We start from the raw sequence: 230,686 nt of genomic DNA, 5'->3' as shown, positions 1-230,686 counted from the left end.
AGAGCCAAATGTACGTGAGAAGATGTCAGTGTGCAAGCTTCACTTAGACAGACTCATTGATCTAAAAGGCGAGCATGTGGCTGTCAGAGAAATGAGAAAGCACGCAGCATGGTACTTAAAAGGTGTCCGAGGCAATGCGGACGTGAGAAATCAAATCAATCAAAGCGAAACGAGAGCGGAGCTTGTACAAGTTCTTGATGACTTTACGATCGAAGCCGAGGCAAAAGAGCTTCAAAGTATAAAAGTAGGATAAGACTATCTTTCTTTTTGTAGCTCACTGCTAGTGCATGTACTGGCAGTTTTTCTGCTTTTCTCTGCAAAATACATTATTGGAGTGATATAAATGAGTAATGAAGGGCTTAATAACGAAGAATTAAATGACCAATTCCAGGTCAGACGTGACAAAATGAATAAAATGAGAGAAGAGGGTATCGATCCATTCGGTGAACGATATGACCGTTCTCATCAAACTGCACAAATTATTGCAGAATACGATGAGTTTTCTAAAGAAGACTTAGAAGAAAAGTCTGCCCAAGTGACAATCGCTGGACGTATGATGACAAAGCGTGGAAAAGGGAAAGCTGGCTTTGCGCATATACAAGACTTAGAAGGACAAATTCAAATCTACGTTCGTAAAGATAGTGTAGGAGAAGAAGCTTACGAATTATTCAAAAGCTCAGACTTAGGTGATATTATCGGTGTAACAGGAGCGGTATTTAAAACGAATGTAGGAGAACTTTCTATTAAAGCGACTAGCTTTGAGGTTCTCACAAAAGCACTTCGCCCACTTCCTGATAAATATCATGGACTTAAAGATGTTGAACAACGTTATCGTCAGCGTTACCTTGACCTGATTGTAAATCCAGAGAGTAAGCAGACGTTCATCATGCGAAGCAAGATCATTCAATCTATGAGAAGATACTTAGATTCTAAAGGATACCTAGAAGTTGAAACACCAACTATGCACAGCATCCCTGGTGGTGCATCAGCACGTCCTTTCATTACTCATCATAATGCACTGGATATGCCGCTCTATATGCGTATTGCGATTGAATTGCACTTAAAACGCCTCATTGTCGGTGGCCTAGAGAAAGTATACGAGATTGGCCGTGTATTCCGTAACGAAGGTGTATCAACTCGTCATAACCCAGAATTCACTATGATCGAGCTGTACGAAGCTTACGCAGATTACAAAGACATCATGAACCTAACTGAAAACCTGATTGCTCATATTGCCGAAGAGGTACTAGGGACAACCACGATTCAATATGGAGAAGATGAAATTGATCTCAAGCCTGAATGGAAAAGACTCCATATGGTTGAAGCGGTCAAAGAAGCAACTGGTGTAGACTTCTGGCAGGAGATGTCTATAGAAGAAGCGAAACAGCATGCAGCTGATCACGGAATTGAAATTACGAAAAACATGACAGTAGGTCATATCATCAATGAGTTCTTCGAGCAAAAAGTTGAGGAAACATTGGTGCAGCCTACCTTTATTTACGGACACCCAGTGGAGATTTCTCCATTAGCTAAGAAAAATCCTGAAGATCCTCGCTTCACTGATCGCTTTGAGCTATTTATCGTACGCCGTGAACATGCTAATGCATTCACAGAGCTAAACGATCCAATCGATCAAAGAGAACGATTCGAAGCTCAATTAAAAGAACGTGAAGAAGGAAATGACGAAGCGCATCTAATGGATGACGATTTTGTTGAAGCATTAGAATATGGTATGCCTCCAACAGGCGGACTAGGAATCGGTATCGACCGGTTAATCATGCTATTAACAAATTCTCCATCAATCAGAGATGTACTGCTTTTCCCACAAATGAGAAACCGCTAATACATCAATTAAAGCGCCATTTTAACTATGGCGCTTTTTATTTTTCATAAAATGAAACTTTTTTTAAAAAAACTATTGCAAGGAAAGAATCAAGGTGGTATATTATTATTCGTTGCCGCAAAACAGCAACGAGGTTAAAAAAAGAAATTGAAAAAACTTCTTGACTTTAACCAATACGAAATGTTAAGATATTAAAGTCGCTTACGAGTGATAACGAAAATGATCTTTGAAAACTAAACAAGACAAAACGTACCTGTTAATTCGAGTTTTTATAAAAAAATCCTATGTTATATCATAGGTAGTCAGTCAAACGCTGACGAAAAACAAAACTTCGGTTTTGTACTTTTTCGGAGAGTTTGATCCTGGCTCAGGACGAACGCTGGCGGCGTGCCTAATACATGCAAGTCGAGCGGACAGAAGGGAGCTTGCTCCCGGATGTTAGCGGCGGACGGGTGAGTAACACGTGGGTAACCTGCCTGTAAGACTGGGATAACTCCGGGAAACCGGAGCTAATACCGGATAGTTCCTTGAACCGCATGGTTCAAGGATGAAAGACGGTTTCGGCTGTCACTTACAGATGGACCCGCGGCGCATTAGCTAGTTGGTGGGGTAATGGCTCACCAAGGCGACGATGCGTAGCCGACCTGAGAGGGTGATCGGCCACACTGGGACTGAGACACGGCCCAGACTCCTACGGGAGGCAGCAGTAGGGAATCTTCCGCAATGGACGAAAGTCTGACGGAGCAACGCCGCGTGAGTGATGAAGGTTTTCGGATCGTAAAGCTCTGTTGTTAGGGAAGAACAAGTGCGAGAGTAACTGCTCGCACCTTGACGGTACCTAACCAGAAAGCCACGGCTAACTACGTGCCAGCAGCCGCGGTAATACGTAGGTGGCAAGCGTTGTCCGGAATTATTGGGCGTAAAGGGCTCGCAGGCGGTTTCTTAAGTCTGATGTGAAAGCCCCCGGCTCAACCGGGGAGGGTCATTGGAAACTGGGAAACTTGAGTGCAGAAGAGGAGAGTGGAATTCCACGTGTAGCGGTGAAATGCGTAGAGATGTGGAGGAACACCAGTGGCGAAGGCGACTCTCTGGTCTGTAACTGACGCTGAGGAGCGAAAGCGTGGGGAGCGAACAGGATTAGATACCCTGGTAGTCCACGCCGTAAACGATGAGTGCTAAGTGTTAGGGGGTTTCCGCCCCTTAGTGCTGCAGCTAACGCATTAAGCACTCCGCCTGGGGAGTACGGTCGCAAGACTGAAACTCAAAGGAATTGACGGGGGCCCGCACAAGCGGTGGAGCATGTGGTTTAATTCGAAGCAACGCGAAGAACCTTACCAGGTCTTGACATCCTCTGACAACCCTAGAGATAGGGCTTTCCCTTCGGGGACAGAGTGACAGGTGGTGCATGGTTGTCGTCAGCTCGTGTCGTGAGATGTTGGGTTAAGTCCCGCAACGAGCGCAACCCTTGATCTTAGTTGCCAGCATTTAGTTGGGCACTCTAAGGTGACTGCCGGTGACAAACCGGAGGAAGGTGGGGATGACGTCAAATCATCATGCCCCTTATGACCTGGGCTACACACGTGCTACAATGGACAGAACAAAGGGCTGCGAGACCGCAAGGTTTAGCCAATCCCATAAATCTGTTCTCAGTTCGGATCGCAGTCTGCAACTCGACTGCGTGAAGCTGGAATCGCTAGTAATCGCGGATCAGCATGCCGCGGTGAATACGTTCCCGGGCCTTGTACACACCGCCCGTCACACCACGAGAGTTTGCAACACCCGAAGTCGGTGAGGTAACCTTTATGGAGCCAGCCGCCGAAGGTGGGGCAGATGATTGGGGTGAAGTCGTAACAAGGTAGCCGTATCGGAAGGTGCGGCTGGATCACCTCCTTTCTAAGGATATATGGAGCAGTGTGCGTTTTCGTCTTGTTTAGTTTTGAAGGATCATTCCTTCAAGACATGTCTCTAGCGAGACAGGATTGTTCTTTGAAAACTAGATAACAATAAGTAATACATTCACATTGAATGCAATGCAAAGTTCATCACACATAGTGATTCTTTCTAAAGTAAGAAATGGTTAAGTTAGAAAGGGCGCACGGTGGATGCCTTGGCACTAGGAGCCGATGAAGGACGGGACGAACACCGATATGCTTCGGGGAGCTGTAAGCAAGCTTTGATCCGGAGATTTCCGAATGGGGAAACCCACTGCTCGTAATGGAGTAGTATCCATACTTGAATACATAGAGTATGAGAAGGCATACCCGGGGAACTGAAACATCTAAGTACCCGGAGGAAGAGAAAGCAAATGCGATTCCCTGAGTAGCGGCGAGCGAAACGGGAACAGCCCAAACCAAGAGGCTTGCCTCTTGGGGTTGTAGGACACTCTATACGGAGTTACAAAGGAACGATATAAGCGAAGAGGTCTGGAAAGGCCCGCCAAAGAAGGTAACAGCCCTGTAACTGAAATGTTGTTCTCTCCAGAGTGGATCCTGAGTACGGCGGAACACGTGAAATTCCGTCGGAATCCGGGAGGACCATCTCCCAAGGCTAAATACTCCCTAGTGACCGATAGTGAACCAGTACCGTGAGGGAAAGGTGAAAAGCACCCCGGAAGGGGAGTGAAATAGATCCTGAAACCGTGTGCCTACAAGTAGTCAGAGCCCGTTAAAGGGTGATGGCGTGCCTTTTGTAGAATGAACCGGCGAGTTACGATCCCGTGCAAGGTTAAGCAGAAGATGCGGAGCCGCAGCGAAAGCGAGTCTGAATAGGGCGCATGAGTACGTGGTCGTAGACCCGAAACCAGGTGATCTACCCATGTCCAGGGTGAAGTTCAGGTAACACTGAATGGAGGCCCGAACCCACGCACGTTGAAAAGTGCGGGGATGAGGTGTGGGTAGGGGTGAAATGCCAATCGAACCTGGAGATAGCTGGTTCTCTCCGAAATAGCTTTAGGGCTAGCCTCAAGGTAAGAGTCTCGGAGGTAGAGCACTGATTGGACTAGGGGCCCCTACCGGGTTACCGAATTCAGTCAAACTCCGAATGCCGATGACTTATCCTTGGGAGTCAGACTGCGAGTGATAAGATCCGTAGTCGAAAGGGAAACAGCCCAGACCGCCAGCTAAGGTCCCAAAGTATACGTTAAGTGGAAAAGGATGTGGAGTTGCTTAGACAACCAGGATGTTGGCTTAGAAGCAGCCACCATTTAAAGAGTGCGTAATAGCTCACTGGTCGAGTGACTCTGCGCCGAAAATGTACCGGGGCTAAACGTATCACCGAAGCTGCGGACTGTTCTTACGAACAGTGGTAGGAGAGCGTTCTAAGTGCTGTGAAGTCAGACCGGAAGGACTGGTGGAGCGCTTAGAAGTGAGAATGCCGGTATGAGTAGCGAAAGACGGGTGAGAATCCCGTCCACCGAATGCCTAAGGTTTCCTGAGGAAGGCTCGTCCGCTCAGGGTTAGTCGGGACCTAAGCCGAGGCCGAAAGGCGTAGGCGATGGACAACAGGTTGATATTCCTGTACCACCTCCTCACCATTTGAGCAATGGGGGGACGCAGGAGGATAGGGTAAGCGCGGTATTGGATATCCGCGTCCAAGCAGTTAGGCTGGGAAATAGGCAAATCCGTTTCCCGTAAAGGCTGAGCTGTGATGGCGAGCGAAATTTAGTAGCGAAGTTCCTGATTCCACACTGCCAAGAAAAGCCTCTAGCGAGGTGAGAGGTGCCCGTACCGCAAACCGACACAGGTAGGCGAGGAGAGAATCCTAAGGTGATCGAGAGAACTCTCGTTAAGGAACTCGGCAAAATGACCCCGTAACTTCGGGAGAAGGGGTGCTTCTTAGGGTGTTAAAGCCCCGAGAAGCCGCAGTGAATAGGCCCAGGCGACTGTTTAGCAAAAACACAGGTCTCTGCGAAGCCGTAAGGCGAAGTATAGGGGCTGACGCCTGCCCGGTGCTGGAAGGTTAAGAGGAGCGCTTAGCGTAAGCGAAGGTGCGAATTGAAGCCCCAGTAAACGGCGGCCGTAACTATAACGGTCCTAAGGTAGCGAAATTCCTTGTCGGGTAAGTTCCGACCCGCACGAAAGGCGCAACGATCTGGGCACTGTCTCAACGAGAGACTCGGTGAAATTATAGTACCTGTGAAGATGCAGGTTACCCGCGACAGGACGGAAAGACCCCGTGGAGCTTTACTGCAGCCTGATATTGAATGTTGGTACAGCTTGTACAGGATAGGTAGGAGCCTTGGAAACCGGAGCGCTAGCTTCGGTGGAGGCATCGGTGGGATACTACCCTGGCTGTATTGACCTTCTAACCCGCTGCCCTTATCGGGCAGGGAGACAGTGTCAGGTGGGCAGTTTGACTGGGGCGGTCGCCTCCTAAAATGTAACGGAGGCGCCCAAAGGTTCCCTCAGAATGGTTGGAAATCATTCGCAGAGTGTAAAGGCACAAGGGAGCTTGACTGCGAGACCTACAAGTCGAGCAGGGACGAAAGTCGGGCTTAGTGATCCGGTGGTTCCGCATGGAAGGGCCATCGCTCAACGGATAAAAGCTACCCCGGGGATAACAGGCTTATCTCCCCCAAGAGTCCACATCGACGGGGAGGTTTGGCACCTCGATGTCGGCTCATCGCATCCTGGGGCTGTAGTCGGTCCCAAGGGTTGGGCTGTTCGCCCATTAAAGCGGTACGCGAGCTGGGTTCAGAACGTCGTGAGACAGTTCGGTCCCTATCCGTCGCGGGCGCAGGAAATTTGAGAGGAGCTGTCCTTAGTACGAGAGGACCGGGATGGACGCACCGCTGGTGTACCAGTTGTTCTGCCAAGGGCATCGCTGGGTAGCTATGTGCGGACGGGATAAGTGCTGAAAGCATCTAAGCATGAAGCCCCCCTCAAGATGAGATTTCCCATTCCGCAAGGAAGTAAGATCCCTGAAAGATGATCAGGTTGATAGGTCTGAGGTGGAAGCGTGGTGACACGTGGAGCTGACAGATACTAATAGATCGAGGACTTAACCTATATTCTAATGTGAAGCTTGAACATTGTTATCTAGTTTTGAGAGAACATTCTCTCCATCAGGTTTGGTGGCGATAGCGAAGAGGTCACACCCGTTCCCATACCGAACACGGAAGTTAAGCTCTTCAGCGCCGATGGTAGTTGGGGGTCTCCCCCTGTGAGAGTAGGACGCCGCCAAGCTTGTATAAGGATCAGTTCCATACGGAACTGGTCTTTTTTGTGTTTTTGAAAAAATTACTTCTATTAAATCACTTTGTAAAGTGAGAAGTGATGATGTAGTAAGCCTCATCGATCAATTAATTTTTCTGTTCGTCTCACGTTCATGTACTCTCATTGAACAACGTAGCTGTTGTGTGGATCGGTCGTTCAATTCGTTTAGAATGAAGATCAAAAGCATAGAAAGCAGCCAATAAGAATTTTCTTTGGCAGCCAGATACAGAGGGCTGTTTAGAGACACACTAGATAACTGAGTATTGCCAAAGAACATATAGCACCTTCAGTCAATTTTTTCGCCCGCTCTAAGTAAGAACAAGAAAGAATCAATAACTAACTTGTTAACCAAGTAACACTTTAATATTGAAGATGGTAAAGAACAGCATCATTCACGGATATTTTTGCACGAAAATGATTTCTCAGAAAAATAAAATAATAAAAGAATCCCTTCTCTAGATGATTTGTATGAGAAGATATATTGAAGAAAACAAGCATATAAAAAGCGTGAAAAGGGTCATTTCACACCAATAAAGCTTTATTAGAGCGCTTTTTAACAAAAAAACATAAAAAAATGAAAAAAAGACTTTTAAAATGATGAGACAAGTGGTAAACTTCTTTAGGTGCCTTAACGAAAAGATGAAAAAAACAACGTTAAAATAAATTCAAAAATTATTTTAAAAAAGTCTTTACAAACAATATCTTATCGTTATATAATACTACTTGTCGGATCGAGAGACATTCGAAATGACAACACAATATGGAGGATTAGCTCAGCTGGGAGAGCATCTGCCTTACAAGCAGAGGGTCGGCGGTTCGAGCCCGTCATCCTCCACCATATTTATTCTTACATAATGTTAGGATAGATAAAGCCGGTGTAGCTCAACTGGTAGAGCAACTGACTTGTAATCAGTAGGTTGGGGGTTCAAGTCCTCTTGCCGGCACCAGTTTCATATGGTAAGATAGACAAGTCGCTTTTAAAGCGAGCCATTAGCTCAGTTGGTAGAGCATCTGACTTTTAATCAGAGGGTCGAAGGTTCGAGTCCTTCATGGCTCACCATGTTTCATGCGGGTGTGGCGGAATTGGCAGACGCGCTAGACTTAGGATCTAGTGTCTTTATGACGTGGGGGTTCAAGTCCCTTCACCCGCATTGCCAAGTAAAATAAAGAAATCCTGTAATGCGGAAGTAGTTCAGTGGTAGAACACCACCTTGCCAAGGTGGGGGTCGCGGGTTCGAATCCCGTCTTCCGCTTATACCATCCACGCCGGGGTGGTGGAATTGGCAGACACACAGGACTTAAAATCCTGCGGTAGGTGACTACCGTGCCGGTTCAAGTCCGGCCCTCGGCATTATAAAATAAGCGCCCGTAGCTCAATTGGATAGAGCGTTTGACTACGGATCAAAAGGTTAGGGGTTCGACTCCTCTCGGGCGCGCCATTAAGATCGGGAAGTAGCTCAGCTTGGTAGAGCACTTGGTTTGGGACCAAGGGGTCGCAGGTTCGAATCCTGTCTTCCCGACCATCTTTTATGGGGCCTTAGCTCAGCTGGGAGAGCGCCTGCCTTGCACGCAGGAGGTCAGCGGTTCGATCCCGCTAGGCTCCACCAATATGATCTTTGAAAACTAAACAAGACAAAACGTACCTGTTAATTCGAGTTTTTATAAAAAAATCCTATGTTATATCATAGGTAGTCAGTCAAACGCTGACGAAAAACAAAACTTCGGTTTTGTACTTTTTCGGAGAGTTTGATCCTGGCTCAGGACGAACGCTGGCGGCGTGCCTAATACATGCAAGTCGAGCGGACAGAAGGGAGCTTGCTCCCGGATGTTAGCGGCGGACGGGTGAGTAACACGTGGGTAACCTGCCTGTAAGACTGGGATAACTCCGGGAAACCGGAGCTAATACCGGATAGTTCCTTGAACCGCATGGTTCAAGGATGAAAGACGGTTTCGGCTGTCACTTACAGATGGACCCGCGGCGCATTAGCTAGTTGGTGGGGTAATGGCTCACCAAGGCGACGATGCGTAGCCGACCTGAGAGGGTGATCGGCCACACTGGGACTGAGACACGGCCCAGACTCCTACGGGAGGCAGCAGTAGGGAATCTTCCGCAATGGACGAAAGTCTGACGGAGCAACGCCGCGTGAGTGATGAAGGTTTTCGGATCGTAAAGCTCTGTTGTTAGGGAAGAACAAGTGCGAGAGTAACTGCTCGCACCTTGACGGTACCTAACCAGAAAGCCACGGCTAACTACGTGCCAGCAGCCGCGGTAATACGTAGGTGGCAAGCGTTGTCCGGAATTATTGGGCGTAAAGGGCTCGCAGGCGGTTTCTTAAGTCTGATGTGAAAGCCCCCGGCTCAACCGGGGAGGGTCATTGGAAACTGGGAAACTTGAGTGCAGAAGAGGAGAGTGGAATTCCACGTGTAGCGGTGAAATGCGTAGAGATGTGGAGGAACACCAGTGGCGAAGGCGACTCTCTGGTCTGTAACTGACGCTGAGGAGCGAAAGCGTGGGGAGCGAACAGGATTAGATACCCTGGTAGTCCACGCCGTAAACGATGAGTGCTAAGTGTTAGGGGGTTTCCGCCCCTTAGTGCTGCAGCTAACGCATTAAGCACTCCGCCTGGGGAGTACGGTCGCAAGACTGAAACTCAAAGGAATTGACGGGGGCCCGCACAAGCGGTGGAGCATGTGGTTTAATTCGAAGCAACGCGAAGAACCTTACCAGGTCTTGACATCCTCTGACAACCCTAGAGATAGGGCTTTCCCTTCGGGGACAGAGTGACAGGTGGTGCATGGTTGTCGTCAGCTCGTGTCGTGAGATGTTGGGTTAAGTCCCGCAACGAGCGCAACCCTTGATCTTAGTTGCCAGCATTTAGTTGGGCACTCTAAGGTGACTGCCGGTGACAAACCGGAGGAAGGTGGGGATGACGTCAAATCATCATGCCCCTTATGACCTGGGCTACACACGTGCTACAATGGACAGAACAAAGGGCTGCGAGACCGCAAGGTTTAGCCAATCCCATAAATCTGTTCTCAGTTCGGATCGCAGTCTGCAACTCGACTGCGTGAAGCTGGAATCGCTAGTAATCGCGGATCAGCATGCCGCGGTGAATACGTTCCCGGGCCTTGTACACACCGCCCGTCACACCACGAGAGTTTGCAACACCCGAAGTCGGTGAGGTAACCTTTATGGAGCCAGCCGCCGAAGGTGGGGCAGATGATTGGGGTGAAGTCGTAACAAGGTAGCCGTATCGGAAGGTGCGGCTGGATCACCTCCTTTCTAAGGATATATGGAGCAGTGTGCGTTTTCGTCTTGTTTAGTTTTGAAGGATCATTCCTTCAAGACATGTCTCTAGCGAGACAGGATTGTTCTTTGAAAACTAGATAACAATAAGTAATACATTCACATTGAATGCAATGCAAAGTTCATCACACATAGTGATTCTTTCTAAAGTAAGAAATGGTTAAGTTAGAAAGGGCGCACGGTGGATGCCTTGGCACTAGGAGCCGATGAAGGACGGGACGAACACCGATATGCTTCGGGGAGCTGTAAGCAAGCTTTGATCCGGAGATTTCCGAATGGGGAAACCCACTGCTCGTAATGGAGTAGTATCCATACTTGAATACATAGAGTATGAGAAGGCATACCCGGGGAACTGAAACATCTAAGTACCCGGAGGAAGAGAAAGCAAATGCGATTCCCTGAGTAGCGGCGAGCGAAACGGGAACAGCCCAAACCAAGAGGCTTGCCTCTTGGGGTTGTAGGACACTCTATACGGAGTTACAAAGGAACGATATAAGCGAAGAGGTCTGGAAAGGCCCGCCAAAGAAGGTAACAGCCCTGTAACTGAAATGTTGTTCTCTCCAGAGTGGATCCTGAGTACGGCGGAACACGTGAAATTCCGTCGGAATCCGGGAGGACCATCTCCCAAGGCTAAATACTCCCTAGTGACCGATAGTGAACCAGTACCGTGAGGGAAAGGTGAAAAGCACCCCGGAAGGGGAGTGAAATAGATCCTGAAACCGTGTGCCTACAAGTAGTCAGAGCCCGTTAAAGGGTGATGGCGTGCCTTTTGTAGAATGAACCGGCGAGTTACGATCCCGTGCAAGGTTAAGCAGAAGATGCGGAGCCGCAGCGAAAGCGAGTCTGAATAGGGCGCATGAGTACGTGGTCGTAGACCCGAAACCAGGTGATCTACCCATGTCCAGGGTGAAGTTCAGGTAACACTGAATGGAGGCCCGAACCCACGCACGTTGAAAAGTGCGGGGATGAGGTGTGGGTAGGGGTGAAATGCCAATCGAACCTGGAGATAGCTGGTTCTCTCCGAAATAGCTTTAGGGCTAGCCTCAAGGTAAGAGTCTCGGAGGTAGAGCACTGATTGGACTAGGGGCCCCTACCGGGTTACCGAATTCAGTCAAACTCCGAATGCCGATGACTTATCCTTGGGAGTCAGACTGCGAGTGATAAGATCCGTAGTCGAAAGGGAAACAGCCCAGACCGCCAGCTAAGGTCCCAAAGTATACGTTAAGTGGAAAAGGATGTGGAGTTGCTTAGACAACCAGGATGTTGGCTTAGAAGCAGCCACCATTTAAAGAGTGCGTAATAGCTCACTGGTCGAGTGACTCTGCGCCGAAAATGTACCGGGGCTAAACGTATCACCGAAGCTGCGGACTGTTCTTACGAACAGTGGTAGGAGAGCGTTCTAAGTGCTGTGAAGTCAGACCGGAAGGACTGGTGGAGCGCTTAGAAGTGAGAATGCCGGTATGAGTAGCGAAAGACGGGTGAGAATCCCGTCCACCGAATGCCTAAGGTTTCCTGAGGAAGGCTCGTCCGCTCAGGGTTAGTCGGGACCTAAGCCGAGGCCGAAAGGCGTAGGCGATGGACAACAGGTTGATATTCCTGTACCACCTCCTCACCATTTGAGCAATGGGGGGACGCAGGAGGATAGGGTAAGCGCGGTATTGGATATCCGCGTCCAAGCAGTTAGGCTGGGAAATAGGCAAATCCGTTTCCCGTAAAGGCTGAGCTGTGATGGCGAGCGAAATTTAGTAGCGAAGTTCCTGATTCCACACTGCCAAGAAAAGCCTCTAGCGAGGTGAGAGGTGCCCGTACCGCAAACCGACACAGGTAGGCGAGGAGAGAATCCTAAGGTGATCGAGAGAACTCTCGTTAAGGAACTCGGCAAAATGACCCCGTAACTTCGGGAGAAGGGGTGCTTCTTAGGGTGTTAAAGCCCCGAGAAGCCGCAGTGAATAGGCCCAGGCGACTGTTTAGCAAAAACACAGGTCTCTGCGAAGCCGTAAGGCGAAGTATAGGGGCTGACGCCTGCCCGGTGCTGGAAGGTTAAGAGGAGCGCTTAGCGTAAGCGAAGGTGCGAATTGAAGCCCCAGTAAACGGCGGCCGTAACTATAACGGTCCTAAGGTAGCGAAATTCCTTGTCGGGTAAGTTCCGACCCGCACGAAAGGCGCAACGATCTGGGCACTGTCTCAACGAGAGACTCGGTGAAATTATAGTACCTGTGAAGATGCAGGTTACCCGCGACAGGACGGAAAGACCCCGTGGAGCTTTACTGCAGCCTGATATTGAATGTTGGTACAGCTTGTACAGGATAGGTAGGAGCCTTGGAAACCGGAGCGCTAGCTTCGGTGGAGGCATCGGTGGGATACTACCCTGGCTGTATTGACCTTCTAACCCGCTGCCCTTATCGGGCAGGGAGACAGTGTCAGGTGGGCAGTTTGACTGGGGCGGTCGCCTCCTAAAATGTAACGGAGGCGCCCAAAGGTTCCCTCAGAATGGTTGGAAATCATTCGCAGAGTGTAAAGGCACAAGGGAGCTTGACTGCGAGACCTACAAGTCGAGCAGGGACGAAAGTCGGGCTTAGTGATCCGGTGGTTCCGCATGGAAGGGCCATCGCTCAACGGATAAAAGCTACCCCGGGGATAACAGGCTTATCTCCCCCAAGAGTCCACATCGACGGGGAGGTTTGGCACCTCGATGTCGGCTCATCGCATCCTGGGGCTGTAGTCGGTCCCAAGGGTTGGGCTGTTCGCCCATTAAAGCGGTACGCGAGCTGGGTTCAGAACGTCGTGAGACAGTTCGGTCCCTATCCGTCGCGGGCGCAGGAAATTTGAGAGGAGCTGTCCTTAGTACGAGAGGACCGGGATGGACGCACCGCTGGTGTACCAGTTGTTCTGCCAAGGGCATCGCTGGGTAGCTATGTGCGGACGGGATAAGTGCTGAAAGCATCTAAGCATGAAGCCCCCCTCAAGATGAGATTTCCCATTCCGCAAGGAAGTAAGATCCCTGAAAGATGATCAGGTTGATAGGTCTGAGGTGGAAGCGTGGTGACACGTGGAGCTGACAGATACTAATAGATCGAGGACTTAACCTATATTCTAATGTGAAGCTTGAACATTGTTATCTAGTTTTGAGAGAACATTCTCTCCATCAGGTTTGGTGGCGATAGCGAAGAGGTCACACCCGTTCCCATACCGAACACGGAAGTTAAGCTCTTCAGCGCCGATGGTAGTTGGGGGTCTCCCCCTGTGAGAGTAGGACGCCGCCAAGCTTGTATAAGGATCAGTTCCATACGGAACTGGTCTTTTTTGTGTTTTTGAGAGGTTTGACACCATATAAATGTGGAAATAATATTCTTAGTTGAGCGATTATCTTGAAAAATCGACCGAAAAAATTTATAGTAAGATTAAAGTCAAATATAGTCAAAGTCAATGGAGGAGGAGGCGGAGTGGCACAAAATATTTCTGATATCATCGAGCAGTATTTGAAAGAAGTCTTGGATCAGAATGGTCGAGAAATATTAGAAATTAAGCGCAATGAAATTGCAGATAAGTTTCAATGCGTACCTTCACAAATTAACTATGTTATCAATACACGCTTTACGAGCGAGAGAGGCTATATCGTTGAAAGTAAGCGTGGCGGCGGTGGCTATATCCGCATCATTAAAGTCAAAATGAATGATGAAGTCGACTTATTGAACAATATTATTTCCCAAATATATCATCGTTTATCACAGGCTGCCTCTGATCATATCATCATGCGTCTTGTCGAAAATAACATTTTATCTGAAAGAGAAGCAAAGATGATGATCAGTGTCATGGACCGTTCTGTTTTGCACATTGATTTACCTGAACGGGATGAATTACGGGCTCGGATGATGAAAGCGATGTTAAATGCTTTGAAATTAAAGTAAAGCGGGTGAAAAGATTGATTTGTCAAGAATGCAATGAGAGACCAGCCACTTTTCACTTTACGAAAGTTATAAATGGAGAAAAACAGGAAATGCACATATGTGAACAATGTGCAAAAGAAAACAGTGATTCATATGCTATGAGTGGAAACCAAGGTTTCTCGATTCACAACCTATTATCAGGCTTACTGAATATTGATCCTAGCTTTACCACAAGTGCGAATAAGGGATCATCCATTTTTCAAGAAGCGAGAGAAGTGGATCAATGTCCTAAATGTGGCTTAACCTTTCAACAATTCAGAAAAACAGGCCGTTTTGGCTGTGCAGAATGCTATCGTTCATTTGATCAGTATCTAAACCCTGTTTTACGGAAAGTCCATAGTGGAAATACAGTCCATCATGGAAAAGTGCCTAAACGGATTGCCGGTAGTCTTCATGTGCGCCGGAAACTTGAGTTGATGCAGCAAGAGCTAAAGCAGTTAATTGAACAAGAAGAGTTTGAAAAAGCAGCGGAAGTTCGAGATCAAATTCGTGCATTAGAGCATGAGCAATCTCAGCAGAGGGAGGGAGATTAACAACATGTCGCTCCAGCATTTTATTCAAGACGCTTTAAGTCAATGGATGAAACAAAAAGGACCAGAAAGTGACATTGTTCTAAGCAGTCGAATCAGGCTAGCGCGCAATCTAGAGCATGTTCGTTTCCCAACTCAGTTTTCTCAGGAAGAGGCTGAAGCTGTTCTCCAGCAATTCGAGCAAAAGTTTGCTAGCCAGGAAGTGAAGGACATCGGAAACTTTGTTCTAATTCGAATGAATGAAACACAGCCTTTAGCAAAGAGGGTACTTGTTGAAAAGCATTTGATTAGCCCAAACTTAGCAGAATCAAGATTTGGCGGTTGTTTGCTTTCTGAAAATGAAGAAATCAGTGTGATGCTGAATGAAGAAGACCATATTCGGATCCAATGCTTATTCCCAGGATTCCAACTAGCCAATGCACTGAAAGCGGCTAACCAGATAGATGACTGGATTGAAGAGCAAGTGGATTATGCGTTTTCTGAAAAGCGAGGATACTTAACTAGCTGTCCAACCAATGTAGGTACAGGTATTAGGGCTTCGGTCATGATGCATTTACCAGCTTTAGCCCTCACAAGACAAATGAATCGGATTATTCCGGCGATTAATCAATTAGGTCTTGTAGTCAGAGGAATTTATGGTGAAGGCAGCGAAGCAATAGGGAACATCTTTCAAATTTCAAATCAAATGACACTTGGTCAATCAGAAGAAGACATTGTAGATGATTTAAATAGTGTGACCGCTCAGCTCATTGAACAAGAGCGATCTGCAAGAAAAGCGTTATATCAAACATCTAAAATTGAACTTGAGGACAGAGTGTACCGTTCGTTAGGGATTTTGTCCAATTGTCGTATGATTGAATCAAAGGAAACAGCAAAGTGTTTGTCAGATGTGCGCCTTGGAATTGATTTAGGTATCATTAAGGGGCTTTCAAGTAATATACTGAATGAACTCATGATTTTGACACAGCCTGGCTTTCTTCAACAATATTCAGGAGGAGCTCTGGAGCCAAATGAACGAGATATAAAACGAGCAGCGATTATTAGAGAAAGGCTGCGTTTAGAAATGCATAGGAATGGACAGGAGGATGAAACGATATGATGTTTGGAAGATTCACTGAAAGAGCTCAAAAGGTATTAGCACTTGCACAAGAAGAAGCCATTCGCCTAGGCCATAAGAACATTGGTACTGAACACATTTTACTTGGTCTAGTTCGTGAGGGTGAGGGCATCGCCGCAAAAGCGTTAGAAGCACTGGGCCTTGTTTCAGATAAAATCCAAAAAGAAGTCGAAAGCTTGATTGGAAGAGGGCAAGAGGTGTCTCAAGCTATTCCTCATTATACGCCTAGAGCGAAGAAGGTCACTGAGCTTTCAATGGATGAAGCAAGAAAGCTAGGTCATTCCTATGTAGGGACAGAACATATTCTATTAGGTCTTATTCGCGAGGGAGAGGGTGTAGCTGCCCGCGTGTTAAATAACCTCGGAGTGAGCTTAAATAAAGCACGTCAGCAAGTCCTGCAGCTGCTTGGCAGCAATGAAACAGGTGCATCTGCCGCTGGCTCTAACAGCAATGCAAATACACCAACATTAGATAGCTTGGCAAGAGATTTAACAGCGATTGCGAAAGAAGATAGCTTGGACCCTGTCATTGGACGAAGCAAAGAAATTCAGCGTGTCATCGAGGTTTTAAGCAGAAGAACAAAGAATAACCCTGTGCTGATTGGTGAGCCTGGTGTTGGTAAAACAGCCATTGCTGAAGGTCTGGCACAGCAAATTATTCATAATGAAGTGCCTGAAATCCTGCGCGATAAACGAGTGATGACGCTTGATATGGGAACTGTTGTAGCGGGAACGAAATATCGTGGTGAATTTGAGGATCGCTTGAAAAAAGTCATGGACGAAATTCGTCAGGCAGGAAATATCATTCTCTTCATTGATGAGCTTCATACATTGATTGGTGCTGGTGGAGCAGAGGGTGCGATTGACGCATCTAATATTCTCAAACCATCCTTAGCACGTGGAGAGCTTCAATGTATTGGCGCGACAACGTTAGATGAGTACCGTAAATATATTGAAAAGGATGCTGCGCTTGAACGACGTTTCCAGCCAATTCAAGTAGATCAGCCATCTGTTGATGAAAGTATTCAAATTTTAAGAGGACTTCGAGATCGTTATGAGGCACATCACCGTGTGTCCATTACAGATGAAGCGATTGAGGCGGCGGTGAAGTTATCTGACCGTTATATATCTGATCGTTTCCTTCCAGATAAGGCGATTGATTTAATTGATGAGGCAGGGTCGAAAGTCCGCTTACGTTCTTTCACAACACCGCCTAACCTAAAAGAACTAGAGCAAAAGCTAGATGAAGTACGCAAGGAAAAGGATGCGGCTGTTCAAAGTCAGGAATTTGAAAAAGCAGCTTCTCTTCGCGATACAGAGCAGCGTTTGCGTGAAAAAGTAGAAGTCACAAAGAAATCTTGGAAAGAAAAGCAAGGTCAGGAGAATTCAGAGGTATCAGTGGATGATATCGCAATGGTTGTCTCTAGCTGGACGGGAGTGCCTGTTTCAAAAATTGCCCAAACCGAAACAGATAAGCTTCTGAATATGGAACAATTACTCCATTCTCGTGTAATTGGGCAGGATGAAGCGGTTGTCGCTGTAGCAAAAGCTGTGAGACGTGCGCGTGCTGGCTTAAAAGATCCAAAACGTCCAATCGGCTCATTTATCTTCTTAGGCCCAACAGGAGTTGGTAAAACGGAGCTTGCAAGAGCACTCGCAGAGTCTATTTTCGGTGATGAAGAAGCGATGATTCGTATCGATATGTCTGAATACATGGAAAAACACTCTACATCTAGACTTGTTGGGTCACCTCCAGGCTATGTTGGCTATGAAGAAGGCGGACAACTGACTGAAAAAGTGAGAAGAAAACCTTATTCTGTTGTGCTTTTAGATGAGATTGAAAAGGCGCATCCAGATGTATTCAACATCTTACTGCAAGTGTTAGAGGATGGTCGTCTGACTGATTCTAAAGGGCGTACTGTTGACTTTAGAAACACGATTTTAATCATGACATCCAACGTTGGAGCTAGTGAACTGAAGCGAAATAAATATGTTGGCTTTAATGTGCAGGATGAAGGTCAAAATTACAAGGATATGAAAGGCAAAGTGATGGGCGAGTTGAAACGTGCATTTAGACCAGAATTCATCAACCGTATTGATGAAATCATTGTCTTCCATTCACTTGAAAAGAAACATCTAAAAGAGATCGTGTCTCTCATGTCAGATCAATTGACGAAACGATTAAAAGAACAAGACCTTTCAATCGAATTGACAGAAGCAGCAAAAGCGAAGATTGCCGACGAAGGTGTAGATCTTGAGTACGGTGCGCGTCCGTTAAGAAGAGCGATTCAAAAGCATGTGGAAGATCGACTTTCTGAGGAGCTTCTGAAGGGCAATATTGAAAAAGGTCAACAAATCGTATTAGATGTGGAAGATGGAGAAATTGTCGTAAAAACTACGGCTGCTACGAACTAATATAGTAAGAAAAAAGTGTGAGGCATACCAGTCAGGTGTATGCCTCCCTTTACTTATTTCTGACCAGTATAAGGAGTTGTATTCTTCAATCTATGGCTAAGACAAAATCAAAATTTATATGTCAATCGTGCGGTTATGAGTCAGCCAAATGGATGGGGAAATGTCCAGGCTGCGGCACGTGGAACAGTATGACAGAAGAGGTCGTTCGCAAAGAGCCGGCAAACCGTCGAAGTGCTTTTAATCATTCTGTTCAAACCATTCAAAAACCTTCACCTATATCTGCAATTGAAACATCTGATGAACCCCGAATCAAAACGAATTTAGAAGAATTTAACCGAGTATTAGGAAGTGGAATTGTCAAAGGCTCTCTTGTTCTCATTGGCGGAGATCCTGGGATTGGGAAGTCCACATTATTATTACAAGTATCAGCACAGCTCTCAGACAAAAATCAGAATGTATTATACATATCTGGTGAGGAGTCCATTAAACAAACGAAGCTAAGAGCGGACCGCCTTGGCATAAAAAGCACCTCTTTACATGTTTTGGCTGAAACCGATATGGAGTATATAACGTCTGCTATACAAGAGATGAAACCCGCTTTTGTCGTGGTGGATTCGATTCAAACCGTTTATCAAAGCGATATTACGTCAGCTCCTGGGTCTGTATCTCAAGTGAGAGAATGTACAGCACAGCTGATGAAAATTGCCAAGACAAATGGGATTCCAATATTTATCGTTGGTCACGTGACCAAAGAAGGCTCGATCGCAGGTCCACGCCTTTTAGAGCATATGGTGGACACGGTTCTTTATTTTGAAGGCGAGCGTCATCATACGTTTCGTATCTTGCGTGCGGTGAAAAATCGATTTGGTTCGACGAATGAACTAGGGATTTTTGAAATGAGAGAGGAAGGGCTCACGGAAGTATTAAACCCATCCGAAATTTTCTTAGAAGAACGTTCGGCAGGTGTATCTGGTTCGTGTGTTGTTGCCTCAATGGAAGGAACAAGACCTGTTCTTGTCGAGATACAAGCATTAATTTCACCGACAAGCTTCGGAAATCCGCGCAGAATGGCCACTGGTCTTGATCATAATCGAGTGTCACTGCTCATGGCGGTTTTAGAAAAACGTGTCGGACTGCTGCTGCAAAACCAGGATGCGTATTTAAAGGTCGCAGGCGGTGTGAAGCTTGACGAACCGGCGATTGACTTGGCCATTGCGGTCAGTATTGCATCAAGCTTTAAAGACGCAGCGCCGCATCAAGCGGATTGTTTTATAGGAGAGGTCGGTCTGACGGGAGAAGTCAGAAGAGTATCAAGAATTGAACAGCGTGTGCAGGAAGCTGCGAAACTTGGATTTAAGCGAATGTTTATTCCTCAGGCGAATATAGATGGATGGAAAAAGCCGAGAGGGATTGAGTTAGTCGGTGTAGAAAATGTAGCGGAGGCACTTCGAATTTCACTAGGGGGATCATAGAAATGGAAAAAGAGAAAAAAGGAGCGAAAGAACTCGATCTCTTAGATATCGTACAGTTTGTGGCACCAGGGACACCTCTTCGGGCTGGGATTGAAAATGTCCTGAGGGCAAATACTGGCGGGCTTATTGTTGTTGGTTATAACGACAAAGTAAAGAGTGTTGTAGATGGAGGGTTTCATATTAACTCTGCCTTCTCTCCAGCACATTTATATGAATTGGCTAAGATGGATGGGGCCATTATTTTAAGCGATTCTGGTCAAAAGATCTTGTATGCGAATACACAGCTCATGCCAGATGCAACGATCCATTCATCGGAAACAGGCATGAGGCACCGTACAGCTGAACGTGTAGCGAAGCAGACAGGCTGCTTAATCATTGCGATATCTGAACGGAGGAACGTCATTACCTTATACCAAGGGAATCGTCGTTATACGCTGAAAGATATTGGCTTTATTTTAACGAAGGCCAACCAAGCGATACAAACACTTGAGAAATATAAAACCATTTTAGATCACGCCATTTCTACGCTAAGTGCCCTAGAATTTGAAGAGCTTGTGACCTTTGGTGATGTATTATCCGTGCTCCATCGTTACGAGATGGTGCTCAGAATCAAAAATGAAATCAATATGTATATCAAAGAGCTCGGAACAGAAGGGCATTTGATCCGTCTGCAAGTCAATGAGTTGATTACAGATATGGAGCAGGAAGCGGCTTTATTTATTAAAGATTATGTGAAAGAAAAGATTAAAGATCCATATGTTCTGCTTAAGCAGCTCCAAGATATGTCGAGCTTTGAGCTTTTAGATGATTCCATTCTGTACAAGTTACTTGGCTATCCAGTTTCTACAAATATTGACGAATATGTGTACACAAGAGGTTACAGACTGCTTCACAAAATCCCTAGACTGCCTATGCCAATCGTCGAAAACGTGGTTGAAGCGTTCGGTGTGTTAGATCGAATTATGGAAGCGGATGTACAAGATTTGGATGAAGTAGAAGGAATTGGAGAAGTAAGAGCGAAAAAGATAAAAAAAGGATTAAAAAGGCTGCAAGAAAAACATTATATCGACCGACAGCTGTAAGAAGAGAAATTTTTCTTAAACACGGTTAAAAATGGATGAATATGGGTATATTAATGATGCTTTTGTTTTCTATTGATTATGATAGGAAACTTAAACATATATCAATGTCAGGTGAGGGTGGATTGACAGATGAAAAATAAAGGAGGTGAAGGTATGTTAAAAAGAATCGTTCAGGCGTTTTTTATCATTTTTGGTGCAGTTGTAGGGATTTTTATCATTCCAGAGTTATTTCTGCTGTTAAATGTAAAGGACATACCTTTCATAACAAATGCTTACTCTTCAGCACTAATAGGAGCCGCTGTGTTCTTTATCATCGGCAAATGGTGCACAGGCTATGTGGTTAATTGGGTGAAATGGATCGAGGATTCTCTATTAAAGGCGCCTCTTCCTGATCTTATTTCTGGAAGTTTCGGATTAGTATTTGGACTTATTCTAGCATATCTTATTGTAAACGTGATCCCGCTAAACAATATCCCATATCATATTTTTGGTACCATTATTCCGATTTTCCTGGCTTTCTTTTTAGGATACCTTGGATTTCAGGTAGGCTTTAAGAAGAAGGATGAAATGATGGGGCTGTTCTCCCGATCTGCAAAGGTCACCAAGAAAAAAGGAGCAGCCGATGATGAACCTGAAATAGAAGATAAAAAGCTGAAAATTTTAGACACAAGTGTTATCATTGATGGAAGAATCGCAGATATTTGTCAAACTGGATTCTTAGAAGGCGTCATGGTCATTCCTCAATTTGTGCTCGAGGAATTACAGCATATTGCAGACTCTTCTGATGTATTAAAGAGAAATAGAGGCCGAAGAGGTCTTGATATTTTAAATCGTATTCAAAAAGAATTAGATATCAAAGTTGAAATTTACGAAGGTGACTTTGAAGACATTCAAGAGGTTGATAGCAAGCTTGTGAAGCTCGCTAAATTAACTTCAGGTGTTGTTGTGACAAATGATTTTAATTTAAATAAAGTATGCGAACTTCAAAAAGTAGCAGTGTTAAACATCAATGATCTAGCCAATGCGGTGAAACCGGTTGTGCTGCCTGGGGAAGAAATGAAGGTACAGGTCATTAAAGATGGGAAAGAGCATAACCAAGGTGTTGCGTACTTAGATGACGGTACGATGATTGTGGTCGAAGAAGGACGCAATTACATTGGAAAAGACATCGATGTGCTCGTCACAAGTGTGCTGCAGACTGCTGCTGGAAGAATGATTTTTGCGAAGCCAAAACTTCTGGAGAAGGCGCTCTAAAGGGAGAACGAACATGTATTATGAAGTAGTTATTCCGGCTGCGGGGCAGGGGAAACGAATGAAGGCCGGCCGCAATAAGCTTTTTATTGAGCTGAAAAGAATGCCGGTTATTATTCATACACTAAAGGTGTTTGACGCTCATGCTCAATGCAAACGCATGATCCTAGCGATCAATGAAGAGGAGCGTCAAGACTTTGAAAGGCTACTCAAGGTACACGCTTTTCAAACGCCTGTTTCACTTGTCACTGGCGGCGAAGAACGTCAGCAAAGTGTATACGAAGGATTAAAGGCTGTGAAAGATGCGGACATCGTGCTTGTTCATGATGGGGCAAGGCCTTTTATTAAGCATACACAGATTGACTTGCTCGTTAAAGCAGCGATTGAAAAAGGCTCCGCAGTTGTAGCGGTACCAGTGAAAGACACAATCAAACGCGTTCAAGAAGGCAAAGTGGAACAAACCATTGAACGTCAGAGCTTGTGGGCAGTCCAGACCCCACAAGCTTTTCGTCATTCTATTTTAAAAGAGGCGCATGAATATGCAGAGCGGACCGGTTTCCTTGGAACAGACGACGCCAGTCTTGTGGAACAATTACATGGTGAAAACGTGTATATTGTCCAAGGAGATTACACCAATATTAAGCTGACGACACCGGATGATTTATTGGTTGCCAAGGCAATTATGGATGCGGAAAGAGGGTACTAGATCATGTTGAGAATAGGACAAGGCTTTGATGTACATCAATTAACAGAGGGAAGACCTTTGATTATTGGCGGGGTCACCATCCCTTATGAAAAGGGGCTGCTTGGGCATTCAGACGCTGATGTACTGCTTCACACAGTGGCAGATGCCTGCCTAGGTGCGATTGCTGAAGGAGATATCGGCAGACATTTCCCAGACACAGATCCTGAGTTTAAGGATGCGGATTCTTTTAAATTACTGCAACATGTGTGGGCACTAGTAAAGGAAAAAGGCTACACACTTGTGAATATTGATTGCACCATCATGGCGCAAAAGCCCAAAATGGCACCTTACATTCAACCGATGTGTGAGAAGATTGCAGAAGCGCTTGAGGCAGATGTCACACAGGTGAATGTGAAAGCAACAACGACAGAGAAACTCGGATTTACAGGAAGAGGCGAAGGAATTGCCTCTCAGGCAACTGTTCTTCTTCAGAAAAAGTAAAACTCATTTTGATGAGAATGGGATTTGATGATAAAATACGTTTATAAAAAATTGGTGTCAGACAACATGATGCAGATGAAAGGAAGTTAAACTCATGGGAAATGAAGTGCGTGTTCGTTATGCACCGAGTCCAACTGGTCATTTACATATTGGGAATGCTAGAACGGCTCTTTTCAACTATTTGTTCGCACGCAGTCAAGGCGGCAAATTTATTATTCGAATCGAAGATACGGATCAAAAGCGTAATGTAGAGGGCGGAGAAGAAAGCCAGCTTCGCCACCTGCAATGGCTCGGTATTGATTGGGATGAGAGCATTGATAAAGATGGCGGCTACGGCCCTTACAGACAATCAGAGCGTAATGATATTTATAAAAAGTATTATGATGAGCTGCTAGAGAAGGACTTGGCGTATAAGTGCTATTGTACGGCTGAAGAGCTAGAGGAAGAGCGTGAAGCACAAATCGCCCGCAGTGAAATGCCTCGATATTCTGGTAAATGCAGTCATTTATCAAAAGAAGAAGAGGACAAGCTGATTGCTGAAGGAAGAGAGCCAAGCATCCGCTTCCGAGTGCCAAAAGGAGAAATTATCAAATTTGACGACATGGTCAAAGGCGATATTTCATTTGAGACAGACGGCATCGGTGATTTTGTCATTGTGAAGAAAGATGGTACGCCAACTTATAACTTCGCTGTAGCAGTGGATGATTATTTGATGAAAATGACTCACATTCTCCGTGGAGAGGATCACATTTCGAATACGCCTAAACAAATCATGATCTTCAATGCATTCGGCTGGGATGTTCCGCTATTCGGACATATGACGCTGATTGTGAACGAGAACCGCAAGAAATTAAGCAAGCGTGATGAATCCATTATTCAATTCATCGAGCAATATAAAAACTTGGGCTATTTACCAGAAGCCCTATTCAACTTCATTGCACTACTTGGATGGTCTCCAGTGGGCGAAGAAGAACTGTTTACAAAAGAGCAATTCATCGACATTTTCGATGTAAACCGACTTTCTAAGTCACCAGCTCTATTCGATATGCATAAACTAAAATGGGTGAATAACCAATACGTGAAGGCACTTGATCTTGATCAGGTTGTTGCGTTAACGCTTCCGCATCTTCAAAAGGCAGGCAAGGTAAGCGAGCAGCTGTCAGACGAAGAAAACACGTGGGTACGCAAGCTGATTGCTCTGTATCACGAACAATTAAGCTATGGAGCAGAAATTGTTGAGTTAACAGAGTTGTTCTTTAAGGAGCAAATTGAGTATAATCAAGAGGCAAAGGAAGTTCTAGCAGAGGAGCAAGTACCAGAAGTCATGGCATCTTTTGCTGGTCAGCTTGAACGACTTGAATCTTTCACACCTGATGAAATCAAGGCTGCTATTAAAGCGGTACAAAAAGAAACAGGGCATAAAGGCAAGAAACTATTCATGCCAATTCGTGTGGCTGTCACAGGACAAACGCATGGCCCAGAACTTCCGCAAAGTATTGAACTACTAGGTAAAGAAACGGTATTAAACCGCATTAAACAAATATAAGGAAATCGTTGCGAGGGAGAAGTACAATGTTTTCGTCCATCACAGAAAGAGTCTTCACCGGCTGAAAGAGACTTATGGGCAGACGTTGGAAATGCACCCTCAAGACCCTTGAGGAACACGAGTACGTTAGTATGCAAGGGCGGTACCCTCCGTTATGGGATTAAGTTGAGAAGGCTGCGAAATGAGGGCTTTCTAAACAGAGTGGAACCGCGTTTTCAAAACGTCTCTGTCATATGGCAGAGGCGTTTTTTATTTGTCCAAAAAAGAGAGCAAGTCCGAAGAGAGATTGATGGGGAAGAACGGGGGGAGCATGTGTTTTTCAAAATGCTGAAAGAAGATATTGATACTGTGTTTGATCAAGATCCTGCTGCTAGAAGCTATATTGAAGTAGTGCTAACCTATTCAGGGCTTCATGCGATTTGGGCTCATCGTATCGCGCATGCATTTTATAAGCGGAAGCTGTACTTTCTTGCGCGGATCATTTCTCAGGTCAGCCGGTTTTTCACAGGGGTTGAAATTCACCCTGCGGCAACCATTGGCAGGCGCTTCTTCATTGACCACGGTATGGGAGTGGTGATTGGGGAAACATGTGAAATTGGAGACAACGTCACTGTTTTCCAAGGCGTGACATTAGGGGGAACAGGGAAAGAAAAGGGAAAGCGGCACCCGACCATTTTAGACGATGCGCTCATTGCGACAGGTGCAAAGGTGCTTGGTTCCATTACAGTCGGAAAAGGAGCCAAGATTGGAGCGGGGTCGGTCGTGTTAAAGGACGTACCCGACCATTCTACTGTTGTCGGTATACCTGGGCGAGTCGTCGTTCAAAATGGTAAGAAAATCAATCGTGATCTCAATCATCAAGATTTGCCAGATCCAATTTCTGATCGTTTCAAAGAATTGGAACGAGAAATGGAAAAGCTAAAAGGTGAGCTGGCTTCATTGAGCAGAAAGGAAGAACAATCATGACAATCAATATTTATAATACATTGACACGTAAGAAGGAAGAATTCGTCCCGCTTGAGCCAGGAAAGGTCAAGATGTATGTGTGCGGACCAACCGTTTATAACTACATTCATATCGGGAATGCAAGGCCTGCTATTGTTTATGACACTGTACGTAAGTATTTAGAATACAGCGGCTATGATGTGAACTTTGTCTCAAACTTTACAGATGTGGATGATAAACTCATCAAAGCAGCCAATGAACTCGGGGAAGATGTCCCGACGATTGCTGACCGCTTTATTCAAGCCTACTTTGAAGACGTCAGTGCACTAGGCTGCAAAAAAGCTGACCTTCACCCGCGAGTGACGGAAAATATGGATGATATCATTGCATTTATTGCGACATTGATTGAAAAGGGCTACGCCTATGAAGCGGATGGCGACGTGTATTACAGCACACGCTCATTTGAAGGCTACGGAAAGCTTTCTCACCAGTCGATTGATGAACTGAAGACAGGTGCCCGTATTCGTGTAGGTGAGAAGAAACGAGATGCGCTGGACTTTGCTTTATGGAAGGCTGCAAAGGATCAAGAAATCTCATGGGATAGCCCGTGGGGCGAAGGACGACCAGGCTGGCACATCGAATGCTCGGCCATGGTTAAAAAATATTTAGGTGATACGATCGACATTCATGCTGGCGGACAGGATTTAACCTTCCCTCACCATGAAAATGAAATCGCTCAATCTGAGGCTTTGACAGGGAAACCTTTTGCAAAGTATTGGATGCATAACGGATATATTAATATTGAGAACGAAAAAATGTCAAAATCACTAGGCAACTTTGTGCTTGTGCATGACATTGTGAAAGAACAAGATCCTGACGTGCTTCGCTTCTTTATGTTGTCGGTTCACTACCGTCATCCAATTAACTATTCAATGGATTTGCTAGAGAGTACAAAGAGTGCGTTTAACCGGCTCAAAACGTCGTATGCCAATTTACATCATCGCCTCGAGAGCAGCACGAATATCACAGAAGACAATGCTGAATGGCTGGCGAAGGTCGAAGAGCAGCGAGCGACATTTATTTCTGAAATGAATGATGACTTCAATACGGCAAATGCGATCTCTGTTTTATTCGAACTTGCAAAACAGGCGAATTATTATATGGAAAATGATCATACTTCGGAGGAAGTGATCAAGGCATTTATCGGCTTGTTCCAAGAAATCACGTCTGTTCTTGGCTTTTCATTAGAAGAAAAGCATACGCTCGATGAAGAAGTAGAAGCGTTAATTGAAAAACGCAATGAGGCTAGAAGAAATCGTGATTTTGCGCTATCTGATCAAATTCGTGACCAGTTAAAGAGCATGAATATTGTATTGGAGGACACTCCTCAAGGTACTCGCTGGAAAAGAGGAGAATAGGTCATGTTGAATTTTGAAAAGCTGAAAGACGGTAAACAGTTAAACGGACTTGCGCTTGCTTACATGGGTGATGCCATTTTTGAAGTCTATGTGAGGCATCACCTCCTCCAAACGGGGGCGACAAAACCAAATGAACTGCACAAACGAGCAAGCAAAATTGTTTCAGCTAAATCTCAGGCAGCCATTTTATTTACGCTACAGCAGCAAGGCTTTTTCACTGAAGCAGAAGAAGCGGTGCTGAAAAGAGGAAGAAATGCAAAATCAGGCACAGTGCCTAAAAACACAGACGTTCAAACGTATCGTTATAGTACGGCGTTTGAAGCGCTCATGGGTTATTTATTTATTGAAAAGCAGGACGAACGCTTAGAAGAGCTGATTAGTCAGGCGATTGAAATCGGAACGTCAGGGAGGAAGACAAATGAGTCAGCAACATGATTATGTGATTGGGAAAAATGCAGTGATTGAAACACTGAAGTCAGATCGGGAGTTATACAAGCTCTGGATGGCAGAAAACACTGTAAAAGGACAAGCCCAGCAGGTCATTGAACTCGCAAAAAAACAAAATATCACCATTCAGTATGTTCCGAGGAAAAAGCTTGATCAAATGGTAACAGGTCAGCACCAGGGAATCGTTGCACAAGTAGCAGCATATGAATATGCAGAATTGGACGATCTATATCAAATCGCTGAACAGCGGAATGAACAGCCATTTTTTCTTATCTTAGATGAAATTGAAGACCCGCATAATTTAGGTTCCATTATGCGTACAGCAGATGCTGTAGGTGCACACGGGATTGTGATTCCGAAAAGGAGAGCGGTCGGCTTAACGACAACCGTTGCCAAAGCATCCACTGGGGCAATTGAACATATTCCTGTTGCCAAAGTCACCAATCTTTCAAGAGCTCTTGATGAGATGAAAGAAAGAGGAATCTGGGTTGCGGGAACAGATGCGTCTGCCAAACAGGATTACAGACAATTTGATGGCACGATGCCGCTTGCTCTCGTGATTGGCAGTGAAGGAAAAGGGATTGGCCGATTGATCAAAGAAAAGTGTGATTTTCTGATTAAGCTGCCTATGGCCGGAAAGGTCACTTCGTTAAACGCGTCAGTTGCCGCTAGTCTATTGATGTATGAAGTGTATCGAAAACGTTATCCGTTAGGAGAATAGAGATGGACATCCTCTTAGTCGATGGATACAACATGATAGGTGCTTGGCCACGGCTGCAGCACTTAAAGGAAAACAGCTTTGAAGAAGCCAGAGACATACTGATTCAAAATTTAGCAGAATATCAAGCATACACAGGGTATCGAGTCATTGTCGTATTCGATGCCCATATGGTCAAAGGAATCGAAAAAAAGCGGATCAATCACCGAGTAGAGGTCATCTTTACGAGAGAGAATGAAACAGCTGATGAGCGGATTGAAAAGCTTGCCCAGGATTTGAATAATATTCGGACGCAGATTCATGTGGCGACCTCAGACTTTACAGAACAATGGGCAATCTTTGGACAAGGAGCTCTTCGAAAGTCGGCTCGAGAGCTTTTAAGAGAGATTGAAGTGATCGAACGAAAGATTGAAACGAGAGTCAAAAAGATTACTTCTGATAAACCAGCATCCAAGATTGAATTGTCAGAAGATGTATTGAAAACGTTTGAAAAATGGCGGCGTGGGAATCTAGAATAGCTTGACGATATTTCAACCATTAATGTATAATATTTCTATCTAGGTGCGGTCGGGGGGATCGAAGTGAATCTAAACAACAGCAAGGATAAATCCATCAGAGAGCAATTTTGCCAGTTGGAAGATGAACAAGTCATTGAAAGGGTTCATGTCGGAGATAGTGATGCGCTAGATTACTTAATAACGAAATACCGCAATTTTGTACGTGCAAAAGCAAGATCTTATTTCTTGATTGGAGCGGATCGAGAGGACATTGTTCAAGAGGGGATGATCGGACTTTATAAGTCTATCCGCGATTTCAGAGAGGACAAGCTTACTTCATTTAAGGCTTTTGCAGAATTATGTATTACCCGCCAAATTATCACCGCAATTAAAACAGCTACTCGCCAAAAACATATCCCGTTAAATTCCTATGTATCATTAGATAAGCCAATATATGATGAAGAATCAGACAGAACATTATTGGACGTCATTTCCGGTGCTAAAGCGCTTAACCCAGAAGATTTAATCATTAGCAAAGAAGAATTTGATGATATCGAAATGAAGATGGGTGAACTACTAAGCGAGCTGGAAAGAAAGGTTCTTGTGCTTTACCTTGATGGCAGATCCTATCAAGAGATTTCTGAAGATTTAAACCGTCATGTGAAATCAATTGATAACGCACTCCAAAGAGTAAAGAGAAAATTAGAGAAATATTTAGAGCTTCGCGAGATTAGTCTCTAATCAAACCTATATTGACAGCTTTTTCGACACTGTGATAAGGTACTAAGGAAATGATGTCGAGAAAATAGGTGTAAATATGAGGAAAAAGATTACTCTAGCCTGTAAAGACTGCGGAAGCCGCAATTATACGACAATGAAAAGTGATGCTTCAGCAGCTGAAAGATTAGAAGTTAAGAAATATTGCAAGACTTGTAATTCACATAAAACACATTTAGAAACGAAGTAAGATTTGCGTTCTTTAATCTGTGGAGGTCTTTTACAATGCGTATTATCAGTTTCTTAAAAAGTGTCGGGAAAGAAATGAAGAAGGTCAGCTGGCCAAAGAAAAACGAAATGATTCGTTACACAATCACTGTTATTTTAACAGTCGTATTCTTTGCAATCTTTTTCTCTTTTCTTGATATAGGAATCTCACAATTAATCGAATTAATTCATTAATACTTGAATAATGGTCTGCTGAACGTGCTATAATAGATCATAATATGACTTGCCAAAAAACCCGTTTTACGGGTTTTTTCAATTGCTTGAAAATATTTACCGGTACTCGAGATTCGTCAAATAGACATTACGAAATGTGGGGAGGGAAGGACTAAATAGTCCTGAACGAAATGGAAAAGAATTGGTATGTTGTGCATACGTACTCTGGCTATGAAAACAAAGTAAAAGCGAACTTGGAAAAGCGTGTTGAATCAATGGGCATGCAAGATAAGATCTTCCGCGTTGTTGTACCAGAAGAAGAAGAAACAGATATTAAAAATGGTAAGAAAAAAGTTGTCAAAAAGAAAGTATTCCCTGGCTATGTCCTAGTGGAAATCGTGATGACTGACGACTCTTGGTATGTTGTTCGTAATACACCAGGTGTCACAGGATTCGTTGGATCAGCTGGATCAGGCTCAAAGCCGACAGCGCTTTTGCCAGGCGAAGCTGAAACCATTCTGAAGAGAATGGGTCTTGAAGAACGCAAAACAGAAATCGACTTTGAATTGAAAGAAACGGTCAAGGTCATCGACGGACCATTTGCGAACTTCACAGGCTCTATCGAAGAGATTGATTATGATAAAAGCAAAGTCAAAGTATTCGTTAATATGTTTGGTAGAGAAACACCCGTGGAACTTGAGTTCACGCAGATCGATAAATTGTAATTCAAAAGAGCTTGAAATGAGTGTATAGAAGTGGTAATATAGCAAAGGTACGTCTTGAGTTCGCTCAAGATCGCTAGCTAGTTATTTCGTCATTCATATAAAGAATGAAGTTGTTGAGTGGGAGGGGGATTCCCCTATTACCACATCACGGACTTTAAGGAGGTGTGTCTCGTGGCTAAAAAAGTAGTTAAAGTTGTTAAATTGCAAATTCCTGCTGGAAAAGCTAACCCAGCTCCACCAGTTGGACCTGCACTAGGTCAAGCCGGTGTTAATATCATGGGATTCTGTAAGGAGTTTAATGCTCGTACAGCTGACCAAGCTGGTCTTATCATTCCTGTTGAAATTTCGGTTTTTGAAGACCGTTCATTTACATTTATTACTAAAACTCCACCTGCTGCAGTTTTACTTAAAAAAGCAGCTGGTATTGAGTCTGGTTCTGGTGAACCTAACCGTAATAAAGTGGCAACTGTTAAGCGTGATAAAGTACGCGAAATCGCGGAAACAAAAATGCCTGACTTAAACGCTGCTAGCGTTGAATCAGCTATGCGCATGGTTGAAGGTACTGCACGCAGTATGGGTATTGTCATCGAAGATTAATTTATTGTCTTGTTGGGTTGCGAGTTTGGTTTTGACAAGTTCGCAACCCTTATTCGTGGGAGGTTATTCCGCTAAAACCACATAAGGAGGATTTTTATAATGGCTAAAAAAGGTAAAAAGTATGTAGAAGCTGCTAAGCTAATCGAACGTACTAAAGCGTATGATGTAGCTGAAGCTGTTTCTCTTACAAAAAAAGCAAATACAGCGAAATTTGATGCGACTGTAGAAGTTGCTTTTCGTTTGGGCGTAGACCCTCGTAAAAACGACCAACAAATCCGCGGTGCAGTTGTACTTCCTAACGGAACTGGTAAAACTCAACGCGTTCTTGTGTTCGCTAAAGGCGAAAAAGCAAAAGAAGCAGAAGCTGCTGGAGCAGACTACGTTGGAGATTCTGATTACATCACTAAAATCCAACAAGGCTGGTTCGATTTCGATGTAATCGTTGCAACACCTGACATGATGGGTGAAGTTGGTAAGATCGGTCGTGTACTTGGACCAAAAGGTCTTATGCCAAACCCTAAAACAGGAACTGTTACATTCGAAGTAGAAAAAGCAATCAATGAAATCAAAGCTGGTAAAGTAGAATACCGCGTTGATAAAGCTGGTAACATCCACGCGCCAATCGGAAAGGTTTCTTTCGAGGACGAAAAGCTTGTTGAGAACTTTGCAACAATCTATGACACAATCCTTAAAGCAAAACCTGCAGCGGCTAAAGGTGTATACGTGAAAAACGTTTCTGTTACATCTACTATGGGCCCTGGTGTGAAAGTGGATCCATCTTCTTTCTCTGCAAAATAAATCTTGACTTATCACAATCATTTTGATAATATCAAAATGTTGTAAAATAGAATATGTCCATTTATACCGTAGACAGCAGGGGCCTTATGGCTTAATTAACCCGCCGAGGTGTATATGTCACAGTCTTACGTTAACGTATGCTTGTATATACAGCCTCCATGTCTTAATGGAGGCTTTTTATATGGAGAACCGTTCGTTAGGAACGTGATGGCCTGATCGGTATAAGTGTTACACAAACAATGTACAGGAGGTGTAACCATGAGCAATGCAATCGATACAAAAAAAGTTGTCGTTGATGAAATTACTTCTAAATTTAAAGATAGTATGTCTACTGTAATTGTAGATTACCGCGGTCTTTCAGTTTCTGAAGTGACTGAACTTCGTAAACAGCTTCGTGACGCTGGCGTAGAATTCAAAGTTTACAAAAACACTTTGACTCGCCGTGCAGTTGAACAAGTTGAACTAACAGGTTTAAACGATTTCTTAACAGGTCCAAACGCTATCGCATTCAGTAACGAAGATGTTATCGCACCTGCGAAAATCATCAACGAATTTGCGAAAAGCCACGAAGCTTTAGAAATCAAAGCTGGTGTCATCGAAGGAAACGTAGCGACTGTAGAAGAAGTGAAGGCTCTTGCGGAACTTCCGTCTCGCGAAGGCTTACTATCTATGTTGCTTAGCGTTCTTCAAGCTCCAGTTCGTAACCTTGCTCTTGCTACTAAAGCAGTTGCAGATCAAAAAGAAGAACAAGGCGCTTAATGCGTACTTAACGTAAAAAACTTAAAATGGAGGAATTACAAATGGCTTTAAATATCGAAGAAATCATTGCTTCAGTTAAAGAAGCAACTGTACTTGAGTTAAACGACTTAGTAAAAGCAATCGAAGAAGAATTTGGCGTAACTGCTGCTGCTCCTGTAGCTGTAGCTGCAGCTGGTGGTGCCGCTGCTGAAGAGAAAACTGATTTTGATCTAGTACTTGCTGGTGCTGGAGACCAAAAAATCAAAGTTATCAAAGTGGTTCGTGAAATCACTGGTCTTGGCTTGAAAGAAGCTAAAGAACTTGTTGACAACACTCCAAAACCACTTAAAGAAGGTATTGCTAAAGAAGAAGCTGAAGAACTTAAAGCTAAGCTTGAAGAAGTTGGCGCTTCTGTAGAAGTTAAGTAATCTTCGCCTAATCTTTTGGGAAAGCTCGCTTTTATTGGCGGGCTTTTTCTTTTCTATTCTCCTGAAACGATTGAATCCAGAGGAGGTCCATTCACCATGAGTGACCACTATTATACGGAAAAGCCATCAGTGAAAAGCAATAAACAGACATGGGACTTCACCTTGAGAAACCGTACCTTTACTTTTACAAGTGACAGTGGAGTGTTTTCTAAGAAAGAAGTCGACTTTGGTTCAAGGCTTTTAATTGAAGCTTTTGAAGAACCTGACGTGGATGGCGATGTCTTAGATGTCGGTTGCGGTTATGGACCGATTGGCTTATCGTTAGCAAACGAAATGACGAGCCGCACCATTCATATGATTGATGTGAACGAAAGAGCAGTCGAACTTTCAAAGGAAAACGCTAAACATAATCGCGTTGATAATGTCCGCATCTATCAAAGTGATTTGTTCTCGAATGTTCATTCATCAGCTGCTTTTGCCTCTATACTGACCAATCCCCCAATACGGGCAGGGAAGAAAGTTGTACATGCGATCTTTGAAAAAAGTGCTGATCATTTATTGCCGGAAGGTGAGTTGTGGGTGGTTATTCAGAAAAAGCAGGGCGGACCATCTGCGATTGAGAAATTAGAACAGCTCTTTGGAGAAGTCGAAGTTGTATTGAAAAAAAAGGGCTACTATATTATCAAAGCTAAAAAAGTTTGACGCAGTTTCCTAGCTGTGTTAACATTATAAAATGCCAATGTGTATATTTTGCTTAATAGGCTTAAAAAACAACTGTTTTGTATAAATTATGCATATTTGGGAAAACTAATAAAATCGGTATTTGTTTTTGGATGTGGTTTTCTTATTTTAGAAACCCTTTTTTCTTTTGTCTTGTAAAAGTATTTCTTTACTGACATTTGAAAGGCTGAAATACTTTTTACACATATAATACGCATGATTTGAGGGGTGAATCAGTTGACAGGTCAACTAGTTCAGTATGGACGACACCGCCAGCGCAGAAGCTACGCACGCATAAGCGAAGTGTTAGAATTACCAAATCTCATTGAAATTCAAACCTCTTCTTATCAGTGGTTTCTTGATGAGGGTCTTAGAGAGATGTTTCAAGATATATCCCCAATTGAGGATTTTACTGGTAACCTTTCTCTTGAATTCATTGATTACAGCCTAGGGGATCCTAAGTATCCTGTAGCAGAATCAAAAGAACGTGATGTAACTTACTCTGCTCCACTAAGAGTAAAAGTTCGTTTAATTAACAAAGAAACTGGAGAAGTAAAAGACCAAGATGTGTTCATGGGTGATTTCCCAATCATGACAGACACAGGTACTTTTATCATTAACGGTGCGGAACGTGTAATCGTTTCTCAGTTAGTACGTTCTCCAAGTGTATATTTCAGTGGTAAAGTAGACAAAAACGGTAAAAAAGGTTTTACTGCGACTGTCATTCCAAACCGTGGCGCATGGTTAGAATACGAAACTGATGCGAAGGATGTAGTCTATGTACGCATCGATCGCACACGTAAGTTGCCGGTTACGGTTCTTTTGCGTGCTCTCGGCTTCAGCTCTGATCAAGAGATTCTTGACCTCATTGGCGAGAATGAATACTTACGCAACACGCTGGAAAAAGACAATACAGAGAATGCGGATAAAGCACTTCTCGAAATCTACGAGCGCCTCCGTCCTGGAGAGCCGCCAACTGTTGAAAATGCGAAAAGCCTGCTAGACTCTCGCTTCTTCGATCCGAAGAGATATGACCTAGCAAATGTTGGACGCTACAAGATTAATAAAAAGCTTCATATTAAAAATAGACTGTTCAATCAAAAATTGGCTGAAACGTTAGTTGACCCTGAAACAGGTGAAATCCTAGCAGAAAAAGGTCAAATTTTAGACAGAAGAGTTCTTGATAAAGTTCTTCCATACTTAGAAAACGGCATCGGATTTAGAAAGCTTTATCCAAATGGTGGCGTAGTAGAAGATGAAGTAGAACTTCAATCTATTAAGATTTATGCACCGTCTGATCAAGAAGGCGAGCAAGTGATCAACGTGATCGGTAATGCATACGTAGAGGAAGCTGTGAAAAACATCACGCCTTCTGACATCATTGCATCGATCAGTTACTTCTTCAACCTTCTTCATGGTGTAGGTGACACAGATGATATCGATCACCTTGGTAACCGTCGCCTGCGTTCTGTAGGTGAGCTTCTGCAAAACCAATTCCGTATTGGTTTAAGCAGAATGGAGCGTGTTGTTCGTGAAAGAATGTCGATCCAAGACACAAACACGATCACACCTCAGCAACTGATCAACATCCGTCCTGTGATCGCTTCTATCAAAGAGTTCTTTGGTAGCTCTCAGCTTTCTCAGTTCATGGATCAAACAAACCCGCTTGCTGAATTGACGCACAAACGTCGTCTGTCAGCGCTTGGGCCTGGTGGTTTGACACGTGAGCGTGCAGGAATGGAAGTTCGTGACGTTCACTACTCTCACTATGGTCGTATGTGTCCGATTGAAACACCAGAGGGTCCAAACATTGGTTTGATCAACTCTCTATCTTCATTTGCAAAAGTGAATCGTTTCGGCTTTATTGAAACACCTTACCGCCGGGTTGATCCTGAAACAGGTAAAGTGACACCAAGAATCGATTACTTAACTGCGGATGAAGAGGATAACTACGTAGTAGCACAAGCGAACGCTATATTAGGTGAAGATGGTTCGTTTATCGATGATAATATCATTGCTCGTTTCAGAGGAGAAAACACCGTTGTTCCTCGAAACCGCGTTGACTACATGGACGTTTCGCCAAAGCAGGTTGTTTCTGCAGCGACAGCATGTATCCCATTCCTAGAAAACGATGACTCTAACCGTGCTCTAATGGGAGCAAACATGCAACGTCAGGCTGTGCCTTTGATGCAGCCGGAATCACCGATTGTTGGTACAGGTATGGAGTATGTATCAGGTAAAGACTCTGGTGCTGCTGTCATCTGCCGTTACCCAGGTGTTGTAGAACGTGTTGAAGCTAAAAATATTTGGGTTCGCCGCTATGAAGATGTCGACGGACAACAAGTCAAAGGAAACCTAGACAAATACAGCTTGCTGAAATTTGTCCGCTCTAACCAAGGGACTTGCTACAACCAGCGTCCAATCGTAAGTGTTGGAGATGAAGTCGTAAAAGGAGAAATCCTTGCAGACGGTCCTTCAATGGAAAAAGGTGAATTGGCTCTAGGACGTAACGTCATGGTCGGCTTCATGACTTGGGACGGTTATAACTACGAGGATGCGATCATCATGAGTGAGCGCCTTGTAAAAGATGACGTCTACACGTCTATCCATATTGAAGAATATGAATCAGAAGCTCGTGATACAAAGCTTGGACCGGAAGAAATCACTCGTGATATTCCAAACGTTGGGGAAGATGCTTTACGCAACCTTGACGAGCGTGGAATCATCCGTATCGGTGCAGAAGTAAAAGACGGAGACCTTCTTGTAGGGAAAGTAACGCCTAAAGGTGTAACAGAACTAACAGCTGAAGAACGTCTATTACATGCAATCTTCGGTGAAAAGGCTCGTGAAGTACGTGATACATCTCTACGTGTTCCACACGGCGGCGGCGGAATTATCCACGATGTCAAAGTCTTTAACCGTGAAGATGGAGATGAATTACCTCCAGGTGTTAACCAATTAGTCCGCGTATACATCGTTCAGAAGCGTAAAATTTCTGAAGGTGACAAAATGGCTGGACGACATGGTAACAAAGGGGTTATCTCTAAAATCCTTCCAGAAGAAGATATGCCGTATCTTCCAGATGGAACACCGATTGATATCATGTTAAACCCTCTAGGGGTACCATCTCGTATGAACATCGGTCAGGTACTTGAGCTTCATATGGGTATGGCTGCACGTTACCTTGGCATCCACATTGCGTCACCAGTATTTGATGGTGCGCGTGAGGAAGATGTTTGGGAAACGCTTGAAGAAGCAGGTATGTCCCGTGATGCGAAAACAGTCCTTTATGATGGTCGAACTGGTGAACCATTCGATAACCGTGTATCAGTCGGAATCATGTACATGATCAAACTGGCTCACATGGTTGACGACAAACTTCACGCTCGTTCAACTGGACCATACTCACTTGTTACGCAGCAGCCACTTGGCGGTAAAGCACAGTTTGGTGGTCAGCGTTTCGGAGAGATGGAAGTATGGGCACTTGAAGCTTACGGTGCAGCATACACACTTCAAGAGATCTTAACAGTTAAATCGGATGACGTTGTGGGTCGTGTGAAAACATACGAAGCCATCGTCAAAGGGGATAACGTCCCTGAACCAGGTGTCCCTGAATCATTCAAAGTGTTAATTAAAGAACTTCAAAGTTTAGGTATGGATGTCAAAATCCTATCTGGCGATGAAGAAGAGATAGAAATGAGAGATTTAGAAGACGATGAGGAAACGAAGAAAGCAGACGGATTAGCGTTATCTAATGACGAAGATGCTGCAGACCTCGCACCTGTCGATCTTGAACGTGACGCAGTCACAAAAGAATAGCAGAAACGATTAGAGCAAGTGACTAGGGTATAACCCGAAGATTAAAAGGGAGGTAGGCCCCTTGCTAGATGTGAACAATTTTGAGTATATGAACATCGGTCTCGCATCACCTGATAAAATCCGTTCTTGGTCTTTTGGTGAAGTGAAAAAGCCTGAAACGATTAACTATCGTACACTGAAACCTGAAAAAGATGGTCTCTTTTGTGAACGTATCTTCGGACCACAAAAAGACTGGGAATGTCATTGTGGAAAGTATAAACGCGTTCGTTATAAGGGTGTTGTATGTGACCGTTGTGGTGTAGAAGTAACACGGGCAAAAGTCCGTCGTGAGAGAATGGGGCATATCGAACTGGCTGCCCCAGTTTCCCACATTTGGTATTTCAAAGGTATCCCAAGCCGTATGGGTCTTGTTCTTGATATGTCACCACGTGCGTTAGAAGAAGTGATTTACTTCGCTTCATACGTCGTGACAGATCCTGGCAACACACCGCTTGAGAAGAAACAACTTCTTTCTGAGAAGGAATTCCGTGCTTATTTAGATAAATACGGTAATACATTCCAAGCAGCTATGGGTGCAGAAGCAATCAATAAACTTCTTCAAGATATCGATCTTGTAAAAGAAGTAGATGCACTGAAAGAAGAGCTGAAAACTGCTCAAGGACAGCGTCGTACTCGTGCGATTAAACGCCTTGAAGTGCTAGAAGCCTTCCGTAACTCAGGAAACAAACCATCATGGATGATTCTTGATGTACTTCCGGTTATTCCGCCAGAATTACGTCCAATGGTTCAGCTTGATGGTGGACGTTTTGCTACTTCTGACTTAAACGACCTTTATCGTCGTGTCATCAACCGTAATAATCGTCTGAAACGTTTATTAGATCTTGGCGCGCCAAGCATCATCGTTCAGAACGAGAAGCGTATGCTTCAAGAAGCTGTCGATGCCTTGATTGATAATGGACGTAGAGGCCGACCAGTAACAGGACCAGGAAACAGACCATTGAAATCTCTTTCTCATATGCTGAAAGGGAAACAAGGACGTTTCCGTCAAAACTTGCTTGGTAAACGTGTTGACTATTCTGGACGTTCCGTTATCGTCGTAGGACCACATTTGAAAATGTATCAGTGTGGACTTCCGAAAGAAATGGCTCTTGAATTATTCAAACCATTCGTGATGAAGGAGCTTGTTGAAAAAGGTTTAGCTCACAACATCAAGAGTGCGAAGCGTAAAATTGAGCGCGTGCAGCCGGAAGTATGGGATGTTTTAGAATCAGTGATTCGTGAGCATCCAGTCTTACTAAACCGTGCACCGACTCTTCACAGACTTGGTATTCAAGCGTTTGAACCTACACTTGTGGAAGGACGCGCAATTCGTCTGCATCCACTTGTATGTACAGCCTACAACGCTGACTTTGACGGTGACCAAATGGCGGTTCACGTACCATTATCTGCTGAGGCTCAAGCTGAAGCTCGTATCTTAATGCTTGCTGCTCAAAACATTTTGAACCCGAAAGATGGAAAACCTGTTGTTACGCCATCTCAGGATATGGTGCTTGGTAACTACTACCTTACACTTGAGCGTAAAGGTGCTATCGGAGAAGGTATGATCTTCAAAGATACGAACGAAGCCCTTCTAGCTTATCAAAATGGGTATGTGCATCTTCATACACGTGTAGCTGTTGCAGCTAACTCGTTGAAGAATGTGACATTCACTGATGAACAGCGTTCTAAATTGTTGATTACAACAGTTGGAAAACTAATCTTTAACGAAATCTTACCGGAATCATTCCCTTACATGAATGAGCCGACAAAGAGCAATATTGAAGAAAAAACGCCTGACCGCTTCTTCCTTGAAAAAGGTGAAGATGTCAAAGCTGCGATTGAGAAACAAGAAATCAATGCGCCGTTCAAAAAAGGTATTTTAGGTAAAATCATTGCGGAAATCTTTAAGAGATTCCATATCACTGAGACATCTAAAATGCTTGACCGCATGAAAAATCTTGGTTTCAAATACTCTACTAAAGCGGGTATTACGGTTGGGGTGTCTGATATCGTCGTATTAGATGATAAACAGAAGATCCTCGAAGAAGCGCAAGCAAAAGTAGATAACGTCATGAAGCAATTCAGACGTGGTTTGATTACTGAAGAAGAGCGTTACGAGAGAGTCATTTCGATCTGGAGTTCTTCTAAAGATGTCATCCAAGGTAAACTGATGAAGTCCCTTGATGAAGTCAACCCAATCTACATGATGAGTGACTCTGGGGCGCGTGGTAACGCATCTAACTTCACTCAGCTGGCTGGTATGCGTGGTCTGATGGCCAACCCGGCTGGACGTATCATTGAACTTCCGATCAAATCTAGTTTCCGTGAAGGTTTAACCGTATTGGAATACTTTATTTCCACTCACGGAGCGCGTAAAGGTCTTGCCGATACAGCCCTTAAAACAGCTGACTCAGGTTACCTCACGCGTCGTCTCGTCGACGTTGCACAGGATGTTATCATCCGTGAAACAGATTGCGGTACAGACCGTGGTATCTTGGCAAAGTCCATTAGAGAAGGAAATGAAATTATTGAGAAACTTGAAGAACGTCTAATTGGACGTTTTGCAAGAAAACCAATTGTTCATCCTGAAACGGGCGAAGTCATTGTTGGCGAAAACGAACTAATTGATGAAGATAAAGCACTTGAAGTAGTTGAAGCAGGAATTGAGGAAGTATGGATCCGTTCTGCATTTACATGTAACACGCCTCATGGTGTATGTAAACGATGCTACGGCCGTAACCTTGCAACTGGTACTGACGTTGAAGTCGGTGAAGCAGTTGGAATCATCGCTGCTCAATCAATCGGTGAGCCAGGAACACAGCTTACAATGCGTACGTTCCACACCGGTGGGGTAGCAGGAGACGATATCACACAAGGTTTACCTCGTATCCAAGAGCTATTTGAAGCGCGTAATCCGAAAGGGCAAGCGACGATTTCTGAAATTGATGGTGTCGTTGCTGAAATTAACGATGTTCGTGACAAGCAGCAGGAAATTGTGGTTCAAGGCGACGTTGAAACTCGCTCTTACACAGCTCCTTACAATGCACGTCTGAAAGTTGTTGAAGGTGACAAAGTTACTCGTGGTCAAGTACTGACAGAAGGTTCGATCGATCCGAAAGAACTTCTTAAAGTGACTGACATGACAGCTGTTCAAGAATATCTGCTTCATGAAGTACAAAAAGTATACCGTATGCAAGGGGTAGAAATCGGAGATAAGCACGTTGAGGTAATGGTTCGCCAAATGCTTCGTAAAGTGCGTGTCGCTGATGCAGGGGATACAGATGTATTACCAGGCACACTTCTTGATGTACATCAATTCACTGAAGCGAACAAAAAAGTACTATTCGAAGGCAAGCGCCCTGCAACAGGCCGCCCAGTTCTTCTTGGTATTACAAAAGCATCGCTTGAAACAGACTCATTCTTGTCTGCAGCATCCTTCCAAGAAACGACTCGTGTCCTAACAGATGCGGCGATCAAAGGAAAACGTGATGAACTGCTTGGCTTGAAAGAGAATGTTATCATCGGTAAACTTGTTCCAGCTGGAACAGGAATGCCAAACTACCGTAAAGTTAAGCCGGTTTCACAAGTGCAACCGTCTGACGATATGGTGCCTGTAGAGTAATCTTTCTCGTGAGATTCCTATAAAATCATCAAAAAATGGTGAAGGATGTCAAGATAATCTGTCATATGATATTGACATCCTTCTGCCATGATGATAATATAACCAAGGTGCTCAAAATAAAACCTGTTACTTTGGAGGATATTCGATGTCTTATGATAAAGTATCACAGGCTCAATCCATTATTATTGGTACGAAGCAAACAGTAAAAGCTCTGAAACGAGATTCAGTAAAGGAAATCGTCGTAGCGAAAGATGCTGATCCTGCTTTAACAGCTAGTGTAACAAAACTAGCGCAAGAGAAGGGTGTAGACATTTTAGTGGTAGATTCCATGAAAAAGCTCGGCAAAGCCTGCGGAATTGAAGTTGGGGCAGCAGCTGTTGCCATTATGTTATAGCGTACTTGTTTTGTTTTTGCATGTGTAAATGCAAAAGCATTGTTTTTTGCCTTTTAATGAACCACCTGGGTATGTGGGTTATAAAAAAAGCAACGAAGGGAGGAATAACAACATGCCTACAATTAATCAGCTAATACGCAAAGGACGCGTGAGTAAAGTTGAAAACTCAAAGTCTCCTGCACTTAACAAAGGATACAACAGTTTCAAAAAAGAGCACACTAACGTAACATCTCCACAGAAGCGCGGGGTTTGTACTCGTGTCGGCACAATGACACCGAAAAAACCAAACTCAGCACTACGTAAATATGCTCGTGTACGTTTGTCTAACCTGATTGAGGTAACAGCTTACATTCCTGGTATCGGACATAATCTACAAGAGCACAGTGTAGTACTTATCCGTGGCGGACGTGTAAAAGACTTACCGGGTGTACGTTACCACATCGTTCGTGGTGCGCTTGATACTGCCGGAGTTGACGGTCGTATGCAAGGACGTTCTAAATACGGAACAAAACGCCCTAAACAAAGTAAATAATACAAACAAACATAAGGGTTTTTAGAAGTTGATATCAGATCAGTGGAGTCAGGCAACTGACAATGATATTGAGATGAGAGACAGATAGAAATCCTTTTAAATGAGAAGGGAGGCTATCAGATGCCACGTAAAGGTCCTGTAGCAAAAAGAGACGTATTGCCAGATCCAATTTACAATTCTAAACTTGTATCTCGTTTGATCAACAAAATGATGATCGACGGTAAAAGAGGAAAGTCACAAACAATTCTCTACAAGTCATTTGATATCATCAAAGAACGTACTGGTAATGAAGCGATGGAGGTTTTCGAACAAGCCTTGAAAAACATCATGCCAGTTCTTGAAGTTAAAGCACGTCGTGTAGGTGGAGCTAACTACCAAGTTCCTGTAGAAGTTCGCCCAGACCGTCGTACTACTTTAGGTCTTCGCTGGTTAGTAAACTACGCTCGTCTTCGTGGAGAAAAAACGATGGAAGAGCGTCTTGCTAACGAAATCCTTGACGCAGCTAACAACACTGGTGCTGCTGTTAAGAAACGTGAAGATACACACAAAATGGCAGAAGCGAACAAAGCATTCGCTCACTACCGCTGGTAGGATTTATACCAAACTAAAAAAACTATTCCCTAATAAGGAAGGAGAAATTACCCAATGGCAAGAGAGTTCTCCTTAGACAAAACTCGTAATATTGGTATCATGGCTCACATCGATGCTGGTAAAACGACAACGACTGAGCGTATCTTATACTACACTGGTCGTATCCATAAAATTGGTGAAACTCACGAAGGAGCTTCCCAAATGGACTGGATGGAGCAGGAGCAAGAACGTGGTATTACAATCACTTCTGCTGCTACTACAGCACAATGGAAAGGTTACCGTGTAAACATCATCGATACACCAGGACACGTAGACTTCACTGTTGAAGTTGAACGTTCTTTACGTGTACTTGATGGTGCGGTAGCAGTTCTTGATGCACAATCAGGTGTAGAGCCACAAACTGAAACAGTTTGGCGCCAAGCAACAACTTACGGAGTACCTCGTATCGTATTCGTTAACAAAATGGATAAAACCGGTGCGGACTTCCTTTACTCTGTAGGCACATTAAGAGATCGTCTTCAAGCGAACGCTCATGCAATTCAATTGCCGATCGGCGCTGAAGATCAATTCGAAGGAATCATCGACCTTGTAGATAACGTAGCATACTTCTACGAAGATGACCTTGGAACTCGCTCTGATGCACAAGAAATCCCTGCTGAGTATAAAGACAAAGCTGAAGAGCTTCGCAACAGCCTTATTGAAGCTGTCGCTGAGCTTGATGAAGAGCTTATGGAAAAATACCTTGAGGGTGAAGAAATTACAATTCCTGAATTGAAAGCTGCAATCCGTAAAGGAACGTTGAATGTTGAATTCTACCCAGTTCTTGTTGGATCTGCTTTCAAAAACAAAGGTGTTCAGCTTGTACTTGATGCTGTGCTTGATTACCTTCCTGCACCAACTGATGTTGCTGCAATCAAAGGTATCCTGCCAGATTCAAATGAAGAGGTTGTTCGTGAGTCTACTGATGACGCACCATTCGCAGCTCTTGCATTTAAAGTTATGACTGACCCTTATGTTGGGAAACTTACTTTCTTCCGCGTATACTCTGGAACACTTGCTTCAGGTTCATACGTGAAGAACTCTTCTAAGAACAAGCGTGAGCGTGTTGGACGTATCCTTCAAATGCACGCAAACAGCCGTGAAGAAATCTCTACTGTATATGCAGGGGATATCGCAGCAGCTGTTGGTCTTAAAGATACATCTACTGGTGACACTCTTTGTGACGAGAAAGATACTGTTATCCTTGAGTCTATGGAATTCCCAGAGCCAGTTATCGATGTAGCAATCGAGCCTAAATCAAAAGCTGACCAAGATAAAATGGGTATCGCTTTAGCTAAACTAGCTGAAGAGGATCCAACATTCCGTACACAAACAAACCCTGAAACTGGTCAAACGATCATCTCTGGTATGGGTGAGCTTCACCTTGATATCATTGTTGACCGTATGAAGCGTGAGTTCAAGGTTGAAGCTAACGTAGGTGCTCCTCAAGTTGCGTACCGTGAAACATTCCGTTCTGGTGCAAAAGTTGAAGGTAAATTCGTACGTCAGTCTGGTGGACGTGGTCAGTTCGGACACGTTTGGATCGAATTCGAACCAAACGAAGAAGGCGCAGGCTTCGAATTCCAAAATGCAATCGTCGGTGGGGTTGTTCCTCGTGAATACATTCCAGCTATTCAAGCAGGTCTTGAAGATTCACTTGAAAATGGTGTATTAGCTGGATTCCCATTAATCGACATCAAAGCTAAATTATTTGATGGATCATACCACGATGTTGACTCGAACGAAATGGCGTTTAAAATTGCTGCATCTATGGCATTGAAAAATGCTGTCAGCAAATGTAACCCAGTTCTACTTGAGCCAATGATGAAAGTGGAAGTCGTTATCCCTGAAGAATACATGGGAGACATCATGGGTGATATCACATCTCGTCGTGGACGTGTAGAAGGTATGGAAGCTCGCGGTAACGCTCAAGTTGTTCGCGCAATGGTTCCACTTTCTGAAATGTTCGGATATGCAACTTCACTCCGTTCTAACACACAAGGACGCGGTACTTTCACTATGCACATGGATCACTACGAAGAAGTGCCTAAGAGCATCAGTGAAGAAATCATCAAAAAAAATAAAGGTGAATAATTGATTTTGCCTTTAAACTAAAGTATAACTACTATTGAAGATCAGAAAGTGAGAGGTAACTCTTCACTTTCTATCACTCTATACCAAATACAATGAACCTTTAAGGAGGATTTTTAGAATGGCTAAAGAAAAATTCGACCGTTCCAAATCGCATGCTAACATTGGTACAATTGGACACGTTGACCATGGTAAAACAACTCTAACTGCTGCTATCTCAACAGTTCTTCATAAGAAGTCTGGTAAAGGATCAGCTATGGGATATGACCAAATCGATGGTGCTCCAGAAGAGCGCGAGCGTGGAATCACAATCTCAACTTCACACGTCGAGTATGAAACAGACACTCGTCACTATGCACACGTAGACTGCCCAGGACACGCTGACTACGTTAAAAACATGATCACTGGTGCTGCTCAAATGGACGGCGCGATCTTAGTAGTATCTGCTGCTGATGGTCCAATGCCACAAACACGTGAGCACATCCTACTTTCTCGTAACGTAGGTGTACCATACATCGTAGTATTCCTTAACAAATGTGACATGGTTGACGATGAAGAGTTACTTGAACTTGTTGAAATGGAAGTTCGTGACCTTCTTTCTGACTATGACTTCCCTGGTGATGATGTTCCAGTTATCAAAGGTTCTGCTCTTAAAGCTCTTGAAGGAGATGCTGATTACGAAGCAAAAATCTTTGAACTTATGGATGCGGTTGATGAGTACATCCCAACTCCAGAACGTGACATTGAGAAGCCATTCATGATGCCAGTTGAGGATGTATTCTCAATCACTGGTCGTGGAACTGTTGCTACTGGTCGTGTTGAGCGTGGACAAGTTAAAGTCGGTGACGAAGTTGAAATCATCGGTCTTCAAGAAGACAATGGTAAAACAACTGTTACAGGTGTTGAAATGTTCCGTAAACTTCTTGACTATGCTGAAGCTGGTGACAACATCGGTGCACTACTTCGTGGTGTATCTCGTGAAGATATCCAACGTGGTCAAGTACTTGCTAAACCAGGTACAATCACTCCACATAGCCGTTTCAAAGCTGAAGTTTATGTACTTTCTAAAGAAGAGGGTGGACGTCATACTCCATTCTTCGCTAACTACCGTCCGCAGTTCTACTTCCGTACAACTGACGTAACTGGTATCGTACATCTTCCAGAAGGTACTGAAATGGTTATGCCTGGCGATAACACTGAGATGGAAGTTGAACTTATCTCTACTATCGCTATCGAAGAAGGAACTCGTTTCTCTATCCGTGAGGGTGGACGTACTGTAGGTTCTGGCGTCGTTTCAAATATCATTAAGTAATAAACATTTAAAAGAGACTCCTTGCAAAAGGGTCTCTTTTTTTGCTTTTCCAGATCAGAACGGCTACTATAAGCTATAGAATCTAAATGGAACCGAGAGGATCACTGGAATGGCGAAGACATATTTGAAGAAATGGTTAATCGGCGGGGTTGACCAATGGATTATGATCAAAGAAGATCACACAAGTGAAGCGAAGCCTGTTCTATTATTTTTACACGGTGGGCCCGGCTCCGCTCAAATCAGCTATATCGACTCATTTCATGAGGAACTTAATCAAGATTTTACAGTGGTTCATTGGGATCAGCGAGGTGCGGGACTTTCCTATCAAAAGAACCTCCCCAATACTTCCATGACCATTCAGCAATTTATTGAAGATACGATTGAACTGACAGAGAAAGTCCTTTCATATCTAGGTCAATCAAAATTGTACATCGCCGGATATTCATGGGGGTCATTAATCGCCATACAAGCAGTACATAAGCGCCCAGATCTATATCACGCTTATTATGGAATTAGTCAGGTAGTAGATGTAATAAAAGAAGATATTGTGTCATACAAGCTTCTTTTGGAGAAATGCGAACGAAATCGGTTGTTTACTTGGTGCCTGCGATTACTGACGCCTCCTCCGTGGAAACGAATATCAGCTCATGCTCTGTTCTCTCTATATAAAGAGCTCGGAAGCGTAGGTCTCACACATAGGTGGAAGCCGCTGATTCAAATGCTACGCGGATTTCTTTTTAGTAAGGAATATCAGCTCAAAGATAAGTGGAATTTCCTTAAAGGACAGAAGCTTAGTCAGGACATGCTATGGAATGAATTGATGAATGAGAGCATTGAATACCGAGTTTCTACTATATTAATACCTTGTTACTTTATCATTGGTGAATATGACATGATTACACCAGCTGCTGTATCAAAACCTTATGTTGAGCAATTAACAGCACCAGTCAAAGAATGGTTCACCTTTAAAGAATCTGCACATTCCCCGCATCTAGAAGAACCAGAAGAATTTATTCGTACCATAAAAAAGACGGCTGTACATCATCTTCAGGGAAAGCTTGATTTATAGGCTCAACCCCTGTATAATATGAAAAGTGTGCAAATCATAAATTTATCCGATTTATTATTGCAACACGCAGGCCAATTTGGTACAATAGTGCATGTTGGTCTTTGACTGCGATGAAGTGAGAGGTTGCTGACACACCCGGCCGCTTTGCCATGGCAAGGTGATCAGGTTTTTCTCACGGAGAACTGTCTAACGTAAGTAGGCGAAAAGGAGGGAAAATAATGGCAAAACAAAAAATTCGTATTCGTTTAAAAGCATATGATCATAGAATTCTTGATCAATCTGCTGAGAAGATTGTTGAAACGGCTAAGCGTTCTGGTGCTAGTGTATCTGGTCCAATTCCGCTTCCAACTGAAAAATCAGTTTACACAATCCTTCGTGCGGTGCATAAGTACAAAGATTCTCGTGAGCAATTTGAGATGCGTACTCACAAACGTCTAATCGACATCGTGAATCCAACTCCACAAACAGTTGATGCACTTATGCGTTTAGATTTACCATCTGGTGTAGATATCGAAATCAAACTTTAATTCAAATAGAAAACACATATTATAGGAGGTGTGACTAATGACCAAAGGAATCTTAGGTAGAAAAATTGGTATGACGCAAGTATTCGCAGAAAACGGTGATCTTATCCCTGTAACTGTTGTTGAGGCTGCTGCTAACGTTGTTCTTCAAAAGAAGACTGCTGACACGGATGGCTATGAAGCAATCCAAATCGGTTTTGACGACAAACGTGAAAAGCTTTCTAACAAACCAGAGAAGGGCCACGTTGCTAAAGCGGAAACTGCTCCTAAGCGCTTCGTAAAAGAATTACGCGGTGCGGAGTTAGATGCGTATGAAGTTGGTCAGGAAGTCAAAGTTGATATTTTCGCAAATGGAGATATCGTAGATGTAACAGGAACATCAAAAGGTAAAGGATTCCAAGGGGCTATCAAGCGCCACGGACAATCACGCGGACCAATGACTCACGGTTCACGTTACCACCGTCGTCCTGGTTCAATGGGACCTGTTGATCCAAACCGAGTATTCAAAGGTAAACTTCTTCCAGGTCGTATGGGCGGAGAGCAAATCACTGTCCAAAACCTTGAGATCGTTAAAGTTGATGCAGAACGCAATCTTCTATTGATCAAAGGAAATGTACCAGGAGCTAAAAAATCTCTAGTAACTGTAAAGAGTGCAGTTAAATCTAAATAACTCTCTTAGGAAAGGAGGAAACAAGTCATGCCAAAAGTAGCATTATTTAACCAAAACGGTTCTACTAACGGTGAAATCGAATTAAACGCTTCTGTGTTTGGAATCGAGCCAAACGAAAGCGTAGTATTCGATGCTATTCTTATGCAAAGAGCTTCCTTACGTCAAGGAACTCACAAAGTAAAAACTCGTTCTGAAGTACGTGGCGGAGGTCGTAAGCCTTGGAGACAGAAGGGTACTGGTCGTGCTCGTCAAGGTTCTATCCGTTCACCACAATGGCGCGGAGGCGGTATCGTATTCGGTCCAACACCACGCAGCTATTCTTATAAATTACCTAAAAAAGTTCGCCGCTTGGCTATCAAGTCAGTATTGTCTTCTAAAGTAATCGACAACAACATCATCGTTCTTGAAGATCTGACTCTTGATGCAGTGAAAACGAAAGAATTCGCAGGCATCCTTAAAGGATTATCTGTCGAGAAGAAAGCGTTGATCGTCACTGCGGATGCAAACGAAACAGTTGCTTTATCTGCTCGTAACATCCCTGGAGTAACAGTTGTTGAAGCTAACGGTATCAACGTTCTTGACGTTGTCAACCACGAGAAACTTCTGATCACTAAAGCAGCGGTTGAAAAAGTAGAGGAGGGACTTGCATAATGAAAGATCCTCGTGATGTTCTAAAGCGCCCTATCATTACTGAACGTTCTGCTGATCTAATGACAGAGAAGAAGTACACGTTCGAAGTTGATGTCAGAGCTAACAAAACAGAAGTGAAAGACGCTGTTGAAGAAATCTTTGGAGTGAAAGTTGAGAAAGTCAACGTTCAAAATTACAAAGGGAAATCTAAACGCGTTGGACGCTACACTGGTATGACTAGCCGTCGCAGAAAAGCGATCGTGAAATTAACAGCTGACAGCAAAGAAATCGAAATTTTTGAAGCGTAAATCTTAAAAAGAAGGAGGGAAATTCAAAATGGCGATTAAAAAGTATAAACCAACCAGTAATGGTCGTCGTGGCATGACTACTTCAGATTTTGCTGAAATCACGACTGACAAACCAGAAAAATCGTTGCTTGCGCCGCTTCACAGAAAAGGCGGACGTAACAACCAAGGTAGAATGACTGTTCGTCATCAAGGTGGCGGTCATAAACGTCAATACCGTATCATCGACTTTAAACGTGATAAAGACGGTATACCTGGACGCGTTGCTACAATCGAGTATGATCCAAACCGTTCAGCGAACATCGCTCTTGTAAACTATGCAGATGGTGAGAAACGTTACATTCTTGCTCCGAAAGGAATCCAAGTTGGTACTGAAGTTACTTCTGGACCAGAATCTGACATCAAACCAGGTAATGCTCTTCCACTTATCAACATCCCAGTTGGTACAGTTGTGCATAACATTGAATTAAAACCAGGTAAAGGTGGACAATTAGTTCGTTCTGCTGGTACTTCTGCTCAAGTTCTTGGTAAAGAAGGTAAATACGTTCTTGTACGTTTGAACTCAGGAGAAGTTCGTATGATTCTTTCTGCTTGCCGTGCGACTATCGGTCAAGTTGGAAACGAGCAACACGAATTAATTAACATCGGTAAAGCTGGACGTTCACGCTGGAAAGGCGTACGCCCAACAGTTCGTGGTTCTGTAATGAACCCTAACGATCACCCACACGGTGGTGGTGAAGGACGTGCTCCAATCGGACGTAAATCACCAATGTCTCCATGGGGCAAACCGACTCTTGGATTCAAGACTCGTAAGAAAACCAACAAGTCTGATAAATTCATTGTACGTCGTCGTAAAAACAAGTAACGGGGTTGTCTACGGTTCATTTAGGACCGTAGTTCAATCACGAAGGGAGGTTCCACAATGGCTCGCAGCTTAAAAAAAGGACCATTTGTTGATGATCATTTGATGGCTAAAGTCGAGAAATTGAATGAAACTGACAAAAAGCAAGTCGTAAAAACTTGGTCTCGTCGTTCTACAATTTTCCCACAATTCATCGGTCACACAATCGCTGTCTATGACGGACGCAAACATGTACCTGTTTTCATTTCTGAAGATATGGTAGGTCACAAATTGGGCGAATTCGCACCAAGCCGTACTTACAAAGGTCATGCTAGTGACGATAAAAAAACAAGACGCTAATGAGAGGAGGCTTTTAAATGCAAGCTAAAGCTGTCGCAAGAACAGTCCGTATTGCTCCTCGTAAAGCACGTCTAGTAATGGACCTGATCCGAGGTAAGCAAGTAGGAGAAGCAGTTTCTATCTTAAACCTTACACCTAAGGCTGCTTCACCAATTATTGAAAAAGTATTAAAATCTGCTATCGCAAACGCTGAGCACAACTACGAGTTGGACGCTAACAGCCTAGTGATTACTCAAGCATTCGTTGACGAAGGTCCAACACTTAAGAGATTCCGTCCACGTGCTATGGGTCGTGCGAGCGCAATTAACAAACGTACTAGCCACATTACAATCGTTGTATCAGAAAAGAAGGAGGGATAATCCGTGGGTCAAAAGGTAAATCCAGTAGGTCTTCGTATTGGCGTCATTCGTGATTGGGAATCTAAATGGTTCGCAGGAAAAGATTACGCTGACTTCTTACATGAAGACTTGAAAATCCGTGAATTCATCAGCAAGCGTTTGTCTGACGCGTCTGTTTCTAAAGTAGAAATCGAACGTGCTGCAAACCGCGTAAATATCACAATCCACACGGCTAAACCAGGTATGGTAATTGGTAAAGGCGGATCTGAAGTTGAAGCACTTCGTAAAGCTCTTAACAGCCTAACTGGCAAACGTGTACACATCAACATCCTTGAAATCAAAAGAGCAGATCTTGATGCTCAGCTAGTTGCTGAAAACATCGCTCGTCAACTTGAAAATCGTATTTCATTCCGTCGTGCACAAAAACAAACAATCCAACGCACAATGCGTGCTGGAGCACAAGGAATCAAAACAATGGTTTCTGGTCGTCTTGGCGGTGCAGATATTGCTCGTTCTGAATATTACAGTGAAGGTACTGTTCCGTTGCACACACTTCGTGCTGACATCGACTATGCTACTGCTGAAGCTGACACTACTTATGGTAAGCTTGGCGTAAAAGTATGGATCTATCGTGGAGAAGTCCTTCCAACTAAGAAGAATACTGCGGAAGGAGGAAAATAATATGTTATTGCCAAAACGCGTGAAGTATCGCAGAGAACATCGTGGAAAAATGCGTGGACGTGCAAAAGGTGGTACTGAAGTACATTTCGGTGAGTACGGTATCCAAGCTCAAGAAGCTTCTTGGATCACGAACCGTCAAATCGAAGCTGCTCGTATTGCTATGACTCGTTACATGAAACGTGGCGGTAAAGTTTGGATTAAAATTTTCCCTTCTAAGCCATACACAGCTAAACCTCTAGAGGTCCGCATGGGTTCCGGTAAAGGTGCTCCAGAAGGATGGGTGGCTGTAGTAAAACCAGGCAAAGTTTTATTTGAAATTTCTGGTGTGTCTGAAGAAGTTGCTCGTGAAGCTCTTCGTCTTGCATCTCACAAATTGCCAATTAAAACGAAGTTCGTAAAACGTGAAGAAATTGGTGGTGAATCAAATGAAAGCTAATGAAATTCGTGACCTTACCACTGCTGAAATTGAACAAAAAGTAAAGTCTCTTAAAGAAGAACTTTTCAATCTTCGTTTCCAATTAGCGACTGGGCAGCTTGAAAACACTGCTCGCATTCGTGAAGTGCGTAAATCAATCGCACGCATGAAAACTGTGATTCGTCAAAGAGAAATCGCTGCTAATAAATAATAATTAGAGGGGAGGCCCCGCAAACATGAGCGAACGTAACCAACGTAAAGTGTATCAAGGTCGTGTTGTTTCTGACAAAATGGATAAAACCATCACTGTTGTAGTTGAAACATACAAAAAGCATTCACTTTACGGCAAACGTGTAAGATACTCTAAAAAGTTCAAAGCACATGATGAAAACAACCAAGCAAAAATCGGAGACATCGTAAAGGTCATGGAAACTCGTCCTTTATCTGCGACTAAACGCTTTCGTCTAGTTGAAGTTGTCGAAGAAGCCGTTATTATCTAATAAAGTTCGGATTTCTTTTTCCGAAAGGAGGTAACATTAATGATTCAACAGGAGACTCGTTTAAAAGTAGCTGACAACTCTGGCGCACGCGAAGTACTAACGATTAAAGTTCTTGGTGGCTCTGGACGTAAGACGGCTAACATCGGTGATGTCATTGTTTGTACGGTTAAACAAGCAACACCAGGAGGCGTTGTCAAAAAAGGTGAAGTTGTGAAAGCAGTTATCGTTCGTACAAAGAGCGGAGCTCGCAGAAACGATGGATCTTACATCAGTTTCGATGAAAATGCATGTGTCATTATCCGTGACGACAAGAGCCCACGTGGAACTCGTATCTTCGGACCAGTAGCACGTGAACTTCGTGAAAACAACTATATGAAAATTGTTTCTCTAGCACCAGAAGTACTTTAATGAATACAATCCGCGACTCAAGGAGGTGCGATTAAATGCATGTTAAAAAGGGCGATAAAGTAGTGGTTATCTCTGGTAAAGATAAAGGTAAACAAGGAGTCATCCTTGCTGCTTTCCCTAAGAATGACCGTGTTTTAGTAGAAGGTATTAACCTTGTGAAAAAACACTCTAAACCAACCCAAGCTAACCCTCAGGGCGGAATTTCTGAACAAGAAGCGCCGATCCACGTATCAAACGTAATGCCGCTTGATCCTAAAACGGGTGAAGTGACACGTGTTGGGTATAAAGTTGAGGACGGAAAGAAAGTCCGTGTAGCGAAAAAATCTGGGCAAGTTCTAGATAAATAGTAAATAAGGAAGGGAGGTCTTTCTCATGAACCGCCTTAAAGAAAAGTATGTAAAAGAAATTACACCTGCATTAGTTTCTAAGTTTGAATACAAATCAGTAATGCAAGTGCCAAAAATCGAAAAAATCGTGATCAACATGGGTGTTGGTGACGCCGTTCAAAACGCTAAAGCAATCGATACTGCTGTTGAAGAATTAACGTTTATCGCTGGTCAAAAACCTGTCGTTACTCGTGCGAAGAAGTCTATTGCTGGATTCCGTCTACGTGAAGGAATGCCAATCGGTGCGAAAGTAACACTTCGCGGAGAGCGCATGTACGATTTCCTTGATAAACTTATTTCTGTATCTTTACCACGTGTACGTGACTTCCGCGGGATTTCTAAGAAATCTTTCGACGGTCGTGGAAACTACACGCTTGGTATTAAAGAACAGTTAATCTTCCCAGAAATTGATTACGATAAAGTAACAAAAGTCCGCGGTATGGATATCGTTATCGTTACGACTGCCAATACGGACGAAGAAGCACGTGAGTTATTAACTCAAGTAGGTATGCCGTTCCAGAAATAATCAATGAAAGGGAGGCGAAATCGTGGCTAAAAAGTCTATGATTGCGAAACAACAACGCAAACAAAAGTTTAAAGTTCAAGAGTATACGCGCTGCGAACGTTGTGGACGTCCACATTCAGTAATTCGCAAGTTTAAACTTTGCCGTATTTGTTTCCGCGAACTTGCATATAAAGGACAAATTCCTGGCGTTAAAAAAGCCAGCTGGTAATCCCCATAAATGGGAAGGAGGTTATTAAATAATGGTTATGACAGATCCGATTGCAGATTTGCTGACTCGTATTCGCAATGCGAACATGGTACGTCATGAGAAGCTAGAAGTACCGGCTTCAAAAATCAAAAGAGAAATTGCTGAAATCTTAAAGCGTGAAGGTTTTATCCGTGACGTTGAATATGTAGAAGACAGCAAACAAGGAATTATCCGTATGTTCCTTAAATATGGCCAAAACAACGAACGTGTTATCACTGGTCTTAAAAGAATCAGTAAACCTGGTTTACGTGTATATGCGAAATCAAATGAAGTACCACGTGTACTTAACGGACTTGGAATCGCAATTATTTCTACATCACAAGGTGTTTTATCGGACAAAGAAGCCCGTGCTAAACAAGCTGGTGGAGAAGTACTTGCTTACGTATGGTAAAAAAAGTTTAAGATGAATGGAGGTGCTTGGTATGTCTCGTATAGGTAAAAAACTAATCGAGATCCCTTCAGGAGTTACTGTGACAAACAACGATAACACAGTGACAGTAAAGGGACCAAAAGGTGAACTAACTCGTACATTTCACCCTGATATGGAAATTAAAATTGAGGACAGCGTCTTAACTGTAAGCCGTCCGTCTGATCATAAAGAACACCGTGCATTACATGGTACAACACGTAGCTTAATTGCAAACATGGTTGAAGGTGTATCTAAAGGTTTCGAAAGAGGTTTAGAACTTATCGGTGTCGGTTACCGTGCAGCTAAATCTGGAAACAAACTTGTTCTTAACGTTGGATACTCTCATCCAGTTGAAATCGTTCCTGAGGCTGGAGTTGAAGTCGAAGTTCCATCTCAAACGAAAGTAGTCATTAAAGGTATCGATAAAGAGCGTGTGGGAGCTCTAGCTTCTAACATCCGCGCTGTCCGTTCTCCAGAGCCTTACAAAGGTAAAGGAATTCGTTACGAAGGTGAATTCGTTCGCCGTAAAGAAGGAAAAACTGGTAAGTAAGATCGCTTAATGTGAAGAAAGGAGTGACTCGGATGATTACGAAAACTAGCAAAAACGCTACTCGTCTTAAAAGACACGCTCGTGTTCGTGCGAAACTTTCAGGTACTGCTGAAAGACCTCGCCTTAACGTTTTCCGTTCTAACAAGAACATCTACGCTCAAGTAATTGATGATGTTAACGGTGTAACACTTGTAAGTGCTTCTACTCTTGATAAAGAGTTAAAGATCGAGAATAGTTCTGACGCTGCAGCTGCTACTAAAGTTGGCGAACTTGTTGCAAAACGTGCTGTTGAAAAAGGAATCTCTAACGTGGTATTTGACCGCGGAGGATACTTATATCATGGACGTGTAAAAGCTCTAGCTGAAGCTGCTCGTGAGGCTGGACTTAAATTTTAATAAAAGAAGGAGGGACACATCCGAATGAGTCGTATTGACCAAAGCAAATTAGAGTTAGAAGAACGCTTAGTTACGGTTAACCGCGTAGCGAAAGTTGTTAAAGGTGGACGTCGTTTCCGTTTTGCAGCTTTAGTTGTTGTCGGTGACAAAAACGGTCATGTAGGTTTCGGTACTGGTAAAGCACAAGAAGTACCAGAAGCGATCCGCAAAGCTGTTGAAGATGCGAAAAAGAATTTAATTGAAGTACCAATGGTTGGAACTACAATTCCACATGAAATCATCGGTCGATTCGGTGCAGGAAACGTTCTATTGAAGCCTGCTTCAGAAGGTACAGGAGTTATCGCTGGAGGCCCAGTGCGTGCGGTTCTTGAGCTTGCTGGTCTAGCTGATATCCTTTCTAAATCTCTAGGTTCTAATACACCGATCAACATGATCCGCGCAACACTTCAGGGTTTAAGTGAACTTAAACGTGCTGAAGACGTTGCGAAGCTTCGTGGAAAATCTGTAGAAGACCTGTTAGGATAAGGAGGGAACATTAATGGCAAATAAATTAGAAATTACCCTCAAACGCAGTGTAATCGGTCGCCCAGAAGATCAGCGTGTCACTGTTCGTACTCTTGGTCTTAAGAAAACAAACCAAACAGTCGTACATGAAGACAATGCAGCGATCCGCGGCATGATTAACAAGGTGTCTCATTTAGTTTCTGTTAAAGAACAATAAAACATTTTTAATCGATAAGGAGGTGCCCAAATGAAACTTCATGAATTGAAGCCTTCAGAAGGTTCACGTAAAGTACGCAACCGTGTTGGTCGTGGTATTGGATCAGGTAACGGTAAAACTTCTGGTAAAGGTCATAAAGGTCAAAACGCTCGTTCTGGCGGCGGTGTACGCCCTGGTTTCGAAGGTGGTCAGATGCCTTTATTCCAACGTCTTCCAAAACGTGGTTTTACAAACATCAACCGTAAAGATTACGCGGTAATCAACTTAGACAGATTAAACAGTTTTGACGAAGGAACGGAAGTAACTCCTGAACTTCTTCTAGAGACTGGTGCAATAAGCAAGTTAAAAGCAGGAGTAAAAATTCTTGGCAACGGTAAATTAGAAAAAAAATTAACTGTAAAAGCCAATAAATTCTCTGCTTCTGCGAAAGAAGCTATTGAAGCTGCTGGCGGTACAGCCGAGGTGATCTAACTTGTTTAAGACAATCTCCAATTTTATGCGCGTGAAAGATATACGGAATAAGATTATATTCACTCTTTTAATGTTAATCGTCTTTCGTATAGGTGCTTTCATCCCTGTGCCTAATGTGAACGCCGAAGTTCTCCAGGCACAGGATCAAATGAGTGTTTTCGGGATCCTCAACACGTTTGGGGGCGGGGCACTTTTCCAATTCTCCATTCTTGCAATGGGGATTATGCCGTATATCACCGCTTCGATCATCATTCAGCTCTTGCAGATGGATGTTGTTCCGAAGTTCACTGAGTGGTCAAAGCAAGGAGAGGTTGGCCGCCGAAAATTAGCACAATTCACAAGGTATTTTACAATTGTTCTAGGTTTTATCCAGGCGTTAGGAATGTCATATGGATTCAACAATATGGCAGGAGGCATGCTGATTGAAAACCCAGGTGTTTCAACGTACCTCTTAATTGCGGTCGTACTCACTGCGGGAACAGCATTTTTAATGTGGCTGGGAGAGCAGATTACTGCTCACGGTGTTGGTAACGGTATTTCGATTATTATCTTTGCCGGGATCATCGCAGGTATCCCTCAAACATTAAAACAAGTGTACGCTCAGCAGTTTGTAGGTGGAGATGGACAGCTGTTCATGCAAATCCTGAAAATTGCCCTTATTGTCATTGCTATTCTTGTCATTGTTATTGGTGTTATTTACATTCAAATGGCAGTGAGAAAGATTGCGATTCAATATTCAAAAGGAACTGGCCGTGCACAAATGTCTGCTAGTCAAGCAACGCATCTTCCATTGAAAGTGAATCCAGCAGGGGTGATTCCAGTCATCTTTGCCGTTTCTTTCATTATTACTCCGCAGACGGTCGCATCGTTCTTCGGAACCAATAATGTGACAACTTGGATAACCAACAACTTTGACTATACTAAGCCAATCGGTATGACGATTTATGTAGCACTGATTGTTGCTTTCACATATTTTTATGCCTTTGTCCAAGTGAATCCTGAACAAATGGCTGAAAATCTGCAAAAGCAGGGTGGCTATATCCCGGGAGTTCGTCCAGGGAAAATGACTCAAGATAGAATTACGAGCATTTTGTACCGACTCACGTTTGTGGGCGCCATTTTCTTAGCCGTGATTTCAATACTTCCTATCTTTTTCATTCAATTCGCTGGATTACCTTCCGCTGCACAAATTGGCGGCACAAGTCTTCTCATTGTTGTAGGTGTTGCACTTGAAACAATGAAACAGCTTGAAAGCCAATTAGTGAAACGAAACTACCGTGGATTTATGAAATAAAACAGAGGGCTGGGCTCCTGCCCAACCTCTCTAAGTAAGGAAGGGGAAATCCGAAATGAACTTAGTCTTAATGGGGCTTCCGGGTGCTGGTAAAGGCACTCAGGCAGAACGAATTGTTGATGATTATGGGATCCCTCATATCTCAACAGGAGATATGTTCCGCGCTGCTATGAAAGAGGAGACACAACTTGGGCTCGAAGCAAAATCCTTTATCGATAAAGGAGAGCTTGTTCCTGATGAGGTCACAATCGGTATTGTTAGAGAAAGACTTGGCAAAAATGATTGTGAACAAGGTTTTCTTCTGGACGGATTTCCGCGAACAGTCGCTCAGGCTGAAGCTTTAGAAGACATTCTAAAGGACCTTGGCAGAACGATTGATTATGTCATTAATATTAAAGTCGATAAAGATGCATTGATGGAGCGTCTGACTGGCCGAAGAATTTGCAAAAATTGCGGAGCAACCTATCATTTAGTATTCAATCCACCTGCGAAAGAAAATGTTTGCGATAAGTGTGGAGGCGAGCTTTATCAACGTGCAGATGATAATGCAGAAACCGTTTCGACTAGACTTGAAGTAAACTTAAAGCAGACTGAACCTTTACTGAACTTCTATTCAGAAAAAGGATATCTTGCAAACATTGATGGTGCAAAACACATTAACGATGTATATGCAGATATCAAGGACCTGCTTGGGGGATTAAATAAATGATTATCTGTAAAACTCCTCGCGAGCTTGAGATTATGAGAGAAGCTGGACGCATTGTCGCACTGACTCATGAAGAGCTGAAGAAACACATAAAACCAGGTATTTCGACAAAAGAATTGGATCAAATTGCCGAACGTTTTATTACAAAGCAGGGTGCAATCCCATCTTTTAAAGGGTATAATGGTTTTCGCGGGAGCATTTGCGTTTCGGTGAATGAAGAACTCGTTCACGGTATTCCTGGTAAACGGGTTTTACGTGATGGTGACATCATTAGTATCGATATTGGCGCAAAGTTAAATGGCTATCATGGTGACTCTGCTTGGACTTATCCAGTTGGGGTAATCAGTGATGAAGACCGCAAACTACTGGAAGTCACAGAGGAATCTCTATATAAAGGCTTACAGGAAGCAAAGCCAGGCGAACGTCTGTCGAACATTTCCCATGCCATACAAACGTATGTAGAAAACGAGAATTTCTCAGTTGTTAGAGAATATGTTGGACATGGGGTCGGACAGGATCTTCATGAGGACCCTCAAATTCCTCATTATGGTCCGCCCAACAAAGGCCCGCGGCTAAAACCTGGAATGGTGTTGGCCATCGAACCGATGGTGAACGCAGGCAGCCGATATGTGAAAACATTGGCTGATAACTGGACGGTTGTAACGGTTGATGGGAAAAAGTGTGCTCACTTTGAGCATACGATTGCGATTACAGATACAGGTTTTGATATACTGACTAAGATTTAGGTCTTCACTGAAGCCTTTCAGGCCCAAATCGGGCAGGTTGTCTGTATAGTCCAAAGGAAAGAACAAGATCAGTATACAGGTGTCATCGGCATGTTCGGTGGCTGCCATGTACTAATCGCAGACGGAGAAAAGCGTAAATTTCATTCTCCTAAGAAAAAATATCAATCATATAACCTTTTATGGTTGCGTATCTCCGGAAGTTCAGAACAGTATATTCAAAACAGGTCGGGTGATAGATGGACAATTGAGATAAACTCATTTGGACATTTGTCAGAGAGCAAGTTACTGATTTGAAGAAGGGAGAACACTTGAATGGCGAAAGACGATGTAATTGAAGTGGAAGGTACTGTAGCAGAAACTTTGCCAAATGCAATGTTCAAAGTTGAACTAGAGAATGGTCATACAGTTTTGGCTCATGTATCAGGAAAAATCCGTATGCACTTCATTCGCATTTTACCTGGAGACAAAGTTACGGTAGAATTATCTCCATATGACTTAACTCGTGGTAGAATTACGTACCGTTACAAATAAAGCAACTCCGGAAGAAGGAGGTTGGAAACACATGAAAGTGAGACCATCTGTTAAACCTATCTGTGAAAAATGTAAAGTTATTCGCAGAAAAGGAAAAGTAATGGTGATCTGTGAAAACCCAAAACATAAACAAAAACAAGGCTAATAACAAGGAGGTGCCCAAATCATGGCTCGTATTGCTGGTGTAGATATTCCACGTGATAAACGTGTTGTCATTTCTTTAACATATGTTTTTGGAATTGGTCGTACGACTGCGCAACAAGTCCTTAAAGAAGCAGGTGTTTCTGAAGACACTCGCGTTCGCGATCTAACTGAAGACGAACTTGGTAAAATCCGTGATATCATTGACAAACTTAAAGTAGAAGGTGACCTTCGTCGTGAAGTTTCACTTAACATTAAGCGTCTAATTGAAATCGGAAGCTACCGCGGAATCCGTCATCGTAGAGGACTTCCTGTTCGTGGACAAAACACAAAAAACAACGCGCGTACTCGTAAAGGTCCGCGTCGTACTGTAGCTAACAAGAAAAAATAAGTAAAGGAGGTAGTTAAAGAATGGCTGCTGCTCGTAAACAAAATACGCGTAAACGTCGCGTGAAAAAGAATATTGAAGCTGGAATCGCTCATATTCGTTCCACTTTCAACAACACGATTGTAACGATTACTGATGTTCATGGAAACGCAATTTCTTGGTCAAGTGCTGGTGCATTAGGATTCAGAGGTTCTCGTAAATCTACTCCTTTCGCTGCACAAATGGCTGCTGAAACTGCTGCTAAAGGTTCTATCGAACATGGTCTTAAAACACTTGAAGTAACTGTTAAAGGTCCTGGTTCTGGTCGTGAAGCTGCAATTCGTGCACTTCAAGCTGCAGGTCTTGAAGTTACTGCAATCAGAGACGTAACTCCAGTTCCTCATAACGGATGCCGTCCACCAAAACGTCGCCGCGTGTAATTTGTTTGTATAGATTTTGTGTCCCTGTCAATAATGGGTTATGATACAGTTATTTATGAGACGAATACACGACTCGTTGCCTGAGCACATACGGGACTAAACAATGAGGAATTTCGGATGGAATCTCATATGATTCTATTCGAGGTTTCGACGTTTTGAAGGAGGGTTTTATTAGATGATCGAAATTGAAAAACCAAAAATCGAAACGGTTGAAATCAGCGACGATGCCAAGTATGGCAAGTTTGTCGTAGAGCCACTTGAGCGTGGATATGGTACCACTTTAGGGAACTCCCTTCGTCGTATCCTTTTATCCTCACTTCCTGGTGCAGCTGTAACATCGATCCAGATAGATGGTGTCTTACACGAATTCTCAACGATCGAAGGCGTGGTTGAAGATGTTACAACGATTATCTTAAACATTAAAAAGCTTGCACTCAAAATCTACTCTGAAGAAGAGAAGACGCTTGAAATTGATGTACAAGATGAAGGTACTGTAACAGCTGCTGATATTACACACGACAGCGATATTGAAATCTTAAATCCAGATCTCCACATCGCAACTCTTGGCAAGAATGCGAGCTTCCGTGTTCGCTTAACTGCACAAAGAGGTCGCGGGTATAATCCTGCTGATGCAAACAAAAGAGACGATCAGCCAATCGGTGTGATTCCGATCGACTCAATCTATACACCTGTCTCTCGTGTGACTTATCAAGTGGAGAACACCCGTGTTGGGCAAATTACAAACTATGATAAATTAACACTAGATGTATGGACTGATGGGAGCACAGGACCGAAAGAAGCGATCGCTCTAGGTTCTAAGATTTTAACTGAACACCTGAATATTTTCGTTGGGTTAACTGACGAAGCTCAGCATGCTGAAATTATGGTTGAGAAAGAAGAAGACCAAAAAGAAAAAGTGCTTGAAATGACAATTGAAGAGCTTGATCTTTCTGTTCGTTCTTACAACTGTTTGAAGCGTGCGGGTATTAACACTGTTCAAGAGCTTGCTAACAAGACAGAAGAGGATATGATGAAAGTTCGTAACCTTGGACGTAAATCTCTTGAAGAAGTGAAAGCGAAACTAGAAGAACTTGGACTGGGTCTTCGTAAAGACGATTGACTAGTTTCATTGTGAACTAGGATTTTCGTGTGTTTTTTATTCATACAGCATTCTCTAACTAAGGAGGGGACATCACATGGCATACAGAAAGCTAGGACGCACTAGTGCACAACGTAAAGCAATGCTTCGTGACCTAACGACTGATTTGATCATCAACGAACGCATCGAAACAACTGAAACACGTGCGAAAGAACTTCGCTCTGTAGTTGAAAAAATGATCACTCTTGGCAAACGCGGAGATCTTCATGCTCGCCGTCAAGCTGCAGCTTACATTCGTAATGAAGTAGCTAACGCTGAAACAAACCAAGATGCACTTCAAAAATTATTCGCTGACGTTGCAACTCGCTACGAAGATCGCCAAGGTGGATACACTCGTATCATGAAGCTTGGACCTCGTCGCGGCGATGGCGCACCAATGGCTGTCATTGAATTAGTTTAATCACATAGCGTGTATCTAAGAAAGGGCGGGACAGTTCATAACTGGATCTATGCCCTTTTTTAGATACTACGGCTTTTTAGCAAGAAGCAAAGAAGAGGTTGAGCTGAGAGGAGGTCCGGTAGAGATGGGGAAGACATTAATTGACGTAAAGGACATTGTATTTCGTTATCACAAGGATGCGGACAAGCCCGCTTTAGATCAAGTGTCATTGCATGTGAATCAAAATGAATGGCTCGCCATTGTTGGTCACAACGGTTCAGGTAAATCCACACTTGCCCGTGTACTGAATGGGCTCATTTTACCGGATGCTGGAACGGTCAAGGTTGGAGAGATTGAGCTGAAAGAAGAGAGTGTCTGGGATATTCGCAAAAAGGTCGGAATGGTCTTTCAAAACCCAGATAACCAATTCGTTGGCTCAACGGTTCGTGATGATGTGGCTTTTGGTTTAGAAAATAACGGGGTTGAGCGGGAATTGATGATAGAACGTGTAGATTGGGCTGTCAAACAGGTCAATATGCAGGAGTTTCTTGATCAAGAGCCGCACCATCTATCAGGCGGGCAAAAGCAGAGAGTCGCTATTGCAGGTGTACTTGCCGCAAGCCCTGACATCATGATCTTGGATGAAGCAACATCGATGCTTGATCCGATTGGCCGTGAAGAAGTGTTAGAGACTGTTAGACTATTGAAGGAACAAGGGACGGTCACTGTCATTTCCATTACACATGATTTAGACGAGGCCGCCAAGGCAGACCGGGTCATTGTCATGAATGGCGGGAAAAAATTTGCCGAGGGAACCCCAGAGGAAGTATTTGAACTAGACGAAGAGCTAGTTCAAATTGGACTTGATCTGCCATTCTCCTATCGGTTGAGCAAACAATTGAAGCAGCAAGGTGTACCGCTTGCAAATGCCCATTTGACACAAGAAGGATTGGTGAAAGAGCTATGGACATTACGATCAAAGAATTAGAGCATCGTTATCAAATGAAAACGCCGTTTGAGCGTCTCGCTTTGTATGATGTCAATGCTTCCATCCAAGAGGGCAGCTATGTCGCTGTCATTGGTCATACGGGCTCTGGCAAGTCCACGTTGCTGCAGCATTTAAATGGCTTGCTCAAACCAACGAAGGGGAGCATTGCGCTTGGGGATACCATCTTACAAGCCAATAAAAAGCAGAAAGATTTAAAGTCACTTCGGAAAAAAGTAGGCATCGTGTTTCAGTTTCCTGAGCATCAGCTCTTTGAAGAAACGATCCTTAAGGATATCTGCTTTGGTCCGATGAATTTCGGTGTTCCTCAGGAGAAGGCAGAAGCAAAGGCGAAGGAAATGCTGAAGCTAGTTGGTCTTCCTGAATCCTTATTATCTCGATCTCCCTTTGAACTAAGCGGCGGTCAAATGAGACGTGTGGCGATTGCAGGTGTTCTAGCGATGGAGCCAGAAGTGCTTGTGCTGGATGAGCCGACTGCAGGATTAGATCCACGCGGACGTAAGGAAATCATGGACATGTTCTATGAGCTTCATCAAAAGGCAAACCTCACCACGATTCTGGTTACACACAGTATGGAGGACGCCGCTCATTATGCGGATCAAATGATTGTGATGCATAAAGGAACGGTGAAGGCGACAGGTACGCCGAGAGAATTGTTTGCCAATCGTACAGACATGTCTTCGTTTGGTCTCGACCTCCCAGAAACGATTAAATTCCAGCAGACTGTAGAAGAAAAGCTGGGCATTACGTTTCCAAGGCCGCTTCTGACCATGGATGAAATGGCAGAAGCCTTAACAGCTCTTTATCAGGAGGACACGACATCATGATGGATAGTATGATTATCGGCAAATATGTGCCAGGTTCATCCTTTGTCCATCGTCTTGATCCAAGGACAAAGCTGTTATCAATTTTCTTTTTTGTCTTTATTGTCTTTTTTGCTAATAATTACATCACTTACGGGCTTTTAGGTGTCTTTACCCTCCTTGTGGTGATGGTTTCTCAGGTGCCGCTATACTTTATTCTCAAAGGAATGAAGCCGATCCTATGGATTGTCCTGTTTACCTTCATACTGCATATCTTCATGACAAAGGATGGCGCCTTGCTATTTCACTTTGGTTTTTTAAATATTTATGAAGAAGGTCTAAAGCAGGGGATTTTCATTTCTCTCCGTTTTGTCTATCTCATCATGATGACGACACTTCTGACGTTAACCACAACGCCTATAGAAGTGACAGACGGTATGGAAAAGCTGCTTCACCCATTCCGTAAAATCAAACTGCCCGTTCATGAGCTTGCTCTCATGATGTCCATCTCTCTTCGGTTCATTCCAACTTTACTAGAAGAGACAGACAAAATCATGAAGGCACAAATGGCAAGAGGTGTTGATTTTACAAGCGGACCTCTTAAAGATCGCATGAAAGCCATCGTTCCTTTACTTGTCCCGCTTTTCGTCAGTGCGTTTAAGCGTGCAGAGGAACTGGCGACCGCTATGGAAGCGAGAGGCTACCGCGGAGGAGAAGGGCGGACGAAATACCGTCAGCTTGTCTGGGGCATGAAAGACACGTTCACACTGCTCCTATTCATCCTGTTAACAGCACTCCTTGTGCTTCTGAGAAATTAGGTGATTCCTAGATGAAGGTCAAATGTACCGTATCCTACGATGGAACACATTTTAAAGGCTATCAGGTGCAGCCTGGGCAGCGAACTGTTCAGACGGAGATCGAGTCGGCTCTTGCAAGAATGCATAAACAGGATGAACTGATTCCGATTGTGGCTTCTGGCCGGACGGACAGTGGCGTCCATGCGAAGGGGCAGGTCATCCATTTCGACACGCCGCTCTCGATTCCGATGGAAAGATGGCCTTTTGCCCTCAACAGTCTCTTGCCGGATGACATCCGGGTTCTAAAGGCTGAGGAAGTGGATGAGTCGTTTCATGCACGTTTTAGTGTCGTTTCGAAGGAGTACCGTTATAAGGTCTCAACGGAAACGCACCAAAATGTGTTCACGAGACAGTATGCCTGCCACTTTCCTTACCGGCTGGATGCAGACAAAATGAGAGAAGCCGCTGGGCACCTCATTGGCACACACGATTTCACAAGCTTTTGTGCGGCCAATACAGAGGTTCAGGACAAGGTGAGGGAGATTTACACCCTTGAGTGGAAAAACGTCTCAGACGGGCTTGAAATGCGTGTGAGAGGAAATGGCTTTTTATACAACATGGTGCGAATTATCGCTGGAACGTTACTTGAAATCGGATCTGGTAAATTCCACCCTGATGAGATAAAAGCCATGCTTGCCGCCCGAAATCGCGAAGCGGCAGGCAAGACTGCGCCTAGTCACGGACTGTATTTATGGGAAGTTTTCTATGACAACTAAACCAGGTGTAACATGTTCTTGACACAGGAAGCAGAAAGTTATAAGATATCATATGGTATGTATTTCAACCCCACAAATAAGCCCCGGAAGACTTATCTTGTGTTTTGAAATAGAACGTAGCATTTGATTCAAGGAAAAATCATTGATTTATTTAGGAGGGAAACTCATGCGTACAACACCAATGGCGAACGCAAGCACAATTGAGCGCAAATGGCTAGTTGTTGATGCGGCAGGCAAGACTCTAGGTCGTCTTTCTACTGAAGTAGCATCACTTTTGCGCGGTAAGCACAAACCAACTTATACACCACACGTTGATACAGGTGATCACGTCATCATCATCAATGCTGAGAAAATCGAACTAACAGGTAAGAAATTGACGGACAAAATTTACTACCGTCACACAATGCACCCAGGTGGTTTGAAACAAAGAACTGCTCTTGAGATGCGTACAAACTACCCTGAAAAAATGTTGGAGCTTGCTATCAAAGGTATGCTTCCAAAGGGTCCATTAGGCCGTCAAATGTTCAAAAAATTAAATGTGTACCGTGGTTCTGAGCATCCACATCAAGCACAACAACCTGAAGTTTACGAACTTCGCGGTTAATTATAAGGGAGGTTAACAATTTGGCACAGGTTCAATATTACGGTACAGGTCGTCGTAAAAGTTCTGTAGCGCGCGTTCGCTTAGTTCCAGGTGAAGGCCGTATCGTCGTTAATAATCGTGAAATTACTGAATACATTCCATTCGCTGCTTTAATCGAAGACGTGAAACAGCCTTTGAACATCACAGAAACAGCTAACAGCTACGATGTTCTTGTAACTGTTCACGGTGGTGGATTCTCTGGTCAAGCTGGAGCAATTCGTCACGGTATCTCTCGTGCTCTTCTAGAAGTAGATCCTGAGTACCGTACATCACTTAAACGTGCTGGACTTCTTACTCGTGACCCTCGTATGAAAGAGCGTAAGAAATACGGTCTTAAAGGCGCACGTCGCGCACCTCAGTTCTCAAAACGTTAATCAATTTTATATTGTATGGACGTTTTACAAAGGTTTGTTACAAACAAACCTTATAAAAAAAGCATCAGCTTCGTGCTGGTGCTTTTTTTTGTGCTTTTTATGTGATAGATCATAACTGGTCTCTTCCTCTTGAATACGTATAAAATATGAGTATAGAAGTTTTTTGTTAAAAAAGATGGAGGTTGTCCTATGAATCTAACGACAGAAAGATGTCTCATTCGACCATTTACGGATGATGATTGGCAGGATGTCTATGCATATACATCTGATCCGGTAGTGATGAAGTATATTCCGGAAGATGTATTTTCTAAAGAAGATGCGAAGGAATTTGTCAAAAATAATCGTCATGAAGATGCTAAGTATGTCGCTGTCCTATTAAAAGAAGATCATACATGCATCGGGCATATCGCATTTCATCCTTACTTTGGTGATCACACGTATGAAATTGGCTGGGTCTTCAATCCTGTATATCAAAACAAAGGCTATGCATCTGAAGCAGCCTATGCTGTACTGCATCATGGCTTTCACACAATGAATTTACATCGGATCATTGCCACTTGTCAGCCTGAAAATGTGCCATCGTGGAGAGTGATGGAGAAAATGGGGATGAGAAGAGAAGGATATTTTAAAAAATGTATCCCACAAGGAAATGAGTGGTGGGATGAGTTTTACTATGCCATCTTAAGTGAGGAATGGAAAACTTGATAAGTTTTCATGATATGAAGTAATTCGTCATTCCAAATATCCCTTGGCTTTCGCTATTGATATAATCAGATCAAATAAGCAGAAGAGGGGCGCCAAGCATGAGGATCTTTGATGCACATTTTCATATCATTGATTTTGATTTTCCCATTCAAGAAAACCAAGGGTATACACCCCCTAGTTATGTGGTGAATGATTATAGGAGAGAGACGGCTGATCTAGGGATTTTAGGTGGAGCCATCGTCTCAGGGTCATTTCAAGGCTTTGATCAAGGCTATTTGTTGAAAGCGCTAGATGAACTGGGGCCAGATTTTTGCGGCGTGACTCAATTACCTTTTACGGCAACTGATGATGAGATTGTTCATTTGGATCAACATGGGGTGAAGGCTTTACGTTTTAATGTGAAGCGGGGCGGTTCGGAGGATATTTCGAAGCTCGATTATTTTGCGAGAAGGGTGTATGAGCTGGCGGGATGGCATAGTGAGCTCTACATAGACGCTAAGCATCTCTCTGCAATTTCATCTACGCTTGAACGGCTGCCGGCCGTTTCGATTGATCATTTAGGCTTATCAGAAGAAGGCTTGCCGCATTTGCTCAAGCTGGTTGATAAAGGAGTTCGGGTAAAAGCAACAGGTTTTGGACGTGTCGATTTAAACGTTGAACATGCGTTGACATCCATTTATCAAACGAATCCTGATGCACTGATGTTTGGTACAGACCTTCCATCCACAAGGGCGAAGCGTCCATTTGAATACGGTGATGTTGAGTTGATTCAACAGCTCTTTGATGAAAAAGCAGCTGATCACATCTTATATAAGAACGCGCATCAATGGTATTTTGGTCAATAAGTTCCACTTCAGTTCATAGGAGGTGTGTTCAATGGGGTTCAGTCAACTGACATTCAGAGAAGCCAAGCTGGATGATCTCGATAAAATCGTCTTCATGCTCGCGGATGATATGTTAGGTCAAAAAAGAGAGCGTTACACGCAACCATTGTTAGAAAGCTATATCGAAGTCTTTCATTCAATAGATGCTGATCCAAATATTGAACTCATTGTTGCGTGTGATCAGGAAGAAGCTGTCGGTGTTCTCCAATTAACCATGACGCCATTTCTTACACATCAAGGAGGATGGAGAGTATCAATAGAAGGAGTTCGTACGGCTTCTACTCATAGAGGAAAAGGAATTGGCACGATGTTGATAAAAAGGGCTATTCAACACGCAAGCGACCGCGGCTGTCATATGATTCAGCTAACAACAGACAAACAGAGACCAGATGCACGCCGTTTTTACGAAATGTTGGGCTTTGAAGCCACGCATGATGGGATGAAGCTGCAGCTGCCTCATGAATAAAATCATCAAGAAGCAGAGGGGGATTCACAACCCCCTTTTTTGTGTGTCTTTATTTCAAATATTTGTTATATTGAAGATGAGAATCTATAGTGGTTGGGAAAGGAGAAACATTTGAATAAAACAAAGGAAGATCTTTTGACATTTGTCACGAAAAACAAAAAGGACGTATCAGCGACAATTATTGAAAATGAAGATGTGGTATTAGATTGGAATGGTGATCAAAAAACACCACTTGCAAGTACGATGAAATTAATGGTTTTGTTTCATTTTGTTAAAACCGTCTCTGGCGGTGACATCAAGCTAGAAGAAAAAGTGGCATTGTCTGATATAGAGCGGTTTTATATTGATAGAACAGACGGTGGTGCTCATACATACTGGCTGGAGATCAACGATTTTTCTGAGCATGCAACTTTATTAGATGTTGCCAAAGGGATGATGCAAGTCAGTTCGAATGCTTGTACTGATTATTTGATTGACCGCCTCGGCTTAGATAAGATCAATGATCGAATGAAACAAGCGGACCTTACAGAACATGGTGAAGTCATGCCACTGACACCCAAGCTGTTGTGGCCAGCCTATATATCTGATCATGAGCGGGATGCATTCAAGCAAATGAGCGATGTAACTGATGGACAATACAAATCTCTGATGATTGAGATTTTTAATATCATGAAAAATGACCTAGAGCATAAAAAGGCGTTAGAAGAAAAATTGATGAAAAAAGACTTGTTAAGCTTGCGTATTCAATCATTACTGACGCAAAAAATGACAAGGTCTACAACTAATCAATATGCACATTTTATGAAACGTCTACAGGATGAGCTGTTAACAACAGAAGAAAAGCGTCTTTTTAGCCAAATTGTGCTGGGAGAAACATTCAAGGCGGAAACAGATCAATATCTTTGGTATAAAAGCGGAGCAACATTGTTTGTTTTCACAGCTGCTTTATATCGAAGAACAGATACATCCTCTATATCCATCTCTCTTTTTATCAATGATCCGAAAGCGAACAATTCTCACTGGATTGAGGAAGTATTCAATGAATTTATGCTTACTGCAGCAGTGGATCAAAACTTTAGACAACGTTTAATTAAGGCTTTTACTACATAATCATCAAAAAAACAGAGGGAGATACCCCTCTGTTTTTATTATTTCTTCATGGGAAACGTTTTGTATACATCTTGGCGTTTCTCTTTTGACTTCACAACTCCAACAACCAGTTCCTTCTGCCAAAGCGCTACATCGTCTTGGTACTCTTTAAATGAGTGAGGCAGCTTTTTTTCTAGCTCTTGCCTTTTAAACGTGACGGATTGTTTGTCGTTAGAGTTCATTTTGAGTGTCACTTGCTCAGCATTATCGATAAGAATAAAAAGTGCCAATGCGTTATATAAGTAGTTTTTTTCAATGGTATCCTTCTTGTCAAACCAAAATGTATCAAATTGTTCTTCTGTATCATTGGCATCTTCTTTCACGCCATATGTCACTTTTAGCTCTTTTTCATCTACGATTTCATACTCACGAATCACGTTACCTGGAAGATCTGATAAAATAGCGCCAATTGCTCCGTTGTCTCCAATATAAGAATTTTTTTGCTTAGAAAGCTGTTTTAATGATATGTCTTCTATTCCTTTTATGTCGCTCTTCTGCTCAGTTGCCTTACTGCTGCATCCAGATAAGACGACTGTTAATAGCAATAGGATATACATCCACTTCCTCATGAATTTTGCCCCTTTTTCATTCTTTCTATATATAAGTGTTTATTTTATCACAATTTTCCAACCCATTAGCTCATTGATTTCCATTTACTGAACTGCATGTTTTGTTCAAACCAACGAACAATACAAAGAAAAAAGGAGTTCAGTCCATGGCAGAGGTTCTTTCATTTTATCAATTGAAAACAAAACGAGATGTCACGCTTGAAAAGAAACTGTTGCGTACATTGTCTCTTCAACAGGTGACGGTCGCTTCCGAGAAATTCACGAAGAAGCTGTTCCCATTTGCAGATGATCCAGCTGGGATTATGAGTGATGGCTGCATCGATTTCGCCATTGAAGCTTTTTTAGCAGGTGGGAGATACGGTGAGTCGAGCAAATACGGTGAATCGTTCGATGATATAAAGAAGCGGTCAGTTCATGAAGAAGATGAGCTGGTTGAGGAGCTAGTAGGGTGTTTGCAATCGTGGGGAAATATGTTCCGAATGGAGCGGAAGATGTCGTGTCTGTATCCATTTGCGAAGGATTTTTTAAGCGTGTGGTGGCAGGAAGGCTTTCGAGAATCAGAAAAAAGGCATAAGCTTCGGCTGCATTAAGCATATTTCCAGTCCTTGTCCCATATCTATAAAATAATGGTGTATGGGAGGGACAGGGATGAAAAGAAAGCTGAAATGGACAGGGTTTTTAATCGGGTTTATTGTCCTCTTATTCTTATTCAGGTTTCAATTTCTAAATGATGATTCGTGGAAATCGTGGAACTTGCCTCTGAGCGGCAAGATCATCTATTTAGATCCGGGTCATGGCGGTCCAGATGGCGGGGCTGTAGGAGGAGAGCTGCTTGAAAAAGAGATTGCACTGGATGTATCCATGAAGATACGTGACTATTTGCAGGAGCAGGGAGCGCTTGTTCTCATGACCCGCGAGGATGATTCTGATTTATCATCAAAGAACACAAAGGGATATGCCCGGAAGAAAGCGGAAGATTTAAGAAACCGCGTAAAAGTCATCAATGAGTCTGAAGCGGATCTCTATTTAAGTATTCATTTAAATGCGATCCCATCGAACAAATGGAGCGGCGCGCAGACGTTTTTTTACGGAAAGTATGAAGAGAATGAAAAGGCAGCGAAGTTCATACAAGATGAATTACGCAATAATCTTGAAAACACAGATCGAAAGGCGAAGCGGATCAATGGCATTTATTTAATGCAAAATGTCACAAAGCCAGGAGCTCTTGTGGAGATTGGGTTTCTCTCCAATCCGAAAGAGGCCGGTCAGCTGGCAACACCTAAATATCAAGATCAAATAGCCGCCTCCATTTATAAAGGCATTTTAAGATATTTAACAGAGCAAAAAGAGCCGCCTGAATAAGGGGCTTTTTCCTTTTGAACGCAGGCAAACAGGACAAACATTGTAAGGATATGTATGATATACTTGGATTGTAAACGAATTCAATAAAGGGTGAGGTTCTGCTATGATCGGACAAGATGATGTGAGAAAACTAGTTGGGAAGATGGACGAACCTTTCCTTCATATACCGCTTGGTGAGCTGGATGCCATCAAGGAAATCAGCCTAAAGCCTGAAAAAGACCATGTGAGCTTAAAGGTGGCTATTGCCAAAACGGGTACTGCTGAGCAGATGAAGCTGCAGCAAGACATCGTACAAGCCTTGAAAGCAGAGGGTGCTAACACAGTAGGACTTCGTTTTGAAGAACTGCCTCAGGAAACACTTGAAAGGTTTATGCCTTCACAAGATGAGGAAGAAAACCTGCTCAATTCTAAAAATCCGCCTGAGTTCTTAGCGATAGCGAGCGGAAAGGGCGGCGTTGGGAAATCCACCGTGTCTGTTAACCTTGCTGTAGCGCTGGCTCGTCTAGGGAAAAAAGTCGGACTGATTGATGCAGATATTTATGGCTTTAGTGTACCGGATATGATGGGAATCACCGTCAGACCAACGGTTAAAGGGGAAAAAATTATTCCTGTGGAACGCTTTGGTGTCAAAGTGATTTCAATGGGCTTTTTTGTTGAAGAAAATGCACCGGTCATTTGGAGAGGACCGATGCTTGGTAAAATGCTAAATAACTTCTTCCACGAAGTCGAGTGGGGAGAATTAGATTACTTACTATTAGACCTTCCGCCTGGAACGGGAGATGTGGCGCTTGATATTCATACAATGCTTCCAAGCTGTAAAGAAATCATTGTCACAACACCGCATCCTACAGCTGCCTTCGTTGCTGCTAGAGCAGGCGCAATGGCACTGCAAACAGATCACGAAGTGCTAGGGGTCGTTGAGAATATGAGCTATTATGAAAGCAAAAAAACAGGTGAGAAAGAACATGTCTTTGGAAAAGGGGGCGGGGACAAGCTGGCAGAAGAACTGCGTGTATCGGTCCTTGGCCAAATTCCTTTAAGACAGCCTGATTGGAATGAAGAGGATTTTGCTCCATCCGTCTATGATGCGAGTCATCCGACAGGAGAAGTGTATCAACACATTGCGAATAAAGTCATTGAACAATTAGCAGTAAAAGCATAATGAAAGCCCGAGTGGATGTATGTCCACTCGGGTGATGTTTAACTGCCGCTTTCTTCGCTGCCTTTTGATCCGGAATCACTGCTTTCAGATGCTGCTTTTTTAAGCTCATCTTCGAATTTCTTCTTATAAAGAGGACTGCTTAATGTTTCCGTAATAACTTTTTCTAAATGCTTTCTGAACTCTTTGCTTTTCACCAGTTCACCGTATTTCTTTTCCATTTCAGGATCCTTGAGAATATCCATCATCAATTGCTGATAGTCAGGGTCCTTCATTAATTGTTTTAACATCTTTTCATGCTGTTGCTGCATGGATTTTGCGAAAGTCTCGGCAAATTTAGAATCCTCAAAGACCTTCTTCCAGAACTCTTTGCCTTTATCAGAAGTCAGTGTTTTCTCTATCGTTTTTTTCACAGTTTGTTCATCCATTACCAAAGCTTCATTCATTGCCTCGTCATTTAATAACTGTTGAATGGCCTTTTTACCGTCATCTGTCTTCAATATATCGACGACCATTTTCTTTGTTTCGTCATAGTCCATATTAGATGAGGATTGGGTTTTGGGAGCACAAGCTGTTAGAGATAAAAGGAGAAAACAGCTCATTATACGCAAGATGCCTTTTGACATACTGTGGCTCCTTTCGTTACATGTCTTACTTTTAATATGAATGTTTCACGTGAATTTATACATAACAAAAATAGGGGTTGGATCAATTCAATGAAAAGTCGGGATTTAGTTCGTTTTTTCTTCTCTGTGCTAGCTGTTGGAGCGGTCATTACAAGCGTGGTAGGCTTTGCGCTGGAGTGGGGGAAATATCAGAAGCTTTTTATATCATTTGAAATACTAGAAATCGTATCTGTGTTATTTTGGTTCATTGGTGTGGGGATGATTTTTAGTGTCATTAGTCAGATGGGGTTTGTTGTCTTTTTGACGGTGCACCGGTTTGCGCTAGAGATATTCCGGTCACATTCTTTATGGAATACCATTCAGCTGTTTCTGGTGATCTTTGTGCTGTTTGATTTAGCTTACTTGCGATTTTTGTTTTTCGGGGAGAATGAATCATTTCTTCCATACCTATGGCTGCCTGTCTTTATCGGTGTGTTCGCATTGATCGTGGCGTACTTTAAACAGCAGCAGTCCTCTAAGAAAACATTTGTTTCCGCAATGTTTCTCATGGTCGTCATCACGTCGCTAGAATGGTTCCCGGCGCTCAGAGTCAATGAAGAGGACTGGCTGTATTTAATGCTATTCCCGCTATTAGGCTGTAATGCGTTTCAGTTATTAGCTATGCCGCGGTTTTCAAAGGCAAAAGCTACTTAACTTCCGATGACCTTGTTTTGGTATTGGAGATCAGTTCGCCAACCGTCACATTCTTTAAATTCTTTTCTTTGATTTGTTTCAAAATAGCTGGTAAGGCTTGAGCGGTTTGGGTTGCTGAATCTGAGGCATGGAGGAGAACAATGTCTCCGCTTTTCATTCGATCATTTACATTCTGAACAATCTGATCGACGCCTGGATTCAGCCAATCCTGTGAATTGACGCTGTAATGGACAACGGTATAACCGTACTGTGTGGCAATTTTTAAAGCTTTTTCGTTAAATTGCCCAGTTGGCGGTCTTAATAGTTGAATGTCATCTAGTCCAAGCTTTTGAAATGAATTTTGTGCCCGGACAAGATCTTGCTTGATTTCACTATCTTCAAGCTGGCTATAATTTTTATAAGCATAGCCAAGGCTGCCGATTTGGTGACCGTCCTCTCTAATTTGTTTGACGATATCAGGATGACGCTCAGCCCAAGAAGCAGACAGAAAGAAAGTAGCGTTCTTTATATCGTACTCTCGAAGGACATTTAAAATAGGAACTGCCTTCTCATCTCCCCAGCCGATATTAAAAGTAAGGGAGACATGTTTTGAGGAAGTCTCGCCTTTATAAATGGCTCGGGGTCCGTGTTCTGTTTTAAATACCGACAGCGGCGGTGCCTTTTGTACATAAAAAAAGGTTGCAGCTGCAAGGGCTGCTACAAGAATAATGACAATTTGCTTCAGCCGTTTAATAGGCAACACATATAATCGACTCAATTCAAACACTCCTGCCTTGTCCGAGATTGTTACTTGATTGTATGCAGGACAAGGGTTTGAGATGCACGATAAAACTATTTCAAAAAAAGTTTTGAAAAGGCGTTGACCAATAGAAAGTTTTCGTGATATATTATTATTCGTCGCTGACACACAGTGACAAACACAAAACGCTTCGGGAAATAAACTTGAAAAAAGTTGTTGACATAAGATGAAGCGAAATGTTATATTATTAAAGCCGCTAAGAACGGCGAAGATGATCTTTGAAAACTAAACAAGACAAAACGTACCTGTTAATTCGAGTTTTTATAAAAAATCCTATGTTATATCATAGGTAGTCAGTCAAACGCTGACGAAAAACAAAACTTCGGTTTTGTACTTTTTCGGAGAGTTTGATCCTGGCTCAGGACGAACGCTGGCGGCGTGCCTAATACATGCAAGTCGAGCGGACAGAAGGGAGCTTGCTCCCGGATGTTAGCGGCGGACGGGTGAGTAACACGTGGGTAACCTGCCTGTAAGACTGGGATAACTCCGGGAAACCGGAGCTAATACCGGATAGTTCCTTGAACCGCATGGTTCAAGGATGAAAGACGGTTTCGGCTGTCACTTACAGATGGACCCGCGGCGCATTAGCTAGTTGGTGGGGTAATGGCTCACCAAGGCGACGATGCGTAGCCGACCTGAGAGGGTGATCGGCCACACTGGGACTGAGACACGGCCCAGACTCCTACGGGAGGCAGCAGTAGGGAATCTTCCGCAATGGACGAAAGTCTGACGGAGCAACGCCGCGTGAGTGATGAAGGTTTTCGGATCGTAAAGCTCTGTTGTTAGGGAAGAACAAGTGCGAGAGTAACTGCTCGCACCTTGACGGTACCTAACCAGAAAGCCACGGCTAACTACGTGCCAGCAGCCGCGGTAATACGTAGGTGGCAAGCGTTGTCCGGAATTATTGGGCGTAAAGGGCTCGCAGGCGGTTTCTTAAGTCTGATGTGAAAGCCCCCGGCTCAACCGGGGAGGGTCATTGGAAACTGGGAAACTTGAGTGCAGAAGAGGAGAGTGGAATTCCACGTGTAGCGGTGAAATGCGTAGAGATGTGGAGGAACACCAGTGGCGAAGGCGACTCTCTGGTCTGTAACTGACGCTGAGGAGCGAAAGCGTGGGGAGCGAACAGGATTAGATACCCTGGTAGTCCACGCCGTAAACGATGAGTGCTAAGTGTTAGGGGGTTTCCGCCCCTTAGTGCTGCAGCTAACGCATTAAGCACTCCGCCTGGGGAGTACGGTCGCAAGACTGAAACTCAAAGGAATTGACGGGGGCCCGCACAAGCGGTGGAGCATGTGGTTTAATTCGAAGCAACGCGAAGAACCTTACCAGGTCTTGACATCCTCTGACAACCCTAGAGATAGGGCTTTCCCTTCGGGGACAGAGTGACAGGTGGTGCATGGTTGTCGTCAGCTCGTGTCGTGAGATGTTGGGTTAAGTCCCGCAACGAGCGCAACCCTTGATCTTAGTTGCCAGCATTTAGTTGGGCACTCTAAGGTGACTGCCGGTGACAAACCGGAGGAAGGTGGGGATGACGTCAAATCATCATGCCCCTTATGACCTGGGCTACACACGTGCTACAATGGACAGAACAAAGGGCTGCGAGACCGCAAGGTTTAGCCAATCCCATAAATCTGTTCTCAGTTCGGATCGCAGTCTGCAACTCGACTGCGTGAAGCTGGAATCGCTAGTAATCGCGGATCAGCATGCCGCGGTGAATACGTTCCCGGGCCTTGTACACACCGCCCGTCACACCACGAGAGTTTGCAACACCCGAAGTCGGTGAGGTAACCTTTATGGAGCCAGCCGCCGAAGGTGGGGCAGATGATTGGGGTGAAGTCGTAACAAGGTAGCCGTATCGGAAGGTGCGGCTGGATCACCTCCTTTCTAAGGATATATGGAGCAGTGTGCGTTTTCGTCTTGTTTAGTTTTGAAGGATCATTCCTTCAAGACATGTCTCTAGCGAGACAGGATTGTTCTTTGAAAACTAGATAACAATAAGTAATACATTCACATTGAATGCAATGCAAAGTTCATCACACATAGTGATTCTTTCTAAAGTAAGAAATGGTTAAGTTAGAAAGGGCGCACGGTGGATGCCTTGGCACTAGGAGCCGATGAAGGACGGGACGAACACCGATATGCTTCGGGGAGCTGTAAGCAAGCTTTGATCCGGAGATTTCCGAATGGGGAAACCCACTGCTCGTAATGGAGTAGTATCCATACTTGAATACATAGAGTATGAGAAGGCATACCCGGGGAACTGAAACATCTAAGTACCCGGAGGAAGAGAAAGCAAATGCGATTCCCTGAGTAGCGGCGAGCGAAACGGGAACAGCCCAAACCAAGAGGCTTGCCTCTTGGGGTTGTAGGACACTCTATACGGAGTTACAAAGGAACGATATAAGCGAAGAGGTCTGGAAAGGCCCGCCAAAGAAGGTAACAGCCCTGTAACTGAAATGTTGTTCTCTCCAGAGTGGATCCTGAGTACGGCGGAACACGTGAAATTCCGTCGGAATCCGGGAGGACCATCTCCCAAGGCTAAATACTCCCTAGTGACCGATAGTGAACCAGTACCGTGAGGGAAAGGTGAAAAGCACCCCGGAAGGGGAGTGAAATAGATCCTGAAACCGTGTGCCTACAAGTAGTCAGAGCCCGTTAAAGGGTGATGGCGTGCCTTTTGTAGAATGAACCGGCGAGTTACGATCCCGTGCAAGGTTAAGCAGAAGATGCGGAGCCGCAGCGAAAGCGAGTCTGAATAGGGCGCATGAGTACGTGGTCGTAGACCCGAAACCAGGTGATCTACCCATGTCCAGGGTGAAGTTCAGGTAACACTGAATGGAGGCCCGAACCCACGCACGTTGAAAAGTGCGGGGATGAGGTGTGGGTAGGGGTGAAATGCCAATCGAACCTGGAGATAGCTGGTTCTCTCCGAAATAGCTTTAGGGCTAGCCTCAAGGTAAGAGTCTCGGAGGTAGAGCACTGATTGGACTAGGGGCCCCTACCGGGTTACCGAATTCAGTCAAACTCCGAATGCCGATGACTTATCCTTGGGAGTCAGACTGCGAGTGATAAGATCCGTAGTCGAAAGGGAAACAGCCCAGACCGCCAGCTAAGGTCCCAAAGTATACGTTAAGTGGAAAAGGATGTGGAGTTGCTTAGACAACCAGGATGTTGGCTTAGAAGCAGCCACCATTTAAAGAGTGCGTAATAGCTCACTGGTCGAGTGACTCTGCGCCGAAAATGTACCGGGGCTAAACGTATCACCGAAGCTGCGGACTGTTCTTACGAACAGTGGTAGGAGAGCGTTCTAAGTGCTGTGAAGTCAGACCGGAAGGACTGGTGGAGCGCTTAGAAGTGAGAATGCCGGTATGAGTAGCGAAAGACGGGTGAGAATCCCGTCCACCGAATGCCTAAGGTTTCCTGAGGAAGGCTCGTCCGCTCAGGGTTAGTCGGGACCTAAGCCGAGGCCGAAAGGCGTAGGCGATGGACAACAGGTTGATATTCCTGTACCACCTCCTCACCATTTGAGCAATGGGGGGACGCAGGAGGATAGGGTAAGCGCGGTATTGGATATCCGCGTCCAAGCAGTTAGGCTGGGAAATAGGCAAATCCGTTTCCCGTAAAGGCTGAGCTGTGATGGCGAGCGAAATTTAGTAGCGAAGTTCCTGATTCCACACTGCCAAGAAAAGCCTCTAGCGAGGTGAGAGGTGCCCGTACCGCAAACCGACACAGGTAGGCGAGGAGAGAATCCTAAGGTGATCGAGAGAACTCTCGTTAAGGAACTCGGCAAAATGACCCCGTAACTTCGGGAGAAGGGGTGCTTCTTAGGGTGTTAAAGCCCCGAGAAGCCGCAGTGAATAGGCCCAGGCGACTGTTTAGCAAAAACACAGGTCTCTGCGAAGCCGTAAGGCGAAGTATAGGGGCTGACGCCTGCCCGGTGCTGGAAGGTTAAGAGGAGCGCTTAGCGTAAGCGAAGGTGCGAATTGAAGCCCCAGTAAACGGCGGCCGTAACTATAACGGTCCTAAGGTAGCGAAATTCCTTGTCGGGTAAGTTCCGACCCGCACGAAAGGCGCAACGATCTGGGCACTGTCTCAACGAGAGACTCGGTGAAATTATAGTACCTGTGAAGATGCAGGTTACCCGCGACAGGACGGAAAGACCCCGTGGAGCTTTACTGCAGCCTGATATTGAATGTTGGTACAGCTTGTACAGGATAGGTAGGAGCCTTGGAAACCGGAGCGCTAGCTTCGGTGGAGGCATCGGTGGGATACTACCCTGGCTGTATTGACCTTCTAACCCGCTGCCCTTATCGGGCAGGGAGACAGTGTCAGGTGGGCAGTTTGACTGGGGCGGTCGCCTCCTAAAATGTAACGGAGGCGCCCAAAGGTTCCCTCAGAATGGTTGGAAATCATTCGCAGAGTGTAAAGGCACAAGGGAGCTTGACTGCGAGACCTACAAGTCGAGCAGGGACGAAAGTCGGGCTTAGTGATCCGGTGGTTCCGCATGGAAGGGCCATCGCTCAACGGATAAAAGCTACCCCGGGGATAACAGGCTTATCTCCCCCAAGAGTCCACATCGACGGGGAGGTTTGGCACCTCGATGTCGGCTCATCGCATCCTGGGGCTGTAGTCGGTCCCAAGGGTTGGGCTGTTCGCCCATTAAAGCGGTACGCGAGCTGGGTTCAGAACGTCGTGAGACAGTTCGGTCCCTATCCGTCGCGGGCGCAGGAAATTTGAGAGGAGCTGTCCTTAGTACGAGAGGACCGGGATGGACGCACCGCTGGTGTACCAGTTGTTCTGCCAAGGGCATCGCTGGGTAGCTATGTGCGGACGGGATAAGTGCTGAAAGCATCTAAGCATGAAGCCCCCCTCAAGATGAGATTTCCCATTCCGCAAGGAAGTAAGATCCCTGAAAGATGATCAGGTTGATAGGTCTGAGGTGGAAGCGTGGTGACACGTGGAGCTGACAGATACTAATAGATCGAGGACTTAACCTATATTCTAATGTGAAGTTTGAACATTGTTATCTAGTTTTGAGAGAACATTCTCTCCATCAGGTTTGGTGGCGATAGCGAAGAGGTCACACCCGTTCCCATACCGAACACGGAAGTTAAGCTCTTCAGCGCCGATGGTAGTTGGGGGTCTCCCCCTGTGAGAGTAGGACGCCGCCAAGCTTTTTGTTTATATCCTTCCAATGGAAGAAGTTACTTTATCATTCCGCAGTAGCTCAGTGGTAGAGCTATCGGCTGTTAACCGATCGGTCGTAGGTTCGAGTCCTACCTGCGGAGCCATGCTTCCATAGCTCAGTAGGTAGAGCACTTCCATGGTAAGGAAGAGGTCAGCGGTTCGAGCCCGCTTGGAAGCTTTCCTCTAAATGTTGATCTGACAAGGTTTCTCGATGATGAGAAGGCTTTTTTTTTATGTCCTTTTTTAATTGCTTGAGGACAAATTAGGGGCCAATTATCGAATTTGCAATAAGTTTGTTATAGCTTCCGCATGACCTAAACGCTGAGAGACAGATTTGATATTAAACCCAGGCATTTTGCCGATTTGATTTAATAGCATATTAGCATGAGTATGATGCATATCATGCAAATGAATTTTCTTATATTGTGCCTTTTTACGAATCGCTCCCACCATGTATTTAAATTTGAAAAGGTAGTTGAGAGAACGCACAATGCTAATTCGTCCAGCTGATGACAGAGCAAGGCATTTCATTGGCCAACGTTGTGCCACATAAGAGATGGAACGGATCGAAAACAAAAGCAGCTCTTCAAAAAGCATTGAAAAAATGAAAAAAGTAAAGCCCCTGACCATAGAGAATAGGGGCTTTTTTGATGTTTATTTTTCATCGTTTGAAAATCCGTGGAGCTGCAATTCTTTTGCTTTCGCAACTTTCATTGTTCTTCTTTTGAAGTGAATCCTTCTCTTAAAATCCTTTTTCTTTTCTCTGTTACTTTATCGAGTGATTCTAGGGTATACGAAAAAGTGTTGTTTCCACACGGTTTTACACTAATCATGTTTCTCCTCCTGTTTTCGTAATATATTATTTTCATTTTACTTAATATGCCATAAAACGCAGTTGGTTAAATTTTATCATCCTTATATGCTTGTTAAATGTGTCTAATTTGTGAAATTAATAATTTCCACAAACTAAAATATGTGGTAGGTCTGTCTATAGTAGGTAACACAATACTCATTGTTATGGTGAGCATCAATAGAAGGAGATTTCATGATTATTGCCATAACTGGTGTTACATATGGTAGTAAAGTTAGAGAGCCAAAAGGTGCTCTGCGTTACTACTATAAACATGCCTTAGAAATCGGAAATTCTAAGGAAGAGCTTCTCATCCAAATGGACTTAACAGATAAGCTCTCGAAAAAAATTACATGGAGGTAATAAGAAATGAGAATTAACCACAACATCGCAGCACTTAACACTTTAAACCGTTTATCTGCAAACAACGGTGCGAGCCAAAAGAACATGGAGAAGCTTTCTTCTGGTCTCAAAATCAACCGTGCAGGAGATGACGCAGCTGGTCTTGCAATCTCTGAGAAAATGCGTGGACAAATCCGCGGATTAGAAATGGCATCTAAAAACGCACAGGACGGTATCTCTCTTATCCAAACAGCTGAGGGTGCATTGACTGAAACTCACTCGATCCTTCAACGTGTACGTGAACTAGTGGTTCAAGCTGGAAACACTGGTACGCAGGATAAAGAGTCTGACCTTCAATCTATCCAAGATGAAATTGAAGCTTTACAAGAAGAAGTAGATGGTATCTCAAATCGTACAGAGTTTAACGGTAAAAAATTATTAGATGGTACGTTTAAAGGAACCTTAGGAACACCGGCAATTCCGGGAGATCCAGATGATCCAGATGATAACGGTACACCTGCAGTCCCAGCAAGTGGTAATGCTTTAGTGTTCCAAATCGGTGCTAACGCAACTCAACAAATTTCAGTTCATATTGATAAAATGAGTACAGATGCATTGGGAGTTAAAGATGCTAATGGGATTGTAGCGAATCAAGCTATTAAAGACATCGATGTAAGAAAGTTTGCTGATAATGCAGCAGATGCTACTGATGTTGGTTTTGATACTCAACTAAGTATTGTTGATGCAGCTATTAACCAAGTATCTGCTCAACGTGGAAAACTTGGTGCAGTACAAAACCGTCTAGAGCACACTATTAACAACTTGGGTGCATCTGCTGAAAACTTAACTGCTGCTGAGTCTCGTATTCGTGACGTTGACATGGCTAAAGAAATGAGTGAATTCACTAAGAACAACATTCTTTCTCAAGCTTCTCAAGCTATGCTTGCACAAGCGAATCAACAGCCACAAAACGTACTTCAATTATTACGTTAATAAACCAAAAGCCCCTTTATATAGGGGTTTTTTTGTTTGTCTTTATTCAATTCGATGTTTCATTTGATTGATCGTTCTAAAAGACGCTTCATCCAAGTGTTCATCAGGGAAAGATCTCCAGCGATAGAACGTGTAAAGGAAAAGTTTCAAGCAGCTGGCGTACAAGTAGACGTAGTTGGAATGGATATACAAAGTCGAAATCTTGTGAAACAGGTGAATGGTTCTTAATAAGTTCTTTCTGTTTGTTACAATAGAAAAGGTAAGAAAGTGAAGGATGGAGGTGGCCGGCATGCTTGTGCGTTTGAACCAAGTGCTCGGCCGGATGATGCCGCTTATTACGCCTATTAGTGTGTTATTCGGTGTTTTATTGGCGGCCTATTTAAAGGATTTTACGTTTTTGGTGCCATGGGTATTTGCTGTTATGACCTTTGCAGGGAGTTTGTCTTCTACTTTTTCGGCTTTAAAGCATACGGTAATGCACCCATTGCCTTTGATTTTATCGTTTATGATTTTGCATGTGCTGATGCCTCTTTATGCTTGGTCAGCGGGGCATTTGATATTTGCGGGCGATTCTATGACGATCACCGGTTTGACTCTTGCGATGGTGATTCCAACAGGTGTGTCTAGTTTAATATGGGCGGCGATGTATAAAGGGAATGTCGGGTTAACGCTATCTATCATTTTAATTGATACATTGCTTTCGCCATTGATTGTTCCAGTAAGCTTGTCACTTTTCGTCGGTACACAGGTCCATATGGACATGGTGGCGATCATGAAAGGGCTGTTCGGTATGGTGGTGCTACCCTCTATTTTAGGGATGCTCGTTCGTCAGTATGCAAAGCCATCGGTGACGAAAACAATGAGTCAGACCCTGGCTCCTTTTTCAAAATTAGGCTTGTTTGTTGTCGTATCGATTAACAGTTCTGTTGTCGCCCCATATTTGCGTGAACTGGATGCTGCATTTTTTAGCAAAGCAGCAACTGTCTTTTTCATTGCGATGAGTGGGTATGCTTTTGCGTGGTTGATTGGAAAGGTGATGAAATGTACTCAAGGGGAAATTGTGGCCATTGTGTATACAGGCGGCATGAGAAATATTAGTGCTGGGGCTGTGCTTGCTATTAGCTTTTTCCCGCCTGCTGTTGCTGTCCCTGTTGTGATTGGCATGCTGTTTCAGCAAGTACTTGCTGCCTTGTTTGGTTTTTTACTCAATCGATTTGAGCTGAAGGCACCTGCTGTGACTAAATCTTTATCATGAAAAGACCTCCATCCTATGAGATGGAGGTCTTTTTGCGAATTAATAGATGAGATATTTCTTCCGTTTCTTTTCGAACGATTTGAGGTCGTGATGATAACGCTTCATGAGGTGTTTGACAGAAGTACCTTGGTTGATTTCTTCTTTGATCCAATCATTCCCGATGAGTTTATCAAAGCTGCCTGTTTGAAGGAACTCAAAGTCTTTTGGATATAAATCATGTATGGCTTTAATGATGGATAACCCTGTTTTTACCGCTTCGAATGAAGAGCGGTCTGTGACGTATAGCTGCACACCGTGTGATAGCTTCCCTGCATGTTTAGAAAAAGTGGGGGTGAATGATACGGGTCTAAATTTCACACCCTTTAGTTTTAATTGATTTAGATGATCTGCTAGCTCATTGCTATTGATATACGGAGCGCCAATGAGCTCGAACGGTTTTGTTGTTCCTCTGCCTTCAGAGACATTTGTGCCTTCAATTAATCCTGTGGCGGGATATACAAAGGTACTATCCACTGTCGGCATGTTAGGTGAAGGAAGGACGAACGGTAGCTTCGTGTCATCAAACGTCATGGAACGCTTCCAATTTTTCATTTTGATGACTGTGACATCAGCATTGATATGAAACTCTTTGTTAAAGAATGTTGCTAGTTCACCAGTGGTCATCCCATGTCTTAATGGTATTGGATAGAGCCCTACAAATGAAGCGTGCTCAGGTTCTAATACAGGGCCTTCTACTTTTAGTCCGCCAATAGGGTTTGGACGGTCTAGGACAACAAAGGGAATGTTGTTTTCTTTAGCGGCCTCCATCGCATAGGCCATCGTGTAAATATAGGTGTAATAACGAGTGCCAACATCTTGGATATCAAACAGCAAGACATCTACATTTTTGAGCATGTCAGGCGTTGGTTTTCTTGTTTTTCCATAGAGGGAGTAAACAGGAAGACCTGTTTTTTCATCGGTATAGGATTCGACGCCTTCTCCTGCTTGTGCATCGCCGCGCACACCATGTTCAGGTCCATATAGAGCAGTAAGCTTAATATTTGGATGCTCAAATAGGAGATCGACACTGCTTTTCATATTTGCATCAATACCAGTTGGGTTCGTAATGAGGCCGACCCTTTTCCCTTTTAACCATGAAAGGTTGCCTGAGAGTAGTGTTTCAATCCCTGTTTTGACTGTTGCTTTTTTTCCTTTTGTATCTGTTCGTTCTTGGCTTGCGGGGGAGGCGGCGGTCAATGTGCTCATAATGAGAATGCTTGCGAGTATGAAGCTTGCTGTTTTTTTCAAGAGAATCCCTCCTATTTGATCTGTTTCCCTTTCAAGTTGAGTCCATAGCCGAATGGATATAGGGTTTGATTTTGATGAGTGACAGATGGGATATCTACAGGCAGTTTGCCTTTAGGTGATGCAGTGCCAAATATAACTTCTAACCCAGCAGGAATATTTGGCTGGTTGAATTGTCCGTTTGAGTAACCCTTAAAACCGTAAACAGCTATTAAGGCATCCGCCTCCTCAAAATTTGCAGCATCGTAAGGGTTTCTTAGGCTCATGATGACCATTTTTTTGTTTTGTGCTGCAGCTTCTTTCATGACAGCACGCGGGAAAGCAGTAGCCCATTTTTTCGGGTCCTGTACATTGTCATCAATCACACCATCATTCACAGCTGGATCATTTTGGACAACGTATGAGCCGGTAATCACATAGTCAGCATCTTGTATGAGTCTGGCTGTTTCTTTGTTGAAGGTCTTATCCGCAAAAGCATATGATTGGATACGTACAGGTTTGATCTTTTTTTGTTTGATCAGAGAGTCAATTGTGACAGACATGGCTTTTGTTTGATCTTCGTAAGGTGCCATGACCAAGATTTTATCATTCTTTTTAGGCTTGAAGGGTAGGGTCTTATCGTTGTTTTTAAGCAGGGTGATCCCTTCACGCGCCATTTTTTGTTCTGCTTTCCGGTGCGATTTTTTCCCAACGACTTGAGTGGCTTTTTTGATTTTTTTCTCAAGGGTGATAGGTTTTTTGGAAGAAATGATGCCTCGTTTGATCTTCAATTGAAGAATTTTTTCAACAGATTCGTTGATTTGAGACATCGGAATTTCTTTCTTTACAATTGCCTGTTTTACAGCATTGAACACATTCTCAAGGTTTTTCTCAGTTTTAAGAGAGGTGACTGGTGCTGGCATGAGGGCGATGTCGACGCCAGCCTTAATGGCCATCACTACGGCTTCTTCCTGTCCGAAGTTATCTGCAATCGCTTTCATATTTAGGGCGTCTGTTACGACAACACCTTGAAAGCCCATCTCTTCTTTTAATAAGTGTGTGATGACTTTTTTCGATAAGGTTGCTGGAACCATAATGTCCTCGCCATCTTTTTTGCTTTTATATGTTGTATCATCAATGGCGGGAAATTGAACATGAGCGGTCATGACCATATCCGCACCAGCGTTGATGGCTTGTTGAAATGGATAGAGTTCAACTTTTTTTAAACGATCTAGATCATGTTCTACGAGCGGCAAGCCGTAGTGACTATCGACGGCTGTATCACCATGTCCCGGGAAATGCTTGAGTGTCGAAATCGTCTTCTCCTTTTGAAGTCCCCTCATGGTTTGAAGGCCAAGCCTTGTGACAAGGGCAGGGTCAGAGCTAAAGGAACGGACACCAATGACGGGGTTGTTTGGGTTATTATTCACATCTAGCACAGGAGAGAAGTTTGTATTGATCCCTAGTGCGTTTAATTCCTTACCGATGATTTTCCCTGTGTCGTATGCATTTTTCGTGCTTCTAGAGGCACCAATCGACATATTTCCTGGGAAATGTGTTCCCTTTTGTAATCTTGTGACGATTCCACCTTCTTGATCAATTGAAATGAGTAATGGAATCTTTGGTGATGCTTTTTGAAATTCATGGGTGAGTTTGACGGTTTGTTTCGTATCAACGACATTCTCCGCAAATAAGATGACACCGCCTAGATGATATTTTTCTACAAGATGGGATACTTCTTTATTCATCTTTGTTAAGCCTGTAGGTGCGGATTCATCTTTTGTTTGCCAATTACGAAAGTCTGGCATAAGCATTTGACCTATCTTTTCATCCAAAGACATGTTTTGTACCATTTGTTTTGCGGTTGAAAGAGGGGCAGAGCTAACCTTTTCCGTTGGAATGGAAGAGGTTAGCAGAGCTAAAACCAAAGCAGCGGGGAAAAGTGCTTTTAACATCGAATTCCTCCTTTTACTTAAAAGATTCGTAGATTGCGGTCATGATGCTTCCATAAGTGCCAGTTGGGAAAAGGTCACCTTCAAATTGATTTGGGTTGGTTTCAGGTGAAACGACAGGCGAATGTTTCTTATTTGTCAGCAAGACGATACCTAGATTATGTTTTGGATCAATCAATGTCATCGTTCCGGTCCAGCCAGTATGTCCATAGGCTTCGTTACTTGCATATTTTCCAAACATCCATTCCATGTCAGTATGACCGTTTTTTCGCCAGCCTAGCCCGTATGTTGGGTTTGTATCAGAAGAGGCTGTAAAGAGATCGATAGAAGCTTGATCAAAGATGGTTGTTTTTCCATAACCTCCTTTGTTCAGCATGAGCTGGAGCAGCACGGCCATGTCTGATATGTTAGAGAAAAGTCCAGCATGACCAGAGATACCTGCCATTGAGTAGAATGCTTTTTCATCATGGACTTCGCCTAGCAGGGTGTATCTGCGAATGTTTTCAAAATCAATGACACCATCTCGCGAATTACCTAAACGTTCGGTTGCTGCAAAATGCTTCGGTTTAAATCCTTTTTGCAGTGGATTGAACATTGTGTGTTTGAGACCTAGCGGCCGATAGATTGTCGACTCTACATATTGATCAAGAGGCATGCCTGTTTTTTTCTCAATGATCATGCCTAACAGCATGTAATCAATGTCACTATAAATGTGCTGGGTGCCTGGTTTGTATTGCAGAGGCACCTTCGGCAGCCATTTCATCGTTGTCTTTCTATCTTGAGAGAAAAAGGTGCCGGCTGCTTCTTTGCTATAAAATAAAACACTGGAAGGGAGTCCGGCAGAATGGGTCAGAAGATCTTTTACACGGAGCTGATCTTTGCCGGTTACCTTTGCATCTGGTTCATCTTTAAAATCTGGCAGGATGGCTTGTATTTTTTCATTCACATTCAGTTTTTTCTCGTAGACAAGCTTTTGCAGGGCATAGTTGGTCGCATACATTTTGGTGTTGGATGCTAAGTCGAACAGAGTGTTCTTTTTCATTTTCTTATAGGATTTGAGTTCCGTTGTGCCTTCGTATTTTTGCCTGTAGCCATAGGCTTTTTGATGGACGATTTTTCCGTCTTTGATAATGATGAGTGCGGCTCCTGGAAACCCTGCTTTGATATCGTTTTGAATCATGTGATCAACCTTCCTAAGCTGCCTAGAAGAAAAACCAACTTGTTCCGGTCGTTTTGCCTTTTTTAAGACGGGATATTCTTCAGGTGCTGTTTTAGACAAAGACGATACAGGATGGGAGCTAGTTGCAAATGTTTGTGCTGGTAATCCAAGGAGCATGAGCAGACTTGTCATTAAGAGAAAGTATTTCTTCAAGAGTTAGACCTCCTATTGCTTATTTTTCCTCAAATTCAACAGCCATATCATCATGAAAACCAAATAAGTATGTGAAAATAAATCCAGCGACATATGCAATAAAGAGTCCGATTAAGTAAAGAAGCATTTGATGTGCGTGAACAATAAAGGTTAATGGGAGACCTGATACACCAATCGCCTTCGTTGCAATTTGGAAGTAGGCTTGAAATGCTCCGCCGATTCCAGCGCCAAGACAAGCGGTGAGAAATGGTCGTCCCAGCGGGAGTGTGACACCGAAAATGAGTGGTTCACCAATGCCAAGCATCCCTGAAGGAAGTCCACCTGCGATGGCCCTTTTGAGTTTTTTCTTTTTTGTCTTCATATAAATGGCGAATGCCGCACCTACCTGTCCTGCACCGCCCATAGCGAGAATCGGCAAAAGCGGGTCATCTCCTATGGAATTAATGAGTTCCATATGAATCGGTGTCAGTCCTTGGTGAAGTCCTGTTACAACAAGTGGAAGGAAGGTCGCACCAAGAATAAATCCAGCGAAGATTCCGCCCATATTTAATAGATAAGTTAATCCTGAGGTAATGGCATCAGATATAAATCCGCCGACTGGCATGAAGACAACGTACGTAAAAATGCCTGTAATGAGTAGTGTGATGGTTGGTGTGACGATGATATCAAGTGATTGCGGGACGAAGCGTCTGATTCTTGTTTCCACAAGCGCCATAAAGATGGCAGCTAGAAGAACACCGATGAGACCGCCTCTGCCTGGTAGAATATTTGTGCCAAATAGCATAATATCTGCGGAGGCTGGATTAATAATGAGGATACCAGCTAATGCGCCTAATGCAGGAGAGCCCCCAAACTCCTTTGCGGCATTTGTTCCGACTAATATACCGAGATATGCGAACAAGCCTGAACCAATAACGGTTAAAATGATCGCTGCTTGAGACTTTCCATCAAGCCAGCCCGCTTGCACGATTGCTTTTGTAATCCCTGTAATAAGACCTGATGCAACGAGTGCTGGAATGATAGGAATAAAAATGCTGGCAATTCGTCGTAAGAACAGCTTGAACGGTGTGCGGTTCTTTTGTGAAATGGCTTGCTTGTTTTTTTGTGCTTCGTTGTTTAAATCATAGGAGCCAGAGGCATTTAGCAGTTGTTCAAATGCACTTGATACTTGGTTGACAACACCAGTACCTAAGATAATTTGCAGCGTTTCTGCCTCGACGACTCCAATGACGCCATCGAGTTCTTTGATTGCATTGATCTGAACTTGTTCATTGTCAATCGGTGTAATTCGGAGACGCGTCATACAATGTGTATGGGAAGAAATGTTTTCAGAACCACCACAGAGAGAAAGAATGTCTTTCGCCAACTGCTGATATTTCGTTTGATGACTCATGTTGAATCCCCCTTTGTTTTTCGTTTCATGGAGCGGATGGCATGTCTTGTTTTATCAATATATTGCGCTGTCTCTTCATATTGACGGGAAGCTAAGCTGAGGAACAAGACATCAATTAAGTAGAGCTGTGCCATTCTAGAGGAAGTGGCTGCACTGCGAAAAGGTGCTTCATTGGAACCGGACGTCGATAGGTGAACGTCACATAAGGCAGAAACGCTTGTTTGACCTGGATGCGTCAAGGCAATGGTTTTGACTTGATTGTCTTTTGCGAGCTGAAGGGCTTGAATGATGTCTAACGTTTCTCCTGAAAAGGATATACCGAACACGATGTCATTCTTTCCTGCATTTGCGATAACCGTTGATGCGATGTGCATGTCAGTGAAGGCAGTCGCTGCATAATTGATTCTGAGAAATTTCTGCTGGGCATCCGCTGCGACGATGCCAGATGCACCGACGCCGATAAAATGGATTTGGTTTGCATGCAGCAGTAATTGAACAGCCTTTTCTAACGCATCTGCATTTAAAATAGAAGCAGTATCCTTAATCGATTGAATCGAGTTTCCTGCTGTTTTTTGAATAATGGACTGAATTGGTTCATCTTGTTCGATGTCACGGTAGCCTTGTTTATCGTTATGCATCAAGTCTCCAGCGATTCGCATTTTTAAATCGTGATAGCCATCTAGACCGAGAGATTTACAAAGGCGGATGACTGCAGAGCTGCTTGCACCGGCTGCCTGACTGATCTCATGTACTGTGCTTTTAATGACTTTGTCAGGATGGGCAAGGATATAGTCTGCAATGATTTTTTCAGATTGGGGGAGCTTTGCTTTCATTGTGTGTAGTAGGGTGAGTCCACCTGCTGACATGAGCTCTGCCTCCTTTAGGATTGATGGTGTGAGATGGCTTTGTCGATATGACCATTCGTTTTGTTGAGCAAATCCTTGGCTGTTTTCTTATCTGTGTTTGTTTGGAGCATGACGATGGCAGTTTTGACTTCTAAGTCTGCCGCTTCAAGCGTTTTCACGGCTTGTTCGTAGGGAGCGTTTGTCACATGTTGAATGATGGTGATGGCGCGTTCTTTTAATTTATGATTGCTGACTTTTACATCAACCATCAGGTTTTCATATACTTTTCCTTGTCTGATCATGACAGAGGTGGAAAGCATATTTAAAATCATTTTATGAGCGGATGCGGCTTTCATTCGTGTTGACCCGGTGATGGCTTCAGGTCCTACAATGACTTCAATGGCGCAGTCTGCCAGTTCGCTAATTTTTGCTTGTTCATTACAGCTGAGGGCTACTGTTTTTGCGCCGATGAATTTAGCGTAGTTTAAAGCGCCGATGATGTAGGGTGTCCTACCGCTGGCGGCGATACCGACGACTGTATCTTTTGATGTCAGGTGAATGTGTACTAAATCCTGTTTGCCGGCTTCTTCACTGTCTTCCACATCTTCGGCAGCATGTGAAAAAGCAGAGTCTCCGCCTGCCATGATGCCGACAATCACATCAGGTGAGACACTATAGGTAGGGGGACATTCGACAGCATCCATCACGCCTAGTCTGCCGCTTGTCCCGGCCCCTAAATAAACGAGTCTGCCCCCATTTGAGATGGATTCATAGGCGAAGTCACTTGCTGTTTTGATATGTGGTAGGACACGGTTGACTGCTTGAGCGACCTTCATATCTTCTTCATTAATCATTTGGAGCATTTCGAGTGGATCTGCTTGTGATATTCCCATTGTGTTAGGATTTCTTGATTCTGTTGTCAAAGAACGCAATTGAGATGGCTGCATGCGACATTCCTCCTTATTTCTTCATTTTCAGTATATTCAGTATGATATGAAATTTCAACATTATATTTAAATACTGAAATTATATTTCAGTGAAAAAGTGGTGCTAATCAAAGGTAAATAGTTAGAAAATAAAAAAAATAAAAATCCCCTTTACAAAAGGGGGACAACCTGTATATAATAACTTTTGTCAGCTTCACGGAAACAGTCAAACTTGACAAATTGGCCCGTTGGTCAAGCGGTTAAGACACCGCCCTTTCACGGCGGTAACACGGGTTCGAATCCCGTACGGGTCACCATTGATGTGGAGGATTAGCTCAGCTGGGAGAGCATCTGCCTTACAAGCAGAGGGTCGGCGGTTCGAGCCCGTCATCCTCCACCATATGCCGGTGTAGCTCAACTGGTAGAGCAACTGACTTGTAATCAGTAGGTTGGGGGTTCAAGTCCTCTTGCCGGCACTGTTTTTTCTTTATCAATTTCATATGTGGAGGGGTAGCGAAGTGGCTAAACGCGGCGGACTGTAAATCCGCTCCCTCCGGGTTCGGCGGTTCGAATCCGCCCCCCTCCACCATTCTTGGGCTATAGCCAAGCGGTAAGGCAACGGACTTTGACTCCGTCATGCGTTGGTTCGAATCCAGCTAGCCCAGTTAAGACACCTTTTTCAAAAAGGTGTCTTTTTTTATGTTGGCAGGCGGAATGTATAACTATTCAAAATATTGTTGAGTTGAGTCAGAAGGCACCGAGAAAGTAAAATATAAGCATGAACGGAAAGGGGATGTACATATGGGAGATCAAAAGAAGGTCACGCTTGTCGGGGTTCCGATGGATTTGGGTCAAATGAGAAGGGGCGTCGATATGGGACCAAGTGCGATTCGGTGTGCAGGCGTAAAAGAAAAATTGGAATCGCTTTCATTTGATGTGGAGGATCTCGGGGATATCCCGGTTGAACAAAGAGATGATGAAAAAGGTTTATATACAAGTGAAAAGCTAAAGAATTTAACGGAGAATGCTGGTGCGAATCAGCTGCTGGCTGAGAAGGTTGACAGTATTGTGCAATCAGGCTCATTCCCGCTCATTTTAGGCGGTGATCACAGCATTGCCATTGGCACACTTGCGGGGGTATCGAAGCACTATGAAAACTTAGGTGTCATTTGGTATGATGCACACGGTGATTTAAATACAGAGGAAACCTCTCCTTCTGGAAATATACATGGTATGCCGCTTGCAGTCAGTCTTGGCCTTGGCCATGCGGATTTAACGAATATTGGCGGCTATTCTCCAAAATTGAAGCCTGAGAATGTTGTTTTAATTGGTGCTCGATCCTTAGATGAAGGAGAGCGGGCGTTGATTAGAGATAAAGGCATTAAAGTGTATACGATGCATGAAATAGATCGTTTAGGGATGACAAGGGTGATGGAGGAAGCGATTGCATATTTAAAGGAAAGAACAGATGGTGTCCACCTGTCTCTTGATTTAGATGGATTAGATCCAGCCGAGTGTCCTGGTGTAGGAACTCCTGTGGCAGGCGGCATTAGCTACCGGGAGAGTCATCTTGCTATGGAGCTTTTAGAAGAAGCCGGTATTTTGACTTCAGCTGAATTTGTTGAGGTGAACCCGGTTTTGGATGAAAAAAATAAAACAGCCGAAGCAGCTGTTGCATTAATTGGATCGTTAATGGGCGAAAAGCTATTGTAGAGCGGGATTTGTTCCCGTTCTTTTTTATTTTCGGAAAATTTAAGGATATATTAAGGTTTTTACCAGTGGATATGCGTAACACGCTGTCAAAAATTTGTTACACTATTTTTTAGAGGAGAATGAAACCTTTTGGAAAGAGGTTCGTATACATAAAGACCGGTGAAGGCAGAGGTTGAATATACTATGGACACAATGATTAAAAAGAGAATTAAGCAAGTGAAAAAAGGCGACCAGAACGCATTTGCAGACATCGTAGACCTGTATAAAGACAAAATTTATCAGCTGTGCTACCGTATGCTTGGGAATGCACACGAAGCAGAGGATATTGCACAGGAGGCGTTTATTCGTGCCTATGTGAATATTGAAAGCTTTGATGTGAATCGTAAGTTTTCTACGTGGCTGTACCGCATTGCAACCAACCTGACCATCGATCGTATTCGCAAAAAAAAGCCGGATTATTATTTAGATGCAGAGGTGGCAGGAACAGAAGGATTGAATATGTATTCTCAAATTGCTGCTGATGGCATTTTGCCAGAGGAAGAGGTGGTGTCTCTTGAATTATCGAGTACCATTCAGCAAAAAATTCTAAGATTACCCGATAAATATCGTTCGGTCATCGTATTAAAGTATATTGATGAACTCTCGTTAAAAGAAATTAGTGAGATTCTAAATATACCTGTTGGTACGGTGAAAACGAGAATACACAGGGGTAGAGAGGCTCTCCGGAAACAGTTGAGAGACCTTTGAGTGAGGTGATTTTGATGAGCTGTCAGGAAAAAATCGTCCTGCTTATGCATCAGTATTTAGACGGGGACATTGAGCCCCAAGACGAAAAAGAATTAAAAAGCCATCTGCAATCGTGTGAGGAGTGCCGTACTCATTTTCAACAAATTGAGAAATCCATCGCGCTTGTGCAGAGTACATCTCATATAGAAGCACCGACTGATTTCACTGCAAAGGTGATGGCAGGTCTTCCAAAGGAAAAAAAGCGTGTGTCGGTTCAAAGATGGATCAAAGCTCATCCGCTGATGGTGGCCGCTGCCCTCTTTCTCATTTTGATGGGAGGCAGTCTGTTTACAAGCTGGAATACGGATCATAATTTCAGTGTGTCGAAGCAGCCGAATCTCGTCGTTGTAAATGATACAGTGACCGTACCTAAAGGGGAAACCGTAAAAGGTGATGTCACTGTCAAAAATGGCAAGTTGATTGTAGAAGGCAAGGTTGATGGAAATGTCACCGTCGTCAATGGGGAACAGCTGACTGCTTCTGCCGGACAAGTCACTGGTCAAATTAATGAAATTAATGAAGTGTTTGATTGGATTTGGTACAAAATGAAATCTACAGCACAAAATGTGATGCGGGTCATTGGACCAGAGGAGCAAAAGTAATTATACGGGTCGAGAGCAGTCTCTTTAGGAGCTGCTCTTTTTCTATATTATAGGTCAGAATGTATGCGAGCTAGCAGGCCAGCCATATATGGCAACTGTTTTCCTTGCTGAAACAAAATGTGATATAATAGCCACGCTATGTATTTACACATAGGCTCTTTTTTTATCAAAAATGCATCAAACGAAGAATAACTGAAAATTCTGGAGGACGAGGAAATGGCTTTAGGGGATATTCCTATTTTGCAGTACCTCGGTAATGCTGTTGATATTCTCGTTGTTTGGTATGTGATATATAAATTAATGATGGTCATCCGCGGAACAAAAGCGGTTCAGCTTTTAAAGGGAATTGTGGTCATTGTTCTCGTCAGGATGGGAAGTGCGTATCTCGGTCTTAACACACTTCAATGGCTGATGGATCAAGCGATTACGTGGGGATTCCTTGCGATCATTATTATTTTTCAGCCAGAGCTAAGGAGAGCGCTTGAGCAGCTTGGGCGCGGCCGTTTCTTCTCAAGAAGCGGGACACCTGTAGAGGAACAGCAGCAGAAAACGATCGAGGCAATTACAAAAGCAATTAACTATATGGCAAAACGCAGAATTGGCGCGCTGCTGACAATTGAGCGTGATACTGGGATGAATGATTACATAGAGACTGGAATTCCTTTGAATGCAAAGGTGAGTTCAGAGCTGCTCATTAATATTTTCATTCCAAATACACCGCTTCATGACGGTGCTGTCATTATGAAGCGTGATGAGATTGCAGCTGCGGCTTGTTATTTACCGCTGTCAGAAAGTCCTTTTATCTCTAAGGAACTAGGGACGCGTCACCGGGCGGCAGTCGGAATTAGCGAAGTGACAGACAGCTTGACCGTCATCGTTTCTGAGGAGACAGGCGGCATTTCTGTCGCGAGAAATGGTGATCTCCACCGAGAATTGACAGAAGAAGCGCTTGAAGAAATGCTGATTGCTGAATTTAGTAAGAACAGCAAAGATGCTTCCTCGACCAAATGGTATTGGAGGGGCAAGAAAAATGGATAAGATTTTGAATAATCGCTGGGCCGTAAAGCTTTTTGCATTGGTCTTCGCTTTATTGCTGTATGGTGCAGTCAATTCAGCGCAAGCGCCCACGCCGAAAAAAATCGGTGAATCCTTTTTCCCAACATCGACGACAGATGAAGCGACCTTAACCGATATTCCTGTTAAAGCGTATTATGATGACGAGAAGTACGTCGTCACTGGTGTGCCGCAAACAGTCAATGTGACGATTAAAGGGTCAACGAGTGCTGTGAAAACAGCAAGACAAACAAAGAACTTTGAAATATATGCAGATATGCAGAATTTATCCACAGGTACTCATAAAGTGGAGCTGAAGGCAAGAGATGTATCAAAGGGACTCACGCTATCGATCAACCCATCTGTGACGACGGTGACGATACAAGAAAAAACAACAGCAGAATTTCCTGTTGAAACCGAATTTTATAATCAAAATAAAATCAAAGACGGCTATTCACCTGAACAGCCTATTGTGAATCCGAAAAAAGTCACAGTCACAGGTTCAAAAGACGTGATCGACAAAATTTCTGTCATTAAAGCATTTGTGAACCTAGAGGATGTCGATCAGCAAATTGAAAAGGAAGCGAAGCTCACTGTGTATGATAGCAGTGGGAATGAGCTGCCAGTCGAATTGAGTCCGTCTGTTGTGAATATTACAGTTCCCATCTCAAGTCCAAGCAAAAAGGTTCCGTTTAAAATAGAGCGGACTGGCAGTTTGCCGGATGGGATCAGTATCTCAAGTATTGAGACAAGCCCGAGTGAGGTCACAGTGTACGGCTCTCAAAAAGTGCTGGATTCGCTTGATTTTATTGATGGCGTCAAGCTGGACCTAAGCAAGATCAAAGATGATACGGAGATTGATGCCGACATTCCCCTGCCAGATGGTGTGAAAAAGGTATCACCCGAAACGGTGAAGATCAAAGTGAAGGTTGCTACAGCTCAAGAAAAAAAGATCGATAATGTACCAATTTCTGTCGTAGGTCTGAGCAAGGATCTCACCTCTGATTTTGTGAGCCCATCTTCTGGACGGCTTACGTTAACAGCAAAGGGATCAAAGAGTGCGATTGATAAACTAAAGGCTTCAGATGTTGAAGCCTATATCAATGTCGGGGACTTGAACGAAGGAACACATGAGGTCACAATTCAAGTGAACGGTCCTCAAAATGTGACGTGGACATTATCGAGATCAAAGGTCAAAGTGAAATTGACTTCTACTGAGACAGAAGATCAGCCAGCGTCTACAAATGATCAGAAGAAGCCATCTTCTGATGACGATGATCAGGAAGAGAAGAGCAAAGAAGAATCCACGCAAGATAAAGCAAAGAAAGAATCAAGTCAAAGACAGCGGATCAAAGAAGATAAAAAAGAGGACGAAGCGGCCTCTTGAATGGTAAAAAAGGAGCGATTGAAACATGGGCAAGTACTTTGGAACTGATGGTGTAAGGGGTGTGGCGAATAGCGAATTAACGCCAGAGCTCGCATTTAAAATTGGGAGATTTGGCGGCTATGTGCTCACGAAGGATAAAGAACGTCCAAAGGTACTCGTTGGGCGAGACACACGTGTATCCGGTCATATGTTAGAAGGAGCGCTCGTTGCAGGCTTACTTTCAATTGGGGCTGAAGTAATGCGTCTGGGTGTGATCTCAACACCTGGAGTGTCTTATTTAACGAAAGCAATGGACGCAGAAGCGGGTGTCATGATCTCTGCTTCTCACAATCCAGTTCAAGATAACGGAATTAAATTCTTCGGCGGTGACGGCTTTAAGCTGTCTGATGAACAGGAGAATGAAATTGAGCAGCTGATGGATCAGCCGGTCGATCAATTGCCACGCCCAGTTGGAGCGGATCTTGGAACAGTAAATGACTACTTTGAAGGCGGTCAGAAATACTTGCAATTCTTGAAGCAGACAGCAGATGAGGATTTCACAGGTATTCACGTGGCGCTTGACTGTGCACACGGTGCAACCTCTTCTCTAGCGACACATTTATTTGCGGATTTAGATGCGGATGTGTCCACAATGGGAACATCACCAAACGGATTGAATATCAATGATGGTGTAGGCTCAACTCATCCAGAGGCGCTTTCTGCTTTTATGAAGGAGAAGGGTGCAGATATTGGTCTTGCGTTTGATGGTGACGGTGACCGTCTGATTGCTGTCGATGAAAAAGGTGATATTGTAGACGGCGATCAAATCATGTACATATGTGCACGTTATTTGAAGGGCGAAGGCCGATTAAAGGATGACACGGTCGTCTCTACGGTCATGAGTAACCTAGGTTTCTATAAAGCGCTCGAGAAACAAGGCATTAAGAGCATCCAAACCGCTGTTGGTGACCGCTATGTGGTTGAAGCGATGAAAAAGGATGGGTATAATGTCGGCGGTGAGCAATCAGGCCACTTGATTTTCCTTGATTACAATACGACAGGTGATGGCATGCTTTCTGCAATCATGCTTGTCAACACACTCAAAGCAACAGGAAAAGCATTGTCAGAGCTTGCGGCTGAAATGGAGAAATTCCCGCAGCTTCTAGTGAATGTGAAAGTGTCTGATAAATATAAAGTAGAAGAAAATGAAAAGGTAAAAGCAGTGATTCAAGAGGTTGAAAAAGAGATGAACGGTGACGGCCGTATTCTTGTTCGTCCATCTGGAACAGAGCCGCTTGTACGTGTCATGGCAGAGGCGAAAACAAAAGAGCTATGTGATGAATATGTGACTCGAATTACCGCTGTTGTGAAAGAGGAAATGGGTATTGAGTAATAGATATCAAAGCAAATCGCTAGTAGCGGTTTGCTTTTTTTCGAATAAACGTCATAAATGGATGGATTTGTACGAATCTTATACGCGAGGGCAATTAACTGTTGTCTTCATACATAGGAGAGCACATCAAAGGTAGAACGTGACAAGCCTCATCGCATATAGTGTATGGAGGTCTTACTTTCTTGAAAGGGATCACCCGCTAAATTGTGATTGACGGAGGTCAGACCTTATAGTACAATCATCCTTGTGTTACTGGATTTTTATTCTATCAGGAAAGGCAGGGTAGATGTTCAGAAACTCTCTTATAATTATAGCGCCCGAACTAAGCGATCGGACGAAAGATGCTTAGTTGACGAGGATGGAGGTTATCGAATTTTCGGCGGATGCCTCCCGGCTGATCAAAAAAGAGATCACAGCCGTAAGTGTTTCTTTAAAGCAAAGAGGTGACTCTTTGTACAAAGGGAATACACATGATCTCCCAAATTAAACATGTAGAGAGGGACGAAGAAATGTCCCTTCTATTGTAGTAGGCTTTCTTTGTCCCTTTCACATGATCGGGAGGAAGAATATTTATGTGTGGAATCGTAGGTTATATTGGTCAGAATGATGCGAAGGAAATCTTATTAAAAGGTTTAGAGAAGCTTGAGTACCGTGGGTATGACTCTGCAGGTATCGCTGTGGCAAACGAAGAAGGCGTGCATGTGTTCAAAGAAAAAGGACGTATCGCTGAGCTTCGTGAAGTTGTTGATGCAAACGTAGCATCTTCAGCTGGAATCGGACATACACGCTGGGCAACACACGGTGTACCAAGCCATCTAAATGCGCATCCGCATCAAAGTGCTTCTGGCCGTTTTACGCTTGTTCATAACGGTGTCATTGAGAACTATGTACAATTGACACGCGAATATTTACAAGACGTCACACTAAAAAGCGACACAGATACAGAGGTTGTTGTTCAAGTCATCGAACAATTTGTGAACAGAGGTCTTGATACAGAGGAAGCTTTCCGTCAAACGCTTCTTCAACTAAAAGGCTCTTACGCAATTGCTCTTTTCGATAACGAAAACAAAGAAACAATCTATGTGGCGAAAAACAAAAGCCCATTATTGGTTGGTTTCGGAGAAGATTTCAACGTTGTCGCTTCTGACGCAATGGCGATGCTTCAAGTAACAAACGAATATGCGGAATTAATGGATAAAGAAATGGTCATTGTCACAAAAGACGAGGTTATCATCAAAAACCTTGACGGTGATATCATGACACGTCCTTCTTATATCGCTGAGCTAGATGCAAGCGACATCGAGAAAGGCACATATCCTCACTACATGTTAAAAGAAACGGATGAGCAGCCGCTTGTCATGCGCAAAATCATCCAAGAATATCAAGACGAAAACGGCAAGCTGTCAGTCGCTGGCGATATCGCAAGCGCAGTAGCAGAAGCAGACCGCATTTACATCGTGGCTTGTGGAACGAGCTATCATGCAGGACTTGTTGGTAAACAATATATTGAAGACTGGGCAAAAGTACCTGTAGAAGTCCATGTAGCAAGTGAATTCTCTTACAACATGCCGCTTCTATCGAAAAAGCCGTTGTTCATCTTCCTTTCTCAATCTGGGGAGACTGCGGACAGCCGTGCTGTACTTGTTCAAGTCAAAGAGCTTGGTCATAAAGCATTAACGATCACAAACGTACCAGGATCTACGCTTTCTCGTGAAGCGGACTTCACATTGCTTCTTCATGCAGGACCAGAAATCGCAGTGGCTTCAACAAAAGCCTACACAGCACAAATCGCTGTACTTGCAATCCTTGCATCTGTTGCAGCTGAATTAAATGGTCAATCTCTTGACTTTGATCTTGTGAAAGAGCTTGGTATTGTAGCAAATGCAATGGAAGCCCTTGTGGATCAAAAGGATGAAATGGAACAAATCGCTCGTGATTTCTTCACAGTAACACGTAACGCATTCTTTATCGGAAGAGGACTTGACTACTATGTGTGCCTTGAAGGTTCACTGAAGCTAAAAGAGATCTCTTACATCCAAGCAGAAGGCTTTGCTGGTGGAGAACTCAAACACGGCACAATTGCTTTAATTGAAGAAGGTACGCCGGTCATTGCTCTTGCAACACAAGAGCACGTGAACCTTAGCATTCGCGGTAACGTCAAAGAAGTCGTTGCACGCGGAGCAAACCCATGTGTCATCTCACTAAAAGGCCTAGAAGACGAAGGCGACCGTTTCGTCCTTCCAGCTGTACACCCAGCACTTGCACCACTTGCATCTGTTGTCCCATTACAGCTGATCGCTTACTACGCAGCCCTTCACCGCGGGTGTGATGTGGATAAACCACGTAACCTTGCTAAGAGTGTGACGGTGGAGTAGGGATTAAATAAAATCGGATTTTTGATACCCCTTTAGATATAATTGTCTAAAGGGGTATTTTTGTGTCTAAAGAACTAATTAAAATGAAAGATAGATTCGATAAGATCGTACATCTTCAAGGGAGCGGAGTCATTATGAGTAAATATTTAAAAAAGGAAAAATGGGGAATTGCTTTTTTCTTCATCGTTTATATCGCATTGTTTATTAGCTCTTATTTGTTGATTGGTGGTCCTGCTACCGTCGAAGGACCGATTTGTGTATTTCTAGGATTCTGTTTCGTTCAATTTCATAAATATAGGTCTTTCAAAAAAGATGCGGGTAATAAAAAGGGAATAGGCATACTAAGAGAGCGGCACGTAGAGAAGGCAATACAGGTTGAATATTTAACAAAGAAAGAGAGAAAAACACATGAACAAACCTAAAATCTATACAATGAGCTTCGCAAAAGTCTATCCTCTCTATATCGCAAAGATGGAAAGAAAGGGAAAAACGAAGGCTGAAGTCGATACGATTATTTGTTGGTTAACAGGGTACAGTCCAGAAGAGTTACAGGAACAGTTGAACAAACAGATAGACGTTGAAACCTTTTTTTCTGAGGCTCCTGAGCTGCATCCTTCCCGCAGTTTAATCAAAGGGGTCATCTGTGGTGTTCGGGTGGAGGATATTGAGGAAGAAACCATGAAAAACATTCGTTATCTGGATAAGCTAATTGATGAATTAGCGAAAGGAAAGAAGATGGAAAAGATTTTGCGAGGTTCATCATAAACATCTATAACACGTAAGCCCAGTGAAGGTGCCTTCACTGGGCTTTTTTATATTTATAGACCATTCGACCAATAAAAATAAAATCCGTTTGAACGAATTCCCTCTTCATGTCGTCATAAGAAGTGATATCAAAACAAATTGGTGTTTGAAAAGGGAGTGGCGTGGATGGACATAAAGATGATTTTACCTCTCATTTTGCTGCAAGCGATTTTAATGGTGATTGGTTTGTTTGATTTGCTGAAAAGAGATCCATCGAGGATTAGGGGAGAAGTGAAGTGGGTTTGGGCTTTGGTGATTGTGTTTGTGGCGAGTGCTGGTCCTATTGCGTATTTCATTTTTGGTCGTAAACAATCTTAGTAGGAGGGATTCGCTTGAATATGTTGGAGTGTCACGGGCTGACGAAATCGTATGGACGGCATGAAGTGTTAAAAGATGTTTCGTTTTCTGTTGGGGAGGTTGGATGTGTTGGCTTTTTAGGAGCCAATGGAGCGGGGAAGACAACGACGATCCGGATTTTGACGGGGCTTGCTCGTCCTACGTCTGGCGTCGTGAAGGTGGCGGGTTTGGATGTGACAAAAGACATGGATGACATTAGTCATGTGATTGGCTATTGTCCGCAGCAGCCTGCATTTTATCAGGATATGACGGGGCAGGAGTGGATGCATTGGGTTGGCGGGTTATTTCAATTAGAGAAAAACATCATTCGTTCCAAAACAGAGGAACTGCTGAAGCTTTGCCGTGTGTATGAGGCGAAGGATCGTGCTATTGGCAGCTATAGCGGAGGGATGAAGCAAAGGCTCGCCATTGCACAAGCGCTCATCAACAGCCCGAAGGTTCTTATTCTAGATGAGCCTGTGTCTGCACTTGATCCAATGGGAAGGAAAGATGTCCTGACTTTGATTGAGCGTCTGAAACAAGAGATGCTGATCTTTATGTCGACCCATATTTTAGATGATATTGAACGTGTGGCGGATCATATTATCATGATCAACAGCGGCGAAATTGAGATGTCCTCTTCGATGAAACAGATCAAAGAAGACTATATTCAGCCAGTGATTGAATTTCAATTAGAACAACAGAATACGAAACTAGTGGCTTTGTTAAAAGAACGGGATTGGGTGGAGGAATGCATGGAGATAGGAAACGCTTATCAGGTGCGAGTCAAAGATCAGCAAACAGCATTGAAGGAGCTGCCGGGGCTCATCACTGAAACTGGCGGTGTTCTTCTCCAATATCGACTATCTAAGCTGACGCTTGAAGATATTTTCATGAAGGTTGTGACGGCATGATGATGTTGAAAAAGGAATTTAGGGAGTTATTCACTAGTTATAAAATCTTATTTGTACCGATCATTTTTACGATTTTAATGATTACACAGCCTATTACGCTCAAAATGCTGCCGGATCTTTTGTCGAAATCAGCGAATCTACCTGAAGGATCCACATTTTATATACCAGAGCCTAGCGCTGGTGAGGCTTTAGCCAGTGCATTGAGTAAATTTGATTCGCTTGGCGTTTTTATTCTCATTATGATCGTGATGGGGACGATTGCTGGAGAGCGTGCCTCTGGGGTGACGGCGATGATTATGGTGAAACCGATCAGTCGAATGAGTTATTATGTCTCAAAAATATGTGCCTATGCTTGTTTAACTTTGTTTAGTTTGGTAGTGGCAGTGCTTGCCTCCGTTTACTATGTGGACATCCAATTTGGGCATGTGGATTGGGTCAATGTGGTTAAAGGCACGCTTCTTTATTATCCAAACTTATTGCTGATTGTGGTATCGACCATTTGTGCTTCGGCATTCTTTACGCGTTCCGTCACAGCTGGCGGTGTATCGCTTTTGATCAACCTTATTTTATTTACCTTTCCTTCATTTTATGAGGAAACATTAGGGAGGTTTGCACCTAAAGGCGTAACAAGTGCGGCTGAGGAGATGATTCATAGAGGGAATTATTCGGATCAGGCGCTTACAAGCTTGCTAGGTGTATCGGTATTGATTGGTTTCTTTTTTCTCATCGGATGGTTTCTTTTTAGAAAACAAGAATTATAGCAGGCGGTTGCGATTGTTTCTTCAGGTTTACTATGAGCATAAAAATCTGAATACCGTTGAAAGTTTGATATGATGATAAAAATTGACTGTATTTTCAGAAAAGGGGTTTTTATCAATGAGAACATCACGTAATCCGGAGGCCATTCACCCGCCAGTTGCACCCTACACTCATCAAATAGAAACAACAGGACCACAGCGGTGGTTAACCCTATCAGGTCAAGTGGGGATGGAGGCTGATGGAACCATCCCAGAGAGTCCGTTGGAGCAGCTCGAATTTGCATTAGAAAATGTGAAACGAAACGTAGAAGCGGCAGACATGGCGGTAGAGGACATCACGAAACTAGTATTTTATCTCGTAGGAGAGTTCGATGCGGAGAGCAGAAAACGAATCATGGGGCAGTTTTTAGGTGATCATCTGCCTTGTATGACGATGATTTATGTGGTGGCATTGGCTTCACCTGATCTTAAGGTAGAGGTGGATGCTTGGGCGAGTCAGGAGATTTAATCGGTAAAAGATTGGGTGATTGATGCTCAATCTTTTTTGTTTTGTGAGATTTTAAGAAATTACCTCTATACCCTTATCTTGTTATTGTCTGTATGGTAATATCAGGGTAAATATTGAGTGGGTCTAATTACATTTACATGTCATCGTAAAAAACACCATTGATAAGCATACATCACTCTAATAGTAAGGGAGAGATTTGATGCCATTCATGGAGGTTCAGAATATAAGCAAACGATATAGCAATGGTGATGGGATAGAGGGTCTGTCATTTTCCATCGAAGCAGGTGAGGTTGTGGCGCTACTCGGGCCTAATGGTGCCGGGAAGACGACAACGATTCGGTGTTTAACGGGGCTATATAAACCAGATGGAGGGGAAATTCTCATTGAGGGTTTCCCGCCTGGTCATTCCCATGTCCAAAAACAAGTAGCTCTTATTCCTGATCAGCCGTATTTGTATCCAGACTTAACGGCTGCTGAACATGTTCAATTCCGTGCTCGAGGATATCATAAAGGCTTAAAACAGATCAAGGAAAAGGTATATGGAGCGTTGAAAGAAGTACATATGGAAAAAAAGATGAACGAACTGTGCGGAAGGCTGTCAAGAGGTCAAAAGCAGCGTGTCGTCTTAGCAGGGGCCATTGTTCAAGATGCCTCCCTTTTTATATTAGATGAACCGACTGTCGGGTTAGATATTCCATCAAAACAGTGGCTGTCGGATTGGCTGAGACAAAAAAGCAGTCAAGGTGGGTCGGTCTTTGTGTCGACTCATAGTCTGGAGTTCGTTCTCGATACGGCCAGTAGGGTGGTATTGATTCGAGACGGTGCCATCATGAAGAATATGGATGTTCCTCAATTAAAGGAAGAACAGAGTGAGTGGAGGGCAGAAGTCATTCAACTTCTGGGGGAGTGGTCAAGTGAATAACACACTCTCCCTTTTATGGATGAAATCTCAAAGGCGCTTGATCAGTAAAAATCAAGAAAAGAAAATGCCTTTTCTGATCTTACTTCTTTTCATTGCGGCAATTGGTTTTCAGCTAAGCGCAGTTTCAAGTATGGGTGATTGGAATGCGGTTGCAGCTGGGTGGATCATTGTCTGTTTGTTTGTTCTTTATACGGGGTTTGGCTTGTTTACAAATCGTCTGCCTAGTCAAATGAACGATATCATTTGGTTATATGGAAATGGCGCTTCTCTATGGACAGTTGTCATCAGTGTATGGTTATATCACATTTTTTGGCGAGGGGCTCTTCTTATTGTCTCTGCTGTGGCTGCGGATTTACTTCTGTTTTTTATGACGCAGCAGTACCCGTTTCTCCTTGGAAGATCACTCATTCTCACAGGGCTGTTATGTTTGGTTGAAACTTGGATGATTGCGATGTCTTGTGCTAGAACCATTCGAGTATACAAGCGTTTGCTCTTAATCAGTTTTTTATTGATGTTTTGCTGCTTTGCAGTGCTCGCTTTGAATCAGTTGATGATGAAACAGCCCTCATTAATGAACATTGCTGATTCTTTGATGTTTCAAGCTGGGCGTATGATCGAAGAGTTCTCCATTCTTTCTGTCTTCATTTTTATTGGAGTGATGTTTCTATCTTTCATGATGATGTACAAGGCTAGTCATCGTTTAGAAATGAAGGAGTCTTTAGTCAAGGAGGCAGTATTTTGGGAGGAATTTGAGGGGAAACATATTCAATCAAGTCCAATCGTTCAAAAAAAAGGCAAGACATGGTGGAGACTTCCGGCATTAACGGGCAGCTGGGCTTTTCTTTGGATTGAATTATTGCTGATTAAAAAGTATATGATTTTCCATGTACTATCTACTATGCTGTTAATTGGTACTTACTATGTTGTCTTTACTTATTTTTCAGATTGGTTGAATCTATTCTTGATCGTTATCACTGCATCCGTTCTTTTTAGTTTATATTATGCAGGGATTGTAAGACACGCACAAACAGGGGTGCTCTATCTTTTTCCTGGGGCTTTATATCAAAAAATCATTCTGTTAGAAGTGTTTCAAACCTTTTGGTTGTATGCGTTCTACTTGGTTTCTCTTTTATTGGCTGGTATTCAGGATGTATTGTATTGGACCTTATTTGGTGGAGGAGTTTATATATGGTTTTTGGCCATACGGCTCTTTGCCTTTATGCAGCCTCTGAGACGAGAAATGAGTTTTGCTTTGGCCGCCTATTATCGATCCTTGCTATTTGCGTCTGTGATCAGTGCGATGGTCATTATTAGTATTCATCTCATCACTGATGGCTTGTTGACTACAATTGTATCCCTAGCGGCTGGGGCTGGATTTTATGTGCTTTGTTATCGATACCGTGCGGTTCATTAAAAAGAGGAGTTGATTGTCAATGAAACCAGAAAATAAGCTGTCTCAATCAGTTCAACAATTGGCAAATACAAATGAAGTAACGATCGTTCAAGCAATAGGGGAATTGAGAAAGTTCGGAAAAGATGCAGTGCCAGTCCTTGTTGAGGCTTTAAAAGAAAAAGGATCTCTGCGGAACATTGCAGCAGCTGTACTTGGTGAATTTGGAGCAGATGCGGGAGAAGCAGCTGAGCCACTAGCGCAGCTATTAGAAAGTGAAGAAGAGGATACAAGAATGGCCGCTGCCATGTCACTCATGAGGATTGGACAGCCTAGCTTGCCATTCCTTCTGGCACTGGCTAAACGTTATGAGGGACCTACTTGTTTCTGGGCATCATGGTGTATCTCTTGGATTGATCCATCAAAAATTGAAAAAAACATGTACGAGTGCTTAAAACAAGAACAAGAAAATCCAACAGGCAGCGTCACTCCTTTTGCTGCAGAGGAAGCATTAGGGAAGATTATTGCTTTTCAGCTAAAGGAAAAGGGGGATGAATAGTGGAAACGCAAAAACTCAAAAACTCAATTGGCCCGAACACCTCCCTTGGATTTTTCCTTCAGATCAAAGGAGTTTATCTGAGGGACAGCAACTTCTATATTTTTGGTCAGTCAACTGTCCGCATTGTGAAGAATTAACCGACCACATTCTACATCGTGTAAATCAGTTGGGTATTCATTTAACCTGTGTCCATGTTCCATATACAGAAGATGAAAAGTCGGCAGATGTTGTTTCAGAATATGCAGAGGAAAAAAATATGACCGCTCCTATTGTGTTGGATCAGGATTATGAGATTGTTGCAAAGTATAAGATTCAAGGGTTACCTAGCTTTTGCCTTATAGATGAAGAGGGAAATTTAATAGATCGGAAAATGGGAGATAGCGGTTTGGAAAAAATATTGAAAAAGATAGAAAAACATTCAATTAGTTAGCAAGTATCAGGGAGGAGAGAGTGTTGTTTCAATCAAACAAAGAATTAAAAAGAAACGCCATTTTTTTCGCTGGGATTGGAGCGGTTTTGTTGGCTTTAATGATACTGAAATGGTTTTCGATTTCAGCAGACTGGGAACTGACGTTGATTTTTTGGGGATTGGGGATTTTGTTTTATTTGAAACGTGTGATGCGGAAAGAAGAAGGAAATCATCATTCATAATTTATTAGTAAGATACCTAGAATGTATATTCTAGGTTTTTTTATTAAATTTACCTTAAAACACATGTTTTTACATGGGTGTAGAGACCAATTTTTTAAAAGTGTGGTAGGATAAATATGCTTTTATATTTTCCGAAGGAGCTGTCGTGTTGAAGGGATCTAGGGTTGAGTTGATTGATAGTTTACGTGGTTTTAGTTTATTAGGTATTTTGATCGTGAATATGCTTAATTTTCAATATGATTATGATTTTGAGAAAATGTTTGATTCGAGCTTTTGGGGGCAGGAATTTGGCGTTTATGTAACGGAAATTTTGTTCCAGGGGTCGTTTTATCCGATTTTCTCCTTTTTGTTTGGGTATTCTTTTATCAAGCTGATTGAATCTACGAAAGCTAAGGGACTAAATACGAATGCCATTGTCGTCCGCCGTGGTTTTGGTCTGATTGTGCTTGGAATGCTGCATTACATCTTTATTTGGAATGGTGACATTCTTCTTTATTATGGAGCTTGTATGCTTTTCTTGATGATGTTTATGAGCAGCCGGATCAAAACAATGCTGATTTGGTCGGGTGTGTTAGGTGCATTGTCATTAGTCGTTTCGCCATACATGATGAAACTTGTTCATGGGACTGATGAATTATTAACCGATGTGTATGCGAAGGGTGATTATGCTGATATTTTGCTCAGCCGGATTACGGTTGAAGACGATATGATGATTGTGACCATTATTTTGGCGATCGTGAGCATTACGCTTATGCCGATACTAGGGTTTCTTTTCGGTACGATGACGGTGGGGCCGTTTGCATTGCTAGGTATGGTGATTGGTAAACGAGGACATCTCACGGAAGAAGATCGAGGGATGGCTTATCGCAAAGGCTGGGTCTGGGTCATTGTCGTCGGGCTTGCGCTAAAATGTGCGACGTTCATTGATACGCCTTGGAGTGAATTCGTTATGATTCTCGGTGGCTATGTACTGGCGATCGGGTATATTCAAGCTTTTATTGTTTTCTACTATTCGAAGGCAGCCGAAGGCCTCAAACGTTTGCTTGCAGGGATTGGTCGTTTGTCCCTATCAAATTATTTGGCGCAGTCGATCATTTGTACAACGATTTTCTATTCTTATGGACTTGGTCTATTTGGACAGATGGGGTCAATGTTTGGACTGCTGCTTGCTGTTGGACTGTACACAGCACAGCTGTTCATCAGCTATCTCTATTTGAAAAAATGGAGAAGAGGTCCTGTGGAGTGGCTTATGGGAAAATGGGTGTATTGGAAATAAATGCTTTATTAAAACGTGAACAGGTAAGGAGTTTACTATTGAGAATAGAGCACTTTAAGACTGTAATCTCCTATGACTCTTTTAGAAATCCTCAAAATTAATTTTTACTAATCATGAGTATTGGAAAAAATAAATATGTATAAATACTGGTTCCATCTTAATTGAATCTAAGAACTATTCCTACTAGGGTGATGATTGAATTTTATAATTTTCTCTGACACTTATACAGGTCACCGTTATATAACATTCATCCAGTATATTTTAAAGCGGATAGAAAATTTAAAAATCCCATTCAAACTTCTTTTTATTTTTGAGATAATGACATAAAGTTTACATATTTAGAATAAAAAGAGAGGTGGGTTACATGTCACAAATTAAAGCTAATCATGAAAAGGGGAGCTATAGATGGGTTATACTCATAATAGCTACCTTTTCACAAACGTGTGCAACATTTGTAAATTACGGAGTAGGTCCTTTAGCAACATTTTGTCAAGAAATATATAACTTATCACAATTTCAAACAGGTTTAATTGTATCAGCTGTAAATATTGGCCCTATATTTTCTATGCTAATATTCGGTAACATAATGGATAAATACGGTGAGCGGTGGGTTGTCGGAATAGGCTCAATCTTACTAGGACTTACCATGTTAATAACAATTCCTATTAATGAATATGTATACCTTTTGATTGTTCTTGCTTTTGTCGGGGTTTGGTATGGGACGGCTCAACCAGGGGGGAGCAGTGCAATCATCAATTGGTTCCCTAAAAACAAAAACAGAGGACTTGCAATGGGGATTCGTCAAACTGGAATACCACTTGGTGGTGCTTTAGCTTCAACATCCCTACCTTTTTTCTTTTATAATTATGGTTTATCTTCAGTTAAATTAACACAAGCTATTGTAGCAATTGCAGGTGGTATAATCTTTTCAATTTTCTACAAAGATCATGGAATGACTGCGCAAAGACAACAGAATGATCGTTTTTTTGAGAAAATTAATAAGATCAAAGCAAAATCGAGTCTTTATCCAGTATTTTTTATTGGAATGAGTATGATTTCTTTACAATTAATCATATTAGCTCACCTGATGAGTTATCTAAGCAATACCTTACATATATCATTAAGTATTTCTGGAACGTTGTTAAGTGTGGTTTTAATTGGTGGTGCAATTGGACGGATATTGTTAGCATGGATGAGTGACAATTTGTTTAATGGAGATAGAAGTAAGCCATTACAACTTACAATATTATTAACTGTCATTATTTTAATTGTTCTAGTCTACTTTTTGAATTATCTTCCACTATGGGGACTTTATATAATTTGTTTCATTTTAGGTTTTTTAGGAGTGGGATGGTACAGTTTATTTATTGTGCTAATATCTGAAAAAGCAGATAAAGAGTTTATTGGATTAACTGTAAGCTTTGGTTTAACTTTAAATCAAATTTTTATTGTGCTGGCACCCTCCCTATTTGGCTTATCAGTGGACTATTTTAATGGATATAAACTACCGTTCTTCCTATTAATATTGTTTATATCAATAGGGGGTATATGGCTTAACTTATCGGAAAGAAACAATAAATGTCAAACACAAAAAGAAACTGAAAACAACCTTTAAAATAGAAAAAAACGCCATAGAATGCTAATTTTCATTCTATGGCGTTTTCACACTCGTTAGTGATTTAAAGCAAGTTTAAAAACTCGATCTTTAACAGGTTCTAGAGTACGGTGATTCCATAAATCAGGTGCTATAAAAATCCGCTGCAACCACCGAATTGGGTTACCTGATTTATCCAAAGTAGGTTTGAAGGCATCTCTTGAATGAAATGTAAATCGATTATTAATATACACTAGACGACCTGGATTAACATCAATACCAAATGAAACTTTACGAATCGCATTTCTAAATTTCTCTAATGATGTAGCTGCTAAGTTATTAATAGGTGCTACCATATCTGGATAAAATGCAGCTGTAACCTCTGGTAAATCAATTGTTCCTTTTATAATTGGTGAAGGACTTGTCTCTTGTAATTCGACTGGCGTTGAAACTCTCCAGCGATACGGGACTTTAATTCGATAAAGAGGCTGATTTAATTGTTCAATATCTTGCTCGGACAAAAGTCTTAATGCTTCCCGTGCGTCAGACAAACGTGTAAGAGGCTTTTTTGGATCGTTATTTACACCTGTAAGAAGTAATCCAGATGGTGAAAAATTATTAGTTCCCATAAACTTTAATGCAGCATTTTCAATATGAAAATCCAACTCATACTCAGAACCAAGTCCTGTATATTCTTTTTTTGCTTTTAGGCTGGGTATTAAGTTATTAACAATATTTTGGCCTTCATGAAACATGGAATAAGGTTCTCCAATTAGTGATCCAATCGCGATTATGAGGTTTTCACTTATAAATCCTGACTTAGCCTCTAGGGGGATATCTTGAGAATCTGGTGTGAATCTAACTTCTTTATCTGTTGGAAGATTTTCGAAAATAATATATGGAGCTGGTTTCAATGAGGTTTTCTGTTGATTGAGAAATTTCACAATTTCTTTCGGAAGAGCTCGCATTGCTGCCATTCGAACTTCTGTTATGTAATCTGTATTTCCTGTTGGATCGTACTGAATCTGATTTAATTCGTTAAATAAAAAGTCTCGTTCCTCATCACTTAGAGTGAAGATAAATGATTTGTTAACAGCATTTTCTTTACTAATTACAGAAGAGTTCAAAATTACCAAGCACCTTTCCGTTATTTTGTATAAAGGGATTTATTTCTATAAATCCCAAATATATTTTATTCTAAATTATTGGTATTTTCAATGTTTATAGACAATTTCAGTGAAAAAATATAGAAATATTTATAGGAGAAGTTTTATTACGCATATCTTGATAGTTTAAAAGTAAACGCTAGTTAATAATTACCCTTTTATAGAAATTCCACAAAATGAAGTGCAATAGATTTATAAAGCGCTGAACATGATATGTGAGTAATCTCACTCCAATCGATTTACACCAGCCATGACAGTGAGTAAAAAATGACTATAAGGGTTTTTATTCGATAAATCGAGCGAGCTTTCTTTTCTTTAATGATTGCAATAAGTTTAAACAAGTCTTTGGAACTTAGACAAATGGTAGGTGTGTACAAGTTGATATTTCTTCATTAAACGCTGATGGAGACCCAACGTTATGATAAGAGGAGGAGTCACCATTTTTCAGTTTTCTAATGACTCCCCCCTTTTTTATATAAAATTACCTAATACAAACACCAGAGTTAATTTTTGTAATCGTAAGCGCTAAGGGGAGCAAGGCCAAATACAGAGCAACAAAAACCATAGACAGTGAAAAATTTAGAGACTAATTTTATAAAGTGATGCCAAGGTAAAACAAAGTTAAAAAAGAATAATTGTTCAGCGATAAGCCCTATTATCAACTCAAGATAAGTGGAGAATTCCACATTACTTATAACAATATGCTCTTTATTTACACTCATTGCTCGTCGAATGAATTCAAATGCAAAAGATAAAAGGACCGCATTGCTTAAGGGCTGTGCGGTTTTTTAATTGCATTCTATTTTAAAAAAATGAGGAGAACATTTTTAAAATGGTTGAATATTATTTCAGTGTGTATATAATGTATATATAGTGTATATACAATATTTTGTTCCAACTATCAGAAAAAAGAGGTTTTTATATGCAAATTACGATTTCAAACTACTCTAAGGAGCCCATCTATGAGCAAATTACGAATCAAATCAAATCGATGATTTTAACGAGTGAGCTGGCGGAAGGCGCGGCACTGCCGTCTATTCGAAAGCTGGCGAAGGATTTACAAATCAGCGTCATCACAACAAAGCGAGCATATGAAGAGTTAGAGAAGGCAGGATTTATTTATTCAATTGTAGGCAAGGGATCATTTGTTGCGGAACAAAACCTAGAAGTGATGAGAGAGAAAAAATTGAAGGTGATTGAGGAACAGCTTGGAGCGGTTGTCACAAACGGCAAGGAATTAGGCTTATCTTTTGATGAATTGCAGCAGTTATTAAAGTTCTTGTATGAGGAGTGAGACGAGTGGAGCATGTAATTGAATTTAAAGGAGTATCAAAACGATTCAAGGACTTTTCTGTGCAGAATCTTGATTTACAGGTCAAAAAGGGCTTTGTTACTGGGTTTATTGGAGAAAATGGAGCCGGTAAGTCGACGACGATTAAAATGATCATGAATTTATTAAAACCAGATTCGGGTGAGGTTAAAATTTTCGGATTGGATTATCGCGCCCACGAAAAAGAGATTAAGGAACGAATCGGCTTTGTTTACGATGCCAACGTTTTTTTCCCAGGATTGAATTTAAAAGACATCAAACGAATTGTGGCACCTGCCTATAAACGCTGGGATGACCAGCTTTTTTATCAATATATTGAACAGTTTGGTCTACCGCTGAATAAAGCGATCAAAACATTTTCAAAAGGGATGCAGATGAAGGCGTCACTTGCGATTGCGCTGTCGCATCATGCAGAGCTGATTATCATGGATGAACCAACTGCTGGGTTGGATCCGGTCTTTAGAAGAGAGCTGCTCGGCACGTTACAAGAATTGCTGATTGATGGAAATCGAACGATTTTTTTCTCGACGCATATGACGACTGATTTAGATCGCATCGCGGATTATATTGCGTTTATACAAAATGGAAGATTGGTCTTTCAACAGTCGATTCACGAGGTAGCGGAGAATTATGCGCTTGTGAAGGGGAGTCTGGATTTGTTGGATCGAGACACAGAAAAGGCGTTTATCCATATTCAGCGTACGGCAGCCGGATTTGAAGCATTAACAGATCGGATTGATGAGGTGAAACTTATTTTTGGGGATGCTGTTGTGATTGAACCGGCGTCGCTTGAGGATATCATGTTTTATTTGAAAGGCGGGGTTGCGCATGTTTCATTTAATTAAGCGTGATGTGATTTTGCAAAAGAAGCAGTTACTTATTTTTATTCCGTTTATCTTGTTTTTTATTTTCATGGATGTCCATCCAGTATTAACGTTTCTAGTCGCTAGTGTCTTCATTCCATTTAACACATATGCTTATGATGAAATGGCAGAAACGAATATTCTCTTAAATTCTTTGCCTTATACACGGAATGAAATTATTGCAGCCCGTTATCTTGGTGCCGTTTTTTATATGGTCATTGCGATCGGGCTGACGAGTGCTGCTTTCTTTAGTTTTGGGAAGCTGTTTTCGATAACGGATATTGCTCTTGGCAGCGGGTTGTTTTTATTGTTTGCGGCGTGTACGTTTCCATTATTTTATATCTTAAAGCCTGGTTATATCACAACGGTAGTGCTCATTGGCTTTATCCTATTATCTACTATGGGACCGCCTGTTTTTCTCTATTTAGCAGAGCAATTCAGTGGGATCACTGATTTTATCATGAATTTATCGATCCCGATTGTATATACGGGGTCAACTGTGCTGATTATGCTCATCTACTTGCTGTCTTGGGGGCTTTCTACTGCGATTTACCAGAGGAAAGTGTTTTAAATCAGATGATCACATCATTTATAGAGAATCATTCATTTTGAGGTAGGCCTTTCAAAATGGATGATTCTTTTTTTTGCATCCGGTGAAATTGACATACAGAAGAAAAGAGGTTATTGTTAATTAACATAATGTTAATTATTTTTAACATATTGTTAAATAAATCATCCTTTAAGAAAGGAATTTGAAATGGAAATTAAAAATAGAATTAAGGTATTACGGGCAGAAAGAGACTGGGCACAAAAGGATTTGGCAGAGAAGTTAGGTGTGACTCGTCAAACTGTGGCAGCGATTGAAAATGGTAAATATTCTTTGTCTTTAAAATTAGCCTTTCAAATTGCTAGGACATTTGAAGTTGATTTGTATGACGTATTTCAAGAGGTCGACAAGGAGGAACAACAATGATAACGACGATCATTCTTTATTCTTTGATTATCCTTTCTATTTTAAGCACAGTTTTTCAATTTAAGAAGAACCGTGAATATAAACATGATGAACGAGGACAATTTATTTTAGCGAAAGCAGGAAGTTTTTCTATTGTAGGTGTTGCTTTAGCATATATATTGATTGCTGTCATTCAATCTGCAGTCCATCAATTTTCATCTCCAACCGAATGGTTTTATATAGCCATTACATTTATGTATGTATCAAGTGTTTGCGCAAATACAATCGGTATCATCTATTGTGAAAGAAAATATTAATTTTCATGGACGAATGTAAGCTAGAGTTCTTCATCATGAAGGGAAGAGAAAACCAATGAAAAAAATATTGAGAATCATGCTGATCTCCATAGTCACCATTATCACGGTCGTGGTTGTTTTTCTAGCTACTGTTTATTTTGTAAACCTCATTAGTAATGAACGGGAGAAGGGGAAAATAGAAGCTTATGGGCAAAAGGTCTTGGTGGATGGGAAGCAAATGAATGTGCTCATTCAAGGCGATGGGAAAGAAACGATTGTACTTCTGCCAGGCTATGGAACTGCTTCGCCAGTGCTAGATTTTAAGCCGCTAGTAGATGAATTATCACCTTATTATAGAGTCGTAGTGATTGAACCATTTGGCTATGGTTTAAGTGACGATACAGATAAAGTACGGACAAGTCAAAACATTGTGGATGAGATTCATGAATGTTTGCAAAAGCTCCACATTAATAAATATACGTTGATGGGTCATTCGATCTCTGGCATTTATGGATTAGAATATGTGAATCAATATGAGAAAGAAGTCCAAGCTTTTGTTGGAATTGATAGTAGTTTTCCTAAGCAGGAGGATGCAGATGAATTGCCAGTCTCCAGCTTACAGCTGCTTCATCAATCCGGCTTTTACAGATTGATAGTGAAAATGAATCCAGATCAACTGGTGATGCCTAAAGTAGATGATCAAACGAAAGCTCAAATTAAAATGCTGACCTTCCGAAATTTCATGGATGAAAGCCAAGCTAGTGAGGCAGATAACTTTAGAAACAATTTTAAAAACGCTCAACGCCTACATTTTCCTAAAAAGCTCCCTGTAGTTTTCTATCTAGCAGATCAAACGGAGACAGAAACACCAAACTGGAAACCAATGCATGAAGAGCTATTGAAAAATGTAGATCACGGCAAAGTAGTTACTTTCAAAGGCGGCCATTATTTGCATCATACGAAATCAAAGGAAATTGCAGCTGATTTTAGAGAGTTTCTATCTAACAACGAGAGTCATCGTTAGTAATATACCATCCCGGCATCATCTAGTGACCCAAGTTAAAAAAAGAGACCGTGTGAGCGGTCTTTTTTTATATAAAGAACCTATATTGACAGTTTATCATGAAGTAGATTAAAATACATACCAACGGTCGGTATGTAAAAGGAGGCGTTTTATTTGGCCAGAAATAAATATCCAGAAAAGACAATCCAGCAAATTTTAGATGTGTCGACAAAGCTGTTTCAGGAAAAAGGATTCGAAAAGACGAGTTTGCAGGATATCATCCAAGAATTGAACATGTCTAAAGGGGCTATTTATCATCATTTCAAATCGAAGGAAGAAATATTACGTGCCGTGATGGAGAGGCAATTTCGTCATGCGACTGAGAAGCTTGAAGATCTGATTGAGCATACAGTGGCAGCGCATGCAAAAGAGAAGTTGCAGCGTATTTTAGAGCAGCTAGTGGCAGATCCAAAATCTCATTCGATTGATGGGATCTTGGTTGACCAGATCAAAAACCCGCAATTTGTGGTTGAAGGGATGAAGGCAGGAGTCAATCAGGATGCGCTTAAAATCAAACAGCTGATTCTTGAAGGAATTGATGATGGTTCGATGACAACTGCTTTTCCTGGTGAAGTGGCAGAAGTGTTTATGCTTCTCGTGAATATATGGCTGAACCCAACGTTATTTGCTCGTGATGAGCAGGAAACTAGTCAGCGTTTACTGTTTTTACAACAGATGATGAAAGGTCTCGGAGTGGATGTGGTGAGTGATCTATTTATTCAAAAGGTCACAGCGCATTATGCTGGGATTGGTGGATATGATCAGCCTGGAACCTAAATGGCCAGAAAAGAGTCAAAAGCAAAATTCATTTCATAGGAGGATCCCTTATGCTTCACTTCGTAAAACTTGAGCTAAGAAAAAGTCATATGAAACATTATATTCAAGCTAGTATGATTATCAGTATTGTACTGCTGGTGTTTATTTATTTTGTCGCGTTTGTTGCACAGGTTGAACAGGAAATGGGTTTTCAGCAATATCCGAATATCTATTTGTTGACGAGTATAGTATGGATGATCTTTTTTTCGATCGTCACAGCCATGATGTATTGTCGAGTAATAGTGACCGCATTGAAAGAACATGAATTTCATTCATTAAGTATGAAGTCATCCCTCCTTTCGAGAATGGTTTGGATGCTGTGCTTTTCTACAATTGTCATGCTGTGTAGTATCATTCCGTCATTTGTTGTGTTTAGTGTCACTGAAACATTCTTCCCTATTGTTCAAGATGCGCTGACAGCGGATGTGATGCTCACTGTGATCAAAACGTACCTAGTGTTTACTTGCTGTATCAATGGTATTGGCATGATTGCGATGAGAGTGGGGGTAATGAAAAGGTCTACTTTCATGACCATACTGACTGCGATTGTTCTATGTGCTGTTTTAGGAAACGTATTAATCGCTGTTTATGGAAATGATCAAATGAATGTCATTTTGTCAGGAGTCATGATGATAGCGGTCCTCATTGTGATCTTGGAGTTATGGGGCCGCATGACCCGGTTTCAAGCTAGATAAGCGAGTATACAAGGAGGGAGACATATGGAGCATACGATTCAAATTGAAGAATCGGTCGTAGAATTATCATTGGATTGGCTGCTCGGAGAGGTGTGTATTCAACACCATGATCATCCTTATCTCATCATTCGTCAAACGACCAATCAAGTGTTTCCAAAGCGTTATTTGATGCATCATCAGGTAAAAGATGGACGACTGTTCATTCAAGATAGACGAAAAAAAATACTCAGCTTTGGGCTTCAACTTTATAAAACTGATGTCGCTATTTTTCTCCCTAAACAACAATTACAGTCCATTTCCATTCGTTGTAAAGGAGCAAATCTTCAGGCAGAGAGATTGAAGGTGGAAAATGCCTCTTGTCATTTAACGTCTGGAAAAGCAATGCTATCAGGTGAAATCAAGCATCTCCATTTAGAGACAGTAGGTGGGCTTATTTCTAGTCGGCAACTGACCGCAAAAAGATTATTACTGCACGCCACATCGTCAAAAGTTGAGTTGTCGGGTGCCTTTTCTGACGTTGATCTGCATGTAACAGGTAGAAGGATGCAGATTCATTCTACAAACATGCTAAATTCACTTAAATCTACTTCAACTGGAGCAAATGTTAAAGTGACGATACCGGAAAATGATGGGTTTACTTGTTATGTAAAGAAAAGATCCGGCGCTTTCCGGAATGACTTTTCTTGTCATCGAGAGAAGGACAAAATGGTGCATAAAAACGGACTGCGATCCTTTGAGGTCGATATAAGAGGCGGTCAGTTTTTATTAAGTCATCAGCTTTGAAATGACTTTCATCCCTTGATTCAATATATCAATATAAAACAATTTGAGTATCTATTTATGTCGGAATATTTTGATAATAGTGTTTCTCTCAAAAAAACAATTGTTTTTTAAGGGTAGATTTATTATGATAATATACATCGAAAGATTGAAGTTTCTCAATCAGAATGAACATTCTGATTTTTATTTTTTATGTTGTTTGTTGATGAGGGGGAAGAAAAGTGGCTCAAAAGGAATTAAAGAGAGGGTTAAGTGCCCGCCATATTCAAATGATCGCACTTGGCGGCACGATTGGTGTTGGCTTATTTATGGGGTCAGCCAAGGCCATTCAATGGACAGGTCCATCGGTTCTTCTCGCGTACGCAGTATGTGGTATCTTTATCTTTTTTATTATGCGTGCGATGGGAGAAATGTTGTACGTTGAACCGAGTACAGGTTCATTTGCTACATTTGGTCATCAATATATTCATCCGCTTGCGGGGTATATGACAGCTTGGAGTAACTGGTTCCAGTGGGTCATTGTTGGGATGTCGGAAATTATTGCCGTAGGCGCTTATATGAAATATTGGTTTCCAGACCTTCCAGCGTGGATTCCAGGATTAATTGCGATGATTATTTTGGGAGCGGCTAATTTAATTTCGGTTAAATCGTTCGGTGAGTTCGAATTTTGGTTTGCAATGATCAAGATTGTGACGATTATTTTAATGATCATTGCAGGTCTAGGCATTATTTTCTTTGGATTTGGAAATGGCGGGACGCCTATTGGCTTGTCTAATCTGTGGGCGCACGGCGGGTTCTTTACAGGTGGATTTACCGGATTCTTGTTTGCGTTGTCGCTCGTCATTGCTGCCTATCAGGGTGTAGAGCTGATTGGGATTACAGCAGGTGAAGCACAAAATCCAGAAAAGACGCTGACCAATGCCATCAAAAGTATCATCTGGCGTATTTTGATTTTCTATATCGGTGCGATCTTTGTCATTGTGACAGTGTATCCTTGGGATCAGCTGAATACCCTTGGCAGTCCATTTGTGGCGACGTTTGCGAAAGTTGGGATTACAGCAGCCGCTGGTATTATTAACTTTGTCGTCATTACAGCAGCGATGTCCGGCTGTAATAGTGGGATTTTCAGTGCGGGACGTATGCTTTATACATTAGGTGTGAATGGGCAGGCGCCTGCTTTCTTCACCAAAATTTCGAAGAATGGTGTACCGTATTTTGGGACATTCGCTGTGCTGATTGGTCTAGCAGTAGGAGTTGTCCTCAATTATGTTGCGCCACCAAACATTTTCGTCTATGTGTATAGTGCGAGTGTACTTCCTGGTATGGTGCCATGGTTTGTGATTTTGATTAGTCATATCGGCTTTAGAAAGGCGAAGGGATCTGCGCTTGATCAGCATCCATTCAAAATGCCGCTAGCGCCGTTTTCTAATTATCTTACAATCGGTTTCTTACTAATGGTGCTTGTATTTATGCTCATTAATCAGGATACGCGTATTTCTCTGATTGTGGCAATTGGGTTCTTAATTGTAGTAGCGCTTAGCTTCTATGTTTTTGGGATCGGGAAACGGAAGCCGATCGAAACAGCTTCTTCTGATCAAACGGTAAAATAATCAAAGGCCTTGCGGGATGGACCGCAAGGCTTTTTTTGTTTAGAGTGAAACTTTTACACGGTTAAAGACATCTGGAAAGTTGGTGAAAAGACCGGTGACGCCGTATTGCAGTAAACGGGTCATGTCGGCTTCATTGTTGACCGTATATGGGTGGAGGAGGAGTCCGTGGCTTCTGACCTGTTGTACGTTTTCAAGTGTCAATGCTCTAAAATTCGGTCCGACACCCACTGCATAAGATTTGATGAAATCGAGCTGATCATCTGTGATGGACGTCATTTGTGTTCTGTCTAAAAGCTGTACTTTTGGAAGGCGTGGAGCTAATGTCTGTAGCTTTAGCAGGCTGTCTTGACTAAAGGATTGGATAATGACCTGCCCTTTTCTTGTGTGTTTCCCGAGGAGGTGATGTTTTTTTAGGGTCGCCAATAGCTTTTCTTCCATTTGCGGATAGATGTCTGGTTTTTTTGTTTCAATATAATAATTTTCTCGTTTGCCGAAATAGCGCAGCACTTCATCTAATGTGAGGACCCGCTGTCCGATATAGTTGGCATTTTGTCTGTCGGGATTGACTTCATTAAACCAAGTACCGGCATCAAGCTGTTTGATTTCGGCAAGTGTGAGGTCTTTGACCCAGCCTGTTCCGTTTGTGGTGCGGTCAACGGTTTCATCGTGCATGACGATGAGATGTCCATCCTTTGTCATTTGAAGGTCGAGTTCGAGGTAATCCGCATTCATCTTTGTGGCGAGTTTGTAAGAAGCCAGGGTATGCTCTGGTGCATACCCTGATGCTCCGCGATGTGCAACGGTTAGAATACGATCTGGAGATAAAAGATGTTCATGTGCCGATACGGTGGCCGGCACCCACGCAATAGACAGTAAAGCAAAAGAGAGCAACACGAAAGCAAGTAATCTACTTTTCTTCATATTTTATCCTCCTTTAACGGTAACTGTCTTCATCATAAGAAATAGATGTAAAGGGCATGTTGGGTGGATATGAATCTTTTATATGATTTTCATTAAGCTTGCTCTACGCGCTTCCCTGTATTCCATGTCATCGCTAGGAAGACAATCGCAAGCACACAAGAACCAACCAATAAAATGAAGCCTCCTGTCCAGTCGTAATGATCCACGACGACGCCCATCATCGCATTGGCGAAGGCAGAGCCGCCAATATAGCCGAAGAAGCCTGTGAGTCCAGCCGCAGTGCCAGCCGCTTTTTTCGGAGCGAGGTCAATGGCTTGAAGTCCAATGAGCATGACAGGTCCGTAAATTAAAAAGCCGATGCTGATGAGGGCGATGTTATCGACCATTGGATTGCCAGCAGGGTTTAACCAGTAAACAAGCACCGCAATTAACACCCCAGCCATAAAGAGGACGCCTGCTGGTGCACGGCGACTTCTAAAGAAGCGGTCACTGATCCAGCCGCACAATAATGTGCCAGGAATGCCTGCATATTCATAAAGAAAATATGACCAGCGCGAATGCTCTGGTGAAAAGCCCTTTGCTTCTGTTAAGTAGGTCGGCGCCCAGTCCACGACACCGTAACGGACGAAGTACACAAAGACGTTGGCAATGGCGATATACCAAAGGAATTTATTGTTGAGTACATACTTAAATAAAATCTCTTTCACTGTTAATTCTTTTTCTTGATCTTCATACTGCTGTGCCGGATAGTCATTGCGATATTCCTCAATTGGCGGAAGACCAGCGGATTGCGGGGTATCCCGGACGAGAAGAATGATCACGAAGGAGACGATAATAGCAATGATGGCAGGGAAGAAAAAGATACTTTTCCACGTCGCAAACAGCACGATCCCTAAGGTGATGAGCGGTGCAAGAATTCCCCCGCCAATATTGTGAGCGACGTTCCAAATGGACATTTTCGTTCCACGTTCACTAACCGAAAACCAATGCGCCATCGTCCGTCCGCATGGCGGCCATCCCATGCCCTGGAACCAGCCGTTTAAAAACATGAATAAGAACATGATCCATACACTTGACGTCACCCATGGAAATGAGACAAATAGGATATTGATAAGGGCTGATAGAAAGAGTCCGGTGGCTAAAAAGTATCTTGGGTTACAGCGGTCTGAGATCATCCCCATGATGAATTTACTAAAGCCATAGGCGATAGAGACAGCTGCGAGTACAAAGCCTAATTCACTTTTCGTGAACCCTTCTTCCTGTAGATAAGGAATAGCAAAAGCGAAATTTTTTCGTAGCAAATAGTAGCCCGCATACCCGATAAAGATGCCTAAAAAGACTTGCAGCCGCAGCCGCTTATACGTCTCATCTGTCTTGGCATCATCGAGCCTGTCGATATGCGGAGCGGGTTTAAACCATTTGAACATAAAGATCCTCCTCTTGTCGTTGTCCGATTGACTGAAGCAAAAGTACGAGATCAGCGTTTGATCTTGTACTTTTTAAGAGACAAAAGAATTGATAACGCTTTCTTTTGTACTCCCATCATATCGGATGGAAGAGACGTTTATGATGAGGCTTTTGTCATTATTTTGGAAAAATAGTTCATCAAGTAACGAAAAAAAATCCGCACAATGGCGGATTTTTCTTAGCTGTTACAGAGACACATTAATTTTCGCGGATTTCTTTAGTTTTTCAATTTCTTTTTGTACTTCTTTCTGCTTTTCTTGGGATTCTAGCTGTTTTTTAATTTGTGATTTAACCTCTTTGTACTCTGGTGCTTTTTGCTTTTGTTTTTTCATTTCATCCGCGTATTGATCATAGTACGCTTTGACATCCTTTTCAGAGACGGAGGCTGATTTGATTTCTTTGTCGACATACTGGCTGTATTTGATGCTGTCGGCAATGTCACTTTTCAGCTGATCCATTGTGAGTCCGCTTTTCTTAAGGGCTTCTTCAAATTGAGCGTTGTCTTTGAATTGTTTCTTTTCTTCTTTTAGCTGTTTATCTACCTGCTTGTCAGAGGCTTTGATGCCTTTCTTCTCAGCATCTTGCAGGATAAGCTCTTGACCTACGAGCGCATCAATGGTTTGTTTCTTAACTGCTTTTGCGCCTTCTTTAGATGTTGGGTCTTGCCCAGATTGCTGAAGCTGTCCTTGAATGGTTGATAGAGCGCTATTATATTCATTACCTGTGATTTTGTCTTGGTTGACGGTCGCAACGACCTTTTGATCATCAATTTTTTGTTCGTCTAATTTCTTTTGCATCTCTTCCATTTGCTTTTGCTGTTCTTTTTGGTCAGCCTGTGTTGTTTCCTTGCTTTTGGCTGAATCGTTTTGCTTATCTTGTTTGGCATCGTTTGACGAGCAGGCTGCAAGCCCAACAGATAACAAACATGCGATGAGTGTGTATGATACCTTTTTCATCATTTTCTCTCCCTTCGGTATGAGAACATCTAGTGCGCATTCTAACCGTTTTTTAGGAAAAATAAAACCGTACAGACAATTTGTTAGCGGATTGACATGTTTTTTATCTGTTTGTCCTCATTTTGTCTTCTCATAGTCATCTCATGACAAACTCAATCGTGGAATAATTGTTCCATCGCTTCGTCGATATTGGTGATTGGCTGGCGGCAGCTGTAGTTTTCACAAATATACACGGTGGTTTTGCCATCGATCGTTTTGTAATCTTTTGTAAAGGGCGCGAGTTTTGCTAATTCCTCCCCTGTTTCGGCAGTCAATATGATATCAAATGGCATGAAGCGTTTTTGAAGCGCCTGTAAAAGCTGTTCTTTTTGAGGGTCGCCGTTTTTCCCGAGAATGATGATTTCTCTTTTCGTTGCATATTGACCGAGGAGCCCTTGCAGAAATGCTGTGTGCCCGCTTGGATAGGAAGAGACATCGACATAAAAGGCTTTGAACATCTGCTCTAATGTGTCCAGCCAATCCTGACGTCCGGTCAGTCTGCTTAGCATGAGAAGCTGCTTGAGTGCGGTGCTGTTGCCAGAAGGCATGGCGCCGTCGTATACTTCTTTTTCTCGAACGATGAGCGCTTCTGCATCTGATCCTGAGAAGAAAAAGCCCCCTTTTTCCTTTTCCCAAAACAGCTCAAACATGTTCTCGGCAATGGCTGTCGCTTTTTCCAGCCATTCTAATTCAAAGGTCGCTTCGTATAAAGACATATACGCTTTTAGCATATGCGCATAATCCTCGATAAAGCCGAGATGCTTTACGTCTCCTTCTCTATAGCGGACCATGAGCCGCTCATGTTGGACGAGGTGTGTTTCTAGAAAAGACATCGCCTGTTTCGCCATACCGATCGCTTCCTCTGCACCAAATACCCTTCCTGCTTTGGCAAGCGCAGAGGCCATCAGTGCATTCCATGATGTGAGCACCTTGTCATCGACAAGCGGTGCAGGTCGCTGCTGTCTGACAGATTGTAAAATGTGCCGGGCTTCTTGCAGCTTAGACTGTAGCGTATGGTCATCAATCGAAAAAGAGGCTTTAATGTCATCAAAAGAGGTTGAAATGGTATGAGGGATGTTCGCCCCTTCAAAGTTCCCCTCTTCTGTGATGTGATAGACAGCGCAGAATAATGCGCCGAGATCCTCGCCTAAATGAGTCATGATCTCATCTTTTGACCAAACGTAATATTGTCCTTCTTTCCCCTCAGAATCTGCATCTATCGCTGAATAAAAGGAGCCGCCCGGATTCATCATATCTCGCTTGATAAAGTGGATCAGGCGGTGGACAAGCTTTTTATATTCAGGTTGTTGAGTGAGCTGATACGCTTCTGTGTAGGCTTCCATCAGCAAGGCGTTATCATACAGCATTTTTTCAAAATGAGGCACAAGCCATTTTTCGTCTGTTGAATAACGAGAAAAGCCTGAACCGACATGGTCGTATATACCGCCATTTGCCATTCCATCTAACGTTTTCGTGACTGCATATAGCGCATTCTCCTGCCCAGTCCATTCATAATAGTGCATCAAGAATGAAAGCATATGAGGTGCAGGAAATTTTGGCGCAGAGCCGAATCCGCCGTGCAGCGTATCAAAGCTACTCATGAGCTGATAATAGGCTTTGTGGATCGCCTCTTGAGTGAGCGTATTTTCCGTCTGCCCTGCTGCTTTGATCCGCAGATTATTTGTCGCCTTCTCTGCCAATGATTCGATATGATCGCGATCGTTATGGTACGCATCCAGCAATTGTGTCAGTGCCTCGATGAAGCCAGGACGCCCGTAAGTACTTCTCTTTGGAAAGTACGTCCCCGCATAAAAAGGCTTTTGATCAGGCGTGACAAACACGTTGAGCGGCCAGCCGCCTTGCCCCGTCATCATCTGACAAACAGACATATACATCGAGTCGATATCTGGACGCTCCTCACGATCGACTTTAATCGAAATGAAATGCTCATTTAAGATGTCAGCGACTTGTTGATCTTCGAAGCTTTCGTGTGCCATGACATGGCACCAGTGACAAGTTCCTTTGGTTATCCATACCCAATCGATACGAAAACAGGTTTGTTTTCAAGTTTCGCTTTTTTAAATGCTTCATCTGACCATGTGTACCAGTTGACTGGATTATATGCGTGTTGGAGTAGGTAGGGAGATTTTTCAGCGATTAATCGGTTGGGTATTTTTTTGTTTGGCATGGGATCACCTCCTGTATTCTTCATCAGAATTTCAAAGTCCTAAGTTAAATAATAACTCATAAATTACTTAACAATACAATATCGTCTTATTAAATGCTTTACATAGTTTGATTTTGCTGTTTATCACATTTAAAACGCATAGATGTAATAGGGACATTTAAAGCTTATTCTATAATCTTTATCGAAGTTTTCCAAAACTGAGCGTGTCATACACTTGCCAGATATTATAAAAGGCTTTTTATTTGGCAAGAATGTTTTTGATAACTTATTTAGGGTAATTTAATTTAAAAATTCAAAGATATTCATAATTAATGAAGGTGCAAATCTATATTGGAAAAGATATGAAGTGCTTTTGTTTACTGTGGCAAGTCCATATGCTAAGATGGAGGTAATTATAATGAAAATAAAGGGAGCGATTATAATGGAAAACATTGCTCTTCCAAAAGAAACTTTAACTTACTCTAAAATTAGATTAAATAAAAATATTTTAAACCAATCGAATGATGGAATTGTCCACAATGAGTTGACCAATTTATTTAATGAATTACAGGCGTTGATCAATTATACGGCAGGTTACTTAATTAAACAGTTGAATTCTAAACCTTCTAATAAAGATGATGAATATTTCAAAGGTTTATTTCACGAAGTTGATTCAACAAATAAAAAATTAAAGAAAAAAGGTGCAATTTTAAAAAATGAAATAATGGACTATATAAAGTATAACAATGTGGACATTCATTACCTAGATGATGTATTGAAGTATGAACAAAAGATCACAAAAAGATTTTTAAATAAAGAATTAAATTATAATCAATTAGAATTGATTTGTTCATATATAAGTGAGCTTTTGGCAAATTTAAAAATGAACTTAAAGATTAAAAAAGTTAATAATAAGCAAGAGAAAAGAACATTATTAACTCAAGGAGAAAAAAAGACATTCTCTATAAAAACTCCTTATGTACTAAACCAAAAATTATATAAAGAAAAAAAGCCTGCTTAGGAGAATTTGGAATGGATGAAACGAAGTACAATGACTTTATTAAAAAGATAAATCTTGAAAAAATAGAACTGAATTCACTTATGTGTAATAAAAATACTTCTTTTGATAGGTCCAGAGAATTAGATATAGCTTTAGAACATGATATTAAATCTATTCAAAAAGATGGGGTAGAGCTAAGAGTGCAAATTGGCTTTGAAGTAGTCGCAGGCGAAAGTGTAGGAAATGAGGAATCTATTGAAGATTTTCAAGATGAAAGTCTTCTTTTTAGGATAAATTTCACTCTTGATTTAATTTACGCTCTCAAAGTTGATGAAGAAATTGATTTCCTATTGGGATTGGACAAAGAAATTAAACATTTTGCTGATAACAATGTTCCTGTTAACGCTTGGCCTTATGCAAGAGAGATGATAAGCTCAACAACAACTAGAATGGGATTACCCCCGTTAGTAATTCCACCCTTTATAATAGGAAAGTTTTAGGTATTTTTTATGTCTCTTTCATTTTTGAAATATAAAAATATTAGTACAAATGAAGATATGGTTAGAGATATTCTTAAACTGGCTGATACGCATCCGGAAGTATTTGTTAATTTAACAAGCTTTTTGGCTAGATATAAAAAGAATAGGACAGTTTTTTCAGACATTGATGAAGTAATTGAATTAGAGTTTAATTCTCCAAAATATGGCCTTGATGATGAAAATAGAGTTAATTTAATTAAAACTATTAAAGATTTGTATGGAAATATTGAGAAGAAATTTAATAGGATAAGGTCTAAAATTCTCGAAGAATTTATCTATAATTTTGGCCCTGTTTCTACTTGTAATCCAATAATAATAAATCAACTTCACCGTTATATAGAGCCAACTATAATGGATGGAAAAGATATAGTAGGCATAACAAATAAAAAATGTGACTTGGTTTTTATTGATAAAAACCACACTTTTATTGAATTTGTTGAATGCAAAACTGATATCTGTAATGTTATTCCTAGAAATAGACCTTTTGATAAAGCGGGAAAAGCTCATCGAGATAAAGTTGAATATTTGGAAAATGCATATAACTATTTGAAGGATAATTATTGTGAGCCAAAAATTTATTTTGCCTGTTTTAATAGTGATTATGAAGATAGCCTAAACAATCTTCAACAGAATTGGGGCTATGAATATATGGATTTTGTGAATCCTAAAAAGTTATTAGAAAATAATTTTAGTTGATAATAAAATAATTTTGCTATGAGGCTACCTAAAATTAGGTGGCTTTTTATGTTGTGGCAAAATATTAGACTTCTTATTATGCCACCAGTGGCAAGTGGCATAGCCAATACTGACAAGCACGGGTTTATTTTCACGCTTGGCTTTGTCGAAGGCTTCTTGCCCCCACGGGTACCAGTGAACTGGGTTGTAAGCGTGTTGAAGGAGGTATGGTGATTTTTAAGTGATGAGTGTGTTGGGTGTTTGGTTGTTTGGCATGGGTCACCTTCTTTCATGTAATATTTTACTGTGTATTTTTCCTTTAGTGAGAATTCGTCTTTTTATAAAAAAAATCCTCTTAAAGTAGAAGAGGACAAAAGGGCGTATTTTTTTGATGGTAAATAGTATACGTTACTTGAAGTAATCAATTTCCACAATGAATTTTTCAACTGATATTCCATCGCTCCCAATCATATGGAGTTTAGGAGTTTTTAAATTTTTCTCACCATTATTTCCAAATGTAAAGGTGACTGTACCGCTTATATATTGATGAGGATTTATATCTTTAATTCTTTTCCCTGTTTTATTATTAATAAAATCTATTGTCTGGGTTTCTTCCTCTCCCCTCATCATTCTATAAAATTCAGGATGGAGGGGTAGTTTATCGTTTGTTTGATTTTTTAATGTAAATGGTATGCGGTATTCAGTTATTTTATTTCTCATTTCATCAATGGTATTAATTTTCTTAGCTTTTTTAAACGTATGACTTATTTTTAGAAATTCAAATGTTTCATTTGTCGTAAGGTTTTTTTCTGTTACTTTATATTTGGAGTATTCACTATTCACTTGTTGATAGCGGAACATGCTGATTAAGATAAAAATTATAGTCATTACTGAAATTACTATTACTTTTTTTCTCATTTTTCTTTATCCCTATCAACAATCGTTTCTTTTATAATTTCACCAGATTCAATATCATAAATCGTATCTGAAACCTTTTGAAGAGTTTCTTTATCATGGCTAGCGATCAAAATTGTTTTACCTTCATTTTTTAATGTTACGAGTAATTGATGTACTATTTCGACTGCTTTCTCATCTAAAGCATTAGTAGGTTCATCTAAAATGAGCAAATCCGGTTTTTCCATAATTGCTTGAGCTATTCCCAAACGTTGTTTCATTCCAAGAGAATACTTTTTAAACTTTCTTTTGTCATTTGGATCAAGCCCTACACGAGAAATGACAGCAGAAATTTCGTTATCGTTAATTTTATTCTGAATCATAGAGAGTAATTTTAGGTTAGCAAAACCAGTATATTCTGGGATAAAACCAGGATACTCTATTAATATTCCAACATTTTCGGGAAATGAGATGTCTCTGTGTAATTGTTTCCCACCTACAGTTACTTTTCCATCACTTGGTTTTACTAATCCGGATAATACACGAAACAACATTGTTTTTCCGGATCCATTAGGTCCACGAAAACCATAAATATTCCCCTTTTTTAATGATAAGTTAATATTCTTAAGGACGTGGTTTTTTTTAATAAATTTGTTTAATGCCTCAATTTTAATATATTCTTCTGACATGAGTTTCACCTCGATTAACATTCTTTTTCATGATCAATACCGTATTCATTTAAAAAATCTTGTTTGATAAAAATTTTATATGCAAGAAAAGTAAAAAGTAATCCAAAACCACTAAATAAATAAATCATTCTAGAAAATAAACCTGGTATAAGCCAAGATGTCATTTCTAATGACAGAGAGTCATTAATGAAAGAAAAACCAAAATAAATATTAAGCATTTTATCAAGAATGAAAGTAGATGAAATGATAATAAAGCTGTATATATAATTTTTACTTAACAAATAGCAAACCACAACAAATAATCCGATCAGATAGAATACCAATAAACTTGTAATCAGATATCTAATTAACATGATATTAGATGAAAAGTATTCATCTAAAGGTAGTTGATCGCCATATATTAAGTACGGAGCTCCTTTTGTAGACAGCCAAACGTTGTCCCACCTTCCTGACAGGAAGCCACCCAGAAGGAAACCACCGATTAGGTATATGAGAGTGAATATTAGACAGATCCAAAAGACACGTAATAATAACGATAAAAATACTTTTTCTCTTTTTTGATAACGAACAAAACGAGAAGAGTCAAAAAAAGGTACGATTCCAAATGAAAAAAACATTAGAAAAAGGGGTAATACGGGAAAAATAAATGTATAGGAAGAGAAAAATAAATTTAAAGATTGTGGTATTCCCATTATTCCATGTTGCGGTAAACTTTCTTTGACTAAATATAAAATACAGAGCAAATAACAAAAAAACCAAATGAATAATCGCACTTTATAACGGTATATGTCGAGTAAAACGATATGTAGTTCTTTAATGAATAACATTCTTTTTAACCCCTAGAATGTATAATGAAAAACTTAACATAAATCCGATAAACAAGTGTAAAACAAGACTTGCTAGACTCACACCATCTGTAGCCTGTTGTTGCAAGAAGCTTGTTGATATCATTTCCTGATGCCCTAGTGTTGAAAGTACCATGTTTATGACATATAAACTTGCAAAAGGTGTAATTAGAACAACAAATGATTTTTTAATAAACATTCCAAATCCCAAAGCTATACTTGCGAACATACCAGAGAAAATACCAATCAATATGACATATAAAAGCATATGAACAAAGGGATGTGTATAATATAGATCTGGTAAGAAAGTATTATCAGAGTCTAAAGGCATCTCATTGTTAATCGCTCTATCAGGTTTTATATTTGGAAGTCTCATGAAAGACAAATAAATATTTAATAATAGAGGAAAGACAGCTGTGAGCATACCTGCTAAAAAGTTTATAAGAAACAAACTAAAGAAATATTGTTTTTGTTTTCCTCTAATAATTAAAAAGCGAATAAAACCAGTTGATCGATCTCTTGAGTACAGATCTGAAAATGGAAGTGTTGCTAAAATTGGTAATAGGAACATGTAAAGTGCTGGATAATCTGATATTCCACCAATCCCCATCCATTTTGTATAAGGGGTAAAAGAAATTCCTCCAGTAAGTTCTAAATGCTCTTTGAGTGGCATTTCTTCTGTCCAAAAATATGCAATTGCTAGAATTGCACCTATGGCTAATGATATGTAAAAAGATGGGCGTTTTATTAATCGTAATATAAGCAAATAAAACATGTATCTCTCCATTTCGTTTATTTAAAAATAAATGTAGAAGCGACTCAGTTAATTCTGAGTCGCTGTGTCATATAGCTCTCTTTTGAATTTAAAGAGCCTAATAGAATCAAGGGCTGTTTCGATCGTAATCGGGACTCCATACGCCATTAGCATAACCAGCTGCATTCTTCTTAGCACCAATCGAAACAGGCGGATATCCTATTCCCAAGAATGTTTTTTCAACTGCCAAATTGTATAGGAGTTGTACTCCTTTATAATTTTTCTTAATTGTATAATAGTGGCCATCTGAAACATCTTTTCCTTTAGATCTGGCCCAGGCTACATAAGAAGTATTATTCTTTTCACTGTTCATATAATACCAGGATTTAGTAAATTTTGTTCTGGATGTTGTCTCATCATATGGATTTCCTTTTAGAAATCTAAAATTATAATTAGTATCTTTATAGTTGCCACTTGGTTCTCCTGCATAGACATGCACAATTCCTATAGTAGAAAAGGTTACTCCTAGAATTAAAGTTAGGGTAATGATTATTTTATTTTTCAACGGTCTTCTCCTCACTGTTTACTTACAACAAAATATTTATCTGCAACACCTATGCAATTATTATCTTTATTTAGCCAAATCATTCTTAATGCTATTTCTGCTTTCTGACCTTTGAATTTTGGTAGATTAATTAAAAAATCGTGATCAGCATCTGGGATATCATAAGATTGCTCCCATTGATGAATCGCTCCCCTATCATCTTTCAATTTTCCTAAGATTTTTGTTGGGGGAGGTTCTTTTTGACTGAAGGTCATCGCTAATTCATAATTTTTAGGAAGTGGTCCAACTTCGATGTCTTCTCTTTTGAAAACATTTTCAATTGCCACATCATTATTCTTAATCTCACCTTGATAATAATGCTTCTCTTTCAACTGTTCCCAAAATATAACTTTGAAAAGACTTTGCTTTTGTTCCGTATCAAAATAGAATATTTTAGGTTCATCCTTTGTACTATTATCCAAATCTTTTATACTTATAGAAGGATCTGGAGCTTTATCTTTTATGGTGTTATTGAAATTATTTGATTGACAAGCACTAATCAAAGATATCATTATTAAAATTAAAAAAAATGTAAATAACTTTTTCACTATTTTCCCCACTAAAACCATAATTTGTACCGGTACGTGAGAATTATACAATAAAATAAAGAAAAATACACCTTTTTTTGTATTTTTTTATTTAAAATGCTATGTTATGCTATGTTCTAGTTAGTTGATAAGAGAGGGCTTTTTTACATGATTGGTTTATTATTACTTTTTAAAAGAGATATGATTCTTGGGTTTCATAGAACTACAAAGACTTTTATCATTATATCTATTCTAGGGTTGTTTAATTTTCTATACTACCTTTATTTTCTGCATATTAGTTTAACTAAAAGTAATGTTGCGTTTTGGGATGTTATTGGTAAAACCTTTGCGGGTGTTCCCTTTGAACTTGTCGAACAACAAACAATTGAATTTCCTTTTGGATGGATTATATTTCAATTAAGTGGTGCAATATTGGTCAATACTTTTATAAAAGAAGATCTATTTGCCCATAGTGCCTTTATTAGAGTTAGAACAAAGTCAATATTTAAATTATGGGTAAGCAAACTATTATTTTGTTGTACTGCAATATTGATCTTTTACATATTAATATTGTCCTTAACCTGGTTTGTATGGAAGTTGAGTGGGGGTACAGTAAATAATTTGACAGATTACGGCGAAAGTATTTTAAGATATTCCTCTTTTCAATTCTCTTATAGTCAAATTATTGTTTATTCAATTCTCTTAAATATAGCTGGGACATTTCTTTTCACTTTTATCTTTGCTTTATTATCATTAATTTTTAAAACAATTTATAGTTTCATAGTTTGTATCTGTATTTTATTCCTTTCAATTTTCTCAGACAACCCACTGCTGCTTGGAAATGAATTTATGCTGATTAGGCACCCTATGTTTGGTTTATCTCCAGTTGTCTCTATTAGTATTACACTAATTATAGTACCTATTCTTTGTATTGTTCTTTCAGTAGTTGGAGGAATTTATCTAACTAAGTATGATTTAATAAGTGATACCGAAATGGAATGATATTTTATAACAATATATTATCCTGTAGACTTGAAATCTACATTTACCCGTTCTAAGGAGAGTTAAAGTACTTAAAAATGAGGAGCTACTGTGACATTTATATCAGTAGTTCTTCTTTTTTAATATCATCATGTTTGACTAAATACCTCTTAGGGTATACTATCTGTCATAGAAAGAATAGAAAGGAGTCCTTATTCATGGAGTATAATCAGCAGATGAAGAATCGTCTTCGCCGGATTGAAGGGCAGATTAAAGGGGTTCTTGCGATGATGGAGCAGGGCAAGGATTGCCGCGAGGTGGTCACGCAGCTGTCTGCATCACGTAATGCGATTGATCGGGCAATGGGTGTGATTGTGAGTACAAACCTTGAGCAATGTGTTCGTGAAAGTCTTGAACAAGGCAAGGATACGGAAGGTCTTGTGAAAGAGGCAGTTGAGCTATTGGTGAAAAGCCGGTAAGAAATTCCTCAGCCTTTGGAGGTTGACGGATTTTTTTACTTGATGTAATATACCCTTACCGGTATATGTATATATTTTTTATTTTTATATACCCCCATAGGTAATTATTGAAGGAGGAGCAGAATGGAAGAACAGAAAAAACGCACGACGATTGTGTTATTCAGTGGAGATTATGATAAAGCGATGGCAGCTTACATTATTGCCAATGGTGCAGCAGCTTATGATCATGAGGTGACCATTTTCCATACGTTTTGGGGACTGAATGCCTTGCGTAAGGATGAGATGGTACCGATGAAAAAAGGATTTTTAGAAAAAATGTTCGGCAAGATGATGCCGCGCGGGGCTGATCGCATGGGGATTTCCAAGATGAATTTTGCGGGAATGGGACCGAAAATGATTAAGCATGTGATCAAAAAGCACAATGCCATGACCTTGCCGCAGCTCATTGAGATGGCGAAGGAGCAGGATATTAACCTCGTGGCATGTACAATGACGATGGATCTTTTAGGATTACAGGAGAAAGAATTATTAGATGACATTCAATATGCTGGTGTAGCGGCATATTTAGCAGAGGCTGAAATTGGACGTGTGAATTTATTTATCTAGTGAGGTGAAGCAGGATGGTGCAGACGATTTTACTCATCATCGTAATTGGATTACTCGTGAGCCGCTTTCTGCCGGTTCGAGGTGTGAAGCAAATGGATGCAGCTCATATGAAAAAGAAGCTGAAAAGCAGAGGTCAACAGCTCATTGATGTGCGCTCTCCTAGTGAATTTCAAACAAATCATATCAAAGGCTTTCAAAACATTCCATTGCCTCATTTGAAGGATCGAGCTTCTCAGCTTGAGAAAAATGAAGAGGTTTATGTGATATGTCAAAGCGGGATGAGAAGTATGCAGGCGGCGAAAATATTGAAGAAGCAAGGATTTACTCAGATTACAAACATCAAGGGTGGCATGAATGCTTGGTATTAAATGCGCAACAAAATATACCCCCATCCCTATATGAAGGAGGACATGACATGCAGCAACCAACTGTCATTTTAGATGCAAAAGGACTGGCATGCCCGATGCCGATTGTGAAAACAAAAAAACAAATGAATGAGCTCTTACCAGGAGACGTACTTGAAGTGCAGGCTACCGATAAAGGGTCAGCAGCGGATCTAGCGGCATGGTCAAAAAGTGCCGGTCACGAATTTTTAGGGACAAAAGTAGAAGGTCAGGTGCTTCATCATTTGATTCGTAAGGGCGGAGAACAAGAGAAAGAAGGGAAGTCCATGATTTCGGAAATGTCTTTGGAGACTTTTCAACAGAAAGTAAAAGAAGATCCACCTTTGTTTATTTTAGATGTGCGAGAGCTGGATGAATACGAGGCGGGGCATATTCCAGGAGCTGTTCATATTCCTCTTGGTGAGGTTGAACAACGTGCGGAGGAATTGAGCCGGGAGACGGACATTTACCTGATCTGTCATTCAGGCAGAAGAAGTGAATTAGCTGCGCAAAAGTTAAAAGAACAAGGATTTCATCAATTGATGAATATCGTGCCAGGCATGAATAGCTGGACAGGAGCGATTGAAAAATAGGAGCTGAATGAAACATGACGGTAACAGCGATGAACGCAGAGCAGTTAACAAAAAAGATCGTGAGCAAGGAACCGCTCTTTTTGCTAGATGTGCGAAATCAAGCGGATGTTCAGGATTGGAAGATCGAAGGGGAAGCAATCGCTCATATGAATGTGCCTTATTTTGATCTCCTTGAAGGAGTAGAGGGCATTTTGCATGACATTCCTCATGATCGTGAAGTGTTGGTGGTTTGTGCCAAGGAAGGCTCCTCTATTATGATCGCGGAGATGCTGTCAGAGGCGGGCAGAACGGTCCATTATTTAGAAGGCGGTATGAAGGCGTGGAGTGAGCATCTAGAGCCAGTGAAGATCGGTGATTTAAGCGGCGGTGGAGAGCTGTATCAATTTGTGCGAATGGGCAAGGGATGTTTGTCTTATATGATCATGTCGAATGGAGAAGCCGCAATTGTAGATGCAGCTAGAATGACGGATGTCTATACCCGTTTTGCTAAAAAACATCATGTCTCTATAACCCAAGTGTTGGATACTCATCTTCATGCAGATCATATTTCTGGCGGGAAGAAACTGGCTGAACAGACTGGTGCTAGCTACTGGCTGCCGCCAAAAGATGCAGAAGAAGTGATCTTTGAGTATCACCGACTTGAAGAAGGGCAGCGCATAACGATTGGAGCGGCTACCATTGACATTCATCCCCTTTACTCACCGGGGCATACGATTGGGTCAACATCCTTTATCGTGGATCATCAATATCTTCTTTCAGGTGATATTTTGTTCGTTGATTCGATTGGAAGACCTGACCTCGCTGGAATGGCGGAGGACTGGGTAGGTGATTTGAGAGAAACACTTTATGACCGATATGGAGCACTTTCGAAAGAATTGATTGTGCTACCAGCGCATTTTATGATCATGGATGAAGTCAATGAAGACGGAAGCGTTTGGAAGGAGCTAGGCGTTCTATTTGAAGAAAATCATGGACTGAATATTGAAGATGATGACGTATTTAGACAAATGGTCACGAAGAATCTGCCTGCACAGCCAAACGCCTATCAAGACATTCGTCAAACCAATATGGGGAAGCTGAGTCCAGATGATGAAGCGCAGCGTGAAATGGAAATTGGTCCAAACCGTTGTGCGATTCGGTAATGTCCAATAAAATAAGAAGAGAGGAACAATCAAATGACATCAGATCAAATATTAGACGTCACAGGGCTTGCATGCCCAATGCCGATTATTCGGACGAAGAAAAAAATGAATGACTTGACGGAGGGTCAAGTGTTAGAAATACATGCAACAGATAAAGGGGCTAAAGCTGACTTAGCAGCATGGGCGAAGTCAAGCGGACATGAATTGATCACGCAGACGGAAGAAGGACATGTGCTGAAGTTCTGGGTGAGAAAAGGGTCCTAAAGGATGTAGGGGTATCTGCTGAAGATCCCCTTTTCCTTTTGCAAAAGGAGGAGACCAGCGTGGATTTTGCATTTTTGATTACACTTTTTATCATCGGATGTATTGGTTCCTTCTTATCAGGAATGGTGGGGATCGGGGGATCTGTGATCAACTATCCTATGCTGCTATATATCCCCCCACTGGTCGGTGTGATGGCACTATCGGCACACGAGGTATCAGGGATTGGCGCCATCCAAGTGCTTTTTTCGACGCTAGGTGGGGTATTGGCCTATCGTAAAAGCGGATTTTTACATCGGACTTTGATTTTATATATGGGGAGCAGTATATTGGCGGGCAGCTTATTAGGCAGTTATGTCTCTCACTTTATGCCAGAGAATGGGATGAATCTCGTCTATGGATTGCTTGCAATTGTGGCTGTGGTCCTCATGCTGATTCCAAAAAAGGGACAGCGTGCAGATGCAGAGGGAGAAGTCACTTTTCATAAAGGACTTGCGGCAGGTATAGCCTTTGTGATTGGCAGTGTTTCCGGGGTGCTAGGCGCGGGTGGAGCATTTATATTGGTACCGGTGATGCTGTCTATTTTAAAAATTCCTGTCCGGATGACGATTGCGTCTTCACTAGCGATTACGTTTCTATCTGCGATTGGCGCATCGACTGGAAAGATATTGACGGGTCAAGTCATGCTTCTTCCTGCGGTTGTGCTGATGCTGGCAAGTTTAATAGCCGCTCCGATTGGTGCTAAGATCGGTCAGAAAATCAATGCCGTCTACTTGCAATGGGCACTTGCTGTGATGATTACAGCGACAGCGGTCAAAATTTGGCTGGATTTATTATAAAGAAAGGACCAGCAAACGTGTTGGTCTTTTTTATTTGACGTCATCGTGCTCGATATATGTTTCAAGGGCTGGGTGATACTCTTTTTGATAATGAAGGTTGGGGCATGTTTTCACGACTTTGCCTTGCAGGGCATTGGACTTAGAGACTTCTAATGCTGTTTTACATTTAGGGCAGCGTTCGGCAAACAGTGAGGGCCAGCGCTTCATATATCACCACTCCAGTTAAAGTCTTGAAAACCGATTATATTAATATGAATTATAGGGGATCGTGCTGGTGAGGTCAATGGGTGTTTGGGTCTTTTTAACAAAAAAGAAGCACCGTGAAGGATGCTTCTCTTTCGTTTCTATTCTCAATAAGCTTTTGCCCAGAAAACCATATCAGATGCAGGCTTTCCGCAGCAGACACATGTATCAGAGACAGATTCCTGTTCAAATGGGATACAGCGTGAGGTCGCCCCTGTTCTTTCTTTAATGTCGTTCTCGCAGGCTTCGTCACCACACCACATGGCTTTAATCAATCGGTTTTCTTCTGAAAGAATGTGCTCAATGTCTTCGATGGTGTGAGCTCTTGATGTTTTTTCATGTAATCGTTCTTTCGCCTTTTCGTACATCGTCCGTTGAATATCTTCAAGCGTGGATGTGATGGTTTGTTCAAGTGCATCTAATGTGACAGCTTGCTTTTCACCAGTGTCTCGTCTTGCGAGCATCACCTGTCCTTTTTCGATGTCCTTTGGTCCCACTTCAACACGTAGAGGAATGCCCTGCATTTCACATTCGTTGAATTTCCAGCCTGGCTGTTTATCGCTTGCATCAATGTCAGCACGTGCGATGCGGGTGAGTCGATCTTTCAATTCGTAGGCATGATCGAGTACACCTTCTTTATGAGAGGCGATTGGCACGATCCGCACTTGGGTTGGTGCAATGTTTGGCGGAAGGACGAGTCCTCTGTCATCGCCGTGCACCATGATCATGGCACCGATGATTCTTGTGGTGAAGCCCCAAGAGGTTTGCTGGACATGCTCTAGCTTTCCTTCGCGGTTTAAGAATTCAATGCCAAATGCTTTGGCAAATCCGTTTCCGAAGAAGTGAGAAGTGGCCGTTTGCAGCGCTTTTCCATCATGCATCAGGCTTTCAACTGTATAGGTGAAGCGGGCACCAGCGAATTTTTCCTTCTCTGTTTTTCTCCCTTTAATGACAGGAATGGCAAGGAGCTCTTCGCAAAGAGAAGCGTAAATGTGAAGCATTCTTTCTGTCTCCTCAATCGCTTCTTGCTCAGTCTCATGACATGTGTGTCCTTCCTGCCATAAGAATTCAAGCGTTCTAAGAAATGGACGTGTGGTCTTTTCCCAGCGAACGACATTCGCCCATTGGTTATAAAGCTTCGGTAAATCACGGTAGGAATGAATGATATTTTTGTAATGCTCAGCGAACAGTACTTCAGAGGTTGGTCTGACGCAGAGCCTTTCCTGTAATTCGGATTCACCGCCATGTGTGACCCACGCCACTTCAGGAGCGAAGCCTTCGATATGGTCTTTTTCCTGCTGCAGCAGACTTTCTGGGATAAAGAGCGGCATATACACATTCTCATGCCCTGTTTCTTTGATTTGGCGGTCCAGTTCGTCCCGAATATTCTCCCAAATTTTAAAGCCGTATGGCTGAATGATCATACTGCCTCTGACGCTTGAATAATCGACGAGGCGTGCCTTTGTGACAACATCTGTATACCACTGGGCAAAATCGTCTTCCATGCTTGTGATTTTTTCAACAAATTGTTTCTTTGGCATTGCATATTCCTCCTTTTAAAATGCAAAAAAGCTGTGCTTTAAGTTAGGGACCATTCCTGGTGGTACCACCCTAATTTAAAGCACAGCTTTACACTCGATCATGATAACGGTATGAACCGCTGTATGAAACAGAACTAAATCGGCAGGTTCACTTGAAGATGTCAGTAGGAACTTCTCAGCACCGTTCCCTCTCTGTTAAAGGTCAATTCAAGCTACTATTCCAGATCTACGTTGATCAATGTTCGTTGATTTTTCATCAGTTTACCTGTAAATGCAGGAGAAAGCAAGTTGTACTGGGGTTTCTTTTCATGCTGTTCTGAGTGCTTTGTTTGATCGTGAATTTGCAGTCATTTCCTATTTTTATAGCTTGCCAGTTATGTAAGCATATGCTACTATATTTGAAGAAAAAAATAGACTTGTATAACCTCAATAATATGGTTTGAGGGTTTCTACCAGGATCCGATAAATCCTGATTACAAAAGCGTTCTTTCCTTTTTTGTAATCAGGGTTTTTTTGTTTGTCTTCACCCTGTATCAAAAGTGAAAGCGATGATATAGAGAAGGGATGTTAGACATGAACTGGAGAGTATATTTATTAGCCGTTTCTACTTTTGCGGTTGGATTAGTTGAGCTTGTGGTCGGGGGCATTTTGCCAAGCCTTGCAGAGGATTTGAATGTATCTCTTGCGACAGCTGGGCAGCTTATCACCGTATTTGCCATTGTGTATGCCATTTCAGCACCTGTGCTGCTGACTGCCACAGCTAAAATTGAACGAAAGCGTCTTTATTTAATCGCGTTATTGGTGTTTACAATAGGGAATGTATTCACATATTTTAGTTCGACCTTTGCTCTTGTCATGATCTCTAGGGTATTGATCGCAATGAGTACAGCGCTAGTGGTGGTGTTGTCATTGACGATCACTGCTAAGTTGGTGGAGCCAGCGCATCGTGCGAAGGCATTAGGTCTGATTTTTATTGGGATTAGTTCTTCACTTGTTCTCGGTGTACCGATCGGTATTTTTATTACAGAGAGCTTTGGCTGGAGAGTGATGTTTTTAGGAATCAGTATTTTATCAGCGATATCGATGGTGCTAATTTATTTCCTATTAGAGAAAATGCCTGTTGAAAAAGTGACACCTCTTAGAGAGCAAATTCGTGCTTTAGGGCATCCGAAAATTTTTAGTGCACACTTGATCAGTTTGTTTATGCTTGCAGGTCATTATATGCTTTATTCTTATTTCACTCCGTTTTTAATGGAAGTTCTGCATATGACCCCGTTCTGGATTAGTATTTGTTATTTGGTCTTCGGGCTTGCATCTATTGGCGGGAATGGGTTAGGCGGTTGGCTTAGTGACAAGCTGGGTTCAGGGAAAGCCATTTTGCTGGTGACAATTGCGTTTGCGGTTGTGTTGTTTATCATTCCTTATACAGCGGGTGTGTTTGTCCTCTTTATGATCATGGTTGTCCTATGGGGAGCTCTTAGCTGGGCATTAACGCCTGCCTTGCAGAGCTATTTGATTCAAACAGATCCTGTGACGTCTGATATTCAGCAAAGCTTAAATACATCGGCCTTGCAAATTGGTATCTCAATTGGATCAGCGGTTGGCGGTGTCCTATTTACGATGACCGGTTCATCTGTTGATCTGGCGAAGTTCGGTGCAGTGTTTGTACTGATTGCCTTTAGCTGTGCGGTGATTTCGTTGAAGAGACCACCACTTTATATGGATCGTCAGCATCGTGCTGAATAGCTGCCTAATGATAGGCAGCTTCAGCGTGTAGACAAACCCTCGCATTCGTTGTCAGTCCTGCGTGCTGGTGCTCACGAATGTCAAATTCGCTCCGCGCCAGTACTCGTCCTTCCTAGACTTCAAAGGTTTTCTATCACGCTGAAAAGAAGACAAAGGGCTAAAATAAAAATCATTTTAGCCCTTTGTCAACAATCTGTAGCTGCCTATGATAGGCAGCTTTTTTTTATGTTCTATTTTACTCTATTCAAAAACAACCATTTCTCCGATTGGTTGGAAGCCGGCACGTTGGTAAATATTTTTGCCGTCCGCCGATGCTTGTAACAGGACGCGCTTCTGTTTGTTGTCTGTCTGGGTCAGAAGGTAATGAAACATGTCACTGCCAAGTCCCTTTCCGCGGTGATCTGCCTTTGTGATGACATCATAAATACCGTAGCTATCGGTTGCTTCGAGTAATAAGCCTGTTGTGACCGGTTTGTGGTCTGCATATCCGACGAACATGCGAGCGCGTGATTGTATAGCTTCAAGCGAAAAACGCTGGAAATAGTCCTCTAAGGCGATAGCCTCCGGTGACTCTTTGAATAGCTCGATAAAGATATTTTTGTAATCAAGCAGTGTCTGGTCATCAAGTACTTCTTTGATTGTAAGTGGTGAAGATGTAGCTGGGTCAATGCCTTCTGTCTGTTCAAGCATCATGATGGTATTGCGTTCAACCTCTTCAAGCTGATATTCCTTTAGTAAATCAGTCCAATCAGGATGAAGCAAGCGGTGATCCACCCATGTGCTAAATAATAGTTTCTGTGACTGCAAGTATTCGATGGTTGCTTTCACTTTTTGCGGATCTTTAATTTGCGCTGATGTCGGTAATAGCAAATTGAATGTGTCTGTCGATATGTGAGTATTGGATAGTACGAAATCGTCCGTTGCGAGGAAGGTTCCGTCCACAGCTGAAGAAAACAGGTGGATCTTTTCTTCTAATTGGCGAATGGCGATGTGTTGTTCGGTTTTCATTAGCTCACCTTTTTCATCAAAAATTGGATGTCATCCCCTATGAATTATAGCAAATAAAAGAAAGAGGAGCTGTGACATCATAGATCATCTAGTAGAAAAGTACATATACCATTTTCAGGTCTGATGGCCTATTATTTTTATCACACTGACATTTCTTTTGACTCCTATCTTAATTATTAGTACCATTTTATTAACCAGTTAAGAGTGGAGGTTCAGATGGAGACTAAAGAGCAGATTGTATTAAAAGCGATTCAAGATCTGATTATTCATAGAGAAAAGAGAAGGAATGATCCAACAGATCCACTGATTACCACGACTGATACACTCAAGCAAGATTGGACACTCACACAGCTTCACATTTTATCGATGATTCAAGCCAATCCAAACGAATCAAATAATACATTTCTTTCTCAACAACTGAAACTATCAAAGCCCGCTATTACAAAGGCTGTGAAAAAACTAATTGATAAAGGCATGGTGGGCTATTGCCACCGGCAAGGGGATAAAAAATCTGTCTACTATTCATTGACAGAGAAAGGCACGCAATTGGCGGCACTGCATGATGAATTACATGAGAAAGCTGTCGCGTCCTACTTAGAATTTCTCCAGCAGTTTCATGAAGATGAATTACAAGTCATTGAGCGCTTTTTGAAGGCATGGAAAGAAAAAATATAGATTAAAAAAACCGAAACCATCGTAGAAAATGAGATGATTTCGGTTTTTTATATGGTAAAATTAACATATATTGACGTTATTCGTGATCATGTTAAAAGGGAGGGAGCTTCTTTGGGGAAAGAAATGATGGAAAATTTTAAAAAGTACGTATTCATCATGCCGTTCGTGGGATTGTTTGTCAGCTTGCTATTATTTGTTTATTTTTTTGGTATCACAGGAGTTGAAGGGTCGATTTGGGCTGCTGCTTTGTATTGTGCTCTGCCCTTTTTGGTGAACACGATATATTTTTTGCCATTATGTATTTATTTTAAAGTCAGCAAAAATAGTGAGGAACATTCATGATAGTGGTCAGCGCTTGTCTTGCTGGGTTGAAGGTCCGGTATAATGGTAGCCATCGATTAGATCAGCGAATCGAAGAGCTTGTGCAGGAAGGAAAGGCTGTGACAGTTTGTCCTGAACTGCTTGGCGGCTTTTCTACGCCAAGACCTCCGGCAGAAATCATTGGTGGAGATGGACATGATGTATTACGAGGGCAGGCTGCTGTTGTCGATGTTCATGGAACTGATGTCACAGAGATGTATGTAAAAGGTGCGAAAGCGACACTGGAACAGGTTCAGTCACTGAAAGCAACAGCGGTTGTGCTAAAAGAGTACAGTCCTTCTTGCGGGAGCCAGCTGATTTACTTGGGAGAGTTTAACGGCAAGACAAAAGCTGGAGATGGTGTGACGTCCGCCTTGCTAAAACAGCACGGGATTCAAGTGTTCTCTGAGGAGGATGATTGGACTTCGGTGTTTCAATAGGCGTGGCGTGATTAGAAGGAGGAGTTAGGTTGAAAAAGTGGATCATTGGTGTAGTTGTCGTTATTTTAATCGGAATGGGTATTTATTTTATGATCCATGCCAAAACATACTCTTTTGATGATGTGGTCTCGATTGATCGAAACAAAGTGACATCCATACAAATTGAGCATGATAATGAACGTGCTGTTTTGAAGAAAAAAGAAGACATTCAAAAGCTGTTGAAGGAACTTTCAGATGTGAAATTAAAGAAAATGAACGAAGCCAAAAAAGCTTCAAAAGAATCTTATTGGATCAGAGTGTACGAGAATGAACAGGAAACTTATGGTCTGACTTTTTATGACCAAAGCTTTTTAGAGACATATGATTTTTCTAAAAAGAAAGATCAAACAAGCGAATACCAAATCGTTGACGCCAATCAAGTCGATATAGGACAATATATCAAATAACACTAGCGAACATTCATGCATGATCAATCGAAAATTCGGGTATAGTGCTTGGTAAGCAAAAATGAAGCGGAGGTTTGTTTGATGAGTGGATTAACAGATACAGTCACATTAGCAAACGGAGTAAAAATGCCGAAGCTAGGCTTCGGTGTATGGCAAGTAAAAGATGGGGATGAGGCTGTAAATGCAGTCACAGACGCTCTTGAAGCGGGCTACCGCAGCATCGATACAGCAGCAGCCTATCAAAATGAAGAAGGGGTAGGCAAAGCCATTCAGCAATCAGGCATCTCTCGCGATGATCTGTTTATTACGACAAAGGTGTGGAATCGTGATCAAGGCTATGATTCAACACTTGAAGCCTTTGAAACAAGTATGAACAAGCTAGGGCTAGATGTATTAGACCTTTATTTAATTCATTGGCCAGTTGAAGGCAAATATAAAGAAACTTGGAAAGCACTAGAGAAGCTGTATAAGGATGGACGCGTTCGAGCCATCGGTGTGTGTAACTTCCATCAGCACCATCTAGATGATCTATTAGAAGAAGCAGAAGTTGTGCCAATGGTCAATCAAATCGAGCTGCATCCAAAGCTGACGCAGGAGCCTTTACGAGACTACTGCAAGGAGAAAAGGATTCATGTAGAAGCGTGGTCACCATTAGGCAGCGGGAAGCTGCTGAACCATCCTGTTCTTCAGGATATTGCGAAAAAACATGACAAATCCGTGGCTCAAGTCATTCTTCGCTGGGACTTGCAGCATGGCATTATCACCATTCCAAAATCTGTGACGAAGAGCCGAATCATCGAAAACACACAAGTCTTCGATTTCGAGCTGTCCGCACATGAGATGGGTGTCATCGATCAGCTTAATGAAGATGAGCGCACAGGTCCAGATCCAGATAACTTTGATTTTTAATCGAAAGAAAAGCACAGGTGGCATGCCTGTGCTTTTTATTGAACGATTTTACGAGGCTGATACGGTTTCAATGACTTGAATGGCGTCGACCATTTGCTCTTTGGAATAGTCTCCAATCAAGCAAAAAGTTTCATCTATACGTGCAGCATGGCTTGCCACTGTTTTTGCGGCTTCTTCTAGCTGAGCTGTGATGCCAAGCTCACGCATATTTCTAGGTAATCCGAGTGTTTCATAAAGCTCAAGTAATTCTTCTACTTCGCCCATTCGATTTTCTGCGGCAAGCTGAACAAGAATGCCGTATGCCACTTTTTGACCATGTAACATATGGTGCGTTTCCTCAATAAACGTCAATCCGTTATGGATGGCGTGGGCTCCTGCCATTCTTCCGTAGCGTCCTCCGTAGCCGCCGACCGTGCCAGCTAATGTAATAATGGTATCCGTTACATCTGCAAATGCTTGCGAAAGCTGACCCGTTTGCAAGCTGTGGACAGCTTCTTCGCTATGGGAAACAAGAATATCCCTCACGTATACCGCCTGTTTTAGTGCTGCATGCACCATGAGCGGCAAGGAATCCTTTGCATTTCGAATAATGGCTTCCGCTTCATACCATTTGGCCAGCGTATCTCCAATCCCACTTTGAAGGTAGGAAAGAGGAGAAGAGAGCAAAAATGTATGATCAATGAGCGTGAGGTAGCTGGACCGTTTATGGTAATCGACTCTCATGAAATTCCCCTTGTCATCATAAATGACGCTAAGCGGTGTAGATGCAGCACATGTCCCCGGGATGGTTGGAACCATGATCACTTCAATTTGAAGAGCCTCTGCTACTGACTTGGCGGTGTCTAAAATCGTGCCGCCTCCGATCCCAATCACCACATCTGCCCCGTGCAGTTCTTCTGCAATTCGGGTAATTGCATTGGGTGAACTGTATCCTTTGTGCTGGACAACAGGCCAATGAGACGGAAGCTTTGTGTACTGTGAAAAAGCATGAAATGAATCATATCCTGTCACGACAGCGGGCGACTGGAAGGATGGAGAAACAAGTGAAACGAGTTCATGATAAATGCCTTTTTGAGAAATAAATTGGTTTGGACCGCTTCTGACGATATCTTCTGGCTGTATCATTGCGTTCTGCTCCTTTGCAATATCATATTTGATAAATCATCTCATTTTACAGAAAGTTCTGTCAAATATGAGAAGAAAGACCCTTCCGTTTTATGGAATTGAGCCGCTGTCATTGCCTTTAGGTATGTATTTCCTGTATGATAAAGAACGGTATGTTTTGATTAAATTTAAGAGGTGTTTATATATATGGAAAAACAATATCGTGTCTTACTTTACTATCAATATGTCCCCATCGAGGACCCAGAGACGTTTACAGCAGAGCATCTAGCATTCTGTAAGGAGCTTGGTTTGTTAGGTCGTATCCTTATCTCAGCAGAAGGCATAAACGGAACTGTTTCTGGTACCATTGAGCAAACGGACAAGTACATGCAAGCATTAAAGGAAGATCCGCGCTTTGCGTTTATGCCGATCAAAATTGACGAAGCAGACGGTCATGCGTTTAAAAAAATGCACGTCCGCCATCGAAATGAACTAGTGAATCTGAGCCTTGAAGATGATGTGAACCCGCTAGAATTAACAGGTAAGCATCTTAGCCCGGTTGAATTTTACGAGCAAATGCAATCACCTGATACCGTTGTGATAGATGCACGTAATGATTACGAGTTTGATGTCGGCCACTTTAGAGGGGCAGTTCGTCCTGATATTGAGACATTCCGCGAATTACCGGAGTGGATTCGTGACAATAAAGAGATTCTTGAAGGGAAAAAAATCCTGACGTATTGCACAGGCGGCGTACGCTGTGAGAAATTCTCAGGCTGGTTAAAGCGTGAAGGCTTTGAAGATGTCTCTCAGCTTGACGGCGGAATAGTCACGTACGGAAAAGATCCAGAAGTTCAAGGGAAGCTTTGGGATGGTCAATGCTATGTGTTTGATACTCGTTTAACAGTGCCCGTAAATCAAACAGAGCATGTGGTTGTCGGAAAAGATTTCTTCACTGGTGAGCCTTGCGAGCGTTATGTGAACTGTGCAAATCCTGCATGTAACCGCAAAATGATTGCAACAGAAGAAAGCGAGCATAAATATATGCGCAGCTGCAGCCATGAATGTCGTACAAGTGAACGTAACCTTTATGTGAAACAGCACAACCTGTCTGAAGAAGAAGTGCAAGAAAGACTAGCTGTGATTGAACAAGAACAAGCGATCTCACAAGGATAGAGGGAACCCCCCTTTATCCTTTTTTTCTATTCATGATAGGGCTCAGAAGGAAGAGGGATTCATTTCCTCTTTCTTTTTTGTTTAGTTTTTTTCAAAATAAGGGTAAAGGTAGTTATTCAGTCTAATAGATTGAATCATTGAAAAAGCGCTTTCTTAAGAAATAAGCATGTTCGACTATTTCAGAAAATGGAGAATTGAGAGATAATAAAACAGGCGAAAAAATGAACAAGGGTAAAGATTCAGTTTAAGAAATATTTGTCAATTGAATGAAAAGTGAGCTGCAATGAAAGAAAGGTGCTTACTTAGGCACATGCTTTGTAATTTAATCGAAAGGTGTTATGAACATGAATCATTTACATCGTAGAATGGGAACTTTCGCTTTAATGATGGTAGGTCTTGGCTCAATCATTGGTTCAGGTTGGCTATTCGGTGCTTGGCGTGCCGCTCAAATTGCCGGCCCTGCTGCTATTTTATCCTGGTTGATTGGGATGGTCGTAATTTTATTTATCGCTTTGTCTTATAGTGAACTCGGATCGATGTTTCCAGAGGCAGGCGGGATGGTGAAATATACGCAATATTCACATGGCTCTTTTATCGGGTTTATTGCCGCTTGGGCAAACTGGATCGCCATTGTCTCCGTCATTCCGGTTGAGGCGGTGGCTTCTGTCCAGTATATGAGCTCATGGCCTTGGGAATGGGCAAAGTGGACAACCCATTTGGTCACAAAAGGGGTGTTGACGACAGAAGGGCTCATGGTCGCCAGTGTGCTTCTTGTGATTTACTTTCTGCTCAATTATTGGACCGTTGGGTTATTTTCAAAAGCGAATACATTCATTACCGTGTTTAAAATTGTCATTCCAGGATTAACAATTGGTGCGCTCTTATTCGTAGGTTTTCATAGTGAGAATTTTACTTCTGGAACAAGTATTGCTCCTAACGGCTGGGCGAGTGTGCTGACAGCTGTTGCGACATCAGGAATTGTGTTTGCCTTCAATGGCTTCCAAAGCCCGATTAATATGGCGGGTGAGGCGAAAAATCCAGGCAGATCCATTCCGATTGCTATTGTTGGATCTATTTTGATTGCGACTGTGATTTATGTGCTTTTACAAATCGCCTTTATCGGTGCTGTCGATCCGTCCATGATTGTGAATGGATGGGGTCATTTGAATTTTAATTCGCCATTTGCCGACCTTGCCATTGCGCTTGGGATTAACTGGCTGGTTCTGATTTTATATGCAGATGCGTTTGTATCACCTTCTGGTACAGGGATTACGTATACGGCGACGACATCCCGTATGATTTATGGAATGGAAAAAAACAAATACATGCCAAGTGTACTTGGTCGTCTGCACCCTATTTATGGCGTGCCTCGTCCAGCGATGTTTTTTAACTTAGCCGTATCGTTTATCTTTCTGTTTTTATTTAGAGGCTGGGGTGTACTTGCAGAAATCATATCTGTTGCGACACTTATTTCTTATCTGACAGGCCCAGTAACTGTCATGACACTGAGAAAGACAGGGACAGATTTATATCGTCCGCTGCGAATAAAAGGACTCAGCATCATTGCTCCTCTCGGCTTTGTCTTTGCGTCATTGACGCTGTATTGGGCGAGATGGCCGTTAACAGGTCAGGTGCTGTTCATTATTATAATCGGTCTTCCGATCTATTTTTACTATCAAGCAAAAGCGAAATGGAAAGGCTTCGGCCGCAACTTCAAGGCGGGTGCTTGGATGGTCGTGTACTTGCTTGTGATGATGACGATTTCCTGCCTGGGCAGTGACAAATTCGGCGGCTATAACGTCATTCATTATGGCTGGGATATGGCTCTTATTACAGTGGTTTCCTTGCTATTTTATATGTGGGCACTCAAAAGTGGATTTGAAACAGAATTTCTAGAGGATGCGAAAAAAATCAATGATGAGCTGCGTACTTCTTCGCAAGAAGCCGCATCATCCAAAGAATAAAGGAACGGCTGCCTGAATATTATGGGCAGCCGTTTTATTTTGATAAATGATGCATCACGTGCTGCCTCAGCCAAGTGGTGACACCGCGCAAAACGGCTGCTGTGACAAATGAGATGAGCACATACTTCCAAAGCAGATTCATACCTTGTCCACTAAGCAAAAACACGATTCCTAGAAAGACGAGTGTGAATAGAAGCACGAATAAAAATGATGCAGACCAGAAAAAAGCCTTCACTGAAGGTCACCTCCTTGGAGTATTGTATGCAGGCAATTGAAGGATCAGACCAGCTATGACGGGGTAGAATTATGGTGAAATCTATTGCAAAAGTCAGATAAAAACACCAAGTGATTTGACAGTTATGTTAAGATGAGAGCATATTTTGAGTGAAGATTGTGGTTCATAGACGGAGGTGTTTGGGGTTGCAGATACAAAAAGTTCTAAACAATAATGTCATTAGTGTGATAGATGAACAAGGAAAAGAAATCGTCGTCATGGGAAGAGGTATCGCCTTCCAGCGGCGGCCCGGGGATCCGGTAGACGAATCGTTAATCGATAAAGTTTTCCGCCTAGAGGATCATTCCGTTCATGAGCGAATGAAAATGCTGCTTCTGGAGGTTCCGTATGATGTGGTCAAGGTAACCGAAGAAATGATTCAATATGCACATACAAAGCTGAACCGAAGATTAAACGAAAGTCTGCATGTATCGCTCGCAGACCATATTCATTACGCCATCGAACGACTGAAGAAAAATCATCTCATTGAAAATTCGCTCATTTGGGAGATTAAACGCTTATACAAAGATGAATTTCTTGTGGCAAAGGACTGTCTTGAGATGATTAGAGAGCGTCTTCATATTGAACTGCCTGAGGATGAAGCAGGCTTTATTGCCATGCATATCATTAATGCAGAGCTCAATGAGGACATGAATACAACGGTCAATATTACAAAAGAAGTAAACGCTATCCTCACCATTGTGAAATATCATCTCAATATGGAATTTGATGAAGACTCACTCAACTTTTATCGTTTTCTCACACATTTACGCTTTTTCGTCCAGCGTCTGATAAACGAAACAATGCTTGTCAGCGAAGATCAGGATTTGTATCAGCTGATCAAGGTAAAATATCCGAAGGCATACGAATGTGCAAAGAAAATCGCAGAATACGTCTATCAAACCTATCACCGAGATCTCACATCAGAGGAGATGCTGTATCTATCCATTCATTTGAATCGATTGATCAAACGAGAAAAATAAAGGTAGTTTTCAAAAGAAAGCGTTGACATGAGAAAAGCTGAGTGGTACTATTTGCTCATAAACATAAAAGAATACGGTTTCACAATGATCGTCTTAGAGGATTGTGACTGTTCGGCAGGCAAAACCTAAACGTTCACTGAAAAAGCGCAATAGCAAGTTGCGACTATTTTTGGTGCCCGTTTAGGTTTTTATTTTGCCCAAAAACGTATTTTTTTGAAAAAAAGGGGGTTTTTGTATGAGTTATCGTCAATTAGCAGAAGACATTATCAAACACATTGGCACAGAGAAAAACGTTCATTCACTGGTCCATTGCGCTACAAGACTTCGCTTCACATTAAATGACCGATCAAAAGCAGACAAAGCAGCCATTGAAAAATTAAATGGCGTTGTGACCGTTATGGAAAGCGGCGGCCAATTTCAAGTAGTCATTGGAAATACTGTACCAGAGGTTTATCGAGAGATTGGGGAGTTTACAAATCTATTAGAGGATTCCACTTCTTCATCTGAAAAATCAGGTGGAGAGAGCACGAGCCTTTTCGGAAAATTTGTCGACATTGTCTCTGGTATTTTTACACCACTTCTCGGTGTCATGGCAGGTGCTGGTATTTTAAAAGGTCTATTAGGTATCTGTATCAATGCAAAATGGTTATCACCTGAAGATACGTCGTATCAAATTTTATTTGCTGCGTCGGACAGCTTGTTCTACTTCCTGCCATTACTGCTCGCATTCACTTCGGCGAGGAAGTTTAAAGCAAATCCATTTGTCGCTGTGACGATTGCTGGTGCACTCATTTACCCAACCATTCAAGAATTGTCAAAAGGCGGCGGAGATGTGACCTTCTTCGGTATTCCAGTCGTCTTAATGTCTTATACATCAACGGTTATTCCAATCATTTTGGCAGTGTTTGTCATGGGATATATCGAACGTTTCTTTAACAAAGTCATTCATGAAAGTGTCAAAAACTTTATTACTCCACTGATTTTACTTGTCACGGTTGTTCCGCTGACACTCATTGTATTCGGACCATTTGGTGTGTATGCAGGGAACGGCATTGCCGCTGTCTTGCTGAAAGTATTCTCCTTTAGTCCTACACTTGCAGGTGCTTTAATTGCGATGGCATGGCAGGTTCTTGTGATCTTCGGTATCCACTGGGGTCTAGTGCCAGTGATTTTAAATAATATTGCCGTCCACGGAAAAGATCATATCAAGCCGGCGACTGCGCCAGCTGTATTTTCACAAGCCGGTGCTTCCATCGGTGTTATGCTGAAAACAAAGAATAAAAAGCTGAAATCATTGGCTGGATCGACAGCGGTTTCTGCCGTGTTTGGGATCACAGAGCCAGCTGTATACGGGGTCACGCTTCGTTTGAAAAAACCATTTATTGCAGCCGTTATCTCTGCTGGAGTCGGCGGTGCGATCATTGGTTATTCACAAAGTATTGCGATTGCGTCAGGGCTTCCAAGTTTACTGACACTTCCGATTTTCTACGGACAAGGGTTTACAGGGTTCATCATCGGAATCTCGGTCTCATTTGTTCTATCCATCGTCTTGACTTATTTGATTGGATTTAAGGATCCAGTAGATGAAGATGAAACCCCAGCACCGGTTGCCGCACCAACAATGGAAAACGAACATGGGGTCAAAGCAGCTCATGTGAAAAGTCCTTTAAAGGGTGAGGTAATCAAGCTGGAGAAAGTACAGGATAAGGCATTCTCATCTGGTGCACTAGGAAAGGGCGCAGCCATCATTCCATCAGAAGGCAAGCTGTTTGCACCAGTATCAGGAGTCGTGACAACGGTGTTCCCAACAGGTCATGCGTACGGTCTTACTTCTGAAAGCGGAGCAGAAGTGCTCATTCACATTGGACTGGATACCGTACAATTAGGCGGTCAGCATTTTACCCCGAAGGTCGTACAGGGGCAAACCATCACTGAGGGCGAATTGCTTGCGGAGTTTGATATTGAAGCCATCCAAGCTTCCGGCCTGTCCGTCACAACACCAGTGATTATTACCAATTCAGGTGAGTTTAGCGATATCATAGAAACAGAAGAGAAACAAATCACACCAGGACAATCATTTTTACATCTCGTTTAATCAAGAGGAGGAAGAAACTATGAGATATTCAACACTAGCACCATTTCCAAAGGACTTTTTCTGGGGCGGATCTACATCCGCCTATCAAGTAGAAGGTGCGTGGAACGAGGATGGCAAAGGACCATCTGTCATTGATATGAGAGCAAGTTACCCTGAAGGAACAACAGATTTTAAAGTCGCAAGCGATCACTATCACCGCTATAAAGAGGATGTGAAGATGTTTGCAGAAATGGGTTTGAAGGCTTATCGTTTCTCTATTGCATGGACACGGATCATTCCAAATGGAGATGGGGAGATCAATCAAAAGGGGATTGAATTCTATCATTCTCTCATCGATGAATTGCGCCGCTATGATATTGAACCAATCGTGACGATGTATCATTTTGATCTGCCTCATGCACTTCAAGTAAAAGGCGGTTGGTCAAATCGTGCGACAGTAGATGCGTTTGAACGGTATGCAGAGGTTCTATTTCAGGAGTATGGCGAGAAGGTGAAATATTGGCTGACCATTAATGAACAAAACATGATGATCTTACATGGATCAGCGCTTGGTACACTTGATCCAAATTTAGAAAATCCGAAAAAAGAACTGTATCAGCAGAACCATCATATGCTCGTCGCTCAGGCGAAAGCCATGACGCTTTGTCATCAAATGTTGCCTGAAGCGAAAATTGGACCAGCGCCAAACATTGCGCTCATTTATCCGGCATCTCCAAAGCCTGAGGATGTGCTTGCTGCGGCGAATTACAATGCGATCCGCAACTGGCTGTATCTTGATATGGCAGTCTTCGGCCGTTATAACAACCTTGCTTGGGCGTACATGAAAGAAAAAGACATTCTTCCTGTGATTGAAGAGGGAGATATGGATATTTTGAAAAGTGCGAAGCCGGACTTCATTGCCTTTAACTACTACACATCTCAAACGGTTGAAGCGAGTAAAGGAGATGGCAAGGATGAATTTGCGCGCGGCGGAGACCAGCATTTGAAATCTGGTGAAGATGGCGTATACAAAGGCGGCAACAACCCGTTCCTAAGTAAAAATGCGTTTGGCTGGGAGATTGACCCTGTCGGCTTCCGATCAACGATGCGTGAGATTTACGACCGTTATCAGTTGCCTCTTATTATCACGGAAAACGGATTGGGTGCTTTCGACAAGTTAGAAGAAGATGGATCGATTCAAGATGATTATCGAATTGATTATTTAGAAAAACATATCGAACAAATCAAATGGGCGATCACAGACGGCGTCGAGGTCTTCGGATACTGCCCGTGGTCTGCAATCGATTTAATCAGCACACACCAAGGATGCTCCAAGCGCTACGGATTCATTTACGTGAATCGCGATGAATTTGACCTAAAAGACCTGAAGAGAATTCGTAAAAAGAGCTCTTACTGGTATGAAACATTAATTCAGCAAAATGGAGAGAAGATCGGGGAGTAACAAATAAAAAAGCCAATCACCTTATGCGGGTGGTTGGCTTTTTTTCGTTCACTCTATTGGCAAGATTATATTGTTCGAATTGTTTTAAAAAGATAGCCTGATTTTAACAGCCTAATAAACTACTTTCTTTTATAATCCAAAGAAATTTTGCTGTTTCGAATGCTACATCAGGTGGAAGGCCTGCCTGTATAAAAATTGCGCTACTTTGTAAAAACCTGATTTAGCTTTCTTTGCATATTTCTTGTCTATTACTTTCAATAAAGGGTTTTTCTAAATATGTGCCTGACTTGTGAAGAGCCTGAACAGCAAGTTTTTTTGCTATTGTAGTGACGATATTTTTAGTTTGGGCTTCTTTAGATTGTGGTGGGAATATCGTGCACCATTGTTTAGGAACATATCCATTTCGGCTTGTGTCATTTGTCTACCACAGAAATTTTCATTAAAACGAAGTTCTAAATAATAAAAAAATGATTGCGGACACCGCAACCAAAAAAGTAATGTTCTTAAATCTATCTTAAATACATTGATAGACTCATTTTGATTTGATAACCTTAATTTTGGAATTTAATACAAAAGGAGGAATATAAACAAAATGTTCAAAAAAACACTCTTAATCCTAATTACCCTAGCTCTTGTCATATCAATATGGTCTCCATTTTCATCAGAAGCATCAGCAAAAACACACTCTATCAATTCACAAGAATTAGAAGCGTTAGTAACACCAACAGTTCTACAAAATGAACAAACTACCAAAGAATTAGACGAACTTGAAATGAAAATGGGGGAATACATAGAAAACCTTCCATTTACAGAAAAAGAATTCGAAAACATGTCAGAGACAGAACAAAATAAAGTGATCGATCAATATTTCAACAATGAAGAATTTTTAGCTATAGAAAACCGAATGAAACAACTTGACTCCAAAAGTAATCAGAGTGAAATCACAACACAAGCACTACCAGTATTCTTCATACCTATCGCAATGACCGTAGGAAGAGTTGCTTTAATGGCTATCAGATCAAAAGGCGCAAGAACTGCACTTAAATATCTAAAAAATCGAATAAAAGGATTCGGTAAAAATTACAAAATTAAATGGGATGTAAGAAATGATAAAGGACAACTTAGAAGTTTAGTTGTCGTCCTACACAAAGGAAAGAAAAAAACAACAAGAGTATTTGCTGTAGACAATGGAAAAATCCCTTTAATACCAAAAACCTCAACTTGGTATTGGCATTTCCATGTAGCTCCAAAAGATAAAATACACCATGCTCTCAGAGCATCAGTACCAAAGAAATACAAAGCAAGTCCAGGAGAAACAATATTACACTAAAAAACCCCTAATTTTCAGGGTTTTTTTTCTCTTCAAGACTTGTAACTATATCAACTGGATGTATCAAGTTTTCATCATCATTATCCTCATCAATGTAAGGCATAATAAGTGAATCCAACTCTTCTTTATCATCAACTAAAGCAACGTAAGTTGTATAATCCTCTAAATCTGATGGAAACAATTCAGCTTGACCAACATTACTTTTCAATGCTTGGTCAATAGCACTCTTTAATTCTATTAAACCCTCACGATTACCAATAATATAAGAATCCATATGCCAACTTTTTTGAGCATATATATGACAAATCTTATCTCTATCTTTCATCATCTCATTACACCCTTCCTGAAAAATTTAATTGATTATGTGCCAACACGCCAACCAGCTATAACATCAAACGTCTCATTGGCTACTTTATCCTCATCTTCTTCAATCCTGATCAGATCTCCTTCCTAGGCATCAATACGCTATTTCCAAAACTGCCACCAACATTTTTTTGTCCTTCTTTTCCACCTGCTCAATTGCCGCAATTAATTTTTTAGTTTCTTGTTTCTCTTATGGCTTCTAATAGCTTTTTATCTCTTTTAATAAGACTGCTTTGTATGTATTCTTGCTGTTTTTTAACTTTCTGGAGGTTACAAATCACATCTTACTCTCTACTATCATTATACCCCGAATGTTATCTCATTTATAGACTGTTTTCTACCCAGATCAGGCCGTATACTGTTATACGCAAGTCAAAAACGATAAGGGGTGTGGCTGTATGAACGAGAAGCAACAAGTTTTAGACCCTGGTCCATTTTTTCATGGGACGAAAGCAGAATTGAAGATTGGAGATCTGCTTGAACCGCAGTACTTATCGAATTATCAGGATCAAAAATCAAATCATATCTATTTCACCGGAACATTAAACGCAGCCAAATGGGGTGCTGAGTTAGCAAGATCTGATGCGAAAGAGAGAATTTATGTTGTAGAACCGTTAGGCGAGTTTGAAAATGATCCGAATTTGACTGACAAAAAATTTCCGGGTAACCCAACACGTTCTTATCGGTCGAAATCCCCTTTGAAAATCGTCGCAGAATTAGGTTCATGGGAAAGACATTCCGATGAAGAAATCGATCATATGCTGAGCTCTTTAAAGAAATTAAGTGAAGAAGGGAAAAATGTCATATACGATTGATGATTCTCAATCACACGAAGGCCGCCTCATCAACAGCTGGGCGGCCTTTTGTTTGATCTTATTGAAACAACGCATTCATCAGCTCATCGAATGTTTTTGATTGATTCAGAGAGTGAATGCGGTTTGGATTATCCAGTAAATCAACGGCTTGTTCAAAGAATTGATTCATGCAGGCTGCGTCATCTTTATGAATGGCTAATAAAAAGACAAGTGATACTTGGTTTCCCTGCCAGTCAATCGGCTGTTTTAAGTGTGCGATGGCTACGCAGGATGTGCCTTCATTTGTGATGAGCGGGTGCGGCATGGCAATCCCTTTTCCAAGGTAGGTAGACGACATTTGCTCCCGCTCAAGCACCGAGGACCGAAAAGATGACGATACTAGCTGATACGTTTCTAAATGGCTGCATAGTGTGTCTAATACCTCGTCCTTACTGGATAGGTCAGCGTTCAATAAGGTTAATCGTTCTTGAAAAAACGCCATCAGTTCTTGCGAGGGAGTCCCATGTCCATTTAATAAATGAATGACCTCATTCACCCGCTGTACATCATGTTGTTCAAAAAAGGCGCTAACCTGTATCACTGGTTTTCCCTTTGATGCGAGCGGGACGGTTGTAATGATGACGTCACAGGGAAGGGTGGTGCTCATGAGATAATCCTGATAGGAATAAAGCTCGACGATGTCCAGTTCGTGCTGAAAGGCTGCCTTCAATTTAATTTCAAGCAGTCTTGCCGTCCCTAGTCCAGACCCGCACACGATAATGGCTTTCTTTTTTTGCGAGGTATCGAGCTGACTTCTTTCAAAAGAAGCAGCGATATGCAGGGCAACATATGCCGCCTCATCTTCATTTGGCGTCCGCACCAGCTGTAAGGCATTCAGTCCGCTGACAGCCAAATCAAACGGGTATGGATAGGACGTTTTGATTTCATGCAACAGCGGATTTTGTAAGGATACGCCATATTGGATTCGATTTAATAATGGTTTCATATGAAGCATCAAGTCTTGCTGCAGGATGTTGTCATCTGCAAAGTGGTGGCCGCTTGTTTTCTCAATGTGCTGTAGAAAGACCGCAACCGCCTGCTGAACTTCCACTGTCGTCTGATGCTGGGCGGCTTCTTTCCACGTTTGATTTGCCAATAGATGCATGACTAAGTAATCTGTTTCATCCTCTGATAAGGTGACATGAAAGGTGTCACTCACCTGCTGTATGATCTTTTGGGCAATTCTCATCAAGACGGGTGATCGTTGTGTACGAGTGGTACTGGCGGGTATCCGCTGGTTTTTTCGTGTCTGCTGAATCGCAATTGCTAAGTGAATGACTAAGTTTTTTAAGGCAATATCTTTAATGAGCAATGACTCTTGATGCAGGTTCGTCAGGACTATAGATCGAATGGTTTCAAGAGAAATATCGGGAAAATGGAGCTGCTCCCGCTCAGTGATATGAGAAAGTGCAGGCTCTTCTTCAAGGAGTAAGTCTGCATAGCATGTTCTTTTTTGCAATTCGTCTCCCTCAATTTTTAAGCCAAATCCAGGCTTTGACACAAGGGTCATACCGTAACGGGCTAACAGCTCTCGTCCTTTTTTCAAATCACTGCTGACCGTCATGCGGCTGATGAACAGTTCTTCAGCCAGCTGGTCAATTTTTAAGTAATCCTGTTGAAGCAATAGCTTCCTCATGATAAATCGTACACGCTCTTCTGGCATGACGGGGACGAGAGAGCGGGCAGGAAGCTTTTGTTGATGAAGCCAAAGCAGGAAGGCATCTTGGTCACTCGTTAATAGGGTGTATCCCTTTCCGCGGATCGTTTTAATCTTGGCTCCAGCTTCCTTTAATTGCTCATTTGCTTCTTTGATTAGATGACGGATGGAGCGGTCAGATAAGCGAAAAGAGGCAGTGAGCTCCTCCAGCTTCACGAACCCCTTCGTTTCAAATAGCCGCTGAATCAGCTGATAGGTTCGAGGATCTGCCGTCATCATCATTGCGCGGCTCCTTGCGCCTGTAAGGCATCAGTACCAAGAGCGAGGGCGCCCATTAAACCTGATAATCCATCAAAGGATGGCTTGGTGATAATTTCATTTAAAGGCTTTGGCAGTTGTAAATACCCATGAAGCCGCTTTTCTGTTTCATCAAGAATGAGCGGCAGCATAGCGGGCTGTTTCATCACACCTCCACCGAGAATGATGCGCTCTGGCGAAAGGGTGAGTAATAAATTGGCGGTCATCTGTCCGAGATAGTAGGCATGAAGTGACCAGGCAGGATGATCCTCTGGCAGTATTTGTGCCAGTGTATGATAGCGCCCTTCTATGGCAGGTCCTGATGCCAGTCCCTCTAAACAGTCATGGTGTATAGGGCAGCAGCCACCGTAGGAATCATGAGGGTGCCGCTGCACTGTGATATGACCCATTTCTGGATGCAGCAACCCGTGAATGAGGCGGTGTTCAATATAGGCACCGCCGCCTATTCCGGTTCCAACAGTGATATAGACCAAAGAAGCAGGCTTTTCTGCTTCAACCGAAAAGCGGGCTTCCCCGAGTGCTGCACAGTTCACGTCTGTATCAAGCTTCATAGGGAGTCCAAGGGCTTGTTTTAAAGTAGAAAGGAAAGGGAATTGGCGCCAGGCTGTTTTGGGTGTCTCTAAAATCGTCCCATAGCTTGGGCTTTGTTCTTTTACATCGACAGGCCCGAATGCCCCAATGCCAATGGCATCGACAGGATGCTTTGTAAAGTAATCGATTACTTGCCGGCATGTTTCATCTGGATTACCTGTTGCAAAGGAAGTCGTGTGTTCAATCGTTCCATCTGTTGTTCCGTAGCCGCAGACAAATTTTGTTCCGCCTGCTTCAATGCCTCCAATTCGCATGATCAATGCCCTCCATTAAAGAGGGGCGGAATCCAAATGGACCCCGCCCCTACATGTTCATTTTTTCTTTACAATGTAGGTTTGTACCTGACAAGGTGTGAGCGGTTCAATGTGTAATGATCCATGTTGTGCTTTGAGTATATGTCCTTCAGGTGTTTCGCCTAAATTCGCTGTTTCTCCGTGCTGTAGAGATGAACTATTGATTGAAGCGGCTGTTTGACGCGTTAAAAATGGATTGAAGAGACGGATGACAATGCCTGTTCCATGCTCTTCTTTTTTCAGAGCGCTTAGAATGACTCCGTCTGTCTCAATGTCAAGCAGGCTATAAGTAGATTGTAAGTCTTCTTTTTCATCTCGGAAAGAGAAAATTAAACGACCGTTTAAAAAGTCTGCCCGTTCGTAGCATTGAACTGGGGTTGTATACCGCTTGGCAAGCTGCGCTAAGTGTCCCTCGCTGACAGCATCCTTGCTATAGTGCATGCCAAATGAGAACGACAGTGCACCTTGTAGCTGAGCGTCAGGTGTCTCAACAATTTTTTCACCAGATGCGCGTCCTGGACGGTAAAGAAGATTTTCTTTCCCCATTTTTCCGAAACAGCGGAAAAGCGTATACGCAATCGTTGTGTAGCTTTCTCCTGTGATCTGGTATTCTCTCACGCAGTCCGTCAATAGAGCGACACCATATGCTTCATCACGAAGTGCAGTAAAGGATTGCATCGGTTCAATGGTGATCGGTTTTTCTTCCCAATGCTCATTGCTCCACCATTCAAGCTCTTGCGTGAGCTCTGTCGGGCGTTCGATGGTTCCAAACTGCTGATCGCTCAGTGATACCTTTGATGCGATGCCTGTATCAAAGAGGACACGCAGACGATGGTCTAACGCATGATTATCGACATCGACATGAAAACGGATGACAGGCTCATCTTTATTTAATGCTACCTTCGCTGTAATCGGGAGTGAAGTCGTGACTGATTGCTGAGAGCGTTCCTCTAAGTCATACGGGACAGTGAGGTGAAACTGGATGGTCAGCTCTTGTTGCAAGCAGCTTTTAGATACTGTGATGTCTGCTGAAGAAAGGTCCTTGGATGACACATACAGATCCTCACGCGGCGGTGAATAGTTGTAGGAATCCCCATCGTCTCCATTGTCTTCAAAGATCATTTGCTCAGAGAATGTCCGGCCAGTTTGTTTATCTGTGATCTCCAGCGATCCGTTGTCATTTGCCGCAATGCGGTAATACGTATTTTCAATCGCGTGTCCTTCTGTTTGTTCCCATGCAGATTCGCTTGATTCATCGAAAACCATGCTGACTTGTGTATAACCAACGGATGGTAAGCTGGTGGCTTCGATCAGTAAAACGGCTTTCCATACTTGTTTTGGCATGTACACATCTTTACTTGGGTTAAGAGAAATTTGCTGTGCCAGCACATAATCTGTGACATCAGTTTTGCTTTTTACTGTGTAGTGAAGCGTTTTTCCATTGGCATCTTTTAGTGTAAAAGGACGTTCTGTGATAAAGGTTTCAACTTCAATAACTTCAGAACGCTTTGAAGGCAGTGTATTAAATAAAGTAAACGTGATTTCTTGCTCTGTTTGCAGTCGAATGGCGATGAGGCGCATGTGTAAGTCCACAAGGTTCTCAGCAATTTCCTTTGCCTGCTTGTAGCGGAAGAAGACATCTTGATTCGTCGTATCACTATTACAGCCGCCAATGCTGTCATGCGCTGCATTTTCAAACATGAGGTACCATATATCACGAACCGTATCATGCGGATAGTCGTGTCCGAGTGAATAGCTAATCGTGAGGATAGGCTCCATCACATTGACGAGATAGTTTTCAATTTGATTGTTTAAGATTTTTAAATCAGCTCGTGTTGAAAAAATAGATTTGTGAATCCGCATATGCTTCGCATGAATGAGCTCTCCTTTTAAAGTTTCAAAAGACGTCCGCTCTTTTTTCACTGCTGCAATGTAATCTTCTAAACTGCTGATTTGATAGTGGTGCTCGTCCAGTTCATTGGCTTTTTCTAATAAGTCAGGCAGGTTTTTGCGGATCGGTGCCTGGTCAAAGCCATTTGGGAAATAGACATTCTTTGTGGTTGCCTTTGCTTGCAGCGCACCGATTTTTTCAGATAAAAAGGCTTGTAAGTCCTCATCTTTTTCGGGAATATTTCCACCGTAGTAGTAGCCAAATGGCAGGTTCACCGCAAAGACTTCACTGCCGTCAGCCCCTTGCCAATTGAATTCAGTGTGATTCGTCATATGGTCTGAAACGCCGCGCCAAAAAGCTGTATCCACAATGCCGAAGCCGCGGTAAATTTGAGGCATTTGTGCGGATTGACCAAAGGAATCAGGGACATAACCGACTTTCATCACATGACCGAACTGCTGACAGCGTTCAATTCCATATTGCAGGTTCCGTACAATGGATTCACCTGAAATGACGAGCTGGTCGGTTTGGGTATACCACGGGCCGATGATGAGACGTTTGGCTGTGACGAGCTTTTTGATTCGATTCTCATCCTCAGGGCACCATTTCAAGTAATCATCCAGTAAGGATGCTTGGGCATCGAGCATGAAGTAATGGAACCTTTCATCTGTTTCAAGAGTGTCTAAAATGTCCATTACGCTTTTCATTAAGTAGATACGGGAGCGGGAGGTGGTGAAATACCATTCCCGGTCCCAGTGAGTATGTGGAATCACATGTACATTAACAGTCATTGAGTAACGACACCTTTCTTTGTTCAAATTATCCTTCTAGTACAAGGTCAAAATCGTCTTCTTCTTTCTGCTTCTGATCATGTTCCGGCGTTTTTGGTTCTTTTTTCTCAGAGAAATTGACAAGCAGGTTGGCGCCAATACCGATGACGAGTGCGCCAGTGAGAGCTCCAATTAAATAAGCCCACCAGTTTCCGACTGAGAAGAAGCCGTATAGCCCGCCAATTGGCGGCATGATGTCATGGACACCTAATAATGCAGCAACCCCGCTACCAGCAGCACATGCGACAACATTGAGCGGAATCAATTTCAATGGATTGACGAGGGTAAAAGGAATCGCCCCTTCCGTAATACCGATAATGCCCATGACAAGGCCGCCACGTCCTGCTTCTCTAAAGGTTGGAGAGAAATTGCGTTTTCGAATCAATGTCGCAAGCCCGTATCCAAGCGGCGGAATGACAATCGCAATATTGACGAGAATGGCAGGGAGGTAGACGCCTGATAGGAAGAGCGCGTTACCTGCCATCCAAGCAGATTTATTCACTGGGCCGCCAAGGTCAAAGCCAATCATCGCACCTAGAATGAGAGCGAGTGCGAGTGTGCTTGTCCCGTCAGCGACCATGCCTTTGATCCATTCAATTAATGCTGTGTTCAAAGCACCTAATGGCCCGCCCAGCAGAACGGACATGAGAAGTCCAGTTAAGCCAACGGTAATGAGCGGTAAGATGAGCAGAGGAACAAGTCCGGCTGCGGAGCCTTTAATTTGAATTTTTCGTTTCACAAAAAGAGCGACATATCCTGCGAAGAAGCCTGCAATAACGGCACCGATAAATCCAGCATTCGTTGAGCTGGCAAGGGCACCACCGATGAAACCGGCCGAAAGCCCTGATTTATCCGCAATCGAATAGGCGATAAATCCAGCGAGCAGGACGTTCATTAAGCCAATCCCTGTCCAACCAACCTGCTCCATTAAATAGGCGCCGTGCAGTATGCCACCAGCATCCTTATAGGCGTTTAAATCTGAAACACCAAATCCTAATCCGACTAGTTTTGCTAAACCAACGATAAGGGAGGCACCGATGATTACAGGAAGAATATAAGAAATACCGGTCATGAGATGGCCTTCAATGACTTTTAATTTTGCTTTCATTTTGCTTTGCTCCTTTCTATATGGCATTGCTCACGTTTATTGAGATTCAGATTTTTTCTTTTCAACAAGTGCTACAGCTTTTGTGATGATTTGCTCGGCATTTTTTAAGGCGCGTCCGATCTCGACACGTACTGTGGGAATGCCTGAAAAACGTTCCGCATCGTTGATATGCTGATTGGAGGCAATGATACAAAGGTCTGCCTGTCTTGCTTCCTCTGGTGTAATGCCATTCACCTGTCCCATAATTCCTTGCTGCTCGATTTTGATCTCGTGACCGAGCTGTTTACCCGCATTCTCTAACGCCTTTGCTGCCATTGGTGTATGAGCTAACCCTGCTGGACATGAAGTGACACCGACAATTTTCATTGTGTAATCCCCTCTTTCAATTGTTGTTCAATGACTTCGTAATAATAGTCAGCGGTTTGACCTGGTTGTATCTTTTCGATGAAAGCCGGCTCCATGAGGCTTGTCGCAATCCCTGACAGTAATTTCAGGTGTGTGATATTTGCTTCTTCTAATGGAACGAGCAGTGTAAATAAATAGCTTGTGGGCAAATCGTCAAAGCTGCCCCATTCAATCGGTTGTTCTAATTCTAAAAAAAGAAGTGAAGCCGTTTGAACAGCGGAGCTTTTTGTATGAGGAATGGCGAAGCCTTGCTGAAGTCCTGTTGAGACTTCGTCTTCGCGAGTCAACAAATCTGATAATAACCCCGCCTGGTCGTTTGTAATCTGAAGGTCTTCAGCTTTCTCGGCAATGTATTGTAAAATCTCATTCTTTGATCGTCCGTCTACTTGTGTGAAAACATGATCTTTTTGGAACAAGCTGATCCCTTCTCTCTTGTTTGTTAAGCGCTTACAAGTTGATTGTAATGTACTTTTCGACATGGTTAAATAGCATCATTTTCCGTTTGAAATGGCAAAAAGTTTATGAAGCTATTCGTCTTGCTGTCTGTATATCTCAAATCCTAGCTTAAAACGAGTTTAATTATGTAAAAAACAGATTCTACTAAATGCATTTCTGTGATATTCTTCCAAGGTATTACAAAAGATAAGGGGGTCTTTTCATGTTCAAAAAGCAGGTCAAATCCTGTGTGATCGTACTCATGGCCATCATTCTCTGTATGGCGGCATTACCTGGATACGAGGCAGCAGCTGCCAGTAAAGGAACAAATGTCAATGAAGCCATTGGGTTAAAAAATGGTGAAGTCATCTCAGGGACATTACAGAATGAAATGGAAGAGTCATGGTACCAAATCACGCCATCAGCACAAGAGGTGGCAAAACATACACATATGAAAATTTCTGTGAAAAGTAAACAAGTATTATCCGTATCGGTCTATCCAAGTAAAGACAGAGCGATGAAGGATGACACTTATTCGAGATATCGTGTGGACACTGCAAGTGGAGAGACAGAGATCGACTTCCCTCATGCATGGTCAGGTCCTTACTTTGTCAAAGTGCTCTATTTAGGGTCGGAGGAAGACAGCCGTGATGAGGAAGAGGATGCGGCTTATACAATCGGGTATAAAGGAGCTAACCTTCCGCCCTCTGAACCCGTTTTCCCTGAAGACGATGAGCCTGGTATCATTATTATTGAGAAAAAGTACGGGCGAGAAATTCTCCAATCGATTCGTACAATCGAAGATAAACGTTTTAATGAAACACCAAATGGTCAGAAGCTGAGCCGTGTGCTCCAAAAAACAAAGCCATTTCTCAAATCGAAACTCATCAAACAAAAAAATGAGCAGCAAAAGGTATACAATCATCTGCTGACATTAAAGTCACTGCTAAATGACGTAGAGAAAAATGGTGCATTTAGTGGTCATATCGTAACAGAAAAAGAACAACAGGCGATCAGGTCCCTTTTTGATATGCTCAAAGAAGCAAGTCCGGCTTATTTAAAAAAGGAATTAGAAGCCGTCAGTCAAAAAATTGGCATCAATCAGCTTGAAGGAAAATCAGTTGGTTATGTATTAGAGAAACAAAAGCTTGTAAAAGAAGAGAAGGTTAAAACGAATAAGATCATTTTTAAATTAAAGGATGGCCAAACACTTCAATCTGCGAAAAAGAAGATGAAAAGCTATGGCATCCAAGAAAACCGTGTGACATCACAGTCAGTCAGTCCTTTATTTAAAGGAATGTATGTCTATGATGTGCCAGCAGGGCAAGAATCAGCTGGAAAGACTTTAAAAGCAGGCAAAGCTGTCATCAAAAGCACGGCAAGAAAGCTGTCCAGCATGCCGAATGTTGAATTTGCGGAGCCTGTTCAAACCTATCGCGCGCTAAGCAGCGACGCGCAGTATGGTTATCAGTGGCCGCTGAAAAACAGTGCGCAAAACAGCGGGAAAAAAGGCGCTGACGTCAAATTTGAACAAATGAATACACTGATTGGCACAAGCAAAATGAAGCAAACATTAATTGCTGTTGTGGATACAGGTGTAGACAGCCGTTTGACTGATTTAAGCGGGACTGTTCGTACAGACTTAGGTGCGAATCTCATTGGACGAAACAAAGATGCGATTGATGATAATGGACACGGTACGCATGTGGCAGGCATCATTGCCGCAAAATCCGATAATCATTACTCAATGGCAGGCCTTAACCAACATACGGGCATCATTCCAGTGAAGGTACTGGATGCCTATGGCTTTGGCGATACAGAGCATATTGCACTTGGAATTAAGCATGCAGTAGATAAAGGCGCAAAGGTCATCAACATGAGCCTTGGCGGCTACTACAGCCGGGTAATTGAATATGCAATGAACTACGCGGCTCAAAGAAATGTACTAGTGGTTGTGGCGAGTGGAAATGATGGCGTTCCAGAAATGGGCTATCCTGCGACATCAAAATACGCAATGGCCATTGGCGCAAGCAACCGTATGGATATTGCCGCTGAATTCTCAAGCTTTGGTAAAGGACTGAGCATGTCTGCACCAGGGTCTGATATTCCAAGCTTAATGCCAGATGGGAATGTCTCATACCTGAGCGGGACATCAATGGCGACACCATATGTGGCCGCGGCAGCAGGATTACTTCTTTCTAAAAATCCAACCTTGAAGCCGAATCAAGTAAGGAATATCTTGCAAAGCACAGCCGATAACATCTCCTTTACTTCTGTTGATGGAACAGATGACGTTTTCTATGATGAAAACGATGAGCCAATTGTCGATCCGAAAATTCCAGGGATCGATTGGATGACAGGACATGGCAGACTGAATGCATTTGCTGCTTTAAGTGCTGTCGAACTGAACGCATCTGTGAGCAAAGTGGAGGATCAGCATCAAAAGGTGACAGGTAAAGCAAAGGCTGGCGCTGCTATTTCTGTGTATAGAGGCAAAACACTGCTTGGAAAAGGCACAGCAGGCAAAAATGGAACCTTTAGCGTGAAGATCAAGCATCAGAACAAAAACAAAGTCCTTCACATTAAGATTTCAAAAGGAAAGGCCGCTACAACGCTCAAAACAGTCGTCAAAAAAGGCAAAGCACCAGCTAAGCCGAAAGTGGGCAAAGTAACGGTTAAAAGTAAAACGGTCAAAGGGACTGCGGGTGCAGGATTGACCATTAAAGTGAAAAATAAATCAAAGAAAGTCATCAAAACGGTAAAAACAAATAAAAAGGGCGCATTTACTGCCCAAATAAAACCGCAAAAAGCCAAAACAGTCTTGTATGTGACCGCTTCTGATGTGAGAAAAAGAGAAAGCAAAGCGGTGAAAGTTGTTGTTGTGAAAAAGTAAGAGGAGAGCTTCCCTTTCTAAAAAAGGGAAGTTTTTTTGCTTGTTACTGGAAAAATACCAATTAATGTCGATAGTAAAATAGCAGGAAAAAAAGGAGGATTTATCGATGAAAAAAATCATGTTTGCTTTCTTTCTATCATTGCTTCTCGTATTCCCAACCTTTGCAAATGCAGAGGAAACAGGGGCAGTACCAGCTTCCGTTCAAGTAACAAGTGTCACCGCAGCCGATAGTGGATTAGTGAATTACGGCTATGGCAGTAAATATCGCGTGGGTTCTTATTATCCAGCTATGTTTAAAGGAACACTAAAAGATACAAGTGGAAATCTCATGCCTAATCAGCCGATTCAGCTTTATTTTGAAGCAGCAATTAAATCATATGCTCAAACAGCGACAGGCACAACAGACGTAAATGGACAATTTTCACTGACGTTTCAAGTTCCTGCAGGTGCAGGCTACCAAACATACAATAATGCAGGCTGGTCTACACATTACTACGATATCGTTCCAGTGACGTTCACTTCAAACGACATCAAGCTATCTTCAAATGTCACAAGTGTGTACCATTTGGCATATACATCCCGTTACTAATCTGCTGGAAGAAGCGACTTGGCGAAAGCCTTGTCGTTTTTTTTCATAGAAAAAAGGATGTCTTCATGTGACATCCTTTTCTTTTTGTTAGCAAACCTGCTGGGCGGCAACCGAAAGAGTCGATAAACAAACACTCATGAGCCGTGACTCCCAGATTCGATCGAGCGTTTACCTTTTAATTCTGAGCTTTGATGGATAAGAACTTTTACACTTGAACGTTGATCCTTGAACGTTCAGCTTTGAGCTTTTATCAAGGATCATCCAGAGATGATCAGATGAGGAGGGAATGACCTTTCCCTCGGAGGTGTTTAGTTCTATCGATTTTCGGCTCACTAACAAAATTGATTAATCGATCTGTATTTTCGTTAGTGTATTGCTTTCTGACAAGGAAAAATCAACTTCCATTTGAAAATCCTCAATCTCGGTCGAAAGCTTTTCAATCTTCACTCGAAGACGAAGCGGATCGATGATCGTCGCCTCGTTTTCAGCGAGGAACGACTTGACGATCTCTTGGTTGGCAGCCGCTTGTGTTTTTCCGTCTTTTCCAAACAAGGTTTCTAAATGCTGGTCGAGCCTCTTCTTCACATCTTCATTGGTTTGTTCTGCTTTGTCTACTAGCTCTGTGTACACCTTTTTCAATTTCCGTAAATAACGAATATCGTATTCTATCGACGTCTTCCGTTCAATCGCTTCTGCCACCGTCATGCTGACACCCGCAACATCAATCGTTGTCGTCGCATTCGACACAACGATGGCTGATTTGATGGCATTCCGGCGCTTGATTAATGCTTGAATCGATTGGTCATCAGCCTTCGCCTTCTTTTCGATGTCTTCTTGATGTTGAAATCCGTGTTGTATATGTTTCCCGATCATCAATCCACCAAGTACGGCTTCATCAACGGTTCGGTTGATTCTCTTATCTAACATTTTCAGTTCACTTAATGCTCTTGTAATGGTCATTTCCATATTAGTGACAACTCCCTTGATTCATCCTGAAAATCATAGATTCCTATCATATACCAAAGTGTGCTTCTTTTACTAGCGATATCCTTTTTTGTCAAATTGTTTTTGATAGAAAAAAACCTGGCGTTATACACCAGGTTCTTCACGTTTTTTCTGAATCCAAGCTGTCACATAATAGGCAGCATAGCAGAGCGCGATGAAAGGAATGCCGCAGATAAGGGCAATCCGCTGATTTGGATCAAAGGCAATGCCAATCACAGAGGCAAGACACAGGAAGAAGGCAGCAATCGGAACCACTGGATAGAGCGGGGTTCGAAAGGAAAGATCATGGAGCTGTCCGCCTTCCTGTAAAAAACGTTTCCGAAACATAAATTGTGAGGCAGCAATCCCCATCCACACGATCACAACGGCCAGTCCAGAGATCGAAACAAGGACAAGGTATACCGTTTCTGGTGCGATGACACTTGAGAACAAAGAAAGAATCCCACCGATCATACTTAAAATCAGTGCGTTCAAAGGAATTCCTTTAGATGTCAGCTTCGCCAGTTTCTTAGGCAGTGTCCGTTCCTCAGAAAGTGACCAGAGCATACGGGATGACGCGTATAGTCCAGAGTTTGCGGCAGATAAGATCGCTGTCAAAATGACAAAATTCATGAAATCTGCGGCATATGGAATCCCGATGCGATCAAACACCACAACAAATGGACTTTTGATCACCCCAGCTTCTTCCACTGGGATCAAGCCAGCTAAGACCACGATCGTTCCAACGAAAAACAAGACAAGACGCAGTACGGTTGTGCGAATCGCTCTTGGAATGGTCTCATCAGGATTGACGCTTTCACCCGCAGCAATCCCAATTAACTCCGTACCTGAAAAAGCGAAATTGACGGCAAGCATCGTCATTAAAATCGGTAAAAAGCCGTTTGGGAAAAGACCGCCTTCCCCGGTGAAGTTAGAAAGGAACGGAGCGGCCTCACCGCCTTTTAACGGAATCAAGCCAAACATCGCAGCTCCGCCAAGAATAATAAAGAGAATAATAGCCATTACTTTAATGCTGGAAAACCAAAACTCTGATTCTGCAAAAAATTTAACTGTAAAAGCATTGAGTAGAAAGATGAGAAGAGCAAAGACACCGCTCCACATCCAAACCGATGTGTCCGGGAACCAGCGCTGCATTAAAAGCCCTGCCGCTGTAAATTCTGATCCGAGCGCGACTGTCCATGTCAGCCAGTAGAGCCAAGCGACTGTATAGCCTGTGCCGGGTCCAATATATTTTGTTGCATACGTATGAAAGGCCCCTGTAACCGGCATTGCCACAGACAGCTCGCCTAAACAGAGCATCACGAGGTACACAATTAATGCCCCGACAAGATAGGCAAGGATCGTTCCCGCGGGTCCTGCTTGATTGATGGTATACCCAGAGCTTAAAAAGAGCCCTGTTCCAATGACGCCGCCTAGAGAAAGCATGAACAGGTGGCGGCTCGTCATTTTTCGTTGATATTGTTGTGACTGATCTTTTGCTTGTTCCATGTCTTCCCGCCCTTTTGCTTAGAAGTATGTGTGATGATTCATGATGCTATGCTGTGGTAAGTTTTAAGATGTCCGTGATATCTTCTGGGGTTGTCCTGCAGCAGCCGCCGATAATATGCGCGCCGTCTTGATACCATTGATGCGCACATTCACCAAATGTATGCTGAGGCGTATCTCCGCTCCATACCTTTTCTTCAGGATCATATAATTCCCCTGAGTTTGGATACACGACAATCGGCTTGCTCGTCCCCTTTTTCATCTCTTGAATGAGAGACGAGATAAATTGCGGCGGCGTACAGTTTACACCCACAGCAGCGATCTGTTCATAAGGTTCCAGTGCTTGTACACATTCTCTGAGCAAATCTCCTTCACTAATATGAAGGTCGTCCTTCGCGCTGAATGTAATCCAAGCAGATACATCACTGAATTCATCTTGCAGCAGCTTTGCAATGGCCGTTGCTTCAATGAGACAAGGGATCGTTTCACACGCAAGAATATCTGCACCAGCTTCTACTAATGCCTGAATCCTTGGTCTATGAAAATCAATGAGTGTCTGCTCTGTGAGTCCGTAATTTCCTTTATATTCTGAACCATCAGATAAATAAGCGCCGAATGGCCCCACAGATCCTGCGACAAATGGTTTTGTCCGCCCTTTACGACGCGCTTCATCCTGCCAAAAAAGATCGCGTGCCTCTTTTGCTAAAGTGACAGATCGTTTCATTAGTTCAATGGCTTCTTCTTTTGAATAGCCTTTTTCAGCGAAGCCATCAATCGTTGTTTGGTAGCTCGCTGTTGTGGCACAGTCAGCTCCGGCTTGGAAGTAATCCAAGTGTACTTGCTGAATCAATTCTGGCTGTTCAATCAGTATTTTGGCTGACCATAAACTGTCGTTTAAATTGCAGCCCTTTCGTTCAAGCTCTGTTGCAAGTGCACCGTCTAAAATTAAAGGTGCGTGAGCCTGTAAACGGCTTTGAATAGGATTCATCGAATTGAACACCCTCCTTTTTAGTCGGAAATGATGGATATGATATGAGGCAGTAGTTTAAATGACTAAAGTGTTTTTGTCAAGGAGAGGAAAAAGCATGTGACCGCGGAAAAACCCTGAAAACATGCGGGTTTCCATGCATAAACATGCAGTCAAAATAATAGAAAACCAAGTCATTGACAGCCTCTAAAAAGAGATATATATTATGGAAAGGTTCATTTCAGAAAGCTTCGTCAAAAGGCGCTGTCTTTTGATTTTTTTTGTTCAACGACTGTCTTCTTTCGTGCAGAAAGAGGGTTTTTTATATGCTTAAAAAAGGAGGAAAGAAGAAATTGAAAAAATGTGTAAAAGATATCGCAATGATTCTAATTGGTTCTTTTTTATTTGCCGCCGCAGTGAACATGTTTGTCATTCCGCTTGAATTTGGTGAAGGCGGTGTAACGGGGCTGTCCATCATTTTCTATTATTTGTTTGAAATTGCACCATGGCTGACGAACCTAGTGTTTAATGCCATTCTGCTGCTTGTGGGGTATAAATATTTGGACAAGAAGACGACGATTTATACTGTGGTTGCCGTCGCAAGTAACTCCCTATTTTTACACTTGACCACAACATGGGTCGTGAATGTTCACGAATTGATCATTGGGGCCATTTTCGCAGGAATCATTATAGGAATTGGGATTGGTCTTGTGCTAAGAGCAGGCGGTACAACGGCGGGTTCTGCCATACTCGGAAGAATTGCCAACAAGTATTTAGACTGGAACGTGAGCTATGCCATCTTGTTCTTTGATCTGATCGTCGTATTTGCTTCCTACTTTATTATTGGTGCGGAAAAATTAATGTTCACGATTGTGATGCTGTACGTGGCGACAAAGGTGATGGACTTCGTGATAGAAGGGCTTAACACGAAAAAGGCAGTGACGATCATTTCTTCATGCAAAGATGATATTGCCGAAGAAATCAATCACACCTTGGATCGAGGCGTGACGATTTTAAACGGACGCGGTCATTATTCAAAGGAATCGAAGGAAATTCTCTATGCAGTCATTCAAAAACAAGAGCTTATGCGTCTAAAGAAAATCATTAAGAAAATTGATCGAGACGCATTCGTTGTTGTCCATGACGTGCGTGATGTGTTCGGAGAAGGATTTGTGAATATATAAAAACGAAAGGACCCCAAAAGGGTCTTTTTTTTTATATTTATACCTCTTGTCACATGATACTATGTAATGTATAGTATAAATGGTTAGGAGTTGTAATCATGAATGCACAATTAAAAAAAGGTTTACTGGAATTCTGTGTACTGGCGGTATTAAAGAAAGGCGATTCCTATGGTTATCAAATGATTAAAGATATGTCCCATTGTATTGAGATTTCAGAATCGACATTATATCCGATATTAAAGCGATTAGAGCAAAACAATTATGTGGAGACCTATTCCCAGGAACATAATAGTCGATTAAGAAAATACTACCGGATGACACAAAGCGGCCGTGAGCATATGGCGCAGTTTTTAGCGGAATGGGATCAAGTGATGGCGATTTACGACTTTATTTCTGGAGGACAGGGCAATGAATAAAAAAGAATTTTTAGCCAGCTTAGAGAAGCACCTGCATCGTCTAGGCGAAAAAGAAAGTGACCGGTTCATCGAGTATTACGATGAAATGATCGAGGATTATCAAGAAGATGGATACAGTGAACAGGAAGCGGTCGATCAAGTCGGGCAGCCTGCTATCATCGCTGAAGGGATTTTGAAGGAACAAGGAATTAAAACCGTTCAGGTGCCGACGTTTGGAGAAAAAGCCACAAGGCTCTCCATCCTCATTTTAGGCTTTCCATTATGGGGCAGTATTCTAGCAACAGTCTTCCTACTAATTCTTTCTGTGTATATGGTGATTTGGTGCATTCCGCTCGTGACAGGTACAGTGACGCTAGTTGGTCTGCTCGGAGGTTTTTGGAGCATCATTGGTTCTCCATTTATCTTTCAGGACGGTTTGCATGTGGTGGTGACGCAAATTGGCGTTGGTATTCTTCTATTAGGTGTCGGATTATTATGCGGCATGGCCACGGTGTATTTGACAAAGCTATTTGTTCAAATGACTGTTCAAACCACTAAGGCATTCATGGGAATGTTTAAAAAGAAGGTCGTGAGAATATGAATGTGAATGATTTAAAAAAGCAATGCATCAAATGGGGGATCATCTTCACCGTTGCCGGAGGAATTGTCATGGCAATTGGTTTTGGACTATCGGGCTTTGACCTAGATGCATATCACAACAATGACCAGAACAATGTGTTCCGCACTATCAATTGGAGCAAGCCATAAATGAAAAACCCGCTTATGCGGGTTCAGCGTGTAGACAAACCCTCGCATTCGTTGTCAGTCCTGCGTGCTGGTGCTCACGAATGTCAAATTCGCTCCGCGCCAGTACTCGTCCTTCCTAGACTTCAAAGGTTTTCTATCACGCTGAAAAGAAGACAAAGGGCTAAAATCAAGATCATTTTAGCCCTTTGTCAACAATCTGAAAAACCCGCTTATGCGGGTTTTTTTGCTCTGGCTACAAAGAAGAAATAACAGCAAAGTGCACCTAGTTCACAAAGCATAATGATCAGGCCCATTGGAAAGGCTGTTTGGCTTCCGGCTAGTCCGACAAGAGGTGTCATGCAGGCGCCTAGCAGCATTTGTGCCACACCGATCAGGGCAGCCGCACTTCCTGCATGTGCGCCGTGATGCTGCATCGCAAGAGACGGGGCAGAGGTGCCGACAATTCCAACGCTTGAGACCACAAAAAAGAGCGGAATGAGAATGCCATATAATCCAGCATCAATGGAGATCATCAAAAATAAGGTGATGCCGCCTAAGGCAGCTGTCAGCAACCCAATGCGAAGAACCTTCTCTTCGCCGATTTTAGCAGCGACGCGGGCAAATACTTGTCCAGCTGTGATGATCCCAAGACTATTCACTGCAAAGGCAGCACTGAATCCTTGTGGAGAAAGGTGAAAAAGCTCCTGAAGCACAAACGGTGAGCCAGAAATATAAGCAAACATCGCTGCGAATACAAGACCTTGCGAGAGGGCATACCCTACAAAGAGACGATCACTCGCTAAAATTTTCATGGCACTTACAATCTGTTGAAAGCCTCCTGTCTGTCTGCGCTCCGTAGGTAAACTTTCTTGAAGTGAAAAAATAGATCTCAGCAGCATCAAGGCCCCGAGGATGCCTAATAGAACAAATACACCCTGCCATGTGGTAAAGCGTAACATCTGTCCGCCCACAATAGGTGCCGCTGCCGGAGCAACCCCGTTGACCAACATGAGCAGTGCAAAGAATTTCGTCATTTCTGATCCTTCATAATGATCTCGCACAATGGCTCGTGCAATGACAATGCCTGCTGAACCGGCGAGTCCTTGAATCAATCTTAAGAGGATGAACATCCAAATCGACGAGACCACCGTACATAAAAGAGAGGCGGCGATAAAAATGATTAAGCCGATCATCAGCGGTTTTCTTCTGCCGATCGTATCACTAATAGGACCTGCAATCAGTTGTCCAAGCGCGAGTCCAATCAGACAAGCCATCAGACTTAATTGGGACAAAGCAGTGCTTGCTTCAAAATCTCGTGCAATATGAGGCAATGCAGGTAAATACATATCCATTGCAAGCGGTGCAAGGGCGGTTAAAGAACCAAGCAATGCAGCAAGGAGAAATCGGTTTTTTTTCGATTCTTGGGGATAAGATAAAGAACTCATATGACATTACACTCCTCGTATACTTCCTCAAAACAGCATAATGAATCGAGCGTCCCTTTTCAATGGAAATTTTCAAAGAGGATTCCGTGCAAAATAATTGATCTTTCGAAGGAGACTCTTTACATTGAATGAGTAGAGAAAAGAACAAGGTCATCGACATGCAGTATTTGCATGATACGTATATCTGGCAATTAAACAACAGGAGGTGCTGACATGGAGCAGCAAGAGCTGATCATTCGTCAAGCAGTCAAAGAAGATCATGAGGCCATTAGACACGTACTAATCAAATCCTATTCACAGTATGAGCCTCAATTTACAGAGGAAGGCTGGCAAAATTATTCTGCTGCGCTTGCAGCAGCTGTAGATAATCCAAACATGGAGCTGATGCTTGTGGCGGAGCTTGAAGGTCAGGTCGTAGGGACGCTTCAAATGTTCCGATCATCAGAGCAAGCGTATGACAAACCCGAAATGGGCATTACATCAGCCATCGTCCGGTTTTTAGGAGTAGATCCCGATGTCAGAGGAAAAGGAATTGCAGAGTCATTGTTACGTAAAAGTATTGAGCTCACGCAATCATGGGGCGAAAATGTTCTGTACCTTCATACCTCTGATAAAATGCAGGCTGCCATTCGTCTTTATGAAAGAATGGGCTTTGAGCGTGCACTAGATAAAGAATTTGTGAATCAAAATGGGACGCATGTTAAAAGCTATCAATATGTCATCCAGAAAGAACAACCAGCTGGTTCATCACATCACGCATAATAAAAGGAAGAGCACGTCCTCGATGGACAGCTCTTCTTTTTTTATTTACGCCCACAGTATAAGCGCCCAATATGATATCCCCCACGAGATTAAACCGAACATAACAAAGAATTTTAACATGCGCTCATAAGGAGAAAGCTTTCGTTCTCTCTTCGTTTTCACCAGCCGCCAATAAAGGGCATAGCCGCAAAAAATGAGGATGATTTGTCCAAGCTGTGTAAGGTTTTCAAGAATCGTGATTCCGTTCATTTATTTCACCTCATCAATAGGTCTTCCATATGTGAATGCAGCAACCCTTTATTTTTTCAAAAAAAATCGGTGTATACTGGAAAGAGAGAATCTAGATGCAAGAGGGAGTTGTGACATGGTGTTTTCGCTACATGCGGATCGGTGGGATGAAGTAATCGAGAGAAAAATCAAATACGATCAGAAGATTGTGGAACATACGTGTCAGCTGTTAGACGCACAGGGACAGCAGGCTGTGCTGTTTCACAAGATTGAAGACACGTTTACGATGAGGGCAGGTGATGGTGCTCTGACGATTCCAAAAGGGAGCTATACGACCGCTTATTATTGGAAGGATCGTCCTTACAATATGTATTTCTGGAGAGATGATCAAGGGAAGGAACTAGGTTCTTATTTTAATATTGTGGGGAATACATCGTTCAACGGCCAGCTGGTCATGTTTGAAGACCTCATTGTTGATCTTCTCGTTCTTCCGAATGGTGATTTTTTTGTATTGGATGAAGATGAGTTGCCAGAGAGTTTAGTGGATTTTGAACAAGGTTCAGTGCACCGAGCATTAGAGAGTGTGATGGCTTCGTTAGAAAACATACTTGATCAAGTGAGGGCAGATGTTGATGGAAAATATCATCACAGCTTGTTTGCACCGCTGTTAAAATAGAAAAAAACGATTCCTTTCAGCGAGGAATCGTTTTTTCTGTTACACCTTGATACGGTTTAATCGTTTTTGTAAACTGGTTTTCGTTTTAGAAGCTTTTAGCTGTTTGACAGCGGATTGCGCCGCTGCTTTTGTTTTCTTCGTTCGTTTGGTTTCCGCTTTTTTGACCTTTTGTTTGGCGTCTGTCACTTTCTTTTGATAGGCGACCTGTTTTTTGACTTTGTCGAGCCGATTTTGCAGGCTTGTTTTTTCTTTGCCTTTGTTTAACTTTTTGATGGCCGCTTGTGCGCTTTTAATGGCGCCTTGTGTTTTGCTTTTTTCGGCTGTTTGAACCTTTGCACGTGCCAAGCGGATATCAATGGTTCCTTGTACCTTTTTCACCCGTTCAGTGAGTGCTGTTTTTTGCTTACTTGCAGTGAGTCGGCCAATTCTCGTTTTGGCTTGATTGACATCTGCCTGCTTTTTAGAAGTTTCGGCTGTTTTGACAGCGCTAGTCGCAGCCTTCAAAAAGCTTGATTGTGCTATATATTGCACGCGGCCATAGCCGAATTGTGGATCCTTTCCTTTTGCGCCAAGATCCACTGTATAGCTGCGCAATAAGGTGCGAAGCTGAACATTTGTTTTCTTCGGATGAAGCTGCTTCAACAGTGCCAGCATGCCTGTGACATGCGGTGCGGCTTGTGATGTACCAGTTGCATACCAATATTCATTTTTTAAATAAGTGCTGATGACGTTCTGACCAGGGGCAGAAAATTCAATACCTTTCCCTGTATTTGAGATAGAAGCGAGTTTGTCTTTGTCCGTCGTTGCAGAAACGGCAATGACGCTATTGTAGGCGGCAGGATAGCTGATATGATTCTTCTTCCCATCATTCCCGCTTGCAGCGACCACAAGCAGTCCTCTTTTGTATGCTTCATCCACTGCTGAACGCAAAATAGGGATATTGTCTTCAAAACCTAGACTTAAATTCATAATATCCATCTTGTTGCTAATGGCCCAATCGATTCCTCGAAGCAGACTGTACAAGTCGCCTTCTCCCTTTTTATCTAACACTTTCACAGCATACAGCTTCGCGCCAGAAGCGACGCCGACTGTGCCGTAATCGTTATTGAGGGCACCAATCGTTCCTGCGACATGTGTGCCGTGTCCTTCATCATCTTTATAGGAGGAAGTGTAGTTCACGAATGATTTACCGCCGGATATCTTTAAATCCTCATGGGGAGAAATACCAGTATCCAAAACGGCTACCTTCACATTTTTCCCCGTGACGCCTTCTTTTATCGCTTGCTTTACATTCAGCTTTTGCAGGTTGTAAGATTTTTGAACCAATGCATCCTGATTCGTAGAGGCAGCGGTTTTTTTCATCGTAGAAGAAGCGAGTTTGACCTTTATGTTTTTTGAGACATACGCGATGTTAGGGTCTTTTTTGAGTGACGTGACCGCTTGTTCATCTGCTGTCACAGCGACAGCGGGAAGATGTATGTACTGTGCGTTCACTTTTTCACTTTCTTCAATCGCTGTTTGCTTTCCTTTTTGGTTTTTATAGACGATGATGACATCTGTTTCTTTTGGCGGTGCAGCTGCCTGCGATTGGTAAGGCAAGGCAGTTGTCAACGCAAGAAGAAACGCGATGACTACGAATATTTTCTTTTTCAAGGCGATAGCCCCTTGCATACGATGACCTCCGTCTTTTTTTCTCTATTATATCGGAGAAATGAGAAGGATGGTTAGAAGAATCATATTGTTTGTCAGAAAGTTTTTTTTACAAGTAACCTGAAATTGAAATTCATACAAATCTAGTAGACAATAGAGAGAACATAATAAGAGAAAGTAGGATATGCTGATGAACGTAAAAGAGTATATGACGTATGATGCGATTGGCTTGGCGGCACTTGTACGGAATAAGCAGGTAACGCCAGACGAGCTTGTACAAGCTGCATTTGCTAGATTGAATGAGGTCAATCCTGAACTAAATGCGTTGATTCAGACAAGACAAGATCAAGTATTAAAAGAAATCAAGACATTACATACGAATCAGCCGTTTGCGGGCGTTCCATTTGTACTGAAAAATATATCGCAAGGGCTGGAAAATGAACCGCTGACAGCAGGAGCTGCATTATTAAAGGATGTAAAGGCAAAAACGGACTCCCACTTTGTCCAGCGATTGAAGCAGGCTGGATTTCTCATGATGGGACATACAAACACACCAGAATTCGGATTAAGAAATGTAACAGAACCTGCTTTACATGGTCCAACGAGGAACCCTTGGCATCCTGACTATTCTCCTGGAGGTTCAAGCGGCGGGACGGCAGCAGCTGTTGCGAGCGGCATCGTACCTGCTGGTGGAGCAAGTGATGGTGGAGGGTCCATTCGGATTCCAGCATCCTTTACAGGTTTGTTCGGTCTCAAACCAACAAGAGGAAGAACACCGGTAGGACCAGGCGCAGGAAGGCAGTGGCAAGGGGCATCCATTGACTTTACACTTACAAAAACAGTGCGGGACAGTGCAGCCCTTCTTGATCTACTTCAAGTCATTCAGCCTGAAGCGGCTTTCCAAACGCCATTATACGACGGCAGCTATCAAGAAGATCTAGTGAAACGTACATCTTCTATGCGAATTGCTTACAGTGTAGAATCTCCAGTTGGTACGAAGGTCAGTGAGGAAGCGAAGCAGGCGGTGCAGCAAACAGTGAAATGGCTGAGTGATCAAGGTCACCAAGTAGAAGAAGCAAGGCCTGCAATCGATGGAATTCATCTGATGCAGCAATACTACGTCATGAACAGCGGAGAAATGTCTGCGCTATTCACGTCCTTGAATCGTTCATTAGGACGTCCAGTCAATCCGGAGGAAACAGACATCGTGGCATGGGTGTTGGCAGAGGCTGGCAAGAATGTAACCGCTGCTGCTTACACAGAAAGTCTTGATGCATGGGATATGGCGGCTGCACAAATGGCGTCATTTCATCAAACCTATGATCTCTTTGTGACACCAGCGACTGCCTATTCAGCTCCTAAGGTTGGTGAGTTGATGCATTCGAAAGAAGAAATCACAGAACTTTTACGTGTGTCATCTCTCTCAATGCAAGCGCAGCAGGATCTCATTTATGACATGTTCTTAAAGAGTCTGACCTACACACCATTTACACAGCTTGCCAACTTAACGGGTCAGCCTTCTATGAGCGTTCCTGTTCATCTCACTAAGGCGGGCATGCCTTTAGGGGTACAGGTCACAGCACCTAAGGGGAAAGAGGATTGGCTGCTTCGGCTTGCAGCAGAGATGGAGACATCCTCGATTTGGAAAGGAACAAATCAACTCATACGTTGAAACGACATTTGTCTATGGAGGGAAAAGAGTGTCACACGTGAGTACGAAGGATAGAATTATTCAAACGGCCGCACTTCTTTTACGCAAACAGGGGTATCATGCGACAGGATTGAATCAAATCATTAGAGAGAGCGGCACGCCTAAAGGATCTCTTTATTATTATTTTCCAAACGGAAAAGAAGAGCTAGCCATAGCAGCCGTTGAATATATTAGTCAAAAGGTCATCAATCGAATTGAAGAAAGCTTTGCCTATTCGGATGATCCTTATATCGCCATCGACCGCTTTATGACAAACATCATCCGGGGATTTACGGAGCAAGAAAATGAAAGAGGGATTCCAATTGTCTTGCTGGCGGCAGAATCCAAGCCAGAACATACGCAGCTTCATACTGCATGTAAACAAGAAATGATCCGCTGGCAAAAGCTTGTGAAAGAAAAGCTCATGAACAGCGGATATGAAGAAAACAAAGCGGATGAGCTGGCTTCTCTCCTTCATTCAATGGTGATTGGGGGTCTATCGATGACCACCGCACTCAAACAAACGACCCCGTTAGAACATGTGAAATGTTACCTTAGACACTTATTTATGCGAGAAGAGTAAAATCTCTCGCATATTGTCTATCTATTATATCAATTGGTCTATATAATAAAGATAGTCAATTAGTCATGAGGAGTGATGGGATGTCGGAGCAACCGCAATCGATCAAGCAATCCGAAGGAACCTCTTTTTATACCGTGTCTGGTTCAGGGAAACTGTATGGGCTGGAAAATCAGCTTGTTCATGTGCTGGCAGAAGTAAATCAAACGAATCAGCTGTTTGAGCTTGTCTTAATCACAGGTGGGAAAGGAGCTTATTTTCCACTTCACTGTCATGAGCACTTATTTGAAACCATTTTTGTGCTGGAAGGAAAGCTTGAAGTGATCTTGGACGGTAAAAAATATATGGTCACAGCCTTCGATTATATTCATATCCCACCCAAAACGATCCATGGCTACAGAATGCATAGTCACAAAACAAGATTTATTTCATATACGTTGGGCGGACAAATGACAGATGTCTATCAGCAAATTGGGAAAAGGCTTCAGCGGAACGAATGGCCGATGACCGATCATGCTTTCGATGCAGACAGCTTTGAACAAGCTGAAAAAGAAAGCGATATCATATTGATGCATGGTATCCGGCAGCTGTCAAATACAACTAAGCCCTCCGTTTTATTTCATAGTCAGCTCCCTCAGGCGGTGCAGCCCTACGTATTAGAGGCTGGTGAAGGGAAGCAATACATTATTGATGGTCAGCTTCATGAGCTGATCGCAACAACAGAAACAACTGGAGGCGGGTTCAGTCATTTTGTGATTGAAGGCGCGAAGGGAAAGTATTTTCCTCCGCATTATCATCAAGTACATACAGAAGCACTCTATTGCGTTGAGGGAAAAATGAATCTGCAATTGAACGGAGAAGATATATGCCTGATGCCGGGTGACTTTGCCTATATACCGCCGGATACAATTCACTCTTCTGAACTCGTGTCCCATTCTAATAAATTTTTGCTATTGCTGCTTCCTGGAAAGATTGAGCAGTTGTATGAGCAGTTTGAAGAATCACAAAGCCCGAGTATATGTCCTTATTTTATTCAAGAAGGGAACTTGATGATTGATCGAGAGACTTCCTCTCAATATGATTTGGTCTTTATTGAAAAAGGATAAATAGGTAACGCGTTACACATGATTGTATAAGTGCCTGTCGAACCGATCGACGGGCTTTTTTGTTTTTTAATAATCCTGATCTGATGCATGAACCATCCATTCAAGGTGAAGCTATGTACAGATGATTTTCGCTAAAGGAGGAAATGCATGTGAGAGCTGTTACTTATCAGGGGAAAAATAGCATTGCAGTGAAGAAAGTAGATGCGCCATCTATTCAAGATCGGGAAGATGTGATCATTCGAATCACATCAACAGCAATTTGTGGATCTGATTTACATTTGTATCAGGGGAATTTCCCGCTTCCAATCGGCTATGTGATTGGGCATGAGCCAATGGGGATTGTGGAGGAAGTTGGCCCGGATGTCACGGCAGTAAAAAAGGGAGACCGTGTCGTTATTCCATTTACCGTTGCATGTGGTCAATGCCAATATTGTCATCACCACTTAGAAAGCCAATGCGACAACTCAAACCCGCACTACGATTCGGGTGGACTTTTTGGATATAGTGAGAAATATGGGAACTACCCTGGAGGACAGGCAGAATATTTACGCGTGCCTTTTGGGAACTACACTCCGTTTAAGATCCCAGATGATTGTGAGCTGGAGGATGAACAATTGCTGTTCTTATCGGATGTTCTTCCAACTGCTTATTGGAGCGTGGAGCACGCCGGTGTGAAAAAAGGTGATACGGTCATTGTGTTAGGCTGTGGACCTGTTGGGTTAATGGCACAGCAATTTGCATGGCAAAAAGGGGCAGACCGTGTGATTGCGGTCGATTACATTGATTACCGTCTGCGACATGCAAAACGAATGAGCGGCGTAGAAGTATTTGATTTTACAGAAGACCCAGACATGGGAGAAACGTTAAAGGAGCTGACCAAAGGTGGAGCCGATGTTGTGATCGATTGTGTGGGAATGGACGGGAAGAAGTCGCCGCTTGAAAAAATTGAGCAGAAACTTAAGCTACAAGGTGGAACGATCGGACCGATTCAAATTGCCACAAAAGCCGTCCGTAAATGTGGAACGGTGCAGATGACGGGTGTGTACGGCGGCCTATATAATATGTTCCCATTAGGTGCCTTTTTCGCAAGAAACGTCACCCTGAAAATGGGGCAGGCCCCGGCGAGAGGCTACATGTCAAAGCTCTATCAAAAAGTGACAACCGGTGAAATTGATCCTAAAGCGATCATCACACACCAATTGCCGTTAGATGATGCCGCTCATGCATATCACATATTTAATGATAAGAAGGATGATTGTATAAAGGTCATCTTAAAGCCATAAAAAAGAAGGCTTAGGAATTCTCCTAAGCCTCAGCGTGTAGACAAACCCTCGCATTCGGTGTCAGGTCTGCGTTCTGGTGCTCACGAATCTAAATTCGCTCCGCTCCGGTACTCGTCCTTCCTAGACTGCAAAGGTTGAAAAGAGGACAAAGGCTTAGGAATGTTCCTAAGCCTTTAATGGCTCGTCCATCATTTTTTCGATTAATTCAAAAAATGTTTTTTTATCTTCTTCTGAAAGGTGGTTGAACAGCTGATTGACAAGCAGCTGGCGGTTGTCGATCATTTGTTTTGCAATTTGTTCACCTGATTCAGAGAGTTCAATCCATACAGTGCGGCGGTCATTATTATTTCGAGAGCGGATAATCATCCCTTCATCTTCTAAGTGATTGAGAGCGGTTGTTGTTGCAGAGGGAGATAATGAAACTTCCTGCAGAATATTTTTCACAGTACATGATTGATGACGATAAATGATGCGTAAAATAAACCCTTTCACATTCGTGACGTTTTTCGGAATGTTCTCTTCATCTATTTGTTTCGTCGCCTTTAAATACTTTGTCAGCGCATGGTCTAATAAACTTGCCTCTAGCTCGAAATGTTGCATTCTCCATACCTCTTTTCCTATTGCATTCGCATTTTCCGATCAATTACTAGGTCTATCTTATCATAATAGTTATCATCATTTAAACCAAAATGGAAGACGGCTATAAAATTACCTATATTATCAATTAATATAAAGAACAATTCCAAATTGAAATGATTTTACTTTCAGCTGGTTTTATTTTAGAATGTGAATGAGATAAAATCTGCCAACCCATTCACTGGAAATTGGCTATTGTAAAACAAACGTTTGGAGATGAAGATATTGAATACATTACAGGCATTACTTAACGACAGAATGGAACGCTCTTCACAAATTGAAGCGGTAACTGGCGGGGGTGTGTCTTATACATTTGAAGAATATGCAAAGCGTATTGACCAGCTCGCTCATTACTTACATCAAAAGGGGATTCGAAAAGGGGACCGTGTTTGCTTTATTTGTCAAAACCATCATCACTTTTCAACGATTATGCTGGCAGCCATTAAAGCAGGTGCAGTCGCAGTTCCGCTTAGCTGGCAGCTTACTTCTTTTGAGCTGGAAGGTATTTTGAAAAAAGCAGAGCCAAAGGCTTTATTTTTTGACCGTGAATTCCGTGACATCATTGCGGCAGTGAATGTGTCTTTAGAAGATTGTCTGATGGTGGAATCCGGTGCCAATGCGAATACAACACAGCTGTTTGAAGACATGTTGGCTTCAAATGATGGAAGTAACCTTGCTGAAGAGGTATCAGAAGAGGATCTAGCGATGATTTTATTCACCTCTGGGACAACGGGAAATCCAAAGGGCTGTATGGTCGGACATGGACGAATCTATCAATTTTTAACAAGACATGGGAATCGAGGATTCGATCTGAAAGGAAAACGGTACTTGGCGAGTCACCCTCTGTATCATATGAGTTCGATTAATCACCTGATCGCAGCTGCGATTGAAGGATATACGCTTGTCTTCTTACATGATGCAACACCGAAGCGCATTTTAGAAACGATTGAGAAAGAAAGAATTACGTTCATGATGGCTTTCCCATCAGCTTACACGTACATGCTAGAAGAAATGAAACGCGGTTCGTACGATCTCTCATCTTTTGAAATTGCGATTTCTGGCGGTACGAAGGTACCGGTACGCTTAATTAAAGATTACAAAGAAGTAGGCATTCAGATGATGCATGGCTATGGAAGTACCGAAGCATGGGTTGTGAGTGCGTGGCATCCAGCGATGGGCGAGGATAAAATGGGCTCTGCAGGTAAAGTGGATCCGGATGTAGAAGTGAAAATCATGCACCCTGAGACAGAGGAGACATTGCCAGCTGGAGAAATTGGCGAAGTCGTTATGAGAAGCCCATTCTATTTTCTAGGCTACTATCATCAGCCTGACGCTACAGAGAAGGTGCTGAAAGATGGCTGGTTCCATATGGGAGATGCAGGCTATCTAGATGAAGACGGTTTTCTTTTCATCACAGGGAGATACAAAGATGTGATTCTGTACGGTGGGGATAATATCTACCCTGACCAAGTAGAAGAGGTCATTGATCAAATTCCAGGTGTGATTGAATCAGCTGTCATTGGGGTGCCAGACGAATTATATGGTGAAGTGCCAAGTGCGTATATCGTAAAAGACGATTCTGTCGATTTTTGCGAAGAAGATGTGGTGAACTATTGCCAGGAACGTTTGGCAGATTACAAAGTGCCCTCCATTCATTTCACACAGGAGCTGCCAAAAAACAAGCTTGGTAAAATCATGAAGAAAGATTTACGTGAATTGGTTGTGAATGCGTAGTACCTATTCTGCTATAATGAAATTTGAATGATTTTTTGTTTTGCTAACGTTTTGGAGGGAAAGGGTTTGCGACATATTCTACGTAAGAAACACATTCACGATTTGTTAGAACAGAGCAGGCAGCAAAAGGTAAAGAAAACGCTAGGCGGGCTCGATCTCACGCTCCTTGGTATAGGGGCAGTGATCGGCACGGGGGTCATGGTGTTAACCGGAATTACAGCGGCTAATGATGCAGGGCCGGCTGTCATTTTTTCCTTTGCCATCGCAGCGATTGTGTGCAGTTTGGCAGCACTTTGCTATGCAGAAATGGCTTCAGCACTGCCTGTATTCGGCAGTGCGTACATTTATTCATATACAACGATGGGTGAGCTTGTCGGGCATCTAATGGGATGGACGTTATTGTCCGTTTATATGCTGACTGCTTCAGCTGTCGCCAGTGGCTGGTCGAGCTATTTCAACAGCTTGCTTGAGGGGTTTGGGATTTCAATCCCCCATCAATTTTTAGCGGGACCGGAACAAGGCGGATATATGAATCTGCCAGCCATTATCATTGCCTTACTGATTGCGTGGATCTTATCTAGAGGAACGAAGGAAAGTAAAAAATTTAATAATATCATGGTGTTTGTGAAACTCGGTATTATTGTTCTTTTCATTGTAGTAGGCGGGTTTTATGTACAGCCATCCAATTGGCAGCCGTTCATGCCGTTTGGTGCAGAAGGCGTCATTGCTGGTGCTGCTGCTGTGTTTTTTGCCTTCTTAGGATTTGATGCGATTTCTGCTTCTGCAGAAGAGGTGAAAAATCCACAGCGGAACCTGCCAATTGGCATTATTGGCTCATTACTCATTTGCACGATCATTTACATTGTCGTTTGTTTGATTATGACAGGTATGGTGCACTATACAAAACTGAATGTCACAGAGGCGATGTCCTATGTCTTGCAAAGTGTACATCAAAATAGTGTAGCCGGTATTATTTCTGTCGGTGCGGTCATTGGATTGATGGCTGTGATTTTCGCCAATAATTATGCAGCAACTCGAATTGCCTATGCGATGGGACGAGATGGTCTTTTGCCGAAAGTGTTTTCGAAAACAAACAAAAGCGATACGCCTGTTGCAAGCATATGGATGATTGGCGGCATGACAGCTGTTATTTCAGGGTTTATTGATTTAAAGGACTTGTCCAATTTAGCGAATATCGGTGCTTTATTGACGTTTGCAATGGTGAGTTTATCTGTCCTCATTTTGAGAAAGACACATCAGCAGCTTGAGAGGGGATTCCGGGTTCCATTTGTGCCGGTCTTGCCGATTATTTCAATGGGCTGCTGCTTGTTCCTTATGTTCAACTTACCAGGCCGGACGTGGCTTTACTTTGGTGTTTGGCTGTTAATCGGTGTCGTCATGTACGCAGCGTATTCAAACAAACATAGTGAATTAGCGAAATCTTCATGAGAAAAAGGTGCAAATCCGTTGACGATTTGTGCCTTTTTTCATACGATTTGGGATAAGCTATAAAAGAGAAGATGGACGGAACAAGAGGAGGATGAGGGGTATGATTAGTGTTAGTCCTTATATTGTGGTAGACGATGTGAAGGAATCTCTTCAATATTATCAAGGGATTTTTGGCGGTGATATTCATATTTTAAATGAACATCAAGACCGTGTGCTGCATGCAGAACTGCACCTTGGAGAATCGCTGCTTCACTTTTCAGATACGTTTGACCGCACACCAAAGCCCGAGAATCTCAGATTGATTATGCAGTTTGACAATGAAGAAGAACTAAAGGCTGTATATGAAGCGCTAGAAGCTGATGGAGATGTACTGGTAGAATTACAGGATACGTTCTTTGGCGCACTTCACGGGCAAGTACAGGACCGCAAAAATGGGTTGATCTGGGTGCTGAATTATATGAAATAAACCAAGACCTTCACCTTCGTGAAGGTTTTTTTGGGAGTGCTTTTATTTTCTGAAAAATGGGAAATATGCTATGTTGGAAGAATAAAGAACAAGGAGAAAGGTGGCAAAGGGATGGAGCAAATTGAATTTCAATCAATCCAAACAAATGGTGTAACACTTCACACAGCAATGGCTGGACCTGAGGATGGCCCGCTGCTTATACTGCTACATGGATTTCCTGAGTTCTGGTACGGCTGGAAGAATCAAATTATGCCCCTAGCCGAGGCAGGTTATCGTGTCGTCGTTCCTGATCAAAGGGGCTACCATCTAAGTGATAAGCCAGAAGGAATCGAATCCTATGTATTAGATCAACTGAGAGATGATATCGTAGGGCTGATTAAGACGCTTAGTCCGAATCAAAAGGCGATTGTGGGTGGTCATGATTGGGGCGGAGCAGTTGCTTGGCATTTGGCATCCACACGTTCTCAATATGTAGAGAAACTAATCATTGTCAACATGCCGCATCCGCGGGTGATGATGAAGGTTCTTCCATTTTATCCCCCGCAGTGGAAGAAGAGCTCCTATATCGCATTCTTTCAGCTTCCGAATGTGCCAGAGGCAGCTCTTCAGGAAAATCACTTTCAAAAGCTGGATGAAGCCATTGGGCTGACTGCAAGACCCCATTTGTTCACGAAGGAAGATGTATCAAGCTATAAGCTGGCTTGGACGCAGCCAGGTGCCATGACCTCAATGCTGAATTGGTACCGCGCCATCAAAAAGGGCGGCTTTGAAAAGCCGATATCAAAGCGCATTTTAGTACCTGTTCGCATGATCTGGGGGATGGAGGACAAGTTTTTAAGCAGAAAGCTGGCGAAGGAAACGATGAAGATTTGCCCAAATGGACAACTAATTTTTGTCGATGATGCTTCTCATTGGATCAATCATGAAAAACCAGAAGTGGTGAACAAACTCATACTCGAATTTTTGAACTAAAGAAAAAAGCTCTGATCAGAGGGGGAAACTCACTCTTGTCCCCATAGAAAAAACACCTCCATGTTTTATTTCGGATCACAACGATCCGTTTTCAAACTTGAAGGTGTTTTTTATTTGTCTCATCTTATGGGGTCAGTCCCAAGAGGACCAGAGCTTTTTTGATTTAACCGATTCGATTCTTTTTCAACGAAGCAGGTTCGTCGTCCCAGCATTCAATTTTCTCATTGTTTGGAACGACATTTTTATAAAAGACAGGATCCTTGCCTTCTTTTTTCTGTCTCGTATAATCCTTCAATGCTGCAAAGGCGACCTTAGACAGCATGGTGATGGCGATGAGGTTGACGATGACCATGAGTCCCATGAAGAGATCGGCTAGACCCCACACGAGAGGAACAGTAGCAACTGCACCGAAAAGAACCATTCCAATAACGGCAATTCGATAAATGTTAAGCCAAACTTTGTTGGCTCCAAGGAATTCAATGTTCGTTTCGCCGTAGTAATAGTTACCGATTAATGTACTAAAGGCGAATAGGAAAATCATGATAGCAAGGAATCCAGAGGCCCATGGTCCAATGTGCTGACTGAGTGAAGCCTGTGTTAATTCAATTCCTTGCAAGTTCGTTGTTTTGTATGCATCAGAGAACAGGACAAGGAAGGCTGTGCTTGTACAAATAATTAATGTATCTGTTAACACGCCAAACGCCTGAATTAATCCTTGTTTTACAGGGTGACTTGTCACAGCTGTTGCTGCTGCGTTAGGTGCACTACCCATACCAGCCTCATTCGAGAAAAGACCGCGTTTAATCCCTTGTAATAATGCGCCGCCTAATGTTCCACCAGCAAACTGTTCAAACCCGAAGGCGTGTTTCACAATCGTACTGATGACACCAGGAAGTTCAGTGATATTTGTCACAATAACAAAGAATGCAATTCCGATATAGGCTAGAGCCAGCACAACGACAATGTATTCAGAAGCTTTTGCAATGGCTTGGATTCCCTTGAAAATAATTGCTGCAAAAATAACAGCCATCACAATACCGACTGTTAAACGGTCTAATCCAAAGGAGTTTTCAAAAGCGACAGTAATTGTATTTGATTGCACCGCATTAAAGACGATTCCAAAAGAAATTGTAATCAGAATCGCAAATAAAATTCCCATCCAACGCTTGTTTAACCCTTTTTCCATGTAATAAGCAGGTCCACCGCGGAATCCTGTTTTATCTTTCACTTTATACACTTGGGCTAATGTACTTTCAACAAAGCTTGAGGCAGAACCGATAATGGCTACGATCCACATCCAGAAGATTGCGCCAGGTCCACCAATTGCAATGGCGATGGCAATCCCTGTGATATTCCCTGTTCCTACACGTGCCGCCATACTGATGGCAAATGCTTGGAACGGTGATATCCCTTCTTTTTCTTTTCTTCCTTCTTTCAGGACACGCACCATTTCTTTAATCATTCTCACTTGCAGGAAGCGTGTTCTATATGTGAAGTAGACACCAACTCCAAGTAACAGAGCAATGACAATATAAGTCCAAATAAAATCATTTGTATGTGTTAAATAAGATAGCAAAGCTTTTTCGTTCATAACATCACCTCTTCGAATTCATGACTGTTCATTTTAAAAAATACTGAGATCCCACTCTTTTGCGAGCTTTTTCAGCATCATGACACCGGTAATACTATTTCCGCAATCGTCAATGGCGGGACCATAAATGCCGATTCCGCAGCCTGTTTGAAATGGGAATTCTCTTCTTGCGCTTGGCGGAACGCAAGCCATAATTCCTCCAGACACACCACTTTTGGCTGGAACGCCTACGAAAGCAGCAAAATTACCAGACGCATTATACATGCCGCATGTCAGCATCAATGCCTTTGTTAGTCTTGCGATATCCTTTGGAATGACTTGGACCTGTTTAAAGGGATGATAGCCATCACTTGATATAATCAGCCCAATCAAGGCGATGTCCTCTGTTGTAACCTCGATGGAACATTGCTTTAAGTACACTTCTAATGTGTCCTCGACATCTGATTCTAAGTAATTGGTTTCTTTTAAGTAATAAGCAAGAGCACGGTTGCGGTGCGCAGTTGCCCATTCTGATTGATAAACCTCTTCATTAACAGAGGGACGCTTACCTATTAAGTTTTCGATTAAATCGAAAATATATGCTAGCTTTTCTGTAGAAGTCTTTCCGGGAAGGATGGAGGATACGGTAATAGCTCCAGCATTAATCATTGGATTAAAGGGCTTCCCTGGTTTATGCATCTCAAGACGGTAGATGGAATTAAATGCATCACCAGTTGGCTCTACATCTACCCGATCCAAGACGTATGGTACGCCTCTTCCTAAACAGGCAGCTATAAAGCTGATGACTTTTGAGATACTTTGCAGGGTAAAGGGAACGTCCCAATCACCATATCGTACAGATGATCCATCTGGGCCTATCACGCTGATACCAAGTTGAGAGGAATTCACTTTTCCGAGTGCTGGAATGTAGCCAGCATTCTGTCCATTTTTGTAATACGGACGTATTTCTTCTGCCCATTGATCAACAGAAGACTGGCATGCGTGTTGTGTATTATTAGAAATTGCTGTTTTCATACGATTCCTCCAATCAAAAATCAAAAAGTACCCTATTGAATTGGCGGATGACAAAAAATGCGATCAAATAGGCACGAAAACATGTTACACATCTTCAAAGAACTTGTCATGCGCTGCTTGTACCACTCCTTTACACCTAAATATATGTTGAAATGAAGGCTTTGGCGGCGAAAAAACAAAAAGGGTTTTTAGTGAAAATTCAGAAAACGCTTACATATAGTTTCACTAAAATTGTTCATTCAATTTATCTTGGAAACTACACAATCTGACGAAAATCTACAGAAAAACTTACAAATAAAAATCGGTTTGTCGATCATTGTCTAAACAATTCCCATTATTGTAGACAATCACCAAAATGCTGAATAGCTGAAAGGTCACCATGGCGCCTCGGTGAATAGTCATAAAAAAGGATTTTGAGGAAAGAAGGAGCCGTGAAAATTATTTTTTTGTACGTTGTGAAGAAAAGAGTCTCCTTGTATACTGTGGCTATGCAAAAAGGGGAAGGGATGTCAGTCATTTGAGTTTAAACCAGCTTGTTAAAAAAGACGCATTCATATTAATTTTTATGGTGGTTATTGTGCCGCTTGCAGGAGAACTGAAGTTTTATCCTGTGAATGAAACGTTCCGGATCAGCTTTGGGGCACCTGCGTTTTTCTTTTGTTTATTACTCTTAAGGAAATCTAGACCGTTCTTGCCCGGGTTTTTAACAGGCGCAGCCATTGTGCTTTTTCGAGTAGGTTTAGATCTGATGCAGCATCATGCTGATCTCGCTACATCATTTTATCAGCAATTCCCAAGTTTCTTTTTTTATTTTACATATGCTTTCTTGTTCTTTGCCGTCCGTACGGGACGTTTTAAACAGCGTTCTATTTTTATTGGGATCATTGGTCTCATGATTGAATTAGTGGCTGATTTTGTTGAGCTGTTTGTACAATTTTTAGTGTTTGATACGACGATGACGCTATCAAAGCTGAGTGATATGTTTCTCATTGCGTTTGCTCACAGCTTTGTCGTAATCAGCTTTTTTAATATGATGAAGCTGTATGAGGCACAATCAAGAGAGAAGCAGATCATGAAACAAAATGAGCATATGATGATGGTCATTTCAAATTTATATGAAGAAACGGTTCATTTAAAGAAAACGTTAAAACATACAGAGCATATTACGCAAGAATCATACAGGCTTTACCGTCTCTTGCATGAACACGAAGCAGGGAAGAAAGTGAGTCAGGAGCTGTTGAAGCTCGCAGGAGAAATCCATGAGGTGAAAAAGGACAATCAACGTATTTATGCTGGGCTTTCGAAGCTGATTTCTAAGGAAAATATGCAAGACTATATGAAGGCGGAAGAGCTCGTTCAAATTGTCCTTCGCATTCAAGAAAAGTATGCGCTCTCTCTAGGGAAAAACATCTCCTTTACATCTGATATAAGAGGCATTCATTTGCATGATTATCATGTGTTCATTTTCTTATCGCTCATTAATAATTTAATGGCAAATGCGGTTGAAGCCATAAAGGATGACGGAATGATCTCACTCGTATTGAAAGGAAGTCATGATAAAATAGAGATTCGGATTGAAGATGATGGCCCGGGGATTCCTGAAAAAATGAGAGAAATAGTATTTGATCCAGGCTATACTTCTAAATTTGATGCATATGGAACACCATCAACTGGGATTGGCTTATCCTATGTGAAAGAGCTGGTTAAAGAGCTTGGCGGTACAATTAAAATCGAACAAAGAGAAACAAGGGGAACGGCTTTTCAGCTACTCCTTCCTATACAAAATTTAATACAGAGAGGGTGAGTGTATGCGATTTTTCATTGCAGATGATGATCGTGCAATACGCTCGATTTTAGGTCAAATCATAGAAGATGAAGATTTGGGAGAGGTCGTGGATGAAGCCGATGACGGAGTGGGATTAGAAGCACATTCATTGAACCTAAAAAAAATAGACATCCTTCTGATAGACCTTTTAATGCCTGCTAGAGATGGCATTCAAACGATTCGTCATATTCACCCTGAATTCAAAGGTAAAATCATGATGATTTCCCAAGTAGAGGCGAAAGAGATGATGGCAGAAGCCTATGAATTAGGGATCGAATATTATATTCATAAACCTGTCAATCGAATTGAGATCGTCAGTGTGATTCGAAAAGTCATAGAGCGGATCAAACTCGAGAAATCGATTTACGATATTCAAGCTTCCCTTCGCCATGTGCTGCCACTAGAGCCTGTGATTTCTCATGATACAACGGGCAATGGGTTGAAGAAAAGGACGATGAAAGAGGCGGGGGAATTTCTCTTATCCGAACTAGGAATTGTCGGAGAGAGTGGTTCTAAGGATTTACTTGAGATCCTGATCTACTTACATGAAACACAGTCAGCCAATTCTCATGAGGTCAATTTCCCGCCGCTAAAGCAGCTCTTTATCAAAACAGCGGAGAGGAAGCTGGATCATGGGGCGACCGATGTAGAAGTGATGAGGGAAGTGAAAGCGGCAGAGCAGCGGATTAGACGCGCTATTCATCATTCCTTGAATCATTTTGCTTCACTAGGATTAACAGATTTCTCGAATCCTAAGTTTGAGCACTATGCGTCGAAGTTTTTTGACTTTACCGATGTCAGCCAAAGAATGAAAGAAATGCAGAAAACCTCTTCATCCGCAGGATCAACTGGCAGAGTCAATACGAAGAAGTTTGTTCAAATCTTTTATTTTGAAGCAAAACAGTTATTTGAGGGAATGAGCTGAAGAAAATCTATTGGAATGATTGGAGAAAATAAACAGAAAAAGACCGCTATTCCTATGATCTGTCGTGATCTTCAAGTATCTTTATTATTTAACTGATCATTCTGATTTTTCTTTTTTCTTGAAAATAAAACTCTCTTGTGCAATCGTTTGTTAAAATAGTGAGGTTAGACTAGAATGTCGGAGGTTTTATTTTGGGAAAAATTAAACGAAATGCGCTCTGCCCTTGCGGAAGCGGAAAAAAATATAAACATTGCTGTGGTCAAAAGTCAGGCGGAGAACAAACGTCTGAGCTTGTGTTTAAGGAAGCTGTACAAGTTCAAAAGGATTTAATGAATTACGCATTCTCTAAACATCAAAAAGCCATCAATCAATTCATTAATGAGTTTTCTTTTCTTGCAGATATGGATAAAGAAACGCAACAAATCTCAGTCTTTCATTTGAGTGTATGGGGCATCTTCTTCCGTCCATTAACGGATCAGAAAGAAACCATCTTCCAAGAATTCCTGACAAAGAAAGCGGAGGATATTACCCGTCCGAAAACAAAACAAGTGGTTCAATCATGGACAGACATGGAGCCATCTTTGCTTTTATTAAATGAAAAAACGGACGAGTCTCTTTACTTTGAGAATATGGTGACAGCTGAAAAGGTTGAAGTAGATGTAAAACCGGATCAAACAGTGCTGCCTGAAAAGGGAAGTCTCGTGCTTGGATTCCCTGTTCAATTTGAAGAAAAAGCAGAGTTTTTCATTCAATATACGATGTTTGCGAAAGAGTTTACAGATACGCTTCTTCTTCAAGTACGTCAGCTTGTTGAAGCATATGAGGCAAATGGAGGAACGCGCAGCACATTTATGAGAGAATCATTCCCTGACGTGTTGAAGTGCATGTTTGCAAAGCAAGAAGTAGAAGAATCAGAAACATCTGCTGAAACAGAAGGCGATACAGGTCTAACAGCAGATCGAATGGACTGGGCAAATGACGTTCAACTGGAAACAGCTAAGCTGATTGAAGACGGAATGAAGGAACACGGGGACCAAAGCTTGACTGATGGCGCGTTAACTGTGTGGAAAGCCTATTGTGATCAGAAATCACCTGTGATCCGTAAAGCAGCATCATTTGCTGCGGGAATCGAATATTACATTCATTCACTTGCAAGCGATGCCCCGCTTTCTCAAGCACAAATAGCGAAAAAGTATGGCATTAGTGCGTCTACTGTATCGAGCCGTTTTAAAGATATTGAAAAAGCGGTGAAAGAAGAACAAGAGGCGACGGTATAGCATAAGAAAAGACGCGGCACCTTCATTGGGCCAGCGTCTTTTTTTAGTTCAAGATTATCTTGTTTTAATAAAACCGCTCATGTACTGTGATGTATTATAATCGTTAAGGTCAATTTTCCACTGACCATCCCCATTACGTTTCATTTTCACTTCGTATTCAGCCGGGCTGGAGACTGGGGGAAGCTTTTCGAATTCAGATGCGTACAAGTTTAAGCTTTTCTTATACAATTCTTCTTTAGAGCGGATCTTGCCGTTGTAAAACTCATCTCTTTGCTTGTCTAGCTTGTCTTTTAAGTTAGAGGCATCAATACCTGTTACTTGAGCGACAACCTTCGCCTCGTCATTAGAGATGGTTTTTACACTTGTTTCTACTTTGGTTTTATCCTTCATGGTGTCTTGAATCCGTTTGTACATCGACAGAATATCACGGTCACTTACTTCATTGCCGTACATGCCGGCAGTTCTTTTGAAGTCTTTTACGAACATATCGTGGTATTTATTCACGACATCGGATTGGTTGTCACCTGTTAAATCTGCAAATTGATCGTTCTTTTTGTCAAATACAATGATATCCGTATAAGCGGATAGCGCTTTTGCAGGGTTATCCAGCTTTTTCGCTGTATCCAATATTTTGTTTCCATCTAGGTTGATTTCAATCGAATCACTGTTTTTCTTGATGCTGTCTTGGTACACGAACTGATATTTTTTCCCTTTGTCTACTAGGAAATAAAGAGCACCTGTTTGAGATTTTCCTTTGTTCAATGAACCGAGGTCAAGACGGTCTTTACTGCCGTAAAATTTTAAATCAGATACTTTGGCATCGTCCTGATAAAGGGAGAAGTCAGAGCTATATAATGATAGAGCTTTGTCACCTTTGTTTGTAATCGTCAGGTTGACTTTTAGCACCAATTCATTGTCTCTTAGCGTAGTTGTTGAGTCTTCTGGTAACGTATATTCGTAGCTATCGACTTTTACCTCTGCTGTTTTTGTTGATTTTTGATCAGCGTTACTTGATTTTGCTGAGCTCTGGCAAGCTGCAGAGATGATCATCACGAACGAAATCATGAGGAGTGCACTTATTTTTTTAAGATTCACAGTTGATGCTCCTTTGCTTTTCTTTCGTCAATTCGTTCCCGCTATCTGGCTATGAAAAAAGAAACAGATAGGATGGTATATTCGGGTGTTACAGGGGAAAATCTCCTTATGACGATTTGCACTTTTCATTCTATCGAAATTCAATCATGATGAGGAATAGGTTTTAGTCCCTATCTTTGAAAGGAATTTACACAAAAGCCAATAATAAAAGGAAATGCGTAAGTCTAATATACCGGTTAATAAGAATTAATTTGTAGATTTATTATCGGTTTTAAATGTTTTTTACGTAAAAATCTTGAAGTGAGGGTGTTGGTGCTTCAGAGAGCAGGATACTTGAATGTTGGAAAGGATTCATGGGAAAATAAGGATGATTAAGCAGATAAGGGAGATGAGCTTTTGAAAAAGGTAACGCTTGGACGAACTAATTTACAGGTGAATCCGATAGGGCTTGGTACGAATGCGGTAGGTGGACATAATTTGTTCCCGAACCTGAGTGAAGATGCCGGACGAGAGCTTGTGGAGACAGCTCTTGATCAAGGTGTCAATTTCTTAGATTCTGCTTTTATTTATGGGCTGGGCCGTTCAGAGGAATTGATTGGTGAGATTATTGCCAAAAGAGGCGGTAGAGAAAACCTTGTCCTTGCGACAAAGGGGGCTCATAAAGAAGTAAACGGACAAATTGAATTGGATAACAGCCGAGACTTTTTAAGAGAGCAGGTCGAAAATAGCCTGAAACGACTGCAAACAGATTATATTGATTTATACTATATGCATTTCCCGGACGGCCGGACACCGCTGGAAGAAGTAGCAGGAACATTAAAGGAATTGAAGGATGAAGGGAAAATCAGGGCCATTGGTGCATCAAATCTTGATTTTGAACAGCTTCAAGCCTTTAATCGAGATGGCTACTTAGATGTGCTTCAGTCGGAGTATTCTTTGCTGAAACGTGAGGCAGAGCAGGATCTTCTCCCATACTGCGTCGAGCATCGTATTTCCTTTATTCCGTATTTCCCGTTGGCGTCAGGTTTGTTGACTGGTAAATTTACGAAGGATGCCACATTTGATGATATTCGAGCAAAAGATCCGCTTTTCCAAGGCGAGGCGTTCCTTCAAAACCTCGAAAAAGTAGACAAGCTGAAGGCAATTGCGCAATCAAAGAACGCCGAAACGGCACACGTTGCACTCGCTTGGCTTTTAGCACAGGACGGCATCGACGCCATTATTCCAGGTGCAAAACGAGCTGAGCAAGTTCAGCAAAACCTAAAAACAAACGAAGTTCAATTAACAAAAGAGGAAATCAATCAAATTGACCACATTTTCTCTTAATCAAAAAAGGTGCTTAGCTGCACCTTTTTTTTATGACATCGTGAGAGGGATTTTGATGACAAGCCGCAAATGTGGAGACCGGTAAGTGAAATCAAGAGTACCGTCTGCCTTTTCTACAAGCTGATGAATGATATACGTCCCCATTCCTTGATGATCCCCGCCTTTTGTCGAGCGGCCAAAGTTTTTGAACAAATGGTCTAACACGTGTTTTTCCATTCCTTTTGTGCTGTTCTCACAATGGATTAAAAAGAGCCCGCTCCGAATAGAGGTCGTAATCGAGATGCTGCCCTCTTTCCCGGCTTGCTTCGCTTCAATCGCTGCGTCTAGGGCATTATCAAGCAAGTTTCCAGTGAAACTAACCTGATCCGCCTTAGAAAAGGGAAGCGATGAAAAAGGTGCTTGAAGGTCTATAGAAAGGGCAATGTCCTCTTTTTCAGCCCGTTGAAAAAAGGAATGCAGGGTTGAGGCCAAATAGGCATTTTCTCCTTTCATCCAAGGGAAATGTTTTACGTATTGCTGAATCAAATCCTTGATCTCGTGCTCGTCGTTCGACGCGGAAAAGGCATTTAAATGTCTAGCTGTTTCATGATGTTTACTGCGCAGCTCAAGCAGCAATTCATTGGTTCTTGATTCTGCATTGATCAGCTCTTGAAGCCGCCCGTTTAATCGTTTCTCCGTCTGCATCATCTTCAATGAAAGGATATCTGTTGTCATGATGATGATCAAAACTAAAAGAGAGCTCCATCCATTTCCTTGCGTCAGAAAAAGGGAAAGACCTGCACAGGTAAAGAGCACAAAAGCGCCCAACATCACATAATCACTCACATGAGGCAAAAACCTTTTGTATATGAAAAATGTATAAAGACAAATCACACAAAAAGTGAGGAGCCACAGCACTCCTGATGATAGCGGCAGAATAGCTTCAGCAGCTGCATGAAACGCAAGACCTAGCCATATGAGAGCATACATGCGGAATCCAAGATAGAAAGCGTTCACGTTCGTTCTCCTTAAAAATAATATTTCTTAAAATATTCTAATTGCTGCTTGGTCATCATGGCTTTTTTATCTGTACCTTCAAAAGACACGATAAATGAATTTTTGGCATACGCCGAGAAGTTCTTAATGTAATGAATATTGATGATGAACGATCGGTGGGAGCGGATAAAATCTTTTTCAGCCAGATCGCCCTTTAACTCGTTTAATGTCTGATATGTTTGGATATCTCCTGTTGTTGTGACAATGGTGGTTGACCGGCCTGTTCGCTCAACAAAAATGACATCCTTCTTTTGCAGCACATGAATATCTGACTGCTGTTTAATGAGAAGCCGTCCATGAATGCTTTTCTCCTGCTTGGTGGACATGTAACGTTCTAAGGATTTGGCAATTCGATCGGCTTGGTAGGGCTTCATAATATAATCGTGAACATTTAAATCAAACGCATGGACCGCATATCCGCTGTTTCCTGTCACAAAGACAACATCGACATTCAGTGCATGAGAGTGAATGAGATCCGCTAATTCATAACCGGACATTCCGGGCATTTCAATGTCTGCGAACAACAGATCAATATCTCCTTTTTTGACCTTCTCGTATGCATCCTCTGCTGACTGCGTGACAAAGACAATCTCCACAGTCTCCATTCTGCCTACAATGGCATGCAGTTTTTCTAAATCTACTCGGTAATCGTCAACGAGACCTACTTTTATCATAAAAATCACCTATGACTCATCGTATTATTTGTCTATTTTATCATTTGTTTTTTAAAATAGATCATTTCAAGACAGAAAAAGGACGTTTCGCGACATTTTTATGTCAGGGAAGCGTTATTTTTTCTATCATAGACTTAGAAAGTTGAAAGGGGCGAACCACATGATTACTCTCAGCGATTGCAGCTGCTGGTTTAAAGATAAGAAAAAAGTCGTGAAAGCGATGAAACATATGACGTTCTCCGTGAAGGAAGGGGAAGTCGTTGGCATCCTAGGAGAAAATGGTGCAGGGAAAACCACATTATTACGCGCCGTAGCCACATTATTAGAACCTACGCACGGATCAGTCACTGTTGCAGGCTTTGATACGGTGAAAGAATCTACGGAAGTGAAAAAGCGAATTGGTGTCTTGTTTGGCGGTGAGACGGGGCTTTACGATCGTTTAACGGCACGAGAAAACCTTGAATACTTTGGCAAATTGTATGGCTTAGATCAGCATGAAATCAAAGCAAGAATAGAGGATTTGGCAAAGCGTTTTGGGATGAGACAATACATGGATCGCAAGGTGAAAGGATTCTCAAGAGGAATGAAACAAAAGGTGGCGATTGCCAGAACCTTGATTCATGATCCTGACATTATTTTATTTGATGAGCCGACAACAGGCTTGGATATTACATCAAGTAATATTTTCAGAGACTTTATTCATCAGCTCAAGCAGCAAAATAAAACCATCCTTTTTTCAAGCCACATCATGGAAGAAGTCAGCCAGCTTTGTGACAGTGTCATGATGATTCATCAAGGAGAGCTTGTGTATAAAGGGACACTTCCAGAATTATATACACAGGAACAAAGTGATGACTTGAACTATATATTTATGTCGAAGCTCGCTAGGGGGATTTCATAATGTGGAAAACCGTATTTTTAAAAGAAATGACAGATGCGCTAAGAGACCGAAAAACGCTACTCTTAACAGTGCTGATACCTCTTTTGACGATGCTTGGACTGGTGTTCTTTTATGAAAGCATGATTGCAGATCCAGGAGATAAAACGTATACGGTCGCAGTGAATGAAAAGCTTCCAACTGAAATGAATCAAATGATCAAAGAGGTCAAAAACCTTACACTTGAAACATTTGATGACCCGCAGCAAGCTGTCAAAGATGGAAAGGCTAATGCTTATCTGGAAATGCCGAAAGAGGCAGACGACATGCTTCAGCATCAACAATCATTTGCGATTAAAATTCATGGGTACACAACAGATGATGATTCGGTGATAACGGTTCAAATGCTGCAATCCTTACTGGAGCAGTATCAAAACCAAGTCGTAGAAAAGCGTTTAGCCGCTGATCAAATCAATACATCTGTTGTTCATCCATTTCAGGTGCAGGCTGTTGATGTAGAAGAGGGCGATGAAGGAGAAAATGGCATGACCTCTATGCTTTTGTCGATTCTTCTTCCAATGATTTTGGTGACCTCCGTCATCTCAGGTGCTTTGCCAGCTGCGCTTGATATTGTAGCGGGTGAAAAAGACCGAAAATCCATTGAAGCGTTGTTCCTGACACCTGCCAGCAGACTCCAAATTCTCATCGGAAAATGGCTGGCTGTCTCCATGTTCGGGATTTTAAGTGGAATTGTGGCGATCGGCATGCTGCTTTTATCCACGCTGCTCTTTACAGAAAAGCTAAAACAAGCACTGAACTTTGGTGATCAAATGTGGAGCATTATCGCCGTCATGTTTGCGGCGCTTATCATCTTCTCTTTCATGGTATCAATGATTGAACTGCTACTCAGTGTCGTTTCAAGCTCAGTGAAAGAAGCGCAATCGTACATGTCCATGATCATTACATTAGGTGTGATCCCAATGTTCTTTACCATGAGAGCAGGTGCTACGCAGCTAGATACGTATTACTTTGCTGTCCCATTCCTCAATATTCATGCGCTCTGTAAGCAATTGATGTTTGGAATCATTGATCCGATGGCCGTCACTCTGACACTCGGCTCCTCAGCCCTCGCAGTCGTCATCTTGTTTGTCATCGTGAGAAGCTTGTTTATGAAAGAAAAATGGATGCTTGCAAAATAAAGAAAGTAAAAACTTGTAGATTTTATCTGCAAGTTTTTTATATCCAGAGATTTATATAAAAGAGATTCACGATCGGGTGAAAGGAATGGCATAATGGAAGGGGGAACTTACATTATTATCCTAATTTATTTAAAGAGGTGATTCGTTTATGTCTTATCAAACAGAAGACGATGATGTGCTAGAGCTATGTAATATATATGCTCAACAAACACACCATTTTGAAGCTTTTATTTTGGGAAACAGGAAAGGGTTATTGGAATTAAGAAAAGCGATAGATGAGGCATTAGAAACGGGTAGTTCCGTTGCACATTTATATCCATCTGATTTTGAAGGATATGAAACGTATGTTGCTTTAGTAGACGATGAGCAAAAGTTTGAGAAATTAATGGATCCTTATGTAGAGGAATACGCACAAGAGGAGGATGCGGTTGATCCGGTTGAGGTGATAAAAGAGTATGAAGCAGCAAAAGAAAATCCCTCGTAATAGACCGTATCTTACTTTCTTGGCTGTAATTATCAAACGAAAAACGATAAGGAAAAACCCCCGGCATCGGGGGTTTTTTCTTAGTTCTTGATGAACTTTTCAACTAATGAGCTTGTTTTGTAATCGTTCAAATCAAGTTTCCATTGGTCGATGTCATTTTTCTTCATGTTGACTTCTACTGTTTCTTCAGAAGATGATGGTCCTAATTTTTTGAACTCTTCTGGGTAGATCGAGAGTAGGTATTTTTGAGCTTCATCGTAAGAAGCTGAACGGTTTTTGCTGTAGAACTCAGTCGCTTTTTCTTTTAAACGATCGACAAGCGGGCTTGCATCAATTGGTGTAAGAGTTACAGTCACAACAGCTTTATCACCACTGATCGCTTTTGTTTTTGTTGATACTTTTGATTTTTCAGCTAATGTTTCTTTCACAGCTTTTAGAAGCTTATCAAGGTTTTCGTCCTTCGCTGAGCTAGAAGAAATACCTGATGACGTGATGTAGCCTTGTTTGAATGATTTATCAAATTGGTTGACTACAGTTGATTTGTTATCACCTGTTAGTTTTTCGAACTCGTCGTTATTCTTACCGAAAATCATCACATCAATATAAGAAGAAAGAGCTTTTGCAGATGCTTGAAGTGTATCTGCTTTTTTCATTAAGTCTTTACCTTTAATATCGAATTCTAGTGTTTTGTCATCTTTTTTAGAACCACTACCTGGCTCATTGTACACAAGCTGATAGTCTTTGTCTTTATCAACAACAAAGAAAAGACCGCCTTTTGATACTTTGTCTGCATTTAGAGAGCTTGAAGATAATACTTCATTGTAGTCATCTGGAGAGATCGTAGACACCTGTGAGTCATCTTGGTAAAGCGTAAAGTTGCTTTTATCAACATTTAGAGGCTCTTTGCTGATATTTTTTACAGATACGTTCACTTTTAGTACATACTGATCATCCTGTACAGATGTATCGTATTGAGGTGGTAATGTGTACTCAGCACTTTCTACCTTTACCTCTGCTGCATCAAGAGATTTTGTATCTTTTTCCTTTGCAGCTGACTTTTCTTTTCCACCACTACAAGCAGCAGCGACAACAGTGACACATAAGATCAGAAGAAACAGGGATAATTTCTTTTTAAACATGACGTGTTTTCCTCCTCGGGTTTATGATGAATTTTATTGAAAAGCTTTAGTTCATATCATTCTTTTTGCACAAAAAGAAAAATACTGTATGTTTTTTACTGTAGAATGAAGCGAAAGTACTGTCAATACTTCAGTGCGTTTCTAAGGTCGCACAGCTTCAAGTAGTAAAAATGACACTAAGTTGAAAGGAGAAACTTGTAAAATATGATTTGATGTCTCCTGTAAAAACTCAATATTTTATATTTTAAGGTTTTGAGTCGGATTGTTGAATAGGTTCAAATGACTGTTTTTGATGCTGGTGTCGCAATTAGAAGGATTTTTATGACTTGTAAGTGAGTCTATAGTAATGAATATTTTTTCCTGTAATGTGCATGATCACTAGGTTTGTGTGTTGTTGGCAGAGAGACACATGTCCAGCAAAATGTTGAGGTGTTTAGACAGGCTCTCGACACGGAATGTGTCTTTTCCCTTCAAAATGGCAGTCATCTACACAGAAACCCTACATAAAATAAAAGAGAAACGAATGGAGGTGGATGTATGGCAGTGGTAAGAGCGACAAGCTCTGATATTGACCTCATGGCCAGACTGCTGAGAGCGGAGGCAGAAGGTGAAGGGAAGCAAGGGATGCTGCTTGTAGGAAATGTGGGCATCAACCGGTTGCGTGCCAACTGCTCTGACTTTAAAGGGCTGCGTACGATTCCACAAATGATTTATCAGGAGCATGCATTTGAAGCAGTCACGCATGGTTATTTTTATCAACGAGCACGAGAAACAGAAAAAACACTTGCACGGAGGAATATTAACGGAGAACGATTTTGGCCAGCAAAATTCAGCCTTTGGTATTTTAAGCCGCCTGGTAATTGTCCACCGACATGGTACAATCAGCCGTTTGTGGCAAGGTATAAGTCTCATTGCTTTTATCAGCCAACCGCTGAAACTTGTGAAAATGTCTATAACACCTTTTAGCTTGATGAACAGCACAATCCTCTTAGTCAACGATTGCAGAGGATTGTGTTTTTCTTTTTTTTAAAATGGGTAACCATTGTGTATCAACAAGATGAAGCACGTGATAGGAGGAAATACAGATGTATCAAGATTTAAAAGGGAAAACAGCCATTGTCACAGGTTCTTCAAAAGGAATCGGACAAGCCATCGCATTACGATTTGGACAAGAGCAGATGAATGTGGTTGTGAACTATAAAGGTGATGAAGAGGGTGCTGAAGAAACGGTCCAAGCCATTCAGCAGCGCGGAGGTAGGGCGGTGAAAGTACACGCAGATGTCTCCAAAGAGGAAGGAATTCAATCCATCATGGATACAGCACTGGAGCATTTCGGAACAGTCGATGTGTTCGTCAATAATTCAGGCTTTAATGGTGAAGAAGCGATGCCGCATGAGATGACGCTCAAGCAATGGCAAAAAGTCATTGATGTCAATATCACAGGCGCCTTTTTAGGGGCAAAGGCTGCAATCGCCTATATGATGGAGCATGACATCAAAGGGTCTATTTTAAATATATCCAGTGTCCATCAGGAAATACCGCGCCCGTTCAATGTTCACTATTCCACTTCCAAAGGCGGAATGAACATGATGACAAAAACGCTGGCTCTTGATTATGCAGAAGCAGGGATTCGGATCAATGCAATTGCACCAGGTACAATGGCGACCGAATCAAATGATGATTTGCAGGATGAACAGAAAAAACAAAAGCAGCTTGAAAAGATTCCGATGAGAGCATTTGGCGAACCGAAGGAGATTGGGTCCGCTGCTGCATTTCTCGTATCTAAGGAAGCTTCGTATATCACAGGCACCACTTTATTTGTAGATGGAGGAATGACGCTTTACCCTTCTCAAATCAATGATTAATCCAAAAAAACATCCGCCCAATTAGCCGGCGGATGTTTTTTGTTCGTAGCGGTGTGCGGCTTTGGCTGGTTTGCCGAGCAGCATCGGGTACTTGCTCAGGAAGGAGATACACGGCACCATAAGCAGCAATGTCCCAATCGTGTAAAAGAGAGTCCAAGAGAGCTGCGCTGTATCTGCAATATTGATACCAAGTCCATAATAAACAAATGCTTTCATGATATCGATGCCGGCAAACTGCAAGACAAGAATAACAATGGAATTTCGACCGAGATACGTCAAAATAGGGGACGTTTTGAATTTGAAACTTAAATAAATCACAGCAGCTGAACCGAGCAACGCACATGCATAGAAAAGAAAAAGATCACCATAGTCATTCACGCGCATATCAATCCGCGAATTAAAGCTTTGCATATAAGCCGTCAGTACAAGCAGACCTGTACAAAGAAGAAGGGTTGGGTCTGTTTTTAATTCCACAAACCATTGCTTTGTCAAAAATCCGATTGAATAAAACACAACAGCCGTCAAGGCGACATTGGCATTCCACGGCAGACTTTGGTCTAAAAGCAAGGTTGAGGCATATCCAGCACCTCCGCAAAGGACGGTCAGTAAGATCAAGACAGCAGGTTTCCCTTTTGTCAGACGGTGCATAAAGAAAAAGATCACATCCACTAAAAAGAGCGTCGTTAAAAACCAGATGGCTGGGTTATGCGTGAGTCTAGCTTCATCTGCATTGGATATAAAAATACCTGTAAACGGAACGAAAGGGTCAATATCCGTTTGTCCCTTAAAGGCAAAAAAACGAGTAACGGTGAACCAGAAAACATACGTAATGATGGAGAAATAGAGATAGGGCAAGAGTAAGCTCTTGGCTTTCTTCTGAATAAATGACAGAGCAGGGCGTGAGGATGATCGAAACATCATGCCTGATAGTAAAAAGAAAAGCGGCATATGAAAAGAGTAAATGAATTGCTTGAGCGGATCTGGAATGGGCACATGTGCCATGACTACGAGCAGAATACCAATTCCCTTAGCTGCATCGACCCATTCGAGTCTCTTATTCATGGCCTGTCATCTCCTTCCTTCTAGCGTTGTAAACGTGTCTTTCATATGTACCTCTACTATATAAAAGGTACACCCCTTATGCGTTTACAGTTCGCTAACGATTAGAAGACACATTTGCGATCAGATGACAGGCGGAAGGATTTTGACATCTTGATGTTACATTTCCCATTTCAGATCGTTGACAAAGGGCTAAAATGATTTTATTTCAGCCCTTTGTCTTCAAAATAATTCGGCGATTCGTTTGAAGGAGCGCTGTTTTTCGATCGGATCAAATGAATTGTTTAAAATCATGATATCATCCGTTTGATATCGGTCCATCAAGCTAAGTAATTGCTCTTTCACCGTTGTCTTTGAGCCAACGATCATCCGCTGGCGGTTTAGTAACACTTTTTTCTTTTCCTGCGAGGTGTAGTGATAGGTACTGGCTTCTTCTATAGAAGGTACGCGGCTGTCTAGTCCTTTTTCAACACGCAGCAGCCATAAATCTGTACTGCTGGCGATCCGTTCGGCCTCTTCATCGGTTTCACTACAAATGACAAACACGGCAAACATAGCGTGCGGCTGGGTGGAAAAGACAGATGGAGAAAAGTGAGACCGATACGTCTCAAATGCTTGTTTGCCACGTGCAGGGTGGATAAAGTGACCAAAAATATAGTTGATCCCAAGTTCCGCTGCCTGCATGGCGCTATTTTCTCCTAGACCAAGCAGCCAAACTGGCGGACGAGCATCAACAAGCGGAGAAGCCTTGACCCCTGCATGCGGGTGCCCAGAAGGCAGGCTGTCTGATAAGTAAAATAGAAGATCCTTCAGCTGGCGGTCAAACTGAGACAGGTCTTTATGCACGCCGTCTGTCAAAGCCAGTCTCGTCCTTTCAATCCCGCCCGGAGATTTACCGACACCGATTTCAATTCGTCCAGGATACAGAGCCTCAAGCTGCCGCGTGACCTCTGCTACTTTCAAGGGGCTGTACTGCGGAAGTAAAATGCCGCCAGATCCGGTACGTAAGGTCGATGTATGAGCAGCAATATGTGCCATTAATATTTCAGGTGCTGTACTAGCGAGCCCTCTTGTGCTGTGGTGTTCAGAAAACCAATAACGCTCATACCCAAGCGTTTCCGCAAGCTGAGCCAGCTGCGTTGTGTGAATCAATGTCTCTTGCGCTGTCTGACCTTTAGGAATAGCGACTTGATCTAATATGTGAAGTGATGGCATCATCAACATCCTTTCGATAATACGTTGGATATAAGTATAAAGAAATCCACAGATGGAAGGAAACGAAAGGGTTTATCCTTTGATCTCATGCTTTATCTTTTCTATATCAACATATGAAACCACATCAATACACTATTTATCAGCAAGAGCTGTGGACAAGAATTTTCGACAATGTTTCACATGAAACACTTCATTTACGACATGAACCATTTTCAACATGGATCTTTCGTTAAAAAAATATCATCTGTTTGAAACCTATCTTGAACGTAGATCGTATATACTAGTAAATAGAAAAAAGAGTAAGAGGCTCCAATGTCATTTCATGAATTTTGTCGAATTTTCATGTATGATGATTTTAATAGGGTCCATCGCTTAATAAATAGATTTTTATTATGCTGGAGGAGTGATTGATTTGGCGATTACATTAGAAAAAGGTCAACGTATTGATTTAACAAAAGGGAAGGCAGGACTAACGAATATCCTAGTTGGACTTGGCTGGGACCCTGTATCACAAGGCGGCGGATTTTTAGGAAAGCTGTTTGGCGGCGGAGGCGGCGCTGATATTGATTGTGATGCTTCAGTGCTCATGCTGAAAAATGATAAGTTTACGGAAAATAAAGATTTGATTTATTTTGGCAACTTGAAAAGCAAATGCGGCAGTGTCGAGCATACAGGTGACAACCTGACTGGTGAAGGAGACGGAGATGATGAACAAGTCCTCGTCAACTTGAGCAAGGTGCCGGGCAATGTGAATAAATTGGTGTTTGTTGTGAACATCTATGATGCCCTTAGAAGAAATCAACACTTTGGTATGATTCAAAATGCGTACATTCGCATCGTGGATCGTTCAAACAATCAAGAATTAGTGAAATATAATTTAAAAGATGAGTATGCAGGGAAAACATCATTAATCGTCGGAGAGCTTTATCGTCACGAGAATGAGTGGAAGTTTGCGGCTGTTGGGGACGGTACAAATGATGCGAAGCTTGCCGATATTACGAGAAACTACATTTAATTAGAAGGGAGAGGTTCCTAGTGGGAATTTCTTTAGCGAAAGGTCAAAAAATTGATTTAACAAAAACAAATCCAGGTTTAACAAAAGTGGTCGTAGGTCTTGGCTGGGATGTCAATAAGTATGACGGCGGACAAGACTTTGATCTAGACGCAAGTGTATTTCTTTTAGATGCGGCAGGTAAGGCAAGCTCACCATCTGATTTTGTCTTTTACAATCAAACAACTGGCGGTGGCGGCAGTGTCGTTCATACAGGCGATAACCGCACTGGTGAAGGCGACGGAGATGACGAGCAGGTCAACATCGACTTATCAGCTGTACCAGCGAGTATTGAGAAGATTTCATTTGTCATCACGATTCATGATGCAGAAGCGCGCAGTCAAAATTTCGGACAAGTCACGAACGCATATGTGCGTATTTTAAATGCAGCATCAAATGAAGAGCTCATTCGCTATGATTTGGCGGAGGACTTTTCCATTGAAACAGCGATTATTGTAGGTGAATTATACCGTCATGGCGGAGAATGGAAATTCTCGGCTGTTGGATCGGGCTATCAAGGCGGACTTGCCCGCATTGCAACAGACTTCGGTTTAGATATCGGGTAACGACCCGTTTTCATATTTTCAGGAGACAGGAGAGATACGAATATGGCGATTCAGCTTTCAAAAGGACAACGTGTCGATTTAACAAAAACCAACCCAGGACTGACGAAAGTGATGATCGGTCTTGGCTGGGATACGAATAAATATTCTGGCGGAGCCGAATTTGATTTGGACGCTTCGGCATTCTTAGTGGATGCAAACAATCGTTGTCAGCAAGACACAGACTTTGTTTTCTATAATAACCTTCAGCACCCAAGCGGCAGTGTCACTCATACAGGTGATAACCGGACGGGTGAAGGAGATGGAGATGACGAGCAAATTCTCGTTGATTTCTCAAAAATTCCTGCTAACATTGATCGTATCGGAATTACAGTGACGATTCATGATGCAGAGACGCGCAGCCAGAATTTTGGACAAGTCTCAAATGCGTTTGTTCGTGTTGTAAATGAAGAGGGCGGGGAAGAATTGATTCGCTTTGATTTAGGGGAAGACTTCTCAATTGAAACGGCTGTCGTAGTGTGTGAATTGTACCGACACGAAAGCGATTGGAAGTTTAACGCGATCGGAAGCGGATTCTCTGGCGGACTTGCAGCTCTTTGTCAAAATTATGGGTTAGAAGTATAAACGAGAGAAACAAAATTCAAGAGGCGCTGCCAATGACTCATATGAGGGCCTTTTCCAAAGTGAGAAAGAAACAGCGATCAAGAATAACAGCAGGCGAAAGCCTGCTGATGCTTCTACACTTATAGGAGGAAAACCAGTTGGACATTTTGAAACATATGTTGGACACGTATGCCTCGTTTTTTGATTGGCATATGTGGGCAGAGGTATTAACAAACCCTGTCTCTTGGGGGCTCATTGGGACCCTTGTTGTGCTTGAAGGATTGTTATCAGCAGATAACGCACTTGTATTAGCTGTCATGGTGAAACATTTACCAGAAAAGCAGCGTAAAAAGGCATTAACCTACGGATTAATTGGCGCTTATTTCTTCCGTTTTCTATTCATTGGCGTGGGGATGCTGCTTATTAAGTTCTGGTGGATTAAGGTTCTCGGAGCTGCATATTTAGCATGGCTTGTCATTAAGCATTTCTGGTTAGGTGACGGCGATGACGAAGCGAAGGAATTGAAAAAAGAAGGCTGGATGATTCGCGTATTTGGCGTGTTCTGGGCAACCGTTATTTCTGTGGAAATTATGGACCTTGCCTTCTCGGTGGACAGTATTCTTGCGGCATTCGCTGTATCTGAGGAAGTATGGATTCTTCTATTAGGCGGAATGCTTGGCATTCTCATGATGCGTACAGTGGCACAGTTATTCCTTGTCCTCATTGACCGTATTCCAGAGCTTGAGAATACCGCGTTTATTCTCATCGGGATTATTGCCATCAAAATGGGCTTAAGTGCTGCACATATTGAAATTCCGCATCTTGCATTCTTTGCGATTATTATTCTAGCGTTTATCGGAACGTTTATTGTTCATAAAATCAATAAGAAGAAACATCAAGATGTGACAAATGAAGCTGCGGCTTCAAAAGAAGAATAGGACGATCAAAAAGGAATGGAGTTGAACTAGCGGCTCCATCCTTTTTTGAATCATCAGGTTATTGATTTTCTCTAAACAACAGGAGGTGGCACAGCATGCGGTATTTTCGTTTTTTATCAGAGGCGAGGCAGCACGATCTTTTTTTCAAGCGGCCGGGGGCGATGCATTCACTGACACCGAGGCATGTACTTGCGCATGCATTAGGTGCTACTTTGTATATGCCTGCGACAAGACAAGATTTAGCAGATATGCTGCTGTCGCAGAAATATGAAGCGCTTTGCTCTGTTGTATTTTGCTTGGAGGATGCCATCGGTGATCAAGAAGTGGACATGGCTGAACAGAATCTAGTGGCACAACTGGCCAGTCTCAAAGAGAAAGTCACGCATGCGCCTGAAACGGCTGAACATTTGCCTCTTATATTTATTCGCGTTCGTTCGCCGAAACAGCTGCTCAAAATGGCAGACTTGCTCGGTTCCTCTCTTCAATTACTTACCGGTTTTGTGTTCCCGAAGTACTCGGTTCATAATGCGAAGGATTATTTGGACAGTCTGAAACAGGCATCGTCCCAAACGCAGACAACACTTTATGGGATGCCCATTTTGGAAACACCTGATTTACTAGAAAAAGAAACAAGATATACGGTGTTGTCAGAGTTAAAGCAGATCTTGCTGAATGACGAGGAATATATTTTGAATATTCGCATTGGGGCAACAGATCTTTGCGGTTTGTACGGGATTCGCCGTGATCGTGACACGACCATTTATGAAATTAATTTGATTGCTGATCTGATCACAGATATCATCAATTATTTTGGCCGTTCCTTTGTGGTGTCAGGTGCTGTGTGGGAGCATTTTGGCCCTGCACGAAAGGAACAAAAGCCATTCATCCGGGCACTTTCTCATAAGAGTGGTGAATCGTCTTCATCTGAATTTGATGACGTACAAGGTTTACTCAAGGAGACAAAACTCGATGTGGCTAACGGCATTCATGGAAAGACGGTCATTCATCCAACACATCTCAAGCCGGTTCAAAGCATGTATGTTGTGACGAAGGAAGAGTATATGGATGCATTAAGCATTCTTGAACATGCAGACGGCACAGTTGGCGTAATGAAGAGTACCTTCTCTAATAAAATGAATGAAACGAAGCCCCATTACAGATGGGCAGAGCACATTTTAATGAAGTCAGATATTTACGGGGTGTTTCATGAAAATAGAAGCTATATCGACATACTCACAGAAACAGAAGCCGCATACGCTGAGCATCTTGGAACATATGGAAGTTGAGCTTGTTCTCAAAGAAGGTGCGCTTCAGCTAGAAAAAGAGCATCTTTTTGACATGGCTGCAAGGGTGAACAAAAAAAGAGCCTTTTTATTCGTTAGTAAGGTGCTCGGTAAGCACATTCCTGTTCATCCAGTAAAACCGCTCCTTGTCTCGGGACTTTTAGCCATGGCGTATGCCAAAGAGCAAACAGGCAAGACGTCTCCATATCAAGAGCTTTTAGTAGAAGCACTCAAGACGGATGACCACACGGTATTAACTAAAGCCTACGAAGCGCTCAAAAAAGAGAAGCTTTCAACAGGAAAACAGCCGATCGTGATCGGCTTTGCAGAAACAGCCACAGCTCTTGGTCACGGTGTGTATGACGTATTAGAAGGAGCATCTTACATTCATACGACACGTGAACAGCTGCTGGATCTTGATCCTTCATTGGTATTTGAAGAAGAGCATTCGCATGCAACGGATCAGCTTTGTTATGCAGACGAAGCATTACTTCGCACAAACCGTCCCATCGTGCTAGTAGATGATGAAGTCACGACAGGCCGTACGAATATCAATATCATTCGGGACCTTCATGCAAAGCATCCGCGGCATTCTTACACGATTCTTTCTATTTTAGACTGGCGGACAGAGGAGCACGAGAAAGCCATGTGTGAGCTTGAAAAGGAGCTTGGTATTCACATCACCTCATTGTCTTTATTAAAAGGGCAAATGGTTTTTCGAGGCAAAACGCTCGATGAACCAGCTTATTCGTATGAGATAGCTGAGCAAAAGGATCTGCCAAGTCTCTCTGTTCACTCCCTTCAATCTTTCTTTCAGCAAGAGCCATATGCACGTTCTCATGCAACCAATTCGGCTGGTCATTCGCCATATATACATGAAACGGGTCGTTTTGGTTTAAACGCAGCAGATACGGCAGCCATCGACCAAGCAGCTGCAGAGGCTGGGCTGCAACTAAAGCAGGATCGCAAAGGAAAGCAGACACTTTGTTTAGGAACAGGTGAGCTGATGTATGTGCCGATGAGAGTGGCTGCACATATGGGAGAGGGCGTTCTCTTTCATTCAACGACGAGAAGCCCAATTCATCCAGTTGAAAAGGATGGATACGCTGTTCAAAATGGGTTCACCTTTGTGAGTCCAGAGGATGCTCGAATCCAGCATTACGTGTACAACATACCAAAAGGTCAATACGATGATGTATTTCTCTTCTTTGAGAAAAAGGTCTCTCAGGAGGCATTGCTTCCGCTTGTTCATTTATTTGCCGAGCGGCATGTGAGGCATGTGCATATTGTGACTTTATCAGACGAGGTGAAGGTGAATGGCTAATGTGTATACAAAGATGGGAAGCTATCCAGAGCAGGATGTAACCTTCTTACTCAAAGATTTATCATCCATTGAGATGGAGAAAAGTACAGAGGAGCGGGAGCGTTCGATTCAGAGTGGTGCCCATTATTCAGAAATGCTGCCGATTGAATATAAACCAACGGAATCTTATATGGATTTATTCTATGAATCTCTGAAAGAAAGTAAGGAGAAGGTAGCAGAAGCAGTAGCTGTTGTAGCAGAACAGATTGTGAAAAAGCGAGGCTTTCAAACGGTGCTTTGCAGTTTGGCTAGAGCGGGAACGCCGATCGGGGTACTTATCAAACGATATATTCGAAAGACATATGGTCTTGAACTGCCTCATTACAGCATCTCGATTATTCGTGATCGAGGAATAGATGAGAATGCGCTACATTATATGCTCAAGGAACATCCGGGCTATGAGATTGCCTTTATTGATGGATGGACCGGAAAAGGTGCGATTTCGAGAGAGCTCCAAAAAGCGGTGATTGATTTTGAAAGAAAGTACGGTATTCGTCTTTCTAGTGAACTGGCTGTACTCGCTGATCCTGGCTATTGTACACATGTCTACGGAACGAGAGAGGATTTTCTCATTCCAAGTGCTTGCCTGAATTCGACTGTATCTGGACTTGTTAGTCGTACCGTACTAAACAACCGCTGGATCAATGCCGATGATTTCCATGGGGCAAAATATTATGAAGAGCTGCTTGAAGAGGATGTATCCAATCTGTATGTGGATACAATCGAAGAAGCATTTTCTAGCCTCGAACCAAATATAGAAGAGAAAGCAGAGACCATCCTCACGCAAGGAATGCCTGCGGATTGGCGAGGGATGGCGTCCATTGAAGCGATCGGTCAGGAGTTTCAAATTGAAAACACCCATTTGATTAAGCCGGGTGTTGGTGAGACGACTCGTGTGCTGCTGAGAAGAATCCCTTGGAAAATCTTGATTCAGCCTGGGTCTCAGGAGAAGCTAAAGCATATTTTGCTTTTGGCAGAGGACAGAGGCGTTCCTGTCATTGAATATGCCAATATGTCCTATACGTGCTGTGGACTCATTCGTCCGCTGGAGCAGACGTCATGAAGACAAGTGCGTTTGCCAGCGATTTAGACCGGACACTGATTTACTCACACCGAGTGCTGGATCAGTATGAGTATGAAGGAGATTATGATTTAGTTGAGATGCTGGATGAACGTCCGCTTTCCTATATGTCGGTTGAAACGAAGAAGTCTTTGCAGATGATTCATCAGTTAGGCTGGTTCATTCCAGTGACGACAAGAACGACCGCTCAGTATGAACGGATCACCTTCTTTCAGCAAGAGCTCAAACCGGAGTATGCCATCACGACAAATGGGGGCTGTATCCTTCATCACGGCAAGCCGCTTGAGAATTGGCAGGTCATCGTTGATGAGAGGCTCAAAGCGTGTATGTCAGTCAGAGAGATGCTAAGAGCCATCTCCGAACTTCCAGTTGCCGCATGGGTGAAGCGTACCCGGACAGCAGAGGGAAGATTTCTTTATTTGATTATGAAAGATGAGTATCTGTCTCGCATTCCACTTGCTGAATTGAAGCAGTGGGGCGAGGAGAGAGGCTGGCAGGTGTCTCTACAAGGACGGAAGCTTTACTTTATTCCGTCACCGCTCAATAAGTGGGATGCTGTTGCTTTTCTAAAGGAGCGGCTGGAGCTTGAATATGTATACGGTGCGGGTGATTCCCTCTTAGATGTAGGTCTCATTCGTCAGGCAGATATGGGCTTTGCCCCAAGGCATGGAGAAGTGCTCGACTTTGATCCATTGCTTGAGCCGACAGCAGCATCTGGCATGGCAGCAGCAGATGAAATCACCGCTTGTGTCATGAACCAGATGACGACCGCAAAAAAGCCTTCGATTCGATAGCAGAAGTAGAAGGGTGAATGATATGATAGTAGTAGCTTTCGAGAAAATATAGGAGAAAGGAAGGAGCGGCGTGAGTTATAAAGAAATCAATGTTAACCAAACACGGGCGGAGCAGGAAGCCTGGAAAAACGTGCTGAAAAAGCCGCTCCCTGAAAGAGACGGTTATGTAAAGGACGAGCATACATTGTCCTTGCCGCGTCTCGCCGCCCGGGTCCTTGGAACTCCGCATGATGCAACCGATTATTTTATTTATTTACATGAATTATATGAAACAGATGGCGTTCACATTTTAAGTGAAACGCTCAATCGTCATATTGAGCCGGAGCATTTTCAAGCGCTTCAACGCATTCATTTGATTAACCAAGAAGAAAAAGGATTATCTGTGAATCGCTTTGTGGCTTTCTTAGATGGTGAACAGCTGATTGTACGCCATCCAAACCCTGTGATGAACCGGCATATCCGCCTTTCATTGATCAAGGTGTTTGAGCATTTCAAACAGCTGCATGAAGGGGGATTTCAGCATCCCGATTTCCGCCGGGTACTCCTGGATGTAGTGAAGTTTTCAAATAATCATCTAGGTCCATGGCTGAAGGAAGTCAATATAGAAGAAAAAATGCCGGCTGTCATTTGGTATGGAGAGGCGAATAAAAGTCAGCTTTATTTTCTTTACTATGTCATGCTGATTGGCTGTGATGTTGTGCTATTTCATCCAGAGGGCGAGGATTCATTCCGCGAACTAGATCCAGAAGAAAAGCTGACTTTTATTGATCAGTATCCGGGGACTTCAAAGCTGGAACCGTTCCCTACTGAAAAGCCTGAGAGGAAGTCAACGGTGGCGTACCGCTCGACAAGAGAGCTTGAAGAGGTGCTCCACACGGAAGATTCAATGCTGTATAAGCCTTGGCAATTCAGAGATCATACTCCTCATTCTATTACGCTGAAGACAACGTATGATGAGCTGTTTTTAATTGCAAAGGAACGCTCCTTTATCCGCCCTAATTTTCAAGCAGACCGCGACACGATACAGATTCCGAACCTCTTTGCGAAAATGATGGGAGTCACACGAGACAAGCGTGAATACTGGGATCGTATCCACACGTTAATGGAATGGAAAGAGACGAAGACCATTCGCCATTTTCCTTTTACGAAAGAAGTGTCTTCGAATTATCAATTTCATTATCAGCATGCCCTTTCGTCTGCTGGAGAGATTGAACCTGAATTATTAATGAAAAGCAACGTGTGGCAGTTTTCTCATCTATATGAGGGGACGCAGCGTGCGATAGCAGAGGCGATATCTCGAATCTGTCAGCATCCGAAGCTATTAAAAGAAGGCAATGAGACTGAATTAGATGTCCGTATTTATTTATTCAAACAGGTACTGCATATCGGCCAGGAGCTCATTGAACTCATTCAAACCTTTGATTATGCACAAACCGTACCGAAAGTGATTTTATATCATACGGAATATAATGGTGAGCTGACTCGTTCTGATGCGGCTGCCCTGATTTTTCTAAATGAAATGGGTGTGGATCTCTTCGTGTATCATCCGGCGGGATACCAGTGTATTGAGCGGTATATAGATGACCAATTATTTGATACCCATTGGCTTGATGAGATGGTTATGAACCAGGAGTTTAAAGAGCCGTCCATCGTTAGAAAATTATTTCAATCCATTAAAAACAGATAAGGAGATCAAAGCTTATGACAAATACAAACGGAAATGACATCATTTCAATTGATAAAGAGGAAATCTCCATTGAGAAGGCAGACGATATTCGCGTTCAGCTTCGAAATGAACCAGAAGTGCAAAATATTGCGAGACAGATCGATGCGAAAAATCAGCTGGAGCTGCTTGAATACGGAAAACAGCCGGCCGTTGAAATCTCTAAGTTCTCTGATCGTATTCTTTCGATGATGCGTTCAACTAGTGTCACTGACTCAGGAACGATGCTGACGCAGCTTGGAAAAATTATGGATCGTTTTGATAAAAATGATTTTGACGAGCCAAAGGGTGGTTTACTGTCAAAAATCTTTAAACGCGGCGGCAGCATGATTGAAAAGATTTTCAGTAAATATCAAACGCTCGGTGCAGAGATTGAAAAAATTAATGTAGAGATCAGTAAATATAAAGACGAAATGACCAAATCGACTGTGACGCTTGAAGAAATGTATGAGCATAACATTCAATACTATATGGAGCTTGAAAAGTATGTCGTTGCAGGTCAAATGAAAATCGAGGAATTAAAGCAATTGGTTCCTTCTTATGAAGAAAAAGCAGCTAGTGGAAACCAGCTCGCACAAATGGAGCTTGATACACTTCGTAACGGCATTCAAGCGTTGGAAGAGCGTGTATATGACCTTGATATGGCACGGATGGTGGCTCTTCAAACAGCACCGCAAATTCGTTTGCTGCAGCGTGGGAATACGAAACTAATCGGTAAAATCAACTCAGCGTTCATTATCACGATTCCGATCTTTAAAAATGGCATCATTCAAGCTGTGACAGCGAAAAGACAAAAGCTTGTGGCTGATTCAATGAGTGAGCTGGATAGAAGAACAAATGAAATGCTGAAACGAAATGCTGAAAACATCTCAAGCCAAAGTGTAGAGATTGCCAAATTGTCTGGACGTCCAAGTATCGACATTGAAACGATCGAATCTTCCTTTAATACGATTGTACAAGGGATGAAAGAGACAAAACAGATCGAAGAAGAAAACAAACGATTACGCGAAGATGGAACAAAGCGTATGCTTGAATTGCAAGATAATATTAAGCGAGCTGCACTAGAGTCCTAAAAAATAAGCTGTCTGTAACTAAAGTTGCAGGCAGTTTTTTAATATTTTAATTAAAATTTGAATGAAAAAGGTTTCTATGTGACCATTTTCGGGTAAATCCTGTTCAGGGGAATGGTTCACCCATGTTCGAAAAAGTTCGCTATGGTGAGGATTTGAGTTATTTTTTAGCACAATTAGGAATTTCCAGTAAAATATTGTCTGATGAGAGGAAATACCCCGTAAAATATGTTGTTTATGAAGCATTCTATAGGATTTACGAGTAATACGGCGTATAAACTCTAATCACTAGACCTCTTATATGGAATTCATACATATTGTGCAGAAATAAGCGAATTCTAAAGATTGTTCGCATCATAACGCTTATGTTACGGTTATAAAGATGCTAATTTGGAGGGAAAATATGAATTCTGAAGAGAGAAATATCAAAATCAAGATAAATAATGTATCTAAAATTTTCGGTAAAAATGCTAAAAAAGCAACTCAAATGCTTGAAAAAGGAAAAACAAAAAGAGAGATCCTAAAAGAGACCGGCGCAACAGTTGGTGTCAATCGAGCAAATTTTGATGTGTATGACGGCGAGATATTTGTCATCATGGGGCTATCAGGGAGCGGAAAGTCCACACTTGTGCGGCTGCTAAATAGGTTAATCGAACCAACCTCCGGCGAAATATATATTGATGGGGATATGATAACAAATATGTCAAAGGATCAATTGCGTGAAGTCAGACGGAAAAAGATCAGCATGGTCTTCCAAAACTTCGCATTGTTCCCGCACCGCACCATTCTTGAGAACACAGAGTATGGTCTTGAATTACAAGGTGTAGACAAAGAAGAGCGCCACTCAAAAGCGCTTGAATCTTTAAAGCTTGTTGGACTTGAAGGCTTTGAAGAGCAATATCCAAACCAATTAAGTGGTGGGATGCAGCAGCGTGTTGGATTGGCACGTGCATTAGCAAATGACCCTGACATCTTATTAATGGATGAAGCATTCAGCGCACTCGATCCATTAATTCGTAAAGACATGCAGGATGAATTGCTTGAGCTTCACACATCTGTAGGAAAAACGATCATTTTCATTACCCATGATTTAGATGAGGCGCTTCGGATTGGCGACCGCATTGTGCTCATGAAGGACGGGAATATCGTCCAAATCGGAACACCAGAAGAAATTTTGATGAACCCATCGAATGAATATGTTGAACGTTTCGTTGAAGATGTCGACCTTTCTAAAGTATTAACCGCTGGTCATATTATGAAACGTGCAGAAACAGTCCAGCTCGACAAAGGGGCACGTGTTGCGCTCACGCTCATGAAAAACCTTGGAATTTCGTCAATCTATGCAGTTGATAAGAAAAAGCATTTATTAGGTGTTATTTCTGCACAAGCAGCAAAAAAGGCGGCAGAAATGGGAGCATCGCTTGAAACTGTTCTTGATAAAGAATTCACGACAGTATTGGAATCTACGTATTTGACAGAAATCTTTGATGCAGTGTCTGATGCGGCAAACATTCCAATTGCCGTTGTCGATGAGAAAAACAGAATGAAGGGTATTGTGGTCAGAGGTGCATTAATTGGTGCGTTATCAGGTAATGATGAGTATATCAACATGTCTTCTAACAAGCTTGAGGAAATTAAAACACAAGAGCCTTCTGCACAGGAGGTAGAATAAGATGTTTAGTATGAGTGATTTACCTAGAATTCCGTTCGCGGATTACATCGATCAATTTGTTGACTGGTTAACATTAACGTTTGGCGGTTTCTTTGATGGCATCACAAATGGATTAGCAGGTACAGTAAATGGAATTGTGGCAGTACTTGGTGTGATTCCATCCATTATTTTAACCCTTATTTTTGCCGGCATTGCTTGGTGGATCAGTACAAGAGGAATTGCTCTTTTCACACTTATTGGATTCTTGCTGATTGACTATTTAGGCTACTGGCATCCAATGCTTCAAACCCTTGCGCTCGTTTTAACAGCTGTGGTCATTTCCATCGTAATCGGGGTTCCGATCGGTATTTGGGCATCACAGAAGGAAACTGTGCGTAAAATTGTGACACCGATTTTAGATTTAATGCAGACAATGCCTGCATTCGTTTATCTATTACCAGCCATCTTTTTCTTTAACATTGGCGTTGTGCCTGGAGTTGTGGCATCGGTTATTTTCTCTATGCCGCCAACGATTCGTATGACGATTCTCGGTATTAAACAAGTACCAGCTGATTTAATTGAAGCAACAGAAGCATTTGGTTCAACGACATTCCAGCGTTTGTTCAAAGTTCAGCTTCCACTTGCAACAAAAACCATCCTAGCTGGTATTAACCAAAGTATCATGCTTGCTCTATCAATGGTCGTCATTGCGGCAATGGTAGGTGCACCAGGACTTGGTTCAGAAGTATATAGTGCGGTAACGCAGCTGAAAACAGGAATTGGATTTGAAGCAGGTATTGCCATTGTCATTGTGGCAATTACACTTGACCGTATTACACAAAACATTAAAACGAAAAAAACCAGGGGGAATGCTTAATGTGGAAAAAGTCTCTCTACATTGGGATGACCGCCCTGCTTGTCTTTTTACTAGCCGCTTGTGGCGCAAAGTCGGACTCAAATGCGAGTGCAGCACAGCAGGTGAATAAAACCATTATCGGCATTGATCCCGGTTCAGGAATTATGGCGCTAACGGATCAAGCCAAAAAGGATTACGGCTTAGAGGATTGGACGGTTGTGTCTGCATCAAGTGCAGCCATGACTGCAACGCTCAAGAAATCTTACGACCGTAAAAAGCCAATCATCATCACTGGCTGGAATCCACACTGGATGTTTTCTCGATATGATTTAAAATATTTAGAGGACCCAAAGAAATCTTACGGTGAAGCGGAAGAGATTCATACGATTTCACGTAAAGGGTTTGCAAAAGATCAGCCGGATGCCGCCAAAATGCTTGGTCAGTTTAAATGGTCTCAAGATGACATGGGCGAAGTCATGATGGATATCCAAGATGGTATCAATCCAAAGGATGCCGCCGTTAAATATGTGAAGAAACATAAAGACCAAGTAGCGAAATGGACAAAAGGCGTGAAAAAGTCGAATGGTGACAAAGTCAATCTTGCCTACGTTGCGTGGGATAGTGAGATTGCAAGTACCAATGTTGCTGCAGAAGTACTGCGTGAGCTCGGATTTAAAGTGACCTTGACTCAGGTGGAAGCAGGTCCAATGTGGACAGCAATTGCAACTGGAAGTGCGGATGCCTCGTTATCTGCTTGGCTGCCAAATACGCATAAAACGTATGCAGCGAAGTTTAAAGGGAAATATGATGATCTAGGCACAAGTATGAAAGGTCTTCGCATGGGTCTAGTTGTTCCGACATATATGAAGAACGTCAACTCGATTGAGGATTTGAAAAAATAGCCAATTATGATGAGGTTCCCTTATAATAGAAGGGAGCATATGAAAAAGCAGTCTGCTCAAAAAGCGGCTGCTTTTTTCTTATATATAAGGAAGGTGGACGAGTTGTCGATGATGGTTAAGCCAATCATGATTCTCCTGCATGGCGGAGGAGTAAGTAGCTGGATGTGGCAGGAGCAGATAAAAACATTCAAAGAAGCGTATGAATGCTATACGCCTGATCTCATTGGTCACGGGACTAGAGCAGATGAACAGTCCTTTTCCATGCGAGAAAGTGCTCTTGAAGTCATCTCATGGATCAAGCAGCATGCGCACGGACATAAAGTAATACTCGTTGGCTTCTCTCTAGGTGCACAGGTTGCCGTTGAGGTGTTATCAAAAGAGCCTGACATCGTAGACATAGCCGTCATCAATAGCGCTCTTGTAATGCCGCTGCCATGGCTTTACTTGATGGTGAGACCTCTTTTACCTCTTACGTATCCATTATTAAAGAAAGATTGGTTTATCGAGCTCCAAGCTGAAAAAATGGGGCTTCCAAACGATGTACTCAATCACTATGTGGCGGATTCGAAGAATTTGCAGAAGAAAACCCTTCTGACGATGTTTCAAGAAAATCTCCATTACAAGCTCCCAGACACGTTTCAACAAGCGAAGGCACGAATTCTTGTCACAGTGGGGGAAAAGGAAAAAGGCATCATGAAACGGTCAGCAAAGAAAATAACGAATTCACATCCACAGGCAGCAGGTGTCGTCGTTCCCGCTATTGGACATACATTTACGTTTGAGAAGAAAGAACTGTTTATGGATATGGTTCAATGCTTTATAGAGGAACGCGCATTACCAGTGGAATTAAAGGAAATCAAGTAACCGAAAGTAAAGACAGGCATAAAAGAGGCAGCCAAATCTTAGAACCTATATGATAGAGGTATAAAACGCTTACAGATGAGCTACTGTCTGACTGAAAGCTCATGAGACGTAGAAGGAGGAGCTATGAGTAAAAACTATATCATATTCGGTGCAAGTCAAGGATTAGGGGATGCTTTTGTTAAAGGTCTTCCTTCAAGCGGAGATACAGTTTGGATTGTGTCTCGAAGTGAACCGAGCAGTTTGAAATTAGATGACGGTGTACATAGAATTTGGCTGAAAATTGATTTATCAAGCCAATCTCATATCCCATACATGATCGAAGCATTGGGGGACAAAACCATTGATGTCCTGATCTATAACGTCGGCTTATGGGAAAAACGAGGCTTTGAAGATGATTATTCATTTGATCACGATCAGCCAGAGGATATCGCTCATTTAATCAATGTGAACGTCACGTCTACGATTACTTACATCCAAGCACTGCTTCCGCACGTAAGAAAATCGGAGAATGGAAAAATCATCGTGATTGGTTCAACGGCGGGACTTGATCATACAAACCTACCGCAAGTTTCTTTTGTTGCATCTAAATTTGGCCTGCGCGGAATTGTGAATGCACTAAGAGAGCATGTGAGAAAAGATAAAATATCTGTCACCTGTATTAATCCAGGAGAGCTGGCGGCAGAGGTACCATATGAAGATGGTGCCGAAAAAGCCATCGCTCTATATGATGAAACGAGAATTCCTGTACAGGATATAGTAGAGCTTGCGAGATGTGTGATTCATTTATCAAGGGTATCCTGTGTTAAAGAAATCAACGTCCCAGCCATGACAGATTTGAATGCGTAAAACAATCAGACCACCCGTTTAAAGAAAAAACGGGTGGTTTTTTGATTTTATGATGAATGCTGCTGAAGGGTTTGATAAACAGCTTCAGTTAAAATTTCAATGCCGGTAAAAATAGCAGAGCGGTCGAATGTCATATACGGATGATGTAGACCGGGCTTTAGATCACAGCCTAAACCAAGCATCGTGGATTTGATATGCGGAACCTTCGCTGCATAAAAGTGAAAATCCTCTCCGCCTGTCGTTACGATCGGAGGATCAAGCTGTTCTTTCCCTAAAATCTTTTCAATGGCTTGAGACATCATCTGAACGGCTTCCTCATTTAAGGTAGCGGCAGGCAGACGATGATCTGTTGAAAGGGTAATGGAAGCGCCAAAGGCATCTGCTACAGCATGTACGGCTCTTTCAATTTCTTTTTCTAGTTCATCCATCACTTCATTTGTTTGTGCTCTGACATCTAATGTAAAAGAAGCTTTGCCGGGGATGATGTTTGAACTACCTCCGCCAGCATGTAGGTTGGTCATTTTCACAGAATGTGAAACTCTTGGGTCGACATGAATATGCGCGAGTCTTTGCACGAGGGTAGAAGCCACTTCAATGACGTTGACCCCTAGATGCGGGCGTGCACCGTGGGCTTCCTCACCAATAATTGTGCCGATGTAATGATTACTCGATCCATGTAAGATCGCAGGTGCGCAGCGTCCGTTTAATGTTTCTTGAATTGGGCGCACATGCACTCCGTATAAGTAATCAACGTCTGCTAGCACACCTTTTTCAATCATTTTCAGCGCACCGCCGCCTTTTTCCTCAGCAGGCTGAAAAATGAAGCGGATGGTGCCGTTTGGGAGCTCCTTTTCTTTTAATGCCATGAAGGTGCCGAGAGCCATTGTCATGTGTGCATCGTGACCACATGAATGATTGGCTTGAAACTCACCATCTACTTCCTGCCAAAGTGCATCAATATCGGCTCTCACAGCGACCACTGGTGAACCTTCTCCCATTTCACCGATCACTCCTGTACAGTCGTCAAATGTTCGAGTTTGACAGCCCATTTTCTTTAATAAGTCCTCAAGATAAGCCGTCGTATTCGTTTCTTCCCAACTGATTTCAGGGTGGGCGTGCAGGTGATCAAAGATGTCTTTCACCGTTTGCTGCATGTCGTTTGTCAAAGTTGTCATGAATAGCCTCCTTGCTGACAGAAAATCTGTCAAAATATTCTTTTAGTGAAATAATATTGATCTTAAATATCATCAGTGTTTATAATATAACACATCATTTGATTATTCAGAAAATTAAGTGAAATTCCAATCGGGACAAAGGGGTTTTGACACATGAAAACAGCAGCAGTATTACCACCAGAGAAACAAAAAAGAAAACTTCAAATGCCGGATGCGTATGTTCTCTTATTTATCATTGCGCTCATTTGTACCGTTGCAACGTATTTTGTGCCAGCAGGTGAATTTGACCGAAAGACGTCAGGGGAAATTACAACAGCTGTTCCTGGCAGTTATCACCGCATTGATCAATCACCCGTAAGTCCAGTGGGCTTTTTTACAGCCATTCAGGAAGGGATGGTAGGGTCTTCTTCTATTATTTTTCTCATTCTATTTACTGGTGGAACCATAGCCATTTTGGAGAAAACAGGTGCCATTAACGGAATGATTCACCATGTCATCAGCAGATTTCAAACAAAGCAATTATTGTTTATTTGCATTGTTGGAGGATTATTTTCAGTGCTTGGAACGACCGGAATTGTCGTGAACTCTGTTATAGGATTTATTCCAATCGGGATCATTGTGGCAAGATCCTTGAAATGGGATGCTGTGGCAGGAGCTGCGGTCATTTATATCGGCTGTTATGCCGGGTTTAACGCAACCATTTTGTCTCCATCTCCACTGGGGTTATCTCAGACGATTGCAGAGCTGCCGATTTTTTCTGGCATTGGTCTTCGTGTCATTATTTATCTTTGTTTTCTTATATCTAGTATTGTGTACATCTATTTATATACAAGACGCCTAAAGAATAAAGAGAAGGGAAGTCTTCTTGGAGATGAATGGTTTCCTGCGAAGGGATTTGGCGGATCTGATGCAGAATCTGTGGACAAGCCTGCATTTACGGGCAGGCATAAGCTGATTTTAGCAGTGTGTGGATTGTCTCTTGGGGGCTTCTTATATGGCGCGCTTCAGCTTGGCTGGACCGATAAGGAAATGGCAGGAGTCTTCATTTTCATGGCCATTGCTGCTGGATTGCTTGGCGGATTAGCAGCTAATGATATTGCGAAAACGTTTATTGTCGGCTGTCAAAGCCTTGTTTACGGCGCACTCATTGTTGGGATGGCACGCTGCATTTCTGTCATTTTGGAAAACGGTAAGCTGCTTGATACTGTGGTTAATGGCTTGGCGAGTATGCTGACAGGATTTAGTCCAATTGCTGGTGCGATCGGGATGTATATTGCGAGTGCACTTCTTCACTTTTTGATTTCATCAGGATCAGGAGAAGCGGTTGTCTTTATTCCAATTCTTGCGCCGCTGGCTGACTTAATGGGCATCACAAGACAGGTCGCTGTAGAAGCGGTGATGCTTGGTGAAGGGGTGGTTAACTGTATCAATCCGACGTCAGGTGTGCTCATGGCTGTGCTTGCTGCTAGTGGTATTCCTTATGTGAAGTGGCTTCGTTTTATGGTGCCTCTTGCGCTCATTTGGTTTGTCATTGGCCTTGTCTTTATTTGCATCGGCGTGATGATCAACTGGGGACCTTATTAACATGTATAAAGCTGCTGACAATGGCTTGGCAGCTTTTTTCTTGTGGAAATATGCATGGAGACAGCGCTTTGAAAGCACAATAAGAGTGTTCACAAATTCGCTACATATTTTTTTTCAGAAACCCCCTTGAAAAAGTATGTGAAGTGTTGCACAATAAGAATGTGAAATACTTCACATACGAAAAACAACCTAGTTTTACTCAGGAGGATGAGATAAATGACAAACGAAAAAGTAAACAAAGTAGCACTTATTGGAGCAGGTTTTGTAGGTAGCAGTTATGCCTTTACATTAATAAATCAAGTGATCACAGATGAATTGGTTGTCATCGATTTGAATCAAGATAAAGCAATGGGTGACGTCATGGATTTAAACCACGGGAAAGCATTTGCTCCGCATCCGGTGAACACATGGTATGGAGATTATGAGGATTGTAAGGATGCGGACATTGTGTGTATCTGTGCTGGAGCGAACCAAAAGCCAGGTGAAACGAGACTTGACCTTGTTGAAAAAAACTTAAATATATTTAAAGGCATTGTAGACAATGTGATGAAAAGTGGATTCGATGGTATTTTCTTAGTCGCCACAAACCCTGTTGATATTTTAACATATGCGACTTGGAAATTCAGTGGACTGCCAAAAGAGCGAGTGATTGGCAGTGGAACTACACTTGATACTGCAAGATTTAGATACATGCTTAGTGAGTACTTCGACGCAGCGGCACACAATGTGCATGCATACATCATTGGAGAGCATGGCGATACAGAGCTTGCTGTTTGGAGTCATGCGAATATCGGAAGTGTACCGATTACAGAATTAATGAAGAAAAATGATCAATACAAACAAGAAGATTTAGATGAGATGATGGAAAATGTCCGTCATGCCGCTTATCAAATCATTGAGAAAAAAGGCGCTACTTACTACGGCGTAGCGATGAGTTTGGCCCGCATAACAAGAGCGATTCTGCACAATGAAAACAGTATTTTGACTGTCAGCACTTACTTAGATGGAGAGTACGGAGCAGAAGATGTCTACATTGGTGTACCTGCCCTTGTGAATCGAAATGGCGCAACAGAAGTGATAGAGCTTGCACTGAATGATACAGAAAAAGAACAATTCGCGCACAGTGTGAATGTGTTAAAAGAGATTTTGGCTCCTCATTTTTAATCAAAAGCAACCTATCTGAGCAGAAAAGGATGAATCACTATGTGGCAGCAAATATATAATCCGTTTGGTAATGAGTTCGTGAGTGCATTGGTAGCAATGCTTCCAATTTTGTTTTTCCTACTTGCATTAACCGTATTTAAGTTAAAAGGTGTTTTAGCCGCTTGTTTTACCTTAATCGTCAGTTTTGTAACAGCGGTTTTCTTCTTTCATATGCCAATTGAAAAAGCATTATCTGCTGTGCTGCTCGGTATATCTAATGGGCTGTGGCCGATTGGATATATCGTCATCATGGCGGTGTGGCTCTATAAAATTGCTGTGAAATCTGGTAAATTCGATGTTATTCGTTCTAGTATTGCAGGAATCTCTCAAGATCAACGTCTTCAGCTCTTATTAATTGGTTTTAGTTTTAACGCATTTTTAGAGGGAGCCGCTGGGTTTGGTGTACCGATTGCGATTAGTGCCGCTCTCTTAACAGAGCTTGGGTTTAAACCGCTGAAAGCTGCGATGCTCTGCTTAATTGCCAATGCTGCGTCTGGCGCATTTGGTGCTGTGGGTATCCCAGTCATTACAGGGGCGCAAATGGGCAATATGACGCCGCTTGCATTATCTCAAACCCTTGTGTTTACGATTCCGTTTATTTCATTCTGTATTCCGTTCCTACTCATTCTCATTGTGGACGGATTCAAAGGGATTAAAGAAACGCTCCCTGCCTTGCTTGTTGTGAGTGGAAGCTATGCCATTTTGCAAGCTGTCACAATGGTGACAATGGGTCCTGAGCTTGCCAATATTATTTCAGCTTTAGCAAGTATGGGGATTTTGGCTTTATTTCTTCGAAAATGGCAGCCGAAACATATTTATCGTGAAGAAGGGGCACCAGACATTGAACAGAAACAAACGTATCGCGGTGTTGAAGTGCTGAAAGCATGGTCTCCATTCTATATTTTAACTGCCGTGATTACGGTATGGAGTCTGCCAGCATTTAAAGCATTGTTTGCTGTAGGAGGCCCGCTCAACTGGACAACCATTTTAGTAAAAATGCCATTTTTGCATCAGCAAATTGTGAAATTACCACCAATTGCACAAACAGCAACACCTATTGATGCGATCTTTAAAATTGATGTGATCAGTGCAACGGGTACTGCCATTCTAATTGCGGTGATGCTGACAGGTTTGTTTAGCAGACATATTACATTAACAGAAGGCGCTGCCTGCTTAAAAGCATCAGTGAAAGAGCTTTGGGTACCAGTTCTCACTATTTGTTTTGTCATGGGCTTTGCCAACTTGGCGAACTTCGCTGGACTAAGTTCAGCCATTGGGCTTGCACTTGCCAAAACAGGCGATTTGTTCCCGCTTGTCAGCCCAGTGCTTGGCTGGATCGGGGTGTTTATTACAGGATCTGTCGTGAGTAACAACGCCTTATTCGGTAACCTTCAAGCGGTCACTGCTTCTCAAATCGGCTCACAAGCAGGTTTGTTAATCGGAGCAAATACAACAGGCGGGGTCATGGCGAAATTAATTTCTCCACAATCTATCGCCATTGCTACAGCAGCAGTTGGAGAAACAGGTAAAGAATCTGAGCTCTTCCAAAAGACTGTGAAGTACAGCTTCATCCTGCTCGGCATAGTGTGTGTATGGACATTCATTCTTGCTCAATTTATATAGGTTTAAAAAAAGACTGAGACAGCTCTCAGTCACAGCGTGTAGACAAACCTTCGCATTCTTTGTCAGGCCTGTGCTCCGGTGCTCACGAATGTCAAATTCGCTCCGCTCCGTTGCTCGTCCTTCCTAGACTGCAAAGGTTTTCTATCACGCTGAAAAAAGGAAAACAAAGGGCTAAAATAAAGATCATTTTAGCCCTTTGTCACCAAAAAAGACTGAGACAGCTCTTAGTCTTTTTTGTTTATGTCGATTCCCTTGTCACGAGCCGGGTAGGCAGCTGGATATGTTCACGCTGTAATGGTTTTTGGTCTTGCAGGATCTCGATTATTTGCTGCACAGACCGCTGGCCAAGCTCTACGATCGGGATGTCGATTGTGGTGATCGTTGGAGCCGTCACCTCGCAAATGTCTTGATTGTCATAGCCAATCACCGCTAGATCCTTAGGAATTTGATAACCGTATGAAATGGCCTGTTTAATGAGTCCTGCTGCGACTTGATCATTACCGGTGAAAATGGCATCAGGTGCATTCTTCATGTCATGGATGACATCCATTAAGCGAAAACCGTCTTCAATGGTGAAGGCCTCGCCGAACAGCCAATCGTCATGCAGCGGCAAGCCGTGTGCAGAAAGAGCATCGAGATAGCCCTGTTTCCTTTGTTTCTGTGCTTCACTGCTTTCTGTATCAAAGCAAAACCCGATCGATTTCCGCCCCGACTGAATCAAGTAGTCAACTGCTTTATAGGCAGCTTCCCGCTCATCGTATCCAATAATCGGGATGTCTGCTGTTTGATGATATTCATTCGCCATGACAATAGGGCCGTTCGTTAAAAATGGCTCGATCTTTTCCCACGGATTTTCTAATGCCCCTAATATGACCCCATCTACTTCTCTTCTTTTTAATAATTGAAGCCCTTCAAGCTCTAATGATTCCTGATAAAACGTCTGAAGCACGATGGCTTTATAGCCTTGATCCAGTGCTTCTTTTGAAATTCCTTTAATGAATTGTGCAAAAAAAGGATGGTCCACAGCCGGGACAGACACAGCAATGGTTTTTGTCTGATGTGAACGAAGGGTGCGAGCCGCTGAACTCGGTGTATATTCCATTTCTTTCATCACCTGTAAAATGAGCTGGCGCTTTTCCTCTGACACATATGGATGATGATTCAGCACTCTGGAAACGGTGGTGGTTGAAACCCCGCAGCGTTTGGCAATTTCATAAATTGTACACATATTAACAAATCCTTTACACAAAGTTATTGTTCTGAAATCGATAACATCATTTACAATGTGAAACAAGTTAAATATTAACAAATGGAATTGATTAATTGGAGGGAATGGAATGCAAATATTGACGAAGATATCAGGTAAAAGCAAGGATTATCTTCCTTTGCTGGATATGATCAATCAAGGTGTTCAAGTAAAGTCTGATTCAGTTGAAAAGCATCTAGCAAATGAAAAGCTGGTGACGTTCCTCGAGCAAGATATAGGGCACACAGGATTGGAAAAAATTCTCTTCCATTATAAACAAAATAAGGAAAAAAAGATACCGTTTCTGCCAGTCGATAAACTGATTTCAGAGGATGAGATCGATGACATTATGCAGGTGTTGAAAGAAGTATTGAGTTCTGGCCGTTTTACTTCAGGGCCATATATCCCGGCGTTTGAAAAGCAGCTCGCTGAGTACTTAGGGAAGAAATATGTCATTGCCACGTCAAGTGGAACAGATGCCCTAATGATCAGCCTTATATCAGCAGGTGTCACTCCAGGAGATGAGGTCATTTTGCCAGCGAATAGCTTTGCTGCAACAGAAAATGCAGTGCTTGCAATTGGAGCTGCTCCAGTCTATGCCGATATTGATCCAGATACTTACTGCTTGGCACCGAGTGAAATAGAGAAGCATATCACAGATCAAACGGCATGCATTCTTCCGGTTCATTTATATGGAAAACAAGCGGATATGAAGGCCATTTCGGCGATTGCGAAAAAGCATGGGCTGAAAATCATTGAAGATGGCTGTCAGGCAATTGGCAGCACTGGCCTTGGAGCATATGGAGATGGGCTTGTTCTCAGCTTTAATCCATACAAAAATCTTGGTGTCTGCGGCAAGGCCGGAGCCATCGCGACAAATGATGAAGCCTTAGCGGAAAAATGCATGGAGATCAGCTATCACGGCTTTGAAGTAGGAAAGAAAAATGTCAAACGCAGTGACTATGGCTTTAATTCGAAAATTGATAATTTGCAGGCAGCGATCGGACTCGAACGTATGAAGTATTTAGGATTACAAAACTTTAAACGTTTCTACTTAGCAAAGCGATACATTGACCAGCTGCAAACGCTTGAGGAAGAAGGATACTTGAAGCTTCCGAAGCTAACGGATGACCACGTCTGGCATCTGTTCCCGATTAGAGTGCTGAAGGGAGGGCGAGATGAGCTTGCAACGAGATTGCTGAAAATGGGCATAGAAACGGATGTTTATTACCCGATTCTATCGCATCAGCATCAAACAAATCTTGTTTCTCAAAAGTATAAACAAACGACACTTCCACAAACGGAAAAAGCAGCACAGGAATTACTTCACTTGCCGCTGTATCCAGGCATGCCGCTGCAAGATCAGGAGAAGGTCATCG

Annotated in this window: 230 protein-coding genes, 16 tRNA genes, 9 rRNA genes, 3 pseudogenes, 1 riboswitch and 2 other annotated features (2 of these 261 running past the window's edge); of the genes and pseudogenes, 206 read left to right on the top strand and 52 right to left on the bottom strand. The window is 42.3% G+C overall.

What is annotated here, in order from left to right; genetic code table 11:
* From dusB to MHH40_RS09565, 90 genes and pseudogenes are all read left to right on the top strand, one after another.
* Positions 1-253, top strand: partial view of a tRNA dihydrouridine synthase DusB gene (gene dusB / locus MHH40_RS10010; protein WP_340901022.1) — the final stretch only. It extends 749 nt beyond the left edge of the window; 253 of the gene's 1,002 nt are visible here — the last part of the coding sequence; the start codon falls outside the window, past its left edge; it ends in the stop codon at positions 251-253.
* 90 nt (positions 254-343) lie between these two features.
* On the top strand, positions 344-1,843 hold the full coding sequence (gene lysS / locus MHH40_RS10005) for a lysine--tRNA ligase (protein WP_340901021.1): 1,500 nt from the start codon (positions 344-346) through the stop codon (positions 1,841-1,843).
* Between the two features lie 344 nt (positions 1,844-2,187).
* Positions 2,188-3,736 (top strand): 16S ribosomal RNA (locus MHH40_RS10000).
* Between the two features lie 182 nt (positions 3,737-3,918).
* Positions 3,919-6,849 (top strand): 23S ribosomal RNA (locus MHH40_RS09995).
* Positions 6,850-6,910: 61 nt separating this feature from the next.
* A 5S ribosomal RNA gene (gene rrf / locus MHH40_RS09990) occupies positions 6,911-7,026 on the top strand.
* A gap of 792 nt (positions 7,027-7,818) precedes the next feature.
* Positions 7,819-7,894, top strand: a tRNA-Val gene (locus MHH40_RS09985).
* A gap of 33 nt (positions 7,895-7,927) precedes the next feature.
* Positions 7,928-8,003 (top strand) — tRNA-Thr (locus MHH40_RS09980).
* Positions 8,004-8,040: 37 nt separating this feature from the next.
* A tRNA-Lys gene (locus MHH40_RS09975) sits at positions 8,041-8,116 on the top strand.
* A gap of 8 nt (positions 8,117-8,124) precedes the next feature.
* Positions 8,125-8,207: transfer RNA gene (locus tag MHH40_RS09970), tRNA-Leu, on the top strand.
* Positions 8,208-8,237: 30 nt separating this feature from the next.
* Positions 8,238-8,309: transfer RNA gene (locus MHH40_RS09965), tRNA-Gly, on the top strand.
* Between the two features lie 12 nt (positions 8,310-8,321).
* Positions 8,322-8,407, top strand: a tRNA-Leu gene (locus tag MHH40_RS09960).
* Between the two features lie 11 nt (positions 8,408-8,418).
* A tRNA-Arg gene (locus MHH40_RS09955) sits at positions 8,419-8,495 on the top strand.
* Between the two features lie 7 nt (positions 8,496-8,502).
* Positions 8,503-8,579 (top strand) — tRNA-Pro (locus tag MHH40_RS09950).
* A gap of 8 nt (positions 8,580-8,587) precedes the next feature.
* A tRNA-Ala gene (locus MHH40_RS09945) sits at positions 8,588-8,663 on the top strand.
* 127 nt (positions 8,664-8,790) lie between these two features.
* A 16S ribosomal RNA gene (locus tag MHH40_RS09940) occupies positions 8,791-10,339 on the top strand.
* A 182-nt stretch (positions 10,340-10,521) separates the two neighbouring features.
* Positions 10,522-13,452 (top strand): 23S ribosomal RNA (locus MHH40_RS09935).
* A gap of 61 nt (positions 13,453-13,513) precedes the next feature.
* Positions 13,514-13,629, top strand: a 5S ribosomal RNA gene (gene rrf, locus MHH40_RS09930).
* The 16S, 23S and 5S rRNA genes sit together here with 9 tRNA genes alongside, the layout of an rRNA operon.
* Positions 13,630-13,806: 177 nt before the next feature.
* Positions 13,807-14,271: a CtsR family transcriptional regulator gene (locus MHH40_RS09925; protein ID WP_003217184.1), complete on the top strand. Its 465-nt coding sequence runs from the start codon at positions 13,807-13,809 to the stop codon at positions 14,269-14,271.
* Positions 14,272-14,285: 14 nt separating this feature from the next.
* The gene (locus tag MHH40_RS09920) at positions 14,286-14,843 is read left to right on the top strand and encodes a UvrB/UvrC motif-containing protein (protein ID WP_034620770.1); all 558 of its coding nucleotides are present in this window, start codon (positions 14,286-14,288) and stop codon (positions 14,841-14,843) included.
* Between the two features lie 4 nt (positions 14,844-14,847).
* Positions 14,848-15,939, top strand: a complete 1,092-nt coding sequence (locus MHH40_RS09915; protein WP_003217181.1) for a protein arginine kinase — start codon at positions 14,848-14,850, stop codon at positions 15,937-15,939.
* Complete coding sequence (gene clpC / locus MHH40_RS09910; RefSeq protein ID WP_003216969.1) at positions 15,936-18,371, top strand: ATP-dependent protease ATP-binding subunit ClpC; 2,436 nt, start codon at positions 15,936-15,938, stop codon at positions 18,369-18,371. Before MHH40_RS09915 ends, clpC begins: the two co-directional genes overlap by 4 nt.
* A gap of 92 nt (positions 18,372-18,463) precedes the next feature.
* Positions 18,464-19,843, top strand: coding sequence for a DNA repair protein RadA (radA, locus tag MHH40_RS09905; protein WP_034620767.1), 1,380 nt, complete (start codon positions 18,464-18,466; stop codon positions 19,841-19,843).
* 2 nt (positions 19,844-19,845) lie between these two features.
* Positions 19,846-20,925: a DNA integrity scanning diadenylate cyclase DisA gene (disA, locus tag MHH40_RS09900; protein ID WP_050945822.1), complete on the top strand. Its 1,080-nt coding sequence runs from the start codon at positions 19,846-19,848 to the stop codon at positions 20,923-20,925.
* A gap of 153 nt (positions 20,926-21,078) precedes the next feature.
* Positions 21,079-22,179, top strand: coding sequence for a PIN/TRAM domain-containing protein (locus MHH40_RS09895; protein ID WP_003217214.1), 1,101 nt, complete (start codon positions 21,079-21,081; stop codon positions 22,177-22,179).
* Positions 22,180-22,192: 13 nt separating this feature from the next.
* Positions 22,193-22,882: a 2-C-methyl-D-erythritol 4-phosphate cytidylyltransferase gene (gene ispD, locus MHH40_RS09890; protein WP_003217158.1), complete on the top strand. Its 690-nt coding sequence runs from the start codon at positions 22,193-22,195 to the stop codon at positions 22,880-22,882.
* A gap of 3 nt (positions 22,883-22,885) precedes the next feature.
* On the top strand, positions 22,886-23,362 hold the full coding sequence (gene ispF / locus MHH40_RS09885; RefSeq protein WP_003216928.1) for a 2-C-methyl-D-erythritol 2,4-cyclodiphosphate synthase: 477 nt from the start codon (positions 22,886-22,888) through the stop codon (positions 23,360-23,362).
* Positions 23,363-23,456: 94 nt separating this feature from the next.
* A complete protein-coding gene (gene gltX / locus MHH40_RS09880; RefSeq protein ID WP_003217162.1) occupies positions 23,457-24,908 on the top strand; it encodes a glutamate--tRNA ligase in 1,452 nt (483 codons plus the stop codon).
* Positions 24,908-25,139 (top strand) — a binding site (T-box leader). (Overlaps the previous gene by 1 nt.)
* Before the next feature lie 81 nt (positions 25,140-25,220).
* Complete coding sequence (gene cysE / locus MHH40_RS09875) at positions 25,221-25,874, top strand: serine O-acetyltransferase (RefSeq protein ID WP_012008691.1); 654 nt, start codon at positions 25,221-25,223, stop codon at positions 25,872-25,874.
* Positions 25,871-27,271, top strand: coding sequence for a cysteine--tRNA ligase (gene cysS / locus MHH40_RS09870; RefSeq protein ID WP_003217177.1), 1,401 nt, complete (start codon positions 25,871-25,873; stop codon positions 27,269-27,271). Before cysE ends, cysS begins: the two co-directional genes overlap by 4 nt.
* A 3-nt stretch (positions 27,272-27,274) precedes the next feature.
* Positions 27,275-27,706 (top strand): Mini-ribonuclease 3, encoded by a 432-nt coding sequence (locus MHH40_RS09865; RefSeq protein ID WP_003217007.1) that lies wholly within the window; start codon positions 27,275-27,277, stop codon positions 27,704-27,706.
* Complete coding sequence (rlmB, locus tag MHH40_RS09860; protein ID WP_003217141.1) at positions 27,690-28,439, top strand: 23S rRNA (guanosine(2251)-2'-O)-methyltransferase RlmB; 750 nt, start codon at positions 27,690-27,692, stop codon at positions 28,437-28,439. Before MHH40_RS09865 ends, rlmB begins: the two co-directional genes overlap by 17 nt.
* A gap of 2 nt (positions 28,440-28,441) precedes the next feature.
* Positions 28,442-28,954 carry a ribosome-dependent mRNA decay endonuclease Rae1/YacP gene (rae1, locus tag MHH40_RS09855; protein WP_003216949.1) on the top strand — a complete coding sequence of 171 codons (513 nt, stop codon included), beginning with the start codon at positions 28,442-28,444 and terminating at the stop codon, positions 28,952-28,954.
* A 63-nt stretch (positions 28,955-29,017) separates the two neighbouring features.
* Positions 29,018-29,674 carry an RNA polymerase sporulation sigma factor SigH gene (gene sigH, locus MHH40_RS09850; RefSeq protein ID WP_003217132.1) on the top strand — a complete coding sequence of 219 codons (657 nt, stop codon included), beginning with the start codon at positions 29,018-29,020 and terminating at the stop codon, positions 29,672-29,674.
* Between the two features lie 76 nt (positions 29,675-29,750).
* A complete protein-coding gene (rpmG, locus tag MHH40_RS09845) occupies positions 29,751-29,900 on the top strand; it encodes a 50S ribosomal protein L33 (protein ID WP_012008694.1) in 150 nt (49 codons plus the stop codon).
* Between the two features lie 35 nt (positions 29,901-29,935).
* A complete protein-coding gene (secE, locus tag MHH40_RS09840) occupies positions 29,936-30,112 on the top strand; it encodes a preprotein translocase subunit SecE (RefSeq protein ID WP_003216942.1) in 177 nt (58 codons plus the stop codon).
* A 170-nt stretch (positions 30,113-30,282) separates the two neighbouring features.
* Positions 30,283-30,816 carry a transcription termination/antitermination protein NusG gene (gene nusG / locus MHH40_RS09835; protein ID WP_003217197.1) on the top strand — a complete coding sequence of 178 codons (534 nt, stop codon included), beginning with the start codon at positions 30,283-30,285 and terminating at the stop codon, positions 30,814-30,816.
* 171 nt (positions 30,817-30,987) lie between these two features.
* Positions 30,988-31,413: a 50S ribosomal protein L11 gene (gene rplK / locus MHH40_RS09830; protein ID WP_003216956.1), complete on the top strand. Its 426-nt coding sequence runs from the start codon at positions 30,988-30,990 to the stop codon at positions 31,411-31,413.
* A 99-nt stretch (positions 31,414-31,512) separates the two neighbouring features.
* On the top strand, positions 31,513-32,211 hold the full coding sequence (gene rplA, locus MHH40_RS09825) for a 50S ribosomal protein L1 (RefSeq protein WP_003217271.1): 699 nt from the start codon (positions 31,513-31,515) through the stop codon (positions 32,209-32,211).
* Positions 32,212-32,259: 48 nt separating this feature from the next.
* Positions 32,260-32,400: a sequence feature (ribosomal protein L10 leader region), on the top strand.
* A 69-nt stretch (positions 32,401-32,469) separates the two neighbouring features.
* Positions 32,470-32,970, top strand: coding sequence for a 50S ribosomal protein L10 (gene rplJ, locus MHH40_RS09820; protein WP_003217048.1), 501 nt, complete (start codon positions 32,470-32,472; stop codon positions 32,968-32,970).
* 41 nt (positions 32,971-33,011) lie between these two features.
* Positions 33,012-33,377 (top strand): 50S ribosomal protein L7/L12, encoded by a 366-nt coding sequence (rplL, locus tag MHH40_RS09815; RefSeq protein ID WP_003216952.1) that lies wholly within the window; start codon positions 33,012-33,014, stop codon positions 33,375-33,377.
* Positions 33,378-33,473: 96 nt separating this feature from the next.
* On the top strand, positions 33,474-34,079 hold the full coding sequence (locus tag MHH40_RS09810) for a class I SAM-dependent methyltransferase (RefSeq protein WP_113386636.1): 606 nt from the start codon (positions 33,474-33,476) through the stop codon (positions 34,077-34,079).
* A gap of 255 nt (positions 34,080-34,334) precedes the next feature.
* Entirely contained in the window at positions 34,335-37,916 is a 3,582-nt protein-coding gene (gene rpoB, locus MHH40_RS09805; RefSeq protein ID WP_003217223.1) for a DNA-directed RNA polymerase subunit beta, read from the top strand.
* 61 nt (positions 37,917-37,977) lie between these two features.
* On the top strand, positions 37,978-41,577 hold the full coding sequence (gene rpoC / locus MHH40_RS09800; protein ID WP_050945821.1) for a DNA-directed RNA polymerase subunit beta': 3,600 nt from the start codon (positions 37,978-37,980) through the stop codon (positions 41,575-41,577).
* Positions 41,578-41,722: 145 nt separating this feature from the next.
* The gene (locus tag MHH40_RS09795; protein ID WP_003216985.1) at positions 41,723-41,971 is read left to right on the top strand and encodes a 50S ribosomal protein L7ae-like protein; all 249 of its coding nucleotides are present in this window, start codon (positions 41,723-41,725) and stop codon (positions 41,969-41,971) included.
* A 112-nt stretch (positions 41,972-42,083) separates the two neighbouring features.
* Entirely contained in the window at positions 42,084-42,503 is a 420-nt protein-coding gene (gene rpsL / locus MHH40_RS09790) for a 30S ribosomal protein S12 (RefSeq protein ID WP_003216962.1), read from the top strand.
* A 120-nt stretch (positions 42,504-42,623) separates the two neighbouring features.
* On the top strand, positions 42,624-43,094 hold the full coding sequence (gene rpsG, locus MHH40_RS09785; RefSeq protein WP_003216884.1) for a 30S ribosomal protein S7: 471 nt from the start codon (positions 42,624-42,626) through the stop codon (positions 43,092-43,094).
* A 54-nt stretch (positions 43,095-43,148) separates the two neighbouring features.
* Complete coding sequence (gene fusA / locus MHH40_RS09780) at positions 43,149-45,227, top strand: elongation factor G (protein ID WP_050945820.1); 2,079 nt, start codon at positions 43,149-43,151, stop codon at positions 45,225-45,227.
* Between the two features lie 118 nt (positions 45,228-45,345).
* Positions 45,346-46,536, top strand: coding sequence for an elongation factor Tu (gene tuf / locus MHH40_RS09775; RefSeq protein ID WP_003217109.1), 1,191 nt, complete (start codon positions 45,346-45,348; stop codon positions 46,534-46,536).
* Between the two features lie 109 nt (positions 46,537-46,645).
* Positions 46,646-47,605 (top strand): alpha/beta fold hydrolase, encoded by a 960-nt coding sequence (locus tag MHH40_RS09770; protein ID WP_226804567.1) that lies wholly within the window; start codon positions 46,646-46,648, stop codon positions 47,603-47,605.
* Between the two features lie 218 nt (positions 47,606-47,823).
* Complete coding sequence (rpsJ, locus tag MHH40_RS09765; protein WP_003156464.1) at positions 47,824-48,132, top strand: 30S ribosomal protein S10; 309 nt, start codon at positions 47,824-47,826, stop codon at positions 48,130-48,132.
* A 37-nt stretch (positions 48,133-48,169) separates the two neighbouring features.
* Positions 48,170-48,799: a 50S ribosomal protein L3 gene (gene rplC / locus MHH40_RS09760; RefSeq protein ID WP_003217069.1), complete on the top strand. Its 630-nt coding sequence runs from the start codon at positions 48,170-48,172 to the stop codon at positions 48,797-48,799.
* A gap of 27 nt (positions 48,800-48,826) precedes the next feature.
* Entirely contained in the window at positions 48,827-49,450 is a 624-nt protein-coding gene (gene rplD, locus MHH40_RS09755; RefSeq protein WP_003217216.1) for a 50S ribosomal protein L4, read from the top strand.
* Positions 49,450-49,737, top strand: coding sequence for a 50S ribosomal protein L23 (rplW, locus tag MHH40_RS09750; RefSeq protein WP_003217016.1), 288 nt, complete (start codon positions 49,450-49,452; stop codon positions 49,735-49,737). Before rplD ends, rplW begins: the two co-directional genes overlap by 1 nt.
* 28 nt (positions 49,738-49,765) lie before the next feature.
* A complete protein-coding gene (gene rplB, locus MHH40_RS09745; RefSeq protein WP_003217065.1) occupies positions 49,766-50,599 on the top strand; it encodes a 50S ribosomal protein L2 in 834 nt (277 codons plus the stop codon).
* A 57-nt stretch (positions 50,600-50,656) separates the two neighbouring features.
* Entirely contained in the window at positions 50,657-50,935 is a 279-nt protein-coding gene (gene rpsS / locus MHH40_RS09740) for a 30S ribosomal protein S19 (protein ID WP_003216920.1), read from the top strand.
* A gap of 17 nt (positions 50,936-50,952) precedes the next feature.
* Positions 50,953-51,294 carry a 50S ribosomal protein L22 gene (gene rplV / locus MHH40_RS09735; protein ID WP_007496316.1) on the top strand — a complete coding sequence of 114 codons (342 nt, stop codon included), beginning with the start codon at positions 50,953-50,955 and terminating at the stop codon, positions 51,292-51,294.
* Between the two features lie 3 nt (positions 51,295-51,297).
* Entirely contained in the window at positions 51,298-51,954 is a 657-nt protein-coding gene (gene rpsC / locus MHH40_RS09730) for a 30S ribosomal protein S3 (RefSeq protein ID WP_003217241.1), read from the top strand.
* A gap of 1 nt (position 51,955) precedes the next feature.
* Positions 51,956-52,390, top strand: a complete 435-nt coding sequence (gene rplP / locus MHH40_RS09725) for a 50S ribosomal protein L16 (protein ID WP_003217039.1) — start codon at positions 51,956-51,958, stop codon at positions 52,388-52,390.
* The gene (gene rpmC, locus MHH40_RS09720; RefSeq protein WP_003217155.1) at positions 52,380-52,580 is read left to right on the top strand and encodes a 50S ribosomal protein L29; all 201 of its coding nucleotides are present in this window, start codon (positions 52,380-52,382) and stop codon (positions 52,578-52,580) included. Before rplP ends, rpmC begins: the two co-directional genes overlap by 11 nt.
* Before the next feature lie 25 nt (positions 52,581-52,605).
* Entirely contained in the window at positions 52,606-52,869 is a 264-nt protein-coding gene (rpsQ, locus tag MHH40_RS09715) for a 30S ribosomal protein S17 (RefSeq protein ID WP_003216906.1), read from the top strand.
* Positions 52,870-52,908: 39 nt separating this feature from the next.
* Positions 52,909-53,277, top strand: coding sequence for a 50S ribosomal protein L14 (gene rplN / locus MHH40_RS09710; protein ID WP_003216882.1), 369 nt, complete (start codon positions 52,909-52,911; stop codon positions 53,275-53,277).
* A gap of 35 nt (positions 53,278-53,312) precedes the next feature.
* Positions 53,313-53,624, top strand: coding sequence for a 50S ribosomal protein L24 (rplX, locus tag MHH40_RS09705; protein WP_003217151.1), 312 nt, complete (start codon positions 53,313-53,315; stop codon positions 53,622-53,624).
* Between the two features lie 25 nt (positions 53,625-53,649).
* Positions 53,650-54,189 (top strand): 50S ribosomal protein L5, encoded by a 540-nt coding sequence (rplE, locus tag MHH40_RS09700; protein WP_003217159.1) that lies wholly within the window; start codon positions 53,650-53,652, stop codon positions 54,187-54,189.
* Positions 54,190-54,211: 22 nt separating this feature from the next.
* Positions 54,212-54,397: a 30S ribosomal protein S14 gene (gene rpsN / locus MHH40_RS09695; RefSeq protein WP_008356542.1), complete on the top strand. Its 186-nt coding sequence runs from the start codon at positions 54,212-54,214 to the stop codon at positions 54,395-54,397.
* Between the two features lie 31 nt (positions 54,398-54,428).
* Entirely contained in the window at positions 54,429-54,827 is a 399-nt protein-coding gene (rpsH, locus tag MHH40_RS09690; RefSeq protein WP_003217040.1) for a 30S ribosomal protein S8, read from the top strand.
* 31 nt (positions 54,828-54,858) lie between these two features.
* The gene (rplF, locus tag MHH40_RS09685; protein WP_003217186.1) at positions 54,859-55,395 is read left to right on the top strand and encodes a 50S ribosomal protein L6; all 537 of its coding nucleotides are present in this window, start codon (positions 54,859-54,861) and stop codon (positions 55,393-55,395) included.
* Positions 55,396-55,427: 32 nt separating this feature from the next.
* Positions 55,428-55,790 carry a 50S ribosomal protein L18 gene (gene rplR / locus MHH40_RS09680; RefSeq protein WP_003216951.1) on the top strand — a complete coding sequence of 121 codons (363 nt, stop codon included), beginning with the start codon at positions 55,428-55,430 and terminating at the stop codon, positions 55,788-55,790.
* A gap of 24 nt (positions 55,791-55,814) precedes the next feature.
* Positions 55,815-56,315, top strand: coding sequence for a 30S ribosomal protein S5 (gene rpsE, locus MHH40_RS09675; RefSeq protein WP_003217179.1), 501 nt, complete (start codon positions 55,815-55,817; stop codon positions 56,313-56,315).
* A 13-nt stretch (positions 56,316-56,328) separates the two neighbouring features.
* Entirely contained in the window at positions 56,329-56,511 is a 183-nt protein-coding gene (gene rpmD / locus MHH40_RS09670; RefSeq protein WP_003217067.1) for a 50S ribosomal protein L30, read from the top strand.
* Positions 56,512-56,541: 30 nt separating this feature from the next.
* Positions 56,542-56,982 carry a 50S ribosomal protein L15 gene (gene rplO, locus MHH40_RS09665; RefSeq protein ID WP_003216888.1) on the top strand — a complete coding sequence of 147 codons (441 nt, stop codon included), beginning with the start codon at positions 56,542-56,544 and terminating at the stop codon, positions 56,980-56,982.
* Position 56,983: 1 nt separating this feature from the next.
* Complete coding sequence (gene secY, locus MHH40_RS09660) at positions 56,984-58,276, top strand: preprotein translocase subunit SecY (RefSeq protein ID WP_012008710.1); 1,293 nt, start codon at positions 56,984-56,986, stop codon at positions 58,274-58,276.
* Positions 58,277-58,331: 55 nt separating this feature from the next.
* Positions 58,332-58,985 carry an adenylate kinase gene (locus MHH40_RS09655; RefSeq protein WP_012008711.1) on the top strand — a complete coding sequence of 218 codons (654 nt, stop codon included), beginning with the start codon at positions 58,332-58,334 and terminating at the stop codon, positions 58,983-58,985.
* Complete coding sequence (map, locus tag MHH40_RS09650; protein ID WP_003217210.1) at positions 58,982-59,728, top strand: type I methionyl aminopeptidase; 747 nt, start codon at positions 58,982-58,984, stop codon at positions 59,726-59,728. The genes MHH40_RS09655 and map overlap by 4 nt, the downstream gene beginning before the upstream one ends.
* A gap of 27 nt (positions 59,729-59,755) precedes the next feature.
* Positions 59,756-60,063 (top strand): annotated as a pseudogene (locus MHH40_RS09645) (KOW domain-containing RNA-binding protein).
* The gene (infA, locus tag MHH40_RS09640) at positions 60,041-60,259 is read left to right on the top strand and encodes a translation initiation factor IF-1 (RefSeq protein ID WP_003217190.1); all 219 of its coding nucleotides are present in this window, start codon (positions 60,041-60,043) and stop codon (positions 60,257-60,259) included. Before MHH40_RS09645 ends, infA begins: the two are co-directional and overlap by 23 nt.
* Before the next feature lie 31 nt (positions 60,260-60,290).
* Complete coding sequence (gene rpmJ / locus MHH40_RS09635; protein WP_003156543.1) at positions 60,291-60,404, top strand: 50S ribosomal protein L36; 114 nt, start codon at positions 60,291-60,293, stop codon at positions 60,402-60,404.
* Between the two features lie 21 nt (positions 60,405-60,425).
* On the top strand, positions 60,426-60,791 hold the full coding sequence (gene rpsM, locus MHH40_RS09630; protein WP_003217023.1) for a 30S ribosomal protein S13: 366 nt from the start codon (positions 60,426-60,428) through the stop codon (positions 60,789-60,791).
* A 20-nt stretch (positions 60,792-60,811) separates the two neighbouring features.
* A complete protein-coding gene (gene rpsK / locus MHH40_RS09625) occupies positions 60,812-61,207 on the top strand; it encodes a 30S ribosomal protein S11 (protein WP_003217231.1) in 396 nt (131 codons plus the stop codon).
* Between the two features lie 175 nt (positions 61,208-61,382).
* Positions 61,383-62,327, top strand: coding sequence for a DNA-directed RNA polymerase subunit alpha (locus tag MHH40_RS09620; RefSeq protein WP_003217009.1), 945 nt, complete (start codon positions 61,383-61,385; stop codon positions 62,325-62,327).
* Between the two features lie 76 nt (positions 62,328-62,403).
* Positions 62,404-62,766: a 50S ribosomal protein L17 gene (gene rplQ, locus MHH40_RS09615; protein ID WP_003216944.1), complete on the top strand. Its 363-nt coding sequence runs from the start codon at positions 62,404-62,406 to the stop codon at positions 62,764-62,766.
* 124 nt (positions 62,767-62,890) lie between these two features.
* The gene (locus tag MHH40_RS09610) at positions 62,891-63,733 is read left to right on the top strand and encodes an energy-coupling factor ABC transporter ATP-binding protein (RefSeq protein ID WP_050945818.1); all 843 of its coding nucleotides are present in this window, start codon (positions 62,891-62,893) and stop codon (positions 63,731-63,733) included.
* The gene (locus MHH40_RS09605; protein ID WP_050945817.1) at positions 63,709-64,578 is read left to right on the top strand and encodes an energy-coupling factor ABC transporter ATP-binding protein; all 870 of its coding nucleotides are present in this window, start codon (positions 63,709-63,711) and stop codon (positions 64,576-64,578) included. The genes MHH40_RS09610 and MHH40_RS09605 overlap by 25 nt, the downstream gene beginning before the upstream one ends.
* On the top strand, positions 64,575-65,372 hold the full coding sequence (locus MHH40_RS09600; protein ID WP_044139647.1) for an energy-coupling factor transporter transmembrane component T family protein: 798 nt from the start codon (positions 64,575-64,577) through the stop codon (positions 65,370-65,372). Before MHH40_RS09605 ends, MHH40_RS09600 begins: the two co-directional genes overlap by 4 nt.
* Before the next feature lie 11 nt (positions 65,373-65,383).
* Entirely contained in the window at positions 65,384-66,127 is a 744-nt protein-coding gene (truA, locus tag MHH40_RS09595) for a tRNA pseudouridine(38-40) synthase TruA (protein WP_050945816.1), read from the top strand.
* A gap of 166 nt (positions 66,128-66,293) precedes the next feature.
* Complete coding sequence (gene rplM / locus MHH40_RS09590; RefSeq protein WP_003217042.1) at positions 66,294-66,731, top strand: 50S ribosomal protein L13; 438 nt, start codon at positions 66,294-66,296, stop codon at positions 66,729-66,731.
* A 20-nt stretch (positions 66,732-66,751) separates the two neighbouring features.
* A complete protein-coding gene (rpsI, locus tag MHH40_RS09585; RefSeq protein ID WP_003217273.1) occupies positions 66,752-67,144 on the top strand; it encodes a 30S ribosomal protein S9 in 393 nt (130 codons plus the stop codon).
* Between the two features lie 189 nt (positions 67,145-67,333).
* Complete coding sequence (locus MHH40_RS09580) at positions 67,334-67,849, top strand: GNAT family N-acetyltransferase (protein ID WP_050945815.1); 516 nt, start codon at positions 67,334-67,336, stop codon at positions 67,847-67,849.
* Between the two features lie 98 nt (positions 67,850-67,947).
* Positions 67,948-68,694, top strand: coding sequence for an amidohydrolase family protein (locus MHH40_RS09575; RefSeq protein ID WP_050945814.1), 747 nt, complete (start codon positions 67,948-67,950; stop codon positions 68,692-68,694).
* Positions 68,695-68,725: 31 nt separating this feature from the next.
* A complete protein-coding gene (locus MHH40_RS09570) occupies positions 68,726-69,199 on the top strand; it encodes a GNAT family N-acetyltransferase (protein WP_050945813.1) in 474 nt (157 codons plus the stop codon).
* A gap of 111 nt (positions 69,200-69,310) precedes the next feature.
* The gene (locus MHH40_RS09565; RefSeq protein WP_340901012.1) at positions 69,311-70,309 is read left to right on the top strand and encodes a serine hydrolase; all 999 of its coding nucleotides are present in this window, start codon (positions 69,311-69,313) and stop codon (positions 70,307-70,309) included.
* Positions 70,310-70,347: 38 nt separating this feature from the next.
* On the opposite strand, the gene MHH40_RS09560 is transcribed toward MHH40_RS09565, so the two are convergent.
* Positions 70,348-70,917 (bottom strand): DUF4825 domain-containing protein, encoded by a 570-nt coding sequence (locus MHH40_RS09560; protein ID WP_340901010.1) that lies wholly within the window; start codon positions 70,915-70,917, stop codon positions 70,348-70,350.
* A 146-nt stretch (positions 70,918-71,063) separates the two neighbouring features.
* Between MHH40_RS09560 and MHH40_RS09555 the strand changes: the two genes are divergently transcribed.
* The 3 genes from MHH40_RS09555 to MHH40_RS09545 all read left to right on the top strand — a co-directional run bounded on the left by MHH40_RS09555 (position 71,064) and on the right by MHH40_RS09545 (position 73,441).
* Positions 71,064-71,507, top strand: a complete 444-nt coding sequence (locus MHH40_RS09555; protein ID WP_309218036.1) for a DUF2521 family protein — start codon at positions 71,064-71,066, stop codon at positions 71,505-71,507.
* Between the two features lie 58 nt (positions 71,508-71,565).
* Entirely contained in the window at positions 71,566-72,279 is a 714-nt protein-coding gene (cwlD, locus tag MHH40_RS09550; protein WP_017359175.1) for an N-acetylmuramoyl-L-alanine amidase CwlD, read from the top strand.
* A gap of 103 nt (positions 72,280-72,382) precedes the next feature.
* Positions 72,383-73,441: an Mrp/NBP35 family ATP-binding protein gene (locus MHH40_RS09545; RefSeq protein ID WP_322000600.1), complete on the top strand. Its 1,059-nt coding sequence runs from the start codon at positions 72,383-72,385 to the stop codon at positions 73,439-73,441.
* A gap of 38 nt (positions 73,442-73,479) precedes the next feature.
* Here MHH40_RS09545 and gerD read toward each other — a convergent pair whose 3' ends face one another.
* Complete coding sequence (gene gerD / locus MHH40_RS09540) at positions 73,480-74,064, bottom strand: spore germination lipoprotein GerD (RefSeq protein WP_003217144.1); 585 nt, start codon at positions 74,062-74,064, stop codon at positions 73,480-73,482.
* A 90-nt stretch (positions 74,065-74,154) separates the two neighbouring features.
* Here gerD and kbaA point away from each other — a divergent pair, with 90 nt between their 5' ends.
* Entirely contained in the window at positions 74,155-74,757 is a 603-nt protein-coding gene (gene kbaA, locus MHH40_RS09535; protein WP_050945809.1) for a KinB-signaling pathway activation protein, read from the top strand.
* On the opposite strand, the gene pdaB is transcribed toward kbaA, so the two are convergent.
* Positions 74,750-75,514 carry a polysaccharide deacetylase family sporulation protein PdaB gene (pdaB, locus tag MHH40_RS09530; protein WP_050945808.1) on the bottom strand — a complete coding sequence of 255 codons (765 nt, stop codon included), beginning with the start codon at positions 75,512-75,514 and terminating at the stop codon, positions 74,750-74,752. The genes kbaA and pdaB overlap by 8 nt on opposite strands.
* A 377-nt stretch (positions 75,515-75,891) precedes the next feature.
* On the opposite strand from pdaB, the gene MHH40_RS09525 reads away from it, so the two are divergent.
* The 5 genes from MHH40_RS09525 to MHH40_RS09505 all read left to right on the top strand — a co-directional run bounded on the left by MHH40_RS09525 (position 75,892) and on the right by MHH40_RS09505 (position 80,921).
* Positions 75,892-77,440 (top strand): 16S ribosomal RNA (locus MHH40_RS09525).
* Between the two features lie 182 nt (positions 77,441-77,622).
* A 23S ribosomal RNA gene (locus MHH40_RS09520) occupies positions 77,623-80,553 on the top strand.
* A gap of 61 nt (positions 80,554-80,614) precedes the next feature.
* Positions 80,615-80,730, top strand: a 5S ribosomal RNA gene (gene rrf, locus MHH40_RS09515).
* A 42-nt stretch (positions 80,731-80,772) separates the two neighbouring features.
* A tRNA-Asn gene (locus MHH40_RS09510) sits at positions 80,773-80,847 on the top strand.
* Position 80,848: 1 nt separating this feature from the next.
* Positions 80,849-80,921 (top strand) — tRNA-Thr (locus MHH40_RS09505).
* 532 nt (positions 80,922-81,453) lie between these two features.
* Here the strand turns inward: MHH40_RS09505 and MHH40_RS09500 are convergent.
* On the bottom strand, positions 81,454-81,576 hold the full coding sequence (locus MHH40_RS09500) for a hypothetical protein (protein ID WP_267875493.1): 123 nt from the start codon (positions 81,574-81,576) through the stop codon (positions 81,454-81,456).
* Between the two features lie 212 nt (positions 81,577-81,788).
* Between MHH40_RS09500 and MHH40_RS09495 the strand changes: the two genes are divergently transcribed.
* The 4 genes from MHH40_RS09495 (at position 81,789) to MHH40_RS09480 (ending at position 84,183) form a co-directional block, all read left to right on the top strand.
* On the top strand, positions 81,789-81,956 hold the full coding sequence (locus MHH40_RS09495; protein ID WP_199852798.1) for a hypothetical protein: 168 nt from the start codon (positions 81,789-81,791) through the stop codon (positions 81,954-81,956).
* A gap of 6 nt (positions 81,957-81,962) precedes the next feature.
* On the top strand, positions 81,963-82,928 hold the full coding sequence (gene hag, locus MHH40_RS09490; protein ID WP_050943459.1) for a flagellin Hag: 966 nt from the start codon (positions 81,963-81,965) through the stop codon (positions 82,926-82,928).
* Positions 82,929-82,964: 36 nt separating this feature from the next.
* A complete protein-coding gene (locus MHH40_RS09485; protein ID WP_050943458.1) occupies positions 82,965-83,156 on the top strand; it encodes a hypothetical protein in 192 nt (63 codons plus the stop codon).
* 61 nt (positions 83,157-83,217) lie between these two features.
* Positions 83,218-84,183: a bile acid:sodium symporter family protein gene (locus tag MHH40_RS09480; RefSeq protein WP_050943457.1), complete on the top strand. Its 966-nt coding sequence runs from the start codon at positions 83,218-83,220 to the stop codon at positions 84,181-84,183.
* Positions 84,184-84,222: 39 nt separating this feature from the next.
* Here the strand turns inward: MHH40_RS09480 and MHH40_RS09475 are convergent, their stop codons facing one another.
* From MHH40_RS09475 to murQ, 6 genes are read right to left on the bottom strand one after another with little or no spacing between them, the layout of a single operon-like run.
* A complete protein-coding gene (locus MHH40_RS09475; protein WP_050943456.1) occupies positions 84,223-85,470 on the bottom strand; it encodes an exo-beta-N-acetylmuramidase NamZ family protein in 1,248 nt (415 codons plus the stop codon).
* An 11-nt stretch (positions 85,471-85,481) separates the two neighbouring features.
* On the bottom strand, positions 85,482-87,401 hold the full coding sequence (locus MHH40_RS09470) for a glycoside hydrolase family 3 protein (RefSeq protein ID WP_050943454.1): 1,920 nt from the start codon (positions 87,399-87,401) through the stop codon (positions 85,482-85,484).
* 13 nt (positions 87,402-87,414) lie between these two features.
* On the bottom strand, positions 87,415-88,770 hold the full coding sequence (gene pbp4b, locus MHH40_RS09465) for a penicillin binding protein PBP4B (protein ID WP_050943452.1): 1,356 nt from the start codon (positions 88,768-88,770) through the stop codon (positions 87,415-87,417).
* Positions 88,771-88,789: 19 nt separating this feature from the next.
* Positions 88,790-90,163 carry a PTS transporter subunit EIIC gene (locus tag MHH40_RS09460; protein WP_050943451.1) on the bottom strand — a complete coding sequence of 458 codons (1,374 nt, stop codon included), beginning with the start codon at positions 90,161-90,163 and terminating at the stop codon, positions 88,790-88,792.
* Complete coding sequence (locus tag MHH40_RS09455; RefSeq protein ID WP_050943449.1) at positions 90,160-91,029, bottom strand: MurR/RpiR family transcriptional regulator; 870 nt, start codon at positions 91,027-91,029, stop codon at positions 90,160-90,162. Before MHH40_RS09455 ends, MHH40_RS09460 begins: the two co-directional genes overlap by 4 nt.
* A gap of 14 nt (positions 91,030-91,043) precedes the next feature.
* Positions 91,044-91,955 carry an N-acetylmuramic acid 6-phosphate etherase gene (gene murQ, locus MHH40_RS09450; RefSeq protein ID WP_050943447.1) on the bottom strand — a complete coding sequence of 304 codons (912 nt, stop codon included), beginning with the start codon at positions 91,953-91,955 and terminating at the stop codon, positions 91,044-91,046.
* Between the two features lie 221 nt (positions 91,956-92,176).
* On the opposite strand from murQ, the gene MHH40_RS09445 reads away from it, so the two are divergent.
* The 25 genes from MHH40_RS09445 (at position 92,177) to MHH40_RS09325 (ending at position 110,955) form a co-directional block, all read left to right on the top strand.
* Positions 92,177-92,251, top strand: a tRNA-Glu gene (locus MHH40_RS09445).
* A gap of 7 nt (positions 92,252-92,258) precedes the next feature.
* A tRNA-Val gene (locus tag MHH40_RS09440) sits at positions 92,259-92,334 on the top strand.
* A 3-nt stretch (positions 92,335-92,337) separates the two neighbouring features.
* Positions 92,338-92,410: transfer RNA gene (locus MHH40_RS09435), tRNA-Thr, on the top strand.
* A 28-nt stretch (positions 92,411-92,438) separates the two neighbouring features.
* Positions 92,439-92,523 (top strand) — tRNA-Tyr (locus MHH40_RS09430).
* Positions 92,524-92,527: 4 nt separating this feature from the next.
* Positions 92,528-92,599, top strand: a tRNA-Gln gene (locus MHH40_RS09425).
* Positions 92,600-92,735: 136 nt separating this feature from the next.
* The gene (gene rocF / locus MHH40_RS09420) at positions 92,736-93,647 is read left to right on the top strand and encodes an arginase (RefSeq protein ID WP_050943445.1); all 912 of its coding nucleotides are present in this window, start codon (positions 92,736-92,738) and stop codon (positions 93,645-93,647) included.
* Between the two features lie 183 nt (positions 93,648-93,830).
* Positions 93,831-94,394: an RNA polymerase sigma factor SigW gene (gene sigW / locus MHH40_RS09415; RefSeq protein ID WP_034664426.1), complete on the top strand. Its 564-nt coding sequence runs from the start codon at positions 93,831-93,833 to the stop codon at positions 94,392-94,394.
* A gap of 14 nt (positions 94,395-94,408) precedes the next feature.
* The gene (rsiW, locus tag MHH40_RS09410; RefSeq protein ID WP_034664492.1) at positions 94,409-95,035 is read left to right on the top strand and encodes an anti-sigma-W factor RsiW; all 627 of its coding nucleotides are present in this window, start codon (positions 94,409-94,411) and stop codon (positions 95,033-95,035) included.
* A gap of 216 nt (positions 95,036-95,251) precedes the next feature.
* A complete protein-coding gene (gene cdaA, locus MHH40_RS09405; RefSeq protein WP_003217057.1) occupies positions 95,252-96,073 on the top strand; it encodes a diadenylate cyclase CdaA in 822 nt (273 codons plus the stop codon).
* Positions 96,066-97,475 (top strand): CdaR family protein, encoded by a 1,410-nt coding sequence (locus MHH40_RS09400; protein WP_003217031.1) that lies wholly within the window; start codon positions 96,066-96,068, stop codon positions 97,473-97,475. Before cdaA ends, MHH40_RS09400 begins: the two co-directional genes overlap by 8 nt.
* A gap of 25 nt (positions 97,476-97,500) precedes the next feature.
* On the top strand, positions 97,501-98,847 hold the full coding sequence (glmM, locus tag MHH40_RS09395; RefSeq protein ID WP_050943443.1) for a phosphoglucosamine mutase: 1,347 nt from the start codon (positions 97,501-97,503) through the stop codon (positions 98,845-98,847).
* A gap of 572 nt (positions 98,848-99,419) precedes the next feature.
* Positions 99,420-101,222, top strand: coding sequence for a glutamine--fructose-6-phosphate transaminase (isomerizing) (glmS, locus tag MHH40_RS09390; protein ID WP_008360582.1), 1,803 nt, complete (start codon positions 99,420-99,422; stop codon positions 101,220-101,222).
* Between the two features lie 62 nt (positions 101,223-101,284).
* Entirely contained in the window at positions 101,285-101,644 is a 360-nt protein-coding gene (locus MHH40_RS09385) for a hypothetical protein (RefSeq protein ID WP_050943441.1), read from the top strand.
* Entirely contained in the window at positions 101,631-101,987 is a 357-nt protein-coding gene (locus MHH40_RS09380) for a DUF2200 domain-containing protein (RefSeq protein ID WP_050943440.1), read from the top strand. Before MHH40_RS09385 ends, MHH40_RS09380 begins: the two co-directional genes overlap by 14 nt.
* Before the next feature lie 165 nt (positions 101,988-102,152).
* Positions 102,153-102,344: a PLD nuclease N-terminal domain-containing protein gene (locus MHH40_RS09375; protein WP_050943438.1), complete on the top strand. Its 192-nt coding sequence runs from the start codon at positions 102,153-102,155 to the stop codon at positions 102,342-102,344.
* Between the two features lie 14 nt (positions 102,345-102,358).
* A complete protein-coding gene (locus tag MHH40_RS09370; protein ID WP_050943436.1) occupies positions 102,359-103,276 on the top strand; it encodes an ABC transporter ATP-binding protein in 918 nt (305 codons plus the stop codon).
* Complete coding sequence (locus tag MHH40_RS09365) at positions 103,273-104,037, top strand: ABC transporter permease (RefSeq protein ID WP_050943434.1); 765 nt, start codon at positions 103,273-103,275, stop codon at positions 104,035-104,037. Before MHH40_RS09370 ends, MHH40_RS09365 begins: the two co-directional genes overlap by 4 nt.
* 115 nt (positions 104,038-104,152) lie before the next feature.
* Positions 104,153-104,542, top strand: coding sequence for a RidA family protein (locus tag MHH40_RS09360; protein WP_050943433.1), 390 nt, complete (start codon positions 104,153-104,155; stop codon positions 104,540-104,542).
* Positions 104,543-104,741: 199 nt separating this feature from the next.
* Positions 104,742-105,464, top strand: a complete 723-nt coding sequence (locus tag MHH40_RS09355) for an ABC transporter ATP-binding protein (protein WP_050943432.1) — start codon at positions 104,742-104,744, stop codon at positions 105,462-105,464.
* Entirely contained in the window at positions 105,457-106,878 is a 1,422-nt protein-coding gene (gene skfF / locus MHH40_RS09350) for a sporulation killing factor system integral membrane protein (protein ID WP_050943430.1), read from the top strand. Before MHH40_RS09355 ends, skfF begins: the two co-directional genes overlap by 8 nt.
* Positions 106,879-106,897: 19 nt before the next feature.
* Positions 106,898-107,413, top strand: coding sequence for a HEAT repeat domain-containing protein (locus MHH40_RS09345; RefSeq protein WP_050943428.1), 516 nt, complete (start codon positions 106,898-106,900; stop codon positions 107,411-107,413).
* Positions 107,406-107,843: a TlpA family protein disulfide reductase gene (locus tag MHH40_RS09340; RefSeq protein WP_050943427.1), complete on the top strand. Its 438-nt coding sequence runs from the start codon at positions 107,406-107,408 to the stop codon at positions 107,841-107,843. Before MHH40_RS09345 ends, MHH40_RS09340 begins: the two co-directional genes overlap by 8 nt.
* Before the next feature lie 23 nt (positions 107,844-107,866).
* A complete protein-coding gene (locus MHH40_RS09335) occupies positions 107,867-108,064 on the top strand; it encodes a hypothetical protein (RefSeq protein WP_050943426.1) in 198 nt (65 codons plus the stop codon).
* 148 nt (positions 108,065-108,212) lie between these two features.
* Entirely contained in the window at positions 108,213-109,340 is a 1,128-nt protein-coding gene (locus tag MHH40_RS09330) for a DUF418 domain-containing protein (RefSeq protein WP_050943425.1), read from the top strand.
* 364 nt (positions 109,341-109,704) lie between these two features.
* Positions 109,705-110,955 carry an MFS transporter gene (locus MHH40_RS09325; protein ID WP_050943423.1) on the top strand — a complete coding sequence of 417 codons (1,251 nt, stop codon included), beginning with the start codon at positions 109,705-109,707 and terminating at the stop codon, positions 110,953-110,955.
* Positions 110,956-111,011: 56 nt separating this feature from the next.
* Here MHH40_RS09325 and MHH40_RS09320 read toward each other — a convergent pair whose 3' ends face one another.
* Positions 111,012-112,061: a TauD/TfdA family dioxygenase gene (locus MHH40_RS09320; RefSeq protein WP_340900996.1), complete on the bottom strand. Its 1,050-nt coding sequence runs from the start codon at positions 112,059-112,061 to the stop codon at positions 111,012-111,014.
* 961 nt (positions 112,062-113,022) lie between these two features.
* On the opposite strand from MHH40_RS09320, the gene MHH40_RS09310 reads away from it, so the two are divergent.
* The 10 genes from MHH40_RS09310 to MHH40_RS09265 all read left to right on the top strand — a co-directional run bounded on the left by MHH40_RS09310 (position 113,023) and on the right by MHH40_RS09265 (position 120,505).
* Complete coding sequence (locus tag MHH40_RS09310; protein ID WP_050943421.1) at positions 113,023-113,394, top strand: GntR family transcriptional regulator; 372 nt, start codon at positions 113,023-113,025, stop codon at positions 113,392-113,394.
* Positions 113,395-113,399: 5 nt separating this feature from the next.
* Complete coding sequence (locus MHH40_RS09305; RefSeq protein ID WP_050943419.1) at positions 113,400-114,275, top strand: ABC transporter ATP-binding protein; 876 nt, start codon at positions 113,400-113,402, stop codon at positions 114,273-114,275.
* Positions 114,259-114,864, top strand: a complete 606-nt coding sequence (locus MHH40_RS09300) for an ABC-2 transporter permease (protein ID WP_050943417.1) — start codon at positions 114,259-114,261, stop codon at positions 114,862-114,864. The genes MHH40_RS09305 and MHH40_RS09300 overlap by 17 nt, the downstream gene beginning before the upstream one ends.
* Positions 114,865-115,050: 186 nt before the next feature.
* Complete coding sequence (locus MHH40_RS09295) at positions 115,051-115,266, top strand: helix-turn-helix transcriptional regulator (protein ID WP_050943415.1); 216 nt, start codon at positions 115,051-115,053, stop codon at positions 115,264-115,266.
* Positions 115,263-115,562 carry a hypothetical protein gene (locus MHH40_RS09290; protein ID WP_050943413.1) on the top strand — a complete coding sequence of 100 codons (300 nt, stop codon included), beginning with the start codon at positions 115,263-115,265 and terminating at the stop codon, positions 115,560-115,562. The genes MHH40_RS09295 and MHH40_RS09290 overlap by 4 nt, the downstream gene beginning before the upstream one ends.
* A 55-nt stretch (positions 115,563-115,617) precedes the next feature.
* On the top strand, positions 115,618-116,565 hold the full coding sequence (locus MHH40_RS09285; RefSeq protein WP_050943411.1) for an alpha/beta fold hydrolase: 948 nt from the start codon (positions 115,618-115,620) through the stop codon (positions 116,563-116,565).
* 183 nt (positions 116,566-116,748) lie between these two features.
* Positions 116,749-117,381, top strand: a complete 633-nt coding sequence (locus MHH40_RS09280; protein ID WP_080984723.1) for a TetR/AcrR family transcriptional regulator — start codon at positions 116,749-116,751, stop codon at positions 117,379-117,381.
* Between the two features lie 50 nt (positions 117,382-117,431).
* Positions 117,432-118,115 carry a bacitracin ABC transporter permease gene (locus MHH40_RS09275; RefSeq protein WP_340900994.1) on the top strand — a complete coding sequence of 228 codons (684 nt, stop codon included), beginning with the start codon at positions 117,432-117,434 and terminating at the stop codon, positions 118,113-118,115.
* Between the two features lie 24 nt (positions 118,116-118,139).
* Entirely contained in the window at positions 118,140-118,898 is a 759-nt protein-coding gene (locus MHH40_RS09270) for a DUF4097 family beta strand repeat-containing protein (RefSeq protein ID WP_050943407.1), read from the top strand.
* 218 nt (positions 118,899-119,116) lie between these two features.
* The gene (locus MHH40_RS09265; protein WP_050943405.1) at positions 119,117-120,505 is read left to right on the top strand and encodes an amino acid permease; all 1,389 of its coding nucleotides are present in this window, start codon (positions 119,117-119,119) and stop codon (positions 120,503-120,505) included.
* Between the two features lie 39 nt (positions 120,506-120,544).
* Here the strand turns inward: MHH40_RS09265 and MHH40_RS09260 are convergent, their stop codons facing one another.
* The 5 genes and pseudogenes from MHH40_RS09260 to MHH40_RS09240 all read right to left on the bottom strand — a co-directional run.
* A complete protein-coding gene (locus MHH40_RS09260; protein WP_050943403.1) occupies positions 120,545-121,426 on the bottom strand; it encodes a glycerophosphodiester phosphodiesterase in 882 nt (293 codons plus the stop codon).
* A gap of 92 nt (positions 121,427-121,518) precedes the next feature.
* Complete coding sequence (glpT, locus tag MHH40_RS09255; protein WP_050943401.1) at positions 121,519-122,853, bottom strand: glycerol-3-phosphate transporter; 1,335 nt, start codon at positions 122,851-122,853, stop codon at positions 121,519-121,521.
* Positions 122,854-123,078: 225 nt separating this feature from the next.
* A complete protein-coding gene (locus MHH40_RS09250) occupies positions 123,079-123,849 on the bottom strand; it encodes a SurA N-terminal domain-containing protein (RefSeq protein WP_050943399.1) in 771 nt (256 codons plus the stop codon).
* 152 nt (positions 123,850-124,001) lie between these two features.
* The gene (locus tag MHH40_RS09245; protein ID WP_340900991.1) at positions 124,002-125,885 is read right to left on the bottom strand and encodes a thioredoxin domain-containing protein; all 1,884 of its coding nucleotides are present in this window, start codon (positions 125,883-125,885) and stop codon (positions 124,002-124,004) included.
* Between the two features lie 9 nt (positions 125,886-125,894).
* Positions 125,895-126,076 (bottom strand): annotated as a pseudogene (locus MHH40_RS09240) (DUF255 domain-containing protein); the annotation flags it as partial.
* Between the two features lie 397 nt (positions 126,077-126,473).
* Here MHH40_RS09240 and MHH40_RS09235 point away from each other — a divergent pair.
* Genes MHH40_RS09235 through MHH40_RS09225 form a run of 3 tightly spaced genes read left to right on the top strand, consistent with a single transcriptional unit; the run spans position 126,474 to position 128,290 of the window.
* Positions 126,474-127,076 (top strand): hypothetical protein, encoded by a 603-nt coding sequence (locus MHH40_RS09235; RefSeq protein ID WP_340900989.1) that lies wholly within the window; start codon positions 126,474-126,476, stop codon positions 127,074-127,076.
* An 11-nt stretch (positions 127,077-127,087) separates the two neighbouring features.
* Positions 127,088-127,555 carry a protein-export chaperone SecB gene (locus MHH40_RS09230; protein WP_144482168.1) on the top strand — a complete coding sequence of 156 codons (468 nt, stop codon included), beginning with the start codon at positions 127,088-127,090 and terminating at the stop codon, positions 127,553-127,555.
* Positions 127,556-127,564: 9 nt separating this feature from the next.
* The gene (locus MHH40_RS09225; RefSeq protein ID WP_340900987.1) at positions 127,565-128,290 is read left to right on the top strand and encodes a hypothetical protein; all 726 of its coding nucleotides are present in this window, start codon (positions 127,565-127,567) and stop codon (positions 128,288-128,290) included.
* 24 nt (positions 128,291-128,314) lie between these two features.
* Here the strand turns inward: MHH40_RS09225 and MHH40_RS09220 are convergent.
* The 7 genes and pseudogenes from MHH40_RS09220 to MHH40_RS09190 all read right to left on the bottom strand — a co-directional run bounded on the left by MHH40_RS09220 (position 128,315) and on the right by MHH40_RS09190 (position 132,603).
* Positions 128,315-128,545, bottom strand: a pseudogene (locus MHH40_RS09220) (DUF255 domain-containing protein).
* 132 nt (positions 128,546-128,677) lie between these two features.
* Positions 128,678-129,187, bottom strand: a complete 510-nt coding sequence (locus MHH40_RS09215) for a hypothetical protein (RefSeq protein ID WP_340900986.1) — start codon at positions 129,185-129,187, stop codon at positions 128,678-128,680.
* Positions 129,184-129,852, bottom strand: coding sequence for an ATP-binding cassette domain-containing protein (locus MHH40_RS09210; protein ID WP_099679424.1), 669 nt, complete (start codon positions 129,850-129,852; stop codon positions 129,184-129,186). The genes MHH40_RS09215 and MHH40_RS09210 overlap by 4 nt, the downstream gene beginning before the upstream one ends.
* Before the next feature lie 14 nt (positions 129,853-129,866).
* Positions 129,867-130,679, bottom strand: a complete 813-nt coding sequence (locus MHH40_RS09205; protein ID WP_251191209.1) for a hypothetical protein — start codon at positions 130,677-130,679, stop codon at positions 129,867-129,869.
* Positions 130,666-131,472: a hypothetical protein gene (locus MHH40_RS09200; protein ID WP_105927953.1), complete on the bottom strand. Its 807-nt coding sequence runs from the start codon at positions 131,470-131,472 to the stop codon at positions 130,666-130,668. The genes MHH40_RS09205 and MHH40_RS09200 overlap by 14 nt, the downstream gene beginning before the upstream one ends.
* 106 nt (positions 131,473-131,578) lie before the next feature.
* The gene (locus MHH40_RS09195) at positions 131,579-132,016 is read right to left on the bottom strand and encodes a hypothetical protein (RefSeq protein WP_322000278.1); all 438 of its coding nucleotides are present in this window, start codon (positions 132,014-132,016) and stop codon (positions 131,579-131,581) included.
* Between the two features lie 11 nt (positions 132,017-132,027).
* The gene (locus MHH40_RS09190) at positions 132,028-132,603 is read right to left on the bottom strand and encodes a hypothetical protein (protein WP_335356326.1); all 576 of its coding nucleotides are present in this window, start codon (positions 132,601-132,603) and stop codon (positions 132,028-132,030) included.
* Positions 132,604-132,750: 147 nt separating this feature from the next.
* On the opposite strand from MHH40_RS09190, the gene MHH40_RS09185 reads away from it, so the two are divergent.
* The 8 genes from MHH40_RS09185 to MHH40_RS09150 all read left to right on the top strand — a co-directional run bounded on the left by MHH40_RS09185 (position 132,751) and on the right by MHH40_RS09150 (position 137,866).
* Positions 132,751-133,584 (top strand): hypothetical protein, encoded by an 834-nt coding sequence (locus tag MHH40_RS09185; protein WP_340900983.1) that lies wholly within the window; start codon positions 132,751-132,753, stop codon positions 133,582-133,584.
* A gap of 197 nt (positions 133,585-133,781) precedes the next feature.
* Positions 133,782-134,042 carry a metal-sensitive transcriptional regulator gene (locus tag MHH40_RS09180; protein WP_003217059.1) on the top strand — a complete coding sequence of 87 codons (261 nt, stop codon included), beginning with the start codon at positions 133,782-133,784 and terminating at the stop codon, positions 134,040-134,042.
* A 123-nt stretch (positions 134,043-134,165) separates the two neighbouring features.
* Complete coding sequence (locus tag MHH40_RS09175; protein ID WP_012008766.1) at positions 134,166-134,648, top strand: DsrE/DsrF/DrsH-like family protein; 483 nt, start codon at positions 134,166-134,168, stop codon at positions 134,646-134,648.
* Positions 134,649-134,662: 14 nt separating this feature from the next.
* A complete protein-coding gene (locus MHH40_RS09170) occupies positions 134,663-135,016 on the top strand; it encodes a rhodanese-like domain-containing protein (protein WP_212046267.1) in 354 nt (117 codons plus the stop codon).
* A 47-nt stretch (positions 135,017-135,063) separates the two neighbouring features.
* Positions 135,064-135,624, top strand: a complete 561-nt coding sequence (locus MHH40_RS09165; protein ID WP_340900979.1) for a sulfurtransferase TusA family protein — start codon at positions 135,064-135,066, stop codon at positions 135,622-135,624.
* Between the two features lie 14 nt (positions 135,625-135,638).
* The gene (locus MHH40_RS09160; RefSeq protein WP_340900977.1) at positions 135,639-136,766 is read left to right on the top strand and encodes an MBL fold metallo-hydrolase; all 1,128 of its coding nucleotides are present in this window, start codon (positions 135,639-135,641) and stop codon (positions 136,764-136,766) included.
* 33 nt (positions 136,767-136,799) lie between these two features.
* Positions 136,800-137,030, top strand: coding sequence for a sulfurtransferase TusA family protein (locus tag MHH40_RS09155; protein ID WP_044139185.1), 231 nt, complete (start codon positions 136,800-136,802; stop codon positions 137,028-137,030).
* A gap of 59 nt (positions 137,031-137,089) precedes the next feature.
* Positions 137,090-137,866: a sulfite exporter TauE/SafE family protein gene (locus MHH40_RS09150; protein WP_340900974.1), complete on the top strand. Its 777-nt coding sequence runs from the start codon at positions 137,090-137,092 to the stop codon at positions 137,864-137,866.
* Positions 137,867-137,896: 30 nt separating this feature from the next.
* Here MHH40_RS09150 and MHH40_RS09145 read toward each other — a convergent pair whose 3' ends face one another.
* Together MHH40_RS09145 and proS are read right to left on the bottom strand one after the other, a co-directional pair.
* On the bottom strand, positions 137,897-138,073 hold the full coding sequence (locus tag MHH40_RS09145; protein ID WP_167331440.1) for a hypothetical protein: 177 nt from the start codon (positions 138,071-138,073) through the stop codon (positions 137,897-137,899).
* Positions 138,074-138,216: 143 nt separating this feature from the next.
* On the bottom strand, positions 138,217-139,650 hold the full coding sequence (gene proS / locus MHH40_RS09140) for a proline--tRNA ligase (RefSeq protein WP_340900971.1): 1,434 nt from the start codon (positions 139,648-139,650) through the stop codon (positions 138,217-138,219).
* 396 nt (positions 139,651-140,046) lie between these two features.
* Positions 140,047-140,146: riboswitch (purine riboswitch) on the top strand.
* Positions 140,147-140,223: 77 nt separating this feature from the next.
* On the opposite strand from proS, the gene MHH40_RS09135 reads away from it, so the two are divergent.
* Complete coding sequence (locus MHH40_RS09135) at positions 140,224-141,396, top strand: MFS transporter (protein WP_003217034.1); 1,173 nt, start codon at positions 140,224-140,226, stop codon at positions 141,394-141,396.
* Positions 141,397-141,636: 240 nt separating this feature from the next.
* Here MHH40_RS09135 and MHH40_RS09130 read toward each other — a convergent pair whose 3' ends face one another.
* Positions 141,637-142,404: a GNAT family N-acetyltransferase gene (locus MHH40_RS09130; RefSeq protein ID WP_050943380.1), complete on the bottom strand. Its 768-nt coding sequence runs from the start codon at positions 142,402-142,404 to the stop codon at positions 141,637-141,639.
* A gap of 216 nt (positions 142,405-142,620) precedes the next feature.
* On the opposite strand from MHH40_RS09130, the gene MHH40_RS09125 reads away from it, so the two are divergent.
* The 5 genes from MHH40_RS09125 to MHH40_RS09105 all read left to right on the top strand — a co-directional run bounded on the left by MHH40_RS09125 (position 142,621) and on the right by MHH40_RS09105 (position 145,234).
* Positions 142,621-143,079: a MarR family transcriptional regulator gene (locus MHH40_RS09125; RefSeq protein WP_050943378.1), complete on the top strand. Its 459-nt coding sequence runs from the start codon at positions 142,621-142,623 to the stop codon at positions 143,077-143,079.
* 111 nt (positions 143,080-143,190) lie between these two features.
* On the top strand, positions 143,191-143,421 hold the full coding sequence (locus tag MHH40_RS09120; RefSeq protein WP_050943376.1) for a hypothetical protein: 231 nt from the start codon (positions 143,191-143,193) through the stop codon (positions 143,419-143,421).
* Positions 143,418-143,879 carry a DUF523 domain-containing protein gene (locus tag MHH40_RS09115; protein ID WP_050943375.1) on the top strand — a complete coding sequence of 154 codons (462 nt, stop codon included), beginning with the start codon at positions 143,418-143,420 and terminating at the stop codon, positions 143,877-143,879. The genes MHH40_RS09120 and MHH40_RS09115 overlap by 4 nt, the downstream gene beginning before the upstream one ends.
* 29 nt (positions 143,880-143,908) lie before the next feature.
* Positions 143,909-144,325: a DUF5301 domain-containing protein gene (locus tag MHH40_RS09110; RefSeq protein WP_050943373.1), complete on the top strand. Its 417-nt coding sequence runs from the start codon at positions 143,909-143,911 to the stop codon at positions 144,323-144,325.
* 81 nt (positions 144,326-144,406) lie between these two features.
* Positions 144,407-145,234: an aldo/keto reductase gene (locus MHH40_RS09105; protein WP_050943371.1), complete on the top strand. Its 828-nt coding sequence runs from the start codon at positions 144,407-144,409 to the stop codon at positions 145,232-145,234.
* 48 nt (positions 145,235-145,282) lie between these two features.
* Here the strand turns inward: MHH40_RS09105 and MHH40_RS09100 are convergent, their stop codons facing one another.
* Positions 145,283-146,356: an iron-containing alcohol dehydrogenase family protein gene (locus MHH40_RS09100; RefSeq protein WP_050943474.1), complete on the bottom strand. Its 1,074-nt coding sequence runs from the start codon at positions 146,354-146,356 to the stop codon at positions 145,283-145,285.
* A gap of 189 nt (positions 146,357-146,545) precedes the next feature.
* Here MHH40_RS09100 and trhO point away from each other — a divergent pair, with 189 nt between their 5' ends.
* A complete protein-coding gene (trhO, locus tag MHH40_RS09095; protein WP_050943369.1) occupies positions 146,546-147,514 on the top strand; it encodes an oxygen-dependent tRNA uridine(34) hydroxylase TrhO in 969 nt (322 codons plus the stop codon).
* A gap of 344 nt (positions 147,515-147,858) precedes the next feature.
* Positions 147,859-149,478, top strand: coding sequence for an APC family permease (locus MHH40_RS09090; RefSeq protein WP_050943368.1), 1,620 nt, complete (start codon positions 147,859-147,861; stop codon positions 149,476-149,478).
* Between the two features lie 34 nt (positions 149,479-149,512).
* On the opposite strand, the gene MHH40_RS09085 is transcribed toward MHH40_RS09090, so the two are convergent.
* Positions 149,513-149,713 (bottom strand): hypothetical protein, encoded by a 201-nt coding sequence (locus MHH40_RS09085; protein ID WP_050943366.1) that lies wholly within the window; start codon positions 149,711-149,713, stop codon positions 149,513-149,515.
* Positions 149,714-149,898: 185 nt separating this feature from the next.
* On the opposite strand from MHH40_RS09085, the gene licT reads away from it, so the two are divergent.
* From licT to MHH40_RS09065, 4 genes are all read left to right on the top strand, one after another.
* Positions 149,899-150,735 (top strand): BglG family transcription antiterminator LicT, encoded by an 837-nt coding sequence (gene licT, locus MHH40_RS09080; protein WP_003217030.1) that lies wholly within the window; start codon positions 149,899-149,901, stop codon positions 150,733-150,735.
* A 235-nt stretch (positions 150,736-150,970) separates the two neighbouring features.
* Positions 150,971-152,830 (top strand): beta-glucoside-specific PTS transporter subunit IIABC, encoded by a 1,860-nt coding sequence (locus MHH40_RS09075; protein WP_212046261.1) that lies wholly within the window; start codon positions 150,971-150,973, stop codon positions 152,828-152,830.
* A gap of 19 nt (positions 152,831-152,849) precedes the next feature.
* Positions 152,850-154,271 carry a glycoside hydrolase family 1 protein gene (locus MHH40_RS09070; protein WP_340900968.1) on the top strand — a complete coding sequence of 474 codons (1,422 nt, stop codon included), beginning with the start codon at positions 152,850-152,852 and terminating at the stop codon, positions 154,269-154,271.
* A 592-nt stretch (positions 154,272-154,863) separates the two neighbouring features.
* Positions 154,864-155,601, top strand: a complete 738-nt coding sequence (locus MHH40_RS09065) for a hypothetical protein (protein WP_268459775.1) — start codon at positions 154,864-154,866, stop codon at positions 155,599-155,601.
* A gap of 7 nt (positions 155,602-155,608) precedes the next feature.
* On the opposite strand, the gene MHH40_RS09060 is transcribed toward MHH40_RS09065, so the two are convergent.
* Positions 155,609-155,929 carry a hypothetical protein gene (locus MHH40_RS09060; protein WP_340900966.1) on the bottom strand — a complete coding sequence of 107 codons (321 nt, stop codon included), beginning with the start codon at positions 155,927-155,929 and terminating at the stop codon, positions 155,609-155,611.
* Between the two features lie 433 nt (positions 155,930-156,362).
* Here MHH40_RS09060 and arr point away from each other — a divergent pair, with 433 nt between their 5' ends.
* Positions 156,363-156,779: an NAD(+)--rifampin ADP-ribosyltransferase gene (arr, locus tag MHH40_RS09055; RefSeq protein WP_212046258.1), complete on the top strand. Its 417-nt coding sequence runs from the start codon at positions 156,363-156,365 to the stop codon at positions 156,777-156,779.
* 58 nt (positions 156,780-156,837) lie between these two features.
* Here the strand turns inward: arr and MHH40_RS09050 are convergent, their stop codons facing one another.
* From MHH40_RS09050 to MHH40_RS09025, 6 genes are read right to left on the bottom strand one after another with little or no spacing between them, the layout of a single operon-like run.
* Complete coding sequence (locus tag MHH40_RS09050; protein WP_340900964.1) at positions 156,838-158,757, bottom strand: BglG family transcription antiterminator; 1,920 nt, start codon at positions 158,755-158,757, stop codon at positions 156,838-156,840.
* Entirely contained in the window at positions 158,754-159,638 is an 885-nt protein-coding gene (locus tag MHH40_RS09045) for an ROK family protein (protein ID WP_137055186.1), read from the bottom strand. The genes MHH40_RS09050 and MHH40_RS09045 overlap by 4 nt, the downstream gene beginning before the upstream one ends.
* Before the next feature lie 57 nt (positions 159,639-159,695).
* Positions 159,696-162,359, bottom strand: coding sequence for a mannosylglycerate hydrolase (gene mngB / locus MHH40_RS09040; protein ID WP_340900960.1), 2,664 nt, complete (start codon positions 162,357-162,359; stop codon positions 159,696-159,698).
* Between the two features lie 28 nt (positions 162,360-162,387).
* Complete coding sequence (locus MHH40_RS09035) at positions 162,388-163,506, bottom strand: PTS fructose transporter subunit IIC (protein WP_003217114.1); 1,119 nt, start codon at positions 163,504-163,506, stop codon at positions 162,388-162,390.
* A gap of 36 nt (positions 163,507-163,542) precedes the next feature.
* Entirely contained in the window at positions 163,543-163,872 is a 330-nt protein-coding gene (locus tag MHH40_RS09030; RefSeq protein WP_034620720.1) for a PTS fructose transporter subunit IIB, read from the bottom strand.
* Positions 163,869-164,390 (bottom strand): PTS sugar transporter subunit IIA, encoded by a 522-nt coding sequence (locus tag MHH40_RS09025; RefSeq protein WP_223251400.1) that lies wholly within the window; start codon positions 164,388-164,390, stop codon positions 163,869-163,871. Before MHH40_RS09025 ends, MHH40_RS09030 begins: the two co-directional genes overlap by 4 nt.
* A 179-nt stretch (positions 164,391-164,569) precedes the next feature.
* Here MHH40_RS09025 and MHH40_RS09020 point away from each other — a divergent pair, with 179 nt between their 5' ends.
* Together MHH40_RS09020 and MHH40_RS09015 are read left to right on the top strand one after the other, a co-directional pair.
* A complete protein-coding gene (locus MHH40_RS09020; RefSeq protein ID WP_340900958.1) occupies positions 164,570-167,239 on the top strand; it encodes a S8 family peptidase in 2,670 nt (889 codons plus the stop codon).
* Between the two features lie 106 nt (positions 167,240-167,345).
* Entirely contained in the window at positions 167,346-167,828 is a 483-nt protein-coding gene (locus MHH40_RS09015) for a hypothetical protein (protein WP_212046253.1), read from the top strand.
* Positions 167,829-168,173: 345 nt separating this feature from the next.
* Here the strand turns inward: MHH40_RS09015 and MHH40_RS09010 are convergent, their stop codons facing one another.
* From MHH40_RS09010 to mmuM, 3 genes are all read right to left on the bottom strand, one after another.
* Positions 168,174-168,794: a hypothetical protein gene (locus MHH40_RS09010; protein ID WP_003216967.1), complete on the bottom strand. Its 621-nt coding sequence runs from the start codon at positions 168,792-168,794 to the stop codon at positions 168,174-168,176.
* A gap of 123 nt (positions 168,795-168,917) precedes the next feature.
* Positions 168,918-170,321 carry an S-methylmethionine permease gene (gene mmuP, locus MHH40_RS09005; RefSeq protein WP_050943350.1) on the bottom strand — a complete coding sequence of 468 codons (1,404 nt, stop codon included), beginning with the start codon at positions 170,319-170,321 and terminating at the stop codon, positions 168,918-168,920.
* Positions 170,322-170,367: 46 nt separating this feature from the next.
* Positions 170,368-171,306: a homocysteine S-methyltransferase gene (mmuM, locus tag MHH40_RS09000; RefSeq protein ID WP_212046252.1), complete on the bottom strand. Its 939-nt coding sequence runs from the start codon at positions 171,304-171,306 to the stop codon at positions 170,368-170,370.
* A 332-nt stretch (positions 171,307-171,638) separates the two neighbouring features.
* On the opposite strand from mmuM, the gene MHH40_RS08995 reads away from it, so the two are divergent.
* From MHH40_RS08995 to MHH40_RS08980, 4 genes are all read left to right on the top strand, one after another.
* Positions 171,639-172,469, top strand: a complete 831-nt coding sequence (locus MHH40_RS08995) for a YitT family protein (protein WP_034320763.1) — start codon at positions 171,639-171,641, stop codon at positions 172,467-172,469.
* Between the two features lie 98 nt (positions 172,470-172,567).
* Positions 172,568-172,885: a PadR family transcriptional regulator gene (locus MHH40_RS08990; protein ID WP_012008800.1), complete on the top strand. Its 318-nt coding sequence runs from the start codon at positions 172,568-172,570 to the stop codon at positions 172,883-172,885.
* The gene (locus tag MHH40_RS08985; RefSeq protein ID WP_050943346.1) at positions 172,878-173,465 is read left to right on the top strand and encodes a DUF1700 domain-containing protein; all 588 of its coding nucleotides are present in this window, start codon (positions 172,878-172,880) and stop codon (positions 173,463-173,465) included. Before MHH40_RS08990 ends, MHH40_RS08985 begins: the two co-directional genes overlap by 8 nt.
* Positions 173,462-173,632: a hypothetical protein gene (locus MHH40_RS08980; protein ID WP_003217225.1), complete on the top strand. Its 171-nt coding sequence runs from the start codon at positions 173,462-173,464 to the stop codon at positions 173,630-173,632. Before MHH40_RS08985 ends, MHH40_RS08980 begins: the two co-directional genes overlap by 4 nt.
* Before the next feature lie 209 nt (positions 173,633-173,841).
* On the opposite strand, the gene MHH40_RS08975 is transcribed toward MHH40_RS08980, so the two are convergent.
* Positions 173,842-175,056: a multidrug effflux MFS transporter gene (locus tag MHH40_RS08975; RefSeq protein ID WP_050943343.1), complete on the bottom strand. Its 1,215-nt coding sequence runs from the start codon at positions 175,054-175,056 to the stop codon at positions 173,842-173,844.
* Between the two features lie 213 nt (positions 175,057-175,269).
* Here MHH40_RS08975 and MHH40_RS08970 point away from each other — a divergent pair, with 213 nt between their 5' ends.
* The gene (locus MHH40_RS08970; protein ID WP_050943341.1) at positions 175,270-175,818 is read left to right on the top strand and encodes a GNAT family N-acetyltransferase; all 549 of its coding nucleotides are present in this window, start codon (positions 175,270-175,272) and stop codon (positions 175,816-175,818) included.
* A 45-nt stretch (positions 175,819-175,863) separates the two neighbouring features.
* Here the strand turns inward: MHH40_RS08970 and MHH40_RS08965 are convergent, their stop codons facing one another.
* A complete protein-coding gene (locus MHH40_RS08965; RefSeq protein WP_050943339.1) occupies positions 175,864-176,067 on the bottom strand; it encodes a hypothetical protein in 204 nt (67 codons plus the stop codon).
* A gap of 115 nt (positions 176,068-176,182) precedes the next feature.
* Here MHH40_RS08965 and MHH40_RS08960 point away from each other — a divergent pair, with 115 nt between their 5' ends.
* Positions 176,183-176,722: a DUF402 domain-containing protein gene (locus MHH40_RS08960; RefSeq protein ID WP_170966022.1), complete on the top strand. Its 540-nt coding sequence runs from the start codon at positions 176,183-176,185 to the stop codon at positions 176,720-176,722.
* Positions 176,723-176,761: 39 nt separating this feature from the next.
* On the opposite strand, the gene MHH40_RS08955 is transcribed toward MHH40_RS08960, so the two are convergent.
* Positions 176,762-178,393 (bottom strand): S8 family peptidase, encoded by a 1,632-nt coding sequence (locus MHH40_RS08955; RefSeq protein ID WP_050943337.1) that lies wholly within the window; start codon positions 178,391-178,393, stop codon positions 176,762-176,764.
* Between the two features lie 169 nt (positions 178,394-178,562).
* Here MHH40_RS08955 and MHH40_RS08950 point away from each other — a divergent pair, with 169 nt between their 5' ends.
* The 4 genes from MHH40_RS08950 to MHH40_RS08935 all read left to right on the top strand — a co-directional run bounded on the left by MHH40_RS08950 (position 178,563) and on the right by MHH40_RS08935 (position 183,031).
* Positions 178,563-180,044, top strand: a complete 1,482-nt coding sequence (locus tag MHH40_RS08950) for an amidase (protein ID WP_050943466.1) — start codon at positions 178,563-178,565, stop codon at positions 180,042-180,044.
* Between the two features lie 28 nt (positions 180,045-180,072).
* Positions 180,073-180,645 (top strand): TetR/AcrR family transcriptional regulator, encoded by a 573-nt coding sequence (locus tag MHH40_RS08945; protein ID WP_233421694.1) that lies wholly within the window; start codon positions 180,073-180,075, stop codon positions 180,643-180,645.
* Positions 180,646-180,725: 80 nt separating this feature from the next.
* On the top strand, positions 180,726-181,748 hold the full coding sequence (locus tag MHH40_RS08940; RefSeq protein ID WP_050943335.1) for a quercetin 2,3-dioxygenase: 1,023 nt from the start codon (positions 180,726-180,728) through the stop codon (positions 181,746-181,748).
* A 149-nt stretch (positions 181,749-181,897) separates the two neighbouring features.
* The gene (locus tag MHH40_RS08935; protein ID WP_050943334.1) at positions 181,898-183,031 is read left to right on the top strand and encodes a zinc-dependent alcohol dehydrogenase; all 1,134 of its coding nucleotides are present in this window, start codon (positions 181,898-181,900) and stop codon (positions 183,029-183,031) included.
* 165 nt (positions 183,032-183,196) lie between these two features.
* Here MHH40_RS08935 and MHH40_RS08930 read toward each other — a convergent pair whose 3' ends face one another.
* Positions 183,197-183,631: a MarR family winged helix-turn-helix transcriptional regulator gene (locus MHH40_RS08930; protein WP_050943332.1), complete on the bottom strand. Its 435-nt coding sequence runs from the start codon at positions 183,629-183,631 to the stop codon at positions 183,197-183,199.
* 261 nt (positions 183,632-183,892) lie between these two features.
* On the opposite strand from MHH40_RS08930, the gene MHH40_RS08925 reads away from it, so the two are divergent.
* The 4 genes from MHH40_RS08925 to MHH40_RS08910 all read left to right on the top strand — a co-directional run bounded on the left by MHH40_RS08925 (position 183,893) and on the right by MHH40_RS08910 (position 188,288).
* The gene (locus MHH40_RS08925; protein WP_106032908.1) at positions 183,893-185,401 is read left to right on the top strand and encodes a class I adenylate-forming enzyme family protein; all 1,509 of its coding nucleotides are present in this window, start codon (positions 183,893-183,895) and stop codon (positions 185,399-185,401) included.
* Positions 185,402-185,467: 66 nt separating this feature from the next.
* On the top strand, positions 185,468-186,850 hold the full coding sequence (locus MHH40_RS08920; protein WP_050943329.1) for an amino acid permease: 1,383 nt from the start codon (positions 185,468-185,470) through the stop codon (positions 186,848-186,850).
* A 100-nt stretch (positions 186,851-186,950) separates the two neighbouring features.
* Complete coding sequence (locus MHH40_RS08915; RefSeq protein ID WP_003217104.1) at positions 186,951-187,316, top strand: VOC family protein; 366 nt, start codon at positions 186,951-186,953, stop codon at positions 187,314-187,316.
* Positions 187,317-187,427: 111 nt separating this feature from the next.
* Positions 187,428-188,288 (top strand): alpha/beta fold hydrolase, encoded by an 861-nt coding sequence (locus tag MHH40_RS08910; protein WP_106029660.1) that lies wholly within the window; start codon positions 187,428-187,430, stop codon positions 188,286-188,288.
* A gap of 163 nt (positions 188,289-188,451) precedes the next feature.
* On the opposite strand, the gene MHH40_RS08905 is transcribed toward MHH40_RS08910, so the two are convergent.
* Entirely contained in the window at positions 188,452-189,879 is a 1,428-nt protein-coding gene (locus tag MHH40_RS08905; protein WP_003216901.1) for an alanine/glycine:cation symporter family protein, read from the bottom strand.
* Between the two features lie 33 nt (positions 189,880-189,912).
* Complete coding sequence (locus MHH40_RS08900) at positions 189,913-190,893, bottom strand: glutaminase (protein WP_008342152.1); 981 nt, start codon at positions 190,891-190,893, stop codon at positions 189,913-189,915.
* Between the two features lie 517 nt (positions 190,894-191,410).
* On the opposite strand from MHH40_RS08900, the gene MHH40_RS08895 reads away from it, so the two are divergent.
* The 3 genes from MHH40_RS08895 (at position 191,411) to MHH40_RS08885 (ending at position 194,920) form a co-directional block, all read left to right on the top strand.
* Positions 191,411-192,697, top strand: a complete 1,287-nt coding sequence (locus MHH40_RS08895; RefSeq protein WP_277553275.1) for an ATP-binding protein — start codon at positions 191,411-191,413, stop codon at positions 192,695-192,697.
* A 4-nt stretch (positions 192,698-192,701) separates the two neighbouring features.
* Positions 192,702-193,643, top strand: coding sequence for a response regulator (locus tag MHH40_RS08890; RefSeq protein ID WP_137055203.1), 942 nt, complete (start codon positions 192,702-192,704; stop codon positions 193,641-193,643).
* Between the two features lie 191 nt (positions 193,644-193,834).
* A complete protein-coding gene (locus MHH40_RS08885) occupies positions 193,835-194,920 on the top strand; it encodes an SEC-C metal-binding domain-containing protein (protein WP_335355822.1) in 1,086 nt (361 codons plus the stop codon).
* A gap of 54 nt (positions 194,921-194,974) precedes the next feature.
* Here the strand turns inward: MHH40_RS08885 and MHH40_RS08880 are convergent, their stop codons facing one another.
* Complete coding sequence (locus MHH40_RS08880) at positions 194,975-196,015, bottom strand: DUF4352 domain-containing protein (protein WP_058015225.1); 1,041 nt, start codon at positions 196,013-196,015, stop codon at positions 194,975-194,977.
* Between the two features lie 396 nt (positions 196,016-196,411).
* Between MHH40_RS08880 and MHH40_RS08875 the strand changes: the two genes are divergently transcribed.
* Complete coding sequence (locus MHH40_RS08875) at positions 196,412-197,341, top strand: aldo/keto reductase (protein ID WP_034620710.1); 930 nt, start codon at positions 196,412-196,414, stop codon at positions 197,339-197,341.
* Between the two features lie 30 nt (positions 197,342-197,371).
* On the opposite strand, the gene MHH40_RS08870 is transcribed toward MHH40_RS08875, so the two are convergent.
* Together MHH40_RS08870 and MHH40_RS08865 are read right to left on the bottom strand one after the other, a co-directional pair.
* The gene (locus tag MHH40_RS08870; RefSeq protein WP_340900953.1) at positions 197,372-198,337 is read right to left on the bottom strand and encodes a sensor histidine kinase; all 966 of its coding nucleotides are present in this window, start codon (positions 198,335-198,337) and stop codon (positions 197,372-197,374) included.
* An 11-nt stretch (positions 198,338-198,348) separates the two neighbouring features.
* Entirely contained in the window at positions 198,349-199,050 is a 702-nt protein-coding gene (locus tag MHH40_RS08865; RefSeq protein WP_050943318.1) for a LytR/AlgR family response regulator transcription factor, read from the bottom strand.
* A 160-nt stretch (positions 199,051-199,210) separates the two neighbouring features.
* Here MHH40_RS08865 and MHH40_RS08860 point away from each other — a divergent pair, with 160 nt between their 5' ends.
* The 3 genes from MHH40_RS08860 to MHH40_RS08850 all read left to right on the top strand — a co-directional run bounded on the left by MHH40_RS08860 (position 199,211) and on the right by MHH40_RS08850 (position 201,610).
* Positions 199,211-199,951, top strand: a complete 741-nt coding sequence (locus MHH40_RS08860; protein ID WP_003217123.1) for an ATP-binding cassette domain-containing protein — start codon at positions 199,211-199,213, stop codon at positions 199,949-199,951.
* On the top strand, positions 199,951-201,126 hold the full coding sequence (locus tag MHH40_RS08855; RefSeq protein ID WP_226804612.1) for an ABC transporter permease: 1,176 nt from the start codon (positions 199,951-199,953) through the stop codon (positions 201,124-201,126). The genes MHH40_RS08860 and MHH40_RS08855 overlap by 1 nt, the downstream gene beginning before the upstream one ends.
* 148 nt (positions 201,127-201,274) lie before the next feature.
* Positions 201,275-201,610, top strand: coding sequence for a hypothetical protein (locus MHH40_RS08850; RefSeq protein ID WP_050943313.1), 336 nt, complete (start codon positions 201,275-201,277; stop codon positions 201,608-201,610).
* Positions 201,611-201,690: 80 nt separating this feature from the next.
* Here MHH40_RS08850 and MHH40_RS08845 read toward each other — a convergent pair whose 3' ends face one another.
* Positions 201,691-202,749 (bottom strand): DUF4352 domain-containing protein, encoded by a 1,059-nt coding sequence (locus tag MHH40_RS08845; RefSeq protein WP_003217128.1) that lies wholly within the window; start codon positions 202,747-202,749, stop codon positions 201,691-201,693.
* 537 nt (positions 202,750-203,286) lie between these two features.
* Between MHH40_RS08845 and MHH40_RS08840 the strand changes: the two genes are divergently transcribed.
* On the top strand, positions 203,287-203,715 hold the full coding sequence (locus MHH40_RS08840) for a cell wall hydrolase (RefSeq protein ID WP_003217242.1): 429 nt from the start codon (positions 203,287-203,289) through the stop codon (positions 203,713-203,715).
* A 119-nt stretch (positions 203,716-203,834) separates the two neighbouring features.
* Complete coding sequence (locus MHH40_RS08835) at positions 203,835-204,614, top strand: glucose 1-dehydrogenase (protein WP_003217170.1); 780 nt, start codon at positions 203,835-203,837, stop codon at positions 204,612-204,614.
* Positions 204,615-204,635: 21 nt separating this feature from the next.
* Here MHH40_RS08835 and MHH40_RS08830 read toward each other — a convergent pair whose 3' ends face one another.
* Together MHH40_RS08830 and MHH40_RS08825 are read right to left on the bottom strand one after the other, a co-directional pair.
* On the bottom strand, positions 204,636-205,676 hold the full coding sequence (locus MHH40_RS08830; RefSeq protein ID WP_340900952.1) for an acyltransferase family protein: 1,041 nt from the start codon (positions 205,674-205,676) through the stop codon (positions 204,636-204,638).
* 219 nt (positions 205,677-205,895) lie between these two features.
* Complete coding sequence (locus MHH40_RS08825) at positions 205,896-206,888, bottom strand: LLM class flavin-dependent oxidoreductase (RefSeq protein ID WP_340900950.1); 993 nt, start codon at positions 206,886-206,888, stop codon at positions 205,896-205,898.
* Positions 206,889-207,300: 412 nt separating this feature from the next.
* Between MHH40_RS08825 and MHH40_RS08820 the strand changes: the two genes are divergently transcribed.
* The 15 genes from MHH40_RS08820 (at position 207,301) to MHH40_RS08750 (ending at position 222,476) form a co-directional block, all read left to right on the top strand.
* Complete coding sequence (locus MHH40_RS08820) at positions 207,301-207,903, top strand: TerD family protein (protein ID WP_044139240.1); 603 nt, start codon at positions 207,301-207,303, stop codon at positions 207,901-207,903.
* Positions 207,904-207,923: 20 nt separating this feature from the next.
* Complete coding sequence (locus MHH40_RS08815; protein ID WP_003217119.1) at positions 207,924-208,505, top strand: TerD family protein; 582 nt, start codon at positions 207,924-207,926, stop codon at positions 208,503-208,505.
* 42 nt (positions 208,506-208,547) lie between these two features.
* On the top strand, positions 208,548-209,126 hold the full coding sequence (locus MHH40_RS08810) for a TerD family protein (protein ID WP_003216935.1): 579 nt from the start codon (positions 208,548-208,550) through the stop codon (positions 209,124-209,126).
* Positions 209,127-209,263: 137 nt separating this feature from the next.
* Positions 209,264-210,043, top strand: coding sequence for a TerC family protein (locus tag MHH40_RS08805; protein WP_012008834.1), 780 nt, complete (start codon positions 209,264-209,266; stop codon positions 210,041-210,043).
* 95 nt (positions 210,044-210,138) lie between these two features.
* Positions 210,139-211,329 carry an HpcH/HpaI aldolase/citrate lyase family protein gene (locus tag MHH40_RS08800; RefSeq protein ID WP_050943305.1) on the top strand — a complete coding sequence of 397 codons (1,191 nt, stop codon included), beginning with the start codon at positions 210,139-210,141 and terminating at the stop codon, positions 211,327-211,329.
* Entirely contained in the window at positions 211,319-212,650 is a 1,332-nt protein-coding gene (locus MHH40_RS08795; RefSeq protein ID WP_050943303.1) for a phosphoribosyltransferase family protein, read from the top strand. Before MHH40_RS08800 ends, MHH40_RS08795 begins: the two co-directional genes overlap by 11 nt.
* Complete coding sequence (locus MHH40_RS08790) at positions 212,643-213,752, top strand: cysteine protease StiP family protein (RefSeq protein WP_050943301.1); 1,110 nt, start codon at positions 212,643-212,645, stop codon at positions 213,750-213,752. Before MHH40_RS08795 ends, MHH40_RS08790 begins: the two co-directional genes overlap by 8 nt.
* Positions 213,749-214,564 (top strand): HAD family hydrolase, encoded by an 816-nt coding sequence (locus MHH40_RS08785; protein ID WP_050943299.1) that lies wholly within the window; start codon positions 213,749-213,751, stop codon positions 214,562-214,564. Before MHH40_RS08790 ends, MHH40_RS08785 begins: the two co-directional genes overlap by 4 nt.
* Before the next feature lie 70 nt (positions 214,565-214,634).
* The gene (locus MHH40_RS08780; RefSeq protein ID WP_050943297.1) at positions 214,635-216,251 is read left to right on the top strand and encodes a YceG family protein; all 1,617 of its coding nucleotides are present in this window, start codon (positions 214,635-214,637) and stop codon (positions 216,249-216,251) included.
* Positions 216,252-216,265: 14 nt separating this feature from the next.
* Positions 216,266-217,360, top strand: coding sequence for a toxic anion resistance protein (locus MHH40_RS08775; RefSeq protein WP_003217200.1), 1,095 nt, complete (start codon positions 216,266-216,268; stop codon positions 217,358-217,360).
* 400 nt (positions 217,361-217,760) lie between these two features.
* The gene (gene opuAA / locus MHH40_RS08770; RefSeq protein WP_003216978.1) at positions 217,761-219,029 is read left to right on the top strand and encodes a glycine/proline betaine ABC transporter ATP-binding protein OpuAA; all 1,269 of its coding nucleotides are present in this window, start codon (positions 217,761-217,763) and stop codon (positions 219,027-219,029) included.
* A 10-nt stretch (positions 219,030-219,039) separates the two neighbouring features.
* Positions 219,040-219,885 carry a glycine/proline betaine ABC transporter permease subunit OpuAB gene (gene opuAB, locus MHH40_RS08765; RefSeq protein WP_034620780.1) on the top strand — a complete coding sequence of 282 codons (846 nt, stop codon included), beginning with the start codon at positions 219,040-219,042 and terminating at the stop codon, positions 219,883-219,885.
* Positions 219,885-220,766 (top strand): glycine betaine ABC transporter substrate-binding protein, encoded by an 882-nt coding sequence (locus tag MHH40_RS08760; protein WP_003217117.1) that lies wholly within the window; start codon positions 219,885-219,887, stop codon positions 220,764-220,766. Before opuAB ends, MHH40_RS08760 begins: the two co-directional genes overlap by 1 nt.
* Positions 220,767-220,805: 39 nt before the next feature.
* Entirely contained in the window at positions 220,806-221,630 is an 825-nt protein-coding gene (locus MHH40_RS08755; protein ID WP_050943295.1) for an alpha/beta fold hydrolase, read from the top strand.
* Between the two features lie 123 nt (positions 221,631-221,753).
* Positions 221,754-222,476: an SDR family oxidoreductase gene (locus tag MHH40_RS08750; protein ID WP_050943293.1), complete on the top strand. Its 723-nt coding sequence runs from the start codon at positions 221,754-221,756 to the stop codon at positions 222,474-222,476.
* Positions 222,477-222,523: 47 nt separating this feature from the next.
* Here MHH40_RS08750 and MHH40_RS08745 read toward each other — a convergent pair whose 3' ends face one another.
* Positions 222,524-223,651 (bottom strand): M20 peptidase aminoacylase family protein, encoded by a 1,128-nt coding sequence (locus tag MHH40_RS08745; protein ID WP_050943291.1) that lies wholly within the window; start codon positions 223,649-223,651, stop codon positions 222,524-222,526.
* 153 nt (positions 223,652-223,804) lie between these two features.
* Here MHH40_RS08745 and MHH40_RS08740 point away from each other — a divergent pair, with 153 nt between their 5' ends.
* The 3 genes from MHH40_RS08740 (at position 223,805) to MHH40_RS08730 (ending at position 228,061) form a co-directional block, all read left to right on the top strand.
* Entirely contained in the window at positions 223,805-225,235 is a 1,431-nt protein-coding gene (locus MHH40_RS08740; protein WP_050943289.1) for a YfcC family protein, read from the top strand.
* 216 nt (positions 225,236-225,451) lie between these two features.
* Positions 225,452-226,399: an L-lactate dehydrogenase gene (locus MHH40_RS08735; RefSeq protein ID WP_003217251.1), complete on the top strand. Its 948-nt coding sequence runs from the start codon at positions 225,452-225,454 to the stop codon at positions 226,397-226,399.
* 39 nt (positions 226,400-226,438) lie between these two features.
* The gene (locus MHH40_RS08730; RefSeq protein ID WP_050943287.1) at positions 226,439-228,061 is read left to right on the top strand and encodes an L-lactate permease; all 1,623 of its coding nucleotides are present in this window, start codon (positions 226,439-226,441) and stop codon (positions 228,059-228,061) included.
* A gap of 238 nt (positions 228,062-228,299) precedes the next feature.
* Here the strand turns inward: MHH40_RS08730 and MHH40_RS08725 are convergent, their stop codons facing one another.
* Positions 228,300-229,289 (bottom strand): LacI family DNA-binding transcriptional regulator, encoded by a 990-nt coding sequence (locus MHH40_RS08725; RefSeq protein WP_003217004.1) that lies wholly within the window; start codon positions 229,287-229,289, stop codon positions 228,300-228,302.
* 109 nt (positions 229,290-229,398) lie between these two features.
* On the opposite strand from MHH40_RS08725, the gene MHH40_RS08720 reads away from it, so the two are divergent.
* Positions 229,399-230,686: the 5' portion of a DegT/DnrJ/EryC1/StrS family aminotransferase gene (locus MHH40_RS08720; RefSeq protein WP_050943286.1), read on the top strand. Its footprint extends 38 nt past the window's final position; 1,288 of the gene's 1,326 nt are visible here — the first part of the coding sequence; it begins with the start codon at positions 229,399-229,401; its stop codon lies off the right edge, out of view.

The sequence above is a fragment of the Bacillus sp. FSL K6-2431 genome (assembly GCF_038005165.1).
In the GTDB taxonomy this organism is placed as follows: Bacteria; Bacillota; Bacilli; order Bacillales; family Bacillaceae; genus Bacillus; species Bacillus pumilus.
Note: the sequence above shows the minus strand (reverse complement) of the source record. Positions and strands in the feature narration are given on the sequence as shown.

Coding starts and splice junctions, on each gene's coding strand:
- lysS (WP_340901021.1), top strand. CDS start 344: ATGAGTAATGAAGGGCTTAATAACGAAGAATTAAATGACCAATTCCAG.
- MHH40_RS09915 (WP_003217181.1), top strand. CDS start 14,848: ATGTCGCTCCAGCATTTTATTCAAGACGCTTTAAGTCAATGGATGAAA.
- clpC (WP_003216969.1), top strand. CDS start 15,936: ATGATGTTTGGAAGATTCACTGAAAGAGCTCAAAAGGTATTAGCACTT.
- radA (WP_034620767.1), top strand. CDS start 18,464: ATGGCTAAGACAAAATCAAAATTTATATGTCAATCGTGCGGTTATGAG.
- disA (WP_050945822.1), top strand. CDS start 19,846: ATGGAAAAAGAGAAAAAAGGAGCGAAAGAACTCGATCTCTTAGATATC.
- MHH40_RS09895 (WP_003217214.1), top strand. CDS start 21,079: ATGTTAAAAAGAATCGTTCAGGCGTTTTTTATCATTTTTGGTGCAGTT.
- ispD (WP_003217158.1), top strand. CDS start 22,193: ATGTATTATGAAGTAGTTATTCCGGCTGCGGGGCAGGGGAAACGAATG.
- ispF (WP_003216928.1), top strand. CDS start 22,886: ATGTTGAGAATAGGACAAGGCTTTGATGTACATCAATTAACAGAGGGA.
- gltX (WP_003217162.1), top strand. CDS start 23,457: ATGGGAAATGAAGTGCGTGTTCGTTATGCACCGAGTCCAACTGGTCAT.
- cysS (WP_003217177.1), top strand. CDS start 25,871: ATGACAATCAATATTTATAATACATTGACACGTAAGAAGGAAGAATTC.
- MHH40_RS09865 (WP_003217007.1), top strand. CDS start 27,275: ATGTTGAATTTTGAAAAGCTGAAAGACGGTAAACAGTTAAACGGACTT.
- rlmB (WP_003217141.1), top strand. CDS start 27,690: ATGAGTCAGCAACATGATTATGTGATTGGGAAAAATGCAGTGATTGAA.
- rae1 (WP_003216949.1), top strand. CDS start 28,442: ATGGACATCCTCTTAGTCGATGGATACAACATGATAGGTGCTTGGCCA.
- rpmG (WP_012008694.1), top strand. CDS start 29,751: ATGAGGAAAAAGATTACTCTAGCCTGTAAAGACTGCGGAAGCCGCAAT.
- secE (WP_003216942.1), top strand. CDS start 29,936: ATGCGTATTATCAGTTTCTTAAAAAGTGTCGGGAAAGAAATGAAGAAG.
- nusG (WP_003217197.1), top strand. CDS start 30,283: ATGGAAAAGAATTGGTATGTTGTGCATACGTACTCTGGCTATGAAAAC.
- rplA (WP_003217271.1), top strand. CDS start 31,513: ATGGCTAAAAAAGGTAAAAAGTATGTAGAAGCTGCTAAGCTAATCGAA.
- rplJ (WP_003217048.1), top strand. CDS start 32,470: ATGAGCAATGCAATCGATACAAAAAAAGTTGTCGTTGATGAAATTACT.
- rplL (WP_003216952.1), top strand. CDS start 33,012: ATGGCTTTAAATATCGAAGAAATCATTGCTTCAGTTAAAGAAGCAACT.
- MHH40_RS09810 (WP_113386636.1), top strand. CDS start 33,474: ATGAGTGACCACTATTATACGGAAAAGCCATCAGTGAAAAGCAATAAA.
- MHH40_RS09795 (WP_003216985.1), top strand. CDS start 41,723: ATGTCTTATGATAAAGTATCACAGGCTCAATCCATTATTATTGGTACG.
- rpsL (WP_003216962.1), top strand. CDS start 42,084: ATGCCTACAATTAATCAGCTAATACGCAAAGGACGCGTGAGTAAAGTT.
- rpsG (WP_003216884.1), top strand. CDS start 42,624: ATGCCACGTAAAGGTCCTGTAGCAAAAAGAGACGTATTGCCAGATCCA.
- fusA (WP_050945820.1), top strand. CDS start 43,149: ATGGCAAGAGAGTTCTCCTTAGACAAAACTCGTAATATTGGTATCATG.
- tuf (WP_003217109.1), top strand. CDS start 45,346: ATGGCTAAAGAAAAATTCGACCGTTCCAAATCGCATGCTAACATTGGT.
- MHH40_RS09770 (WP_226804567.1), top strand. CDS start 46,646: ATGGCGAAGACATATTTGAAGAAATGGTTAATCGGCGGGGTTGACCAA.
- rpsJ (WP_003156464.1), top strand. CDS start 47,824: ATGGCAAAACAAAAAATTCGTATTCGTTTAAAAGCATATGATCATAGA.
- rplC (WP_003217069.1), top strand. CDS start 48,170: ATGACCAAAGGAATCTTAGGTAGAAAAATTGGTATGACGCAAGTATTC.
- rplD (WP_003217216.1), top strand. CDS start 48,827: ATGCCAAAAGTAGCATTATTTAACCAAAACGGTTCTACTAACGGTGAA.
- rplW (WP_003217016.1), top strand. CDS start 49,450: ATGAAAGATCCTCGTGATGTTCTAAAGCGCCCTATCATTACTGAACGT.
- rplB (WP_003217065.1), top strand. CDS start 49,766: ATGGCGATTAAAAAGTATAAACCAACCAGTAATGGTCGTCGTGGCATG.
- rpsS (WP_003216920.1), top strand. CDS start 50,657: ATGGCTCGCAGCTTAAAAAAAGGACCATTTGTTGATGATCATTTGATG.
- rplV (WP_007496316.1), top strand. CDS start 50,953: ATGCAAGCTAAAGCTGTCGCAAGAACAGTCCGTATTGCTCCTCGTAAA.
- rplP (WP_003217039.1), top strand. CDS start 51,956: ATGTTATTGCCAAAACGCGTGAAGTATCGCAGAGAACATCGTGGAAAA.
- rpmC (WP_003217155.1), top strand. CDS start 52,380: ATGAAAGCTAATGAAATTCGTGACCTTACCACTGCTGAAATTGAACAA.
- rpsQ (WP_003216906.1), top strand. CDS start 52,606: ATGAGCGAACGTAACCAACGTAAAGTGTATCAAGGTCGTGTTGTTTCT.
- rplN (WP_003216882.1), top strand. CDS start 52,909: ATGATTCAACAGGAGACTCGTTTAAAAGTAGCTGACAACTCTGGCGCA.
- rplX (WP_003217151.1), top strand. CDS start 53,313: ATGCATGTTAAAAAGGGCGATAAAGTAGTGGTTATCTCTGGTAAAGAT.
- rplE (WP_003217159.1), top strand. CDS start 53,650: ATGAACCGCCTTAAAGAAAAGTATGTAAAAGAAATTACACCTGCATTA.
- rpsH (WP_003217040.1), top strand. CDS start 54,429: ATGGTTATGACAGATCCGATTGCAGATTTGCTGACTCGTATTCGCAAT.
- rplF (WP_003217186.1), top strand. CDS start 54,859: ATGTCTCGTATAGGTAAAAAACTAATCGAGATCCCTTCAGGAGTTACT.
- rplR (WP_003216951.1), top strand. CDS start 55,428: ATGATTACGAAAACTAGCAAAAACGCTACTCGTCTTAAAAGACACGCT.
- rpsE (WP_003217179.1), top strand. CDS start 55,815: ATGAGTCGTATTGACCAAAGCAAATTAGAGTTAGAAGAACGCTTAGTT.
- rpmD (WP_003217067.1), top strand. CDS start 56,329: ATGGCAAATAAATTAGAAATTACCCTCAAACGCAGTGTAATCGGTCGC.
- rplO (WP_003216888.1), top strand. CDS start 56,542: ATGAAACTTCATGAATTGAAGCCTTCAGAAGGTTCACGTAAAGTACGC.
- MHH40_RS09655 (WP_012008711.1), top strand. CDS start 58,332: ATGAACTTAGTCTTAATGGGGCTTCCGGGTGCTGGTAAAGGCACTCAG.
- map (WP_003217210.1), top strand. CDS start 58,982: ATGATTATCTGTAAAACTCCTCGCGAGCTTGAGATTATGAGAGAAGCT.
- infA (WP_003217190.1), top strand. CDS start 60,041: ATGGCGAAAGACGATGTAATTGAAGTGGAAGGTACTGTAGCAGAAACT.
- rpmJ (WP_003156543.1), top strand. CDS start 60,291: ATGAAAGTGAGACCATCTGTTAAACCTATCTGTGAAAAATGTAAAGTT.
- rpsM (WP_003217023.1), top strand. CDS start 60,426: ATGGCTCGTATTGCTGGTGTAGATATTCCACGTGATAAACGTGTTGTC.
- rpsK (WP_003217231.1), top strand. CDS start 60,812: ATGGCTGCTGCTCGTAAACAAAATACGCGTAAACGTCGCGTGAAAAAG.
- MHH40_RS09620 (WP_003217009.1), top strand. CDS start 61,383: ATGATCGAAATTGAAAAACCAAAAATCGAAACGGTTGAAATCAGCGAC.
- rplQ (WP_003216944.1), top strand. CDS start 62,404: ATGGCATACAGAAAGCTAGGACGCACTAGTGCACAACGTAAAGCAATG.
- MHH40_RS09610 (WP_050945818.1), top strand. CDS start 62,891: ATGGGGAAGACATTAATTGACGTAAAGGACATTGTATTTCGTTATCAC.
- MHH40_RS09605 (WP_050945817.1), top strand. CDS start 63,709: ATGGACATTACGATCAAAGAATTAGAGCATCGTTATCAAATGAAAACG.
- MHH40_RS09600 (WP_044139647.1), top strand. CDS start 64,575: ATGATGGATAGTATGATTATCGGCAAATATGTGCCAGGTTCATCCTTT.
- truA (WP_050945816.1), top strand. CDS start 65,384: ATGAAGGTCAAATGTACCGTATCCTACGATGGAACACATTTTAAAGGC.
- rplM (WP_003217042.1), top strand. CDS start 66,294: ATGCGTACAACACCAATGGCGAACGCAAGCACAATTGAGCGCAAATGG.
- MHH40_RS09580 (WP_050945815.1), top strand. CDS start 67,334: ATGAATCTAACGACAGAAAGATGTCTCATTCGACCATTTACGGATGAT.
- MHH40_RS09575 (WP_050945814.1), top strand. CDS start 67,948: ATGAGGATCTTTGATGCACATTTTCATATCATTGATTTTGATTTTCCC.
- MHH40_RS09570 (WP_050945813.1), top strand. CDS start 68,726: ATGGGGTTCAGTCAACTGACATTCAGAGAAGCCAAGCTGGATGATCTC.
- MHH40_RS09560 (WP_340901010.1), bottom strand. CDS start 70,917: ATGAGGAAGTGGATGTATATCCTATTGCTATTAACAGTCGTCTTATCT.
- MHH40_RS09555 (WP_309218036.1), top strand. CDS start 71,064: ATGGCAGAGGTTCTTTCATTTTATCAATTGAAAACAAAACGAGATGTC.
- cwlD (WP_017359175.1), top strand. CDS start 71,566: ATGAAAAGAAAGCTGAAATGGACAGGGTTTTTAATCGGGTTTATTGTC.
- MHH40_RS09545 (WP_322000600.1), top strand. CDS start 72,383: ATGATCGGACAAGATGATGTGAGAAAACTAGTTGGGAAGATGGACGAA.
- gerD (WP_003217144.1), bottom strand. CDS start 74,064: ATGTCAAAAGGCATCTTGCGTATAATGAGCTGTTTTCTCCTTTTATCT.
- kbaA (WP_050945809.1), top strand. CDS start 74,155: ATGAAAAGTCGGGATTTAGTTCGTTTTTTCTTCTCTGTGCTAGCTGTT.
- MHH40_RS09500 (WP_267875493.1), bottom strand. CDS start 81,576: ATGATTAGTGTAAAACCGTGTGGAAACAACACTTTTTCGTATACCCTA.
- MHH40_RS09495 (WP_199852798.1), top strand. CDS start 81,789: ATGATTATTGCCATAACTGGTGTTACATATGGTAGTAAAGTTAGAGAG.
- hag (WP_050943459.1), top strand. CDS start 81,963: ATGAGAATTAACCACAACATCGCAGCACTTAACACTTTAAACCGTTTA.
- MHH40_RS09480 (WP_050943457.1), top strand. CDS start 83,218: ATGCTTGTGCGTTTGAACCAAGTGCTCGGCCGGATGATGCCGCTTATT.
- MHH40_RS09470 (WP_050943454.1), bottom strand. CDS start 87,401: ATGTTAAAAGCACTTTTCCCCGCTGCTTTGGTTTTAGCTCTGCTAACC.
- MHH40_RS09460 (WP_050943451.1), bottom strand. CDS start 90,163: ATGAGTCATCAAACGAAATATCAGCAGTTGGCGAAAGACATTCTTTCT.
- MHH40_RS09455 (WP_050943449.1), bottom strand. CDS start 91,029: ATGTCAGCAGGTGGACTCACCCTACTACACACAATGAAAGCAAAGCTC.
- murQ (WP_050943447.1), bottom strand. CDS start 91,955: ATGCAGCCATCTCAATTGCGTTCTTTGACAACAGAATCAAGAAATCCT.
- rocF (WP_050943445.1), top strand. CDS start 92,736: ATGGGAGATCAAAAGAAGGTCACGCTTGTCGGGGTTCCGATGGATTTG.
- sigW (WP_034664426.1), top strand. CDS start 93,831: ATGGACACAATGATTAAAAAGAGAATTAAGCAAGTGAAAAAAGGCGAC.
- rsiW (WP_034664492.1), top strand. CDS start 94,409: ATGAGCTGTCAGGAAAAAATCGTCCTGCTTATGCATCAGTATTTAGAC.
- cdaA (WP_003217057.1), top strand. CDS start 95,252: ATGGCTTTAGGGGATATTCCTATTTTGCAGTACCTCGGTAATGCTGTT.
- MHH40_RS09400 (WP_003217031.1), top strand. CDS start 96,066: ATGGATAAGATTTTGAATAATCGCTGGGCCGTAAAGCTTTTTGCATTG.
- glmM (WP_050943443.1), top strand. CDS start 97,501: ATGGGCAAGTACTTTGGAACTGATGGTGTAAGGGGTGTGGCGAATAGC.
- glmS (WP_008360582.1), top strand. CDS start 99,420: ATGTGTGGAATCGTAGGTTATATTGGTCAGAATGATGCGAAGGAAATC.
- MHH40_RS09380 (WP_050943440.1), top strand. CDS start 101,631: ATGAACAAACCTAAAATCTATACAATGAGCTTCGCAAAAGTCTATCCT.
- MHH40_RS09375 (WP_050943438.1), top strand. CDS start 102,153: ATGGACATAAAGATGATTTTACCTCTCATTTTGCTGCAAGCGATTTTA.
- MHH40_RS09365 (WP_050943434.1), top strand. CDS start 103,273: ATGATGATGTTGAAAAAGGAATTTAGGGAGTTATTCACTAGTTATAAA.
- MHH40_RS09360 (WP_050943433.1), top strand. CDS start 104,153: ATGAGAACATCACGTAATCCGGAGGCCATTCACCCGCCAGTTGCACCC.
- MHH40_RS09355 (WP_050943432.1), top strand. CDS start 104,742: ATGCCATTCATGGAGGTTCAGAATATAAGCAAACGATATAGCAATGGT.
- MHH40_RS09345 (WP_050943428.1), top strand. CDS start 106,898: ATGAAACCAGAAAATAAGCTGTCTCAATCAGTTCAACAATTGGCAAAT.
- MHH40_RS09340 (WP_050943427.1), top strand. CDS start 107,406: ATGAATAGTGGAAACGCAAAAACTCAAAAACTCAATTGGCCCGAACAC.
- MHH40_RS09325 (WP_050943423.1), top strand. CDS start 109,705: ATGTCACAAATTAAAGCTAATCATGAAAAGGGGAGCTATAGATGGGTT.
- MHH40_RS09310 (WP_050943421.1), top strand. CDS start 113,023: ATGCAAATTACGATTTCAAACTACTCTAAGGAGCCCATCTATGAGCAA.
- MHH40_RS09300 (WP_050943417.1), top strand. CDS start 114,259: ATGTTTCATTTAATTAAGCGTGATGTGATTTTGCAAAAGAAGCAGTTA.
- MHH40_RS09295 (WP_050943415.1), top strand. CDS start 115,051: ATGGAAATTAAAAATAGAATTAAGGTATTACGGGCAGAAAGAGACTGG.
- MHH40_RS09290 (WP_050943413.1), top strand. CDS start 115,263: ATGATAACGACGATCATTCTTTATTCTTTGATTATCCTTTCTATTTTA.
- MHH40_RS09285 (WP_050943411.1), top strand. CDS start 115,618: ATGAAAAAAATATTGAGAATCATGCTGATCTCCATAGTCACCATTATC.
- MHH40_RS09275 (WP_340900994.1), top strand. CDS start 117,432: ATGCTTCACTTCGTAAAACTTGAGCTAAGAAAAAGTCATATGAAACAT.
- MHH40_RS09270 (WP_050943407.1), top strand. CDS start 118,140: ATGGAGCATACGATTCAAATTGAAGAATCGGTCGTAGAATTATCATTG.
- MHH40_RS09260 (WP_050943403.1), bottom strand. CDS start 121,426: ATGAAGAAAAGTAGATTACTTGCTTTCGTGTTGCTCTCTTTTGCTTTA.
- glpT (WP_050943401.1), bottom strand. CDS start 122,853: ATGTTCAAATGGTTTAAACCCGCTCCGCATATCGACAGGCTCGATGAT.
- MHH40_RS09250 (WP_050943399.1), bottom strand. CDS start 123,849: ATGAAAAAGGTATCATACACACTCATCGCATGTTTGTTATCTGTTGGG.
- MHH40_RS09245 (WP_340900991.1), bottom strand. CDS start 125,885: ATGGCACACGAAAGCTTCGAAGATCAACAAGTCGCTGACATCTTAAAT.
- MHH40_RS09235 (WP_340900989.1), top strand. CDS start 126,474: ATGAAAATAAAGGGAGCGATTATAATGGAAAACATTGCTCTTCCAAAA.
- MHH40_RS09230 (WP_144482168.1), top strand. CDS start 127,088: ATGGATGAAACGAAGTACAATGACTTTATTAAAAAGATAAATCTTGAA.
- MHH40_RS09225 (WP_340900987.1), top strand. CDS start 127,565: ATGTCTCTTTCATTTTTGAAATATAAAAATATTAGTACAAATGAAGAT.
- MHH40_RS09215 (WP_340900986.1), bottom strand. CDS start 129,187: ATGAGAAAAAAAGTAATAGTAATTTCAGTAATGACTATAATTTTTATC.
- MHH40_RS09210 (WP_099679424.1), bottom strand. CDS start 129,852: ATGTCAGAAGAATATATTAAAATTGAGGCATTAAACAAATTTATTAAA.
- MHH40_RS09205 (WP_251191209.1), bottom strand. CDS start 130,679: ATGTTATTCATTAAAGAACTACATATCGTTTTACTCGACATATACCGT.
- MHH40_RS09200 (WP_105927953.1), bottom strand. CDS start 131,472: ATGTTTTATTTGCTTATATTACGATTAATAAAACGCCCATCTTTTTAC.
- MHH40_RS09185 (WP_340900983.1), top strand. CDS start 132,751: ATGATTGGTTTATTATTACTTTTTAAAAGAGATATGATTCTTGGGTTT.
- MHH40_RS09180 (WP_003217059.1), top strand. CDS start 133,782: ATGGAGTATAATCAGCAGATGAAGAATCGTCTTCGCCGGATTGAAGGG.
- MHH40_RS09175 (WP_012008766.1), top strand. CDS start 134,166: ATGGAAGAACAGAAAAAACGCACGACGATTGTGTTATTCAGTGGAGAT.
- MHH40_RS09170 (WP_212046267.1), top strand. CDS start 134,663: ATGGTGCAGACGATTTTACTCATCATCGTAATTGGATTACTCGTGAGC.
- MHH40_RS09165 (WP_340900979.1), top strand. CDS start 135,064: ATGCAGCAACCAACTGTCATTTTAGATGCAAAAGGACTGGCATGCCCG.
- MHH40_RS09160 (WP_340900977.1), top strand. CDS start 135,639: ATGACGGTAACAGCGATGAACGCAGAGCAGTTAACAAAAAAGATCGTG.
- MHH40_RS09155 (WP_044139185.1), top strand. CDS start 136,800: ATGACATCAGATCAAATATTAGACGTCACAGGGCTTGCATGCCCAATG.
- MHH40_RS09145 (WP_167331440.1), bottom strand. CDS start 138,073: ATGAAGCGCTGGCCCTCACTGTTTGCCGAACGCTGCCCTAAATGTAAA.
- proS (WP_340900971.1), bottom strand. CDS start 139,650: ATGCCAAAGAAACAATTTGTTGAAAAAATCACAAGCATGGAAGACGAT.
- MHH40_RS09135 (WP_003217034.1), top strand. CDS start 140,224: ATGAACTGGAGAGTATATTTATTAGCCGTTTCTACTTTTGCGGTTGGA.
- MHH40_RS09130 (WP_050943380.1), bottom strand. CDS start 142,404: ATGAAAACCGAACAACACATCGCCATTCGCCAATTAGAAGAAAAGATC.
- MHH40_RS09125 (WP_050943378.1), top strand. CDS start 142,621: ATGGAGACTAAAGAGCAGATTGTATTAAAAGCGATTCAAGATCTGATT.
- MHH40_RS09115 (WP_050943375.1), top strand. CDS start 143,418: ATGATAGTGGTCAGCGCTTGTCTTGCTGGGTTGAAGGTCCGGTATAAT.
- MHH40_RS09105 (WP_050943371.1), top strand. CDS start 144,407: ATGAGTGGATTAACAGATACAGTCACATTAGCAAACGGAGTAAAAATG.
- trhO (WP_050943369.1), top strand. CDS start 146,546: ATGGAAAAACAATATCGTGTCTTACTTTACTATCAATATGTCCCCATC.
- MHH40_RS09090 (WP_050943368.1), top strand. CDS start 147,859: ATGAATCATTTACATCGTAGAATGGGAACTTTCGCTTTAATGATGGTA.
- MHH40_RS09075 (WP_212046261.1), top strand. CDS start 150,971: ATGAGTTATCGTCAATTAGCAGAAGACATTATCAAACACATTGGCACA.
- MHH40_RS09070 (WP_340900968.1), top strand. CDS start 152,850: ATGAGATATTCAACACTAGCACCATTTCCAAAGGACTTTTTCTGGGGC.
- MHH40_RS09065 (WP_268459775.1), top strand. CDS start 154,864: ATGTTCAAAAAAACACTCTTAATCCTAATTACCCTAGCTCTTGTCATA.
- MHH40_RS09060 (WP_340900966.1), bottom strand. CDS start 155,929: ATGATGAAAGATAGAGATAAGATTTGTCATATATATGCTCAAAAAAGT.
- arr (WP_212046258.1), top strand. CDS start 156,363: ATGAACGAGAAGCAACAAGTTTTAGACCCTGGTCCATTTTTTCATGGG.
- MHH40_RS09050 (WP_340900964.1), bottom strand. CDS start 158,757: ATGATGATGACGGCAGATCCTCGAACCTATCAGCTGATTCAGCGGCTA.
- MHH40_RS09045 (WP_137055186.1), bottom strand. CDS start 159,638: ATGCGAATTGGAGGCATTGAAGCAGGCGGAACAAAATTTGTCTGCGGC.
- mngB (WP_340900960.1), bottom strand. CDS start 162,359: ATGACTGTTAATGTACATGTGATTCCACATACTCACTGGGACCGGGAA.
- MHH40_RS09035 (WP_003217114.1), bottom strand. CDS start 163,506: ATGAAAGCAAAATTAAAAGTCATTGAAGGCCATCTCATGACCGGTATT.
- MHH40_RS09030 (WP_034620720.1), bottom strand. CDS start 163,872: ATGAAAATTGTCGGTGTCACTTCATGTCCAGCAGGGTTAGCTCATACA.
- MHH40_RS09025 (WP_223251400.1), bottom strand. CDS start 164,390: ATGTCGAAAAGTACATTACAATCAACTTGTAAGCGCTTAACAAACAAG.
- MHH40_RS09020 (WP_340900958.1), top strand. CDS start 164,570: ATGTTCAAAAAGCAGGTCAAATCCTGTGTGATCGTACTCATGGCCATC.
- MHH40_RS09015 (WP_212046253.1), top strand. CDS start 167,346: ATGAAAAAAATCATGTTTGCTTTCTTTCTATCATTGCTTCTCGTATTC.
- MHH40_RS09010 (WP_003216967.1), bottom strand. CDS start 168,794: ATGGAAATGACCATTACAAGAGCATTAAGTGAACTGAAAATGTTAGAT.
- mmuP (WP_050943350.1), bottom strand. CDS start 170,321: ATGGAACAAGCAAAAGATCAGTCACAACAATATCAACGAAAAATGACG.
- mmuM (WP_212046252.1), bottom strand. CDS start 171,306: ATGAATCCTATTCAAAGCCGTTTACAGGCTCACGCACCTTTAATTTTA.
- MHH40_RS08990 (WP_012008800.1), top strand. CDS start 172,568: ATGAATGCACAATTAAAAAAAGGTTTACTGGAATTCTGTGTACTGGCG.
- MHH40_RS08985 (WP_050943346.1), top strand. CDS start 172,878: ATGAATAAAAAAGAATTTTTAGCCAGCTTAGAGAAGCACCTGCATCGT.
- MHH40_RS08980 (WP_003217225.1), top strand. CDS start 173,462: ATGAATGTGAATGATTTAAAAAAGCAATGCATCAAATGGGGGATCATC.
- MHH40_RS08975 (WP_050943343.1), bottom strand. CDS start 175,056: ATGAGTTCTTTATCTTATCCCCAAGAATCGAAAAAAAACCGATTTCTC.
- MHH40_RS08970 (WP_050943341.1), top strand. CDS start 175,270: ATGGAGCAGCAAGAGCTGATCATTCGTCAAGCAGTCAAAGAAGATCAT.
- MHH40_RS08965 (WP_050943339.1), bottom strand. CDS start 176,067: ATGAACGGAATCACGATTCTTGAAAACCTTACACAGCTTGGACAAATC.
- MHH40_RS08960 (WP_170966022.1), top strand. CDS start 176,183: ATGGTGTTTTCGCTACATGCGGATCGGTGGGATGAAGTAATCGAGAGA.
- MHH40_RS08955 (WP_050943337.1), bottom strand. CDS start 178,393: ATGCAAGGGGCTATCGCCTTGAAAAAGAAAATATTCGTAGTCATCGCG.
- MHH40_RS08950 (WP_050943466.1), top strand. CDS start 178,563: ATGAACGTAAAAGAGTATATGACGTATGATGCGATTGGCTTGGCGGCA.
- MHH40_RS08940 (WP_050943335.1), top strand. CDS start 180,726: ATGTCGGAGCAACCGCAATCGATCAAGCAATCCGAAGGAACCTCTTTT.
- MHH40_RS08930 (WP_050943332.1), bottom strand. CDS start 183,631: ATGCAACATTTCGAGCTAGAGGCAAGTTTATTAGACCATGCGCTGACA.
- MHH40_RS08915 (WP_003217104.1), top strand. CDS start 186,951: ATGATTAGTGTTAGTCCTTATATTGTGGTAGACGATGTGAAGGAATCT.
- MHH40_RS08910 (WP_106029660.1), top strand. CDS start 187,428: ATGGAGCAAATTGAATTTCAATCAATCCAAACAAATGGTGTAACACTT.
- MHH40_RS08905 (WP_003216901.1), bottom strand. CDS start 189,879: ATGAACGAAAAAGCTTTGCTATCTTATTTAACACATACAAATGATTTT.
- MHH40_RS08900 (WP_008342152.1), bottom strand. CDS start 190,893: ATGAAAACAGCAATTTCTAATAATACACAACACGCATGCCAGTCTTCT.
- MHH40_RS08890 (WP_137055203.1), top strand. CDS start 192,702: ATGCGATTTTTCATTGCAGATGATGATCGTGCAATACGCTCGATTTTA.
- MHH40_RS08865 (WP_050943318.1), bottom strand. CDS start 199,050: ATGATAAAAGTAGGTCTCGTTGACGATTACCGAGTAGATTTAGAAAAA.
- MHH40_RS08860 (WP_003217123.1), top strand. CDS start 199,211: ATGATTACTCTCAGCGATTGCAGCTGCTGGTTTAAAGATAAGAAAAAA.
- MHH40_RS08855 (WP_226804612.1), top strand. CDS start 199,951: ATGTGGAAAACCGTATTTTTAAAAGAAATGACAGATGCGCTAAGAGAC.
- MHH40_RS08850 (WP_050943313.1), top strand. CDS start 201,275: ATGTCTTATCAAACAGAAGACGATGATGTGCTAGAGCTATGTAATATA.
- MHH40_RS08845 (WP_003217128.1), bottom strand. CDS start 202,749: ATGTTTAAAAAGAAATTATCCCTGTTTCTTCTGATCTTATGTGTCACT.
- MHH40_RS08840 (WP_003217242.1), top strand. CDS start 203,287: ATGGCAGTGGTAAGAGCGACAAGCTCTGATATTGACCTCATGGCCAGA.
- MHH40_RS08835 (WP_003217170.1), top strand. CDS start 203,835: ATGTATCAAGATTTAAAAGGGAAAACAGCCATTGTCACAGGTTCTTCA.
- MHH40_RS08830 (WP_340900952.1), bottom strand. CDS start 205,676: ATGAATAAGAGACTCGAATGGGTCGATGCAGCTAAGGGAATTGGTATT.
- MHH40_RS08825 (WP_340900950.1), bottom strand. CDS start 206,888: ATGCCATCACTTCACATATTAGATCAAGTCGCTATTCCTAAAGGTCAG.
- MHH40_RS08810 (WP_003216935.1), top strand. CDS start 208,548: ATGGCGATTCAGCTTTCAAAAGGACAACGTGTCGATTTAACAAAAACC.
- MHH40_RS08800 (WP_050943305.1), top strand. CDS start 210,139: ATGCGGTATTTTCGTTTTTTATCAGAGGCGAGGCAGCACGATCTTTTT.
- MHH40_RS08795 (WP_050943303.1), top strand. CDS start 211,319: ATGGAAGTTGAGCTTGTTCTCAAAGAAGGTGCGCTTCAGCTAGAAAAA.
- MHH40_RS08790 (WP_050943301.1), top strand. CDS start 212,643: ATGGCTAATGTGTATACAAAGATGGGAAGCTATCCAGAGCAGGATGTA.
- MHH40_RS08785 (WP_050943299.1), top strand. CDS start 213,749: ATGAAGACAAGTGCGTTTGCCAGCGATTTAGACCGGACACTGATTTAC.
- MHH40_RS08775 (WP_003217200.1), top strand. CDS start 216,266: ATGACAAATACAAACGGAAATGACATCATTTCAATTGATAAAGAGGAA.
- opuAA (WP_003216978.1), top strand. CDS start 217,761: ATGAATTCTGAAGAGAGAAATATCAAAATCAAGATAAATAATGTATCT.
- opuAB (WP_034620780.1), top strand. CDS start 219,040: ATGAGTGATTTACCTAGAATTCCGTTCGCGGATTACATCGATCAATTT.
- MHH40_RS08760 (WP_003217117.1), top strand. CDS start 219,885: ATGTGGAAAAAGTCTCTCTACATTGGGATGACCGCCCTGCTTGTCTTT.
- MHH40_RS08755 (WP_050943295.1), top strand. CDS start 220,806: ATGAAAAAGCAGTCTGCTCAAAAAGCGGCTGCTTTTTTCTTATATATA.
- MHH40_RS08750 (WP_050943293.1), top strand. CDS start 221,754: ATGAGTAAAAACTATATCATATTCGGTGCAAGTCAAGGATTAGGGGAT.
- MHH40_RS08745 (WP_050943291.1), bottom strand. CDS start 223,651: ATGACAACTTTGACAAACGACATGCAGCAAACGGTGAAAGACATCTTT.
- MHH40_RS08740 (WP_050943289.1), top strand. CDS start 223,805: ATGAAAACAGCAGCAGTATTACCACCAGAGAAACAAAAAAGAAAACTT.
- MHH40_RS08735 (WP_003217251.1), top strand. CDS start 225,452: ATGACAAACGAAAAAGTAAACAAAGTAGCACTTATTGGAGCAGGTTTT.
- MHH40_RS08730 (WP_050943287.1), top strand. CDS start 226,439: ATGTGGCAGCAAATATATAATCCGTTTGGTAATGAGTTCGTGAGTGCA.
- MHH40_RS08725 (WP_003217004.1), bottom strand. CDS start 229,289: ATGTGTACAATTTATGAAATTGCCAAACGCTGCGGGGTTTCAACCACC.